We start from the raw sequence: 230,686 nt of genomic DNA on the forward strand, positions 1-230,686 counted from the left end.
AAGCCCGGGAAAACTTTCTGGCCGCGCTGAAGCTGTATCACGAGCAAGGCGATCCGCAGGGAGAAGCCGAAACGCTGTATGAAGTGGGACTGACGTATGAAAAAGTCGGCCTGTTCGACCAGGCGGCGGAACGCTACCACCAGGCTCTGTCCATTGCGAAAGAACTGGATGACCCCAAGCTCCTCACGACGGGCGACCTCTACCTCGCCAATGTGGCCTGGTTCCAGGGGAACTATCAAACGGCCTTTCAACTCTTAACCCAGGCCGACAAAAAAGCCGAACAGGCCAAGGACCCGCAATTACGCATTATGGTGAAAAATACTCGCGGGCTGATCTACTGGACACTCAATGACACCGACAAAGGACTCGTCCATTTACACGATGCGGTCACGCTGAGCCGGTCATCCAATATCCAAACCGAGTTAGCTTCTTCGCTCAACAATCTTGGATTGATCTACCGGCAACGGAGCGACCATGCCGCCGCCCTGGACTATTTTCAACAGGCCAAAACGCTGGACGAGTCCCTCAAGAGCCAATGGGGTTTAGGCTACGACCATCGGAATATCGGCATCTCCTTATTAGCCCTGGGACAGTTGGAAGAAGCCGAAGGGCATTTTCTGAAAGCGGAGCAGATCAGCGCCGAGATCAACAATGTCATCAATTGGGTCAAGGCCTTACTCGAACTGGGCAACGTGAATAAGGCTCTGGGGCGATCCGAACCAGCTCTCGGCTATTACGAGCGGGCGCATGAGATCTCTCAGCGATACGGCATCAAGGAAGTGGAATGGCGCGCGGCAGCAGGCAAGGCCACGTTGTTACGGGAGGAGGGAAAGCTCCCGGATGCCTTGAACTGGTTTACCAAAGGGGTCGAGGTGGTAGAAGGCATGCGGGCCGCGCTAAAAATCGATGAACTCCGCAATAGTTTTCAAACGAACAAACTGGATCTGTACCGGGACATCATCACCCTGCTCATCACGATGGACCGGACCGATGACGCCTTTAACTTTTTAGAACGCTCCCGATCCAGAAGTTTTATCGACCTGCTGGGTAACCAAAAGCTCTCGTTCAAAAATGAAGGTGATCAGGAAACCTGGACGAAAATCAACACGATGGCTTCCACCGTGGATTCGCTCAAATCTGAACTGGGATCGTATGAGGAACCCCCTGCCGACCTTCAGAAACGGTATCGCAATACGAAGGCCCTATATGAAGAAGCCATCCTGGAGGTCAAACAGGAGAATCCAGCGCTCAGCAGTTTTGTCTCTGTGGATCCGCTCAACCTGGAAGGGGTCCAACAGCTCCTGGCGCCTCGAGTGGGACTGCTCACCTATTTTCTGACGAAAGACCAGCTCTACCTGTGGCTCATCACGAACGAGCGAACCATCTTTAAAACAGTGTCAGCGAAGGAGGAAGACCTCACCCGCTTAGTGACCCGTTATCGGCAACTCGTTCAGCACCTCGAACCGGTTGATGATGAATTACAGAAACTCTATGTGTCTCTGATTCAACCGGTTGAAGCGGACATCAAAAACCTGGAGTACTTGGGAATTATTCCCGATGGCCCCTTACACTTTCTCTCCTTCGCGGCACTCAAACATGGCCCGGCCTATCTGGTGGATGAGATCCCGCTCTTTTACGCACCTTCGGCTTCCGTCTTCCAATTCACCTTTGCCAAACGTCAAGCCGTCAAGAATGACAAAGTCCTCGCGATCGGAAATCCCGATTTGGGAAATTTCAATTACGATCTTCCGCTGGCCGAATTAGAGGCCCAAAGCATCAAATGGAATTATCCCAACATGGATATTCTGACCGGAACAAAGGCCACCAAGGAATGGGTGGTGAAGAATATTTCCCGATATGGCATCATTCACTTAGCGGCCCATGGGGAATTCGATGAGGGCAATCCGCTGTTGTCCTCACTCTGGCTGGCTTCAGAAAACCCCGAAAACCGCCGACTGACCGTCAAGGAGATTTTCGGGTTGGAATTAAACGCGGATCTGGTGACCTTGAGCGCCTGCCAAACAGGCCTTGGCAAACTGGAAGCCGGAGAACTCATCGGACTGAACCGCGCATTTGTCTATGCCGGCACGCATGCCCTGGTGTCGGCCCTCTGGCGGGTGGATGACCTCTCCACCTCTGTGCTTATGAAACATTTTTACCGGAATTACGTGACGGCGAATAAAGCCAGAAGCTTGCGTCAAGCGCAACTCCTCGTGAAAAAGGATTTTCCCCACCCGTCCTATTGGGCCGGGTTTAGTTTAATCGGAGACTATCAATAATGGGAGTGTTGAAAAAAGCCGCCACCGGCGTTCTCGCCCATTTGTCATGCTCACGTACCCCCCCATGTACGTTCCGCGTGCCAAACGGGCTGCGGCCTTGGTGGACGGCCTTTTTGAACCCTCCCCATGCGCTTCGCTGCCACGCTAATAATATAGCGATAATTGAAACTAGTGAAAATTTTCAATATTCAACAGTCCAATAATTACGCCCTAGTCCCACGCTGAAAGGGGGCCTCATGCCAGACCGTATCGCTCGAGTAATCGTCGGAGTCGTCTTCCTCACATTGGCTGCCTGGATGATTCCAACAACCAATTGGGCAGCGACACTTTACGCCAAACAAGATGACGTCAAAGTCAATGCGGAGAAATCTCCCACCTCCGCCGTCGTCGCCACCCTGGCGCTGGGAGATGCCGTGACCGTCTTGTCCGAAGAAGGTCGACTCGCCCAAGTCAAAACCGCCACAGGAAAAACAGGCTGGGTATTTAAATTCCGGCTGGCAGAAGAAAAACCTTCCACGGGTGGCGGCGGGCTTGGTCTCTCCGGCCTCACGGGACGGAATACCATTGCGGCCCGAGAGTCCCGGGCAGGAGGCAGCATTCGAGGCCTCAAGGAATCCACCGAACAATATGCCAAAGCCAAAAATATTAAAAAGGAAGACCGTGATGCCGTGGATCACATGGAGGCCTTTTCCATTGCCCCGGAGGAATTGATGCAGTTTAAAAAAGCTGGGAATTTAGGAGAATTTTCAGGAGGTGCCCAATGAAAATCGGCAAAATTCTTGCGAATGTCACCATTCTGAGTCTCCTCTTGTCCAACATGGGATGCGGGGGATCACAATCCGGGCAATCCTCACAACAAACAGATCTCATAGGAGGTCTCGGTGCGGCCCTTGGCATGAAACAACAAAAAATCGATCTTCTGAAAAAAGGCGTCGGGGTTGTTCAAGCGATGGAGCCTATTGGAGAAGAAGAGGAAATCACGTTGGGGGAAGCGGTCGCGGTGGAAGCTTTTAGCCGTTTCGGCGGTGAATATTCCAATCCAGCCTGGACACGCTATATCAATCTGGTGGGAAAAACGGTAGCGGAAGTCTCGGACCGGCCAACCCTAAACTACCATTTCGCCATTCTGAACAGTCAGGAACAGAATGCCTTTGCCGCTCCCGGTGGCTATATCTTCATCACCGTCGGACTGTTGAAGACCCTGAAGAATGAAGCCGAATTAGCCGGCGTGTTGGCCCATGAAATTGCGCATGTCACCCAGAAACACATGCTGGACGCCATCCGGCGGGGAGCCCTGATGGGCAGTGTCTCGGAACTGTCCCTCACCGCCATGAAACAGGATCCGGCGATGTTCTCCAGCGTCATCGACGAAATGACCGACCTGTTGTTTACCAAAGGACTGGATAAAGACAAAGAATTTGAAGCTGATGTGGTGGGCGTAGAATATGCCTATCGGGCAGGCTATAACCCGCGAGGACTGGAAGATTATCTGCAGACGTTGGCCAAAGAAGAAGGGCATGTGGAGTCCAAGTTTTTCACCACACATCCTTCCACCACCCTCCGTATCTCCAAAATCGATTCGCTCTTAAAAGATTATTCCGATATCAAAAGTCTGCCATTCCTCACGGAGCGTTTTCATCAATATGTGAAGGCGGGGTAAGTGTTCAGGGTGAAAGGATACGCTGAAATGAGTATTGAGCCCCTTATGAACATGAAACTACGAATCCCTTTATCAGGCAATCTAACCTTGAAGATTTTAAAGGAGAGATGTCTTGCCTGAGATCAGCCGATTCCTGGGAATCATCATAGCAATGTATTACAATGATCACGCACCTCCCCACTTCCATGCGAAATATGGCGATTTTGAAGCGGTCATCGCGATCGATACGGGGGAGCTTGTAGAAGGCCGTGTGCCTCCACGGGTATTGGGTCTAGTTCAAGAGTGGCGCGAATATCACAGAGCCGAGCTAACCGAGGATTGGAACCTGGCCCGCGAAAGAAAGACTCTAAAACGAATCGAGCCATTGGAGTAAGCCCATGTTGCCAAAATTGCGAGAAGCCAAATACACACAGGATTACTCCATCTGGTTAAAGTTTGCGGATGGGGTAGAAGGTGAAGTTGATTTTGAGGACGAGCTATGGGGAGAAGTTTTCGAACCTCTGAAGGAAAAGGCTCTGTTCGCAAAGTTCTCGCTTAACAATGAACTTGAAACCATCGTCTGGCCAAACGGAGCCGATTTCGCACCTGAGTTCCTTTACCAAAAGTTGTGCCCTACCTATTCCCTCAAGCCAACATCCAAAAGCGGCGTGGCTTAACGCTGCATACACACATCAAGCCCCACAAAAACAGGGGGGCAAATCTGTTGCTGAGGGTTTCGTGTGCAGGTATGGGGAAGCAGTCCCCAGGCAAAGGCTTCAAGAAACGGTTAGAAGCAGAGATTCGTCAACAACAGATTTGACCCTATACTCTACTTAACTCTCGTGCCCACGCGATGTTCTGTATTGCCGGGTTTCGCCCCAGCAGGAGATGTTTTGTTTGATGCGTTTCGAATAGCGCGACCATTGTTGTGGAGGCAAAACGCTCCCAAACCGGTGATGCCCCCGTCTGGCCTCATGGGAGCGGCTGGACACACGTAAGTTAGGCGATGAAATCCTCACCTCTTTCTGTTCTTATTTCTACTTTTCTTTTGCATTAGTTTACGATTATTTTCTTTGTCTTTCTTCTTTGTTACGTTGCCAATAGGTTGTTTCTTGGTTATTTTCTGCGGCTCAGGATTAATATATGTTTGGTTGATACTTATATTATTGATTACTTGCTGAGGCAGATGATCTGCTTTTTCAGTTTGACTTTGTATATAAATAATAAGAGCCAGAATAAAACTAAGCATTACATAGAATTCATTTGCAGTTTTTGGTTTAAGTAGCTCGATTAATGAACTTGCAGAGGGAACTTTCTTCTCGAGCTCACCAATAACATATTTTGGTTCTTCTCTTTTTTGCTGTGCTTGTTTTATAACATTGGATATTACAAATAGATCCTCTGTAGAAACCTGCAGAGCAGTTAATGCTTTATAGGCGGCGCGAAGAAAATAAACATTTCCTTGATTATCTGTTCCACCATCTAAAACTTTGGCAGGAGCCATACATTTTGGACATACAGAAGTAGTATTAATTATCTTTAGGTTTTTAATCCCAGGATCTACAGATATCCCTGAACTAAATGACGCACCGCAATTACTACAAAATGCTGGCCAATCTGTCATTCCCGACTCCAAATATTGTTCATGTTGCGCCTAACAATTTCTAGGCGATCCACATAAAAGCTGCATCTGCCCGTTCCTGTCCGTATAACATGGCATCGGTTCTTCGGAAAATAACGACATGATCGTTGCCATTTCATTGAATTCAGGCCCCTCACTCAGACTAGACGAACCGACCTTACATGCAGGCTGACTGTGGCATCAGTTACCCGTGGTTCGAATCCCTCTTGCCTGGCTCTACTTCAGCTCCACAAGTTAATCTGGTATTGAGCGACGCAATTCGGCTGATTGATCGGCAAGGAAGAGCTCTATACCCGCGTCAAGCCGCTCTACTGGCGGAGGCCAAACTTTGCGGGTCCGAGCGATATGCTGCATACGCCACGCACGTGCCCACTCGGGCATACTTCGTATTTCATCTAGTATCTCATTGCGGCGCACTTGTAAATTGATGAGTTGCTTGCCGTCCCTTTGATCGATGTCCTGGGAACTCTGCAGGTTTGCGACGGCCTGGTTCAGTTGCTGATTTGCCGCTGCATATTCCAAGGCTTCCGAACGTACACTGAATGAACGCTGCGCAAGCAGATAGCCAATTGCGTCTGGACTTCCACGTGCCGCCAGTACAGCAGCGGCCTTTCGCTTTGTCGCGTCATCGCTGGCGAGGAGTTCCCGGATGTAATGGGACGCCTTTGGCGTGAGCACCAGGCCTCTTAGGTACTTGATGAGGTCACTCAGACCAATGGCTCCGATCGACCCTACAAGGAACTCGGCCGCGTCATCGGGCGTGCGTAGATTGAGCGCACGTTGCGCCGCCACTTGCAAGTCGATGCTATTGCTCATCAGCATCTCCGAACTTACGGGTATCTGAACTGACCAATCTGTCAGGAGGTCCAGCGAGCTCGCGCGCACGACGGGATAAGGATGTAGCTCTAACATCTTGCGAATGAATGGCACACTATCTCGGAGGCTAAGGTCACGAAGCAATTGGAGTAAGAGCAGGCTGTCGGATGTCGAGATTGAGTCTGGCTGTAGGACCAACACGCGCTCGGGCCACCTACTAAGCCGCAGGGATGCGCGTCCGCCGGACTGATCCACGATGACCTGCACAGCAGAGTGACCACCACAACCCTGCGCAATTGCCCTAATGATTCCAATTCGAAGCCATTGAAACGCTGCTCCATTGTTCCAGTTCTTAACCAAGGTTGAGGGGCACCTTGGCGGTCGCAGATTGCTCAGTACGATAGACCATCGAAGCGCCTCGGATGGTTGCTCTTCGCTTTTCAGCTGCTGTTCTGCAAGGGAATATCTGAACGGCAGGTCGAGCAACGTGGCAATCCGCGCCAAGTCCGTTAGGTCACCGTTGCCAAAGATGGCCGCATTGCGAACCAGGAACCACCATCCTTCCTCGTCAAGCGTGCATCCTGTTCGAAGTACGGTATCAGGCAAGTTAACTCGAGCACTGGGCACGAGCGCCACAGCAGAGATATAGCGTTGAAGTTGTTGAGTACAGGGCGGGCCATATCTAGATAGTATTCGCGAATGGTCGATTGCCGAGCCTTCTTTCAGGTCCTGGCGAAGAAGATCAATTGCCATATCTTTGTCGAATCGTTGGAGCCCGAGTATTGCGGCTTCCCTGACCTCCTTTCTGAAGCTTTTCAGATCTTCTTCAAGCCGCGCTCTATCTGCGGGGGTCGCAACCTCGGCAAACAGGAGCCTCATGTTGATATCGGCTACGTTGCTGACACTAGGATGACTGTCGAAGTATTTGATCGCGATAGTTCGGGTACCAGTCAAATCGTCGGCTTGAAACCGTGCCTCGGCCCTTCCGAGTGCGTTGAGTTGGCGTTTAAGAAAGGCCTCTACCGGCTCATCGAAGACCGAGATTGCCGACCCCGATCGCAGGATGGCCCCCTCAGGCTCGTACTGTGCTGGATCAAAGGCGTATTCCCGAATTGGGTGCGGGTAACCTGGTGCTGTCCATCGTGGGTGACCTTTATACAAAAGGAGGCGCTTTTCAACGACGCTCAGGTACATGTGTCCGTCCAGCCAGCGGTAGTAGCTGAGAAGGCCGAACGTCACTGAGAGAATGATGCCGATTACAACATTGCGAACGACTCGATGAAATCGCGCTTGACTGACGCGAGCAGTTGCAGTTGTAAGACCCTTGAGCCTCGCCTTACGGTGCACGAAGAGGACCGGGTCTTTACTGTAGACCGCAGCCGCAACCGGCTGCTGAGGCGGCAATCCGGGATGTAAATGCAACAGGTCTTCGTTCACTCTGAACTCAATTGCAGCAAGAAGACCACCGAACGTGATCTCACCCGGCTCTTGTCCCGCTGGTTCGCGACCCTCCAAAATCGCCAGCATATGCCCAGAAAACAGTGTGCCGCCCCCATCAGCGCGTTCCCATGAGGGCTGATCCTCCAGGGATGCGCAAAGCAGCGCTCGAAACTCTGTACCAACGAGCCTTTGAAAATAACTCGGTGCTCTCTCGGCAAACCCAGCACTGATGCAGCAGTCCAAAATGACCAATACCCTTGCAGCTCTGCACTTGCTGATAATCGCGCCGAAGGCGAGAGCGGAAAGAGACGTGGCGGCGAGATCCTCTAGGTACGAGTTGGTGGCCGTCAAATACTGGTTCTGCTCGCGACGAAATGCATGACCGGCGTAGTACAAAATTGCAGTGTCGTCCGGGCCGCGTTCGTCGACAAACGCTGAGAGACTCTCGCGTAGCTCGTCAATCGTCGGATTTTCGACGATAAGTACCTGGCCTGACGGAATGGCGACCCCGTCCTTGGCACACAACGCCTTTGCGAGGCTGCGAACCTCCTCGCAAGGCGAGCTAAGGTTCTCAATCGCCGAGTCGGTATATCGCTCGACTCCCACTAACAGGACATGCGTGCCAAGCGCGATGTCCGCGATTCGTACTTCACTGGGCAACATTGTCTCTCAAAACCACGGTGCAAAGAAACCTCTACCTCGCCGCGAGCTCGTAGAGACGCCTTTGCGAATATCCTCGGCTGTGACGGTACCGTCGCCACGCGACTTTGCATCCCCTCCGCTGTTGATGGCCACGACACCAGCAGCACTCGAAAAGATTAAACAGCCGTTGACGAGCCCGACGAAGTAATCCAACCCGTGCCCGCCCGATAGCGCAACACCGGCCATGGAAATCACTTCAGACAGCAGAAGCGCAAGCCACTTCGGATTGAAGTTAAATGCCGCCTGAATAGCATTGCACACCACGAAAACCGCACCGGTCGCTCCTGTCAAGGTGAGCATGCTCTGAAGCGTAAAAAACTCCCTGGGCACTTCCATGGCATAACCCTCTCTTTCTGTGGAAAGTAGTATGCTGATTGTCTTGGGCGATTTGTACGACGCGGGCTTAGCCCAGTGAGTTGGTTCGCACCTGCCTGCGTCTTGAGGCAAGCGTTCCACATGCACGACCATCCCATTTCTATCCGAATTACACACCAACTAAATTTCTGAAAATAACGACATGATCGTTGCCTTTTCAATGAGGACAGCCGAATGGCATCCGGTGGTATCTTTTTGCCTCAAGTGTTCATGCAGTTCGCTAGCAGTTCCGGTCACACCTGTGTGCTATCAAAGCACCTAAGCCACACAACACGGATAGCCTCAATGCAACGAATTCTTGTACAACGTTGAAAAAATGTCAAGGATTCTGATTTTCATTCATGCCGCTTCCGAAGTTCTTTCTTCGCCTCCTGCCAGTCATTTTTTCTCCACGGTTCCGACGCCTGCCGCCCGTCCCATGATCGGACGCTCTTTTCCTAGCGGGCCTTGTGTGAGCCTGGCGAGTTGGCCCGCCCTCCTATGCTTGGCGTCCGATCAATCAGATGAGACGGGCGGGGCGTCATTGGTTTTGGGTCCTTTTCCCGAAAGAAAAGGACCTCGCCTGCCGGGGCGAAACCCGGCAACACAGAACATCACTCTGAAACAAGGAACAGGAGACAAGGCTGTTGTTGAAAGTTTCGTGTGGAGGAATGAGGAAGCAGTCCACAGACAAAGGCTTCAAAAAGCAGATGGGACAGGTGGAGGCAGAAATTCGTCAACAACAGCTTTGTTCCCATATCCTGCCTCTAAAAGTTCCCTCTCCCCTGCTCCGACGCCTGCCGCCCATCCCATAATCGGACGCTCTTTTTTCTGGCGGACCTTGTGTGAGCCTGGCGAGTTGGTCCGCTCTCCCGTGTTTAGCGTCCGATCTAATCAGATGAGACGGGCGGGGCGTCACTGGTATTGGGTCCTTTTGCCGAAACAAAAGGACCTCGCCTGCCGGGGCGAAACCCGGCAACACAGAGCATCACGTGGACACGAGAGTGGGGAACAAAGGTGCGATGCCTTCACCTGCCCACACGATTTACTCGGAGCCCATGTATTCTGAGCCATTCGGCAAGTTCAGGATTCGTTCCATGATGGATCTCGTTGAACCCTGGCCTCTCCGCTTGGGCACAGATCCTTCGCCGCCGGCTCAGGATGACAGCCTCTTGATGGACTCATTCTTTCTTATTTTTTAAGCCGCCCTTCGATGGGTGTTGTATTCCGGCCATAATCATGGAAACTTTCCAGCCAATAAACTTCCGCTGAACTTCTCCCCCTCAAATTACTTTTTAGTTGGGCTGGACATTGGGATTCGTGTAGAATTGAGGCAACCGATGGAAGGAGGGTAACTCATGAATGAACTGGAACAGCTTGAACAACAGGTACTGAATCTACCACCCCAAGACCTGGCTCAGTTTCGGGAATGGTTCCTTGAGTTCGATGCGCGTGTCTGGGATCAGCAGATTGAAGCTGATCTCAAGGGAGGAAAGCTCGACGGGCTTATCTCTGAAGCCCGCGCTGAGTTTAAAACGGGAGGAAACGCGACGAGTCTAGAAGGGCATTCAGCTGCGGCAGACGGCTGGAACGAACGAGGCTGAAGGCAATTGGGTATTCCCACCTTGCCAGCTCGCTGTTAGCGTTTTACAAATTCTCAAGTTTCCGGAAGGTTTACATTTTCTCCATATCGTTGATGGCCGGTCCGTGCAGTACTTTGCCGTCAGCGGCGAAACGCGAGCCGTGACAGGGACAATCCCAACTCTTTTCCGCCGGGTTCCACTGTACGAAGCAACCCATATGAGTACAAACCGGCGACAGGGTACTCACCGTACCGTCTTCCGCTTTATACATCGCCACTTTTCCCCGTTCCGTTTTCACAATCTTACCCTCACCAAGCGCGATACTATCAGGTGTTTCGTTCGTCATGCGGTCGCCGACGAAATGTTTAACAATATCGGCTCCCTGCCCGACCAAATCCGGAACTCCCGCCAGATTTGCGCGGTTCGGGTCAAAAACTTCCGACCACGAATTCTCGCGTTCTAAAATCAAATCGCGCAAGAGCATTCCGGCCACGGTGCTATTGGTCATGCCCCAGCCGGCAAAGCCGGTGGCGACATAGAGATGCCGTGAAGATGGTCCATACCGTCCGATGTACGGCACTCCGTCAATGGTGCGATTGTCCTGTGTTGACCAGCGGTATTCCACCGACTCGATAGCGAACCGCTCGCGCGCCCATTGCTCGAGCCTTTGATAACGGGCCACCGTATCATCGCCCTGTCCGGTTTTATGTCCTTCGCCGCCGACCAAAAGCCAGTCACCTCCGGGCACCGGATAGCTCCGCACAGAGTAAGACGGTTCCGTGCTGATAAACATGCCAAGGGGGCCCGGCTCCACCACGCGGGCGGCCAACACATAGGACCGATGCGAATGCAGACGAAAGGAGTACAGAGCTTTGTCGTTAAAAGGAAAGTGGCTGGCAACGATGACCGAGCGCGCGGCAATCACGCCCTGCTCGGTGGTGATGACGCACGGCTCGCCTTCTTCCACATTCACGACGCGAGTTCTTTCAAAGATGAAACTGCCCTCGCCGGGTATGTCTTGCGCCAAAGCCAGCAAGTATTTACGAGGATGGAATTGTGCCTGATGGTCGAAGCGCACAGCGGCTTTTATCGAAAAAGGCAACGGCGTTTCCTGGGTGAAAGTGGCCGGAAGCCCAAGCTTCAATGCCGCGTCCGCTTCAGCCTTGATCTGATTTACCTCGTCCTCGGACTCCGTATAGGTGTAGGCCTCGGTGCGGAAGAAATCGCAGTCGATGTGTTTAACTCGAACCAGGTCGGCGATCTGTTCGATAGCGGCCTGGTTCGCCTCGGCGTAAGCACGCGCCTTCTCTTCCCCGAAATGGCGAATGAGGTCATCATAAATCAATTTGTGCTGTGAAGTTATTTTGGCGGTCGTGTGGCCGGTCACACCCTGAATAATGCGCTCGGCTTCCAGCACCGCGACAGTTTTTCCCTGAGCCTTGAGCAGCGTGGCCGCCGTTAAGCCGACCAGCCCACCGCCTATAATGGCTACATCCACAGTTAATCCGCTTTGTAAGGATGGAAAACGTGTTTCCGGGGTCGTGTCGAGCCAGAGTGAATTCGATTTGCCGGGCAGAGATTTATCATGATTGGGCATAGTTTTTTTGCCGGAGTAATCCGGATCTCCTGGTTATTTTAAAGTTGGAAAATTAAACGTTCCCCCAAATGGCATCCGGCACCATCGTCTTCCCTCAATTATTCATGGAGTTGACTGCCAATCCTCTCACGTTTTTGTGCTCTCGAAGCACAATTAAAACACAAATACCGCTACTCTTGATGCGACAAATTCTTAGGCAACGAAGGAATTACGTCCAGAATTTTGATCTGCAATTAAACCGCTTCTTGTGATTTTTCTTCGCCTCCTGCCAGTCAAAACCTGCTCAGGTCCAGATGAAATCCTCAACATTGTTACGCGCAATAACGTTCCGTACCAGAGAGGGATTGAGGCGATGGGCCTTATTGAGAAAAACCAGTGGTCAAATATTTTATTGAGAGTTTCGTATGAAGGAATGAGGAAGCTGTCCGCAGGCAAATGCTCCAGGAAGCAGGTGGGACAGGTGGAGGCAGAAATTCGGCAACAATAGATTTGACCCTATACTGACATACTCAACTCTGGTGCCCACGCTCTGTTCTGTATTGCCGGGTTTCGCCCCGGCAGTCGAGGTCCTTTTCTTTCGGGAAAAGGACCCAAAACCATTGCCGCCCCGTCTGGCTCATGAAAGCGGACGGACGCTAGCTTGAGGAGGGCGGACCAACTCGCTCTGCTCAAACAAGGCCCGCCAAGTCATCAGAGCGTCCCTCCTTTGGATCAGACGGCAGGCGTCGGAGCAGAAAAAACGAACACTTCCGTAACACACATAAGAGAGCATGGTGGAACATGATATCCAACATCAAAGTTGGCCAAAAGATGATCTCTAACAGTTAAAACTCTTTTAGCCTTTGATACCTCGCCAGCTTGCTGCGAAATTTTCCATTCTTTATCGCTGGTCCAAATTCGAGATTAGACCTGAGCCTCATAGCAAACGATTTCTGCTTAACTCACCACCTTGGACATGTCGCAAACAGGGGTAGCTGAGTTCAAGCAGCAGACGCAGAACCCAACTGAAAAAATAGAGACAATTTTTTTGTCACTCTACAGAAAACAGGCACGGCATTTTTAATTGGTGATTGGCATCCCCTCCGCCGCCTGCTGGCGGCTGAACACCCAAGCTCACAGGTAGCCTTCAGCCTGACGGAAAAGCCGTCCGGTTCAGCGCCTAGACCTACTTCTGCATATACGGCCATTGCGCACCCTCCCATTTTGACTATGTTGCAGAATTCCGGAGTGCTAACGCCGCGCCGTTTTTCTTCTTCACAAGATGACGTATGGCATGCCGGACAAGCCACTTGGAATCGTTGGACGAGTTCCCACTTAGCCATCGACGGCAAGTCTCGATAACCAATTCTGGATGGTCTTTGGCAATGTCTCCAAGATGGTTTGCCACGCTGCGCCGTACATACAAGGACGAATCATCCTTGAGGAGCTCAAGGATCGGGAATGTTGGTGATGGATCCTTGATGAATGCGGGGATCCGCTTTCCCCAAGGCAGCCGTGGCCGCAGACCCTCCGAACACAGGCGCCGGACGTGTGGATTTTGGTCATGCGTCCACTTCATGACCTGTGACAACGTTCGATTCTGCTGTTGAATAAGAAACGGACGAATTGCAAATTCCGATGTGAATCGTGTGGTCAGGGCGTGCAGGGCATTCATAGAAATGTCGAAGGGGTCTTCTCCTCCGTTGTATTCCGGATCGATGCCGTAGCTGGCAATAAAGAAGCTATGTGGGAGATAGAAGAACTCAGCTAACCCGAACTCATCAGCTTCTGTTTGCGGCGGTGTAAGAGAATCCAGAAGGATTTGAAGAGCATTTCTGTAAGCATCGGGCAGGAATTGCCTTAGTGCAACTGCGATATGCTGACCACGCGGCAAAAACTCCAAATCCTCCAGCCCGGAGAGGGCTTTCTTCCGAAATGACGTTGCATCAAACCCCGGATGCACGAAACGGACGTTTCGCGCCAAGCAGTCAACTGCTTCCGAGCCAAGCAAAGTCTTGAGGGGGACGCCCTTCCGAATCGAACGTGGCGCATCGGGAATGCAGGGAAGGCTATGCGACCTCGTCATGGCAGCTCCGGATAAAATCTAACCTTCGTCATATTTCCAGGAGACATCGAGCAAAGCTACGCTCTTTCCTCTTGTCGTCGATGGCTTTGTTTGCCCTTCAGAAGCTTGTTCTAGTGGATGAGATTCGGGGACGCTTTTTTTTCTCACCTCAATTGTTCATACAATACCCTGGCATTTTCATTCAGGTGTGCTCTCAAACCATAAGGGCCAGATCACTTAACGGGCAGCCCGGAACATTGGCTTTATCGGTGGTGAACTGCCGGCCTGAATTTCTCCCACAATCTCGAACCCGAAACGCTGGTAGAGCGGAATGTTAGCCGAATTAGTCGCCTCTAGATAAGCGGCGACGTGGCCATTATCACAGACGTCAAGCCCGTGTGCGAGCAGGGCAGAGCCGTATCCCTCACCTTGAAGCATTGGCTCAACCCCAATGGCAGGCAGGTACCAATGTGGAACCGACGGATGCGACGCGCCCGCCCGTTCCAGTAAGGCGAACGCATCCCCTTGCAGTTCAGAGGCCACGCCATCTTGCATGACAGCAGCAACCGCCTCCTCGTCAGGACCGACGCCGGGAGGCAGCCAGAGCGCTGCGGCTTTATAATCTTCCGAACGATAGGCCGATCCGTGATCGAAGGCGCGTCCAGCAAAATACTTCAGGACTTGTGGGAAGTAATGGAGATACTGCTTGGCATCGGGCAACATCCAGCGAATGAACGGATCGGAGATAAACGCGGTCACGAGAGTGGCGATTGCCCTATCGTAGTCGGATAGTAATGCGCCTGTTACAGACGGTGCTGACATTGTCTCTCTTGGAATGATGGTGAAGTGGTCAGGTATTTGACAACGGCCACGGGAACTGCGAGCAAACGTGGCTGCGGCCTGATGCGGAGTGCAGCGCATTTGAAGCTCTCTTGGGTTCGCTTAACCTTTTCCCCTATTCATACCGTTCCCTGTCATTTTCGATCACTCATGTGTGCCCTCGAAACAAGAGGCTCACAATACAGCCAGTCTCAATGCGACAGCATTCTTGTTCGAGGTTGCAAAAAAGTCAAGAATGAATTTTCTTTTTTCACACTTCCTGAGATGTCTGCTGAATGGTGGACAATCAATAACCCGCACGTGACATGGAAACCGATTGCCTCCTGACCGAAAAAAAGATCTCCCTGAACCTGGACTCTCAAACCGGGCACAGAGCCTTCGCCGCCGGCTCAGCTGACAACCGGTTGATGGCTCTATCTTCGCAAGTTTTCCCACCTGTGTTAGGGTGTCCTTGCCCTCATTCCGGCAATAGCCCTTCATCAGGTTATTGAAAAACCCTAAATGTTGAGCCGAGCCGTTTCCTCCCTCCATGTTCACGGACTCTCATTTACTATGATATCCTCTTTAAAGTGTTAAGCTTCTTTAGTTATCCCGCTACAAATTCTCAAAGATTCAACTATGGCTGATTGTTGCAATGACAAAGCATGTGAGATTGAGGCGCTTCAGGATCGCCAAAGCTCAATACTCAAAATCGTGTTGGCCATTAATGCGGTGATGTTCCTGATAGAACTCACAGCAGGACTGCTCGCTGGTTCTGTTTCTTTGATCGCGGATTCACTGGATATGTTGGGGGATGCATTGGTGTATGGCTTCAGCATTTACGTGGTGGCGCGAGGCGCAAGGATGAAAGCCAAGGCCGCCCTCCTCAAGGGCGGCGTCATGGCGGCCTTCGGGCTCTTTGTTCTCGGACAGGCGGTTTACAAGATGATTTTTCCGCAGGTTCCCGTATTCGAGGCCATTGGCGCCATTGGCCTACTGGCACTTGCGGCCAATAGCCTTTGCCTTCTATTGCTCTGGCGCCATCGGGCCGATGACATCAATATGAGTTCCGTGTGGCTATGTTCCCGCAATGACATTATTGCGAATGTCTCGGTGCTGTGTGCCGCCGCAGGGGTATGGCTTACCAGTTCAGGTTGGCCTGACATTCTCGTGGGTTTTGGACTCGCGGCTCTTTTTCTCCGGTCTTCCCTATATGTCTTGCGCGGGGCTCATACGGAGCTTCGCGCCGTCTCTCCTTCAAATTAACCTTTGGGAAAATAGTGCTCAGTTAGCGCCATCAAAAATAGAGCTGTGGGCGAGGCCTCAATGGGATTCACCGGCTAGAAGGCCTCGTGATGGGCACACGTGGAAATCCCGACCTGACCATTATCGGATAGGTCGCCGGGCATAATCGGCTTTCCCTTGAAAAGATCGACCCTCAGTTGAATTCCCGATCCGGCCTGTTGAACTTGTCCAGCCTGACCTCCGACTTGCCCCACCTTCTCCAAGCCCTCCGCGAGCAACCGGATCCTCGCGCCACTCCGGCCATTGAGGTGTTCTGTCAGCGCGCGCGAAAATACCTGGGAATCTATCTGGCCATCTTGGGTGGCACCGATGCCATTAGATTTGGGGCGGCATTGGTAAGCGGGCTCCCGTCATCCGTACTCGAATGGGCGAAGGAATCGGTTGGTGCGGTCCCTCGTGGGATAGCCCTCGAAATTTCGAGGGCTCCGATGTGCAGGCAGGGGAAGCCATTCCCATTCATCGCAAGGAATCCGCTATTCAATTTCCGGTGATCGGAACCGACAAAGAATCGTGGGTAGCGAGTGAAACGTGTCAATATCTGAAAAATCCATGATGAACACAGGCCAAAATTTATTGTCCAGGCGAAAAGACCCTACAGGCGCCGACAAAACCATTCTCATTTTGTTCACCTATCAACAAGGGAAAAACCTTTCTGTGGATAAACCATTTTCAGGAGATCATTATGAGGTTTTGATGAAACTCAAAAGGATCAACTGAATCAAAAAAGTCAAGAGAAAATCATCATTCTACCTTTACGACTACGCCAAAAAATTCACACCACTATATTTGGTATTGAAAAATATTATCAACACAATGCCTAAAATTTACGCAATTTGCTCATTTCTCTATCAATCCTTCAAAAATACCGCTTTTGTTGCCGGTAGCCACCAGGTTATCCACAAAATTTGTGGACGGCATTTTTCTATTCTGGTCTGCATTTTGCCAATCACGATAATGGGCAATTTTTATAATGCCTCACATCTTTTCCCGTCATGATATGGTCTATAGAGCAATGGTAGCTCAGTGATTTAAAAGGACTTTCTATTCACTCATGGCCAGAGCACTTCCACAGGTTCCCCAACCACCGACTTCCCTCGATATTCGAATCGTGACCTATAACATTCACCGGTGTTGCGGGATGGATCGTCGGATCATGCCCAGACGGATCGCGGAGGTCCTATCGGCCCTGCATCCGGATGTTATAGCTCTACAAGAAGTCCTGGGACTTGGACCCAAAGGCCGGGGACAGGACGAACTTCTTGGTGCTTTGATGGGCATGGGATGGGTAATGGCATCTGCCCGGCAACGTCACGGGTATCCCTTCGGAAATATGATTCTGAGCCGATTTCCAATTGTGAATGATGCGCGACATGACTTGTCCTGGAGAACCCGGCGCGGCCGCTGTTGTCAACGCGCTGACCTCCGGCTGGGTAATCAGACCTTACATGTCTACAACGTGCATATGGGCACCGGAATGCGGGAACGCAAGTATCAGGCGGAACGCCTGGCTTTGATTCTGGACCAGCATCAAGCAGCCGGTCCGAAAATCATTCTCGGCGATTTCAACGAATGGGGGCGCGGCGTCACCACCGATATCCTCACCCCACGATTTCAGAGCCTGGACATTCGCCCCTTTGTGAAACGACGCCGGACCTATCCGGGATTTTTGCCCCTGTTGCATCTCGACCATATTTTTTATGAAGGCCAGATTGACGTGACTCATGTGCATCTTCCCAAATCTCGTACTGCGCTGATCGCATCGGATCACCTTCCGCTTGTCGCCGACCTTCGCATACACTTTTAACTTCAATCTTCCTTGAGAGCACCGCGCAATTCGTTTAGATTGTCGTCCGGAGGTTCTCATTCCGGTTTCTCTGGGACCTCGCCCCCTTTCTTTTTCCCAGATAGACCCTTCACACAATTTGCCATCGGTTTCCGTATCAAGAAACACCGGCCTTATTCCTTTTTGAAATCTTCAGGAATGGAACACATGGCTATCGATGTTGCTGAACCAACACAGTCAATTTAAAGATAAGAAAAATTGTCGTAGGATGGATAATTTGTCTTTTTCTCCAGAATCAAGGCCTTCATCTGCCAGGAATCGAAAGAAGCAGGCAATTTCTCAGACTAAAAGATGTCCAGAGATTTTAGGAACATTCCCATTTGAATCAATCCATCCTATGGCATGACGCACGAGTGCATAAAGTCGCATGCAATTGGCACGCTTTATGCTTTTCATATCTCAATAGTCAGAAAAGAGAAGAATAGGATGCTCACATAAACAACCATTGATGTGGAAATGACCATGACCAAATCCATACACATGCTTTGCATGCAACACGCAATCAACGCCGCCACAAAAATACTCGACGAACTCTCCAATTCGACTCATTTTTTTCTGAAAAGCCGGAAGAACGATTCATCCTTTCGGATGACTCCCATCGATCATGCCATTCAAGGCACCGACGTCTCTGTCGAGGTCAAATCCGAGGAGACGATTCACACCACAAATCATCCCGTATCTGTCACGCCCCCTACCGATAATACGCAATAGGGAAGGCCGAACCGGAACACCTGGGAACTCTACAACTACTCGACTCACCTCACCATTTATTTCACTGAACAACCCTTATTGCCTGCCCATATATTCTCCCTATAATTCTTCCTTCAATCATTTTCTGGGGCTCATATTCTCTAAATGAAATGAGTTGTCCTGCGCTATCTGGATCTTCCCTTTCATGACTTACAGAAGAATGAACCATTTTTTCATCCATGAAATCTGGAACACACTCCAAAACCATCCCGACTTACTTCATCATTCATAATCACCTGATTAATTTTCGAATGTATGAATTTCCATACATAGTTTGGCTTTACCACTCATCTTTATGTCCAAATCACCACTGTAAAGTCATATCGGGATCGGGGCTTTTCGGTAACGGCTTACAAATGAATGCCAAGATATAAATATTCTCGTCAGGGACAGTTGTTTGAGGCCTTGGCGGCGTTGCCGGACGTGGCGCCGGTTTCCGTATAGGCGTAGATGGCAGCCGGGTATAGGACGACGCCTGCAGGTTCACCATGGATCGGGAGTAAGCCGGGCGAGCGACCACCGGGGTCCTCACCGCCGGTCTTACCAAGACGTTCCCTCTAGTTGGCTGTGTCGGCACCCTAATGGCCGTTGACTTAAACGAGGCCATCGCTTTCGGCTGCATTTTCATCATTAAAGGTTGGACAGGTTGAGCCTTTATGGGTTGTGGGTGGACAGATGGCCTTTTCATCAATTGCGGTTGCACGGCTTGCAGGACAGCAGGGTTGATTTTTTGTATCGAATTTTGATCTTTCACTGCATAGTTAAAACGCAAATCCATAGACACTTTTGGATTGGAAGTATTCGGTTGGACTTGTTTATCCTCGACGACGACCTTCCGGGCAAACACGATAGCCGTGACATAGGCCGGACAATCTCCGGAAGGCGGGCTGCCACCGTCAGAAAAAACCTTCGTGGAATCTGACAACCGCCAGAACCGCGACCGGAATATTTCCGAATCAAACCAGGACCGTTTGATAGCCGCAGAACTGAATTCCAAGGTCACGGATTTCTTCGAAGACACTGCTCCCTCAGCTGAGAACCGCGTACGGAGATCTGCCGGCGCTTCATTCACTAACATGTTGATTTCCGCCTGGCTCAGAGAAAAAGGATTCCATGAACCCTCTTCTAAGGCATTCGAGGGAGTAAAGCTGCTTGGGAAAACCGTAAAATTATCCTGAGCATTGGTCTCACTGTCGAGATCCTGATTGAAACTTCCTTTCCACTCATCCCAGGTCATTGAGGGTGATTTGGCTCCAAGATTCTGGTACTGACTCCTGGCAATATTGACTTCATTCTTGTATCCCTCCAGGATCCACTGATTATCCAGATCCTTGAGTTTTGCCCGAAACGCAGGCTCATCGACCTCCCGCCAGCGTTTTTTCTCCGATTCGTCCTCTGCGGCCTCACCCGTACTTCTGGCCTCCATGAATTCCTGCTCAGCCATAATGTAGGCATCCTTATACTGGTTATAGACCTTGACCTTAGGGCTGTCCTGTAGAAGGCCTCCCTCACCCGGGACTTTCAAAAAGGTCAAGGCCTCCCGATAGGCTACTTCTTCTTCCTGTGTACGAGTCGACAATGCAAGATGTCCTTCTCTCAGAACATACTCCAACTCATTCCACAAAAAGCGTGTATCAGTGGGCAACCAGGCCTCATCACGGGGAATCAGATTCACGAGCGTGGAAAAAGCCGCCAGGTTGGCCTTGCTCTGGAGAAGATCACTACCGGTTTCCTGTGAAAAGAAATCCAGATCCTCTTTGGTATAGGCCAGCGGTGTCACAGGAAAACTCAAAAACGTTCCTTCCTTTTCAAAGACTTTTTTGGCTTTGGACATCAAGGCCAATTGCACGATGGAGTCGATAGCCATGTATTACCTCATCAAATCGTTATGGTGGTGGAATATCGCCCTTCCCCATGGTAGCCCCACCCCATTTTCGATTTTGGGGCGGGACTACCTGGAAAGTTAAATCCAATCCGTGATTTCGCTTAACGGATCAGGGCTCTTTGGTAAGACATGGCATTTAAATCCAATGATTTGATGACCCGGCACTCGCATTTCTTGCTTTTCTGAATCATAGTGGAATTTTGAGGACCGCTCTCCACTGGCGGAACTACGGCCATGCGATCCACCGAAATGAAATGGACCAAAATGCACGGCCCCACCACCACTCGCCGACGACCGTTGCCAACTTTGTGCCGCCTCTGAAAAGCCACTGCTATTCCGGCAGCCAATGACAAGATCTTTGATGAAAATGATTGCGGTGGGATAAGCCGGGCAGAGTCCTGTGGCAGGTTTGCCGCCATCGCTGACTATTTGTTTTGATGATTCGGGATTATTTTGATCAAAACGCCATAACTTACTATTAATAAAACTTGTCTTGAACCACGGCCTCACAATTTGGCATTGGGTAATCGAAAAATTCATATAAAAATGGTTGCTATCAAATGTGACTTTGGATTCCGATTGTCCACTGGCGCTGCTGGCAGACCCGCCACCGCCGAAAATGCCTAACCATCCGCCTCCGGCACTGGTTTTAGACCGTTTCATTTGGTAGCTGGAATTGGAAGAATTATTATAATCCGTGGATTGAAAACTAAAGTTTGTCCATCCTGCGGCCTGCATGGGGTTACTGGGCACCAGCGATGTATAGAAAAAATCGCTGCCGGAGGATATCCCGGTGATTCTGGCTTTTTCCAAATCATCCTGATATTGGGCTTTGAGCAGCGCCATATCCCGCCTCATAACCTGATCAATAAAAGCGTTAATGCCTTCATAATCATTTTTATACCCATTACTGACCCAATCACCCATAGCCGCCTTGACCCTATTGCGCAGAATGTTGGCGTTCATCCCCCAATAATGAACCGCTTTGACATTGTCGGCTGTCAGGGCATCGATGCGGGCACCATTATAGGCCAATGCCGCCGCCTCATATTCCGTCAGCTTCTGGTTATACAGATTCACTAAGGCACTGGGTTCTGAAACCTCAACCTCTTCGTCGGTCACAAGATTCTTTTTGACCCTTGTCGTCGAAAGCAGCCCTCTGAACTTTTCAATTTTTTCTTTTGTTTTGTCATCCAATTTGGTTTCCATGATTTGACTCATGCGTAAAATGTATTCGAACCGCTCTGAAAGCGATCCCTCATTGTTCATGATGCTCATGGCCGCAAATTGATTATTCGTTGTGGCCGCCAGGTCGGGGACAAAATCGACAAGCCGCGCGAAGCTCTCTGCATTCATATACTGTTTGCTGGCATCTTGCGCACGCAATCCTTCTAAGACTGCCGGTGTCAGCTCCGGTGAATTCGATTCCCCTCCCTCACCTTCGATCACCATGTCCTTCAGAGCTTTCTTTTTCACCACACCCGTTAACCCTTGTGTTAAAAAATCAAAATCATCAGGTTCAACAGCCAATCCGGGTGTGCACCAACTAAAAAAATTGTCTTCCGATTTGGGGACGGTATCATCCCCATTGGTCAGCACATTGTAGATTTTCCCCATAATCGAATTAAGCATAACGCTCGGTTCAACCTGTGGCATGACGACTCCTCCTTACAGTAAGACGTACCCTTTACAGGATACGTGGAAATTAAATAATTGGGCCCATATATTTATTGACGTGAGCAAGACTTATTCCCGACTTGAATGTGGCGGGACGACGACTGTCGTGCGGATGTATCTCCTTTGTCTTTCAAGCATTTCCAAACTCGCCTCCTGAGCTCACCTGACAATGGTGTTCTATTTAAAACGTTAAGGATGTATCTGATCGTGGAATATTTTTATCTATTTAGATAACTGAGCCTCCGTCCTGATTTGTTGAACATTCTTATGGGAGACAAGATTGACTTTCAGATCCACAGGTATCCTCCCCTACCGCACGAGGTTAACCAAAGAATGGAAAAGCCATGTCTCAAAGGAATGAGATAGAGACTTCGGAGATTACAACTAGGGGGGAAGGCGTAAAATGAACCGGTGAATTTCGATACCGGCACCCACCGACAAGCGGAAATCAAGTGGAGATTTTTCGATTTCTGTTACAGGGATTGCTCTGTCTTAAGCAGAGGAACACGCAATCATTTGAAGATTGGTGTAGAAATGCCAAAGGCCTTTCCTTCGCCAACCCCTCTTGCTGAGCGGAGTAGAAGCAAAATCCTACCCTGCATGGGTTCCGGATGGCGGTAGGAAGACATCAAACCAAAACACCTCAACGATCAATGCTGGATTCACCATGTCGGACATGAGTCCTCTGAAGATTGAGTCCCAAAGGCAGAACGTGAACAGCAACCGCGCAGGTGAGTTTCCGTAAAAAAATCCAGGAGAGCCAAAGGAGGCGATTGCCCACTTTCATTCAGTCCACAGCGGAAATGCATAAACGTGGGTGAGGGGATGATTAAAAAATTTCCATCCATTGGTTGACCTCATCATTCTATTTTGTTAAATGATCAGTGTTTCATTCCGTTTTATTCTCCCGCTCCATTTCCCCATTCACTGTTCGGAGGGTGTCACCATGTCTCAGGAGACAGAAGAAATCTGGTCAAGGCGCTTCTTTCTGAAATCCTCTCTTGCGGGAATGCTGATTCTTGGCAGCCGCTTGATGTTTCCAGAATCCGCCGCGGCCCATTCACTCCCTGAAGGCAGACTTCGCCTCTACAACGCCCACACTGACGAACGACTCCAGGTAACGTATCGCAATCAATCAGGCCGCTATGACCAGGAAGCCCTGAAGGACATTAATTATCTTTTGCGGTGCCATCATTCCAAAAAGGTCTGCCAGATGGACATTCAATTGCTGGAATATGTGAATCAGGTGGAAAAGTTAGTCGGACAGGGGAAGGAAATTCAAATCTACTCCGGCTACCGGTCGCCCTCATACAACAAATTGCTGATTCGCCTTGGTCGAGGGGCCGCGCCAAACAGTCTTCATACCGTCGGGCAGGCAATGGACTTCTCGATTCCCGGCGTTCGACTTTCCAAAATACGACGGGCCGCTGTGAAGCTTCGGTTGGGTGGAGTCGGCTATTACGGCCGACAGGGATTCGTCCATATCGATTCCGGACCGGTCCGGTACTGGTAATTCCTTTTTTTATTTTCGGGATAGGGAGAAGATTGGGAAAGAAGTATACCTCCCTCGGCTCTCTTGCTGCCGGCCACCTTTACCTCCAGATTAAACAGTGTTTAACCTGACAGACCAGGTGCCTCACAAGAATGCCAAGCACTGTATTCGGGGTTCGGAAAGAGGAGCCATTTTCCCCTGACGAAAAGATCCGCACCCACATTCACCACCTCTTCGCCTATTTCCTTACATTGATGCTTCGACGGTGTCAGTCAGCCCGTTGAAAAATACAGGTCTTCCCACACTCGACCCTGTCGATGAAATTTTTTGATTTTGACTATCCATGCTTCTGTGCTAGCCTTTTACGGGAGCGTTTTTCAAATGGTCTTTAATCTGAATATGGCATCGTTCCGGTTCTCATCCCCAACGATGATATCTTTCTGTGAACAGCATGAAGCATACGCTCCTCAAGTGAATCCGGGATCTTATTGTCTGCTTATCCAAAAGGAACCCTAAAATGGAAGATGGCTTATCCACCCCGGTGGGAACCCGCCGGTCCTTCTTTGTAAAAACCACCGTGTTCATTTCCTCCCTTATCGGAATCTCCCTTGCAGTCCCGTTAATCGGATTCATCATCACCCCCGCCTTTCAACGACGAAAGAAAGAATGGATGTCACTGGGTAAAGCCGATGCATTACCAGTTGGTGAACCCAGGGCGATGGATTACACCATGACCGAAAAGGATGGATGGCAGGAAACCCAAACCACGAAAGGCGTGTGGGCGGTGAAACAGCCCAATGGAGAGGTGACGGTCTTTTCACCCATCTGTCCGCATTTAGGCTGTGGGTATCGATGGGATCAACAGGACCGTCTCTTTAAATGCCCCTGCCATGGAAGTATTTATGACCTTGAGGGAACCGTGAAGGCAGGGCCCGCTCCACGCCCTCTGGACACGCTGCCATCCAAAATAGAAAATGGCGAATTGCTCGTTCAATACGAAGAATTTAAATCCGGTCTGGCGAAGAAAGTTGAACTCTAAGCATGGCCTCACGTCTGTATCAGTGGATCGACCAGCGCCTGAAATTAAAGCCCCTGGAGCAAACCCTCCTGAATGAGCCCATTCCCGGCGGTGCCAGCTGGAACTATATCTTTGGCTCCGCCACCCTTTTCCTCTTTGGATTACAAGCACTCACTGGCATGTTTCTCATGGTGTATTACGTGCCCGCGACTGACCATGCCTACGATACCGTTCAGTTTATTCAACATGAAGTGTGGGGGGGATGGTTTGTCCGTGGCCTGCATCATTGGGGCGCCTCGGCCGTCATGATGGCCATCGGGCTCCATATGTTGCAGGTCTTTTTTGACGGCGCGTATAAACGCCCTCGTGAACTCATGTGGGTTGTCGGGATCATCTTGTTAGCCATCATGTTGGGGTTCGGATTCACCGGGTATTTGCTACCCTGGGATCAAAACGCCTATTGGGCTACCCAGGTCGGGATTAACATGGTTGGCAGCGTTCCGCTTATTGGTGATTTCCTCGTGAAAATCCTTCGAGGAGGCGAAACTCTTGGCGCCTTGACTATTTCACGGTTTTTTGCAATTCACGTCGCTTTTCTTCCGGCCGCGATTATGTTCGGGATCATGCTCCATCTCTTTATTCTCCGGAGGGTTGGACCTGCCGGTCCTCATGATGAAGCAAAAGCCAAAGCCGGAAGTGAAACATTCTATCCACGGCAAGTCTTCATGGATGCCGTGGTGATGCTTGTCGTGTTTGGAATCGTATCGCTGCTGGCATTCAGCGTGGAATTCCCATTGGCTGATCGGGCGGATCCTTCGGACCATTCATTTATTCCCGTCCCGGAATGGTATTTTCTGTTTTTTTACCAGCTTCTCAAATATGCTCCCGGGGCATGGGGACCTCTGGCCACCTGGCTCCTTCCCACACTCTTTTTTACCGGATTGCTGCTCCTGCCCTTTCTAGATCGTAACCCTGAGCGACAACCGTCCTCACGCCGGGTCGTATTGGGGGCGGGATTGGGTTTTTTGATTATCGTATTCGGCCTGTTGAGTATTTCCCTCCGTGACCTGTATGCCGTTCCCAAACGTGATCCTTCGGTGGTTCGAGGTATTGCCTTAGTGGAACAATTCCATTGCAAAACCTGTCATCGCATTCACGGGGAAGGTGTGAATGTTGCCCCAGACCTTTCTTTTGTCGCCGATCGACGACCGGACCGGGATTGGCATCTTCAACATTTTAAGGATCCGCAATCCGTTTCCCCAGGATCCTTCATGCCAAAATTTCCTCTAAACGACAAACAGCTAAACGACCTCACCAATTACATTCTGACTCTCAAAAGTGAATAACGCTTCTTCCTCCCCTATGGAAATCGGTGAGCCTCGTTGAGAGCAGACATCAGTTTGATGGTACCTGCTCACAATGTAGAGCTCACCATTGTGGATGGCCAGATACGATACCGGCGTGGGATAACGGCTGTGGATAGGAGAACTTCCCCACAGCCAACCACAGAGAAGCGGGATATACACCACTAACCCAATCAGATGTATTTTCTGCAGGCGGACGGTTGGACAAAAAAAATTATGGCCGATTTTTGGAGAGAATACGGGTAGCTAAAGAGCCAGGATAGAGTTCAACCATAACAAGAGGAAAACGTAAGTTGCCCTGAAAGCCCAAATCCGCAGATTCTGGAAAAATTCGTTCAACCTGATAGGGAAGGTTTTACTTTTGGAATATGAATTTTTGGCATAGCGAAGACGGCATTCCGCTTACTGAGAATGCCGTCTTTCTGGCTCGCCCTGTATGAGGAACTGCTATTTACTACAAATAAGCGGCCGATACATAAATGTATTTCCGGACAACCCGTTCAACACACAGGATCCGCATATCTGTAGGCTATACTTGATGACAGGGCATTTCCTCATGAACCATTAGGCAGTTTTGGCCAACTCCGAGGTGCAATGACCACACCGTAGAGCCTTTATCGGAATCGTCATCTGACAAAATTTGCATTCTTTCGTTGTGGGATCCGCCGGCGGGTCCTTTTTTTCTTCACGTTTCATCTGATTAATGGCTTTAATCACCATAAAAACGGCAAAGGCCACAATAAGAAAGCTAATAACCGAATTGAGAAACACTCCATAATTCATTGTGACCGCTCCCGCTGCCTGAGCATCGGACAATGCTAGATAGGGCCCTGGAGGCACTCCGTCCTTAAGGGTGAGAAACAGGTTAGAAAAATCAACGCCACCCAACAAGAGTCCAATAGGGGGCATCAACACATCGGCCACCAACGATTTGGCAATGGTGCCGAAGGCCCCTCCAATAATGACACCAACGGCCATGTCGACAACATTGCCTCGCATGGCAAACTCTTTGAACTCTTTAAGCATTACATCCTCCTTATCATGAGAGTGAAAGATAGAACCGTTTGTTCTCCAGAATTACACACGTGAGGGGGTCACAAAAGGCACATCATCCTCTCGTAACACATGAACAAATGCAAGATCCTTCCTGGCTTTCTGTTCTTCAACTAACCGGACTTTCACCCATCCTCTTCTGCGGCCCATGGAACAAACGGATCAACTTCCGTAAAAAAATCCTGGGGCGACCAGCCTGTCCTCGCTAATTTCCAGTTGAAGACCCCCTCTAAAAGCCCCAACTGTCAAGATCAACTCGGATAAGTGGTCGCCCTCGGCAATCTGCACCATGACCAGAATTTCAAACAGCTCCGCTCCGACGCTTACTCGTCTGGAGATACGCGTCTTTGCGTTTTCAGTGAAAGACATTCATCCATGACTCTTCCTATCTGACGATAATCCAACGGTTTTTTCAGCACATGGAAAAATCCCGCATCCTCCGATGGAGGAAGCTCTCCCAAAATCACGACCAAAGGGGCACCCGGGACGTAGGAAAGTCCATGGCCCAAGCCACGCTTACATTGGTCCAGAAAGTGGTCGTCAATGAATAGGGCATCAAAGCTCTGCCCATTTTTTTCCACCAAGACCTTTGGCCATTCCTCAAAATATTCGCAATCATACCCGTGCAGCTTTATTATCTGCCCAAGGAAATCACGAATTAAGTCATTCCGACTGACGATCACGACGCGACCTAAAGAGACGTTCGAATTAAAGTTCTTATTTTTCGTCGTTCGCATAAGGTCACATTTTCCCCAAAGACTTGGCAAAAGCGTCCGGTCGGAACAACCCCCGCTCGGAGTTGATTCCTCAATTTTCAGCATGTGTGAATCCCCATTTGGAAAAAGTCCAATTCTCTCCTCACGTTCAGACAGATTCCCCTCCATCGCCTGACTCACTGATTTCTGATTTGTCTTGTCCATTTCTAAAGCCAGCACAAGGCAACTTTTTGCCAGGGACCATATGAATCCGATGTGAATTTTGCTTGATAGAACACATCCCTTGATAACTCAGAAATATAGCTCCGCACCGTGATGACCGTTCCCTTAGCTTTTTTGACCACTTTGAGAACCGGGATCCTTTCTCGGTCCTTCCCCTCACATCCGGAATAAATGGCTACCCTTGGGGCAATGTCTTTGCCATTCCACACAATCTGTGGTTCCAGCCACTCCGGTTTTATTCCCAAGGTGAAAATCAACATGGCGAACATTCCAAGTGCACTGCAAAGACCCATGGAAAAAACTATATGATTGTTTTGAATCTTCATTGGTTGGCATCCATCTACCCATTGATTACCCATATTCATTAACTTTTACTAACAATAATGGTGCCAGACAAAATACCCTTACATTTCAATTGCTTGGATTTTTAATTTAAAAAGTTTCCCATTTTGAAACATCCGATTGTCTCAAAGTGTTTCAGGGAAATTTTTGAATCCCGAGGGAAAGAGAGAAAGGAGGATGAACCACAGGAAGGGAAAAACAGCAAGGAACCGAACACCTGCGATGCTCGGGCCCTCAATTACAACTTCACCTTACGACTCAAATACCTATCCGAGCGACAGGATGTATTGCGTATCCGCTTTTTTGGTTCCAGGAGCCGGGGAGTTATCGTACCGCCAATTAATCTGAATAGTCGAAATGAGGTCTTCCCAGATATTCGTACGAATTCCCTGTTGGTACGTCACCTACCAATCACTGGTTTTTTAATGGGAGAGAAAACCTTTATGCTGATGAAATAGCGTCAGATTGGGGAGAATCGGCCAATGAAAATTCACCGCCCATCGACCGGTAAAATAATTGACATCTTCTGAACGTTTAACGTTCTCGTCAAAATACCCCGGTTCGGAAAAGAACGATGAACGAAGATTTTGATCTTGAAACGTACCCAGTCCAATCAACACACCGGTAAAATATAGAACCGCTTCGTCACAAAAAAATTCCTTTTAACCGTCCCCTAGGCAGATGGACTGTCGATTGTAATTGATGTCGACGAAAACCCAACACATTTATCCCGGATTTAATCACCGCCGCAGGTTCAGAGGTTTTCCGGAAATACCGGAATCAGATGGACGATTCCTCATGAGCAATATTCAACTCTGTTAAACGTCGATAAAAGGTAGAACGGCTCATACCGACCAGTTTTGCGGCTTGCGCACGTTTTCCTTTTGTTTGTGCCAGGGCATCAAGGATTCGCTGGCGTTCATTCGGTTTTAACAACGGCGATGACTGAACAGCCGGAAAAACGTCGCACAACTCAGGAGGTAGATCGGTCGGAAGGATGTTTTCACTCCGGCAATGTATCAATGCATATTCCAAGGCCGCTTGTAATTCACGGACATTCCCCGGCCAGGAATAACGTAAGAACCGCTGCATCGTTTCCGGAGCTATACCGAGAACCTGCATCTTGCCAAATGCGACACGGCTTTTTTCGAAAAAAGCCGTACTTAACAAGGGAATATCCTCTCGGCGCTCTCGCAGTGGAGGAAGCCGTAATCGTGCGACACGAATCCGATAGAGTAAATCTGCACGAAAGGCACCCCTGTCAACCAATTCCTGAAGAGGCTGATTAGTGGCCGCCAATACCCGGACATTCACTTTCCGTGGGCGAGACTCCCCGAGACGAATAATTTCTCCCTCTTGAAGAGCACGGAGCAGGGTGGTCTGAATGGGTAACGGCATATCTCCGATTTCATCTAACAATAACGTGCCGCCTTCAGCCGATTCGAAAAATCCTTCATGGTCACTCGTCGCTCCGGTAAAGGCGCCGCGCTTGTGCCCAAACAATTGACTCCCCAACAGCGAATCTGTCAATCCGGCGCAATTAACTGGTAAAAATGGATATTCGTGACGCGGGCTTAATTGATGCAAAGCACGGGCAACCAATTCTTTGCCAGTCCCGGTTTCCCCATCAATGAGCACCGGCACATCCACCACGGCGATGTCTCCAATCCGCTCATACACCGCGCGCATGGCGGGACATTTTCCAACCAGATTGTGAAATTGTGTTGGCCCCACCAATTGACGGCGCAACGCTTCCATCTCGCTGACATCTTTTAATAATAGAATGGTTTTTCTCGGATCTCGCGGATCATCTTGAACCTCAACTTCCAACGCGGTTGCAGAATGGTTTTTCCCGTCCATCACCACCGGCACAACCTGACGTTGCGACCTCGGCAACCGTCCCATTTCCTCGACCCGAACACTATCCGCTGGTTTCCACGGAAAACCCTCAACAAGAGTGCGTCCGATCATTCTGGCCGGATCCGTTTGCAATAACTCGCTGGCCTTTCCACTGATAAAGGTCACGTCACGATTCGCATTGAGCATGATGGTCCCCAATCCCAAACCGTCAAGCACAGCCATCACATCATCCCGTTCTTGTTCGCTTTTCGCTAAACGACTGCCCAGCCGGGCTTCGGTGCGTTCATGTTGGTTGACAGCCTGACGATGTGAAAGCTGTTCTTCACGTGCCTTTTGCAGCAAGGGTTGGATAGGAAGGATATCGGGTCCAAAGCGTTGCAGAATGACATACCGGAGAGACCGATGACGGACGGCAGTGGCTTCCAGGACGACGTCTTCTCCAAATAATGCGGGTTCGCTCCACAAACCGGACTTACATTGTCCCGTCCTGCCGGATTCCCACCATTCCCGGGCTTCATGGAGAAAATGTTGAAGAAAAAATGAACGGTCCACTAGCTGCTCGGGAGGCAAGTCAGCCTCCTGTCTCAAGCCAGGCGGAGGAAACCAACTGGGAAGGTCACCCAGATGGTCGAGCCGTTCTGCAGTTTTTTGAAAAATTAACGCATCAAAGACACTGAGGAAAGCAGGATCGGGTAAGGAACCGGACATGAGTCTCACCAATCTCTGGTAATGACGAGAGGATACGGGAATCTGATTGAGTTTACCGACACATACTCACCAGGCGATGCGTATTCGATCCACGTCCGGCCTCAGGATTTCAGCATCGCCTCGGATAACGCGGAAAACGCTGCTTCGACACCTTCACCCGTTTTTGCGCTTACCATGGATACCAGGCAGGCTTGGTCACTGAGATTAGAAACCATGGGAGACTCAACCACCCACTCGTTTACCAAATCATGTTTATTGAGCAGAAGGACAAAAGGAACAGGACCGATCGTCTTCAGGGCTAATTCATGTAACTTGCCTGCCACATCAACCGTTTCTTTCCTAGTTCCGTCTATCACCAGGATATATCCCGATGACCCCTGCAAATACGACGCCCGAACTTTTTGGAAGTCATCATCGCCGTAGAGATCCCAAAGAACCAGCAGGAGGTCCTGCCCGCAAACCGACAAAGATTTTTGATCAATCTTGACCCCAACCGTGGTGAGATATTTTTCGGAAAAAATGCCGGAGATCAATCGTTTCACCAGGCTCGTTTTCCCTACGGCAAACCCACCCAACATACAAATTTTTTTCTGAATCACGGTCTGCTCCTCACACCCACTTCCCTGCGCAGAGGAATCCCTGGTTCCACCACCTTAAAGGACACTCGCCGACTCGCCGAATACCCCTGTTCCCCACCGGAACCGGATTGTACATCGGGATCAACCCCTTTACCCACGGCAGACAATTTTAACACTTGAAAGGTATTTTCATTGAGCATTTCCAGAACGTTGTTCGCTCGCCTCTCACTCAGTGAAACATTGATCGGTTGAGTGCCCACGGGACTGCTATATCCCATGACATCAATAGAGGGTTTCCGACCGAGCTGCATGGCTTTCTCATCCAATTCCTGAAGAATGAATTTCACCTGTTGAATTTTCACCAATTCCCGATCCGGCAATCTCCCCTGACCCGGGAAAAAGAAAATAGCTTGCCCTTCCAATTCGACTTGAAGTGCCTCAAATTGTTTCACGTCCGTGTTAATGAGACGTTCCAAGGAAATCTCCGAAACCCCGGGAATTGCCGAGGCGGATCGAGTCGCTCTCGCAATCCAGGCATGGGAACTTTCCCCTATCAAAATAATCCGGCTACCCTCAATGCTCACCTCCACCGATCCGGGTGGCTGCAAAACTATGATTGCCCGCTTACGAACCATCTCCGGAGTGAGGGCAATAAACGGTTCAAAATGAAACCCGGCCGCATGGGGAGGATATCCCACCTCTTCCAGCAACTGTTCGGGGTCAACCGCCAGCGGGTCCCTCAACCCGTGGAACACCGTTCGCCCATCTTCTTCCTGAATAGTCGTCACCACAATACCCGGTTCAGCCGCAATCCGCTTCAACAACTCAGTCCATTGTTGATGACTGAGAGTAGCCTGATAGGCCCACCATCCCAAAAGAGCCAGAAGAAGACCACTACACACCCAAAATACGACCGGAAGGCCTTTTCGTTTTTTTACGAATTGTGCTTGGAGGCAATCCTCCAAATGGGGTCTGGTTTCTAAAAACACAGCGGTATCGCCATGAAAATCTTTCAGGAAATCCGAATATTGGACATGAAGGGATTCGAGCGTGCTTTGAAGGAAATCCCGCAATTTCACAGGAGGGGTGCCCCGAATCACGGTGGCCAAAATCGCGCTGGACCCCTGTTCTATCCAGACAGTCAAATCGCCAATCCTGAGCGACTCCAATCCTTCCTCCTGACCTTGCTGAAACGAATCCCTTACAAAATCCTGTATGGCTGTCAACATGCCGGAAATGGCCGCTTCCCCCTGGCTGGATATCCCTTCGGCCATCACATGATTGAGTAATAATCCCGTTTTTTTATGAATCAAAAATACCTGTTCGACTCTAAACCGAAGGGTATGCAACACCACCACTTCCACAAAAGGCCTGCCTGTTTTCCAAGCCTCCCAACGCCACTGAAGTCCTTGCCAGGACATACTATATTCTAAGGTCTGGTTGAGAGATTGGAACATTTCCCGCATGGCACGAGAAATCGCCTTTCGGATGGCGGATCCCAAGATAGGCGCGATTGAATCACTTATAAGCTGGGGAGATTGTTTGATGGAAAGAGCCAACGCTTCTTGTGTAATCGGGAGCAGAGAAGCCAATAACCGATTATCCTGTTGAGCCCGAAGGCGAATGGCATCGGGCAGGACACGACTCACTTCCTGCGGCCCTATCACCAACGTATCCATGCGTTGTCGTAAACGATCTAATTGAATTTGCTCGGGAGACAGCAACAAGCGGCGAAGGGCCGAAAAATCTTCAGACTCTCCCTTGTCATATCCCGTCGATGGGCGTAGAGGAGACGAACGAGGCGTACGTTCCATAATTGGCCTTCAGGAGGAAGCTGCCATTTTTCTGTTAGAGAGAGGGGGAAAAAACACGTGAAATTGATCGTCAGCCTTTGCCATGGGAGGTATACCCCAATAGAATTCAAGGCTTCATGATTGGGTCTCAATACCCTGGGCCCCCACTTTTAGGCGCAAGGCGACTTCCATCAACATTTCGGCCAATACCGCCCGATCGGTTTTCTCAACCTTCAACTCATTGACTGCTTGTTCGAATTGAGACTCCATTCGGCTCATGGCCTCCTGGTCCTGCTCAATCAGCTCATGTTTTTGTCGCTGCATTTCTGCGCTCATCGCCTGGAACTGATTCGAAGCATGCTCGGTTAATTCCACAATCCGTTTACTTATTTGAGATTCAACCGTCTTGACTGTTTGTCCCATATCCTGAATGGTGGCAACACGTCGATCCTGTTCCTGCTGTAATTTCCCGACTAACCCTTGGATTTCCTGATTCATGTGCGTTTTCAGATCATCAACAGATTTGGTCAGGTCCTCTCGTAGGCGACTGCTTTCCTGAAACAACCGATCCTCCAACGCAGCGAACCGTTTTTCAATGTCCCGACTTTGGGCACCGAAAAGAATATCCCTAACCTTATCCAGGCTCCCTGCATCCGACTGTGCCGACCATTCTCCGTCCTGGGAAGACGAAGTTCCCTGAGAGGTCGAGACTTCATACGCCACGGTCTTGAATGGTTTTTTTGAGGGTTCGGGTACACTCATAGTTGTCACTCCACGAGGTAGGTCAATAACTTCTACGTCCTAGGGAACACCCCTTAAGCGAAGATATCCTAACATTGATAAAAAAAGGGAACAAGACGGAAAGTTACACAGTGGAAGCCTCTATAAGGCTAACCCAAACAGCGTAACTCTCTATTGAGAAACCGTAAGGAATAAAATCACGATAGAGGGGAATGGGAAAAGAAGTTCAGGAAAGGGAGAAACGTACGATTGTTCTTTTTTTTGCTAATCTTTTTCCGGCTCAGCATTCCCATGTTTATGTGTGACTCGATCTTCGTCAAACATATCCGCCATTTCTTGAGCCATCACATCATTATCATGAGGGAGAGAGACAACAGACAATTCTTTTTTGATTTTTTTGGGAGAGTCGGGCTTGGGTTCTTTGGCCTCGGCTTTTTCAGAATCGTTGGGTTCTTCAGATGTATTTTTGTGATCCATGATGACAATCTCCTCTACAATGATTACTCAAACGATTCCAGATGTGACCGCTCAGGGAACTTGTGTTGGCAACCGGGACAAGTCACAAAATAGACCGATTCACGAACCGAGAGCACCGCCCTCAAATCCAGGGACACCCCGCGATGTCGACAGGATGGACAGGGAATTTCTTTAAGATGATAGGGAATATCCGGTTGTGTCTGTACATAAAACTCCATATCGGTATGGACGGGAAACATATAATGACACCCGATACAAATCGCTTTCCATTCCCCGTCTTCCGTTGCCGTCCTGGAATCGATTCCAAAGCGATTGGCCTTGCAAATTGGGCACTTCACTTCCCCTAACCGTTCTTCAACCTGCTTGATGCTTAATTGTGTCATTCTTCTTCCTTATCCACTCTGGTGAACATGCCCTGGTCAAAGTATAGGCTTCCTGCCAGAGATCCCGCAACCAAACCCTCTAAATTCTCTACACGGGCCAGGCCTCCCGTTCAGAGATTAGCTCAATCCCATCCGATCACACGTGAGCCGGAGTCTATTGCCTTGCCCGAATTAGACACCTCACCAATAAATGAACATGGCAATACCCAGTGCTACGTCGAATCTGATACAACCTTCCAGACCAAATTAAGGAAAAACTGACCCACGTGCACTCAAACTATTGAGTTTCCCCGCGTAATCTTCTATGCCCGAGCTCCCTGAAGTCGAAGTCATCCTCAACCATCTGAACCGGCGTGTCCTGGGTGGGACCATTGAAAGGCTCACCATTCACCGTTCGGATATTGTCCGCACCGGACATGACTTCATTCCCTGGTTTCAGCACTCCACGATCACCAATATTGCCAGGAGGGGTAAATGTCTCATCTTCACCTGCCATCGAGACAACGAAACCCGGTATCTTCTTTCGGAGCAGGGCATGACCGGACTATGGTTTTTCCATCCAGCCTTGGCCTCAACTCCACAACATATCCATTGCCGCATCAAGATTTCCGGAGTTCCGACCAGTGAGTTGCATTACTGGAATCCTCGACGATTTGGCCGGCTCTGGCTGTTCGCCGCACCGGAATTGGAAGCTTTCATGCAACGCCGATTCGGCTCTGACGCCATGAATATCGGTGCCCAACCCTTCATTAAGCTCATTCAAAGCTGCCGAGGTAGACTGAAACCCTTTCTCCTCGATCAACATCGCCTCGCTGGAATTGGAAACATTTACGCCAATGAAATTCTATTTCGCGCCGGAGTGCACCCCCAGGCTCACGGCTATCGGCTGAGCGTCTCAACCTGTCAACGGCTCTATGACACCATGCAGACCGTATTACAGGAGGCCATTCTTGCCGGAGGCTCTTCCATCAGAGACTTTCGTGCTCCCGATGGATCACAAGGTCACTTCCAGGAAGCGCATCAGGTCTATCAGAAAGCAGGATTGCCATGTTCGCATGGGTGTTCAACCCTCATCACGCGCATGCAAAGTGAGCGCAGCTCATTTTTTTGTTCGAGCTGCCAAAAGAGACGGTAATCCTTCCATTTCGTTCCTTGAGCCAACCTTAAACCTTTGCTAGAATCTGTCTATGAGTGTTCTTGTGGCTAACCGGAGGTGAATCGAATCCTACGTGCGAAAATTTAAACTACGAGAAGGGGTCGATTTAGCGAATCTTTTCGGCCCGCATGATCTGCACCTCAAAATGATCGAAGGGGAACTCCAGGTCCGAATGGCGGCCCGGGGGGATGAAATCACCCTTCATGGTCAACCGGAGTCAGTTCTGCGGGCCGAACATATTTTGCGGGAATTAGCCGATTGGACTCGAACCTATTACGAACTGAAACCTGACGATATTTCACGAGCCATACTGGCGACAGAAGAAAAACCGGACACTCCACTCAAACCCTATACTGTTTCGGCAAGCGCGCTTCCGACAAAAAAAGGAACCGTTAACCCGAAAACCCCCAATCAGCAAGCCTATCTCGAAGCCATTAATCAATCAGATCTCGTCATTGCCATTGGCCCGGCCGGCACGGGGAAAACCTATCTGGCCATGGCCATGGCGTTGGCAGCGCTCACGCATAAACAGGTCAGTCGGATCATCCTCGCACGGCCAGCCGTGGAAGCAGGGGAACATCTCGGCTTTCTCCCAGGAGACCTCTTTGCCAAAGTGCACCCCTATTTACGTCCCCTATACGATGCGTTGTACAACATGATGGACATTGATCGGGCCAATCGGCTCCTCGAACGTGGTGAAATTGAAATCGCTCCCCTGGCGTTCATGCGGGGACGAACGCTCGACGATGCCTTTGTCATCCTGGACGAAGCTCAAAACGCCACCACGGAACAAATGAAAATGTTTTTAACCAGACTCGGACTCAATTCCAAGGCCATTGTGACCGGTGATATCACCCAAATCGATCTTCCCGATTCACAGAAATCCGGGTTGGCGCAGATTGCCGATATTCTCCTCAATATTGACGGCATACAGTTTGTCTATTTTTCCGAACAGGATGTGGTCCGACATCGGTTGGTCAAAGAAATTATCAAAGCGTACGATCGGTTTGAACACCAACTGCCCAACAATAGCCCGCACAACATCTCTTCCGACCATTCGACCGCATCGCCTGGAAATCATTCAAAATCCGACACCAATGGCCAGAGGCCCACGCGGTAAAACACGATGGCTGTGTGGCTTCGTTCTCACCTCCGGCGAGTAGCCGTTCGCCCCACGATAGTTCGCCGACTGACGCAAGCTGTGTTACAACAGGCAGGGTATCCTTCGGCCAATCTGAGCCTCACCTTCGTCGGCAAGACTCGCATGCAGAAACTTAACCGGACCTACCGGGAGCGGGACTATGCGACAGATGTGCTAGCCTTCCCCATGCAGGATGTCTTACAGTCGTCACAGGCATTCGTGGGAGATGTCGTGATTTGTATCCCCGTGGCCCTGGCTCAAGCCTCAAGGTTTAACAACACGGCCGATGAAGAAATCCTGCGTTTGCTCATCCATGGCACCCTTCACCTCCTGGGGTATGACCATGAAACAACCGAACGGGAAGCCAAACGGATGAAACGAAAAGAGCAGACAATTTTCCGTCGTCTTTCGCCTGTTCCCCGTCTTCTCGCATAACATAGGACAGGGATCATTCACTTGCCATGATATTCGGGTACATACACTATGAAATGGGTTGAACGTCTTCAGAATGGATTAGCAAAAACACGCCAGTCCGTGCAAAAGTCATTGCGTCGCCTGGGGCGGGGCCACTTGGACCCCGTCGCACTGGAAGAGGTCGAAGCCAGTCTCCTGGAAGCCGATGTCGGCATACACACCATCGAGCAATTCCTTGAGATGCTGAAAGATAAAACTCGGGTGTTCAGCGGGACCGATCCGACAGCGGTCCTCCATACTCTTCTCATGGACATTCTTCGTAAGGGCGAAACCGAACCGCTGGAACAACTCATTCGACGCGGCCCACGTCCCTTTATTATCTTGACCATAGGCATCAACGGTGTCGGCAAAACCACGACCATTGCCAAACTCGGGAACCAGTTGAAGCAACAAGGGTTACACACCCTCTTTGTCGCCGGCGACACTTTCCGGGCTGCGGCAATTGAACAATTGGATATTTGGGGAAAGCGCACAGGCATCGAGGTGATCAAGCAGAAGCAGGGCTCCGATCCTGCCGCCGTGGTGTTTGATGGCATGGTCGCCGCGAAAGCTCGAAATGTGGACGTCGTCCTCATCGATACCGCCGGACGGCTGCACACCAAAATCAATTTGATGGATGAATTGAAAAAGATCAAACGAATCATTGCGCGGGAAATGCCCGGCGCCCCCCACGAAACCCTCCTGGTCCTGGATGGCACATTGGGGCAGAATGCCATTGCACAAGCCCGACAATTTCATGAGTCACTCGGCGTCACCGGATTAGCCTTGACCAAACTGGATGGAACCTCCAAAGGCGGAGTGGTCGTAGCGATCGTCGACGAACTCAATCTTCCCATTCGTTTGATCGGCGTAGGAGAAGGAGAAGCGGACCTCCAGGATTTTAACGCTTCAGCGTTTGTCGAGGCCTTACTCCCAAGGGACCCCCCCTAGCCTAAAACAGCACGGCCTTCTTCCTCCCAAAATATTCTGCCGGAAAGCGAAACTGTATTCATCAATTCAACAAGGAAATTATCTTGTGAGTTTCAGTCACCCAATCCTTCCTCCAGCAATTCAAGTCCCATCATTTATCCTGGCGTTGGCATGGCTGTGGCTGGCGAGCGCGAGTCCGCTCCAAGCCAACCCATTGACGCCCATTCACCATAAATTAGAGATTGAACTGAATCCTGACACCCATGCCATGACCGGATTGGACACCATCAATCTTCCACCATCCCATCGCGCCAACTCATCCGTCTCCTTCATCCTGAATCCTCAACTCACAATCGATCGGGTCGAATTCAACGGCAAATTGGTTCCGGTCCCTCCCCCCTCTGAAGGCCAGACCGTGCAGCCGGGATCAACGCGTCGGGTTATTGAAATTCCCCTGCCTCCCCTTGACGGTCCGGACCAACCGGCGGTCCTCACACTGACGTACCATGGGCAGATTGATGATTCTCCAACAGCCTCGGGCGGACTTCGCTTTGTCAGGCCGGATGACACCAACGGACATATTGGACCCAACGGCGTGTATCTGACGTATGAAACATTCTGGTTTCCCACCTTGGAGCAGACCCTCTCAACGTATGATCTCACCCTCCGCCTCCCTTCAGACTGGGAAGCGATCACCCAGGGCCGGGAAATTGCCAATGCCGTTACCGACGGGCACCGAACCACCCAATGGAGAGTGAACCTTCCGAGTGAAGCCCTGACGTTGGCTGCCAATCATTTTGTGGTGCAGAAACAGGAATGGAAAGGCATTCAACTCGCCACCTACCTCTACCCGGAAGACGCCCACCTGGCCACGCAATATATAGAAGCGACCATCGACTACCTTCAAATGTATACCGAGCTCCTGGGTCCTTACCCGTTTACCAAATTTGCTGTCGTGGAAAATTTTTTCCCAAGCGGACTTGGACTCCCCTCATTCACCCTCCTAGGAGAAGGAGTGATTCGGCGCGGATATACCCAACCCTATTCTCTTGGCCATGAAATCGTCCATTCCTGGTTCGGAAATTCTGTCTTTAATAACTTTGCTCAAGGCAACTGGGTGGAAGGGCTCACCACCTATCTCTCCAATTACTATTATGACGAGGCCAGGGGCAATCAGCAGGAGGCCTTCAACACCCGACGACGGATGGTCTATGAATATAATCTGTATGCGGAGCCGGACAAGGAATATCCGGTACGGGCATTCCACCACAAAGAAACCAGGCTGGATAATGCCATTGGGTACCAAAAAACTGCCATGGCATTTCACATGCTTCGCCAGGAAATGGGAGACGTGGCATTTTTCAAGGGGGTTCGCGGGATTATTCAGGAAGGGACCGGAACCTATCTGGAGTGGAACGATCTTCTCCGGATATTTTCAAAAGCCGCTGAAAGAGACCTCGGGTGGTTTTTTCATCAATGGATCGATCAACCCGGTGCTCCAACCCTGGATATCCAGGACATCCTCATCCAGGAAGATCCCACGCAAGAGGGACGATTCACCTTGACGGGAACAATCCTGCAGGACGAACCCGTATTCACCATCCGTCTTCCCCTTCACCTCGATCTCCAAGGAGAACGCATTCATGACGCCGTTCTCAATGTGGACCGGGCCGCACAACCTTTTACCCTGGATCTCCCCGCAAATCCAACGACACTCGCCATTGATCCGGAGCACCATCTTCTGCTCGGCCTTCACCGTGCACAAATTCCGCCCATGTTGAATAGGTGGGAAACCGACACCCGTCGCATTCTCATCAGACCTCAGACCATGACCACGGATGAGGCGCAAAGCCTGGAAACGCTGCTTCAACGTCTTGAGACACAACCCGGCATTGAGACCATCCTATCCGATGATCCGGTCATTTCTGAATCGGCCTCATATCTGGTCATCGGATCCTCTGCCCAACGCTTATTGGAATCCAGTTCCTTCAATAGTTGTGAAAAAAGCATAGACATGCATCCGGGACACATCTCCATTCAGGAACAGACATTCGAAGGCCCGGAGATGGCCTTCCTGATTTCCTGCGCTCATCCCCGGGATGCGAACCATACCGTCACATTTTTTTTCGGGTGGTCTCCTGATGCCGTTACGCCCGTTTCACGGCTGTTGTTTTTTTACGGGTGGGATAGCTATCTGGTTTTCAAACAAGGAAAAGTGATTGCCCGGGGGATGTTTCAACCCGTACACTCTGCACGCGAGATTATTCGCCATTCACCGTGAGGTTCATGAATGCATCCGACCTTCTCTGTTCATCCATCAAAAATTTCGATACAAAACATGCTCCTGTTTAGCCTGCTGTCCTTCCTGCTGTTGTGGAATACGGCTCTGGCCGGGGAACCCCCCGCCAAGCAGGATCAACCGGAACCGCATCTGGCCAATATCCGGCAGCTCACGTTTTCGGGGAAAAATGCTGAAGCCTATTTTTCAGCCGAGGGTAACCGGTTGGTGTACCAATCAACCCTGGAACCGGATGGCAAGACGCTCAGATCCTGCTATCAAATCTATATCATGGACCTGGACGGTACAAATGTCCGGCGAGTCAGCCTCGGGCTGGGCGGCTCCACATGCGGATACTTTTTTCCCGGTGGCCGGCGTGTGCTCTTTTCCTCCACCCATATCATGAGTCAATTTTGTCCACCCGCCCCCGAGAGGACGGAACGCTACCGGTGGGCCCTGGATGATTATGACATCTTCTCCATGAATATCGGCGGACGGGACTTACAACGGTTGACCTCCGCCCAAGGCTACGATGCAGAAGCCACCATCTCCCCGGATGGAAAACGCATTGTCTTCACTTCCATACGTGATGGAGATTTAGATGTGTACACGATGGATATCGATGGAAAGAATCTGAAACGCCTGACGCAGGAAGTCGGGTATGATGGCGGAGCCTTTTTTTCTCCCGACAACAAAAGGATTGTCTATCGGGCCCACCATCCGAAAACTGACGAAGACCTGAAGGCCTATCGTGACCTGCTCAGTCAAAACCTTGTGGAGCCGTCAAACCTGGAAATCTTCATCATGAATGCTGATGGTTCCGACAAAATACAGGTCACTCACAACGGGCGATCGAATTTTGCTCCCTTCTTTGCTCAGGATGGAAAACGCATCATCTATTCCTCCAACTTGTCGACCCCGCCCGATCATCAGGGGCGGCCATCCTTTCACCTGCATATCATCAACGAGGATGGCACGCACCCCGAACAAATTACCTTCAATGGGCACTTCAATAGTTTTCCGATGTTCTCGCCAGACGGAAAACAGGTGGTATGGTCATCCGATCGGAATGCCGCCAACCCAAAAGAATTCAATATCTTTCTCGCTGACTGGGTACCGTAAATCATCTTGAATTTTTTCCTCCTTTGTAAGGAGGGGTGATGGGGAAGTAGAAACATGCAAAAATCAACTAGTCTCATTTTGCGGTATGCTCTCTTCTTTTCGTATCGCTACCCCACCTCTTTCATTCCTCTTCGGAATGAAATCCCTTACAAAGGGGAGGATTCAGAAACCAAAATCCTCTCTGTGCGGGCCTTCCTGCCAGGGTAGAAATCCATCCATATGGTTCTCGCTAGTATCCTGTGACTGACCAATCACCCGCATCTCCTTCACCTCGACGTTCGCAATTTCTCCTCCCCCAGTCCCCTCTTGTGGTATTCGGACTATCCGGGCTCCTCTTTTTTGGCTTGTTCGCTTCTCTGGCTCTGGTCGATGGCCCGACCATCCAGATCGTTCACAGTTTCACGCATCCGGCCATCGACCACATTGGCAATGTAGGAAATCATTTAGGAGACGGACTGACTCTGGTGCTCATTTCATTGGGAATTGGGGCAGTGGGATTCCGGCTTGGATGGCCGGCCTGGAAGTCTGCATGTATTCATACCTTACTCGCACATGGCGTCGCCGGACTTTTCACTCAAATATTGAAACACACCATCGGCCGCCCCCGCCCAAGACTCAAGCAAGGTCAGGACTGGGAAATCGCCCCGTCATTTGAAAGTGGATGGGACTCCTTTCCATCCGGTCATACCACCGCTTCATTTTCCGTGGCCACGGTTCTTGCGCATTATTTTCCCAATGCCCGATACCTGTGGTTCGGGTTAGCCGCGTTTGGTGGAATATGCCGTGTCATCTCCGGCGCCCATTTTCCTACGGATGTGCTGGGGGGAATACTGGTGGGGATCGGAACCGCCCTGATCATCATTCATCCTCCACACAAGTGGAAGAGGCTCTCTCAGCACACACTCACACATGGACTCCCCTGGCTGGTCACGGCATTTGGAATGGTTTGGATTATTGTTCCCCATCCAGGCATTGAGTTGGAACCGTCTCTCTCACTTTTTCTCGGGCTAATGGCGTTAGGGGTAGGATTGGGTCTCAGACTCTGGTGGATTCGGGAACTTTCTTCCCCAGGAAGCTCATCTTCAGGACGATTGCCACCTCAATGGCCGCGCCTGCTTATGGGACTTGGATTAGCGACCACAACAGGAAGTGTGGTAGTGCTGGGAGCAGGTCTAATGACGGGGATGATTTGGTGGATGGGAAGTCAATACGAATTAACAACCGGAAACGAGAATAACTTCTTGGCAGGGCTCAATCCCCTTTGGATTGAAGCAATTATAGGACTCGGTATGTTTTTCCTTGCCCTCCTGACTTTCATCATTCGATCAGGTTCACTTTTGCCCGCGTAATAATAGAACCCACCATTCACTGCCTATCGGGATCGGGCACTTCCTTCAAAATAAGCCGATAATCCTTATGCCGAGGGAGCTCATTACAGCCCCCTCGGAATGACCGTTAATTGATAGCGAGAAATTACCTCAGCGGGAGTCCTGTGTAGAGTTTGGAGATTGTCCAAGATTCGGGGTTTGCCCCGTCACTACTTACCGGTTTCCATCCCGCTATGGCTCTGGCTCTTTATCTGGTCTAACCCTCTCATTTGATTTTGACCTTCCTTCGGGTGCTGGCTGGCCGCTTGCTCCTGTCCCGTCTTATGTTCCTGGCTCGTCATATGTTCCTGACCCGTCATCTGGTCCTGATCACCCATTTGAGTCCGATCACCCATCGGTTTCTGGCTCTCTGATTCGTTTGCTCCCTCAGGACCGGACCGACGGGTTTTCAGATCTTCAGTGTATTCTTTCGTTGCAGCATTCAAGGCTTTTTGGCCATACATATTTTCTTGTCCTGGATCATTGGCCGTGGGAACGCCACTCACTGGACTTTTCGATTCTTTCATCGGGTAACCGGCATGATCCGGCAATAACCCAGGGTTGGCAAAGGCGACTGTCGCCAGCAAACAGGTCCCGGCCAAACTTCCCATTAATACAATAGATTTATTTTTAATTACGTTTTTCATAATGCCTCCTGATTGGATTTATTTGTAGGACTCATCATCTCGGCATATCCAGAAATTTCCTCGATCCTCATACTCCATTTTCCTCTTCCTAAAACAGCACCATGAAACGGTATCCAGGATTTGCCAGTGTAGGACAGAAGAAAATGCTTTTTTATAAGCCTCCTTTCCGAAAGTGAAATGAGTGAGGTTCCCGGCACATGGAAATTTAATGGTATTCACTTCATCCTATACCTCGCCTGCCAAGCCGTAACTGTCAAAAACCCTTGAAGGTGAATTTTTGATATTTTAGGATAAGCCGTCAAAAATCAGTCAAAAGTCATGTGCGGGGGAAAAATCAGATGTGAAGATGGAATTCAAAAGAAAGAGCTAAATCCCTTAAAAATCAATGTACCCATGTCCCTGATGGGAGTACCTTTCGGGTGCTGAATATCTGCATGCCAATCTTAGTGATACGCAAAACCGACAATCTCCTCATCAAATTCTTGAATGATACTTGTAATTCAACGGCACAAACGTTATGTAAGTAAATCAATTTCCTTTCGAAAGTTAACCCAAAACTCACACACGAATTGAAAGGTAGGAACTATGAAGGGTCGAATCGTCTCTCAAATAAAGCCATACAACCGGCCCTTGTGGCATTGCCTCCTGCTTGTCTCTTTTTTCGCCAGTCTTACCGCAAGCTGCGCCCATAAAACATGGGATATCAACAGATACATTCACGCTCTTGAACGCCCGGAACGGGATCAGCACCAACAACCCGAAAAAGTCATTGAGGCCCTGAATCTCACGCCTGGCATGATGGTGATTGATATCGGCGCAGGCTCGGGTTATTTCACCCGTCGCTTTGCCGAATCGGTGGGAGAAAAGGGGCAGGTCATCGCCATCGATGTCGAACAGAAAATGTTGAATTACAACAAAGGAAAGTTGGAAAAAATTGGACTCGCCAACAGAGTCCGTTTTGTTCTGGCCGAGTCAGAAGGTCCCACATTTTCCGGGAACAACGCCGACATCGTATTCTTGTGCGATGTCTATCATCACCTGGAAGATCAGATCGACTATCTGGCCAACACTAAGCCTGCGCTCAAGCCCAACGGACGTGTGGTCATCATCGACTACTATGCCGATGAGCGATCAGGCACACTCGGCTTTTCAAAACGCCACCTTGTTCCGAAAGAACAAGTCATCCAGGACATGAAACAAGCCGGCTTTACATTGTCCAAAGAACACACCTTCCTCCCCCGCCAATATTTCTTAGAATTTTTCCCAAAAAAAATGGCGCCCCCCTTACAATCAGAAAATTAGCTTGATGCCTGATCGAAGGACCTGCCTTTTTTTGTCTTCTGCGTAGATATGTAGTGATCTATCGTTTTGGGTATGGTGTGGCTGGCGTTGAAGCAGGGTGACTAGTTATTAGATCCACTACTAATGGCATATGATCACTAAATGCCAGCCAATCGGCGGGAAACCCGATTTCCATCATTGAACCACGCATCATGTCCTTTGAAATGAAGGCATAATCAATGTGGTAGGGTTTCTCAGGCTTTCTATACATAAAAAATGTTGGCTGATTCTCCTTGCCTTGCTCTTCTCCAGTTTGAGCGTGGTAGAGACTGACGATTCCCAAATCTTCCAATTCTCTTACTACATCTGAATGGTTCCACCAGCGATCCCAGGCATCCCAACGTGAGTTACTATTAAAGTCTCCAATTATGATGGAATATGGGTTTGAAAAATGGATTTTATTTTGTTGAAGATACTTCCACATTTGGCCGATGTACTTAAAAGTCGGTGAATTAGCCTCCCGTGTCCACACGGCTAAAAGAAAAAAGCTCTTATTGACTAAGCAGGGCAAAAAATACTCAAGCCGGCCAGAATCTATCGTCATTAGTTCCAAGGAGATATCTGGCTTGGCAAATATTCCTATCCCCCTGCTCTTATTCTTGCCTATCCATAGATAGTTCTTGCCCCAATCTTTATACACTTGAACTGGTGATTGGTTTGGATCTTCACACTCTTGAATGACATATATGTCAGCTTCCAACGTGGAAAGCTGTTGCATCTTTTTTCTAAGTGCTCCGTTACAATTCCAACTGACTATTTTCATAGTAAAAAACCCGATTAGATTGATACGCACAAAATATGGATATTTGTCTTCCTGCCCCCCTCAATCAAGGCTCTTTAGCACAATGGCCGGCAAATTCATTTTTCTTCACATGATTGTCCGACGCCTGCTGCCCGGCTCCAGGGGCGGACACTCTTATCATTAGGCGGGCCTTGTTTGAGCGCAGCGAGTTGGTCCGCCCTCCCGTAGCCTGTGTCCGCCCCATCCTATGAAACCGGGCGGGGCGTCATTGGTTTTGGGTCCTTTTGCCGAAACAAAAGGGCCTCGCCTGCCGGGACGAAACCCGGCAACACAGAACATCACGTTGATACGAGAGGTGGGGGCCACACTTGCGGTGCCTTTACCTGCCAGCGCTTTTTTGCTGGCAAACCCCAAAATGGATTCCCGATACACATCGTAAAGCTGTAAGGCCAGCACCATGAATTCTATATGATCCTGAAAAAAGTGAGTCAGAAGTTTAGCTGAGTATTGCTTCACATTCCCTCATCACGAATTGATTCCAGGGGGTTCCCCCCACGAAAGTGAGGCAAACATTTATGAATGTCTTACTAGCCTTTTGAAGAGGAAGCAGACGAGGAAGATCTTCTCGACTTTTTTTGTGTCGTGACGCGACTAGCCAATTGTGCATTCTTCCGGGACTGGTTAGTTTTGGACTTGCCCCCATCATCCACAGCCTCCTGCAGCCGACGCACTTCGTCAAGAATTTTCAAGAACCGACGACCGAACGGGGTGAGTTGATATTCCACTTCAACCGGAGGCTTAATCCCAATCACCGTGCGCCGCATGATGCCGAAACGGATCATCTTTCGCCATCGCTCATTCATGACCTTTGCCGACAAACCTGGACATGCCCGGAGCACCATACCAGGGCGATTGTTCCCCTCGGCACAAAGCTGGAGTAAGCGGACAGACCACTTACAGCCCACAATACTCTCCACCATCGAAGCCACAGGAATTTTCCTGCCATCCTGCAACTCCGACTCCACTCCCATCAATGGATCATCCTGAACCATTCAGCCACCCCCTTACCAAAAAGTGCCTTCTTGAGAGACTCCTGCAAGTTAAGTATCTTGCATGAAAGACCAATACTCAACCACCAAACAAGGAGACCTTTGATGAAAACCCAGTTAGCTCCAGAATGGCAGACCACAGACTGGTTCAATACTCCCGAGTCCCTCAGCCTGTCAGGGCTTCGGGGTCAAGTCGTGCTTCTTCATGCATTTCAGATGCTCTGCCCCGGCTGCGTGTCGCATGGCCTGCCTCAGGCTCAGCGCGTGGCCAAGCTCTTTCCGGATGTCAGAGTCATCGGATTGCATACGGTATTCGAACACCATGAGGCCATGGGCGTGGCCTCGCTTCGCGCGTTTCTGCATGAGTACCGCATTCGTTTTCCGGTTGCCGTCGACCTGCCAGGACCGGATGGCGATCCGCTTCCCCGAACCATGCGGGCGTATGCGATGCAGGGAACACCGACTACGGTGTTGATTAACGCACAAGGCGGATTGCACCGACAGATGTTCGGGGTGCATGACGATCTCCTTCTCGGAGCGGAACTGGGATTATTACGGGAGCATGCAACATCCTCTGCCAAACACCCGACAACACCCCAGCTTGGGTCGATGCATTCGTGCGCGGACGATTCCTGTGCCATCAAATAAAAAGGCGCATGTGCGATGATTCGCTGGAATTCTTGAGCCCGAGCACTCATTGACCCGGGGAGCTCAGCTCTTACGCCAGGAGAAAATCCAGAACCCTGGCCGTCCATTTTTATTTAAAGCAAAGGTTCGCTGGTGAGGAGAGAAAAACCGCCGTGGTCCAGAACGACAGTCCACTGGGCCATGGCTTCGGGAAGTTGTCCGCGAAGCTGAGTTTGGATAATGGCCATTTTTCGGCCTGGAGCATTAAGGTGTTGGGGGAGTTCTTCGTCATTCACTCCAAGAAAGTGTACTTTGCGTTTGGCATAAAAACTGAGGGAGGGGCGTTTCCGGCCGAATTGTATCAATCGGTCATCCGGGCCCAAGTTATATCCGGCAATGACAGCTAATTCCTGCGGGGGGCCGATGAAATACTGTTGGTAAATCGAGAGTCCTCCTCGTGCGACTAATACCGTAAAGATCAGCATCATCCCGCATCCCACCCATAAAGCCAGATGGCGTTTGGCGTCAGATTGCATGCACTGACGCATGAGCATGGTTCCCACCACCATGACGAGGCCTACCAGTGAGGGAAGCCACGCCAGGTCTACGTTGACCGCAGCGGGAAATTCTTTGGCAATTTGCTTCATGAACAACTGAAAAATCGCCGGCACAAACATCATCGCGATACCCAGGAGGTATCCCACCGCAATGAGGACTCGAGTGGAAGCGATCAGTCCAACCGGCGCGTCCTCTCTCAAGAAACGCTTCCACCACAGAGCGACCAGCAAGGCTGCCGCCGGAAACAGAGGATAGATGTAATGGGGCAGGCGCGTGGCCGAGAGGGTAAAGAACAGCAACAATCCCACCACCCAGAGGCTCAGGAAACACTCCAAATGTTGCTCTTGGGTGGCAAGGCCTTGTCCTTGCCAGAATGCCTTCCAGCGTTTTAAGGTGTCATACAGTACGGAAAAGAGAAAGGCACTCCATGGGAAAAACCCAACCAACAACACCGGCACATAAAATAAAAGCGTCCCCCCATGACCTTCCATAGGATTCATGAACCGTCCGGTGGTATTGGCCTGTGCCGCGGCCCAATAGGCATCCCCATGTATTTGAAACATCATCACATACCAGGGAGCCGCGACAGCGGCAACTAACACGATCCCGACAAGGGGAAAGCCCCGTTGCCAGAAAATTCCCCATTGGCGCGTCAACGTCAGATAGGGAATCACCCCCACCAGCGGTATGATAATGCCCACGGGCCCCTTGACCAACATGCCGCATCCCATAGCCAGATAAAAGATGGCGAACAGCCAGCGCTTGGTCTGTTCATGATGGAGTGCGTGCCAAAAGCTATAGCCGGCCAATGTGGTGAACACGACCAGTTCCGGATCAGTCAGCACCATGCGATTGATGCCCAAAAACTCCAAATTCAGCAGCAACATGCACGACGCAAAAATGGCCACGGTGGGGCCAGCCCATTTTCGAATAAACACATATTGAAGGAACAGGAGGCAAAGACCTGATAAAGCCGAAGGCAACCGCGCGGCAAACTCATTCATGCCAAACAGGGCATAGGACCCGCTGATGAGCCAATACACAAAAGCCGGTTTGGCATAGCGAGGTTCATAGTTGAGAGTCGGGGAAATCCAATCACCGGTCTCCAGCATTTCCCTTGCGGCTTCCGCATTGCTCCCCTCATCCCGGTCCGTCAACCCGAGTGCCCCCAAATCCGGACCAAGAAGCCATCCGCCCTCTACTCCCAATAGCCAGGCAGCCAGGAGCAATACACACACCAGATGGAAATGAGGCGATTGCGTTATTGAAGATCGAAGAAAGGACGGAAAGAGAGTGTGAGAGCTATCCACTCACGACTCGCTTATTGGCTTGATGAAGCAGCATGATATTGCGGACATACACCACGGTGCCGACGCTTTGGCCGGCCATGAATACCAGGTCGGCAATATGAATGGCGTAGGTGAGTACAATCACACTCCCAACCAGGCTCATATACCAGAATGACATGGGAATCTGGCTTTCCTCGTTGCGTTCCGACACCACCCATTGCACCAACCAGCGTGAGAAAAAAATGCCCTGCCCCAAAAACCCAAAACCGATCCAGAGGAGTTCCTCAAACGACATGGCCATGAGTGTATTTGTGAATGATTCGAACATCGTCAGCAGCAGCGAATGAATTGCCAAAAGGGTTCCATCCATTCAGAACCCTCTAATCGCATGTTAGATTTGTGGTGCCTCAATTGTTTCCAGCAGATGGTCACTTCAAGAATGCTACAGTTCGGATTTCCGGGGAGGATGGATCCCCTTTTTGGTGTAGTTCAAACAGCGTTTTTGCATCCACCTGACTGCGAAGAGATCATACAGACCGGCAAACAGCCTGTTGCCAATTCCGTATTTTGATGTCCCATGGGCTCTTGGAAAATGCTGGACGGGGATTTCAGTCACCGTAAACCCGTACATTTGCGCCAACGCCGGGTAAAATCGGTGCATGTTTTTAAATGGAGGAAGTCGTTTGACCACGGCCTGCCTAAAGACTTTCAAGGAACAGCCGGTATCTGAAATACCATCATGCACCGCCCAATTGCGAACCTGGTTGGCAATTTTTGACGACCACCGGCGGACCAGACTGTCATGTCTGGCTTGTCGTCGCCCACACACTAAATCATAGCGTTCCACATAGGGGAGAAGTTTCGCAAAGTCATTCGGGTCATACTGCAGATCCCCGTCCATGGTGGCAACAAGTTCTCCCCTGGCTTCCCGAAAGCCTGCATCGAATGCCGCCGTTTGCCCATGATTCCGGTCTAAATGGATCACCAGTACCGCAGGAAACTGTCCGGCTAATTGATCCAGCAAGGGTCCACTCCCGTCCACACTCCCATCATCCACAAACACGAGTTCAAACGCCGCGGCCCCACTTTCAGGCCTGGATTCAAAAAACTTGAGCAATTGGCTCGCCAAGAGCGGGATGTTCTCCCGCTCATCTTTAATGGGAATGACAACGGAAATCCAATGGCGCGGCGGGTGGAGACTCATGAATCGGTCAGACTATGCCACAGATAGCAAAGTTATGATGGGATACACGTTGCAAACCCTCCTACCCAGCAAGCATTTTACTGAATATCAAAAAAACCGGTCAAACGGCCGTTCTTCTCAAGTTGCCCTTCCCGAGCTTCGGTGATCTTCATGCTGAACTCCCAACCTACAACTCCAGAAAGTTGACCAAGGGAACGGCCTTTTGTAAGGTGGAGAACATTATTTAGGAGGAACATTCATGCAAGAAGAAATTCTGCAAGCCTATTTGGAAATAGAGCAAGCGATGCAACGCTATTCCATGTTATTACAGGACCACGTGAGCCAACTCGGAACTCAGACCGATGAGGAATCCAAAAACCGATTCCATAGAATGAAGGCCGGCTCAAAGGCCATGAGAGACAGTAGCCAGATTTATCTTTCTTATGCAAAATATGTAGCGTATGGAATGCCCGAGGGTGAGGAGCTGGCTGAAGAGGAGGACTTACAAGCCTAGCGAGCCTTCGTACTGCCCAAACGACTCTCCGCTCTGATCATACCGAGGAGACGAAAAAACCCCTTCTGCTGGCAGGAAAACATGGTCGGGGCGAGAGGATTTGAACCTCCGACCTCTCGCACCCCAAGCGAGTGCGCTACCGGGCTGCGCTACGCCCCGACATGATTCTCACCAGTCGTATTCCCATCCTTCATTTTGTCCGATGACCTACATCGTCGCTCGTCCCAGGATCTTTAAAATACCTTGCAGTTCAACCTTTGCTTTTTCCACACGGTCTTTTGGGACTTGAGCGGTTTTTTCTGACCGTTTTTTGCGATACCAATATCGCTTCAAACCCGCAATGGTATACCCTTCATCGTAGAGCATTCGTTTAATTTCAAAGACCGTTTCAATGTCGTTTTTCGAATAGACTCGATGTTTCCCCTGACTTTTCTTCGGTTTAAGGAAAATGAATTCCGACTCCCAAAACCGCAAGACATACGCAGGAAGATTCGTCAAATCGGCGACTTCCCCTATTTTATAAAAGGCCTTATCCTCGTGTTTTGTTCCACCCCCCATACCTGCACTCACCCCACGGTGTATCTATCAAGAGAGTGAACGAGACCGATAGCGAAATTCTTGCCAGTCAAGTATTGACATATTTCTTAAAAAGTTGGCTTGGCCGGAAAGTCACCACTCGTCTTGGCGTAATGGCAATTTCCTCTCCGGTTCTTGGGTTCCTGCCTTTCCGCTCTCCCTTGTTCCGGACAACAAAGTTGCCGAATCCGGCAATTTTGACGACCTCTCCTTTTTGAAGCATGGACTTAATTAAATCCAGAACATGCTCCACCATTTCCATTGAGTCAGTTTTTTGGATAGCTGCCGTCTCTGTAATGATTTCAGCAATGTCAGCCTTGCGCATAAATCAAAACCCCCTCACAAGTAGTATCGAAGACCGTTCATACGGATTGTGAATTCACGCTTTTGACCGTTGTTGCAGGCAGCAACGTAACGGGCGACGCAGATGATGTCAAGAACCGGGCTCTTCAGAGGATTCCCCTTTGTCAGCCTATGGTCGGAGAGACGGTATTATGTTTGCGGCTTCTCCTTCATGAGTTTAAACTCAATACTATCGGCCAACGCCTGCCAACTGGCTTCAATGATGTTCTCCGACACCCCGACCGTCCCCCATTTCTCTTTGTGATCACCAGACTCAATGAGGACCCGCACACGAGAACCGGTTCCATGTCGTCCTGTCAACACGCGGACCTTATAGTCCAGCAGCTTCATTTCCTGTAACTGGGGATAAAAATGCTCCAGAGCTTTGCGAAGGGCATGATCCAGAGCATTCACTGGTCCATCACCAACCGCCGCGGTATGTTCAACCACTTCCCCGACTTTGACCATGATCGTGGCTTCCGAAATTGGGTCTTCTTTGGTTTTCCGTTTCTCGACAATGATCCGGCACCCCAATAATTCAAACGATGGCGTATAGGTCCCCATCGCTTTCCTCACTAACAATTCAAAAGACCCTTCCGCTCCTTCAAATTGGTAGCCTTCATATTCCAACGTTTTAAGAGAATCAAGTAATTCGAGTACCTTGGGATTATTCTGAGGAAGGTCCAGTCCGAAGGTTTCCATCTTTCCAAACACGGCACTTCGGCCACTGCTATCGGAAATGAGTACGCGGCGATGGTTGCCAACGACATCCGGGTTCACATGTTCATAGGTAAGCGGATTTTTTTGCACCGCGTGAATATGCACCCCCCCCTTATGCGCAAATGCGGTATCTCCCACATAAGGCTGTCGTTTATTGGGAGTCAAATTTGCCATCTCGGCCACATAATTGGAAATCGTGCGAAGCTGTGCTAATCGACCATCTCCCAGAGCGGTTCGCTCCATTTTCAATTCTAAATTAGCCATCACGGAACACAGGTTGGCATTCCCGCACCGTTCTCCAATACCATTGATGGTTCCCTGGACCTGGATCGCTCCCGCTTGCACGGCAGTCAATGAATTGGCGACGCCCATCTCCGCATCATTGTGTGCGTGAATACCTAGGGGAACAGAACAGTTCTTGCGAACCTTCGCAAAGATCTCACCAATATCCCAGGGCATCGTTCCGCCATTGGTATCACACAACACGATCCGCTCCGCCCCGGCCTCTACCGCGGCTTGAATGGTTTTCATGGCGTAGGCGGGATCCATTTTATAGCCATCAAAAAAATGTTCGGCATCGTAAAACACCTGCCGCCCTCTTGATCGGAGATAGGCAATGGAATCGGCAATCAGTTCTAAATTGATGGCCAGCGTCGTTTCCAGGGCCTCCGTCACATGCAGGGTCCAACTTTTCCCGAAGATGGTCACAATATCCGTCTCAGCGGATAAGAGGGCTTCCAGCGTCGGATCGGCCTTTGCCGTATTTTTGGCTTTTCGCGTTGAACCAAATGCCACGATTTTGGCGTGCTCCAATGGAGTCGATTTCATGACGTGGAAAAACTCAATGTCCTTCGGGTTGGCTCCCGGCCACCCTCCTTCAATGAACGGAACCCCCAGCTCATCTAATTTAAGGGCGATACGAACCTTATCCTCCACCGAAAAGCTGACATCTTCGGCCTGGGCCCCATCCCTGAGGGTCGTATCGTAGATTTCAATGATGGGAAATTGAGAATTCATATCACGCGTATGCCCCATCGGTATAGACACACATCCCCATGCTAGGCTTTTCTGCGCTCCAGAGGTACTTCCAATTCAAACTCCTGGTGCAAGGCCCGAACTGCTAACTCCATATATTTTTCTTCCACCACACAAGAGATTTTAATTTCCGAAGTACTGATCATCATGATATTAATGCCTTCACGTGAGAGCGTCTGAAACATTCTGGCTGCGACACCGGAATGCGAACGCATCCCCACTCCCACTAACGAAACTTTGGCAATGGATTCGTTCACCTCAACCGTCCGGGCTTCCACTGATTTGGCAATATCTCTAACAAGACTCATACCCCGCGTCAGATCAGCTCTGGGCACGGTAAAGGAAATATCCGTCAGGGAATCTTGACTCACATTTTGAATAATCATATCCACATTGATGGCGGCCTCGGCAATGGAGCAGAACAAGGTGGCCGCGATTCCAGGGTGATCCGGGACCCCGACCACCGTGACCTTGGCTTGATTCCGATCGCCCGTGACCCCCGAGACTAAAACTTGTTCCATATCGACATCCTCTTTTACCACGCAGGTTCCAGGCCCGTCTTGAAAACTGGATCGCACTTCCACCGGCACCTGATATTTAGCCGCTAACTCCACCGAACGAGACTGTAAGACTTTAGCCCCCAGACTCGCTAACTCTAACATTTCTTCATAGGAGATTTTATCCAACCGTCTCGCGCCGGGCACAATATTCGGATCGGCCGTGTACACCCCATCCACATCGGTATAAATAAAGCAGGTATCCGCCTTGAGCGCCGCCGCCAACACCACGGCCGTCAAATCAGATCCCCCGCGTCCTAACGTCGTCACATCGGAGGCGGCGTTGATCCCTTGAAACCCGGCCACGATGGGAATAATCCCGTCACGCAAGGCTCCCAGGACCCGGTCGGTATCAACCCGGGAAACCCGGGCTTTGGTATGCATGCTATCGGTGACAATCCCTACCTGACGTCCCGTAAAGGATTGCGCCTTCATCCCAAGACTTTTGAGGGTCATCGCCATCAGCGCTATCGTGACACGCTCTCCGGAGGACAGCAAGACATCGAGTTCCCGGTCATCCGGGTCGATGCTCAACGTCTTGGCCAGCTTCATGAGCCGATCCGTTTCCCCGCTCATCGCAGACAACACGACCACCAGTTGATGCCCCTCCCGGTAGGTCCGCTCAATAAGCCGGGCGACGTTTTGGATTCGTTCCAGACTCCCCACCGACGTCCCGCCGAATTTTTGAATATACCGTGCCATAGGATTTAGTGAGTCCCCAGAAACCGCTCAAACAATTTGGTGGCATCACGGAGGGGACGGTTGGCCACTTCCCGTTCATTCAATGGGACCGCATGAATTTCGGATTTCCCCTCCGACCCTTCAAACACCAGATATGGCGAGACAGGAGCCCCTCCATCATTGTGCCCATGCGGACTTGGGGTCACCAGGACGACGATCCGATGTGAGTCCTTGCTTCCATCAGACTGATGGATGGCTCCGATCACCTGCTCGTCCACTTGCCCAAGATATTCACCTAATTGTGACGGTGACACCGCCTGCCCATCCTTGAAAGCCCACTCATAAAAGGGAATATGCAAACAGACCAGGTCGTGATTTTCCAACGCAGTCAAAGTTCTGTTGGCCAAGGCCTGCAACCAGGCGAGGTCTCCTCCTCCCCCATGTTCAACCCTGACCGTCTCAAGACCAGCGGCCATTCCAACGCCTACGTACGGCCCATCCGGGGAAATAACCATACCGTGGACTGGCCACCGTTCTTTTAAAGGAGGCAACTCCACAGGTTTTCCTGACCCCCACAACCATAAACAATTCGCCGGCTTCAACCCGGCATTCAGACGCTCCTGATTCACAGGATGATGGCATAGAATCGCTCTGGAGGCCGCCATCAGTTCACGTAAAATTTGAGATCCGTCACCAGCAGGCAGATACGCCTCGATCGACTCTCCCAAGGCCTCGTATGGGCTGCGACAGGCCACTTTTCCGCTCGCACCAACCCAGACCATAAGATGGCGATGATGGCTACCCATGTAAAATTGAATACTTTCAGATATCAATTGTTCATTGACGGCATCAATGAGTTCACGAGCATCCTCAGTCCCGATTTCTCCGCCAAAGGGGTCCGCCATGAATAGCTGCGGACCAAGTTTTTTCCCATCCCCCCATCCCTCCTGACCACGGAGAGTCACCAAATGACACAGATAGGCCACATCATGGGCATCCAGCACAACCTCTAATCCTCCAGCCTCAAAAGCACCAGGACCCGTATACCATTTGTGTGGATCGTATCCTAAGACGGCAAGGAGTGCCATTTCCCCACAAAATGGACGGGTTTCCCGGGGAACCCCTAAACGTCCCAGTTCACCATGCCCAGCCAATTCATCCAGATGCGGTGTCCGAGCTGATTGCAAGACGGTTTGGTTTCCTAATTCCTGATACGACTGTCCCGTCAAACCATCGACGTGAATCACGATCGTTTTTCGCACGATCTTGGCCTCACTATGTTGATTGAGTTAGTAGTTGTATGAACGATCTTGGTTTTCAGGAGGTCATGAAGGATTACGTATTTGTCAATTGCGCTCTGACCGCCTCATGAGTGGCAGGAACGGTGACCGGTCGATACGAGACTGAGATGGCCGTATCCGGGTCCTTTAACCCATGTCCGGTTAAGGTACACACAATGACTCCCTCTTTTGGCAACAACCCGGCTCGATTCATTTTGTCAATTCCTGCAAGAGAAGCAGCCGAAGCGGGCTCGCAAAAGACCCCTTCTTCACTCGCCACCAATTGATAAGCCCGAATAATTTCTTCGTCCGTCACCATATCCAGATGTCCCTGTGATTCCTCTAACGCTTTCAGGGCAAAATTCCAACTGGCAGGATTTCCAATCCGAATGGCTGAGGCAATAGTTTTCGGTGACTCCACCACATGGCCTCTGACCATGGGAGCCGCTCCTTCCGCCTGAAACCCGAACATACGAGGCAACCCTTGTGTTTGTCCGGCTTCCTGGTACTCCCGATACCCTCGCCAGTACGCAGTAATATTCCCTGCATTTCCCACAGGGAGGGCATGAATGACCGGGGCATATCCCAACTGGTCACAGATTTCCATGGCCCCCGTTTTTTGGCCTTCCAAACGAAACGGGTTAATTGAATTAACTAACTCAATCGCCGTTTCCTGACACAAATCCTTCACAATCGTTAAAGCCTGATCGAAGTTCCCATCAATCTGTATGACCTGGGCACCATGCATGAGAGCCTGGGTCAGCTTACCCAATGCAATATTCCCTGCCGGAATGACGACATACACCGGCAAACCCGCTTTCGCCCCATAGGCCGCTGCCGAGGCGGAAGTATTGCCCGTCGAAGCGCACATGAGTCCCCTGGCTTTGTTTTCCACGGCTTTAGAAACCGCCATGGTCATCCCCCGATCCTTAAAGGACCCGGTTGGATTCGCCCCTTCAATCTTCAGATACAAATCCATTCCCGGACACACTTTCGCGGCTAAGCGTTTTGCTGGGATCAGTGGCGTATTCCCCTCCTGAAGAGACACAATCGGCGTCTGATCTCCTACCGGGAGAAATTTCCGGTATTCCTCTATAATGCCACGCCAGGGGATCATAATGGCTTGTCCCTTTTTACGAAACAACGTGCCCCCATCTCTTATTCCACCCCCTCCATACGCAGTAACGTCGTCGCCTCAGAAACCATGGAAAGTGCATTAATTTCCTGTAATGCCGACTGAACGGCACGCTCTATGGAACGATGCGTCAAGATGACCAACGGCACCGTTTGTCCTTCCTTTCGCCCTTTTTGGAGGACGGACGAAATGCTGATCCCACGCTGCCCGAGAATCCCTGATATGGCCGACAGGACCCCGGGTTGATCCTTGACCATGCACCGCAAATAATACCGGCTTTCAATGTCGTCCATCGGCTTAATAGGGATGGGCACACGCGATTCCCATTGGAATGAGGTTACAGGAACCCGTCCGGCAACCCCGGCTAAGCGATTGCGTGCAAGATCGATAATGTCCCCTACCACGGCGCTGGCTGTTGGAAGGGATCCGGCCCCTTTGCCGTAGAGCACAACGTCTCCCACGGCGTCACCAATCAAATGAATGGCATTATAGACGCCATTGACCTGTGCTATGGGAGATCCGGCCGGCACCAGGGCGGGATGGACTCGTGCCTCAATGGCATGCTCTTGCAGTTTGGCGATTCCCAGCAATTTAATGGTAAACCCGAGTTCACGGGCAAACTCGATATCCACCGTCGAAATACGGGAAATGCCCTCGGTGAATATGGACCGCATGGGCACGGGAGTTCCATACGCAAGGTTCACCATGATAGCCAGTTTGTGAGCGGCATCCACCCCATCAACATCCAGGGATGGATCCGCTTCGGCATACCCTTCCCGTTTCGCTTCCTGTAAAATTTCGTCGAAATCACGGCGCTCATGGGTCATCCTCGTCAAAATATAATTTGACGTACCATTCATGATCCCCGTAATCGACAAGATCCGGTTTGCAGCCAACCCTTCGGTGAGCGATCGAATGATGGGGATACCTCCGCCGACACTCGCTTCAAAACCGAGATCAACGCTTGCCTTAAATGCCGCCTCAAAGATTTCTTCACCATGGTCGGCTAACAACGCTTTATTCGCCGTCACCACAGACTTTTTCCGTTCAAGCGCCTGAAGAATAAACCGTTTGGCCGGTTCATGTCCGCCAATTAATTCCAGGACAATATCAATCGCAGGATCATCCAGAATGCCCCGAACATCCGTCGTCAATACCCCCTGAGCCACAGAGACTCCCCGATCGGTTGTCACATCCAAGTCCGCAATCCGCACCAGCGAAACCGGAATTCCGACACGTTTTGCAATCAGACCGGCATTCTCCTGAAGAATCTTCACGACCCCGGTTCCTACGGTACCAAACCCGATTAATCCAACCTGGATGGCTTTTTTCATTCTGAATCTCCGTCAAATTTTAAAGCCTGACGGATTCCTCGAACAGCCTGGAAAATCCGGTGCTCATTTTCGACTAATGCAAAGCGGACATAGTCATCGCCGCCTTCGCCGAATCCTATTCCCGGGGAAACCGCAACTTTGGCATCTCGCAACAAGAGCTTGGAAAACTCCAACGACCCCATTCCGAGGTAGGGTTGTGGAATTTTTGCCCAGGCAAACATGGTGGCGCGAGGATAGTCGATTTGCCAACCAATGCGGTTAAGTCCACGGACCAGAGCATTTCGCCGTCGCTCATATCTTCCCACAATTTCTTTCACGCAATCCTGGGGACCATTCAAGGCAATAATACTGGCAATTTGAATGGGCTGGAACATGCCATAATCCAGGTAACTTTTGATTTTGGTCAACGCACCAATCACTTCTCGATTCCCGACACAAAATCCTACCCGCCAACCCGGCATGTTATAACTCTTCGAGAGTGAGTAAAATTCCACGCCAATTTGTTTGGCCTCCGGGATTTGAAGAAGGCTGGGGGCCTTGTAGCCATCGAACACAATATCGGCATAGGCCAAATCATGAATGACCCAGATTTGGTGTTCCAGGGCAAACTCCACCACCTTTTTAAAAAACTCCAGGTCAACAACGCGAGTGGTTGGATTATGAGGGAAACTGATGATCAACGCCCGGGGAGCCGGTTGCGTCTGCTTGAAGGCTTTTTTCAGGTTTTCGAAAAAATCCGAATCCGGCCCGAGTTCAACCCCACGGATTTCCCCACCCGCAATGATCACACTGTACATATGAATCGGGTACGTGGGGGTTGGTGCCAGGACCACGTCACCCGGTCCCACCATGGCCAGGGCCAAATGCGCCAGGCCTTCTTTCACCCCCAGGGTCACAATCGCTTCCGTCTCCGGATCGAGGCTGACCTCGTAATTTCGTTGATACCAATCGCAGATGGCATGACGCAATTTTGTAATACCCCGTGAGGCCGAATAGCGATGATTCCGCCCGAGTCGCGCCGTCTCAATCAATTTGTCCACGATATGACGGGGTGTGGGCTGGTCGGGATTGCCCATTCCTAAATCAATGATGTCTTCTCCCCGCTTCCGGGCTTGGAGTTTTAACTCTTGAACCTGAGAGAAGACGTATCCTGGGAGTCGTTGAATTCGGTAAAAAGGTTCCATTGTTTGTGTAAAATGACGAATCGTCCTTGATGGTTTTGGAAGGGAATGGATAGATAATCGTACGATTTAATAGAGTTTTTATTCTAGATGAGGGGACACGACCAGTCAATTTCAGAGAATGGGAATTTTTAGTTATTTTATCCAATTCCCTCTCACGCCACAAAATTTCCATTTATTGCGGGAAGATTTTCCCTTTTGCCATAATGAGATCTCTTTGGCTCTTTATTCACCCAGACTTTAAAGGACTTTTATGGCACGACTCGGCGTGAATATCGACCATGTGGCGACCCTTCGCCAAGCTCGTGGCGGACATGAACCGGACCCCATTATTGCCGCTTCATTGGTCCACCTTGCAGGAGCCGAGGGCATTGTGGTGCATCTCCGGGAGGATCGGCGGCATATTCAGGATCGGGATCTGACTATTTTGCGTGAAACCGTGCAGACGCATCTCAACTTAGAAATGGCCGCAGACGAGACCGTGGCCAAAATTGCCCTGAACATTAAACCCGATCTGGTGACACTCGTGCCTGAAAGGCGCCAGGAGCTTACCACAGAGGGTGGGTTGGACGTGATCCAGCATCGTGACCGTATTCAAGCCATGGTGCAATTACTCCATGAAGGCGGCATTCCCGTCAGTCTATTCATTGATCCTGACATCAATCAGCTTCGTGCCGCCCACAAAATCCAGGCAGATTGCGTGGAACTCCATACCGGCCGGTACGCCAATACCCGCCGTCAGCAGGAGGAAGATGCTGAGGTTGACGCGTTGGTGCAAACCGCCAAACTCGCGTCGAAATTGGGATTGCGTGTGAGTGCGGGGCATGGACTGAATTACCGAAATATCAAACGGCTGACCAGCATTCCCGAAATTGAAGAGTTCAACATTGGTCATAGCATTATTGCTCATGCCATATTTGTTGGACTTGAACGTGCAGTCCGCGACATGAAACACCTTCTGGGTTAAGGTCTACGATTAAAAAGCAGGATCTCCCCAACTTAATTCTATGAATGACCCGGAGATACGCACCAGTCAATTCACAAACCGTGCAGACCTCAAATTTCATTCTGACCCGTCTACGCCTGACTTATTCTTACTCATGCTTTAACTATTCATTTCTCCTTGCTCCTGGGATCTGCCTATGTGGGTTGTGACCGCTGAACAGATGCAAACGCTTGATCGGCGAACGATCCAAGAAGCCAAGGTTCCCGGCATAACCTTAATGGAGCGGGCGGGAGCCGGTGCGATGACCCAGCTTACAGAAGCCTTGGGTTCCCCTAAAGGCAAAAAGGCCGTCATTCTTTGTGGCAAGGGCAATAATGGTGGGGATGGCCTTGTTGTGGCCAGGCTCCTGGCCAAAAAAGGGGCAAAGGTGAAGGTCGTCTTGATGGCTCCGCTCCGGGAACTCAGTCCCGATGCGAAGGTAATGTATCGGCGGCTAAGCAAGATCATCAGACCATCTCTGTTTACCGTTAATCCCTCGGAGGAGTCCCTGCATTCCCTCACTCAAGAAGCCGACATTCTTGTCGATGCGCTCCTTGGTACGGGCCTCTCTTCTTTGGTTCGCCCCCCCTATTCCTTTGCCATTGAAGCAATAAATGCCTCGCAAGGCTTTACCGTGGCCATCGATATTCCGTCAGGATTGGACAGCAATACCGGGTCCATACTGGGAGTCGCTGCTCAGGCCGATCTCACCGTGACCTTCGGATGCCCGAAACTCGGCCTGTATTTGAGTTCAGCCATAGACAAAGTTGGAACCATCCAGGTCATCGATATTGGTATTCCCCAGGACTTTGTGTCGGATCTGAAGCCCAAGATTCATCTTCTGTCTCAGGGGATGGTTCGTCCCCTCATTCCTCTTCGCCCTCCGTCCTCACATAAAGGGACCTTTGGACATGCAGGGATTGTTGGTGGCTCCCAGGGAAAGACGGGGGCTCCCGCTATGGCTGGCCTAGGGGCACTTCGTATGGGAACCGGACTGGTGACCGTAGCCACCCCTGAAAGCGTTTCGCCCATCTTGGAGTCAAAGCTTCTGGAAGTGATGACAGAGCCCATGCCGGAATCGTCCCAACACCTTTTGGGAAGTGAGACCTATCCAGCCCTTCTGTCTTTCGCAGCTACAAAATCAGCTCTGGCTTTCGGACCTGGTATGGGGATTTCTCCTGAAACAACAGAGGTCTTGCTTCAACTCCTTCCTCAACTGAAGGCACCCTGCGTTCTCGATGCCGATGCCCTCAATGGATTAGCGCAACATTGCCAAATATTTTCATCCATGAAACAACCGCCTATCCTGACCCCACATCCCGGAGAGATGGCCAGGCTACTTGGAGCCTCATCCCCAAAAAAAATTAATGAGGATCGCATCGGCGTAAGTAGAGAGTTTGCCATGCAACATCAGGTAATCTTGGTACTGAAAGGTGCTCGAACCATCATCGCTGAACCCCGTGGACAGGTGGCCATTTGTCCAACTGGCAATCCTGGAATGGCTTCCGCAGGAATGGGCGATGTCCTGACCGGAATCATTACCGGTTTGTTAGCTCAGGGCTTGAGCGGTTGGGATGCGGCAAGGGCTGGCGTCTACCTGCATGGATTGGCAGGTGACCTGGCTGCCGCCACCATCGGTGAACCAGGGCTGATCGCCGGGGATGTGCTGACCGCTATTCCTCATGCCTTGACTCATACTCTGTCTCATTCGTAGGAGCTTCCGATCCTGAATCCCTCTCACGCCACGCCTCAGACCTCAAGCAACGATGCCCTTCGACTACGGATGACATCCGCCCAGGAAACCATAAAATTCGGTGAACGGTTAGGAAAACTGTTAACCGGAGGAGACGTGCTGGCCCTTACCGGTGACCTGGGAGCAGGAAAAACCGTTCTCACGTGTGGAATTGCGCTGGGGCTGCGAATTCCAATGGATCAAGTCAGCAGTCCCACGTTTACCCTTATTCAGGAATATTCAGGCGCTATTCCGCTTATTCATGTGGATTTATATCGTCTTGATGGGCCATCCGATATCTCTACATTAGGATTAGAGGAATATTTTACTCCAAACACCATTGTCCTCATTGAATGGGCTGAACGGTTCCCTCAGATATTACCCGCCGACCACATAACCATTTGCTTGGAATATGGAGAGGCGGAAGACGTCCGCCTATTCACCGTATCTGGAAGTGGCCCCAGGAGTATCCGCATAGGGGCCAACCTTCAAGAAAATTTGCCAAAGCCACATTGACTCAACTTATCGATACCACCTACAACTGAACCTCCATTGTCTTGTGGGAATCCGGTCCGAATACCATAAAAAACAAGGGCCGACACTGACCCCTAACTGAAATGGCCAGCGTACTCATTTTCAACGATTCACCTTACACCCAACAATAAGAAAGACTAAAACGGCTCATCAGATGAAAGACCAAGAACTCTCCCCCCTCATGCGCCAATTTCAGGATGTGAAGGCTCAACATTCTGATGCCATTGTATTTTTCCGTGTTGGGGATTTTTATGAAATGTTTTTTGAGGATGCCGAAGAAGCCTCGAAACTCCTTGGCATCGTGTTAACCGCACGAGGCAAGGCCAAAGGGGAGGGCATCCCTCTTTGCGGAGTCCCCTATCACACTTCAACCGGATATATCGCAAAACTCTTGAAAGCCGGGAAAATAGTGGCGTTATGCGAACAAGTCGAAGACCCCAAACTTGCCAAAGGGCTCGTTCGTCGTGAAGTCGTTCGGGTCTATACCCCTGGAACCTTGTACGATCATGAACTCCTTCCTTCACGAGAGGCCAATTTTTTGTCCGCCCTGTGTTACACCCCGTTATCCAACCAGGGAAATACCACGCTAGGCAATCGCTTTGGACTGGCCTCCATGGACCTTTCAACCGGGGAATTTTGGATTTCAGAATCCTTGATGAAGCATTCCCTGCAAGAGATCGTCGATGAACTGGTCCGCCTTGAGCCCAAAGAAGTCATCTTTCCTGCCCCACTTCAAGAGGAAATGACATCCGCATTCCAATCCCTGCCTATTGCCCGCATCGTGCCTCGTGATGCCATGAGCTTTGATCTTGAGTCCTGCAGGACGATCCTCACCAGAACATTTCAGGTCAATCAGGTTGAAGATCTCCAGCTCCATGGACTCCGATCCGGCCTTCAGGCCGCCGGTGGCCTTTTACAGTACCTGGCTGAAACCCAGCCAACGCTCGCACATAGCCATATACGACGCCCCTTGATTCGAATCCTCGAACATGAAATGCAATTGGATCAGGCCACCCTGCGTAATTTAGAAGTTCTCAAGCCTGTATCCGAACAGCGCCAAAGTCCTACCTTGCTCACCACATTGGACAAGACCAAAACACCAATGGGGACAAGGCTTTTGCGGCAGTGGATCGTCCGTCCATTGACCCAGGTCCCGGCCATTCACTTGCGCCAGGAAGCGGTAAAGGAATTGGTCCTGAATCTCGGGGTTCGCATGTCGATTCGTGACCATCTGAAAACGGTGCAAGATCTGGAGCGACTGAATAGCCGAATTGTCCTGGAAGTGGCCAATCCTCGGGACCTTATCAATCTCCATCGCTCTCTGGAGGATTTGGTGGTGCTTCAGCAACTCTTACCGTCTTTCCAGTCTCCCATGCTGAAGAATGTCCATGAGGTCTGGGATCCCCTCCTGGATGTCTCCTCCTGGATTGCCGACACCATCATTCCTAATCCGCCCCTTTCCGTGAAGGAGGGAGGCATAATTCAAGCGGGGGTGAATGGGGAACTGGATGAATTACGAGTCCTGGCCAAAGAAGGAACTCGTTTACTGACCGAAATGGAAACTCGAGAACGCACCAGAACCGGCATCGACTCTCTCAAGGTGAAATACAATCAAGTCTTTGGCTATTACATTGAAGTGACAAAAGCGAATTTATCGCGAGTCCCTGTGGATTACCACCGGAAACAAACCCTGGTCAACGCCGAACGGTTTACCACGGGTGAACTGCAGGATCTCGAAGGTCGGCTTTCCAGTGCGGACCAAAAAATGAAAAGCCTGGAAAACCAATTATTTGCGCAGATCCGTCTCCGTGTCGCATCTGCCACCACCCGAATTCAGGGAATGGCGGAACAATTGGCTACCCTGGACGTTTTGACAGGGCTGGCAGAAGCGGCAACCATCAACCGGTATCACCAGCCAACAGTCCATGAAGGAGGAACGATTCAGATCACGGACGGTCGCCATCCGGTCATTGAACACATCCGGCAAAGTGAAGGATTTATTCCCAACGACACAACGCTAGACTTGGACACCAACCGACTCTTGTTAATAACCGGTCCCAATATGGCTGGAAAGAGCACATACTTGCGGCAAGTTGCCCTTATCGTACTTATGGCTCAGATGGGAAGCTTTGTGCCTGCTGAGTCTGCACGAATAGGAATTGTTGATCGTATTTTTACCAGAGTAGGAGCAGCCGACGACCTCAGTGCCGGTCAAAGCACCTTTATGGTGGAAATGAGTGAAACAGCCAGAATTTTGGACACGGCGACTTCCCGAAGCCTATTGTTGCTGGATGAAGTAGGAAGGGGAACCAGCACCTATGATGGACTGAGTATCGCTTGGGCACTGGCCGAATATATCCTGGACCGTGGACATCTCGGAGCACGGACTCTTTTTGCCACCCATTACCATGAAATGACCCAATTAGAGACCATCAGAGAAGGGATCAAAAACTACACGGTGCTTGTTCAGGAAAAAGGGCAAGATGTCCTGTTTCTCAGAAAAATCATCCAGGGAAAGGCTGATCGAAGCTACGGAATACAAGTCGCCAAACTGGCAGGGATACCAAAACCTGTTCTTGACCGCGCAAGAAATATTCTAGCCCAACTTGAACAGGATTCCTCATCTAACAACGTGTCCCTCTCCGATGAGTCAGTGGTGGATACCCCTCCTCTCGAACAGGTCTCACCAAAACCCCATGTTATCTTAGATGAAGTCAAACAGATGGATCTCTTTTCCATGACTCCGCTTGAAGCCCTCAATCGACTAGCTGATTTTAAGGCTCGATTGAATGAGCACAATCCCTAATAATTTTATAAGAACCCCACACCACAAAAAAAAAGGGCCTGCGTTATACGCAGGCCCCTTTACAAAACCTTTAATCTCAAATTATTTAAAGGTTATCCTCTTTCTTAATGCTTGCCACCCATTTCCTTGTGCACTTCTACCTTCTCAAACGAAGCTGCGGCTGGATCGTAAATCTGGCCGGTCCCTTGATCGGAGTAAGGAATGAGTCCAACAACGGCTTTGCCGTCTGGAATCAACACATCATAGAGCATTTTGCGTTGATCTGGCCAAGAATCAGCCCGTATGGCATCCAAAACCGGCGTGGTACGAAGAGTAGAAATATTTCGTGGCTTATCAGGAGTCCCAGCTACTTCCTGAAGGGACTTGGCCGAAGACACAACCCGGTGGTTTTGCTCGGTTTCTTGAACCACAATTTCCACCAAGCCATAATTTGATGGCTTCGTGTCTGTCATCACAGCCTGACTTGAAGAATCTTTCCCGGCCGCTACAAGTGTTTTCCAAATTTCGTCGCTGCCTGGGTACACTTTGAGATTTTTGCCAGGATAATACTTTTGCCAGTAATAACCGCTTTCCGCATTCCCACCAAACACGGCCACATTGATCCACACCGCTTTATCGTATGGATCGACCACAGCGACCCGCCCCTGGAGGGTTGTGGGCTTACTTAAATCACCCCACTCAAATCGCTCTTGAAAAGCTTCGATGGCCATTGCGCTTGAGGCCATTGCCCCAACTAGCGCCACGGCTCCAACAAGGGCCAACCCTTTCTTTTTAGCACCTTTCATAATGGCTTCCCTCCTCGAGTAAAGTTTTAACTCTCAATCATGATTTATCTGACAAAAGTTTATTCTGCCTCTAACAATTTAAATCCTGTAATCGTACGACCGCTTAATTGCACTTCCATGGCCACAAGCTCTTGAGCTGCCTTTGTGAGTTGGTCCATTAAGGCTTTATCCTTCACAGCCAACCGAACGGTAGTTTGGGGATTGTACCAACCGCCATAAGGATTGTTTTTTTCATTGCCTCCCGTATAACCCCATGCGCAGCAGATATACAATGGATCAGGAAGAGCCACGTTGCGATCATCAGTAGCCCGGCCTGGAGGATCGGCTGTTTCTTGTGGTCCAGATGCGTTCCAATACTGTATCCCGAATAAAATTTCTCCCTCAGGGTTGTCTGCCCATTGTGCATACATCCGGCCCTTCAAACTGGTGACTGCCTCCCCTTTAAAAGAAAGATCACCCTGGCTGGTGACATCATTTGGGTCGCCCTTCGACTTATCAGGACCTGGGCCAGCAGCATACCCAATGCTTGCTAATCCAAGACCCAACAGGCCCATGGCACAGAGAGCTACCAATTCATGACGTAGAGATGACTTCTTCATCTGCTCCCTCCTTACAGTGTTAGAATGACAAAAATTAAAAAACAACTTGACCTTTGTTTATCTGCTAATCGACTTTTCCCAGCTTCCATACCCCTAGTTCTTAAAGGGTAAATCAGAGTTTTAAAAGGGTCCCATGCTACCCATCCAGGGCATGGTTGTCAAGCGGAAAAAGATGCGACTTAGGACTCATCCCCACCTCGGAATTCCCCTTTTCGGGATAGGTCCCAATGCCGTAACCACAAATTGTTGTAGATCAAATAATTTCTGGCTTAAATGGCGAATTTGATCAGGGGTTATCCGATCAATGGCCTTGACCATTTCCTGAAGGGTGACATGACGCCCTTGATACATTTCGTCTTTTGCCAATTTATTCATCCGCCCGTAGGTTCCTTCCAATCCCAACATCAAACCGCCCTTTAATTGGGTTTTGGTTCGCTCCAATTCCTTACTGACCACGTCCCGACGGCATAACTTCTTGGTTTCCTGACAAATTCGGTCAATGACGGCTGTAACTTCATTCGGGCGAGTGGCGGCATAAACGGTAAGCGTCCCGCCATCTAAAAAGCCTGAAAGATGAGAATATATGGTATAGGCCAACCCACGTTTTTCACGGATTTCTTGAAATAATCGCGAACTGACTCCTCCGCCAAGAATTGTGCTTAGGACATGACCGGCATATCGATCCGGATGTCCTATCGGCAACCCCTTAAATCCGACACAGACATGAACCTGCTCCAGTGGTTTCACGTGAAGACTTTGCCGTTCCTGCGGCTGATCAGGCCATGGCGTTTCCTGGATGGTTGAGGGATGCTTGTCGAACTTGCTCCTCTTCCATTGGCCAAAATATTTATTAACGGTATCAATGATTTCTGGAAAGGAAAAGTTACCGGCCACGGCAACGATCGTGTGTTCCGGGCGGTAATGCTGTTGTCGATACTTCATGAGCAATCGGCGATCGAGTCGCTTCATCACCGCAGGCTCTCCCAAGATCGGACGCCCCAACGGATGGGAGCCAAAGATATCCTTGGCATGCAATTCATGAATATAGTCCTCGGGATCATCCTGAACGGTACGGATCTCCTCAAGGACGATTTGTTTTTCCTTTGCAATGTCTTTGGCAGAAAACCTTGAATGGTGAAACAAATCCGCGATGAGATCAAATGCCAGCCCCATTTGCTGATCCAACACCTTCACGTAAAAAGCCGTGGCCTCATGGGTGGTAAAGGCATTCATTTCACCACCCAAGGCATCAATCTCATTGGAAATCTGAGAGGCAGTCCGTTTCGGCGTGCCCTTGAACATCATATGTTCAATGAAATGAGAGAGGCCACCTTCCCCTTTCCCTTCGTCACGACTTCCAACCGTGGCCCACACTCCTAGGGCAACGGATTTCAATGACGACATCCGCTCCAGGACAACACGGACTCCGTTATCCAATATGACTTTTTTATACACGCTTGGTTACTCGGACCGGCTTATGAGGTGAGCTGATCCTTGTCCGTCTGTTCGGCCATGGCATCTTTTCGACTAAGACGGATCTTCCCTTGGCGATCAATCTCCAGGACTTTCACAAGAATCTGTTCGCCTTCAGAAATTTCGTCCGTGACCGATGCCACACGGTGAGGAGCCAATTGCGAAATGTGCACAAGCCCATCCATACCAGGAAGAATTTCCACAAAGGCGCCAAAATCTACAATTTTTCGCACCGTCCCAAGGTAAATTTTCCCAATCTCCGCTTCTTCAACAATCCGCTGCACCATATCCATCGCCTTTTGCGCCGACTCCCCGTCAACCGCAGCAATCGTGACCACTCCAGAGTCATCCACATTCACCTTCACTCCACAGTCTGCAATAATGCTACGAATCATTTTGCCCCCAGGCCCAATGACATCCCTGATTTTATCTTGCTTGATCTGGATCGTGGTGATACGGGGTGCATAGGCCGCCAGCTCGGTACGAGGTACCGTCAGGCATTCATCCATTTTCCCAAGGATGTGCAATCGCCCTTCACGAGCCTGCGCCAACGCCTGCCGCATCAGGTCGGGAGTAATTCCGGCAATCTTAATATCCATCTGCAGGGCTGTGACTCCATCTCGCGTTCCTGCCACTTTGAAATCCATATCGCCCAGATGATCTTCCATACCCAAAATATCTGAAAGAATCGCAACGCCACCCTGTTCCAAAATTAACCCCATCGCAATTCCTGCCACCGGCGTCTTAATGGGTACTCCCGCATCCATCATGGCTAATGCCCCACCACAAATCGTGGCCATGGAAGAGGACCCGTTTGATTCTAGAATATCCGAGACAAGCCGAATGGTATAGGGGAATTCTTCTTTGGAAGGAAGGACGGCCTCTAAGGCCCGTTGGGCCAGCTTGCCATGCCCGACTTCCCGCCGTCCCGGCCCTCGAAGCATTTTTGCCTCACCCACGCTGAAAGGCGGGAAATTATAATGCAACATAAATGAGCGGAAATACTCGCCTTCCAAGGCATCAATCCGTTGCTCATCATCTGAAGTGCCCAAGGTCACCACCGCTAAAGCCTGTGTTTCCCCCCTGGTAAATAACGCCGAACCGTGCGTGCGAGGAAGAATCCCTGCCTCAGAGGATATCGGACGAATATCGGATAGACCCCGGCCATCAGCTCTTTTCTTTGTTTCCAGGATAATTCTCCGGACTTCGGAATATTCCAAGTTAGCAAAGACTTTTTTCACCTTGGCTTTTCGATCGGCATCGTCTCCGGCAACTGCCTCAATGGCTTCTTGGAGAATTTGCGCGAATCGATCTTGTCGATCCGCTTTGGCCGCGATATACATCGCTTCACCAATGGGAGCGGCTGCGATTTTTCGCACGGCTTGTTCAATTTCAGGGTCAATGGCTTCGACCTGCAACACCCGTTTGACTTTCCCCGCCTTTGCCCGTAATTCTTCAATTTTGGCGACGATATTCTTGATTTCACGATGAGCCAGTTCGATCGCGTCAATCATCGTGTCTTCCGAAAGGCCATCCGCACCAGCCTCGACCATCATCACGGCGTCCTTGGTTCCAGCCACGACGAGGTTTAACTCACTTTCCTCCTGTGCCTTCTTATCGGGATTCACCACGAATTGGCCCTTCACTCGTCCAATTCTCACTCCTGCCAGAGGCTCGGAGGCTGGAATGTCTGAAATGGCCATTGCTGCCGACGCGGCAACAATACCAATGACGTCCGAAGACATGGTCTGATCAATAGAGAGCACGGACACAATGATCTGGGTTTCAAAAAAGTAACCTTCCGGCATCAATGGCCGAATCGGCCGGTCTATGAGTCGGCTGGTTAACACCTCTTTTTCACTGGGTGCCCCTTCCCGTTTGAAAAATCCTCCTGGTATTTTCCCGGCTGAGTAGGCTTTTTCTTGATAGTTTACCGTCAGAGGCAAGAAATCGGCGTCAGGCTTCGAGGTCTTTGAGGCTACCGCAGTAGCTAACACCACCGTATCAGCATAGGTCGCCAATACGGCACCATCCGCCTGCTTGGCCATTCGACCGGTTTCCAAACGAAGCGGGCGACCACCAACTTCCATTTCAACGACATGAATCATGTTTCAACCTTTCTGATCCTTGAGTGGATATATTGATATGGAGTGTGAGGCTTCGCTTCGCATTGAGAACCGGGCATCTATCACCCATCTCATTGATTCTGCTCACCCTAAAACCTGCATTCTGTCTTATTTCCGTATACCAAGTGCAGCGATCACGGCTTGGTATTTGCCCTCGTCTCGACGCCGCAAATAATCCAATAACTTTCTTCGCTTGCTTACCATTCGCAAAAGGCCCCTTCGGGAATGATGGTCCTTTTTGTGTGTCTTGAAATGTTCAGTCAGACTCGTAATTCTATTGGTTAACACGGAAATCTGCACTTCAGACGAACCCGTGTCCTTGTCGTGAATCCGATGCGATTCTATGGCCGCCGTTTTTGCTTCTTTCGTTAAGCCCATAACTCCTCCTCCAGTTCCTCAGGGTTACATGAGTTCAGTAAGAAAACCTTTCTACGGATGTCGTCTTATCCCCACTTAATCGAACCTAAATTTTCATAAACTAGGAAAACACCGTTTCAATCGCTAATACGGGACCTCCCTTGCCTGTCTGAAAAACCGGGCCTCTCCCTAATGCCAGCAATTGCCCATCTTTCTGTTTCACCCTCACCATATTTCCCTCCTTGGGTGAGACTCCTGATTCCACAAACGTGTGAACCACACGATCCCAGGAAATCGCATTCCCATGGAGCACCTTTCGAGCATCATCGCTATCGACCTCAACAGCGTGAAACCCCTCTAAGGCCTGATCTAAACTCAAAAATGCCCCATCCAGATGAGAAAATTCAAGTCCCCCAAGCAAGGATTCTACCTCAAGGGCCTGATCAACATGAATAGGTCCGACCCGTCGACGCTGAAGCCATTTCAAATGTCCACCCACCTGCAATACGTTTCCAATATCATCGCAGAGAGTTCGAACATAGGTTCCCTTAGAACAGACCACTCGAAACGCGACCTCAGGAATATTCAGTCTTTGAATTTCTAAATCATGAATCACCACGGTTTTAGCGGGTCGGTCAACGGTCTCACCTTTCCTGGCTTTTTTATACAAGGGTTGCCCCCCGATTTTCACAGCCGAGTACATTGGTGGCACTTGCTGGATAGACCCTTGAAACGTCGCAAAGGCTGACCGGATACGATCCTCTGTCAAAGATTCTATGGGGAATTCCTCTAAGACCGTACCCCAAGCATCTTGTGTGTCTGTCCGTTGGCCCAATTGAAGCACGGCGCCATACTCTTTTTCCCATCCCAACAAATACTGGGCAATTTTGGTTCCCTTTCCAATTAAAACCGGCAGGACTCCCGTCGCATGGGGATCCAAGGTGCCCGCATGCCCGACTTTTGGAATACCCAAACCCGACCTGAGGCGTTGCACCACATCATGCGATGTCCATCCATCAGGCTTATTCACATTCAGAACGCCATGTAAGGCCATTCCCTGGGGTGCCTTCAAGCCTTTAGACTGGTCGATGCACGAAGCCATTGGTGCCATTACCCGTCTATACTTTCGCTCTTGTCATGGAGAAAGGAGGAAGCCTCAGCTTTACCGGCTTCATCAGATTCCTCATGAAGAGAATCCAGCAACTTTTCAATTCTGTTCCCATACTCAGCACTCGTATCACGATAAAAAACCAATTCCGGTGTATAACGCAGATTTAAGCGCCGGCCCAATTCTGTGCGAACAAACCCCACAGCGCTTTTAAGACCCGGCCCTGTAACCTGGTCAAAATGGGCTTGATCCAAAGCGGTCACATATATCCGTGCGATTTTAAGATCCGCCGTCATCTTCACACCTGTCACGGTCACAAATTGGATACGTGGATCTTTAGTTTTTCTGGAAAGAATCTCTGCCACTTCCATCCGGATCTGATCGGCAACTCTCGTCGCCCGACTGCTATTTGTTTTTGCCATGACGTGAAAAATTTATATGAGAGCTTACAAGACTTCAATTTGAGATCGTAAAAGCTCGATGGAGGGATTAGATCGTATAAAGTTGAGGACCTGGTCTAAGACTTGATTGACCCTTCCCGTGTCATTCGCTACACACGCTACTCCCAAAATGGCTTTTTGCCAAATGTCTTGTTCCTCAATTTCTGCAACGGAAATATTAAACCGATTTCGCAATCGGGTAATCAAGCTTGAGAGAACCTGACGCTTACCTTTCAGGGATTGGACATCAGGGATATGGAGTTCGAGCGTGCACAACCCCACGATCATCCCCATTCAGGATCCCCTTATCCATTCTGGATTATAATTTTGTGGCCTCCTCTTCCAAGACGTAGGCCTCTAACACATCGCCGATTTTTAAATCATTGAAATTCTCAACTCCAATTCCGCATTCATAGCCTTGCTGAACTTCCCGTGCATCATCCTTGAACCGCCGTAACGATCCAATTTTTCCTTCATAGACCATCACCTGGTCACGAACAACTCTTACCTTGGTGTTTGAACGGGATATCGACCCATCATTCACGTAACAACCGGCAATGGTACCCATTTTCGGAACAGAGAATAGCTGCCGAACCTCCGCATGCCCCATCACCCGTTCCCTGATCGTTGGAGCCAGAAGACCTTCTGCAGCCGAACGAATATCATCAAGAATATTATAGATGATGGTGTACAACCGAATTTCCACACCCTCACGTTCAGCAATAGCAGCCGCCTTTGAATCCGGACGAACATGAAATCCAATGATAATCGCTTTTGAAGCAGCCGCTAACAACACATCGGTTTCGTTGATGCCTCCCACTCCACTATGAATGAGCTTAAGCTTTACCGCGTCGGTAGAAATCTTCAGAAGTGCATCGCCCAATGCCCCCACGGATCCTTGCACATCCGCCTTGATCAGTAGCGGCAACTCCTTGATCTCCCCATCTTTTGATTCTGCATAAAGCTCTTCGAGAGTTCTTCTGGACGTCGATGATAGGCCGACATCTTTTTGCTTTTGGTGCCGGGCCTGGGCAATTTCCCTCGCAGCCCGTTCATCCTTCACCACGACCAGTTGATCACCGGCCTCAGGAACCCCCAATAAGCCAATGACTTCTACCGGTATCGATGGCCCGGCTTCCTTCAGACGCTCACCTTTATCCGATGTTAACCCTCTCACCCGGCCGCTCACTGACCCGACAACAAACGATTCTCCGATTCGTAAGGTTCCGGCCTGAATCAACACCGTGGCAACCGGTCCACGCCCCTTATCCAACTTCGCTTCTAATACGACCCCTCGAGCGGAACAGGTGGAATCGCCTTTCAATTCCATAATTTCTGCCTGAAGTAACAACATGTCAAGCAATTGGTCTAACCCCTGGTTTTGCTTTGCTGATACTTCAACAAAAATTGTTTGACCTCCCCATGCTTCAGGTTGCAGGCCGTGTTCGGCTAAACTTTGCTTGACCCGATCCGGATTAGCCCCCGGCTTATCCATTTTATTCACGGCCACGATAATCGGCACATTGGCCGCTTGCGCATGATTAATGGCTTCAATTGTCTGAGGCATCGGCCCATCGTCTGCGGCCACGACCAAGACCACAATATCAGTGACCTGAGCCCCACGGGACCGCATCGCCGTAAAGGCCTCATGGCCTGGGGTATCTAAGAACGTCACGCCTCGTTCACCGGCTTTCACGAAGGACGCACCAATGTGCTGAGTAATCCCTCCCGCTTCCCGGTCGGTCACCTGGGTCTTCCGAATCGCATCCAACAAGGAGGTTTTCCCATGGTCGACATGTCCCATAACCGTCACCACAGGCGCTCGAGGCTCTAGATTTCCTTGTTCTCCACCATCAATCACCTCTTCCAGGAGGGCTTCCCCTCCCTTCGCAGCCACGGCTTCCACTGCGAGGCCATAACCTTCCGCAATGAGCACTCCAGCTTCTAAATCCATGGGTTGATTAAGTGTTTTTGCAATATTTAAATCCAACAATTTCCGAATTATTTCCGTGGGTTTTTGACCGATCACTTCGGCAAAATCTTTCACGGATATCCCAGCAGTGACCTTCATAACTTTTTTCCTGGGTTTTGTAACTTCGCCCACCGAAGGTTGTTGAACCTGACGGGTACGTTCCTCACGTCGCAAAGTTGGCAACGGTCGAAGATCTTGCCAGACCGCGGCATCTTCAAAGCGTGCGGCAAAAACATCTTCATCTTTTACACGCGCAACTTTTTTAATTTTTTTGCCTTTTTCTTCTACCGGAACCTCTCGAGATGGAACGGCACTCTTTTTGTCGGGTTTCCCTTCGCTTTTTCTCTCTTTTTCACTGGTTTTATCAGAGGGAGAAATTGGGCCGCTTTCAACCCCAGGAACAGGTGGAATCCCTACACCACCAGGAAGCTCTGCCGACTCAGCGGGCAATAAGGCGTGGGCATCTTGAGGAGGCTCCACAGCCAATTCGCCTGGAGTCTGAGTTAAAACGGGAGCCGTATCCAAGGGAGCCTCTGACTCACCATGGATGACCAGTGGCTCTTCTGCCTCAGCTTCCCCGACCGGAGACGATTCCCTCATCTCTTCCAGGATTTCTTCTTCTGTTTTTTTCTTTTTAATCAGGATGTGTTTTTTTTCGGATTTTTTGGGACTTTCGGCCACTGCTTCGGACCGAGCCCTCCCGGAAGTCGACGAATCTTTTTTCAGTAGGCGCCCCCCCTCAGAGCTTTTCACACCGGCATGCCCTGAAACAGACGATTCCCCTGGCTTCGGGGTTGTTTCAGGAGTTTTACCAAGGATAATATTCATCGCCCATTTGGCCATATTGTCATCCACTGTATTGCTATGGGAACTAACCTGAATGCCAAGTCGCACTAATTCAGGAATAAGCAAACGGCTTTCCATCCCAATTTTTTTGGCTATCTCATGAACTCTCATGCACGTCCTTTACTGTGAAGCCGTATCCTTACGATCCCGAACTCTGCCCAGACTCTGTTGGTACCACCGCGGGATTATCCATGTTCTCATCTTGTGAGGCTACTTCAGGCTCCTTGGCATTTCCCGCCGGCTCTTCTGTAATCTGTGAAGCCTCTTCAGCCAAGGCAGCCTTAATTTCCAAGTCGCGTTCAAGCTTTTGTTTTTCGTATTCGGTGGAGCTAATGATATCAATTTTCCAACCTGTCAATTTTGCTGCTAGGCGCACGTTTTGCCCGTTCTTCCCAATTGCCAAAGAGAGCTGAGAATCAGCCACCACTACCAACGCCGATTTCTTTTGTTCGTCAATCCCGACTTTTTCAATGGAAGCAGGGTTCAAGGCTTCCCCGATAAACACGCGTGGATCATTTGTCCAGGGGATAATATCTATTTTCTCACCATGCAGCTCCCGAACAATGGCCTGGACACGTGAACCTTTGACGCCCACACACGCGCCAACCGGATCAACCGCCTTATCCCGTGACGCCACTGAAATTTTCGTCCGGTCGCCCGGCTCACGCACCACGCCTTTAATTTCAACAATTTTCTCAGATATCTCAGGCACCTCCAAACCAAACAATTTTACCACGAATTGAGGATGCGCCCGGGAGAGGATCACTTGCACGTCCTTGGGGGTTCGTCGAACTTCTAGCAACAACGCCCGCACTCGATCACCCCGGCGGTGAGCTTCACGCGGGATTTGCTCCTGAATCGGGAGAAGGGCCTCTGTTTTTCCAATGTCCACCAGATAATTTCGCCGTTCCTGGCCCAAAATGACCCCATGAACTAATTCCCCTTCTTTTTTGGAATATTCCCGTTCAATCGACTCCCATTCAGCCTCTCGAACTTTTTGACAAATGACCTGTTTCGCAGCCTGTGCGGCTATTCGCCCAAATTCTTCCAACTCAATGAGTGAGCCGATTTCGTCTCCCATTTCAGCTTCATCATCAATTTTCCTGGCATCTTCCAATGAAATCTCTGTTTTGGAATCCAGCACGTTCTCCGCAATCGTCTTTTTCTTTACAATAGAAATTTCGCCGGTTTCCGTATCAATATCGACTTGAATATTTTCACCATGCCCAAATCGTTTTTTTGCGGCCGTGAGAAGCGCGGATTCTAAGGCCAAAATGACTTTTGCCTTATCAATCCCTTTCTCCCGACCGATTTGATCAATGACCAACATGAGTTCACTTTTCATTTGTATTCCTCGCAAGGCACGATGAGCGGTTCAAACGGACTTGGGCGATTGGTGCGCGCTTCCAATAAAACGTTAAAACGAAACCTCTAATCTCGCTTTGGCAATATCATCCCACGCCACGACTACTTCTTGGGGATTCTTGGTTTGGTCATCCATTAAATGAATCCCCATATCGGTGACGGTTATCAATTGCCCCAAAACAACTGATTGTTTTTTGATCGAGCTTTTCAGAGTGACTCGAAGTCGTTCGCCCACTACTCGTTCATAATCTTTTGGATCTCGGAGCGGTCGATCTAGCCCAGGCGAAGAAACTTCAAACCGATACGCGGCCTGCTCTGGGTGAAGAACCTCCCAGGTTCGACGCAGGGACTGATGGAATTGTTCACAATCTTCAATTCCAACTCCCCCCTTTTTATCAATTGTCAGGCGAACCAAAAGGTTGGCGGGTCTCCCGGTGCACTGAACCTCAAAGATATCCACTCCTAGAGCTCGAGCGATCGGTTCGCCCACTTGACGAATAACTTGCTCAAGATTGTCAGCCGTGAAGGCCACCACAAATCCTCGCTACAGCGGCCACAAGCCAAGACCAAAAAAAAGTGGGCTCACGCCCACTCTACTCGCAATCAACCTAGCATTTTCCATTTTTAAAGGCAAGAGCTCACCAGATTCATCGCGACGTCCCGGTATGTCAAAATCTCTCAAAAGGCCATCCATACGAGCATTCCTTCACCATGGGCATAAGAAGGACCCTGTGATAGGCTATTTTCTGAGTAAGGTGATACTTACTTCCTGGTGATATCAACGAGAGAGGAGTTCAACCGATGCCTTGCATAGTTTCTGTGGCTTCCGGTAAGGGCGGAGTTGGGAAAAGCATGGTCGTCAGCAATCTTGGACTCCTCCTTGCCAAAAAAGGACTTCGCGTCACGCTGGTCGACATGGACATTGGTGGGGCTAACCTCCACATCTTGTTTGGAATGTTCCATCCTCCATCCACCCTCTCAGATTTTTTGACAAACACGCTCAAAAACTTAAATGAGACCGCCCACCCTATTCCCGGCCCCTCCTCCCTGAAGCTCATTCCTGGAACGGGGGAAACCCTCATTACCGCGAATTTGCAACATGCCAAAAAAAAACGCCTCATCCGGCACTTACACAAACTTGAGGCAGACATCATTCTCGTTGACGTCGGCGCGGGGACCAGTTACCACGCACTGGATTTTTTTCTCCTCGCAGACTTTTTCCTGGCCGTAGCAACCCCTGACCCAACCTCGGTTTTAGATCTGTATCGATTCATTAAACTTGCTGCCATTCGAAAGGTTCTTACGGCCTTTTCAGCCCGCGACCCAGTGGCAGAAAGCCTTTTGGACAAAGACTTTCATAGCATCGCAGCAGTACTGGAAGCCGTTGGAAAAACGAGCGAATCAGGTGTGGCGACTGCTCAAGAGGCTCTAAAACGGTTTCAACCGGGCCTCATCTTAAATAGAATGACACCCAAATCTAGGATCAATACCCTGCATTTACAACACCTTCTTAAGCAATACGTCGGAACCGATCTGTCAATCTTAGGCAAGATTCCAGAGGATAATCAGGTTCAGCAATCCATCCTGAAATATCTTCCTGTTGTAGAACTGGCCCCCTCTTCTCCAGCAACCAACGCGCTGAAACAAATTGCCGACAATGTAGTTGAAATGGTGGAACAAACACCTGAATCAATTGATCGGATGGAAGAGCCCAGAAAGATTCGAGCATGAAAGATTAACGGACTTCATTGCCTTAGCTTTTCGTAAAAAATCCGACGGCTCTCATCTCACATAAAAAGATTCAAAAAAGGGGTTTCCATTTCACTGAGCCATGACCCGCCCTGAAAGGCAAATTACACGTCAAGCCTACTGCACGCCTTGCCTAGCTGGATGTCTCAGAGATCTCCGCCAATGAGTCTTGCAATTGTTTGACTTTTTTCTCTAACACTCTGCAATGCTGTTGTGCCACCTCGGATTCTCTTTTCAACGCTTCCAGCTCCTTTGTGAGGCTATCAATCATGCCTTGGGCTGATTGCAGGCTCCTTAAGGCATCAATCCGATCTTCCTCGCCTTCCATGCATTGTGAATTGAGGCGTTCAAACATACCCACCCATTCTCGAGCAACACCTCCCAAGGAACCAGGCACTGGGGGCAAGGTGGCCTCCTTACCCAGAAGCCCTGCGGCTTTCTGAACCCAATCAATAAACAAAATCGCTTCCCAAAAATTCAAATCACCCGCACCCTCGGATTCATCAGTATAGGGTCCTGCTGGCCGTATCCGCGGATCGGAAGGAGGAGGAGCCTGGTCCTTGGGATCTTCCTTCGGTCCCGGCTTAAGAGATGATCCGTTATGGAATTGATGCAGTAATACCGCGACACAATGACGACAAAAAGGTTGCTCGTTCGATGGACAGGAACATCTGGTCGACAAAGTCCCCGCACGTAATTTTATGATTTGCGTATACACGCCATAGACGCCATTAACCTCAGCCGTGATTTGGGTCTGGTCCGCATCAAGGATCTTGACTCGTTGGGCAGAAAAATATTGATGGCCTTCTTCGAAGACCGTTCCCCCAACCACCGATTGAAGCATATCCGCATCTAATTGGCTCAGCTCTTGAGCGGAGCAGGAAATTCTATTTCTCATGCAGATACCATCCAATTCAAAAGAAAGGAGACCGACCTCACGCCTCCGAGAGTGAAGAGGGTTTAATATTTCGGAAAATATAACCGAGAATCAACCTTTAGAGCCAACTACCCAGCTTAATTTCCTTGATCTAAAACCACCTGGCCCAGGAATCACCGCCTGGCACTCAACCCTGGCGGAGATGCTATCATGAATCTCGCTACCTCTACCGGGCACACAACACCGGCTTCCTTTCTGGAGAGTCTGCTCGCCGAAGCCCCGGAAACCCTGCCTATCCTCCGGGAAAGTTGCATCCAAGTTCTCAATCTTACGCAGGATAAACGCTCGAGTGCCAGCGACATTGGAGAAATTATCATGCGCGATCAAGCCATGATGGCCAATGTCATCAAAATCGCAAATAGCCCTGTCTATCATACCCGCACACCAGTCAAAACCCCAACCTATGCGGTGGCCCTTATTGGATTTGACGTCATTCGCGCCATGGTGGTCTCTGCCCAATTAATTGAACAGGCCGACACCTTCGGAGCCAACACCGTCAACCTGAAACACCTCCTGGCGCGGGCTCTCGTCGCCGGAACTCAGGCCCAGGAACTGGGAAAAGCCATCAATTACGGGGAGGCGGGCTCGTTATTTACCAATGCCATGCTCTACTCACTGGGAGACCTCATCCTCACCCTTTGTCGACCGGACGTAGGCGAACAACTAGAAGCCATTCGCCGGGAAGATCCAGCCAAGGTCTCCAAAGCCGAACTGACTCTTTTGGGACGACCGCTGCATGTCATCGCTGCCGCTATGGCCAAGCATTGGAATCTGCCGGAGAGTTTGGTTCAACTATTGGAGAAAAAGCCTGTCTGGCCTAAATCCCGTCCAGAAGCAGATCAACGGATCATGGAAAGTATCGTCCGAGCCGCGAATGAACTGAGTTATTGCCTCCTGAACCCATTGGCTGCCACGCAGGGAGAGGTACTCCAAAGCCTGATTGAACAGTTTTTGCCCCCATTCGGCCTCTCCATGATCCAATTGGAACACACCGTGTCCCAAGCTTTTAGTCAAGCATCAGAAATTGCTTCGGCCATCAACATCGATCGACAGCATTTTCTTCCCGCATCTGATGCCGATGGCACAATTCTTCACAACCAACACCTACATCGGCTCACCCAAACAATTCATCAGGTTCTACACTCAGAAGGGATTCTTTCCGAAGAAACCATACAACCAGCTCAGGAAGCCTCATCTTCCCTCCCTCCATCTCCGGCATCCGATAGGCCATTGCTCGATTTCACCATTCAGGCCATGAAAATATCGGAACCCTCCTCGCTGCTTACCTTTGTCACCAGAACGCTCTATGCATCATATGGATTCGAACGGGTCTGGCTCGCATTGGTAGTACCAGGAAAAGATACGCTCCAGGCCAAAATCGGCTATGGTCCACATGCAGAAACCATCCAGCACACGTTTCATTGCCCTCTTTCCCATGGAACCTTCTGGGACCGATTGCTCCATAGGTTTCACCCTATTCAATATTCTTCATTGGTCAAAGAAGGGGAATCCGGAGGAATGCCGACTGCCTTTTTGAAATACTGGGGTGACCCACCCGGATTCGCCGGAACCTTGTATGCGCCAAACAGGCCTATCGGGGTCATCCTGGTGGATCGAGGTTCTACGGGGCATCCATTGACCGACACGGATTTCGCAACCTTCGCCATGGTGTTGTCCCAAACCAACGCCAACCTGGCTCGATTAACGCAACATCACTAAGTACGAGACATCTCACCCTGAAGTTCTGCTGTTCATAGCTCCTCACCGTCAGTATTACGTGACCCGCAATGGAAAATCATAGAATTATATCTACACCATTCTCCCCTGAACTGATGGGAGCCAGAAAAGCTGTTTATGTGCGGAGAAAGTGAGAAGATCAGAACCAAAGATCGAGGTGGAATGGCTTACGACGGAGAACGAATTTGTTTTAGATGAGGCAGACGGTAGAGGGCATACAGAAGCATGGCGATGGCGATCAACATTTCTTTGTGTTCATTCAGACCCCACAAAAATTCTTCATAAAAACGATCTCGGTAGCCCAGCGGCGTTAGCCAGAAGTAGAAACCCTTGAGTTCCCGATAGAGGGTGGCAAACACAATGGCGAAAATCACCGGCCCTTCCGGGATGGCCGGTTTTAAATTTGCCGGCAACCGAAGAGGCAGTTGAAATTTCCAGACAAGCGGTAAAAGAATAAATACCACGAACAGAAATATGGCTGCCACTGTGTGAGCTGGAAACCGGCTGCTATGGAGGTCTGTTGATCCACCAAAACGTGTACTCCACCAGAGGGGGGTATCCCACCCAAAATAGATCTGTCCCCAACCAATTTCTTCTCCGGCAAAAAGAATCGTGGCGGCGGAAACTGCTCCAATCACACCGGCCGCCGGCCAGTTTCCGTTTTTCCAGAATTTCCAGCTAGACCACAGCAACAAGCTCCCGCCCATCATTGCGGACCAAAATGTCACAATCTCCACTGCGCCTTGTTCACGTTGAACTTCTTCCAGGATGTGGGTCAAATAAAATTCTGGGGCCATTAGATAGCACATAAAAAGCCCAAGAACAGTGACAATGGGCGTGGCATACCCAATACTATATAAGACTTTTGTCATGGTATTTCATCTCATGGATCCTGGCATACAACAAAATAAACATGTGAAGGGAGCGATCCCCCAAGAATAGGTAACCGGCAGGAAGACTTGAAAATGATCAGATCTTCACCACCTCCTCTAAGTGCTGGAAAATTGAGAATGTTACGCCTTATAGCTTCAGTCGTGTAAGGTAAAAAAGTGGCCTCACATACGCCATATGAAAGGCCGTGTCTTCTCCTCCGACAAATCTCTCACTTTTCCCTATGCCCAAATCGAGCACAAATGGTATTCGCTTACCAATTGTATGTATGAAACTTAGGAAGTGAGCTTATTCGTCTCAAAATATTATTCAGTCCAGGGGGGTAGAAAAGCTAACCAAGAGGAGAAAGCCAAAATTCTTTGAGATGAGCCCAACAGGAGGTCATCCAAACGCAACCCCGCGAAGGATTCCTTCCCAGATCTAACACCCTCTGGGTAAAAACTATGAAGGGAAGCGTGAAAACAAACCCTGTTTCTTTCACAGGAAGGAAATAAACAAGAGGGACAACCTCTTGATATTTATGGTGAGCCGCGTGCGGCTCGAACGCACGACCCTCGCCTTAAAAGGGCGATGCTCTACCAACTGAGCTAGCGGCTCACCGGGTCGCGATGCTAACAATGGATTCCGGTGTTGTCAAACTTACTGTAGAGAAAAATACAAAGGAGCATTTAAACTATGAGCCCTTGCGTGATCGAACCAAGGGATTTCTCACAATAATTGTATCTTCACGCTTGGAACCAGTCGAAATCATATCTATTCGACATCCGGTTAATTCCTCAATTCTAGCCAAGTACCGTTTAGCCGCAGGCGGAAGACCTCGATGGGTCTTCAATCCAGATGTTTCCGTTGTCCAGCCCTTCCATCGTTCATACACCGGTTCACAGCCAGCCAATACTTCCAAATCACCTGGCATTTCCTTGTGGAGCTTTCCCTGATATCGATATCCCGTACAAATTTTCAATTCTTTGCAGCCATCCAGCACATCCAACTTCGTGATCGCCAATGAGGTGAGTCCGTTGATTCGAACGGCATATCGCAATAACACCATATCCAACCAGCCACACCGGCGGGCCCGACCCGTGGTCGATCCGTATTCATTTCCACGCTGCATGAGTTGCTGACCCATTTCATCCGTCAATTCTGTCGGAAACGGACCGCCACCGACTCTGGTGGTATAGGCCTTCGTCACACCCAGGACTCCTTTAATCGTCGTGGGGCCGACCCCACTTCCAGTACAGGCACCACCCGAGCAGGAGCTCGAAGATGTCACATAGGGATAGGTCCCAAAATCGACATCTAAATGGGTCCCTTGCGCCCCTTCAAACAAGACCCGTTTCTCCCGCTCAAAGGCTCGATCCAGGACCAATGCCACATCCGTAATATGGGGACGAAGCCGCTCACCGTAGGCCTGATAATCTTTGAAAATTTTCTCAACAGTGAACCCATCCACATTGTAAATGCGCTCTAAGAACGCATTGATTTCCACCAGGTTTTCCTTAATCTTTTGTTGCAACACATCGGGATTTAACAAATCTCCCATGCGAATGCCGACTCGCGCCATTTTATCGACATACGCCGGCCCAATGCCTCGGCCCGTCGTCCCGATTCGCCTGGCCCCTTTCGCCTGTTCTGCCGCCTTATCGATAGCTTTATGGTACGGCATGATGACATGGGCACGATTACTAATTAGAAATCGTTTTCCAACCGGAATCCCCTTAGCGATCAAACGATCCAACTCCTCGATCAACCCGGCCGGATCAATGGCGACCCCATTCCCCAACGCGCACACCTTCCCTCGATACAGAATACCCGAAGGAATCAAATGAAATATAAAGGTGCCTTTATTGGTAATGACCGTATGGCCGGCATTGGAACCTCCCTGATAGCGGACAATGACATCCGCATCCTTGGCCAGAAGATCCACAATTTTTCCTTTTCCTTCATCTCCCCATTGGGAGCCGACAACAACCAACGCGGCCATAGTTTCCTCCACACACACAGGACAGGAGCACGGGACAAAAAAAAACTCGGCCAGCGGGTCAGCCAGAGCTTCAAGGGTGAATCGTAGGTCTCACCGCATAATTTGTCAACGAGGAAGCCAGGTCTTTCTTTCATCTGTGTTTTCTTGACCGAACCTGAGTCGCGTGATAGCATCATTTTCGGTGTGGGGCTGTAGCGCAGTTGGGAGCGCGCGTGAATGGCATTCACGAGGTCGCCGGTTCAATCCCGGCCAGCTCCACCAATTTCATCCCTCCTTTCCGTCTTTTTGACCATGACAAAGGGGTTTTGACTCAGTTTTCATCTCACATATTGGATGGTGCTTCCGCATGTTGCATATCGAACAAATTTCCAAGAGCCACCCCACAAAGCCCCTATTTATTAAGGCTTCGGCACACCTCAAACCCAACACCCGTGTGGGACTGGTGGGTCCGAATGGGTCAGGAAAAACCTCACTGATGCGCATGATCCTCACTGAGGAGGAATTCGAAAGCGGAAAAATCCGGCAACGTCCTTTTCTTCGCCTTGGTTATCTGCCACAGGAACTGGAGTCCTTGCCGGGAAACACCATTCTCGATGCCACACATCGGAACCAATTCCCCGATCACGAAGCCAAGCGGATTCTTGCCGGCTTAGGATTTCAGGAGTCGGATTGGGAACGAAAAATTGATACCCTCTCCGGTGGCTATCGCATGCGGGTGGCCCTTGCCCACTTATTGCTGTCAGCTCCCGACGTCCTCATGCTGGACGAGCCGACCAACCACCTCGATAAACCAACACAGCGTTGGCTGGAATCATTCCTACTCACTTCGAATTTCACGCTGTTGATCATCAGCCATGATACGGGTTTTTTAGACAACATGGTCACCCATATCTGGGAAGTCCGAAATCATACTCTGCAGGAATACCGCGGCAATTATACGCGCTTCCAAAAGCTCCGGGCAGAACGGGACGCCCAGGAAGAGGCGGCCGCCAATCGACAATCTAAAGAAATTTCACGCGTCCAAAACTTCGTCGACCGGTTCCGGTACCAGGCCAACAAAGCCAGCCAGGTACAATCCCGCATCAAACAACTTGAAAAAGTGAAACGCATTGAATTGCAGCGGGACACGAAACGGTTGCGATTTAAATTCCCGGATCCCCCGGCTAGTGGAAAAGACGTGTTCGAGCTACGGGGTATCGGGAAACGCTATGACGAGAAGATCATTTATGATGGCTTGGATTTTTCGGTTGAGCGAGGACAACGTGTGGCCTTAGTCGGAGAAAACGGGGCTGGAAAATCTACGCTCCTCAAAATCCTGGCTGGAGTTTTAGAATTCGACAAAGGGTCCAGAACCTTGGGGCACGGAGTCACTCTCCACTACTTTGCCCAGCACCAGGCCGAGATTCTGAAATCAGAACATTCCATATTGGATTCACTGGAAGAAGCCGCGCCCATGACTGAGCGAAACTTCTTACGGGGTTTAGCCGGCGCATTTTTATTCTCAGGAGATGATCAGAAAAAACCCATCAAAGCCTTGAGCGGCGGGGAACGCAACCGGGTCGCCTTAGCCCGTATGCTCGTCGAACCGGCCAATACCTTGCTCTTAGATGAGCCGACCAACCATTTGGACCCCACATCCGTGGATATGCTGACGGACGCCCTGCTGCAATTTCCGGGGACCATGGTGTTTATCTCGCATGACCCCACATTCCTCATGCGTGTGGCTACACGCGTCGTAGAAATAGACGATGGACAAGCCCGCGATTACATTGGCGACTATGAATATTACTGCTGGAAACGGGCAAAAGAACTTGAAGACCAGGTTCCGCCGGAAGCCACAGACGACAAGAAAAAATCAAAGAAAAAAGAAAAACCTCAAAAGGAAAAACCCACGACCGAGCATTCCACCAATGGGACAGCCAGAACAACCGTCGCACCTCCTGACGGTCCGTCTCGACGAGACCTCTCAAAAAGCATCGCCCGTTTGGAAAAACAAGTCACTACCGTGGAAAAAGACATTGCCCAGCTCGAAGAACAAATCAAAGCCCGGGATGTGGAACTCGCTGACCCGGCCACCTACCAAGACTACTCCCGATGGAATTCCCTCCACCACGAACGCGAACAATGGGGCCATGACCTCGATCGTCTCACCCACAAATGGGGCGACCTCAGCGCCCAACTCGAAAAACAACAATCCCAAATTTCGTAATTTCGCCATATCTTTTTGGCCTAGAACAAAGGCTTATGAATAAGATCGACCCTGCTCACTTTTTTGGGTAACTCTATATTCCATGCCTGGAAAACCATTGGTTATATTTTCCGATTAGTTTAATAAAGTAGTCTCTTGAATCCTTTCCGTCGATTAAGAAATACTTTTGATCTAACCGGTCCCCTGCTTTCCCAATTCCAGCACGATGTCCGATTTCTTGAGATGTATTAGATGCCCTTCCAGTAGGTGTCGTGATGAAATGCTTACCTTTGTTGCATAGCCCCTGGATAACTTTAAATTCATTAAGGTGATAAATTTCTTCAAAAAACTTTTCTCCATCGGTCAAAGACAACTTTGATTGCTTTTTATATTCGATACCTTTCCAATCCCCCTCAGCAATCCATTCCCTAAGATGCGTAAGTCCCAATGCCAGGAAAAGGAAATCTTTTTCCGTGGGAGTTTTTATATATTCCAAATACACTTCATGAATTATTTGGAATAGATCTGCAGGCTTGTTTAGATCGAACAGATTAAGATCTGTCATGGTTTCTCCTAAGACGGGTTTTATTAACAAGGTTGCAACCTCAGGGACAAATCAACAAGTTCAACTACTGGGCCGAAATCCGACTGCCTTCTACATATGAATAGTTTTTCTGCTGAATCCTTGAGCCATAAATAGACCATTTCTCTTTAAATTTCACGGCGATTTTGGGGAATGACTATCAGCTCTAGCTCTTGTCCAATATTGAAAACGGATTCCTGTTCGTACGACAAGAAGGCTACACTCGCAAAAACAGAAAAGAACACATGGCGGAGAAAATTTACGAAGATGAGAGGAAGGGATTGAGGATTTGGAGGCCACGAATTTGTTGCCCATGTTGTAAATCTTCTGAATACAAGGCTTCACACCCCGCCTGCAGTGCCCCACCAATAATCAGGGCATCATAAAACGAATACTGCGTATCCTGCTGAAGAACGAGGGCTTGCCGGTATAAATCGATACTCGGAAAAACTGAACAGAGCGGACTCAACACATCCTGCAGATATTGCTGAGCATCGGACAGCTTAAGCGGAACCGTAAATTTGGTCGTCGCGACATTCAAAAATTCTTGCACCACTTGGGTACTCACTACTCCCTCATGTGTTCGCAAGGCTTGCTCGACTAATTCTTGCGCACGTTCCTTCTTTTTGGGGGCCCTCACATCAAATGTATACACCACAATATTGGTGTCCAAGAAAAATTTAGCGCTCATTCAATTCCTGACGAGAAAAAGGCCTGCCAGGACGAGCATAGGTAAGCCGCTTCATTAGATCCTGATAATTTCCGTCTCCAGGCCCTTGTCCTGCAAACGCCCCCAACCACTGACGAAACGCATCGTTCAACGTCATGCCGGCTTTTCGAGCCTGCTCCCTAGCCTTCTGAATAAGAGTAGGATCCGCACTAAACGTAATATTTTTCATAATTTCCCTCTCCTTTTTAACACTTTAATAGTGTACACTGCTTTCGTGTGTCAGGCAAGAATGAGGGTTAGTATACAACTGGATAGGCAAGAACCAGATCCATGAATTAAGGATTCCTGTCCCGGCCACCTACCAAGACGACTCCCGATGGAATTCCCTCAACCACGAACGCGAACAATGGGGCTATGACCTCGATCGTCTCACCCACAAATGGGGCGACCTCAGAGCCCAACTCGAAAAACAACAATCCCAAATTTCGTAATTCTCAACATTCCAGGTTTCTCTATAAGAAAAGCCAAAAAGCAAACCACTCCCCGCGAACTAAAGCCCTGAGGCTTCAGGCTCTTAGCATGCTCTAGTCCATCATGGAAACTCTTATCGAAACGATACGGATGTCCCATTCCACATCAAAGGATATTTAGAAGAATTTCATAGGAGGCATGTAACACTATGGGATATTCGGTGACCTTTTGCCTTGGCCTGCCAGTGTGAAGGTCCAGAAGCATATAAACTGCCGCCAGGAGAAGCTATGGCTACATATCAAAAAAGCGTTTTTCCAAATTCAATAAGGCTGTTTTTCCAGGGCTCATCAAATGGTTGCAGGCTATCGAGCACTTCTTCAAATTTTCCGAACCGCATTGAAACGTCTTGCGCGGCGAGGAAAATCCTTTCCACGGTCCTTTCTTCCGAAATAGGCTGACCCTCAAATTGGGCTTCTTCAATGGACCGCCCATGGAATATGTGGTTTCGGAGGTCATTGATTTTCCAAATGGTTTTCTTTTCTTCCGGAAAGCGCTCATCAAAAAAAGTCTCTAAAAGCAAAAATTTCTTTGAAAAGCGCATACCAACGATCTTTTCCCAAATCGCCTCTTCGGCTTTTAATTGATCCTCACCTTCGGCAAGAGTCGGAACGTTTTGGGTCAGCCATCGATAGAGAAATCCATTGAGTTTTTGTTCAATTAGAAGGTGAGCCATGAGGCAGACAACAATAGTTTCTACTTGGTGGTCGGTTAAACCGGGGTAGAGTATTGTGCGAAGCTTCTTGGCCACACTTCCCGTTGGAACCCCCCAGTTTTCCATAAAAACCTTTCGTAAATGATATTTGAAATGACGAAATCCAGTGATAGTTTTGAGCCAAGAGCTGAACCCATATAACAGAATACGGAATTGGGTTACATTTTTCAGACTACCTAGGCTGTTTCCTAGGGCCAAATTCTTTCCTTATTAACCCCTTACAAAACCCCTATGTTTTTGGGTATGTCCAAAAATGTAAAAGTTCTCTAGGGGAAGTGTTGCATCTTTGAGGTTTTTTGTCATTTCATTTTTGAATCCCTTTCAACTTGTTCCTTCTTCGTTTCCGCCGTCTCTCCTGGCCTTGTGGTGTGGCCAAGCAGTGCAGGCGACTCCGGGAAAAAGGCGCGCACTGTTTGAGCCCTTCGAGAAGACTCAGGCCAAGCTCCGCGAGTTTGCGCGCCGCCGGGGTCGGCGAACCGCGAAGGGAACCCGAAGGGCCACACCACGGCCACCATGGTTTTGGGTCCTTTTGCCGAAACAAAAGGACCTCGGCTTTCGGGCCGAAACCCGGCACTTTAATTCTGAACCCTATTATTAATAGGGAGCGGTGATATCTCCTTCGTCATCAGCAGAAGGAGAAGAAGAATTCTTTGGATAATATTGTCGGTTCTCTAATTCTTTAGGAAGATGTGTTTGGTCTTTGGCCCCCTTAGGATCGTCATGGGCATAGCGATAGTCTTTCCCATAATCCAAATCCTTCATCAACGAAGTCACGGCATTGCGAAGATGAAGCGGGACGGGAAGATTACCTCTTTCCTTGGCATCTTTCCTCGCCGCCAAAAGCCCTGCATAGGATGCATTACTTTTGGGAGCAGTGGCTAAATAGGTCACCCCATGGGCCAAGTTGATTTGTGCTTCAGGTAAACCGATGACCTCAACCGCATGAAAAACAGCCGAGGCGATCAGCAAACCCTGCGGGTCAGCCATCCCGATATCTTCCGAGGCAAAAATCATCATACGCCGGGCAATGAACTTGGGATCTTCCCCGCCTTCCAACATCCGCGCCAGCCAATACAACGCCCCATCTGGGTCGGAGTCCCGCATGCTTTTAATAAAGGCCGAAATCAGATTGTAATGTTCTTCCCCATCCCGATCGTACCGTAGAGCCTTCTGCTTCAGGGATTGCTCCACTTGCCGTTGATCGATGGTGGTACTTTTCCCTGGCTTCGCATATTGACCAACGACAAATTCCAGCCCCGTTAACATTGAACGCGCATCGCCATTGCCATATCCAATCAACAGGTGCTGAGCGTCGGGAGTAAGGGTGACGCGTGAAGACCCGAGGCCCCGGCTTGTATCTGAAAGGGCACGATTCAAGATAAGTCTCAACGCCTCTTCGTTTAAGGATTGAAGCACCACCACCATGGACCGCGACAACAACGGGGCAATCACCTCAAAAGAGGGATTCTGCGTGGTGGCTCCAATGAGTATGATATCTCCCCGTTCAACATAGGGGAGGAAGGCATCCTGTTGCGCTTTATTGAATCGATGAATTTCATCCACAAAAAGAAGTGTTCGCTGCCCTGACACCTTTCGGCGTTGTTGGGCCGTTTTCAGCAATCCCCGCAACTCTGGGACCCCGCTGAGCACCGCTGAAAATGGCACGAATGTCGCCTGGGTTTTTTGGGCGATTAAACTCGCTAACGTCGTCTTCCCCGTCCCAGGCGGCCCCCACAGAATAAGAGAGGGCACACGATCATGTTCAATGGCTACACGCAGCGGCTGATTTTCGGCCAGCACATCTTCCTGCCCCACAAACTCCTCAAAATCCTTCGGCCGCATCCTCTCCGCTAATGGAGCATGACGGTTATCGGAAGGCTCCTGAACAGGAAAAAGATCTTTCTGGGACTGTGACTCAAATAATTCCATGAAAATTCACTGACCCCCAAGGCCTTTCTAGGAAACGTTTTCGTAATTACCTCTTTATTCTGAGTATGCTATAACCACGGGTCATGCACCCGCAAATGAAACCGGTTTATTGCACTTTTGTTGAATCTCTCGGGAAGAATCGATGTGGCTACATTGGAAGAAAAAGGAGGGAACGGTGAAGGCTGTCATTGATGGAGTCACAGTCGGTTATTCCGATCAAGGGGACGGCACGCCTCTCGTCTTCATCCATGCCTTTCCACTTTCAAAAACCATGTGGCAACCTCAGGTCGATGGGTTGAAGGACACCTATCGGGTAATCACCATCGACCTTGGAGGACATGGAGAATCCGACATCGTGTTATGGAATGATACGTTGGACCATTATGCCAAGGGTGTCATCCACCTGCTCGATCATCTCGGGATTACTCAAGCAGTCTTTGTGGGCTTGTCGATGGGCGGGTATATCCTCTTTTCAATCTATCGACATTATGGGAATCGGGTGCATGCAATGGTCTTAGCCGATACGAGAGCCCAAGCCGATAGTGAGGAAGGGAAAGCCGGACGTCGTTCAATGGCTGAAGTGGCTTTTAGCGAAGGAGCATCGGCCATTGCCAACCTCATGCTTCCTAAACTTCTGGCCCCTTCCACCATTGAGCATCACTCTGAAATTGTGGAGCGGGTTCGACAGATGATGCTTCAAACATCAATAGCAGGAATCGTCGTCGATTTGGTGGCTATGGCCGCCAGACCTGATTCAACGGATCTTTTATCTACTATCACCTGCCCCACTTTGGTCATTGTGGGCGAACGTGATGTCGCCACCCCGGTCGCAGAGTCTCACTACATGGCGGAGCGGATAACCGGTTCAACCCTGGTCACCATCCCTGAAGCCGGCCACCTCTCCAACTTCGAACAACCTGCCGCGTTCAATGAAGCCCTTCGGGGCTTTCTCACGACACACCGGTTATAAGTATTGCCGAAACGCCAAACAGGAGAAAAAATATCCGATCCAGGTTAGTTGGGTGAGGACTAAAGAAAGAGAGAAAAGACAGGGCTCACAGGAAGGAAAACTAGGGACTCTCAAAGAGAGGTCACATGAAAATGCTCTCTATGTGGAAAACTCACATGTAAGATTCATTCATATCCTATCTCATCTTAAGATGGGACTCTTGCACCTGTCATTCCCCCGGACCATCAAACACAGCACCAGAAAGAAAAAACAAGGATGAGACCGGCGCCTCCTGCGCGACATGCCCTTCCGTGGGGATACATATGAAAATTCAAGAATGTCGGATTTAACCTCATTCCGAGAAAAAAATCAAATCTCTAGAAAAGAGCAGACACCCGCCGCGTCTGAACGACAAACATGAAATAGAGGAACCGTTAATCGCCCTCGCATCCGCGCTGGCGGATGAGCTTAAGGAATTCGTTGCGGGTTTGTTCCTGTTTCCGAAACACGCCAAGCATTTCGCTGGTGACCGCCACGGTATTCTGTCTTTCTACCCCACGCATACTCATGCAGAGATGACGGGCTTCCATGACAACAGCCACCCCACGCGGCTTGAGCTTCGTGTGAAGGGTGTGGGCAATCTGAACCGTCAAGCGTTCCTGAACCTGCAACCGACGACTAAAGGCATCGACGATCCTGGGAATTTTGCTGAGCCCCACCACATGTTTATTGGGAATATACCCGATATGACATTTCCCAAAAAACGGCAAAAGATGATGCTCACAGAGGCTAAAAAAATCGATATCGCGCACAATGACCATTTCATCATACTCAATAGGAAATAGTGCCCCATTCAGCAATTCATCGATATCTTGTTGGTAGCCTTTGGTGAGAAAGGCCAGGGAATTGGCCACACGTTTGGGCGTATTGATTAACCCATTTCGATGGGGATCTTCACCAAGATTTTCCAAAAGTTGCTTCACGATGGTTTCCAGGTTCGCGAGATTGGGCATACCCACCGCCTCGTTGTTATCCCGGACGAGAGCCCGTGGCTTAATGGATGAGGACCGCTTCGGCTTGGTCGGCATCAGTTCTCCTTTATCCCGTTTCTGATGGAAGAATCGCTGGATACTCCGGGAGTGCCCATATATTCAAAGAAGTTATCTCTGGTTTCAATTACCCCAATTTTCGCCAATTGGCCGGAAGGAATCTGATCAACCAGCAAATCCCAAACCAAACGCGCTAAATTCTCACCAGTTGTCGTGACTTGCGCAAAGGCGGGATCAAAATTGAGATGTTGATGATCAAAACGATCGACAATCTTGTCTTTCACGAGTTGATCCAAAGCGTCCACGTTTGTGATCAATCCCGTGCGTGAATCTAATTCACCGGTCACCGTCACGAGAACCGTATAATTATGCCCATGTCCGTTCAAGTTATTGCATTTCCCAAAAATCTTTTGGTTGATATCGTCCGGCAATTGATCGGTATGCAAGCGATGTGCAGCACAAAACCTATAGGTTCTGGTGATTGAGGATATGGTCGGCATGGCAGTCGGTCTCAGCATTATTTCTTTTTGCGAGGAGTTTCCTCAAAAATACGGCTATGAGGTGGATACCCTCTCACCTCTTACCTTCTCATGAGTAAAGGGCATATCTACGCAGATCGTTCAACCTCGGCCTCACCGAATTTTTCTTCGGGGACTTGAACAATCACATCTCCTGACACTCGAGCCTGACACCCTAACCGATGGTAAGGCTCAGTCAGCGCTTCCCGATCGAGCAAATCCTGTTCATCAAAATCGATATCGGAGAGATTTTCCTCGCCAGCAATCACATCCACCCGGCAAGTCGTGCAGGAGGCGTTGCCGCCGCAATCATGATTTAAGGGGAATCCGAGTTTCTCCGCGACTTCTAAAAGGGAAAGGCCTGCAGGAACTTCGCCAGACTTACCTTCGGGATGAAGAAATGTGACGCGAGGCATACCGTCTCCTCCTTACTCAGCACCAACTGGAACAGCCCTGAACGGACATCGCCCCAGGCGAATATGGTCTTCAAATTCTTGACGAAACAGGCGTAGGCTATTTTGTACCAATACCGCAGCTCCCGTGACCAGTGTACAAAACCCGGTGCCTTTGACAAAGCCACAAATCTGCAAAAGTTTGGCCAGATCGCGCTCTTCTCCTGAGCCATCTTCTATTTTTCTCATCAGGATAGCCAATTCTTGGGTACCAATCCGGCATGGTGGACATTGCCCGCAACTTTCCCGTTCAAAAAATCCTGAAAACTTAAGCGTTTGCTCCACCATACACGTCGCATCATCAACCACGATGACGCCGGCAGACCCTAATCCCGTGCCGGCTTTCTTCAGCGAATCGAAATCCATGGATAATTCCAATTGATCCGCCCCCACCATGGAAAAGGATGGCCCACCGGGGAATACGGCTTTGACACCATGTCCGTTCGGCACGCCCTGCCCACACACCTCAATCAAATGTCTGATGGACGTTCCCAACGGCAGTTCATACACACCGGGTCGATTCACGGCTCCACTGAGCGAAAACAACATCGTTCCCGGAGTGGTGCTGGTGCCTACCTGACGAAACCATTCTGGTCCATTTCGTAAGAGTTGGGGAATATTCGAGAGCGTTTCAACATTATTGACTAAGGTCGGCTTGCCATGTAGTCCAAACTCCGTGGGATAAAACGGTGGTTTTTGTTTGGGCTGCGCCGGACGACCCTGCATCGATTCCAACATCGCGGTTTCTTCACCCGCCACGTAACTGCCATACCCATCAAAAATTTCAATATCCAGGTTGAGACCTGTGCCAAGAAAATTCTTTCCCAATAACCCCTGAGCTGTGGCCTGTTCCTTGGCTCGCTCAAAGATAGCTCGTTCTTCAGAGAATTCATGATTTAAATAGATATAAGCCGCCTTCGCTCCAACGGTAAACGCCGCAATCAGGCATCCTTCAAGAAGTTGGTGAGGATGATGACGAATCAGATATCGATCTTTGAATGTTCCCGGTTCATGTTCCCCGGCATTACAGACAAAGTATCGCTCTTTAACCCGATGATTGACCACCTTGTCCCATTTCAGTCCGGTAGGAAATCCAGCGCCCCCCCGTCCCCGAAGATGGGCCTCTTTTAATTGTGCGATAATGGTCTGCGGATCGTTCTTCGTGACACACTGAACCCAGGCATCATATCCCCCCTCCTGGCGGTACGATGCAATTTCACCTGGTTCACCCTTTAACTCCCGCAATACCCGTGGTGCAAATACGTTATCCACCGAAGCCCCCTTGATCAATGGTTTGGGCCCATATGCATATATCCATGATTTTCATTATTTGGATTACGGTATTTTTTACAAATCCCTTCCTCGAAAAACCAAATTTCCTTCCATATTCCCAAGGGAAATTAGGCGTCAAGGTGGGTCAAGAGCACGAGCACGACTCACTATACGAACGGGTCGCTAAAGTCGTCAAGGTAACAAGACGATCAGAAAGCACGCCTATTTAGTGAAGGAAAAAATGGGCAGGTTCGAGACATGCCATAGGCACATCAGGTAGTCTTTTTCATCATGAGATCCACCTGTCCACACAATTCCCCAACAGCCTTGGCTGAGACCGCCAGAGCCGCCTGTTCCTGTGGGGTGAGCGCATATTCAATAATTTCTTCCGCTCCGCCGGACCCTAATTTCACCGGCACTCCCAAAAAGAGATCGTGAAAACCATATTCCCCGGCGCATAAGGCCGCACAGGGAAGGATTTTCTTTTGATCCTTAGAGATCGCCTCAACCATTTCCACGACCGAGGCAGCCGGGGCATAATAGGCACTACCGGTTTTAAGCAGATTAACGATTTCGATTCCTCCCTCGCGAGTCCGCTTAATCAGGGCCTCTAGTGCCTCCGGCGACAACCATTCGGTCACCGGCCGCCCTGCCACTGTGGTATATCGATTCAAGGGCACCATCGAATCGCCATGTCCCCCCAGAACCATTGCGTGAATATTTTCAACCGAGACCTGCAAGGCCTCCGAAATAAAGGACCGGAACCGTGCGGAATCCAACACGCCCGCCATCCCGATGACCCGTTTTCTGGGAAACCCACTCACACGATGCGCAACGTGTGTCATTACATCAAGAGGGTTGGAGACAATAATGAGAATGGCATTGGGAGAACGTTTGGCCGTCTCACGGACCACCCCCGACACTATGTTAGTATTCGTTTCCAATAATTCGTCCCGGCTCATCCCCGGCCGGCGGGGCACGCCTGACGTGATCACCACAATGTCAGAATCTTTGCTCGCCTCATAGTGATTCGCTCCCGTCAGGGCGGAATCGTAGGCACAGATTGGGCCGGCTTCGAGCAAATCCAAGGCTTTGCCCTGCGGCAGTCCTTCGACGATATCGACCAACACAATGTCGTACCAATTTTTTTCTGCCAATCGTTGTGCGATGGATCCTCCAACATTTCCTGCACCCACCACAGTTACTTTAATACGGCTCATGAAACCACCCATCCCTTTGAAGGGGTCGCCAGCCATGCGGGATTAATCATCTTCATGGCTCGTCCACCCTGCGACTTTAAAGTTGATCGTACACACAAAATTATCCCCGTCATAAAAATTCACTTTGATTTTTTTCTTCCCGTATTCACGGCTCAAGAACTCGTCCGGATTGTCAATGAACTCCTGATAGGTTCCCGCCTCATACCCTCCTAATTCTTTGAAGGCGACAATCATGCCGACCTTGACCTCTTGAAGCATTTTTGTCGTACAACGAGGGAAAATTTCCCAGAATTTTTCACGGATGTCATCCTGAGTCGGCTCAAACCGTTCTCCGTCCTCCTGCCGGTCTTTCCGGTCAAACTTCGCCTGCCGGCGAACATAAGGATATTGATGCCCGGTAAACAACTTATACAGCCACGGTGGCACATCAGGGTGTGAAGGTAAACTGGTCATGTATCTCCCATATCAGCTCATTTGGCCGTAAGCCGTTGATAAATTTTCGGCAACTTCATTGGAAGTGATTCAACTTCATCGACGACCACATAACCAATTTCCCCATACATCCGTTTTACATATTCGGTTGGAGCTTGATCAATAGTAATGCAGAAGGGATGGACGCCTTGAAGACGAGCTTCCCGAAGAGCCATTTTGGTGTCTTCCAACGAGTATTCATCCGCATAGTCATCATCTAATGGTTTCCCATCACTGATCAGAATGAGAAGCCGCACTTTCGCGGGTTGCTGTTTCAAGCGATGCGTCGCATGTCGGATCGCCGCGCCATCACGGTTTTGTTGTTTGGGTGTCACTCCGCTGATCTTCAAACCGACACGCCCCCCGGACGGTTGGTCAAAATCTTTCAAGACCTGAATGTCCACCGCTTCCCGGGTTTGCCCCGAAAAGCCATACATCGCATATTGATCGCCAATCGCGGACAAGGCTTCCGAGAGCAGGAGCAAGCCTTCTTTTTCAATATCGATAACGGGACGCGCTCGAGCTCCGATCTGGCGTCCGGTTGATCCGCTCATATCCACCAGAAACGCCACCGCAACCTGTCGATCACGTTTTTGTCTGGTGGCATACACCTGATCGGACGAATCGTTTCCTTGCCGTCGATCCACCATCCAATTCACTAAGGCATCCAGATCAATGTCTTCCCCATGAGATTGGCGTCCCATTCGACGAAAGGCTTCCGGGCGAATCGTTTCAAAATACCGGCGAATGAGTCGCACAATTGGCCCATACGTTTGAAACGTTTCGTCCACAAAGTCGGGTGACCCTTCACGGCCAGTCTGTTCGATCACACGGCACCATTGGGGTCGATAGTCTCGTACCGTCCCATCCCACTCTTGATAGAGATACTCTCCCTCACGAAGGCGAGATCCCTGTTGTCCATCGCCCGGACGAAGCGTCGGTTGAAACCATTGCTGCATAGGCGATTCACCAAAAACTGGTTTCTTGGGATCTTGCGACGAATCGGGTTGGTGAGGATGTCGACGCTCAAATTGGCTGGGTGAATTTTCCCCACCATTTCCCCCAATCTGGGTAGTTTGGTCCTGTTGCCCTTCTGTCTGTCTTTTCGACGCCTGCTCCTCTTCCTCCCCGCCTTTGACATGGTCCGGATTGAGAATGCCACGATACCCCCAGTTACTCAAAGGCCGATACGCCTCTTCTAAGTGTTCAGCCGCTTCAGGCTGTCCCCCTGAATCAGAGACCTCGTTTGTATTGGAAAAGGGTTCAGGTTGTTGATTGTCCTTCTCCAGAGTTCCTATCCGGCGTTCTAATTCCTGATAGAGCCGGTCGGCAAGTTCCACCGATTCATCGACCGTCGCAGTAGGGTGTAAAATCGTTCGGGCAATCTGCCAGATTTCATCAACTACCTCTTGAAGTCCAGGACGAGTGAAGTCCTCCTTGGTAAACCCTGCATAGAGCAACAACAATGCGTCCAGCACAATCTCACGGGCCGTCATTCCATGGGAAAGCGTGCGAAGCTCCATCGCCTCCTTGGTCAATGACGTCAAATCCTCTTGTAACCCCGGATATTCATGACGGAGCAAATAGTCAATTCGAGCATCTTCCACAATTTCCCACAAATCCCGGATAATCTCCGGTTGCGGGTAGAGTTGAAAAAGGTTTCCCAATGTGTGAACGCCTCTCTTCTGGCTGGGACGTTCCTTTTCGTATCGGGTCTGCACCCCGGTAGCCACACGTTGCAACACTTGGGTCGAGAGCGCATAGGTTCCAAATTCCACATGTCCAACCTCATGAGCGACCATGACAGTGTACCATCGCCGGTTTCCTTCCCGGCTCTCCGATCGCCTCATGACCAGGGGAAGATATACGGTTTTTCCATCGGTACTCACCTGAGCTTTCTCGGAGACAGGACTCGCTGACATGTGATTGGTCCCGACCGAAACTCCTCCTGTCTCGGGAAGTCCCTCAATGGCCACATCCTCCCCACACAACGCCCTTGCAAACATTTTCAAGGATCGGGCGACTTGACGAAGCGACACACCGCTCATCGCCTGCTCTACTGCTGAACAAGCCTGTTGCGTTTCCAAACCAAAAAAGGCCCTTCCAGCCTCGACACTATATTCCAAGGCTTCCATCCCCTGAGCAAACCACGCGTCAAACACACCGGTATCGTCCTCTTTGCCAGCCAAGCCGACCACCTCGGAAACGCGAGAAAAATATGCGAGAGTCGCCTCGGGATCTCGATCCGCCACAAGAAGGCCGAATTTTAATATTCGAATCTTCCACTCGACCGTCGAAACCCCAGGCAGAACTTCTGTAGCCTTGGCCAAAAAAGCTATGGCCTGCTCAGGAGAATGATCCGCAAGCCTCGTCCCTAGATCAATGACACGTTGTTTGACGTTCGCGTCATTGAACTCCAGAAACAGACTTGGACTCGTTCGAAAAAACTCCAAGGTTCCAATATAATCAGGCTTCCCAAGGCTGTTTTGAACCATGAGCTTCATGCCAAACCCAATCCAGGACCTGGCCGATTCCAACGGAACAGCTCTAGCTATGGAGGGACATTCACGGAAAAACTCGTTTCCTAACACATAATTCCATTCGGACAGGTCTATCCCCAGTCGGGCCCATTCCTGAAGCTCAGGAATGGCCATCTCCCCACATAATTGGGGAAGCACCTTGAACCATTCGTATGCACATTGTGGAGCGGCTTCATTTGACCCATCGGCTAGTTCCAGCACATGGGCTAACAATGCATCTCGATTCGACTCCCCTTCCAGAATTCCGAGAATCATGGGACTTTCTTTGAAATAACGCAGACCGAGAGCCCCGGAGGCTTGTGCAAAGGTAATCCCTAAATCCAGCCATGGAATGACACTGGCTACGCATCCTTTTCGATTCAACTCTCCCAGGGCCCATACGGCTTCACCCTGTATTTTTGACGAAATCTCTTTTAATTCAATGAGTAATTCCAGAATAGGCACCCGAAGACGAGGGTCCACCAGTTGTTTATCGAGACCCTGAGCCGTAGTCGCATCAAGTCGGTCAACTAATAGCTCATGAAGTTCATCTTTTGGGGTCAAGGAAGACATGTAATTGATTAATAACTGAGGGAATTAAATGGTTACAAGAAGAAGATGAAGGATTCCTGCCCGGCACGTTTCAACCGAGTTTTGTAACCAGAGCAACGGCTGGGCATTATAAAAGTGACTTCAAGGGATGTAAACTCATCCAATATTCTAATAGATTCTTAACTTTATACTCCCAACACCCATTTCTATCCACCTCTATGTTCAGGATTTTTCGTGGAAGGGCTTTTCGTCAGAGCTGCTCTTATAGCAGCCAGGGTCTTCCCTGCAATAAAAACTCGTTTCTGCCTGGAACTAACTCCCGATTTCAGCTGGACATCTTTCTGGGGAACACCAAGCTGTCGTGCCAAAAACCGGCATAATTCTGTATTGGCCTGACCATCCACCGGAGGAGCTGCAAGGCGAATTTTCAAGGCTTCCCCATGGAGTCCAATTATTTCTGTTTTTGAGGCTCGTGGCTGGACATAGATTCGAATTTCTATCCCTTCTGATCCTTCTACTACACAGCCGCCGAGTTCCATATTAAATTTCCTATAGCCAAGACAAATCATTCACCTTTTTTGGCAGAAAAATAAAATGCACGATAGATATTAACATCAAGCAATTTCACAGAACGAGAAATAATATATTAATTATCAACAGCTTATATCATACATCAAGATCTTGACATGGACCCAGATGGTGGGTAAAATATTTTTATATTGATAACGGTTATCATTTTCGAAAGGGCAATCATCCAGTAACGGTTTTTCTATGTTCATCTGCATCTGCAAAGGTATCAGAGAATCCGATGTTCGTGAACTTGGACAAGCGGGTATCACTTGTCCCTTAAAGCTTGCGGACGCCCTCGAACTCAATGACAAACGGCAGTGCTGTGGCCGTTGCATCAAAAAGATTTCAAAATTTGTCGCACTCGCGACAGAAGAGACCTCCTGCCGACAGACCCCAATGATAAGTTAGGATTTCCCTACCTACCACCTCACACCAGCTTCACAATCTCTCCTTCTCAGATACCTCATCGGAACTCGCAACCAGAGCCATTGGCCTTAAGCTTCTAGCTGAGCCAATCTTTCCATTGTCCACATCATCCAACCGACGCTTTCGGCATCCCACAATGGAAAAGAGGATTTTTGGGATTGTCTTTAGATTTGAGCGAAAATATGCAGGCATCAAATTCTCAAAATTGCATATCGAGAGTACCGAAGCCCTGCCATCGCAACCAAAGGCTTACTCCTAAAAGAATCAGCATCACACTCATGACCGTGTAATCCCGGGCCCTCAATTTCCCGGTAGCGTAAAAATGTCGTGTCGCTGAGGGATGAAACCCTTTAGACTCCAGGGACATCGCCAGAAGATTCGTTTGACGAAGGGCATGCCCAATCAAGGGAATCACCAGGGGAACATATTTACGAATGCGTTGTAGAATTCCGCCGGTCGACACATCTAATCCGCGTGATCGCTGCGCTTGAACCACACCCACGCCTGCTCCTATGAACATTCCCACCCACCGGAACGCGAGTGAGAAGACAAACCCTGCCCGTGAAGGAAGTCCCAATTGCTGAGAGGCGTGCGCGAGCTCTTCCACCGTCGTTGTCGAGAGTAACCAAATACCACCCCAGAGCATAATCAACAGCCGCAGACCCATTCCTAAACCAACCCTGACACCTTCCCAGGTCACTCCAAGCCCATGCAAGACGGGAACAGGGGTCACACCATCGACAAAGAATGGCCAGAGAGCCACGCTATAGCCAAACAGGAGAACCGTCAGCATCCACATTTTCCTGACATTCGCCCCTGCCTGAGACATAGTTAACCCACCCATCACGCCTCCAAATACTCCAAGCAAGTAAACCGGGTCCGAAAAACACAGAGCTAAACCAAACACCCCAAGCACCGTCAGAACTTTGGTGCGACCATCTAACTGGTGCATCCACGATTTCCTGGATAAATACAAGGAAACGTTCATCGGGATTTACCAGACTCTATGAATCTCACACATACCACACATGCCACACACGTTTTCCATTACCGGATTCGTATCGGCAACAATGCTCATGGAAAACCTCGCCTCCAGGAGGCGTTCACTTCTTCCACCGTTAGTAAGGTCTGTCCCCATCGTTGGCTAAAGCGGGAAATAACCGGGATCTCTAATGATGCTGACTGGATCAACCCGGGATCAGCAAAAACTTCTCGAGGCGTTCCATCAGCAATAATCCTCCCGCTATGCATGAATAGACAGCGCCGGGCATAAGCCGCAACAAGCCCCATCGAATGTGTGATCATCACAATCGTATGCCCCTCTTGGTTCAGTCGCCGAATCATCGCCATCATCCGGTCAGTTTCATGGGGATCAAGCCCTGTCGTGGGTTCATCAACAATCAACACAGCCGGTCTTGTAGCCAACACGGACGCCACCGCAATCCGCTGTCGCTCCCCTTTTCTTAAGGAAAACGGATCTAAGTCCCGACTTCCCTCAATAGGCAATCCCACAGCAGTCAAAGATTCTTTCACCCGATCGGCAATCTCATCCTCTGAGCAACCCATATTCTTCGCGCTGAAGGCAACTTCTTCCCAGACGGTATCCGCAAAAATTTGATGATCAGGATTTTGAAAAACTAATCCGACGCGTTGGGCCAATTCATTCATCGAGGTGCTGCGGGTATTCATACCGTCCACAACAATGGTGCCGCATGTCGGCATCAAGAGGCCATTGAGCAATCGTGCAAGCGTACTTTTCCCTGATCCATTCTGACCCAGCAATGCCAGAAAGTCTCCTGGCTGGATGGTAAATGACACGTCAGCCAAGACCGTCTGCTCTTCATACTGGAAAGAAACGTGGTCAACCTGAATCAAGGGCAAAGCCATCGTTGATTCTCTCTCCGGCAGCTTCCCCAACCGAAGTGTATCATCAAGAACCTCCGCCGGAGGTGCCAGACGAAGATTCAATTCCTCAGCCCGGGTCCATGCTTCCTCGACGGAAACGGGCACGTGTTCCAGGTCCCATTCTTCAAAACATTCTGTCAGGACGAAAGGTCGAAGACCACAATCCCGCATCAACTGAGGCTGTCGCAACAAGATCTCAGGCTTTCCTTCCCAGACGATGTGCTCCTCATCCAAGACCAGAACTCGATCCGCTTGCGCAAGATAGTCATCATTATGCTCGGTCATGAGCACAGTAATTCCGTCTTGTTGAAGATTCCGTAAAACATTACGTAATTGTGACCGGCCTGCCGGATCAAGGTCTGAACCGGGTTCATCCAGGACCAATAGCGCCGGTTCTTGTACCAGCACAGAAGCCATTACCAGACGTTGCCTCTGGCCACCGGACATCGTCATAGGATCACGGTGGGCACAATCGGCCAACCCGATTTGACTGAGGGCACGAACGACCCGCCGTCGGACCTCGTCCACAGAAAGTCGAGGGTCACGATATTCCAATGGGTGGAGCAATTCCCCCTCAACAGTCGTCGCCACAAGTTGCGTATCAAAATCCTGAAAGACCAAGCCGACCCGCCCAGCCTGTTTCCACACGGGATCATCCACGGTGTCGCGGCCCTTCACTCGCATCGTTCCGGAAAGTGTCCCAGGGATCATATGAGGAATGAGACCATTACAGGCATAGCATATCGTGGACTTCCCACTTCCACTCCTGCCTAACAGAACAACGAGTTCACCGGAAGCCAGAGAAAATGACACATTCCTGAGCACAGGTGCTGAACCGGACGCATACTGGAAAGTAAAGCCACGACAGTCCACAATTACGTCGCGAAAATTTGCATTCGTCCCCTCGCTCCCCGAATCAGGTGCCTCCAGCTTTTTGGTAGGGTTAATATGGGAAGCAGCTGATTCTCGAATATCTTCATACCGCAAGCGCAACCGTTGCACTCTCGGATAGAGAAACCCCAATAATGGAGGACCGAGAAACATGCCCATCACCACATTATTAAAAAAGATCGCTGGAGCGAGGATAACAAAGGGTAACAACCCCAACCACTCCACTCCCCACGCAATCATTCCGGCACAGGCGGCTGAAGCGATCATACATACCACGCCATATTCCATCATCTGACGCCAAGATTTCCCCAAAGGCGGCTGGCCGGATGAGAACCACCCCAAATGCCCCCATAATACATACGGAAGATATCCGAAAATAAAATTGCCTAAAAACCCAAAGAAACTTGCCGGCCCCAATGTGCCGAAACAATCTCCGATGACATTGCCAATACCTGCGCCCCAAGCCGCAGCGGGACCAAACAACAGCGATGCCACAAGAGGAATGGCATTAGCCGGTCGTAATTCCACAAAACCAGGAACAATCGGAATGCCGGCTTTAAAGGGAATAAGAATTGCGGCATAAATTGCCGCAATCTGAGCCGTTAGAACAATCTGCCGGGTATCCCGCCAGACAGCTACCAAATCAGCCCACCATCGTCGTGAATCACGAGCAGCTTGGGGAAGAGACATACAGTGATGAGAGGTTAATGAGACGGGAAGCTATTCACGAATACGATACGATCATCTGCTTCCGCATAGAGCGGACCATCAGCTAAGGCTTTCAACAACAGATCTCTCAAGGGGATTTGATGGTCCCTTCGATCCGAGAGGTGAGTCAACATGTCATAGCCATCCCCGCCCTCAGCCACAAAGGCGTCCGTCGCGACAGTATAGGTTTTTGACATATCTAAGGGCATACCCCCAACCATGATGCTCTTCACACGAGATCCAACCGGGGCCTTTCCTTGATACGTGACCTGGAGACCGGATACCTGGAGGAACCGACCGGAATGATTCGGCCATTGACTCACACTATGCTCTAAAACCTGACGAAGCATCGCTCCCGTCACATGTACGGTCACAAGGGCGGAGTCAAAGGGCAGGACCGAAAGCATATCGCCTAATGTTACCGGACCGGGTTCCAGGCTTCGACGAATTTGTCCGGAATTTATTAAGGCGATATCCGTCTCAAATTTCCTTCGCATACGATCTGCCAACAAATTTCCCAAATTGGTTTCTTGGGTCCGGACAACAGGCCGATCGCCCTGGAGCCGCACAGACGCCTCCCCCAATATCTGAGTGGCTTGACGGGCAAACCGCTGTCGATACTCGCTCAGAAGTTGTTGGACATTCGGCTCGACTGGAACTTCCACGGTCACTGGAATATTGTGTGAACGCGCCTGGATCACCGATCCTTCCTCAATCGTCAGATCTAATCGCCCGACTGTTCGGCCTTGCCGATGTGTCTTCACATACACCGATCGAGGACGAGTCACGGATTCAACCGGCTCCATCAAACCAGGAACATACAATCCGTCAAACCCTTCGGTATGTCCACCGATGAGTACATCCACCCCCTCAACGGTCTCCAGAATTTTTAAATCTTCATTGCTATCTTGATGCGTGAGGGCAATGACCAGGTCGATATGGGCTTCTGTCCGTAATCGCAGGGCTTCAGTTTGAAGAGAGGCAATCGGATCCATCAATAATAACGTATTTGCGACATCCCGGTTGAAGGTATCAGGAAAATTACTGTTCCCCACAATTCCGACGATTCCAACACTCACATTCCCCAAGCGGGTGACAACTGAGCGCCGGCAAGGGAGGACAGATCGCTTGGACTGAAGGTTCGTGCATAAAATTGGGAAATCGGCTAACTCAACCAATGTGCGAAGGTGGTCAATTCCATAATCAAAATCATGATTTCCAGCCACCATCGCATCGTAGCGGATCAGATTCATGGCCCGAATATCCGGTTCACCGCGAAACCAGGAAGACATAGCGGTTCCAATAAGGATATCCCCCGAATCCACCATCAAGACCGGCACGCCTTCCCGCCGAACCTCCTCCGCAATTGTGGCCCGCCTGGCCAGGCCTCCAACTCTCGTCTCTCCGGCTTGGTCAAGCGGAAGCGCAACCCCGTGATGCTCGCTCGAATGCAGAATCACCAACCGGTCGGTCGCAAAGGCTGGGTTCCCCCAGAGAATCAAGAAAAAAAGGAGGAGCCCCCAATGCCCCCGTCTTTTAAGTATCAATCGCATAAAAAGGTGTCATCCGATATGCAACACGGAAAAGAAGCAGCGTCACCCATGAGCATTATGACTGCACACAGCGGAAACCGATATGCGCATAGGGGTAACTTTGTCGAAACCAATTTCGAAACGACCGGCGCAAGAGTCGGCTGGAGGTAAAAGGCCCGGCACCTTTCACCACATAATGATCCTGATCAAAAAATCTGGCTGAATAACCAGGATACGTGGGAAAGGGTGAAAATCCATGAAAAGGATGGAAAACGGTCGATGTCCATTCCCAGCCATTTCCCACCATCTGAGCCAAACCAAACGCACTGTCCCCAAGAGGATGGGCATTCACAGGAGCCAGATCCCAAGCATGAAAATCAACATTCCCATGTTGAAACATTGACGCGGCATTACCCCAGGGGAAGGATTGCTCAATACCGGACGGAGTGCCAAAGGCGGCGCGATGAAACTGGGGTTCGGTCGGGAGGGTCATCCCGGCCCAATTAGCGTAAGCCTCCGCCTGTCGATGTGTCACATACACCGGCCAGAATGGGGGTAATGGGACTTCCTGGAACATCGTGCGCACATACCAGGCATCCCCTCGTTTGACCCAAAATGCGGACGGTTCGCCACCCTCCTGAACAAATTGCAGATATTGTTGGTTCGTCACTTTATGCCGGCTGATCAAGAACGCAGGAACAGGGACGACATGTTGCAAGAATTCGTTGTCCCAGCCAAACCCCTCTTCTGGCTCCCGTCCTAGGGTGGCCATGCCTTCTGGAACTTCCATCATCTCATTTTTAGGTATGTCTTCTGAAAATGAAGAAGATAAGCCCTTGGAGGAATTCGCTGGCGCATGCTTGTACTTTGAATCCAAATGATGGAGTAAGTAGGCATTCGTCTCCGCATGCATCAGACGATGTTCCACTGCCATATGGATGATACATTCCGGAACAGTTGGCAAGAGGCGATCCACTTCTTCACGAGCACGTGCATTATAACGGTGCACTTCATGTATTGTCGGCCAATCCGATGGTCGATCGGCGGGCAGATTTCCCAAGGAAGGATCAATTCCCGCTTCAAATAACTGGTCAAATGATTCATGAAACGACGGCATGCCCAATGTCCAACGACCAATCTGATTCCAGTCAAATGCCTCAAGATGGCCCAGGTAAAAAATTAAACGATGTCGCTCGGGGATAGGACGCTCATACATGGCTTCATCACTCACAAGGGAGAAGAGACGATCCGTGCAGAACCGAGCATCGTCTAATTCACTTTTCAATTTGGCCAATTGCATCATTAGGACCTCTCCTTATCTAGCCAGACATGACAAAAAGAATCAATACAACATAGCTTGTAATTTTCACCCAATTTTATCAAAAAATTAACTATACCGGACTGGTCTAAGGGTCGAAAAGTTCAAAAGCCAAGGCCATTATGGGATTCAAAGAAGAGTGTCCTCTCCAAACTACCCATAGAATCGTTTGGTTGATGAGCGGGAAAAAATGGTTTCAAACACTCTTCCAATGAAACTCTATAATTCCACCAATAGGAGAGGTGCTCTGAACAGAGACAATTTATGAGCTATAGTTACAATAAAATCCAATAAAATCATCATTTATTTTTCATCAAATTTCATCCTTTGCACATGTTTCAACGCCGTACAATGCGGATACAGTGGAATCCCGTGCGTTCTCCGAACTCACCTCCTTTCCCTATCATGAGATACAGTATTGTCCCTATATGTAGATTTTTTCCTGAATAAGGAACCCCTGTTTTTTCTTAATCCTATGCATGCCTCATTTGTCGAGCAAAAAGGTAAAGACCGGACGGTATCAAAAACATTTTCAGCTAATACGGATTTACAGTTCTAAAGTGCATTGTAAAAATGCTTGAAGAATTTTGAATAAAAAAAAAGCAGGGGGCGACATCTGTCGCCCCCTGCTCTTCGGTCTCCCCTCTGGGCTTCCGCTTACAGCCAGTTCACCCGCTCCGCCGGGCGGATGTAAATCGGCTCTTCCACTTGCTGCCGCACCGCTTCCTTGCCCGATTTGTTGAACCCCAACACCGTGTCGTTGTACATCTCAAACTTCCGCCCATGGATTTGGGTTTCGAACACTTTCGGTCCCGGAATCACGTCATACCGGAAGATGATCTGTTGGCTCGCCCGCCACAACTGCAACACCGCCAACAATTCCCGGCTCGGCACCAGATACTTCTCAATCGCATTGTCCACTCCCGGCCCGAACATCTGCCGGATGTAGCCTCGCGGCGCCTGCCGCGGGGGGATATAAAACCCATTGGGCTCCGTGCCCCATTGCGGATACAACGGCAACGCCACTTGTTCCACCCGGATGGCATAGTACAACGGATTCCAGCGATCTTCCGCCCATAACCCGTCATCGCCGACTTTGACCAGCCCTTGCAGGCGGATTTTGCCCACGCACGCTGCCATACATCGGGTTTCCATCGGCTCGCCCCCCGTTAAGGGGTCTTTGCCCTCGACCCGTGGATAGCACGCAATACACTTCTCACTCACCCGCGTCGTGCCCCGGTACATCGGCTTCTTAAACGGGCATTGTTCCACACACTTCTTGTACCCCCGGCACCGGTTCTGGTCGATCAACACAATCCCGTCTTCCGGCCGCTTGTAGATGGCCTTCCGCGGACACGCCGCCAGACAGCCCGGATACGTACAGTGGTTACAGATGCGTTGCAGATAGAAGAAGTACGTTTCATGCTCCGGCAAGCTGCTGCCTTGCATTTTCCACGGCTCTTCCTTCGTAAACCCCGTCTTATCCACCCCTTCCACGATCGCCCGCATCGAGGTCGCCGTGTCTTCATAAATATTCACAAACCGCCATTCCTGGTCGGTCGGGATGTAGCCAATGGCCGCCTGCCCGATCTTGGCCCCCGCATCAAAGATCGTCATCCCTTCAAACACTCCGTACGGTGCATGGTGCTTGCGGCCCACCCGCACGTTCCACACCTGGCCGCCCGGATTGACCTGCTCGATGAGCTGCGTGATCTTGACGTCGTAGAATTGTGGATAGCCCCCATACGGCTTCGTTTCCACGTTGTTCCACCACATGTATTCCTGCCCTTTGCTGAACAGCCACGTCGACTTGTCCGCCATCGAGCAGGTTTGACATGCCAAACACCGGTTGATGTTAAAGACAAACGCAAACTGCCATTTCGGATGCCGCTCCTCATACGGATACAGCATCTTTCGTCCTAACTGCCAGTTATACACTTCAGGCATTGTCGTCCTCCGTTTCAGTGAAAATTTCGGGGATGAATAGTCTGAATTTGCCAACAGTCACGTTGCCAAAAACCAGGCTTCAACCCAATTTACTGTCGCATTTTTCTTTCGGCCATTGCTTCATTCACGATACAACCTAGCACGCTCAGATCTATCGTTTTGAGCAGGACTTTACAGTGCCCTAATTGCTTTACAGCTTGTAAGTCCACCAGGCCTTCATACGCCGTAAATATCACGGCGGGAGTGGATAACATCTTTCTCACTGCTTGTAATGTTTCCACTCCATCCATACCGCCCATTTTATAATCAACCAAGATTACATCCGGTTCATCCCTATGATTTTTCAAAAATTCCATCAAGGCCTCTCCCGATTCAAAAGCGCGTGCCGTGCAATCTAATCGGGAAAGTTTTTTCGCAATATTTACGCGAACCACCTCATCATCATCCACCACAAATACATAGGGTTTTGTCACCACATGTTCCTGGTCTATGCCGTAAATATTTGCACCGGATTATCTTCATCAGTGCTCCTCACAATACCGTTTTTCGCAATACGTTCCTTTTTCCTTGAAAAAGGCGGAGGCTGGGGGGAGGTATTCGCAATGTTTCTTTCTAGACGGCAATCAAGAAGAAACCCCCCAGCCTCCAATTCACTTACACTTTGATCTTAATATGATCACCCTTCAGCCATTTGATCATGAACTCATTCTCCTGGCCTGGGGTAAACCCGGTCCGGACCGGCTCCCACGGTCCACGGCCGCCGATACCACCGTCTTCCGCCTTGGTAATGCGGATCAGACATTCCTTCGGCGTCGTATTGACCGAATGGTGATCGATCGAAAAGCCCCATTTAAACTTCCAGCCAATTGGATGCTTACCCGGCAACGAGTCGGTTTGATGCATGGGCATCAGCCAACTGCGGGTAAACGACTGCTGCGCTCCATACCGGAAGTTCGATTGATAGCCCGTATCCAGCGCAATCGCCCGCCCATCCGGCCGGGTTTCATGCCCTTTCACCGACTTCGCGGTCGACACAAACGGCGCATGCTTGGCCATCGTGACATGGTACGGGAACGCCGGGTTGTACTTCGCCCGGATCATCAACCGCGCCACCTTGTAATATGGGTCACTGGGTTTCCAGCCCCGATACGGCCGGTCCACCGGGTTACCGTCGATGTAGACATAGTCCCCATCGTTGATCCCCCGATCTTTGGCCGCAGCCGGATTGATATGGATTTGATGCTCACCAACTCCTGGCGTCCGCTTATCCATCCGATAGGCATCCCCAAAGTTGGATTCATACATCTGCACCCAGTCATTCACCGACCATTGGCTATGCACCCGATGCCGGGTCTTCGGGGTGACGCAATAGAACTGATACCCCTTCTCCCAAAGCGGATTGGCGTACCGTTTAATTTCCGACCAGGGCAACTTGATGTTGCGGATGGTTTTGTCGTCATGATGTTGCGCCGTGATCGGCACCCCATAGTCATCCGGCCGGATATACGGATTGGAGGACATGATCGCATTCGGCAAATACGGGGTTGCCTCCGGGCCTTCCCGATGGACGATGAAGTTTTCCCCATATTCAATGGCTTCCGGCTCCACCCGGTAGCTCTCCAGGCGGCCACTGCGGGTCCACTGCGGTTTTGATTCGTTGACTTCTTCCCACAAGGGATGTCGGGGATAGGTCCGGGTCATCACCATCCAGCCCTTTTCCGACTTCAACATCGTATCCGCGTTATACCCATAGGAGCAGTTGCCCGCATCCAACAACCGTTGCAGATACACGTCCACGCGATTGTCATAGACAAACTTAAAGTAATCGCGGAACCGCCCATCCCCCGTCATTTCGGTGAGTTTGGCCGCGACGCCCGCCACCGTATCCAAATCGTTCCGTGTGTCATACAACGGCCGGATGCCGCCTTTCCACACCTGGAACCAGGGATTCGACACCGTCGCCGTATGCTCCGGATAGGTAAACTCCATCCACGTATTCACCGCAAATGACACGTCGAAATGGTTGACATCCGACGTCATCTCGACTTCTTGATTCACCAGACATTCATTATGCGGATCCACATTCTTGACCATGTCATAATGGTGCTTGGCATTATTAAGAATATTGACATTCGCCACCCACCGGAATTTACTCGGGGTCGGCATGTGTGTTTTGCCTGTAAACACCCGACGACCATACTTCGGCGTATTGACAATCAACGCCGTATCGCCGTGGTTCCAATAGCCAGGCTCCTCCCCATAATAGTAACTTCTTACGTGAATTTCCTTTCCATGGGCATTGGGGTCCGTCGTAATCTTGAACGGATCCTCTCCGGTATGCACTCCAAGACCGGATCCTGCCCACGGGGTCGCCGCCCAGGTTCCCGCCTTATAATTCCCGGACCAGGTATGACACCCGCTGCCGAATTTCCCAATATTCCCCGTATAAATGAGGTTCAAGGCCGCCGCCCGCCCATTTTGGGTCATGTGGAAGTAATGACAGACGCCTTCTCCGTTGTGAATCGCAGCCGGCTTGACCGTCCCGATATCACGCGCCCACCGCACGATCAAATCTTTGGGAGACCGACAGATTTGATGCACCGTATCCAAATCATAGTCTTGGAGATGGACTTGATACATTTGGAAAATCGGCATCACGTCCACTTCCCGCCCACTGAGCAACCGCACCCGATGCGTCCCCGTCAAGGCTGGCTCAATGCCACTCTTTCTGAAGTGCCACCCCACCAATTCACGATGAATGGGGACCGCTTGATTCTTGTTCAGATCCCAGACCATGAGGCCACCTAACCGCGCGATTTCCGCCGGTGTCAGCGTCTGCACTTTGCCCGAATAGGATTTGGAAAAATCGGGGAATTGATAATCTTTAATCACATCACGCGGATCTAAATATTGCAGGGTATCGGTCCGGACCAAGAGAGGCATATCGGTGTAGGACCGACAAAAATCCGCATCGAACATGCCCTCATCCACAATAATTTTACATGCCCCTAAAAAGAAGGAGCCATCAGACTCTGGACGCACAGGAATCCAGTAGTCCGCTCGATAGGCCGTCGGATTGTATTCCGGGGTAATGACCGCAATGCGTCCTCCCCGCTCAATGGATTCAAGTTTCCAGTGGGCTTCCGGCATCTTGTTTTCGACGAAGTTCTTGCCCCAACTGGTATTAAACTTCGTGAAGCGCATGTCGCTCAAATCCACATCACAATTCTGGGTCCCATTCCACCAGGGCTGGGAAGGATCCTGGTCGCCGTGCCAGGTATAGTTATTCCAGTAGCGTCCGCCTTGCGCATGCTCAGGCGTAACTTTTCGTACGTAGGTATCCAATAAGGCGCCGCAGCCGCCATTCATCCGGGTGATGCCCATTTTCCCAATGATTCCCAAAACAGGCATGCCAGCCCGGAATTTCATGCTTCGAACTCCTGAGCCTTTCATCATCTCCAGCATCTCGGGCGGATAGCCTTGCTCCCGCAACCGTCTGGCCCCGGCCTCACCGCTATACCGGTTGGCGATGATGATCATGGCCTTCGCCAAATAGGTAAACGCCGTATCCCAGGACACCCGCAACATGTCGTCCAAGTACCGCGCATTAAATTTGTATTTCGCCTGAATGGTCGGCGTGAACTCCGGGCTCCCGTCATCCATCCATTGTTTCCACCCTCGACGCATCAAGGGCCCCTTGAGCCGGTACGGTCCATACACCCGCCGATGCATCGTAAACCCCTTCAGGCACATGCGGGGGTTATGCGCAAAGGTCCCACGATTGCCATAGAGATCTTCATAGGTCTGGTGATCGTAATTTTGCTCCACGCGCATGACGACCCCGTTTCGGACAAACGCCCGGATTCGACAGGCATGCGTGTCATTGGGAGAACAACACCAGGTAAACGAACTGTCATAGCGATATTGATCGTGGTAGACCCGCTCCCATGAACGGTCAGGATATTCGCCGAGAGGATTCCCGACTTCGATGACTGGCTGTAACGCCGTTAAGGCCAGAGCCTTATCGGCCAGTGCGACTGCAGCCACAGTCCCTGCAGAAACTTTCAAGAATTGACGTCTAGAAAGAAACATTAAAAGACCTCCTTTTTTTAAAAACTCATTACGGATAAACATATTGAAAAATAGTTCCGTAATAGGACTTCGGACCGGTACCTGCCTTGCACCTCCTTTCTAATCAACCCAATTCCACCACCAATAAAAAACACTGATCGCAAGTGTCACCACTTTTATCCATGTCATTGATTAGCAAACTTTAGTCCAAACATCTTGGCTTGCCCTATTCCCCTTAACCAATTGAAATTTATAAGTTAATTTACGTTCATGCTTGTTATGGAAAACTACTAAAACCACGAAGAACATCGCGAATACCTCACGAAACATTGAAATCTCAAGGTTGCATGTTTTTAGGTTTGCTATTCAGTCAGTCGCTTTTGGGAGAAAATTACGGAAGACCCACATTCAGCGGAATTGGAATACCGACCACCCAACGGTTCAAACCATGACTCATACGAGGATCCAAATACGACTTCCGGTTGGCTTATAAAAAAATAGGAAATAAAATTCGACGAAAGGGGCAGATACGGGGTAGCAGGAAGACGGCACTTGAAAGAAATATAGGGATAATTTGGGTGGTGGGTAATCGTTATCTCTGCCCAAAGAAGCTAGGCTTCCACATTTGTGATGTGCGTGAGAGTTCTTAGGAAGTCTGTCCGCAATGCGTCAGATGCTGGTCGATATCCCTCATTCCCGGCTCCTCATAGCTGGTCAAGAATGAGCGGTAAAACACAGACAAGGCTGCTCGAAGAAAAGGCCTCAAACGTTTGGGCGAGTGGTGGGTGCGGAAGAGTATGTCAGCACGCCCAGGCGGCAAGAACGCCGCTGGCGGACTTGTTTAATACTCCCTTTCCAGGAAAGTTGGCATTCTAGCATATCTGTTCTTCTCCAGAATGTTAACCATGAAAATACGCCATAAGGACGTTGCACACGGGCAAGAATTCGGCTGTTCAAAAATAGAGGGAAAGAAAAGAGTCAGCTCAAAAATTTCCGGTTCTCAGAAACAAAACCAATTCGCTAACCTCTGTGATGATCTTTTCATAGTATTTGTCATGAAGGATGTTGAAGACGAAGTGAGGGAATGATGACTTCTTCTCCTAAGAGTCCCAATCCAAAGTGGGGGTTGTCTTGAATTTCATGAACACTGCGGCGCCCTACGGGTGATTGATATTCAAAATTCACAGAAATTGACCCATTCGGTTCAATCGTCACTTCACGGGTTAAATATTTCTTCATTCCGGCATGCCAGACCGATAACGTATAGGTTCCAGGTGGAATGTCGGATATCTCAAATCGGCCGTCCTCGGTTGTAATCGCATAATAGGGATTGTCAACCACCACTCCCCAAGAAAACATATATGGATGAAATCCGCATTGCATCACAAAGATATTCCGATCCTTTTGCAAATGAATTTTTTCGATCATTGGCTTGCCGGGTAAATGATCATGGCTATTCAACAAGCCCAACACTTTATGAAATGGATTCATGGGAAGAGGGCGATTAAACAAGACCCTCGCACCACGATCACGAGCAGTCTCGTATCCTTGAATATCATGTTCCACTGGATCCATATTAATGACCGTCAGCTCATCCTGGTCCCGTAAGACATTGACAAATGGGAGAAAATCACAATCCTTCGCTTCGATGGTCACTTTTGGCAACTCAAACGCTTTCCCTTTTTCAATACCCTTGAGCATCACAATCGCGTCCTTCAGCGAGCCCTGAGATCCAAGTATAAAATCTTCAACAATACGCCATCCTGTTCCGGTTGAAATTCGCCCGCAAAAAACCGGATCTGGAATCGTCACCAAATTAAAGGCCATGGCTTTAGGCATCCCTCCCGCTAAAGTCACTTGCCCACGAATCATTCCTCCTTGTTTGACCTCACTTTCTTCATAGGCCCACACCGGGATGGCCCACATTCCCAGGACACCCAAAGTCACCCCAATCATTTGTATCACCGTGCTTTTCATGTATTCCTCCGCGAGCATAAAATTCAAAAAGTGCCTCACCATCTTGTCTTATGGGGTGGTGCCCAGCACGGGGAAGCCGTGAATCGGCTTCCCCGTTCCCAAACCCGTCAACTAAAAATAATGCCGGTTCATTTCAGTTCGACGGGTTTAATATGGACCACTTGCTCGTGTGGCAACGTGGCTTCTTTCACGCCAGGAGCCCCACCATCCAATGACAGGATTCGTTGATCACTCCCTGGGAGGACTCGTAAATATCCCCATTGCCCTGATTGGGAATAGGGCAACCGCTGGTTGCTCCAGACGTAATCCCCCGTGCGTTGGTAAGGTCCGCCTGCGGCAGGAATGAAGGCATCCAACGCTTCTGACCCCGAAAACTCCACGACATTGATTTGATCGGCTCCTCGCATGAATGGTTCGATGGGCCATTCATGACTTTCAACCCCGAACATCCCATTTTGTTCATTGCTGGCACCGAAGACATGAATGCGAACAGGGTCACCGGCATGGGCCTCGATAATCGGCGTGATGGGGTCTTCAGGGTTTTCCTCAGAACAGGGCTGGAATATCCTATCCAACGTACATCCCTGCTCCTCACGGAACAAATACGGTTCCGCTCGATAATTCACCCCCACCAGCCCGGCCACGTTTTGGACGTAAGGCATAAAGCTTGTCCCAATGATGTTGTCCTCGTCCTGGAAGAACAAGGCCGCATCCCGATAATTCGGTCGGTCTTCGTATCCCGTCACCGTCCTGTCCACGATCACGTCGGCAATCCAACTGTTCTTATTGGATATATCCGCGCCGGTTTTGGGATCACGATATGTCGCGCCCTTCGGCCCGATAATAATCGCGCCGTAAAGCCCGTTCCGAGGATTAAGCATGACATTGCCCCAGTCCCATACCAACGACGCAATCTCTCCTAAAAATGGGTCGGCGTAATAGGTGTACGTCCGGCTCTCTCCAGGCGCAACCGTTTGATCACCTGGATTCTTTCCAACGTTGGCTCCCAACGAATCCTTAGGATCGAAGGCGAGGGAAAGCGCGGAGAACGAGGCGCGACTTTCCTTCATCTGATTCGTCAGTTGAATCTTAAGGCAGTCGCCTACATTGGCTCGCAGAGTCAGCGGCATTGGTTGAATTCCGCTGGCCGTCTTTGCGACATCTTCTTCGAGCACATATATTTTTCCCTCCGGATTCTGGAGCAGAATGTTCCGTTCGAAATCAACCTCTACGGCTTCGGGTGCCTTCGTGTTGAAATTCATGGAAGGAAAATCCATCGCCACAACATTAAATGATTTGACCGGTGCTTCGGCAGGACAGACCGGACCGGGATCTGGAATTTCATTACGACCGGAATAACCGGCCGGCAGCTTTTGAAGATCAGGCACCTCCTTGTCCAATACCCGCAGAATACCCCAGGCTCCTTCCGAGAACTTTGAAGAACGTCCGTTAAAATGGATGTAGTCACCAGGCTGGAGCCGAGGCCCGCCTGCCTGCGGAACCACGAGATCGTATCGCTCTGCGATACCAATGTGGATGGAATTTTTACGGTTGGCATCACCGGCATACCGTTCGGTCAAAAAGGTATGCCCTGACAATGTCCACACCATTGATTCGTTTGTCATGGTCTCCAACAGCCGGAACACAACCGTATCGCCAAGATACGCCCTGACCATTGGCGTATAGGGGTCCCCATGAACGTTACTATTGAATATGTTCGAAAAATCCGGTTTTTCCTTGAGTCTAGCCGCGATCGGTTCGGCCCGGAAGTTAAAACTGCCACCGGTGGTGTGGGTTCCGCCATTGAGGAACGGCATCGGTGTCATGGGAATGTTTTCAGGCATGGGGAACGAGATCGTTTTCCCAGCCTCCAACGCGACCTCGATTGGCTGCCCCGGAGGATTGCCTGCAGTGACGATGTTGACGGAATGCGGCACACTGTCGTTCAACTGCACCATCAGTTCACGAAAGCTCCCATTCACTCCATACCCTATAGGCTCAACCGTATGGATATCCGCGACTGGTCCACTTCTGATCGGTTCACCGGTTTTGGGATCGTGATAGGTTGAGCCCCAGGGTTCAACAATCATCGTCCCGAAACCTCCATGTCCCCAAGTTACACGCCCGACCGCATGGTCATGCCAGAACACGGTTCCCACATCCGCATCCGCCCAGAACCGTTGCCTTACAAATTCCACGGTCACGATATCATCCACCGGATGATCATGCTCTAACGGCCGATACAGAATGATTTGATTCCCATCTATGGCTTTAATCCGCCCGATCTCGTTGCCTTTCACGTTATCGGCACCGATCAAAATTTCGTTTTTCGGATGGTACTGCGCGGCATTTTTCACCGTGATGGTCAAGTCACCCTTCTTGCCAGGCTTCGTAAAGACCGTATTCATCGGCAAAGGCAAACCCTTGTCAGTCGTCTTCTCCATCATCGTAAACGGTCTCACCGATTGCTCATACGAAAAACCGGTAATCACACCATCCGACGATTGATTGTCGAACTGCATGAAATGCCAATGGGTGTTGATCTTCGACGCATGCATGTTGAAATTGTCATCATCAACCCATTCGCTTGTCAGCATCCAGTCGACACAGTCGTATACGTTAGATCTCACGACCAGCGGATGTCTCTTATCATTATTTTTTCGAACCTCTTCCTCCTCCTCGTGCAGAACATAAATTGTCCCATCCGGATCGATGATTGCCGGTTCATCCCCTTGTTTATCTGCCACCATCATGGGGGTCTTAATGAAATGCACGTTAAACTTTTTGGAACCGGCATTGGCTGGGCACAGGCTCCATCGCCCGTTTTCTCCAGGCTTTGCCGGGTAAGAACTCATCTGACCATCATCATCTAAGTGGATCATTTCGAGCCAAGGAGAAGGATTGTGATTTTGGGAGAATGGCACCCGTTTTCCAAAATGCGGCCTCAAGTGTGGCCATGCGATCTTGCCGGTAGTGGGCTCGAACAGAATCGGCAATCGCTCGCCGGGAGCCGGAGATTGGTATCGTGGATTGGGAATCGTGCTTTCCCGTTCCGTCAATGCCCGGTTTCCGTTCCAAATCCAGTCCAACACCGTCGCATCATAGGAGAGGATCTGCTCCCTCTCATCATCTTTGTGACCGGGCTTGCCCTGAGGGGGCAACTGCATTTCCACCCAGTCCTTCACTGTGACGACAGCCGGATTGGCTTTCCAATCCGTTGTCCCTTTCTCGATAATTTTAAACTCTTTGCCGAACCAATCAACTTTCTTGTCGATCAGCTGATCCGAAGTGACACCGGCCTTAATCCGTCCCTTGCGGTCCGGCAATTCGCGAAGGTCCGGCATCGTATCATTATGCAGCGCTCCATCTTGAATCGTGTTATAGACGCGCCAATAGCCCCACATACCGGCGATGTAGTGATGCGCTACATGGCAGTGAAAGAGAAAATCCCCGGCCAATTGCTGGCAGAGTCCCGACCCACATTCCGTTTCCAGGTCAACGGCCTCGGACGGCCCGATCACCTCTACGTCGACACGGTCTGTCTTCGTCCGAACGACCGGGTACTTCACCGGTCCGTTTTTTGCGGTATGCCACAGAGGCATTTCGTCGATCGCACGCGGACTTCTGGGCCAGCGGATAGATCCACCATGAGGATGATGGGAATGGAAAACCTCCGATCCCCCATGCACCAGCCTGAACTTCGCCGGATCGCCCAAATAACTGCGCGGCACAGTGGTGGCCGGATCACCGAAGGTATAGGCGCTGTAGGCCATTGACTCGTCCTCGAATCCGAAATACTCATGCTGCGTTTGCATGTTGTCCACACCAAACGGTTCGCTTCGGTAGTTCAGCGCGCGCGCGACGGGCCGATACACATCGGTGACTGGATCCCGCTGCGGAATAAAGTCACCATGCTTATTGACCGGACGGAAGGCTTCATCGCCGACTTCATGATAAATGAGGACGAACTCGCGAAAATCCGGGCCGGTGCCGTTTTTGATGATCGCCTGCCAACCACTGGTCATCGGCGTCGGTTCCCCTGCACCAAGCGGATCCAGATACGTCGAACCCTTTGGTTCCACCACAAAAGTGCCCATCAGGCCCATCACCGTCAACTCACGATCATTGCTGTAACTATGAAACTGCCGTCCGCCTTCCTGCATCGTGGGTGGAATGTACCACTCCATGTCGATGCTTTGTCCTTCCATCGCGATTGCATCGGGGTTCGTGGTTGTCGCCGGTTGGCCGGTTGTGCTCACCATCATACTTGATCCGCCGATCTGCAGACTCACCGCTTCTCCCGTTACCAACTGATTGCGGAGAGTGAACCTCACGCAATCACCCTGATTGCCCCGGATCACCAATGGCTGAATCCAGTTATTCTGCAAGCCCGTCTCAACCGCGCCCGGATCATACCCTTCCTTCTCACGGGCCGCGGCATTCGCCGCTTCTTCCTCCCGTACCTTCTCCAGATTTTCGGTGAGGACGTACATGTAGCCGACATAATAGTCCAGCCATCTATTCAACGTGATTTCCACATCGATGGCCGAAATATCGTAATGCTTTTCGGGGGCACCAGCCGGGCACAGTCCAGGCTCACCCGAGACGGGTTCAATTTCATTGTCCGAAGCCAAAAGATAGTCTGCCGGGCCGGCTCCATATTGATGGAGCATCGTGGCGGTGTCATATGCCCCACTCCCGTCAACTAACTTCAAATCGGCCTGCATTTGATGGCCCATTTTTGACATTAACCGTTCATGTTGCCGATCCACCTTCGCCGCACGGTCAGGATTCCCCTCTATCGAATCCTCTACAATCGTCTGCCCTTTCAACCTCTCTACCCAATGATTGGTCTTTCCTGACGCTGCCGCCATGTTATGACCGGCATGGGAATCCGTTTCATCCTGAATTCCTTCTTCCGCATGTCCCATGGTACTCATCAGGAGCACCATCCCTGCGCATGCGACCAAGAGCTTCACTTCCTCATACACTTTCTTCCCTGACAACATACAACATCCCCTCCTCATAAATAATCGATGTCGGCCCTTTAAGTAATTACGGTCTCCGGGAATATGAACCGCTTATATAGTTAAAACATTTCTCTTCTCTGAGTTATTTCTTCTTTGAATCATGGCAATACCTTTCCATACTTTTCCGATAAGCAAATTGCGAGCCGCCATGTGCTTCGACAAGGCAAACCAACTATCTATCGAATATTGGCCTTGTTATCACGGTCTCTTTGGATATATAAAAATTAACCGGCGGGCATGCCACGAAAGATCGCTGAACCCCACCACGATTCCACCACCACTATTCGCGGGAAGGAGTTCCCTTGTCATGCTCAACGATTAAAGAGCCCGCTTCATTAAAGATTTCTTAAGAATACAGAAAGGATTTTCAGGATGAGGACAACCCCCGTCCGGTTGACCGGCAGAGACGGAACTAAGGGCCTCACTATGCAAGCAGGGTTATGGGCGGTCTCAAACCTTCAGCAGAGATAACTGAAAGATTGTGGAGGGAAGGGGGAACGCAATTGTCCTTTCCCGGAGTAGCAGACAATGTCATACGCTGATAAACGCTGGGCGTCCCGATACATGGAATTTCTGAACCGACACGCCTGCACCCCCTATGCCGGTTCAGGCCGGTCTTGTTTCAAAACAAGGTTCTCCCTGATAATTTCTTGGGCCAAGGACTCTGCATCAGTGAGTTCGTTGGCATAGATATTCGTCTCATATTCCTGAGTGGACGTCTCTGCCAGCGAAACACCCAATGGGTACCCAGGCTCGCTGACGTTGATATAAGTTTTGGTCGACAATCCCGGACGGACGGGGTGCTCCAGGATTTCTTCTTTCAAAAAAGAGACACGCACAGGCACCCGTTCCACAATATGAATGAAATTGCCGGTCGCATTTTCAGGAGGCAACAAGGCAAATACGCTGCCGGTGCCGGGCACCAGACCTTCAACCGTCCCATGGTATGTGTGGTGCTTCCCGTATACATCCACATTAATCAGTGCCGACTGACCGGGACGGACCTGCTGCATTTCGGTTTCCCGCAAATTCACTTCCACCCACAGATGATCCAAAGGCACGATCGTCATCAAGGGAACACCCGGATGAACCTGATCTCCGACCTGGGCCTTTCGCTTGGCCACATGGCCCGAAGCCGGTGCCCGAATGCGCTGCCGGATGTATTCGAGATAGGCGGTGATGAATTCATGCTTGGCGGCCTCTACGGCAGGATGATGGATGATATTCACGCCTCCCACCTCAGCGGTGATGGATTGGTATTCTTCCCGGATTTCCATAACCTCGGCTTGAAGTGCCCGCATTTTGTCCAGGGCATTCTGGAAGAGTTGCTCAGATATGGCCCCGCTCGGGAGCGCCTCACGGAAACGGACCACATCATGGCGTATTAAGTCGAGTCGAGCCATCCTGGAGGTGAATTTTTGCTGGATCTGGCGCCTCTGAGCAAACAATGACGCGATTCTGCGCACCTCTCCTCCCAGTAAACCCCGCATCCGGCCCAATTTGGCCTGTGCCTGATGCTCATCGAGACGAATAAGGAGGTCTCCTTTTTCCACATACTGGGTCTCCTCCACGAGGACCTGGGTGATAATGCCTGTTGCCTGTGCCTCCAATGTGACAAGATTGCCGGCAATAAAGGCGTTATCGGTCCATACCCAAAAACGGGCGTAATACCACCAGTATCCGCCGTAAGCCAATGTAGCTGCCACCAGTATCAGGGCAACCAACGCCAGACGGCGGTTACGTCGTCGAAGAATTTCCTTGGGGCGAATTTTGACGGTAGGGGCGTCCATTATTTCATTCCGTTGTCTGAGAAGGTTCTCGAACGATGGGATATCCCCCACCCAGGGCTTCGATCAAACCCACCATCGACACGAGTTGATCAGATTCCAGGGCCTTCAAGGCGAATTCCTGATCCAATACCGCGTGATGCTGTTTTAACACCTCACGGCGATCATCTAGACCGGTGCGAAAGCGGACTTCAACAAGGTGCCAATCGCCACTCACCGACGTCAGCAGACGACGGTGTGCCTCAAGCATCGAGCGAGTCTCATGCCAAACACTCAGACTGTCGGCAACTTCCCGCATGGCTTCCAGCAACGTGTCGTTATAGAGTTCCACTGCCGAATCATATTCTCTCCGTTGTGCTTCTAGTTCTCCACGAAGACGACCGCCTTCAAACCAGGGAAGCCGCAGACCCGGCCCGCCCCCATAAGCGAGACTGGACGATGAAAACAGAAGATCACCCAAAGAGCCGGCCCCACTCGCTAGAGTCAAGGCTCTGAAGCCCACGAAACCATTCAAGTCGATAGTGGGTAGAAATCGAGTTTTCGCCACCTTGATTAGCTTGGATGCGGCTTCGGCGCGATATTTAGCCGCAGCGAGATCCGGGCGGTGCGCCAACAGCTCTATCGGCAACTCCGGCGGCAAGGGAATTCGCCGGGGCATAATCACCCTATCCCTGAACACATGCTCTCCCCAATCAGGCCCATGACCGCTCAGCCTGACCAGCAAATATTGTTGAAAGTCCAACTGCTCCCGAGTACCGGCTGCGCGCTTATTCGCCGCCTCTAATTCCGCAGTGGCCCGCATGATCGAATTGCCGTCATCCAGGCCTGCCCGAAACCGGATCTTCGCCAGATTCAGGAGATCGCGTCGAATTTTCACCATGGCCTCAACCACCTCAAGCTGCTGGCGCAACGCGACCCTGCGGAAGTAGGCACGGGCGATCCCCGCTGTCAACCGCAACCGCACCTCTGCCCATTCCGCCTTATGAGCCAATTCCCTGCTCATTGCAGATTCCATCATGGCGCGATTCTTCCCCCAGAAATCCAGCTCCCAGCGAAAGCTCAACGGATGGATAAGGCCGTAAGTAATATCGATCCCGGCCACCTCAGGATTGAGGGCGGCAAATAAGCCGTGCTCAGAGACGCGCTCTGCGGTCAGCTCGGCGTCCGCCTCCAGAAACGGCAGCAGCCTCGCCCCTTCGACGCGGACAAGGGCATGCGCCTCGTGGAGACGGGCGTATGCGACCTTGAGGCCGGGGTTATCCTTGAGAGCCGCATCAATCAGCGAATCGAGCTCAGGACTGCCGAACTCCTGCCACCAGCAGTCTTCCGGCCATTGCGGGATTGGATCCTCCGGTTCGTGGTGGATCGCATGGGAAAGTATCTCCTCCATGGATTCCGGTTCTAAGAATCCGGCCGATTCCTCGCCGGGAGGTATCCAGGCGCAACCGGCGCAGAGGAGCAAGCCGCACAGACTGAACGCAAAATGCCCATGGCCCTTCAGAGCGGACAAAACACTCATGCCTGCTCCTCCATAAGCGCTTCAGCCTCCATCTCCAGCGACTCTTCTTCCTGGCTTTGATACCAAGGCAATTGGGTGGGATAGGCCAACCAGACGAGAGCCGCCAAACCCACAAACATGTAGCTGGCCAGGAGAAACGCATCGCTCATGGCCAGGATTCCCGCATACTGCCTCACAAGGGCCAGAAGCTTGCCATGCACCATGGCAGAATCGAGTCCGGCGCCCTCTAGCTTGCCAGAGAATCCTCCCAACACGTCGAAGGATGCAAATTGCCTTCCCCCAAAATGATTCGCCAAATGAAGCTGATGGAATGGAAGACGTCGGAAATGCACAATCTCCTGGTACGTAATACCTAACGCCCCGGCGGCGATGCGCAAAATATTCGTTGTCTCTGCGGCGCGTATCACCTGGACGCCGGATAATCGATGCAGGATGAGCACCGTCATCGGGGTAAAAAATGATCCCAGGAAAAGACCTTCGAGCAGAATAGGCCAGAAAATCTGATCAAATGAATGAGGATCGTCATACTGCCCTATCCAGTACAGAGTCAAAGCAAATCCAAGAAAATTGAGGCTCGCGAGCATGCGAACGTCCGTCCGCTTGCAGAGCTCATGCATCACGACGATCATCGGAGCCGCCAACACCACCATCGGAAGGAGCGCCATACCGGCAAGAAGGGACGAATAGCCCATCAACAATTGAAGCTGGATAATCAGAAGCGTGAGGAGTCCTTGGATCGAAAAGAAACCGACCACCAAACAGATTACCCCGATGGTAAAATTTCGGTCGGCAAATAACCGGAGATCCAACACCGGGTGACGTTCACCCAGTTCCCAGATAATAAAACAAGCTAATGCCACGATGAGGACGATCAGGACACCGCGGAGAAAGGGCCAGTCAAACCAGTCAAAATCGTTCCCCATGTTCAAAAGAGTCTGCATGCTGCCCAACACGATGGCCAACAGAAAAAATCCCACGACATCAAACCGGATAGGCTGGCGACGAAAGCCCCGACCATACAGCAAAGCCCCAAGGAGACCGACGACGACCAAGGAGACCACGACATCCGTATAAAAAAGATAACGCCACCACCCGAGATCATCTGCAAGCCACCCACCCACAGGAAGACCAATCGTAAACGGAGTAATCGTGATCAGGCCCCATAACGCTAACCCCAAAGACTTGAGCCGGTCCGGATACTCACGGAGCATCATGTCTTGCGAGAGAAAAAGAGTGAGGCCCCCGGAGAACCCCTGGATAATGCGGGCATTGAGAAACTGCCAATGGGTCTGGCTGATGGCGCCAAGATATGAAGCCACGGCATACACAAGAAAAGCGCCAATAAACACACGATAATTACCGAACCGGTGAGCCAGGGCGCGGCCAACAGGAAGACCCAACGCCAGGGCGATCATGAAATCCGTTTGAGCCCAGGTCATGAAGCTTGGCAACACGCCTTCCAGATCGCCGGCCACATGAGGCAATAGCGCGACATAGGACCCGGCATTAAACATCACGAGAATATGCCCAAGGCCAAGTGCAATATTGAAAAGAATAAAGTGCCAACCTCGCAGGCGTTTGGGGAACATAGCCGGCATGGCTTACTTTTCCCTCACAGGCAGACATTGCCTCCCGGCTTAGCTGATAGAGAAGCAGAGGCATGGTTGACGTTCTGAACCTGTTGAGGAACTATGGGGGCTGAGCCATGTGCATAGTTCATTGCCAGGCCGGTGAAGAACATTCCGCCGACCAAATTGCCCAGCGTGACCGGAATCTGGTTCCAGAGCCACCGGTGAGACACACTGAGCTTTGCTCCCAATAACATGCCGGCAGGAATGAGAAACATGTTCACCACCGTCAGTAACCCCGCATCGCCATGATGGGCATAATACGTCGTCATCGCTTCCGCAATAACAATCAGTTTGGTCCCGACTGCGGAGACTGGAGCATCACCTCCGGTGGTGAGCACGATGGCGAGCAACACGGCATAGAGGGCGCTGCCCGGGAGGTTGTGCAAAAAGACCCATCCCCAATGGGCAAGAACTCGAGAGATGCCCACGCGCTCTGTGTGGTCATTGGCTGAGATCATCGAGCAGGGAATCAGCGTCAATCTCCCGGTGACAATTTCCATCCCGAGCAGGATCGCCAACGCGAGCTCAAACGGAAAGAGTAAGGCGCCGTCAATCCAAAATCCGGTTTCGACAGCCACGCTCACAACCAAACTGGTCGCCACACCAAAGTACGCGCCGGCCAGCATACTCTCGACAACACCGTAAGGTTTGACATAGTCCATGATCCTTCTCCCTCATAGAAGAATGACGTGAGGCAATCAGGCCTTAAAGGCAACTCAGGGAGAACACAGCAATCTTTATACCCTTGTCGATTCCCTTTCTAAATATCGGGAAATCCCAAATCCCATCACTGCAGGACACGGATCTATAAATACGACGCCGAGAAAAATATCATCAAAAGGAAATGGGTGCGCAGCCTCCTTATTTAAATTTCCAAAATCCATCGTGCTGATCAAAAAGGTCCTCTGTTTTTTGGATTCAATCTGAAATCCCGATGAGCGAATCGTTCCTGTGAACACTGTCTGTTTTTAAATGACGCGTCTATCAATGAGCGAATTACAACTGAGCGCCCTGTTCGATATCGCCTATTATGAAAAATATTTCTTTATTATTGTCCAAATATTCAGGGTCATAAGTGGGACCAAGTCACTCGAAAAAAAATACGATTCATATAGGAGGATGCAGACAATTAAAAGATGCCGTGAGTCCGGCTGATGGTGAAAAAGGAGATGGCGCGATGGATACACTACAAACAGAAAGAAACCATGCTATCGACCGAACCGCCCCACAAAAAATGGAACAGGCTTTCCGCACTTATCACATTCCACATCGGAATTTTGACATGGAAAAAATATTCTTCAGAGGGGGAAAAACGAGAAAGAGCACAAGGAGGTGAAACCTATCCACCTCCTTGTGCTCTCAAAGCGCTGCCTCTCGATGTGTTTTAGAACCCTATGTTTTATGCATTTCCCTGAACCACCTGCCTTGATGGTGAAAACGTTTTGAGGCGCGCTTTCCCCGCTTTGGGTCTGGTTTCATTAACACGATTTTCCATAATCAGAGAATCGACAATTTCTCCACAGTTATAGCATTGCCAGGCCGTGGACCATAATTGCCCCGATTCATTCAGATGATCCCCGATCGTTAACCAATGCATAAGGCCAGCACAACGTTGACAATTCATAAATATATTCCCTTTTTTCCGGCTTCTTCCCCCTTTTACAGGGGGGAGGACCGGATGGCGATGTTACAGAAGCATCATCTCAGCACATGAAAAATTTCGCCAGCCGGTCCCCAGCCCTAACTACGGATTAATGGTTCTCTTTGTCTTTCATGATCCATGACAATTTTTGAACCTACAGCCAGTTCACCCGCTCGGCCGGGCGGATGTAAATCGGCTCTTCCACTTGCTGCCGCACCGCTTCCTTGCCCGATTTGTTGAACCCCAACACCGTGTCGTTGTACATCTCAAACTTCCGTCCATGGATTTGGGTTTCAAACACTTTCGGTCCCGGAATCACGTCATACCGGAAGATGATCTGTTGGCTCGCTCGCCACAACTGCAGCACCGCCAACAACTCCCGGCTCGGCACCAGATACTTCTCTATCGCATTATCCACTCCCGGCCCGAACATCTGCCGGATGTAGCCCCGTGGGGCTTGGCGCGGGGGAATGTAGAAGCCATTGGGCTCCGTGCCCCATTGCGGATACAACGGCAACGCCACTTGTTCCACCCGGATGGCATAGTACAACGGATTCCAGCGGTCTTCCGCCCACAACCCGTCATCGCCCACCTTCACCAGCCCTTGCAACCGGATCTTACCCACGCAGGCCGCCATACACCGCGTCTCCATCGGCTCGCCACCGGTCAGCGGGTCTTTGCCCTCGACCCGCGGATAGCACGCAATACACTTCTCACTCACCCGCGTCGTGCCTCGGTACATCGGCTTCTTAAACGGGCATTGCTCCACACACTTCTTGTACCCTCGGCACCGGTTCTGGTCGATCAACACAATCCCGTCTTCCGGCCGCTTGTAGATGGCCTTCCGCGGACAGGCTGCCAGACAGCCCGGATACGTACAGTGGTTACAGATGCGTTGCAGATAGAAGAAATACGTTTCATGCTCCGGCAAGCTGCTGCCTTGCATTTTCCACGGCTCTTCTTTCGTGAACCCGGTCTTATCCACCCCTTCCACGATCGCCCGCATCGAGGTCGCCGTGTCTTCATAAATATTCACAAACCGCCATTCCTGGTCGGTCGGGATGTAGCCAATGGCCGCCTGCCCAATCTTGGCCCCCGCATCAAAGATCGTCATCCCTTCAAACACTCCGTACGGCGCATGGTGCTTGCGGCCCACCCGCACGTTCCACACCTGGCCGCCCGGATTGACCTGCTCGATGAGCTGCGTGATCTTGACGTCATAGAATTGTGGATAGCCCCCATACGGTTTCGTTTCCACGTTGTTCCACCACATGTATTCCTGCCCTTTGCTGAACAGCCACGTCGACTTGTCCGCCATCGAGCAGGTTTGACATGCCAAACACCGGTTGATGTTAAAGACAAACGCAAACTGCCATTTCGGATGCCGCTCCTCATACGGATACAGCATCTTTCGTCCTAACTGCCAGTTATACACTTCAGGCATTGTCGTCCTCCGTCTTACATAAATAAATGCATAAAAATTTCTGCTAGCTGTCTCTTGATTTAAAATCCCATTCTCTAACAATCAGCACATTCACTCATTCGTAATTTTTTGATCGCCATAGCCCCATTCACGATGTGGTGCAAGGCATGAAGATCCACGGTTTTGAGCAGGACCTCACAATTGCCAAGTTCCTCCACTAGGCTCAAATCCCTTTCCCCGGCATAGGCCGTAAAGATAAACGTCGGGATCATGGGGTGAGTTTTCCGCAAACGCCGTAATGTTTCAATCCCATTTATCCCTTTCATTTTATAGTCCAACAAAATCACGTCCGGATTTTCTTTCAAATGTTCTAAGGAATTAATTAACGCTTCCCCAGATTCAAAATCTCTCACCGTACAGTTCAGACGAATCAATCTTTTGACAATACTCCGACGAACGACCTCATCATCATCCACCACGAATAAAAAGGGGTTGGTCACCACATGGTCCTGGTCTATGCCGTACATATTTGCACCGGATTATCTTCATCGGATGCTCCTTACAAAACGGTTTCTACCAATAACATTCCTTCTTTCTTGAAAAAGGCGGAGGCTGGGGGGAGGTATTCATCATGTTTCTTTCTAGACGTCAATATAGAAAAAAATATCCCCAGCCTCCAACTCATTTACACTTTGATCTTAATATGATCACCCTTCAGCCATTTGATCATGAATTCATTCTCCTGGCCTGGAGTAAACCCGGTCCGAATCGGTTCCCACGGTCCACGGCCGCCGATACCACCGTCCTCCGCTTTGCTAATACGGATGAGACATTCCTTCGGCACGGTATTGACCGCATGATGATCGATTTCAAACCCCCATTTGAATTTCCATTTATTAGCCATTTTGCCTGGCAACGAGTCCAACTGGTGCATGGGCATCAGCCAACTGCGGGTAAACGACTGCTGCGCTCCATACCGGAAGTTCGATTGATAGCCCGTATCCAGCGCAATCGCCCGTCCATCCGGCCGGGTTTCATGCCCTTTCACCGACTTCGCGGTCGACACATACGGCGCATGCTTGGCCATCGTGACATGGTACGGGAACGCCGGGTTGTACTTCGCTCGGATCATCAACCGCGCCACCTTGTAATACGGGTCACTGGGCTTCCAGCCCCGATACGGCCGGTCCACCGGGTTGCCGTCGACATAGACATAGTCCCCGTCGTTGACGCCCCGATCTTTGGCCGCGGCCGGATTGATATGGATTTGATGCTCGCCAACTCCTGGCGTCCGCTTATCCATCCGATAGGCATCCCCAAAGTTGGATTCATACATCTGCACCCAATCATTCACCGACCATTGGCTATGCACCCGATGCCGGGTCTTCGGAGTCACGCAATAGAACTGATACCCCTTCTCCCAAAGCGGATTGGCGTACCGTTTAATTTCCGACCAGGGCAATTTGATGTTGCGGATGGTTTTGTCGTCATGATGTTGCGCCGTGATCGGCACCCCATAGTCATCCGGCCGGATGTACGGATTGGAGGACATGATCGCATTCGGCAAATACGGGGTTGCCTCCGTTCCTTCCCTGTGAGAGATGAAGTTTTCCCCATATTCAATGGCTTCCGGCTCCACCCGGTAGGTCTCCAGGCGTCCACTGCGCGTCCAATGCGGCTTCGATTCGTTGACTTCTTCCCACAATGGGACGCGAGGATAGGTCCGGGTCATGACCATCCAGCCCTTTTCCGACTTCAACATCGTATCCGCGTTATACCCATAGGACGTGCTACCGGCATCCAACAACCGTTGCACATACACATCCACGCGATTGTCATAGACAAATTTAAAGTAATCTTTAAATCTCCCATCCCCCGTCATTTCGGTGAGTTTGGCTGCGACGCCCGCGACCGTATCCAAATCGTTCCGTGTGTCATACAACGGCCGGATGCCGCCTTTCCACACCTGGAACCAGGGATTCGAAACGGTGGCGGTCATTTCCGGATAGGTAAACTCCATCCACCCGTTCACCGCGAATGACACATCGGCATGATTCACATCGGATGTCATTTCAATGTCCTGAGTCACAATCACTTCAATGTGGGGATCCACATTTTTAACCATGTCATAATGGTGCTTGGCATTATTGAGAATATTGACATTGGCGACCCATCGAAGCTTGCTCGGCGTCGGCATGTGCGTTTTGCCCGTAAACACCCGACGACCATACTTCGGCGTATTCACAATCAACGCCGTATCGCCGTGGTTCCAGTAGGTCGTTTCTTCGCCGTAATAGTACGGACGGTAATTAACCTCTTTCCCATGGGCATTCGGATCCGTCGTGATCTTGAACGGATTTTCCCCGGTATGTATGCCAATGCCCTCCCCTGACCATGGAGTGGCCGCCCAAACACCAACTTTATAGTTTCCTGACCATGTATGACATCCAGTTCCGAATTTCCCCATGTTTCCGGTCAGTATCATCACCATGGCGGCCGCACGTCCCATCGACGTCATGTGAAAATAGTGACAGACGCCTTCTCCATTATGAATGGCGGCAGGCTTGATGGTTCCGTTATCTCTAGCCCATCGCACAATAAGGTCTTTCGGACATCGATTGATTTGATGGACGGTATCCAGATCGTAATCCTGCAGATGAACCTGGTACATCTGGAAAAGGGGCATGACATCTGCCTCCCTCCCACTAAGCAATTTCACCCTGAACGTTCCCGTTAACGCCGGATCAAGACCGCTATTTTTAAAATGCCAACCCACCAGTTCACGATGAAGGGGAACCGCCTTCTGCTGGTTGAGGTCCCATACCATACACCCTCCAAGGCGAGCGATCTGCGAAGCCGACAGCCCTTGGACCTTGCCGGAGTAAGATTTGGAGAAATCCGGGAACGCATAATCCTTTATAACGTCTCGCGGATCCAAATATTGCAAGGTATCCGTCCGAATCAACAAGGGGAGATCCGTACCGGATCGAATGAAATCGCTGTCCTGAAGACCTTCGTCTAAAATAATTTTGCATGCCCCAAGAAATAACGCGCCATCGGTCTCGGGGCGGACCGGCATCCAATAATCGGCTCGTTGTGCCGTCGGATTGTATTCCGGGGTAATGACCACCACTCGGGCGCCCCGTTCGATGGATTCGAGTTTCCAATGCGCTTCCGGCATCTTGTTTTCAACAAAGTTTTTACCCCAGCTCGTGTTCATCTTGGTAAACCGCATGTCAGAAAGATCACAATCGATGGCTTGCGCACCTGACCAGAAAGGCTGGGAAGGATCCTGATCTCCGTGCCAGGTTAAATTATTAAAATACCGCCCCCCCTGGGCACTGTCCGGTCCGACTTTTCTCACCCAACTATCCAACAAGGCTCCGCATCCTCCGTTCATGCGGGTAATGCCCATTTTTCCAATGACACCTAACACAGGCATACCGGCACGGAACTTCATACTCCGGACTCCCGAGCCCTTCATCATCTCGATCATTTCCGGCGGATACCCTTGCTCCCGCAATCTCCTCGCTCCAGCCTCGCCGCTATACCGGTTGGCGATCACGATCATGGCCTTGGCCAAATACGTAAACGCGGTATCCCAAGAGACCCGCAACATATCATCCAGATAGCGGGCATTAAATTTATATGTGGTCATGATAGTCGGCGTTAACTCCGGACTTCCGTCATCCATCCAGGCTTTCCAGCCTCGCCGCATCAAAGGTCCCTTCAACCGATAGGGCCCATAGACTCGACGATGGTAGGTAAACCCCTTCAGGCACATCCGGGGGTTATGCGCGAACGTACCACGGTTGCCATAGAGATCTTCATACGTTTGATGATCATAATTCTGCTCGACCCGCATAACGACCCCGTTTCGGACAAACGCCCGGATCCGACAGGCATGGGTGTCATTGGGGGAACAACACCAGGTAAACGAACTGTCATAGCGATATTGATCGTGGTAGACCCGCTCCCATGAGCGGTCGGGATATTCCCCGAGAGGATTTCCAACTTCGATGACTGGCTGTAACGCCGTCAACGCCAGCGCTTTATCCGCCAACGCCACAGCAGCTACGGTGCTTGCCGTAATTTTCAAAAATTGCCTTTTTGTTACAAACATGAAACGCTCCTCCAAATTAAGGTTTCCATTCCTCACTGCCTGATTAATTCTGATATCCCTCCCTTCGTTGAGACTGCCGTAACCGGTGTCTTTCCCAGACATTCAATTCGGCAGGTATGGCCACCGCGTTTTTCGGTGGCTCGACCATTAGATTTGCCCAACCCAATACGAGGACTCCCACGAAGCTGACTATTCCGAAGATCATTTCAATCAGAGGATTTGAAACCCAAAAATCCATCATTTCGCTCTCCTTCACGATCCAACCAATCCATCATGCGCTTCACCTTGTATGAGTAAATGCGCCTTTCATCGCTCTGTCCTCCATTGGTTTCATGAATCCATGATTTATTCACCAAGCCATCCATCAATTTGCCATGAACCACATCAGGAACGACTGGCCGCTTGAGGAGTGAACTGCGGCACAGCCTGTGACTCTGGGACCTTCGGCGTTTCCGGTACCGGCGATTTTTTCCCAGCAAAAGCCGCCAGCCAGAACACGAATAGAATAGTCGACCAGAACAGCAGAACATTGAAGGAGATCATATTCGCGGCAAACCCGATGGTATGGGTATAAGCCCAAGGCGAGTTATCCCGCATGACCTCGTTCACATGCCAGAAGAGGCGGACTGATGACCGGATGTATCCCATCAAGGCCATCATCCAGGTAAATTCCGTGGCCAGGGCGATCAGGGCATATTGCGATCTCGCCGGCATTTTGCCCCATTGAATGGGACCCGCCACCTTGGCATTTTTCAGCATGGCCAGATTCATCGGCATCATTAACAAGAGGCACGACATTGTGGTGGCGACCTGAGGAACTGACAGCCCAATCCGAACGTTTGCCGGAATGAAATACCCATAGATGGCTAACCAAATAATATTGAGACTGCCGACCACGAAAAAACAGGTCATGAAAATATTGCCGAACTTTTTCCATTTCACGGCCGGAATCAAATTGCCGCGCTGATACCAAATGAAACTCACAATCGTCACAATGATGAGCATATTGATTCCGCCATTTTTGGCCGACATCACCCCATAGTTTCCTAAAACGGGATGCTGTTGACCTCCCATGGCTTTCAACTCAGCCGGGGTCATGACAATGGTATGGGGCGTAATGAACACCAGTAATCCCACGACCGCGATGAACACCAGATATTTAATATACCGTTGAAATCGTTCCGCACCCGGCATCCGGCCAAAGCATTGCCACAAGTAATAACTCGTACTCAGAAAAAGGGCACCGATCATGGTGGCCTGAATAATAAACAACCAAGCGAGGAGGCCTCCCATCAGGGTAATTCCCATTTGCTGGCGATAGGCATATACCTCCCGCATGAGCCAATAGCCCGCAAACGGCAATGGAATGAGGAAAATGACTGCGATAAACATCGCGACGTATCCCATCCAGTCGTAATGGGCACGTTCTTCATCGGTTTTAGCGGATAAAAACCGATAGGCCGCGTAGGCGGCAACGACGCTGCCTCCGAATGCCATATTTCCTAAAATTCGATGAACATTCAGCGGATTCCACAACGCGCTATGAATCGCATGCCAAATATTCCCGAGGTATCGTCCTTGTTCATCCACCCCTGCAGGTGACATCATGAAGGCGATCCACGAATTCGCTAAAAACATCAGCACGGTTCCAATGACATTCAAGACCACGGCGATACTGAGATGCACCCACTTCAGGACTCCTTCCCTCATCCTGTCCCATCCGTAGTAGTAGATATACAAAGTCCCGCTTTCTGCCACGAAGAGCAGAGCATAGATGTGCATGACAGGACGGAAAATTCCCGAAAGGTAGCTGAAAAATGTGGGATACAGAGTGAGAAAGGTAAAGAGAAGAATTCCCCCAAGGATCGCGGTGAGCGAATATGCCGTCAGACTGATTCGGATAAAATCATAGGCCAGCTGGTCGTATTTCTTCGCCATGGCCTTATCCTTTGTCACCATGCCGATGAACTCAATCACCATGCAGAAGATAGGAACCGCCAAGACAAAACTGCCGTAATATAAATGCTGCTGGTTCGCAACCCAAATCAGCACTCGACTTTCAAAATTGCCATAGCGGGGATAATCATGCGTATTGTCCGCGGTGACCGGAGCCGTTTCACTCGACACCACGCCCTCTGTCTTGTAATAAATATCCCGACCCATTTCGACCGGCGCTTCGCCTTCCTCTCCTTCGACCACCTCTTGAGCAGACTGAGGACTTTGCCCTCCTCCCCCCGATGCGATGGCTTCACCATTTCCAAACAGAATAGGCATAGCAATACCGATCGGGAGCAACAGCATTACCGTGATCAAGCTGATCAGGATGATTGCGGCATTTTTTTTAAGTTTCCTTCCACTCATTTCTCTACGCACTCCTTTCATTCCTCTCCCCCCAAGATCATTGAGCTCACCGGGGATGTAAGCCGAAATTTTCTCCTTGAGAAATTTATTCATGAAGCTTTTCTGAAGTTGCCGTATTTTTTTCCACCAAATTACATTCCTGTCTTTTCTGTACGTTATTGAACGCATTGCATGGGCCATGCCCGTAAAGAAATTATTCGATTGCTCCAGGCAATCCCTTATAAACCATAGCGTGGCACGTGTTTATGGGAGCATTTCATTGATTAGCCGTTCATATGCCCACGAAAAGACGCGGTGGGGCGTGGTGGGTACCCACCGTTTTGCGTGGCTGGACTCAGAAAAATATGAGCAAGCACAAAGAGACAAAAATTCAGAAGGACAACCGGAACCGGTAAGACCTGCTCCTTCCGGAGCATTCCCAAAATGGCGAGCGAGCTTTAACGAATGTGATTCAGTTCTCAGGAGGTGGTCGAAAAATAGCGATTAATCCGCATGATTGAAAAGTTGACGAAACATGGAAAATGGCATTGTGCAGATATGCCCTCCCGCCAACGCCGCCTCAAGCACCTCATGAGGAGAACGGATACCCGCGAGAAGCACCTGAGTGGAAAGCCCGTAGTCTCGAAAAACTGTGACAATTTTACGAGTGATATCGTTTCCCATCGATTGATTGTCACCGGTGTGATCGGGACAAATGGACACACACCACGCACCGGCTTTCGCGGCAATCAATGCTTGCGTAAGAGAAAAACACAGAGACACATTTACCCGGAGACCTTCGGCCGTCAATCGCTTCGTCGCCTTGAGACCTGCAGGTGTCAAAGGACATTTCACCAGAACATTTCTATGAATTTTTGATAATTCTATGCCTTCCTTGACGATGGCTTCTTCTTCAATACTCAACACACCCACGCTAATTGGGCTGTCCACATAACGACAGATTTCCCGAATTCCTTGATAAAAATTCAAACCCTGCTCAGAAATCAAACTGGCGTTCACAGCTATCCCATCCAAAATTCCCAGACTGCCAATCTCCCGAATTTCTGTGAGACTCACTGTATCGAGATAAAATTTCATGAACGGTCATTACTCATGAACAGGAACAACCCTCCTCGCCTTGAATACCATTGCCGGAAACATGACGGGCCCCTTTACCCTCATAATCTGTAATGATCAGGAATCTCATGACAACCACTCTCTTCATTTGTTCTCAATGAGTTAGCTTCACGCTGATATGCATAGACTAAGCCATGGTCCGGTTCAGAACCCATACGGAATAAATTCTTAAAATTTGATTTGATTCAGATAAAAAAGTCCATGGTTGATGAAGATGGATAGACATAACCACGACAGTCCGTGGTGGCTCTAGCACTTAAACCTTGATATGACGCGGCTTTTCTGCGGAATGGGATTTTGAAAAAGTAGAAAATCAGATAAAGAAAAGGAGTAAAAAAATTCTTGAGATGAATGGCAAGCTTCACATTGGATCCAGAAGACCTGATGCGCTAACACAATTTCCGAATAGGTCTGGGTGCCAATCTAAGATGTTCCACCGGGCCGGTACATACCTGACCTGTCAATCGCTGGCGGGCAATGACGGGAGAACAGACTGCCGCATGAAATAGACTACATCAATCTGAGCATTTAATCCGTGTGGGGGTTAAAAATTTACAAAAGGCACCGGCATCAGGAGAACATTCCATCTCCTTCGCCAAAGAGACCAGGGTAATTATTCGAGCAGGATCACTCGGCCCGACAGGCTCATTGAAATGAACAAACTATATTTTGGATCACATGAACGACATCATGAGTCGGGTGGGGCATCGTAGGGTACATATACGACACATCATGCAGGAAGATCTTAAAAGTTAAGGCGGACTCTACGGGGAAGGGAATATTGCAAAGACTACTTTCTGGGGCTTGAGCCATTCGGCCGTTGAAGACCTAACTTTTTGATTCGACTCCGGAGTGTGCTCGGAGCCAACCCGAGTTGTTCCGCTGCCCCGTTCTCCCCCTCGATCTGCCAATTGCTGGAAGCCAGCGTCTGGAGAATATGTTGCCGTTCAAAATCGACTAACCCAGCCGGGGCCTTGGATTCCTGCGTCGTGTTGTGGAGAATCAAGAGCCGCTCATCAATACGCAGAACCTTTTGGTGGGAGAGAATCACCGCCCGCTCAATGACATTTTCCAGTTCTCGAATGTTGCCCGGCCAGGAATACCGGATAAGCCGTTGGAGAGAATCCGGTTCAATCAATTCGCAGGGCCGCTTGAGTTTAATGGCATAGTGCTCAAGGAAATGCTGTGCGAGTTCTGGAATATCTTCCGGCCGGGCACGAAGTGGAGGGATGGTAATCGGAAACACATGAAGTCGATAAAAAAGGTCAGCTCGAAAACGACCTTGCTCAATAGCTGAAGGCAGATCAGCATTGGTCGAGGCCATCAACCGAATATCCACCGGGATAGACTGCTTGCCTCCCACACGATCAACCATCCCGTCCTGAATCACTCGTAATAATTTCGCTTGGGTCTCCAAAGGAATTTCCCCGATCTCATCTAACAACAAGGTCCCGCCATGGGCCAACTCAAAACGCCCCTCACGCCTGGTGTCGGCTCCGGTAAATGCGCCTTTTTCGTGACCGAATAATTCGCTTTCGACCAATCCTGCCGGAAGGGCCGCACAATTAACCCTAATAAACGGCTTTTTAGCACGCAAGCTCCAATCATGAATGGCTTGGGCAAGGAGTTCTTTCCCGGTCCCCGTTTCCCCGGTGATGAGGACCGTCGCCGTCGTAGGCGCCACCTCGCGAGCGAGTTCCAATACGTGCTGAAAAACCTGACTCCGTCCGACCATGGCACCGAAATGTTTTGTCAGTTTGAGTTCCTCGACCAGATAGACATTTTCTCGTGCCAAATGCTGACGCAACAGATTAATTTCCTCATAGGCCTGAACATGATCAATCGCATAGGCAATTTGCATGGCCACTTGTGATAAGAACTCAATCGCATCGGGGTCCGGGTCACCCGCATCAACGCTTCCAAGATTCAAGACCCCCACACACTTCCCTCTAACCAACAGCGGAAGGTTAATCATGCGTCCAAGTCCTTCCTCGACATACCACCGGTCTTCGAGAAAAACCTGTTCCTGGTTGAGGTCAGGACGGACATGTAACGTTTTGTGATCGTATACCCACCCCATTCCACTCCCAACACGCGGTATCACCGTATCACCTTGGACCACGACCCTGGCCAAATGAGTCGTCACAACATAAAACTGAAACCCGTCCGATTTACGATCATATAAGGTCACACTCGCCCGTGCCCAAGGCATGACCTGTTCAATTTGCTCGATAATCGCTTGCCAGAGACTACTGGTATCCCTTTGTGAATTGAGTACAATCGCGACATTCAGTAGCGCCCGGTAATTTCTCTCAATTCGTTCCACGGTCCTTCAATCCTTTCTTGAAACCGATACAACCATAGAACCAGATTTCCCCTCAGTCCTCGAAGGAGCATAAACCCGTTTGTCTATTAAACATACCAAATTTGACTCAACCCCTTACACAAACGATAGGATGGAATCAGCACTGCCTCGCCTCTTCTCATTCGTAATGACCACGGAGCAACCTCAATGATAAAACTCACCAAGCCTTCTTTATATCACGTGGCATTGAAGAAACGTCAGGCCATCGCAACAGGAAAAATGGCATTCTATTTTGACCGGCCGCCTGGATTCACATTCACCGCAGGTCAGTTTATCGATCTGTCATTACCGAATCTTTCAAAAGCCGAACCAGAGGGCCATACACGAGCTTTGACCCTTGCCAGCTCTCCCTCCGAACAACATCTCATGGTTGCCACACGTCTTCGGGACACCGCCTTTAAACGCACATTGACAGATATGTCTATTGGGGCTTCAATTGATATTGAAGGCCCATTCGGACAATTCATTCTGCCCACCGACGATTCCCGGACGATTGTCTTTCTCGCGGGAGGGATCGGGATTACACCTTTCCGAAGCATGCTGGTGGAATCAGCACACCACAAACTTTCACATCGAATCATTCTCATATATTCGAATCGGCATCCGAAAGATGCGGCATTCCTTGATGAACTGCAAACCCTCCAAAAGGAAAATGAGCATTTTACATGTATTGGAACAATGACAAGCCCGAACAGAGGCACCGAAATCTGGGAAGGGGAAACCGGCCGCATAGACCAAGTCATGCTCAAAAAATATGTCAAAGAAACGGAAAAGGCTCTGTATTATGTTGTTGGGCCCCCTGCAATGGTTAATGGATTACGAAAGATGCTGGAGTCTGCAGGCATTCCAAAGACCGATATTCGCTCTGAAGAATTTGTGGGCTATTGAAATTCTCATGAAGATCCACTTGCTTCGTTCAGCAATTGATGAAAATGGGAAATTTTCTGGACTCTACAACTTAACGAGAGGGGACTAAGGTGGTAGGGGCAAAACTAGAGGGCGGCCGATATTGATTCGTTGACTCCAGATCGTCCGGCTTTTCATCTCAACGACACAGTCCCCGCTTGAATATATTATTCAGATTGTCTTTTGATTCCGAATTTTTTCAATCGACTTCTCAGTGTACTGGGATGCAATCCCAGGTGTTTGGCCGCCCCTAATGGACCATCTATCCGCCATTCACAAGCCGTCAAGGCTTGTAGAATCCGAGTGCGCTCCACGTCCTTCAATTGAGTGGGCGGCAGGGCATCCATGCCATGTCCCGGTGAGGGCAACAATGATTCTTCCACATGCACAAGCGTTGATTGGGAAAGAATCATCGCTCGTTCAATCACGTTTTTGAGTTCCCGGACATTACCCGGCCATGGATACTGAATGAGCAACTCCATTGACTGATCATCGATATCCTGACAATTTCGTCGAAATTGCAACCGATTTTTTTCCATAAAATGTCGCACCAGCAGGGGAATATCGTGCAGACGTTCACGGAGAGGAGGCACGACAATCGGAAAGACATGCAATCGATAATATAAGTCTGAACGAAAACGCCCCTCCGCAATCGCCTTGCTTAAATCGCTATTGGTCGCGGCGATGATTCGCACATCGACATCCTTCCCCTCGATACTGCCCACTCGTTCCACAATCCCATCTTGTAAAACCCTCAGGAGTTTGGCCTGTGCTTCAATTGGCATCTCCCCAATTTCATCTAGGAACAAAGTGCCATTATGCGCTAATTCAAATTTTCCGGGTCTTCCATTTTCTGCACCGGTAAACGCGCCTTTTTCGTGGCCGAAAAGTTCGCTCTCTACCAGCCCTGAAGGTAACGCCGCACAATTGACTCGAACAAAGGGTTTATCTTTTCTGGGGCTCAACTCATGAAGCAACCGCGCTAACAGTTCCTTTCCTGTTCCCGTTTCACCCATGATGAGCACTGAAGTCGTGGTGGGTGCAACAGCCTGGGCCAGGTCCAGGACGTTCTTGAATTTCTGGCTGTTGCCGACCATCGCTCCAAAATCATGACTAACTTTGATTTCTTCCAGGAGGTAGGCATTTTCACGAGTAAGTTGTTCTTTCAGATGGTTGATCTCTTCATAGGCACGCACAAGATCAACGGCAAAGGCAATTTGGGTGGCCACTTGGCGCAAAAACAAGACATTTTCCGGATCAGGTTCCCCCGATTCCACGCTGCCGATATTCAGAGACCCAAAACAATTATCCCCGACAATTAGGGGAATATTGATCATTCTGCCTAAACCCTCTTCCTGATAATACGCATCCTCTAAAAATACCGGGTTTCGTTGTAAATGGGGCCGTATGTGAAGACGCCGGTGACCATACACCCATCCCATGGCACTTCCTTCTCGAGGAATAATGGCATCACATTTCAACTTGACCACAGGCATACTCGTTTCCACCGCGTAAAACCGAAAGGCATCTATATCATGGTGATACAACGTAATACCCGCGCGTTCCCATGAGATCACCTTTTTGATGTGTCCCGTAATGGCTTTCCACAGATCTTCAGTATTCCGCTGGGAATTTAAGACATTCGTCACTTCCAGCAAGGTTTGATAAAAATGCCGGCCAACTTGATCGGTTTGGTGGAACATTTCAAATTTCATCACTAATCCCTTCACGCAACCTCAAGTATATGTGCGAAGGATCATGACCTTTCGGAAAATTTTCTGAACATGGTCATAATTCATGAAATACTGTCGGCTCATACCAAGAAAACCATCACAATTCATAACCCGTGTTTAAGACTAAAATATCGAATAATTTTGAAAAGAAAAATTCAGTCATGGGGAAAATTAATAGAGCTTCATTTCTTCTCAAAAAGAGACGGCAATTACCAAGCCATCAACCGTTTATTTGTTGCATGCCAAGACCTATTCACCTAGTCGTAATGGTCGCCCAACAAGAGATAAAGTTTAAGTCCGATTTATTTTATTTTTCAATAGCTTAATGACTCACAAGACCGGATCGCCCATTATATCATTCGGCTACTGTAATGACTTGTTCTTATAAAGGAAATTTTATTAAAAAAACTTCATGTTCGAACCAGGAAATTGAGCGGTAATGCACTGGGATACCGTGCTTAATCGCACATCTATCTATCGTATGGATCTATTACTCTGGCCTCTTATCCATTACTCTTTTCTTAGGTATTGCTTTGGTAGGTATCGCGGAAAGGTTCTCTCCCGATCTCATTCGCCAAATGAAGCAACTTGGTCACTTTCGAGTCATCATGGCGTGATAGAAAACGAACCCATGGCAGTCGAAAATACTTAGCAGAAAAAAAAATGCCTGACACTTAGGTCAGGCACAAGGACAACACAATGAGAGAACTTATTCGTTCTTAAGGAACGGGGATCTTAGTAACCTCCCCGTTCCAAAGAACGCCATTAGACATTTTTTGACAATTACAACTAAATCATTCAGTAGACCACTACTCCCGCAGACTCGCCTGATCCGATTGCCTATTATGCCAGGCGATCCTCTGATTCAAAATTTCAGAATCCCCCTTCAAAGTCGAGGCAATAAGTTTCATGGAATTTCTCTGCATCCCCTTCGGGTCAAAGTGGGGCTTTTTTTCATAATGGGCTATTCTCGCTTCCAGTTGCTGAACGCGGCTCTGTAGATCCTGGACTTCTCCTTCTTTAGCTTTAGCCGCAGTCATATGATCCTGAATCGACCACCCTTGGGTTTCAGCTTTCCAGGCAGAACTTTGTTCTTGACTGTTCTCAGCAGCCAAGACAAATTGCGGAAGGCCGAGGAGCATCCCCATAAGGAAAAGTGGAAAAAGTATTTTTTTATTCATATCCCTCTCCTTTATTAATGAACCAGAGTTCATCAAACCTGCCCAGTTAGCATTAACGAAATTTTCATCACACTATCTCAATATCCAATTTATATGCCAACAAGGCAACTGTATAATTTTGCTTAAAAAACAATAACTTAGTATTTATTTTACTTAATTATTTCGTAACACATGTAACACTTAAATGAAACAAAAGTGTTCCAGTAAGTTACATATAGTTACACTTTTTGGCTTCTCAGATACCTTACTTATTGGCACTTTATAGTGTTTATACTTAGTAAACTAAAGCCGGAACCGAGCATAGAAGATGAAGACCAGCATGCCTGGAAATCTTCAAGCCATGATCGGCTTTCGGGAAGGACGTTTCTGTCAAGTTTTTGAGGTCCACTCTGGCGACTCACCCAAGCTCTTCAAACAAAATCATTAGACCACACTGATTAAGAGCTTGACCGTCCCGTGCGTACGCAGCAGGGCTTCGCCAAACATACTCTTACGAGGATAGACCTTTTACTACTGGATAGAAGGCGGCTTCTTCCGCAAAAAAAATGGGTTCGTTCAAAAGAGGGGGAGACTAACATTACGCTTTAGTTCGGCAAGTCGATTTTCTAAATTGTCCTAGACGCAATGACGAACCTGTGCCGTCGCATACTCTCGTCAAAAATTCATCAACCCACACCTACCGTCATTCATGCCAGAATCCCAACAGTATCAATAAAAATTGTATGCCCTAGCGGTCGAGCAGCCTCGGGTTGGCAGAAATACCTGACATATCCGTTAGGCACAAAAACCAAATCCGAAACAGAATACCTCTCTCTATCCCTGCACAGGGATCCTCCTTCATGCCCTCCTCTATTCTTGGAAACGCTGAAAGACATTCATTCATATCCCTACTCATACAGGCATTATCTATTACTCTATAAGCATGGCATGGTCTGCTTGCCGGAAATGCCAGGCAATCTCTTTATTTAAACGATTTAATTCCTCGGTCAAAGTCGAGGCAATAAGTTTCATGGAATTTCTCTGCATCCCCTTTGGATCGAATTGTGGCTTTTTCTCAAAATGGGCTATGCGCTCCCCCAAATGGCGAACACGGCTCCGTAAAGACTGGGCTTCGGCCTCTTTATCTTTTGCCGCAGCCATGTGATCCTGAATCGACCAATCTTGCATTTCCAGTTTCCATGAAGAATTCCGTTCTTGACTGCCCTCACTAGCCAAGACAAATTGCGGAAGTCCTAGGAGCATCCCCATCAGAATAAATGGAATGAATATGTTTTTATTCATAACTTCCTCCTTCCAGACCCGTAACACTGAAAAACGTATGCCAGTTAATTGCTAGAAATGCTTTCACCCACAATTGTCTTTCAATCCAATTTAGATGCCATCAGGCCAAAATCATTAATTTTTCTTTATTTTCAAATGCTTATAATGAAATCAATAATCATTTTTTTGTTACAAAGTAACATCCTTGTGAAGCACTTCTGTAACAGCTAGTTACATTAAGTTACACCTTATTATTTCATTCATCATGCGCCTGGAATTGTTTCAGGGAACCGAAGGATACTTCTCCACCAGACGATGTGGAGCGAAAAACCATCATCCGTTCATGGAGGTGACGAACCCAAAAGAAGTGTTGAAAGATCTCGCTAACTCGGGCTTCTCCTTTTTTTGGGCTCTCATCCTGGCTGGGCTCAGGTTATTTAAGTCGAAGTGGTCCTGGGATAGAGCCAGAACATACAACGGCCCCCTCAGAAGAAAGCTTTCAATTAGGAAGTAATTTAACGGCGAGTAGAAATTCCGAGGCGTGACATTCGACGATACAAAGTGAGGCGGGCGATCCCAAGCAGCTTAGCGGCAGCTGAACGGTTTCCTCCCGTTTCCTTCAATGCAGAGAGAATCTTTTCCTTCTCATGGGTTGGAGTCCTTTCTTCAGAAGGTATTACAAGAAGACTTTCATCCTGATTAAGGACTTCAGGCGGTAAATCTTGAGGTCGAATAATCGTCTGAGGACATCGAATGACGGCGAATTCAATGGCATGTTTGAGTTCTCGAACGTTTCCAGGCCATGCATAGGCCATCAACAGCCGGAGAGCTTCATTACTCACGGCCTCAACAGGTCTTCCTGTTGTCGCCCGATATTGATTCAGAAAATGACTGATTAATGATGGGATATCCTCCCGTCGCTCCCGCAACGCCGGCAACAACACTCTTCCGACCCTGATCCGATACAACAGGTCAGCCCGGAAAGTCCCCGCAGTGACATCATTGGCAAGATTATGATGTGTGGCCGCAAGCACACGAACATCCACTTTCCGAAGCCGGGACTCCCCAAGACGGGTAATTTCCCATTCTTGTAGAACCCGAAGCAGACTGGTTTGGACGGTGAGCGGAATATCGCCAATTTCATCCAGAAACAAGGTTCCGCCTTCAGCGGCTTCGATCAAACCCTGTTGATCTGATACCGCTCCTGTAAAAGCCCCACGCTTATGCCCAAATAATTGGCTGGCGACCAGTGATTCGGTTAACCCCGCACAATTCACGGCAATAAATGGAAACGCATTCCGGTGGCTGGCTTGGTGAATGGCACGAGCGACCAGTTCCTTTCCGGTTCCGGTTTCTCCCTCAATAAGAATGGTGGAGTCCACTCGAGAAAAATCCTGAATCTGCTGGAAAACCAATTGCATGGAATGGCTGGTGCCAATAAGATCCTGATATTTTCCCGTCTCTCCCAATAGTTGCCGAAGGGTCTGCACCTCCGAAGCATCGTACAAGAAAAACATTTTCCGTTCCGGGTCTCGTGGATCATCCCTCACATCCACATTGATCCAACGAGTGCATTCTCCACCAACCGCGGGCATGCGCACTAAGATTCTCTCCCGTTCTCCAGTCGGCCGATTCACCATATCCTCTATTTGAGCATGATAGGAGGGATCGTCAAACAACGCTTGCCACGGCTCACCTGAATGAGGGAAATTCGCCTTTCCGCATAACTGTTGTGCCGCCTGACTCAGAAAGGTCACCTTTCCATCCTGGTCGGTCAAGGCCGTTCCAATATGCAATTGATTCAAAATAGCAATGAGATCATCATGATTCTTCTGAATCTCCGCAATCAATTTCTCCAATTTCGCTTCGGCTTCTTTCCGTTGCGCCACTTCCCGCGACAGTAACAGATTGGCCGTCGTGAGCTCGGACGTTCTGTCCAGCACCCGCTGCTCAAGCACATCATGCGCCTCACGAAGAGCGGCTTGCGTCCGCTTCCGATCCAACTGCAGACGAACCATCTCTCCAAGTGAGTGCAATAAATTTCGCTCCTCTTGCAGGAAGGGGCCTTCAACTTCCGTCGGCCGTTCCTCCAGATACGCGACCTCAATTTCACCCGTCGTTCCATCCCGGCAAATAAATTCCTCCCGCTGGGTCCACGGGGATAACACAAAATTAGGCGTCGTAATTTCCAGATGTCCGAAACGAATGCGGGCGGCTGTGACTTCAGGGTATTGCCAGGAAGGCGGAATGAGATCAGCAATATGCTGAAGCAATTCCTGAGTCGATAAGTCTTCGTTGTGAAACAATTGCGTGGTGGAATGAAGAGCGGTCAGTTCCTTCACCCGTTCCCGGAGATCGTGTAAGGTCCGCTTCAATTCTTGATCGGAATTCTTCAATAAGTGACTATCGGTAGATGATAAGAACTCTTTGTCTTCCATGAAAGCTTCCTATGGCACTTTAAAATAAGACACGATCCCAAACGTTCTGGCTTTGCACCCTCGCATCTTTAGGACACTGCTCCGCATGGAACCAATGAATAGGCCAAGCAATCTCTTAGTCCGATCAATTACATGCGGGACACTGCTCGCCCCATTCTCATTTTCCCATCACAAAAATGTGGGCTATGTCCGGGCCGTTCAATCTCCTCATTCACAGAAACCTTCTCACTTCACAGGGTGCTTCGTCCCCCATGCCTTGATGAGTTCTCTCCAAATACCCCACTGTGAAACCTGTCGTTAAACTTATTGATCCATTCTACCTGAATCGAGAGGGTGGAGTGACCAGGCTTTTCCATATTTTTGAGGTCCTTTTGCAATTGCTCGGTATTATTCCTAAATTGGATTTGGCTCGATAGAGCAACAGATGGAGCTTGACCAAAACATCCATTACCTTCATAAAGAATTTTGCCATGAAATTTCATTTAATCAGCCAAACAGAACATGCACATCTTGGGAAATGGAAGACCATCTTCCTTGGGGTTGTGGTGTTTCCCTCGTCAGGCATACCTCACCCCTATGCCTGTTTGGCAGGATGCATTCACACTCCGATTTCAAATAAATATTAGGGGAAGAAGGAGGATTCAAGAAGAGGACAAATTAGGAGCAGGATTCACAATTTAAAAGGCAAGATTTTATTTTCCAGGGTGAAATGGATACGCCCTTATTGATGGGCCTCTTGTTTGCGATGTACGACTTCCCAGACCATTTCCAGAAACTTCCTGAGATCAAAAGGCTTTAAGAGGACGGCCAATGCCCCGGCATGTGTCGCTCTGATTCGCACAGAATCCTCAAGGTTTCCCGTAATCATTACTGCAGGAGGACAACTGATGGCCGAACTGGATAATACTTCAAGAAATTCGCATCCATTCATATGTGGCATTTCAAAATCCGTGATGATGAAATCAATCGTTTTTTCCTGAAATACCTTGAGCGCGGCCACTCCATCTGCGGCCTCAACACAATGATAACCCTCTCGTTCAATTGCTATGCGGAGTATCATGCGACATTCAACACTATCGTCGACAACCAGAATAGAAACAGCGTTTGGAGATTCAGGATCTATCCCATCAAATTTCTCCTTCGACTGTACGCTTATAGATGGATTTTCCGGAGAAAGTTCCTGGGAGTCGGCAACCCGTAACGGTATCATGAAGGTTCCTCCCTGAAATTGCCTTACTTTATCGATCTCATCCGCTATCCAAACAACCGCACACATTTGTTTCGGAATTCCGTGTGATCTATGGGCTTAATAAAATCCATGGCCCCATTCTCAATAGCCTTTATCAGCAGCTCTTTGTTTGAGGAGCTCGCGATGACTATCACTGGGAGGACAGGTGATCCTCCGCGAAGCTGAGACACGACAGCTAAACCCTTCAGGGAACTCGATTCAAAGTCCCACAATACACCATCGACGAAAGCATCCTTCAATTGATCCAATTCTTGCAAGGAAGAGGGAAGGCGTTTAAGCGTAAAAACTAAATCCCAAAGACTGTCTGTCAACCCAATCCATGTTTTAAGGTCAACATCCAAAACTAGTATGCGTTTACCGCTTTCCGGAAGGTCAGGCGCAAGCTCCGGGTGCCGACCATTAAGATTTTTTGTCTTTAAATCGATACTCCCGACATCGTGCCCACTCAAGGTGTTCACCTTCATGGGATTATGCTTTCTGGCAGGTGGCCTTTCTCGATCCTAACCACGCACAAAGCATGAGAAGATTCAATGCCGAGCCCTTCCAGTGCTACTACTCAAAACTTGTTTCCCTGATCGATTCCTGAGAATAACCGGATCTACGACATCTCCACATTGCAGACAGCGAGAAGCCATAAATTCCATTTCATTTTCACCTGAATCAACGACAGGCTCCCTATACATGAATCCACCACATCGGCAACAGCCTCCAGGTTCATGGGTCAAGGCCTGACTTTCAACACGATAAGAGTTTCCAATTAGGTGGGCGTTCATTCGAATCTCCTAGGAAGAAATAAATTGAGAACCCGGTTATGAGGACCCGTAGTTAGGCTTCCGTCTTTCTTCTCACCATACAAATTTTGCTACGGTGCAACCACTATGCCTATCCCAAATAAGCCAAAGGCCAATAAATTTCCCCATACAATTCCACGTTTGAATTCAGAGCCAGTAGATGAAGGCACATTGATGAAAAAACCGTGCGGAGGCGAATAGGGGAGCATGAGCGAATTGGCACACTTGCATCCCGTTCTTCCTGCTTGTTCTCAAAATTATAGAGGCATTCCCTACACCAACATTGCAGCAGGTGTTGATAACATGGGTAGTCTCTCCCCTTGAACCCTGTTATCCTGGCCATGGGAAATCCCCCACACGTTCATCATGACGCTGACGCATCTGCATCACAGCACCATTCTTACTCCGTCAAACCCCACACCAGGAAACTCGTCCATATGATGCCGTGGGCACTGGAAATCCAACAGGTAAGCAAACAATTCCCGGATGGCACCTATGCGCTTCAAAATATTGAATGGCATGTGAAAGAGGGGGAAACCATGGCGCTGATTGGTGAGAGCGGGTCAGGTAAAACCACCTTTTTGCGGCTCTTGAATCGCCTGATAGAACCAACCGACGGTACCGTCGTCATTCAAGGCAAGCCGGCCTGCTTACAGGATCCCATTCATCTTCGTCGACGCCTGGGGTATATCCCACAAGATGGCGGGCTCTTCCCTCACTGGACTATCAAACAAAACGTCTGCCTCGTCCCTCACTTATTAGGTTGGACATCGGAGCAGCAACTCAATCGAGTCGACATGCTCTTATCTCTCGTGAATCTGGATCCTTCGCAAATTGCCGAACGCTACCCCATTGAACTCTCAGGAGGACAGCGACAGCGCGTGGCCGTGGCACGTGCCCTGGCAGCCGATCCGCCCATCGTCCTGCTCGATGAACCGTTTGGAGCGTTGGATCCGCTCACCCGCCATGACCTACAGGACCAATTTCTCTCTCTTCAAATCAAGTTGCGAAAAACAATGGTCCTTGTGACCCATGACATGTCAGAAGCTTTCCGATTAAGCGACCGGATCACCATTCTCAAAGAAGGACACATTCAGCAAATCGGGACTCCACACGAAATTCTCCATTATCCGGCCACACCCTATGTTCATTTGCTCGTTCAGCATTATCACGCCCATCGGGGTTAGTAGGAGAGGGATGACCACCTATCGGGTCAGACAACGCAGACGGAGGATCTCTATAGGATTCGTGGTCGGACTCCTGGGACTGCTCTATTCTTTTTCCCTTCCGGTTTGGGCCTCTGACACCATTGTGGTGGGATCAAAGAACTTTATGGAAAGCCGGCTCCTGGCGGAAATGTTCGCTCAACTCATTGAGGCCCGTACGGAATTAACCGTCACGCGTCGCCTGGGACTCGCCGGCACTCAAGTCTGTTTTGAAGCGTTAAAAACCGGAGGGATTGACCTCTATCCCGAATACACCGGAACAGGGCTCGTTACCATTCTCGGTGAACCCCCAATGAACGATCGAGTGTCTGTTTTGAACCATGTTCGCACGGAGTTCCTTCACCGTTGGGATATCTGGTGGATGGCACCGCTAGGATTTGATAATTCTTATGCGCTTGCCCTTCGCCGTGATCAAGCCCAAACGTTAGGACTGCGAACAATCTCTGATCTCACGCATGTCGCACCACAGATGAAAGCCGGATTTGGGTATGAATTTATCCAGCGAGAAGATGGATTGGTAGGGTTGAATCAATCCTACGGGTTACAATTTCAGGAAGTAATCGGCATGCAACAAACCTTGAAATATCAGGCCACAGATAAAGGAGAGGTAGACATCTTAGATGTCTACACCACGGATGGACGCTTGGCTGTATATGACTTTGTCGTTTTGAAAGATGATCGTCACTTTTTCCCGCCTTATGAGGCCGCAGCACTCGTTCGCGGAGAAACTCTCAACCGTCATCCGGAATTGGGAAAGGTCATCAACTTGCTCACCAATGCATTGGATCTACCACACATGCGTGAATTAAATCTCCGGATTCAAGAACAGGGAGAACCGGTTCCCCAAGTCGCACATAGCGCTTTACGGGCACTCAATCTTGTGGCCGGCAATCACACACAACCAGACGCCAGTGCGGACTCATCCGATTCTATTTTTTCCTACATGTGGGCCAAGCGTTCTAATCTGGCCATGCGCACGGGAGAACATCTTGGGCTCTCCGGTTTTGGTTTATTCCTTGGGATTCTGGTGGCCATCCCATTGGGATTGGCCCTCGAACAATGGCGAAAGGGAGCGGAAACGATTATCCGCATTGTCGGCATGTTGCAAACCATTCCATCCATCGCGCTTCTGGCCTTTATGATTCCGATATTTGGCGTGGGAGCGCTCCCCGCCATCATGGCCTTATGGATGTATTCATTATTCCCCATCCTTCGAAACACCTATTCCGGATTGCGGGACGCAGCGCCAAATGTTGTGGAAACCGGGCGAGCCCTTGGCATGACGGAGTGGCAAATTCTCCGCACTGTTCGCCTTCCACTTGCCGCACCAACCATCATGGCCGGTATTCGAACTTCCGCCATCTGGACCGTCGGGACAGCGACACTTGCCGCCTTTATCGGCGCCGGAGGTCTGGGTGTCCCCATCGTAGCAGGGCTCCAACTTGCGGATGTCAATTTGATCTTATCCGGCGCCTTACCGGCAACCCTATTGGCTCTGACAGTTGATGGAGTATTAGGTCGGGTAGAACAGTGGGTCCGGCCGCGAGGATTAGAACCGGTTCGATAACCCCTCGAACACCCTGTAACTCAATCATGCAGTATCAGCCGTCCCATGGCCGATGAAACCGGCGAAGGTTGTTTGCCCAGGAGCCTTAGCCAAACATGGAGCAAGCAGGCTCAACACTGAGGAGACTCATGCTATTCTCGCCGAAACCAGCGCAGATGAGACCGCGAACCAGGCAACCGCAAAGGACTTCCCGATGCTGGTAAAACTGGCGTCATAGCCAATCACTCCCAAAACTGAAATCAACCGAGTCCACTTGGATCTCTCTGCCGAGAAAATCGTGCGTGACTCGCGCACTAAGGTTAAATGTTTCGATTATCCGAAGAACTGCTCGATTTCGATCTAAAAATAGTGAAAGACTGATTTCACTCAAACCGTCACGCCTGCATCACAAGATTTCTACTTTAGATACCCATCCCTTCGAGCATCCTCCCCGAACATTCTGGATGTGACCCACAAACCTTGTAGGAGATCATCATTCACACTGCGCCGCGAATCTAGCTGAATGTGCCAGTGACCGGACATGAACGGCATCACAAGGAACGCGGCAGCCCACCCAAACATTTTTCCCCGTACGTGATACTGGTAACGTTTTTTCAATTTGGCATCGATAAACAGCTCGTACGTGATGCGATACCCAAGAGAATTGTCATAAAACGGAATGAGCCACAAGGTGAAGGGTTGTAATGCACCCCACGCTCCTACCATTGCCGGCACCTCGGTCTCTTCCAGACGAAGAGAGCAGAATACTCCCGTCTCCTGCGGAGTCCTTGTCAATTTAAAGAGGCCAGACTCATTCTGGCCGTCTATTTTCTTCTTCAATGCGTCGAGAATCAGATGAGGTGGCGGTAGGTTATCATGTTTGGCAAATGAAGGACCTTCTGACAGATATTCCGGGATATACAAACTAATCTGGGGCAATTCCGGAGGCCTTGCGACTACAGCATATCTTATCGACTCGGGTCCCGGGATTTCCCAGCTTTGACACGATGATAGGAGGAGGGTAACTGCAATAGTGACGCTGACGTGGGGAAGGAGTTGCCGTCTCATTAGCGCATCAAATGCCGGGAATCGAATCCGTTTTGAAAGAGACTAGGGTGATGGAAGGTACCCGTCTGCCTGACTATCACGAAGGAACTGATAAATCGTCCCTTTGAAAGCTGTATTATAATCACCAGTCAAGCTATTCACCCACACAATCGGAAGCAGACCGATCCATTGTGCCAGTGTTTTATTGATCTCGTACCTGTATGTCTTTTTCAGCTCATTGTCCACGAACAGATCATATTGAACGAGATATCCTGCGGCCCCGCTATAACAAGGCAGTATCGTGAGTGTTAAGATTGATAGCTCACAGAAAAATTTGCTCGCGGCGGTTGGTTCTTTCAAGGTTTCGTAGATATTAAGATGAATTCCTGTCATCACTGGTGGAGTCGAGACAAGTGCTGCTGCAAATCCTGCTTCGTTCTCTAGGATTTCCTGTAGAAGTTTAGCCTCCACAGGCAGGGGATTTTCTTTCGCGTTTGGACCTCTTGCAGCCCCCCAAAAGTAGAAAAACCGAACGATCCCTTCTTTCTGTACTGAGGCGGCAGGCGCAATTACTTCGGGACCGAAACTAGCAATAGTACATGCAGTTGGGGCAATAAGAAGGCCGAGCAGGACAATGGCTCTGACTACTTGGATCGTAAACATATGGACCGGAAAGTACTACCCCAGAGAGTTAATCAAGCGAATTACGAATCAGAGGCCAGATCGACCACCATTTTAACGTTAACTGTCGATGCCCTCCTAAGTTGGGTAGAACTGTGGGTGAAACCCCGCTGCCTGGAAACGGTTCGATAATCTCGCCGAATCGCCCTTGCATGTATGGAGTAGGACGCCAGGCAATGATTCGGTTTGGCGGACAAAAGAGTTTCATTTGTAACGGATTTGGTCAATGCCTTTGTCTTGCCCGCAAGTCACTCTGCCGGTATAGTAAAATAATCTATGCAATTCCAATTTGTTCGCTATCATCCACCAACTGCATTTCAGTTCTGATCATGAGAAGACCGATTGTGGTGTCACCGAACGGGTACTTTCCTACATCGGACTTTTCCCTGGCAAAACTTGAGCCGAAGGATGTTTTTTTTTCCGCATCCCTCCAGTTCAACAGATCGCACCCACTGCGCGGCAGCCTGAGGGCGGACCCCCAATGTCGTTCACGGTACACCACTGAGGAGGACACATGGCATCGCAAATAGATCCATCAATTACCATCGATCTTCCACTCACCAGAGAAGACCCGGACTTGGTCAAAACCCAAATCACCCGAGGGCTGTTGGCCAACCCCAAAACGCTCCCCTCCAAACTCTTCTACGATGAGCGCGGATCCACCCTCTTTGAGCAAATATGTGAGTTGCCGGAATATTATCAAACCCGCACCGAGCATCAACTGCTCACCCGATGGGCTGATGAAATCGTCGGCATCAGCGAAGCGGAAGAACTTGTGGAATTAGGATCGGGGGCGGCCACAAAAACGCGAGTCCTCCTCGATGCCATGGCCAACGTCAACCAACTGCGCTATTTCGTCCCCTTTGACGTCGATGAAGCCATTGTCCGACGGGTCTCCGAAGAGCTGGTCCGGGAGTACCCAGGACTCCACATCCATGGCGTGGTGGGAGATTTCCTGGTCCATTTGGAGCATATTCCGGAAGGCGGCAAGCGCCTCGTGGTCATCCTTGGAGGAACCATTGGCAATCTTCCTGCTACCGCCGCTCACGAGTTTCTCTCCTCTGTGAATTCAGAAATGGCACCGGGAGATTATTTCTTATTGGGTGTCCAACTTATTACGGATCGTAATCGGCTGGAAGCCGCATATAATGACCAGCAGGGCATCACCGCAAAATTCAACAAGAATATTATTCGAGTACTTCATAATCAATTCGGTAGTCAGAGCGATTCAGAATCATTTGACCATGTCGCGCGGTATAATGAAGCCGACCATCGCATCGAGATGTGGCTCCGGTCGCGAGAAGATCAAACGCTGGGCATTCAGGACTTAAACTTAAAAGTCCACCTCAAGCAAGGGGAGGAAATCCGCACAGAAATCAGCACGAAATATGACCGACCCTTGGCCGAAGAACTTCTGGCCTCTTCGGGTTTTGCCTTGGTCAAATGGTACTCGGACCCTGACAGCCTGATTGGTCTCGCGCTCGCAAAAAAACCCTAAGCCGGATTCAAGAAGGGCAGGACCTTCTCCATCATGGCTCAGATCCGAACTAACCTCATTATCGCAGGGTGCTCCGCCAACTTATTCCCATGATCTATCTCAACCCGGCTGGACTCGCTCCGTTCCATCAGGGGGTGCAGCAAGAGATTTCCAGGACACTCGATACGTTCAGCCACTTGTTGTATGCGGATGCCGGCATTCAATATTACCGGGACACCCTTCAACGATGTCGACGGACCATTGCCGATTGGTTGACGTTGAACGATGAACAACGGCTCGCCTTCATGCCGAATACCACAACCGCGTGCAGTCTTGTCCTTTCTCGAATCAATTGGAAATCTGGAAATGTCCTACTGACCACCACACATGAAAATTCCACGATTCTCGATGAAATAAAAAAACTGAGTGACCGTGGCGTCCGCGTCATTGCACTCGACCCGGATGCCCACTCAGGGTTTCTTTCCGCTCTTGAACGCACATTGGATGAACAACCCATTCAGGCCATCGTCATCAGTCACGTCTCTCATTTTGATGGGCGTATTTTTCCTATCACCACAATCCAGGATCTCGCTCAGTCACACCACACGCCGCTCATCGTAGACGGGGCACAAGCCATCGGACATATTCCGGTTTCCTTCCAAGAGATTTCTCCCTATGCATATTTTTTCCCTGGCCATAAATGGTGCACCGGTCCAATGGGGACCGGCGCGCTGATAATCGGGAAAGACAGTCACCAGGAAACGCAACCTTATTGGGCTGGATATGAATTAGGCACTCAAAACATCGGCTTGATCGCCGGATTTGCCAAAGCCTGCCATCTCAAGGTTCAAACACACTCAAACAATCAAATTCTTGAAGGGTTTAGAGAAGAGTGGAAAGCCTGTCTCCGACCAAATCCATGTATTCGGACGATAGAATGGGACGGGCCTCATGCTCCTGGCATTTTATCATTCGTCTGTCTTGACGAACGCACGGAACAGACCATGCACACACTTTCCACCACTCAATCCCTTGCCTGGAAAACTCTCACCCATCCCTCCTTTCCCTCAAACCTTTCGATACGCGTCTCCTGGACCACGGATACTCCCGATATCGACATCCGCTCAACCCTTGCGTTGTTTACCTCACTTTCAAATAAATAAGGCCCCCTGCATCTCTAGAGCGACCTTGGGTTTTTCTATGTTGAACAATTTCGAAGCGCTCCCTAACTGCACCCTGACATGAGATTAAAGGGTAATTGCCTACATACTGGGCACACAATTTATACTATTACCTCGTTAAGACCTTCGGCGCTAAAAGCATGCAGCCCATTTCCTCGGATCCGGCCCATAGGCAACCAGCAAAGCCGGCCAGCACCATGCTTACCGAAGGGAGCAACCTGGTTTGCCCGGGTTCATTTTAATGAAATGAGCACTCCTGGATAGTACTCCGGTTCCTCTTTCAATCGCAGTTATCATTCGATAATATTCCAGAATCGTGTGATCTAATTAAAAAACCATTTAAAAACAACAAAAACAAGGGTAGATGCCGGATAAGATTATGCTATAATCGAGTCCAAATTATCCTTGATTAAGAATATATTCTCATTCAGTCCTAAGACGAGAATTGCCTCAAGGAATTGTTCACACTGTCCAGGACCATATTTTTGCGTGCTACCGTCTCAAATGGTTCCCCTGTCTCCCAAATCCAATGGAAGAAAGAGATCCACCTCTCTTACCCCTGGGATTTCTCCCAATAAATTCCCCTCATCCCCTCAGTTTTTCATATACCCATGTAGTACAATGGGTGACCGGGCACAGATAAGGCAGGTGGACCATCCCCCTCTTAGCCAACTCAGAATAACCTCCCCCATCGAGCAAACCTTTGTCAGGTCTGGACTCAATGGGATATTTCATATGGGCGATTGCAGTTTCATAATCTTTATTAACGGGGGCGTCAGTGATGAGATTATTGTTTGCCGGTATGATCGCGATGTTCTTGATGTTCCCCCTGCATGTTGCAGCGGGTTTCACATTCGATCAAGTGGTGCAGAGAGCGAAAGCTTTAGCAGATAAACCCTATGAAGCACCTCAACCCATCCCCAAAATTATGCGGGAAATATCCTACGAAGCATATCAAGGGATCCGGTTTAATCCTGAACACAGTCTTTGGAAAGAGAGTAATTCAAATTTCCAAGTCATGTTACTGACTCCGGGTTTGCATTACACCCACCCCGTGACACTCAACGTCATCGACTCCGAAGGTCCACGCCCGCTGGTTTTTAAGAAAAGCGACTTTGTTTTTGCCGACCCCGAAATCGAAAAACGGGTGCCGGCCGACGTAGGATTTGCGGGATTCAAGCTGACATTTCCCTTGAAAAACAAAAATGAGCAAAATCAGTTTCTGGTTTTCGCGGGAGCGAGTTATTTTCGGGGGGTCGGAAAGGAAAACGTGTTCGGGCTAGCAGGACGAGGCCTGGCCATTGATACAGGACTCCCCAGCGGGGAGGTATTTCCTTCATTCACGGAATTCTGGTTGGTACGCCCGTCTCCGGATGCCAAAGAAATGGTGGTCTATGGGTTACTGGACAGCATCAGTCTCACTGGAGCGTATCAATTTACCATTGTTCCCGGTAGCCAGACGAAGATGAAGGTACGCACTCAACTCTTCCCCAGAAAACCTATTCAGTTATTAGGTGTTGCCCCGCTGACCAGCATGTTTTTTTATGGCGAGAATACCCCACGACCAGCTGGAGAATGGCGCCGGGAAGTCCATGATTCGGACGGATTGCAGATTCATGATGGCCTCACTCGTGAATGGTTGTGGCGCCCCTTAATGAATCCTGCCAACCTGGAAATGGATTTTTTTAGCACGGAGAATGTACAAGGATTCGGGTTATTACAACGTGAGGAAAATTTTTCCGGCTACGAAGATCTCGGTGCGCATTATGAAAAACGTCCAAGCGCCTGGGTCGAACCACAGGGTGACTGGGGACAGGGAAAAGTGGTGCTCGTCCAACTGCCTACCCCCAATGAAACGCATGACAACATCGTCGCATTTTGGACACCCGTCGCGCCCGTAACCAGGGAGACCCCTTTAGAAATGGCCTATGATGTGAGTTTTGGGAAGGCCACTCTCTCACAAAATCCGTTGGGAACCGTGGTCAATACCTTTATCGGAGACGGTAATCGTATCGGGGGAGGAAATGTTCCGCAGGCGTATCGCATCATTATCGATTTTGCGGGTGGCCCACTGAGCAAAATGCCGCCCGATGCTCCCATCAGCGGCCAGGTCACGGTGTTGGATAATAGCGACATCCTGGAACATTTTGTGGAGTATCATGAACAGATACACGGATGGCGATTGTCCATCCTGGCCAAACCTCAAGACAAAAAGCCGCTTCATTTGCGGGCATTTCTCAAAACTGATTTGGCAACCTTAACGGAAACCTGGACGTACCGCCTACCAACGAACAATAACATTCTGGCACAAGACAAAGAATAATGGCCCGATCGATTGCCGAACATACTCTTTCACGAGTCTGCGATTACCTGTCGGCCATGGGAGTGGAACTAACTCGCGAGGTCACCCTGCGGGCTCTCACTCTGGTTGAAGCCGGATTGGCATCAGAACAGGAAGATCCACTGCAATTTGTGATGACAAGAATCCATTACCACTTTGCCCTTCAAATTCCTGAACTTCCAACCACCGCTCCACCGATCACACGCGGCAGCATGAGTTTTAAACCATGAAAATTCGTGAAGCCACAATCGCCGAGACCCAGCATTCCCTGGCCGCCCCCAGACGAATAAGCTGGAGAATTGCCGCAGGACTCCGCCGTGCCCTGCTCACCGTATTAGTCCTCATTCAATCTTTCGTGGCCGCTTCGTATATGACGGCCATCCTTCCCTATCATGGGGGGAATTTCCTGGAGATGGCGATTATTGCCCTGTTTTTTGTGCTATTCCTCTGGATTTCCGTTGGATTTTGGATTGGCATATTCGGATTTGTCCTCCGGTGTTTCGGCGGGGATCGATTTTCACCACTGGGACGCCATACCGCTGCAGGGTTAGGCACTCAACCCCTAGCACGGACAGCCGTGGTCATGCCGATCTACCACGAACCCATTCAGCGGACGTTCGGCGGCATCCGCGCAATGTATCGCTCATTAGAACAGACAGGGCAGATTGACCATTTTGATTTTTTCATTCTTTCCGACAGCCGCAATCCGGATGTGTGGCTGGCTGAACAAGCCGCCTGGCATAGATTATGTAACGAATTGGGAGCGGGCGGACATCTGTTTTATCGGCGCCGGTCTTTGAACCAACATTATAAAAGTGGCAATATTGCCGACTTTCTTCGCCGATGGGGTTCCGGCTATGAGTACATGATCGTCCTGGATGCGGATAGTCTCATGGGCGGATCCACCCTGGTCACGATGGTGCAACTCATGCAGGCTGAACCTCAAACAGGCATCCTGCAAACCAGCCCCACCTTGATCAATTCCCGTTCAATGTTTGCACGGGTCCAGCAATTTGCCAATCATATCTACGGCCCACTGTTTACGACAGGCCTTGCCTCCCTACAGCTTGGGGAAGCAGTCTACTGGGGCCATAACGCCATTCTTCGTACCCAAGCGTTTATGGAACATGCCGGCCTGAAGCGGCTTCCCGGACCAGGACTTTTTCATGGCCCTATTCTCAGTCACGATTTTGTGGAAGCCTCATTTATGGGACGGGGCGGGTTTGAAGTCTGGCTGGAACCGGAACTCTCTCACAGTTATGAAGAATCCCCTCCCACCCTTGTGGATGACTTGCAACGCGATAAACGCTGGGCCAAGGGCAATTTACAGCACATGTGGCTCATGCTGTTTGAACCTGGTTTGCGGCCTGCCCATCGCATGGCATTTTTGAACGGGATAATGTCCTATCTGGCCTCCCCGTTATGGTTAATTTTTTTGGTATTAACCACGATTGAGGCCGCACGGTTAGTGCTATATCCCATTAATTACTTTCCGGAACCTCATAGCCTCTTTCCCCATTGGCCTGAATGGAATCCGGAATGGGCCATCATTCTAGCCAGCAGCACCTTGTTTCTGCTGTTTTTGCCAAAATTTCTGGCGGTGATCGATGTCATCCGATGTCGACGAGGCAAACAGCACGGTGGCATCATTCGACTCCTGATTAGTGTCTTGCTGGAAATAATGGTGTCCACTCTCCTCGCGCCCATCCGCATGTTGGCCCATAGCCGTTTTGTGGTAGAAGCCCTGCTCAACACGTCGTTGCGGTGGGCTGGCCAGAATCGAACAGATGAAACCGGCTGGTCAGCCGCAATTTTAAATCAGGCACCAGGAACACTGATTGCCGGATCCTGGGCCGCATTCGCTTTCTGGCTTGATCAGATGTTTTTTTTCTGGTCCCTTCCGGTCGCAGGTCCACTCGTATTTGCCGCGCCCACCTCCGTCTTTCTCAGTCGGGTAGGACCCGGTGAACGACTGAAACGCTGGGGATTCTTACAAGTTCCTGAGGAACGTCATGGCTCACCATTGCTGGACGATGTCTATGCCAGGACCTATCCTCAATTAGAAACATACACTGAGCGCTCTTCTCCCGCCATACAGGCTATTCTGGATCCGGTGCTGAACCAGGTACATCAAGCCATGGCTCATGCGCATCGTGGGGGGAAAAAACAGGAAATGATCCTCGCGCTCCGCAAACGATGCTTTCAACATGGCCCGCACACCCTCACGCAAAAAGAACTCTGTCACCTGGTACGCGACCGCGCCAGTTTGCAATGGCTGCACGAGCAGGCATGGCAAGCTCAACCGGATTCCTACTGGGGCAAAGCCCTTCAGCATCATTTCCAACACTGACCGGATTTGACCAGCACCTAAACATCCCTTGGACCATCCACCAGGATGACCTTTGAGAAATGAAATATGACAGGGGCAGAGGGTTTGGCCTTCAAGGTAGCCAAACGTTCTATGCCTGGGCTTCCTCATCACGCGGGAATGCGTGGATAATTTCTCTAATGTTGACTCAACTTATTTCCGAAGGCCTAGCCAGATAAGACTGGGGTGACTCTTCTTAAAAATTCTTATGCAGGTGGAATGTGTGGCTAACCAGAAAAATAACCAGACGAGTTATGAGGGGTGGGAATACCGATACAGAGTTTTGATGGACTGAAGCCCATCTCTCCAACCAATTTTTTTTCCCTCCGCTTTACTTCTGGGTAAATAAGAAATCGGTACCTCTGTCACGCGCCAATTCTTCTGAGCCACTTTCAGTGTGAGTTCTAATTCCAAATCAAACCCTGATTCTTCGAGGGAGATATCTGTTAAGACTTCCCGTTTAAACACTTTGTACCCAGTCCATACATCCGTCAAGGATAAACCCGTCGCAGCATTGGTTAACGCAGTAAAAATCTTGTTACCCAGATATGAGACGAGTAACCAATTCCCTTTCCGTGCCCCCAAAAATCTGGACCCATAGACGACATCAGCCCGACCGGTCATCACTGGCTCCAACAGCCGATGATAATCATCAGGACTATATTCCAAATCCGCGTCCTGCACGAGGACAATGCTCCCCTTGGCACACAGAAATCCCGTTTTCAAGGCCGCGCCCTTCCCTTGATTGCGTTGGTGAGTCAGCACTCGGACACCAGAACTATCAGCACCAGATTCACCCAATTCTTTCTGGCTTGCTTCTTCGTCCGAAGTCCCCTGACCGAACTCCTCGATGAGCCATTCGCGAGTTCCATCTGTGGATCCATCATCCACAATGATCAGTTCTTTTGAAATTTTCACATTTTGCACACGGCATACAATCGTCTCAATTGTTTTTCGCTCGTTGTATACGGGAATGACAATACTTACCAATTGATTTTTTTGATTTATTGTATTTTCCAGCTTTTCCATGTCAATTTCGATTAACCAATTATGATAAAGAGATTTCAAGTAGACTACCATGAACGTTCAGACAACCCTCATCAAATATCATTTTTTGGTAAAGCCACCCCACTCGTGGTCTCTGATATTGGCCTATGATATCTCCGTATCAAATGCCCCAGTGACCACCAGGAACAGACGGATATCACCCATTTGTGAATGTTTTTCTCCTGGACGTCCCAAATTTGCTTTGTCTCAAACCCATTAGCTGTCCCATCCTATTTGTCTCATGGAACACCTCACAATACCCGTTCCAACAAGAAAAATTCCATAAAAATAGCTATATTTCAAATAGTTATACAACAAAATCAACATAGCACTATCCTTGCTTTATTACATGGGTAACAACAGTAGATGAGGCAATACGACAAAGATTGGAGGGAGGCATGATGAACATAACAATATCTTCACCACAGACATTAGAACAGGTACCCGGCACCGTTTCCGTCACCATACTTCTCATTGATGATTCCCCCGATAATTTGATGATTCTCGGGGATATTTTAGAACGAATTGGCTATCAGATTGTGTGTGCAGAGGATGGCGAGAGCGGCCTCGAACAGGCGAAACGCGTTCAACCCGACTTGATATTTATGGATGTGAAAATGCCCGGCCTTGATGGATTCCAAGTCTGTGAACAACTTCGCGCACAGAAGGGTTTCCAAAGAACTCCGATTATCCTCATGAGCACACAATCCGATAGCACAAACAGCGAGCTTGCCTTGAGGGCTGGTGCCTCTGAATTTTGGCCAAAGCCCATTTCCCCGGGAAAGATTCTGAATAAACTTCCTGGTTTTTTGCGAAACGGTCTAGAGTAACGAGGCTCCTTTTCCATCCTTTACGCACTCCATTTCCTATTGAGCCCCAACTCACATTCTTTTGATGGTACTCATATCCCACATGAGGTCTAAGGATACATAAAATCCTGAATTGTCTGGCATATAAATTGCTGTTTAATTTAAAATGGTGTTTTTTCCTTAAAAACATCCTATTTTAGATACATTTTGAAGGGAAAATCACACAGACAGAGTCATTTACCAAACGACTATTTATCCTATTCACCTTTCACAACATGGAGAAAGTACGCATGGTCACCCGTCTAAGAAAAAATTCCACCATCAATCTGTCCACATGGGGCCAACGAGGAACGGCAGGATTGGTCGAGGAATGGGAACCGCGAATACCCATTCCGGAAGAAAAGTTACAATCCCGTCGAGGGTCAACGATCTCAATTCCGAAATCAACCGAGCCGCCCACAGAAGAGAAAAATCTAAAAAAATAAGTACTTTCCCAATTCCCTTCGTGACTCGTGTATCCAGCCACCACCCCCATGGACTGGTTTTCTGATAATAAATTTTAAACCTTCAACCCGAATAGCATTCGGTTCACCCCCATCGTAAGAGTCCACCACATCCCAGACAATATTTCTCTGGAGTCCTGAAACAATTTCGTTTACCCCAAACAACGCAGAACATCAATTGACCGCATTGCCCTTACTGGTCTGCTCCGGAAAAAGAACGTAATTACCTGACAGCCATATTGGGATTAAAGACCGGCTTCCAAGAATTCCCCGGTCACATCCATATTCCAAAGAAAATCCCCTTGCCTCGGTTTGCCCTACCTTTTTAAGTTCCCGAAAGTAGAGCATTGAAATTCTACTTTTATAGCTTACAGGTGCAGACATGAAGAGACTCTCCCTGGCCATACATTGTTTGGTGTGAAGTCCTATAGGATTGTTTCCTGCCCTAGAGAGAGGAATTTAGGTTGTATTTAAAGGTGATAGCTGGCTTTTGGAGTAATCCGAGATCGCGGCCTCGCCCTACGAAATCACTGAATGACCTATAGGACGACCAACGCTAATTAAACAAAAGGGATTTTATATTTTCAGACCGTTGAAAGAAGTATGGTCTAGCGCTCGCAGTTCGACTTGACCGGCGGGTCAAGACTTACCGGGAGGATTAAAGGATTTTGTTCGATCAAGTCTATTTGTTGATGGTGGGGCGTTTCTTTCCCAGACAAAATTGTTTTCCCGTCCAACAACAAACTCGATATTCTAAAATCCGTAATTCCAAATCCTGAATTTCGGAAATTCTGCAGATGGACATTTAGAAAAACCACGCTATTGCTATACAGCAAATTCTTCACATATTTTCGTTCAATGTCGGACCGGCACAATGCTCCCTTCCTCATCATTGCATTAGGACCAGTCAATATATTTTTACCTGCCACCTATGTTTACGGCATGTACCCCTTCTGGTACTTCCCCACATCACACAGGACAAAGGTTCCTAGAATATACGATTTCCTCCTCTTTGTTTTTCCCCTTTACAATTAGTTATTTAGCTTGCATTCCTGGTTGTATAGAAGCCAAAAACGACCGACGGCATCAAGGTTGCTTTTATTGTGAACCAGGAACAGATGACAGACGACTGAATAAAAAGAGAGGCAACACCATGGAAGGTATTTTACTCATCATCATCAGCTGTGTAAGTCTGTTGGGACTGGTTTCTTTGTTTTGGTTATGGCGACCCTAGGCATGAACTCTAAATTGGGGAAGACCTCCATATCATGCCTTCCTTAACAACTTTCATGCTCGCGATTGATACAGTTAATTGAAGTGAATTATTGCCCACCTATACCTATAGATTTTATGCTGCAGGATATTTGTTTTGCGTTCGATGAGAACATTTTATCCAGCTGGTGATTTTTTACGAACGAAGAAGTCCGTTGTTCGGAATGCACCAACGTGTTAACAAATTCTGTGAGCAGCAACGCCTCAATGTCCAAAAGGAGAGGCAAGAGGTGAACGCCACCATGACAATCGGTCGATCACGTGAGGAGGGAATGTTTCTACTTCGAGAAAGCGATTATGTGTGGAGAGTGCACGAAGACGGGAAGGTGGACTGTGCCCTCCACGGAGATGCCACCGCATTCGAACGTCTTAGCTTCATTCAGAAATGGAGAACCCCATCCCGTCGGATTTTTCAAGAATACCCCTTTCAGGATTTTTCTCACTGACTGACAGGACTTTTATGCCAGAACTCTAATTTTTATCATCCTGCTTTAGACTGCCTGATTCTACGGGCACATGATTAACAACGATCCCTTTGGACAAGTCGACGTGAACATTCTTGAAAAGCCGATGCCGTGCAAGATTCCTCCATGAATCCTGACGGCATCCGCTACCTTGACCTCCCATTGACCAGGCCCGGGGATCCGGCCAAGACTCATTCCATTTTTGAGCCAAAAACCACAGGCGTTCTTGTACCTGCATCCCTCACTTGCATCTTCACCTTTTTCACTGGACCCGGATGGGAATATAAGCCCGATTGTTCGAACCATTTACCTCATTGATATCGTTATCCTCATCAACGATGATTCCCAGCCAGTAATTTTGCCCCGCATTCAGAAAATTGGGGATGATCACCGGAATCGTGGTGGTGAAAACATCGGCAGGGTGAATCGACCCAAAGCTTCCACCACCGATACGAGTATCGCTATAGCTAATAAAATCATTGGTTGAGACATAGAGTCCAAAACTCACGTTGGCATGAGTCTGTTTCCCATTATTTTCGATCGTAAATTCAGGCCGTACCACACTTCCCCGGTTTACTCGGTACCCCGGCTCCCCAGCAATCGTAATACCCGTCAACGTCCCTGTGTTGGCACTATTCCGGACCCGTACCCGGTCATGACTTGAATACTCACCGCTGGCTCCGGTTCTTCGCCAGTGCGAGGCGGACACATCGTTAAAGGAGGAGCTTTGTGACCCATACAGCACTCTCGCCCCATGCGAAGCATCTTCCCCGAAGTACGTGATAGCTGATCCACCATTGGCGTGATGGTGGCGCCAGGAATCACCCATGACATTGTATTCCCAATTGACATGCATCAGGCCAAGATAGTGTCCGGCCTCGTGCACGATGACCGCATCAATGGGACGGCTTGACCCGGTGTAGGTAAAATTGGCGTTTTTGTTTTGGGAGGTAGTCCAGGACCGCCCGGTGGAATCCAGCACAATATCCACTTCGTCCAGCCCATAGTGCCATCCAAATAACCAGTAGCAGTGATAGCGCATGCGTGCCTCTCCCGGTGGGGAAATACTTGCGGCCCAGATTTCATTTTGTCCATTTCCACTCCCCACTCCACCAGTTTCGGTTGTATGGTTGATCATAAACGGCGATGGGTTTGTATTAGTAATATTCACACCTCGTTGGGCAGCCTGCAGGACACTCCCGGCCGGGAAACTGCCGGTATTGATCCGTGCTGTAGTGGAATTTCCTCCCCAACGCAATTTCTTGCCACTGTCTCCATTGCATTCCAGCCAGGATGCTGAGAATGCGGGAGAGCTACACAACACCGTAAAAACTATGGGTACGAAAATTTTTGTCATATTCATTATCGAAGTCCCTCCTTAGCATGAATGTCGTAGCGTTCTTCATCACTGATCTTAGGAAATGCTTCATCCTTGGCTTCAAGAGCAAGGACCTCATTGTCAGCCACTTCAAACCGTTCTTTCACATTCGCCATCACTATTGGAGTTTGAGGATCGCCTACCCGTTTATTCCACTCACGTATGGCGTCAAAGAATACGTCGGGAGTCAGTGGATTTCCGTAGGTTTCCATTGGAATTGCCTCTTGTTCTTCGGCGACATCTTTTTGGATTGGCAGAATCTGATTGCCTAAATTGACTGTCGTGACTTTTGGAGCTTCCCGCTCATAGCGGGCCTGCAGATCTTTCAAGCTCTGTCGGCTCTCCCGGCTCACTCGATCGATATAAGCCTTCATATCAGGGCGTTCCAGCAGGGCTTTAAACGAGGGGCGAGGTATTTCCATGACATTGAGATCGAACCGTGGTTTTCCTCCAATGCGTAAATTTTTGTGGGCTTCCACAACCGGCACTCCCCAGCCATTCAACACCTGATTTTCATGAATACGAAATCTTCCCTCGACACATTCCACAAGCTGGCAGTCGTCGATTTCTCCTCCTTTGACGAACAACACATCGGTTTGTCCAAGGGCAAACGCGGGAGCTGTCGAAACCATATAGACACCTCCCTGCCCATCGGCCCCACCGGGAATTCGGAGCGTGACTTTTTTGTCCGGGACATCACCTCTCAACACTTCCAAAACCTGATAACTCACGAACGTATGAGGAAGGCCCTGTGGTTGCTCTTTCGTCGGTTCTGAATTTCGATATTGGATATCCACCACCTGGCCATACATAATCAGACCAGACTCACGAACTTTCGATTGAAGGCCGCCTTCGGCGGCATCGTTTGGACTATGTCCCCATGCTGATGAATTGATGGCCACCATGCCAAGGATTACGACTATTTTGAACAACCCATTGAGTTTCATAGAATGCCCTTTCTCTTTCATTTGCGTGAATACACAATTGCCGGAATCGTGACGAATTAATCTTCATTTATGGATCCCCGAAGATATCGTGTGTCCATTTCATTCGCACCATCTGAATCTTGTTCATCTGCTTTCTGGCCATGCACCCTCCTTGGTGAGTTAATGTAAAAAAATCATTCTGCAGCTTGCTATAGCAACCTCAATGCCAAAAGCTTCAGCGAACGAAAATTACTTCCGCCAGCGAAAATCTCCCATATTCATAGGCAATTTGAGTACATTTCGATCCAGATGTTGTTCGATCAACTCAGCTTTATCGTGGAAAGAAAACAAGATGAGATACGAATCGTATCTGTTCAGATACGCACACCGAGTTTTTAAATAACGATCCTTCCGCCCGCCTTTTTCCCTCATCGAAAACGGTTTGCCTATCCATTTTTCATGCCTCCATCGACACAGGAAGGCCATAGAGCCATATAAGCCAATGCCCAAACGATGAGGCGAAATCGAGATGGCCCAGCTCTAGAGCACAGAGAACACGTTACTGACCGTTAAATGAGATTGGAATCAATACCAACGCAAGAGGGGAGCAGGATCGAAACTGTTGTACAGCTTTGGCCTTACATAAGGAACGACGGCGGGAGTAGTTCGCTGAAGATGAGAATGAGGAAAGCCATAGGCGAATTCAGAGTATTTCGAACCGATGGTATTCAGGATCAACTGGAGAGGTAAGACATCCAACCCTTTTATGGAGGGGATAAGGTCAAAACCGGATAGGGAAGTCAGACGTTAATAGAATGTCCCAATGGCATCCATATGGCACTCAATGTACATTCTGATTTTCAAATTCTCTCTCGCTGGGAAGACGGGAAGGAATTTATCAGGATCTTACGTCTATCGACCGGAGAGATTTGGATCGAAATCATTGAAAATCGAAACTCCAGTAGCCGCTGCAGCCGTGAAGGAAACGGGATTTGACAACAAGGTCCTGCCGGATGGTCAAACGACTCTCTCTGAGGTGGAGGGGATCCTTTCCCCTTCGAATCAACGACAGCTACCCGAATCCAATGATTTTGTTCCGGACATTTATAAGCGACACACCTTGTTAGCTTGCGCGCCTGATACCGGATTGGCGGTCATGAGAAAAGAGAGCAAATGAATAACACTATATTTCTTGGCAATTCAACCTTTCAACACTTTCGATAGGGGTAAGACATTTTCTCCAGATGTTCTTTCCAATCGTTCCTCTAGGCGCTTGAGGGCTATTTGTGTTTCTCGCAAATCTTTGAGTATCTCTTTTTGTGTGACCGGTCCCTGAAGTTCAGCCAGCCGTTCGGCTTTGGCCTCATCAAGATTGTTAATCACCACGGCAATAAATAGATTAATCACGACAAACGTCCCTAAGACCACAAAACTCACAAAATAGATCCAGGACAGATAATGAAAATCCATGGCGGTATACATTACATCCGTCCAATCTTCCAGGGTCACGACGCGAAAGAGGGTCAACAGCGAGATCCCCAATGATCGCCAATGCGTGGGATCGTGCTCATGAAACAACTGATAGCCCATGATGGCATAGACATAAAAGATCACGCCCATGAGAGTCATGACGTGAATCATGCTGGGAATAGATCTGACGAGGGTTGAAACGATAAGGCGGAGTTCAGGTATGGTCGAGATGAGACGAACCACCCGCAATAAGCGCGCTAACCGGGCAATCATGGCAAATTCACCCGTAGCCGGAATCAAAGAAAACACGATGACGGAAAAATCAAAGATGTTCCAGCCATCTCGAAAATATCTATCAATCTGAGGTGCCACGGCAATCATTTTGATGAGGGCTTCAAGAATGAAAATCCCAAGAATAACGTGATTACCCACATGCATCAGGGCACCATACTGTTCCACCAATGCTGATGAGGTTTCCAGGCCCAAAATGACCCCGTTAATGAGAATAAAGGCAATGATCCCATACTCAAACCATGGGGCGTGGACAATCTGCTTCGCTCGATCTTTCATCGTCGTTAACTCACAAACTTATGGCACATTCTCGACCTGGAATCAGGAAGAGAGCGAGCACCGATTCATTAGTATTGGAAAATGGGAGGAATGAGCACAGTGAAGGAAAGGAGTAGCTCAACTCCTCGGGGAGCTTCAACTCCCCGATGTTTGCAAATATCCCCGAAGCAAATCTCTTCGCGCCACGATCCCGATCAATTTCCCCTTCGAATCCACGACAGGCACCCGAATCAAATGATTATTTTGCAGGACATCCATAAGCGTCAGCACATTAGTATCCTGCGTGACCGACACCGGGTTGGCAGTCATGATATCACCTGCCGTCACGTCTTCCAGATTTTTCCCTTTGCGCAAGGCCTTAAGTAAATCAAACTCGGAAACAATTCCCACCAATTTCGAAGTTTCATCGATAATGGGAACCGAACCAAATCCTTCCATCATATAAGAAGCCAGCAACTTGGCTTCCGTATCCTTCATGCCCGATTGCACTTCTTTTTCCATGACACTGCCCACGGTTAACTGCCCAAACTTACTGGCCCTTAAAGCTGCGACATCATCGCTCATATGGTTTATTCCTTTTTGAGTAGAAGGTCATGCCCCACTTCGTTGCTTTTTTGAATAGTTTCAGTGCCCCCGCTCAAAAACAGCGGGACTTGGAATTCATCTTCACATTTTCCGGTTATTGTACCTGATGATTTACAAAGGGAAAAGGCCATATTTTCCACACGCCACTTCCAACACTCTTTCAGGGTTCCAATCCTTCAACTTAAGATCAGTAGACAGATCCACATCCCATGCCTCCTGCGGCACCAGGCCCACAATCTCACTTTCCTCAATGTCCACACCCCACCGCTGGGACTCCCGCTCCACGGCATGAAATGCCGCTCGCAAGGAGGTTTGTCGAAAATCAATCAGATTCATGGACACCTGCACAAGCCCTTTTGATGGCAATGGCACACCCATGGCCTTGAGGGCAGGCAAGCCTCCCCCTGAAGACCGGATCGCCCGAGCAATACGACGAGCCACCTGAATATCCTGACTCTTGAGCACCACGTTAAAGGCAATTAAGAAAAAACGGGCTCCGATTGCGACGGCTCCCGCAGTAGGATGCAAAACATTTGGGCCAAAATCAGGTTTCCAATCTGCTTCTTGATACATCCGTTCCTGTAACCCCGAGAGATCTCCCCGCCGTATCACGTCCAACCTGGCCCGCAAAGGCACGATAGCTGCTTGTTCATAGAGAAAGACGGGAATGCCCAGTTCCTGCCCGACTCGCCGGCCCAAATCTTTTGCATAGCCTGCACATTCCTCCATTGTCACACCTCGTAAGGGAATCCAGGGCACCACATCAACCGCCCCCATGCGTGGATGCTCCCCCTGATGTCTGCGGAGGTCGATGGTATGCTGGGCTTCTTGAATAAACTGAAAAAGCGCAGTGGCCATCGCCTCAGGCTCCCCTGCAAGGGTAAAAACAGACCGATGGTGATCTGAATCCACATGAAGATCGAGTAGGGACACATTGGGTACTGACCTTATACCCTCAGTCAATAAAGCAAGTAGGGCCGTGTCCCGGCCCTCACTGACATTCGGCACACATTCTACCAAGCGATCCATGTCCCTTTCCCTACATCTGCCTACACGGCTAAGAGCCTGAGTTTCATGCCTCATGGAGGCTCAATCCAGAACAGGCTTTTGTTGACACCGAAAAATTTACCATATTATAGTCGAATCAGCTTTAAGCCTCAGCCGTGGATAATGCATCCGGCAGAATCAACCCCATCAAAGGTCAAGAACTGCTATACTCCGTAACAATCCGCCTTTATCGAAGACTCTGTAAGAGGCGACCCATAATTTTGTGAGAAAGAAGGTGACATCATGAACGCCACCCACGTTGAACCAGCAACCGCCTTAGCCCAACTCAAAGAAACCAAACCCGATAAAGTGACCCTTGTTGTCCTGAGTGGAGACATGGACCGTGTCATGGCGGCCCTGATTATCGCCACGGGCGCTGCAGCCATGGGCATGCAAGTGACCATGTTTTTTACCTTTTGGGGGTTGAATGCCATCCGAAAGGAAAATATGAGTAGCTCTCCAAAGGATTGGCTCCGTCGAGCCTTTGGATGGCTGAACAAGGGGGGAGCAAGCCGTCTGCCCCTCTCACGATTTCATTTTGGAGGTCTCGGAACCACCATGATGAAAAAGGTCATGAAAGATAATCGCATGCCCGGCATCCCTGAACTCATGGAAACCGCCAAAGACCTGGATGTAAAGATGATTGCCTGCACCACAACCCTGGGACTCATGGGCATTTCAAAGGATACGCTCATTGACGGCATCGACCAACTCGCCGGAGTCAGCACCTATCTGGCGGAAGCCCGGCACGGATCCGTGAACTTATTTATCTAACGACCACCACAAAAGGATAAACCATGATACCAGCCGACGTTAAACTCGATACATTGGGGTATTTCTGCCCAATGCCGATCATTCTGACCTCAAAGAAAATCAAAGAACTCGCCTCGGGGCAAGTCCTTGAAGTTATTTCGGATGACGAAGGGATTAAAAAAGATATGCCGGCCTGGTGCGAAACAACCGGACACGCCATGGTGGGTATGGAAGAAGAAGGGGCCGCGGACAAAAAAGTCTACAAAGCCTATGTCAAAAAGGCCTGAGAGTCTGCCCTTGTAGAATATCTCTTTGCCGGGTCTCAAACTTGATCAACTACCGAGTAAGTAGACGCTGGGGGAAGATCCATCCATCGAAATTTCCACAACGAATACCCTAGTCAGAACCTCAGTTTTTTTGGAATGTCCCCCGCCTTCCCTCCTACAGTCATTCCCTGAGGTGAGAAAATATACATGCCAGGGTAACACGCATCAGTTGGAAAATGCCTTGTTCAGAATATGGAAAGTCGAGCGGTCGTGGGAGGAACTTGTCTCCTTATACACGGATTAACTTGGCTCTTTTCATGCGCACTGCTTCTTTATTATGCACATTCCCGTTTTTGCCGAAGGAAAAGCATTGGAGGAGTGACCAGTGAGTGAGCTCTTCAACTAACCTGTAATACTACTCTGAACCTTGCTTCACCACTCATCATACGCTCATAGGCTTCAGCCGCGCGTTCAAGAGGATACTCCTCTATCATTGGCTTTATACCTGTCATCACACTAAAGGCCAACGTATCCTGCGAATCCGACGACGTACCGGACGGCCAGCCCTGAACTGCATGTCGTCCCATAATAAACTGAACGATGGGTACTTCCACCGGTTCTTCAGAGGCGCCAACCATAATCAATTTTCCGTCCACGGCCAGCCCCCCGATAGTCGCACTCATGGCCTTTCCACTCGTGACGGTTGCGAGGATTACCTTCGCTCCTCCAAAACCCTTAAGCGTTTCCGATACATTTTGGGCCCTGCTGTCGATATAATGCCGCGCCCCCAATTTCTTCGCCAATGACTCTTTATCTTTTCCTCTGGCAATGGCGACCGTCTTGAAGCCCATCTTGCTCGCAAATTGTACGGCCAAATGTCCAAGACCGCCGATGCCAAGAATAGCAACCACGTCACCAGCGCGCGCACCGCTATGGCGAAGCGCATTAAATGTCGTAATGCCGGCACAAAGCAGAGGAGCCGCTTCAAGGTTGGAGAGATCTTCTGGAATGCGCGCTAAAGCTTCGACGGGAGCGACCATGTATTCGGCATAGCCTCCGTCATAACTAATACCCGGAACCAAGCCGCGTTGGCATAGAACAAAATCCCCTAAGCGGCATGGTTCACAGCGGCCGCAATGTCCTCCATGCCATCCCACGCCAACCCGTTGGCCCTGTTTCCATCCTTCCACCCCAGAACCCATCTCCTCAACAATTCCGGCAATTTCATGTCCAGGAATACGAGGATACTCAAGACCCGGCCATAGACCGTCCTTCGTAAACACATCGCTGTGACAGATCCCGCAGGCCTGGACCTTTATAAGAACCTGCCCTGTGCCAGGCTTAGGCACCTCACGCTCCACGAGTTGCAAAGGCCCCTTTGCTTGTCGGACTTCCACGGCTTTCATCTTTTCCATGGATGTTCTCCTTTTCATTCACTATCAAATTTCTCATGGCCTGGACCCGATCGAACCACAAGCCTCAGGCAGGTACCGAAAAATGTCACGCCAGCTATCATGACAGATCAGAAAACTCTAAGAAAGATGAATATAGGCGGAAACGGGGGAGCCAACATTATTCCCCCGCCCCATCTAAAACCAGGGTTCTACCGAGGTGTAGGCTTACATTCATCACTGATACCATCAAATTAGGGGTTCCCGTCTTAATCCTGATCCAGCTTTCCTGTGATATGAGATGAGGGTGTCGGAGAAGCATGAAAGAAAAAAGGTAATAAAAGGAGAAAACTATGGCACGCTTTGTCATTGCCGGAAGTAAGGGGACGGATGATCCAACAATGGCCACCCTTCCGTTTATCGCCTCACAGGCGGCTCACGAACAAGGGCATGAGGTCGTTTTTTGGCTTCAGGCCGAGGCCGTCGTCTTAGCAAAAAAAGATGGGGTAGATGGTGTACAGGGAGTCGGGCTTCCGGCATTGAAGGTGTTAGCCAATACCATTCTGTCTCAGGGTATTCCTCTGTGGGTCTGTTCGGCATGTGCGATCGCCCGACAGATTAACGAATCTGATCTCGAGGTGGGTGCGGTAATGAAGGGCATGGATGATTATGTCAAAGCTGTGGCGGAAAGAGAACGCAGTCTTTCGTTTTAAATTCCTTCCCCGAAGGATTCAGAATGCTGGAAGTGAGGTTGGGGTTACTCTGGACGAATCATCTGTTCCGGACGAATGTAGGTATTGAATTCTTCTTCAGTCACAAATCCGCTGGCGATAGCTTCTTCTCGCAGGGTGCGTCCATTCTTTAAAGCCCCTTGAGCAATTTTGGCAGCCTTGTCGTAACCAATGCGAGGAACCAATGCCGTGACCAGCATGAGGGATTCTTCCATCAGCTCGGAAATACGTCCGATATTGGGTTCAATGCCCACAATGCATTTATCGGTCAGGCTCATAACGGCATCGCCGAGGAGGCGGATGGATTGAAGCACGTTGTACGCAATGACGGGTTTGAACGCATTGAGTTCAAGATGCCCCTGTGCCCCGGAAATCGTGATAGTCGTGTGATTCCCGATAACCTGCGCACAGACCATGGTCATGGCTTCGCATTGAGTGGGATTCACCTTTCCCGGCATGATGGAAGAACCCGGTTCATTTTCAGGCAGGGAGAGTTCTCCCAGACCGGAGCGCGGACCGGAACTTAAGAGGCGAATGTCATTGGCAATTTTATTCAGGCTCACGGCGATAACATTCAACACGCCGGAGATTTCCACCATGGCATCATGCGTGGCCAACGCTTCAAACTTATTGGAAGCCGAAAGAAAGGGCAGCTGTGTATACCTTGCGACTTCCTCAGCAAACTTCTCACCAAACCCGGGCTTTGCGTTCAATCCCGTACCGACAGCCGTACCGCCTTGCGCAAGGAGATACAGTCGTTTAAGGCCATCCTGAATCCGATCAATCCCCAATTGCGCCTGAGTTGTATATCCCGAGAATTCCTGCCCCAATGTGAGAGGAGTGGCGTCCTGCAAGTGGGTTCGTCCGATTTTGATAATGTCTTCCCAAGCCTGCGACTTTTCCAACAACACTCGGTGCAGATGTGCTAGGGATGGAATCAGGACATGGTGCAATTGTTCAACTGTCGCAATATGCATTGCCGTCGGAAAGACATCATTTGAAGACTGGCTGCAATTGCAGTGATCATTCGGATGAACGGGCGTTTTTGTTCCGAGTGTCCCGCCCAGACGTTCGATGGCCAGATTGGCAATCACCTCATTGGCGTTCATGTTGGACTGCGTGCCGGAACCAGTTTGCCAGATCACAAGGGGAAAGTGATCGTCCAACTTGCCGTCGATCACATCCTGTGCCGCATCAGCAGGCCTTGCCGGTTGTTTCATCAATGGCGTTCAGGTGGATATTCGATAGAGCCGCGCAACGCTTGACGATCCCCAACGCCCGGATCAATGGGCGAGGCAAACGCTCCTGGCCTATTTGAAAATTTTCCAAGGAACGTTGGGTCTGTGCCCCCCAATATATGTCAGCCGACACGGGAACCGAACCAAAGGAGTCGGTTTCGATACGTGCGCTAGTTGTCTTCTTTGTCATGGCTCCTCTAACGGCATAGCTTATCTGTTGGTATGTGGGGGTGGAATACCCGACGGTCGGTTGACCCCTATGAGGCTGGACTCTCCGGAACCTCCACCCCTTCGAACTACGCTGAAGGAGCCGTCGGTCTCCAACACCACCGCCTTGACCTCATCCAACGTCGCCGCTCCTGCGTTCCGAACCGCGGCTCGCACCTCATCTTCGGTCACCCGTGTCCACCCCAAAGCAACAGGTAAAAATGTACCCTGATACAACAGCATTGTCGGTTCCCCTGTGGCCAGCTTACGCACCCATCGGACGTGAAGACTGGACCACGTCACAACGAACTGCATTCCTATCAGCAGAGCCAAGGCCAGGACTCCCTGGGCCAAGGTCACGTCTTTATTGAGCAAAATAGTTGCCAGCGTCGACCCAAGCGCGACCGTCACGACTAAATCAAAGGCATTCATCTTGGAGAGGGTACGTTTGCCGAACAACCTCAAAAGCGTGATAAGGCTGACATATGCCAGGATACTGATCAATCCCGTTCGGAACAGCGCCTGCCAGTTATCAAAGAAGATATGTTCCACTTGCACCTCCCTGCTTTCTGTCGCCAGCAGAATTGAAGTTTAAACACTCGCCTCCATTGAGGGAACTACTAACTATTTTCTATCGACGAAAGACACGCAGGAAATTACCAGGCTTTTCCAAGATGAAGACGGTAACACCGGACCGAGCCAGCAAAGATCCGAGCATTATCCCGGCCGGATTCTCATGCCCCTGTAATTTTGGGATCGATCCTTGGCTCCAAAGAGGCGCGATCCCATTTTGCTAAATTGGCTGCGGCTTCATACATTGTTTGCAGGAATTCAAGAAGTGTATCAGATCGATCCAGGGGGTCCGGGTCAAGCGAACCTTGCCGACGATCTGCATCCACATGTGCAAGGTTCCATATGTATCCTCCCACCCGTTCAGAATTTCAAAATTGATTTTTCACATGTGCATGAATGGAAAGATTCTTGGTTAATTCTGAAAATTAGTCAAGGTATAAAGTTTGTAAACCAAGCCTTCAGAAATACCCCAAAAAGCATGAAAAAATATTTCCTTAAACCATTTTTTACGATAGGGTTGAAATGAAATGCTTATTTACCATTCTGCCTTCCCGAAAGATGCACAAGGCAAATCCATCCACCCCCCTTTTTCCCTCAAAGGAAGCCAACATAGAGTGGGCATTCTTTGTTTAAAGAAATTACGTGTGTACTTTCCTAAAACCTTTCGTTCCATACCCAATATCGTCTGTCAGTGAGATCAAACACGTCTCCACGAACCAGATGCACTCAATATGGTTCCACACAAACATATGAGAACGACACCGACATATCTTCTCCGGGCAATGCTGATTGCTGTGAGCGCCTTCTGTGCTTCCTGCGATCTTTTGGGGGGCGCCTTCGATCATGAACCCAAGGATTTGGAAAAAGAGATGAGCGCCAGTGCACGCGCGCTCATCGAACAGGCATTCGACGGCATTCACGGTAATGCCCGTCGCGATTATCACGTGCATATGCTGGGCATGAATGAGGACATCAATAGAACCTTCGTTAATGAGGAATGGCAATCACCGTGGAGCGGATTAACTCATTTTTTCCAATTTGAAATCTATAAGAGTGCAGCAGGGATAACCGGCGAACAACAGGCCGACGCAGAGTACCTTACGCGCTTGAAAGACCTCATTCAGTTCATGCCTGAACAGGGAAAGTTCGGCATCATGGCGTTTGACTTCTTTCATGACGAGCAGGGGCAACCTCATCGGGAGTTATCAACGTTTTACGTGCCTAATGAATATGTGATGACCATCGCCAAGAAGAACCCCGAAATCTTTTTCCCTATCATCTCCATTCATCCTTATCGGGAGGATGCCACAACCGCGCTTCGTCACTATGCACAACAAGGCGTTCGATTTGTGAAATGGCTGCCCAATGCCATGGGTATTCACCCGGCGTCAGAGACGATGCAGGACAAACTCGTTCCGTATTACCGCATCATGAAAGAGCACGACATGGTTCTGATTTCCCATACGGGTGTGGAGGTTGCCACGGAAGCAGAGGAATTTCAGCGATTTGGAAATCCCTTGTTATTAAAAAGGCCTTTGGATATGGGCGTGAAAGTCGTGATGGCGCATGTCGCCAGTTTGGGGGAATGCGAAAAAAATGAGGAGCCCCTTTGTCCTCCCGGCACGCCCTATATCGATCTGGCCATTCAGATGCTCGAAGACCCCAAGTATACAGGCTTAGTCTTTGCTGATATTTCGGCCTTGACCCAATACAATCGGCATCACAACATCGATAAGATCTTATCCAAGCCCTCCATTCACCCCAGACTCATCAATGGAAGCGATTATCCCCTGCCTGCAATCAATATCGTGATTCGGACCCGCTCACTCGTGTCCTCGGGTCACATCAAACCTGAAGAACGGGACGCCCTCAATGAAATCTATGACTTCAATCCTTTGTTGTTTGACTTCGTCCTGAAACGCACCCTCCGCCACTCTAAAACCGGCAAAAAGTTTCCACCCTCTGTTTTTGTCGAACACCCTGGCCTGCCCACTGGATAGAAACAGGACCGGTGACATTGCACGATACATCAACACAACCCTGTGTAGCCGGAAATGGTACTTGTTGGTTGTGTTCATTGGACAACTTCCGTTTTCTCAAACGGGAAAAATGCGTGCCGGTGAATTCACGGACCCCGGGCATCGTGCCCGGTTTTGTTTAAAAATATCGAATCTAATCCGAACATTTCTCAGGCCAAAAGAAAGAGATTGCAGGGCAAAGCTGAACGTTCATGGATACACCGACAACCTCCCATTTCACATGTCGCGTTGTCTCCCTGGAAGGAAGACCTTTCTGGAAATTTGTGCTAGTCTTTCCCTTAATACGGTACCGCAGTGTTCCCATCTCAACTAAAAAAAAATCGTTCGGTCTTAGTTTTCGCCATACGACGCCCGATATAATAGAAAAACGGCAGTAGCTCGGCTCCCCCCGTCTCCCTCTGCCGTAATCCTTGCAACAGAGAGGAGTCCTTCCGCGATGCTTTGGTGGCATTGGTCGATAATGGGTTTGGTATTAATAGGGTTGGAAATCCTCACCCTGGGAGGGCTCGGCAATTTTTATTTTCTGTTTTTCGGGGTCGCGGCTTTGATGGTGAGTGCCCTCACCTGGTTAACCTTGACCGAAGCCGCCTGGCTGCAATGGTTGTGTTTCGTGCTCTTCGGCATCCTCTCTCTCTTTGCCATGCGGAAACCCCTTCAAGGAACAGGTTTCATAAGGGAAAGGGATGGGGTTCCCGTAGATTCTATGGTCGGAGAGGTTGCCACTGTTCTGGAAAATCTTGAGGCTCAACGAATAGGGAAGGTAGAACTCCATGGAACAAGCTGGACGGCCCGCAATGCCGGAACATCAACACTAGGAAAAGGATCGCAGGCCAAAGTTATTCGAGTGGAAGGGTTGACGCTCTGGATCCAGGCGGACCCGATCGCACAGGAGGGATCTCATGTCGGGTGAATTGTTGGTCACATTGGTTTTAGCCGGGCTCGCGTTTATCATTCTGGCAAAAACGGCTGTCGTGGTCCCACAACAGAGCGCATATGTCGTTGAACGATTAGGACGCTATGCCTCAACATTAAACGCCGGACTTCACATTCTTATCCCTTTTTTGGATGTCGTTCGATACAAACATACCTTAAAAGAAATGGCCTTGGATGTTCCCGAACAAATTTGCATAACCAGAGATAACGTGCAGGTCGGTGTTGACGGGGTCTTGTATATCAAAGTCTTGGATGCCGAACGGGCTTCCTATGGTATTACGGATTACCGGTTCGCCATTTCTCAACTGGCCCAAACCACCCTTCGTAGTGAGATCGGGAAAATTGACCTGGATAAAACCTTTGAAGAACGGACGACAATCAATATTTCCGTCGTGAACGAACTAGACAAAGCTTCCTCCCCCTGGGGCGCCAAAGTTCTTCGATACGAAATTCGTAATATCAACCCGCCCAAGGACGTCCTCAGCGCCATGGAAAAACAAATGCGGGCGGAACGGGAAAAGCGCGCGGTGGTACTGGCATCCGAAGGTCAACGGGATGCTGCCATTAATGAAGCCGAGGGGAACAAGCAGCAAGTCATCAAAGCCTCAGAAGCAAAGCGGCAACAACAAATCAATGAAGCGGAAGGAGAAGCATCGGCCATTTTGGCGATTGCGACCGCCACGGCTGAGGGTATTCGAAAGGTCGCCGAAGCGATTCAACTCCCCGGCGGATATGAGGCCGTTCAACTTCGGGTTGCGGAACAATATATCGGAGAGTTTGGGGAATTGGCGAAAGCCAGTAACACCCTCGTGCTCCCCGCTTCCGTGTCCGATGTGGGCTCGATGATTGCGTTGGCCATGAACGTGATTAATCAAAAACCAGCAACTGCCCCAAAGCTTTCATAACTGAAGACCAGCACCAGTGGTCGGCCTCACCTCATGGGGCTATTTGGTATTATGAGGCTGAATAGCTTCCCTGACAGGTTCTGGGAAATTTCATTCTGTCTCACCACTCAAGCCGCCGAATTCATGGAACCCCTCTCCGTTGACGGCCCATCATGCTTACTCCATGATTCTCTTTTTGTATACTGAACTTGCAAATGTTCTCAACCCCCAAGGATGCAAGGAGTCAAGGCATGAAAAAGTTTTTTTTGCTGGGTCTCATATCTCTGATCGTGTTACCGACGCTCGCCCATGCAGACTCCTATGCCCCCCTGGCTGACTTTTCCGCCGTGAGCAAAAACCCCCAATGCCGGCTCACCACCATGCAGGAAATATTTCTCCACAACTGGACGCCTCCAGCACAATATTTCATGATTCCCTCATATCCGAATGCGGTCCTGGCCAGTGCCATGCCAAGCGCAAATGCTCAAATTCATGGACAGGCCTATCAGACGATTCCTTCAGCCGTGCTCCTCACCCCTGATCCGCCTGAAAAAATTCTGGAATTTTACAGGAGAAGCTTAGATGCAAGCTGGTTTCAAGCGAACGATATCGGCATGATCTATCTGTATCGCCTACCACAGCCTGTGGCTTCGGGAGAGGCACTTACCCTGCAACTCATGAGCAAGCCGGGATCCATTCCCAATATTGCCATTGATACGGAACTGAGCCCCTGCGATCAAGCCATTGGAGGAGGCGCACGGACTCGCATTACCGTCGTTTCTCCCCCACGGTAACCGCATTCGATGCCAGAATCGCCAGAATCCTGTGTGCTGAGGTTGCTGTTATTCGAGGGTAAACTCTCGGAATGCGAGAGGAATTCCATATACGGGATCGGTCCGATGACGCACCACTACCACCTGAGGGCCACTTCCCTCAAGAACGATTCGTTCCCCCACCTTTGGGTTCTTCCCCTCCTCGATTAAATGGCGCGCAATCCTAAGCACGGTGTCCTTCACCTCTCGACCCGATAAGCCCATGGGTTGAAAGGTCTCGATTTCCTCCAAGCCAAATTTCGTCATGCCCCTGGTATGGAACCACATGCGCGCCCGCTGCACGTTTTCACGATGTTCCACCTGAATATGATCGGTGATTTGAAAGACCTCCAAATCCCGATCACGCCAATCCGAGGGATTGAGGTACGCACCAGTCGCCACATCATAGGTTGTTCCGTCGGTGAGCAGAGTCACTCCCCTCGCCATTCTCGCCACATGCAGGACGACATCCCGACGTTCAGTCGCCGTATTGCTCGGAGGAAACAGAAGGGCCAAGCGGGTTTGTTCCCACTGTAAGCGACCCTGCCACTGTTCCAATATTTCAGTTGAAGGTTCAATATTGACTTCGGCCATCCAATTGGTATGGGCCGCCTCAAAATGATGGTGCCCGGTCGAGGCGAGAAAACGTATGCGCAATGGCCCACCATATGCTTCATCGAACCAGGCAGCGATATAGCCTGGCGGAGGCGGCTCTCCATGAGTCCACCCCACAAGAAAAGCCGGCACGGCTTGAGAAGCCGATTTCTTTTTTTTTATTTTTTTCATGAGTTCGACCAAAGATGAGTCTGATACAAATGACAGGGTATGAGGAATATCAAGCATGGACGCTGAGGGGAAATCTCAGGCCCCGGCACACTCACAAGGATTATCGCTTCGCTTCTTCAGGCGGCCAATCCAATTCCTCCTGCCGTCCACAGAAAAAACATGAAATGCGATAGCGAGCTCGACGACGTGGATTAGGCAGCGAATGAAAATCAACCGGAGACTGATCATACGGACAAACCGGTTCTAAATGCAGAAGATGCTCCTCGGTAATTTCCATCAAGGACCCTTCATCCCACGGTGGATCCAGTTGTTCATCGCCCGTTATCGTGTCATGCCAATCACATTGCTCACAGCGCAATCCAAACGATTTCACCCGGTCAGTGGGCCGGGAACGCTCTTCCACAGCCACGGATCCCGAACAATCCCGAGTGGGACACGTCATGGGTTTTTTATGGAGGGCGTGAATAAATGCCTCTGGCGCCTTGACCATTTTCATTTTACCTCTCCTTCTTCACACACGTGACGTCATCGTTTCTCTCTTCAATAGACCCGCCGCATCCTGATTGATCAACCACACCAGGTGACCTGCCGTAGGATTCACAACTTGGGCGGGATAGCGGGCAGGATCTACCGGCCCTTCCAACACCACCTGTAGCGCCGTTGCTTTATCCACTCCACTGACCAGAAAAACCACATGCTTTGCCGCATTGAGTACCGGTGGGGTCAACGTCACCCGATGCGTTTGTAATTTTTCGACCCAGGGAGCCGCCACCAGTTTTTGAGACTCTGCCACAGCCGAGGTTCCAGGAAATAATGACGCCGTATGCCCATCAGGCCCCATACCCAATAGGATCAGATCGAACGATGGAACCTCTCCCGATGACAGGTTGAATTGTTCCCGCAAGACGGTTTCATATCGTGCACCGGCTTCATCGGCCGGAAATTCTCCTTCAATCCGAAACACCTGATTAGGGGGAATCGGTACATGAGATAATAACGCCTCTTTAGCCATGCGGAAATTACTCTCTTTGTGATCCGGGGGGACTGTGCGCTCATCTCCCCAGAAAACACGAAGGTGTTCCCAGGAAATCTGAGCCCGGTAGGGGGCACCGGTCAAGAGCTTGAACAAGCCTCGGGGTGTGGACCCACCCGCCAATGCCACACGGCATTCGCGACCGACGTTCCGACAGTCCAGCACCACCTGCACCACTTCCCTGGCGGCAGCCACAAATAACTCGTCGATTGTTCGTGTAATGATAATTGTCCGCGACAATTCAGCCTCCTACGTACCAAGAGCGGGCAGACAGCCCAAAGAAAGAAAATCCGTTTGCAATGGAATATTCAGCGCGACGCTCTCCTCAATCCTGGCAGGTGAATTGGGCACAAGAGTTCTTAGCAATCCGTATAATCATAATCTTCCAACTTGCCTTCTTTATCAAAATCTAAATTAATACGACATAGATTCGGGGCAAAATTAAAATTGGGAAATCGCGACTCACCTCCGGATATACGTGAATACACCCAGGTTTCTCCTCCGAAGAATCGAGCGGATTTCCCGCTCGGCTTTCCCCAGTTGTCCTCAAACCAGGCCTTGTCTTTTCCTTCAAATTTAGCGGGATCAAGGGAGGCGTCTAAATACGGATTCCCTCCACAACCGGCACACAATAATCCCAACAGGCCTATCAGCAAATATTTGTGGATCACACCCGTTTCCTCCCCCAACAATGACTGAAAACGCGAACACACTGTTTACTCTGTGAAAATTCTAGCCTTCGATCCTCTACCAGTCAAACAATGTTACTCATCATCCTGGAGGAGGACTCCATCTTCCTCCTCTCCGCATGGTAGTACAACAATAGGTAACTGCCCTCCTAGAGGCTGGCACTTCCACCTCCGTGACCATCTGTCAGGCAGGCTCGCAGATGAATTTTCCTTCTAAATAATGGATAGGGAAATTTGTACAAGTCAGGGGTGTGGATTACAATAGGACACGAGACAACTCAGACAACACCAGTGGACAAACCAAAAAGGGGACTCGATATGAAGCTCTATCTCGATACCGGCAGCGTCAAGGAGATTCGTGAAGCGGCAAGTTATGGCCTGGTCGATGGCATCACCACAAACCCTTCGCTTGTGTCTAAGGAGGGACGTGACTTCAAGGATCTACTCCTGGAAATTTGCGGAATTGTGGATGGGCCCATCAGTGCAGAAGTCGTCAGCACGGAAGCCGCGGCCATGGTGAAGGAAGGAAAGGAATTAGCGAAACTTCACAAGAATATTGTGGTGAAATGTCCCCTCATCCCGGAAGGGCTCAAGGCCACGAAACAATTGTCCAGCGAAGGAATCCGTGTCAACGTCACATTGTGCTTCTCACCCACTCAAGCCTTGTTGGCCGCCAAAGCCGGGGCATGGTGCGTCTCGCCATTTATTGGCCGGCTGGACGATGTCAGTTCAAATGGCATGGAGCTTATTCGACAAATCCTGACGATCTACGAAAACTACAATTTCACCACACAGGTGCTCGTCGCCAGCGTCCGACACCCCCAACATGTGGTCGAAGCGGCCCTCACCGGCGGACATATTTGCACGATGCCCTATGCCGTATTCCAGCAGCTCGTCAAACATCCGTTGACAGATAATGGTTTACAAAAATTTCTCTCGGATTGGGAAGCCAGATCCTCCAACAAGGCCTAATCGGACCATTATGGCCATGGAAAAATCCGAATCTCAGGACGGTGCGATCAGCTTGCGGACAGTTTTAAATATCCCGTGAAACATCGGGCGGGTGAGTGTGCCCGTAAAGGTATTTTGCTGACTGGGATGATAAGACCCGACCAAGGTCACTCCCCAGGGTAAGGCATATTGAACCCCATGGCTGAATTTTGGTCGAGGAGATGGTACGTGCATACCCATTGCCTGGCAGGTCCGCAAGTATTCATCAAAGGCAATCTTCCCAAGCGCCACGATAACCTTGACCCGCCCCAACAATCGTAATTCTTCCTGCAAATAGGGACGGCAGGCGGCGAATTCCGCTTTTGTGGGTTTGTTGGCAGGGGGGGCACAACGTACCACCGCCGCGACAAAACAATTGGTGAGCGTGAGCCCATCGTCTCGATGGGTCGAGTCCGGTTGGTTGGCAAACCCGAACGCATGCAGCGCTTCATACAACCAGTCTCCGCTTCGATCACCGGTAAACACGCGTCCCGTTCGATTTCCTCCATGAGCTGCGGGAGCCAAGCCCACAACGAAGACCTGAGCCTTGGGATCCCCGAACCCGGCAATGGGCCGACCCCAGTAATTCCAATCCCGAAACCGTTTGACCTTTTCCTTGGCAATAGCCTGACGGTAGGTCGTCAGCCGTTCACAGATCGTGCAGTCCGTAATGGTCTTCTGGAGAAGCGTGAACGATTTCATCCTGGGGATCGTAGCATAAATTGGCCGCAACCGGTCCAAACTCCAGAGATCCCGATCCAATCTTTCCGGTTCGAATAGCACCCCGGCGATAGCCGGCTTTCCTATGTTCCTTTCTTTATCCAGACAATCCCGGTCGTCTTGACATTGTCCTTCATGAGAGGCAGGCTATCACCTAGAGGCGGGGCTGATTCCGTTCCGACTATCGCTTCTTCGTCAGGTTGACGGTATGAACCAGTCATACCATGATATCGCTTATGTCGGGACCTCTAAAATATTGGAATAGCGTACATGCTCACGCGGCCGGAATCGAGTCACATTCGACCCTCAGATCTACCCTTCTCTTCTTCACCCCTCCACCAAATCATTGAACTTCGTCGTAAACAAATTCATCAACTATTTTCTTTAGTGCCGATGGCCATTCTGGCCTCCATCATTAACGGCGGGCTGGTTGCCTTTATTCTCATGGAGGTTATTCCCTCAACGGTCGTATCCTGGTGGATCATCGGCATTGTGGGAATTAACATTTTCTGGTCAGGTTTGGTCTTGGCCTATCGCCGGGTCTCGAAACCACTCTTACACCCAAGCAGATGGATGAGCTTGTTTGTGGCCGGCAATAGTGCATCCGGATTGATTTGGGGCATGGCCGGCATTGCACTGTACCCATCTTCTTCCCCAAGCCACCAAATGTTTTTAGCCTTGGTGCTGGGGGGAATGGCCGCAGGCTCAACTGCCATCCATGCAGCCTATTTCCCTGCGTTTTTGGCCTACAGTCTTCCCACTACGTTGCCCCTCACTTATCAATTTTTCGCGCAGGGTGACCCTCCCCACCAAGCCGTGGGTATTATGGGTTTTACCTTTCTGGCTGTGATTACGGTCACCGCCTACCGAAACTTTTCCATGATAAAAAACACACTCACCTTAGAAAAAGAGAATTTCGAATTAATTACCCAATTGAAACAGGCTCACTCGAAAGCTGAAAGGTTTAATCGTTCCTTAAGCAAGGAAATTAAGAACCGCATAGAAATCGAAAAGGAACTCCTTCATCACAAAGACCATCTTGAGTCACTTGTGGGGATTCGGACTGCCGATTTACAAAAATCTGAAGCCCGGTATCGAATGGTTGTTGAAAAAATTTCCGATGTCATTTGGGTCATGGACCTGGAAGGGTCGAAGTTTTCCTATATCAGTCCCTCTCTCGAACGTTTGTTGGGGTATTCGGGCCATACCCTTGACACAATTTCGCCGGACACCATTTTGATGCCTGCTTCCATGGTCACTCTGAAGGAAGCCATCAAACAGGAGCGTGCCCATCACGAATCGCACCCTCATGAGCCAAATCGATCGTTTTTGTTAGTCCTGGAACATCAACATCACAATGGGTCCTCAGCCTGGGCGGAGGTGCGGGGAAGCCTCCTGCTCGATAAACACAATCGCCCCATAGGCATTACGGGAGTCACAAGAGATGTGACGGAACGCAAAAAAACTGAAGAGGAAAAGCAGCGACTGGAAGCCCAATTGCTTCGTTCCCAAAAATTGGAATCGGTGGGAAATCTAGCCGGCGGCATCGCCCATGACTTCAACAACTTTCTGACGACCATACTGGGAAATATTACTCTGACCAAACAAATCTTGCCTTCTTCCAAGCAACCCCAGGCCTACTTAGAACGCGCTGAACGTGCGGCCCTTCATGCCAAACATCTGACGCACCAATTACTCACGTTCTCGAAAGGCGGCGATCCCATTAAACAAACCGTGGACTTACACGAGTTGATCAAGGAATCTTCCGATCTGGCTCTTTCCGGATCATCGCTTTTATGCCAAACATGGGCCGATCCAAACCTATGGACCATTGAAGCGGACCCTGGGCAAATCAACCAGGTTTTACAAAATCTCCTCATGAACGCCATCCATGCGATGCCTCAGGGAGGATCCATCACCATTCGTGCAGAAAATCTCCAATTGTCCGATCCGGACATCAGGAGCCCTCTGCCTCTTCCTACTGGCCCATATGTGAAAGTCACCATCACCGACGAAGGGATCGGAATCGCCGAAGATCATTTGCCAAAAATCTTTGAGCCATACTTTACAACAAAGTCAGCTGGACAGGGTCTGGGGTTGGCCTCAACCTATGCCATTATGAAAAAACACGCCGGTCATGTGGCTGTGGAATCCCATGTCGGAAGAGGCACCACCTTCACACTCTACTTCCCTGCCTCTCCCAGGGCCACCCCATCGCCCAAACCCTTGAATCTGGATATTCGTCAGGGGCAAGGAAAAATTTTAGTCATGGATGATGAAGAGTCAATTCGAATGATGGCAGGAGAAATGTTATCGCATTGTGGATACGAGGTAAAAATGGCAAAGGATGGAGAGGAAGCGCTGGCACTCTATCAACAGGCCATGGACTCTCATACGCCTTTTCTCTTGGTGATCCTGGACCTGACCGTGCCCGGAAAACTCGGCGGCATGGGAACCCTGGCCCGGTTACGCCAACTTGACCCACAGGTCAAGGCACTCGTGTCCAGCGGATATTCGAATGATCCGATCATGGCCAATTATGCCTCCCATGGATTCGTCGGCGTGATTACCAAGCCCTATTCGCTGATCGAACTGAGTAACATGGTTCACCAAAGACTCTGGCGTCAAGCTCCCCTCGCATCCGGACAAACCCCTTCTGATCCATCAGGACAGATGTCCTCTTTCTCCCCTTCCTCCCATTAGTTGTGTCCCGGTCCCCATCTTCATACACTCGGTGAAAGACCCTCCGGCCTCTATCTCTTCTTGAGAACTCCCTGTACTGACTAACGAGGGTGACAGAAACTCACCTTATATTTCTCAGACTCATTTCGATTGATAATATGGTACATTGCAGACAATTTTATTCGAAAAATCATTTACTCTCCTTACCATCATGTCTTGAGCAATCATCCAGATGCCATTACCACACCTTAAAAACACACACGTCATCGTCCAACATTCCAGTCCGGACACTAAACGCATTTTGAAATCCCTCCTCAATGCAGGACTGAATGCGTGCAACCCTGCTCAAGCCATTGCAGATACCCTCCATCTCCACAAGAACCGACTTCAGGTTCAAGATATTCAGTACGATCTGACTCACTATGATCGCATCATCTGCGTCGGAGCTGGGAAAGCCTCTGCACAGATGGCGATGGCTCTGGAGCAGGTGCTAGGAGATAAGCTGGAAGGTGGAACCATCATTGTCCCTGACGGATATGGTGTACCTTGCGACAAGGTTGGCATTTTTGAAGCCGCACATCCGATGCCGGACGAACGAGGAGTAAAAGCCACGAAACAGCTCCTGGCACTGACTCAGTCACTTTCTCAACGTGACTTGTTGATTGTTCTACTTTCCGGTGGGGCCTCAAGCCTGCTCTGTGCGCCATCAATCGGCCTCACATTAGCTGCCAAACGACGTACCACGCAGTTGCTTTTACGATGCGGATCCACGATTCATGACATCAATATCGTTCGAAAACATTTGTCTGCCATCAAGGGGGGGCAATTAGCCCAAGCCACCCCGGCGACGATCCTGACCTTAATCATATCCGATGTTTTAGGAGATCACCTCTCCACCATTGGATCCGGCCCGACGGTCACCGATTCCTCCACATTCCAGGATGCCATAGACATTCTTCAACAGTATTCGATTTGGCGCAAAGTGCCTGAATCCGTGCAACGCCACCTACAACAAGGTCTGACCACGTCCAATCAGATACCCCTAAAACCAACCAGAAAAACCTCGTTACGAAATCGACATGTCATTCTTGCCAACAATCGCCAGGCTCTCGAAGGCGTCGCCAAATCTGCCAAGCTGTTAGGACTCAAACCCTTCATTCTCCCTTACCCCCTGCAAGGAGAGGCAAAGGAGATCGGTAGCATCCTTGCAGGCTTCGCCAGAGACCTCGTCGAATTCGGGAATCCTGTTCGCCCACCCGCTTGTCTCATTGCCGGGGGCGAACCCACGGTCACCGTCAAGGGGAAAGGCCAAGGTGGGCGTGCCCAGGAATGCGTCCTAGCTGCAGCCCAGGAACTGGCTGGACTCAGTAAATTGTTTGTGGCAGGGTTCGGAACTGACGGGACCGATGGCCCAACGGATGCGGCCGGTGCCGTAGTTGATGGGAAAACGGTTCAGCGGGCCAAAAAGAAAAGCCTCTCAATTGAACAGGCGTTACAAGACCATGATAGCTATACGTTCTTCCAAAACATCCGCAGTCACATCATCACCGGCCCAACCGGCACGAACGTGAACGACATTTATCTCATAGTCGCCTATTAATCCGAAATTTTTCATTTTTTGCTCCTTAAAAAAAGAGCCAGAGGAGGTCAAGAACAGTGAACGACGCGCAACGCATGGTCCAGGAATTTCACAAGCAATTTGAGATCCACGTGTCTCCCACTCCCTCGATCCCCGATGAGCCGACCCAACTCCTTCGGACCCGTCTCATCCAGGAAGAATTCGACGAACTGCAGGAAGCCATGCAGGGAAAGGACTTACCCTCAATTGCGAAGGAGCTTGCTGATTTGCTGTATGTCGTCTATGGCACCGCCGTGTCCCTTGGTATTGACATGGAACCGGTCTTCCAGGAAGTCCATCGTTCGAACATGAGCAAAGTCGGCGGACACAAACGGGAAGACGGCAAATGGGTCAAACCGGCAACGTATTCTCCTGCGGCTCTTGATAAGATTTTAGAAGCCCAGTCTCTTCAGAACCAAGGCTAATAACCTATTCTGACCGACGCCTTCCGACCGGCCCCATGGGTGGACGCCCTAATAAACCGGCGGGCTCTTTCCGAGCATCGCGAGTTGGCCCGCCCTCTCAAAAACAGCGTCCACCCATTCGAATGAGGCCGGACGGGGTGTCAATGGTTTTGGGTTCTTTTGCCGAAACAAAAGAACCTCGGCTACCGAGCCGAAACTCGGCATCTATCATAAAAGCAAACACTTTCCAAATGACTATAGCCTGCCCCTTTCAAGATTTCGCATAATTCAATGGACAATTCGGACTGAAACTCAAAATTCAGGAGTATTATGGCAAATACCGTATTTTATTCCTGGCAAAGCGATTGCCCGAATGACACCAACCGAACATTTATAGAGGATGCTATTGAAAAAGCCATCAAGGAAGTTTCTACGGATATTTCTATCCAAATAGCAGAACGAAATAGACCCTTAGAATTGGATAAAGATACGAAAGGAGTGCCTGGAATTCCCCCAATTGCCGACGTGATTTTCCAGAAAATCTCAGGGGCAACAGTCTTCGTCCCGGATCTGACTTTTGTTGGAAAAACAGAAGAAAATCGATTAATTCCAAACCCGAATGTTCTGATCGAATATGGGTGGGCATTACGCTCATTGGGACATTCTAGAATTATTCCTATTATGAACACAGCGTATGGGAATTTGACCCAAGAAAATCTTCCCTTCAACATGCGGCATCTCAGACACCCCCTCACCTACCATTTATCGAACAAGGCAGAACTCGACGAAAAGATAAGAGTCAGAGCAGCGCTTGTTAAACAATTTGTACAAGCAATCACCCTAATCCTTAGATCTCATCCTCCTGAAGCGACATGGGATGCATTGGGGCATATAGCAATACCTTTTACCGAAGACCCATCAACTTTTTTAAGGAAAGATGAGTCCTTAGGTGTTATAGATGACGGCATTCCTGAGGAAATACAACTAGTGGTTCCAGACAATGAACATCTATTCTTAAGGGTCCTACCTCAAAACCCTACACAGAAAATTGACTCCACTCAAAAAGTCTTGCAATTACTCAAAGCGAGCCAAATCATGCCCATGCCTCTCACGAGTCAAGCACATAGCTGGGTTCGTAATAAGCACGGTGCATTTACCGTTTATCATGATAAGAAAAAAGTTTTGTCCCTGATACAGGTATTTCAAAATCGAGAGTTATGGGGAATAGATACCTCCAGGATTGACAAAAATACACACAAGAAAAGGTCTAATGTGGATTTTGGATATTTCCCTTGTGCTTCGCTAGAGATTTATTTCATTCAAACGCTATCCACTTGTTTGCCATTCTGTAAGGATATTCTGGAATTGCCTCTCCCCCTCAAATTCATCGTTGGGGCAACAAAGGTCGAGGGATACAAAATGGCTGTGCCAAACGACATGCACTTTAATGGAAAGTTTGATGGGAAGGTATTTAACGAACACATAGTTTATGAAGGAACCATTACAGGTTATGATATTGTCCCCAAGGTAATTTTAAGGCCTTTTTTTGAAAAAATATGGGAAGAATGTGGACTTCAAAGACCTGATCGCGAGCAGTTGTAGTAATAGTTTCATGAACTATTGCGGTCCCCCAAAACGCCAAAAGAAACATTTTGAATTGCTATGAGATTTTTCAAATGACCTTTCCTATTTTTCCTTTTGGCTGAGGCTTCACCTATTTTTGATTTCCTTCTGATAAGGATCAGATCTCATTAGATTTGCTCTTTTTTGCTAAGGCTGCCACAATTAACCATCATCTCCGACTTTCCCACCTACCTCCTCGATCATTTGTCTATTTCTTGTTTTCACGATATTGGTGATTATCTGATAATGACACCCTGTTGGGTTGACGACCGCCCGCTTATCTCGCAGAGGAGGAATGGATGATGCAAAGTTCTTGTAAACGTCTTATGCTCGGATTGCTCCTGCTGACTATATCTCTGAGTGGATGCGGCTATAACGACCTCCAAGGACTGGACGAAGAAACCAATGCCGCTTGGAGCGAGGTCTTGAATCAATACCAACGCCGGGCCGATTTAATTCCTAACCTCGTGGCGACCGTTAAAGGGTACGCCGCCCACGAAAAGGACACATTAGAAGGAGTGACTCAAGCCCGTTCTCAAGTCGCCGGGATGACAATAACCCCGGAAGCGTTAAAAGACCCGAGTGTGTTTCAGAAATTTCAGGAGGCCCAGCAAGGACTCTCATCCGCCCTTTCCCGCCTGATGGTCGTCGTGGAAAAATATCCTGACCTCAAAGCCAATGAAAATTTTCGTGATCTCCAAAGCCAACTGGAGGGCACGGAAAATCGCATCACGGTAGCCCGCAAGCGCTACATCGACAAGGTCGCGGAATTCAATAAGGGTGTTCGATTTTTCCCGACCAATCTGACCGCCAAATACCTCTTGGGACTTGAAGTGAAACCAAGCTTTACCGTCGCTGATGAAAAGGCCGTGTCGACGCCTCCCGAGGTCAAATTTTAACCCGACATCGGTACACCTGACGACATGAACATGATGAGGCCAAAACCAGGGCTGAGCCTTCACCGGTTAGGCTGGTTGGGACTCCTGAGTATCTTCTTCCTGGCTTCGGCCGCGTGGGGCTTGGATATTCCGCCCCTCACCGGTCGGGTGGTCGACCAGGCTCACCTGCTTTCCCCTTCTGCCATTTCCAGCCTGAATACCGCTTTGGCTGCCCATGAATCCAAAACCTCCAACCAAGTTGCGGTCCTCACGCTTGCCTCCTTGGAAGGCCATCCCCTGGAGGAGCTTTCTCATCAGGTGGCAACGGCCTGGGCACTTGGGAAAAAGGGTACGGACAACGGGGTCCTGTTCCTGATTGCCCTGCAAGAAAAAAAGGTGCGCATCGAAGTGGGCTATGGATTGGAAGGGACATTGACCGATGCCAAAAGTTCCCGAATCATTCGCCATGAGGTGGTGCCCCGTTTCCGATCGGGGGACTTCTCCGGAGGGATCATGTCCGGTACTCATGCCATTCTTGCCACTATTGAAGGGACCTATGTCAACACTCCCTCCTCCATTGAGAATTCTGGGCACATGGGGCTTTGGGAAACTTTTGGCTTGGCCATCATAGTGGGAACGTTGGCCGGTTTATTTTTAGGTTCTGGCCGACGTGTGAATGGGAGCGTGATTGGCATGGTCCTGTCGTTTCTGGTCGCATTTCCCATGGCCATCTGGTTGGGTATTCTCGCGGGGGTGGTGACCTCCCTTCTTGTCGGTTTGTTCAACAATGTCGGAGGCCCATCGACTCGAAACCCATTTATACATGGATCCAACTTGGGATGGCCCGGACAATCGGGATCAATAGGCGGATCGAGAGGGTTTGGAGGTGGGTTTGGGGGAGGCGGCGGGAGTTTCGGCGGCGGCGGCGCCTCGGGAAGCTGGTAAATGACGATGGTTTTTTCAGACCAGGATCATGAACGTATTCAACAAACCATCCGGAAGGCTGAACGCCATACTCGGGGAGAAATCGTGCCAATGATCATTCAACGCTCAGCCCGATACCGTGAGACGCAATATCGGGCAGGGGCAGGTTCTGCCTTTTTTGTGCTGAGTGCCCTGTTAACCATGGATTGGGAATGGATGTCCTGGGGATGGCATGCCACCAATGCCGGATGGCTCCTTCTGGCGGTGTTTGCTTCCTATGGACTTGGATTCTGGTTGGGAACGTTCGACCCGGTGATTCGGGTGCTCACCTCCAACGAACGAATGGCCTATAAAGTGAACCTTCGCGCCCATCAGGCTTTTGAGGAACATGGGCTACATCGGACAGAACTCGGTACAGGAGTGTTGATTCTTATTTCGTTACTCGAACACCGGATTGAGATTTTGACAGACCGCGTAATTCTTGAACGGATTCCCGCGGAGACCTGGAACAATATGCTGAGCCTGATTCAAGAAGGCGTCCACAAAGGAAATCCCGTGGAGTCGTTGTGTCAGGCCATTACCCACTGTGGTGAGGTCTTAGCCGAATATTTTCCGGTAGGTCCCTCTGGTCCCAATCCCAACGAACTTCCGAACAACCTTATTAGCAGGTAACCCTGAACTCAGGGACAGCGGACGAGCAGATTATCAATCAACCGGATGGTTCCCAGTCTGACGGCTCCTAAGATGACAACCGTTCCGCCCACTTGAGTCAGTGGTTCCAAACTCTTGGAATCACAAATTGCCAGATAATCCAGATGTACATCGGGATCGCTCCCAAAAATCTTTTCCATTCGGGATTGTATGGTCCGAACATTCCGGATTCCGGTCCTTATGACATCGCTCCCTTGCCGTAACGCCTTCGACAAAAGCCCGGCTTGCACGCGTTGATGGGCTGAAAGAAATCGATTACGGGAACTGACAGCTAGACCATCGGATTCCCGCACCGTTGGACAACGGATCATTCGCATATCCCAGTTGAGATCCTGAATGAGCTGGTTCACCACCAGGCATTGTTGATAATCCTTTTGTCCGAAGTACACGAGATGAGGACGGACCAGACCGAATAACTTCGTCACTACAGTCGTGACCCCTTGAAAGTGGGTGGGTCGTGCTTCCCCCTCCCAGCGTCGCGTCAGACGATTTACCGTGACGGTGGTTTGGAAATTTGCTGGATAGAATTCTTCTGGAGGAGGAGCAAAGAGTAAGTCGACACCAGCCTCCCGGCACAAGCGGCGGTCGGCGCGAAAACTCCGCGGATAGCGGCCCAAATCTTCAGTTTCACCAAACTGGAGCGGATTCACAAAGACACTGACGACGACGGTCCGACATTGCTTTCGCGCACGTTGCATTAACGACAGGTGTCCATCATGCAAGGCGCCCATCGTCGGGACAAACCCAATCGGACCTTCCAACAATTCCTGCTTGGTTCTCCAGCTATGGAGATTTCGAACAGAGTGGAAGACACGCATGGATCAGGCTGAAGGCCCAGACGAGCAGGCTGGTCGGGAGCCGTACTTCGCCCCGGGGATAACATCCAGCTTGTTGACCCTACTGGTATCTTCAAGCGACGCCAACAACTCTTTCACCGAACGGTGAAAGGAGGGATGATTCCAATCAGGATCTAATTCCACAAGCGGTTCCAAGACAAATCGTCGCTGATGCAGACGCGGATGAGGGATAATGAGTCCTGGTTGTTCGATCACATGTTGGCCAAAAAAGATAATGTCAAAATCCATTGTGCGGGGGCCGCAACGGTTATCTCCATCACGGCCCAACGCTCGTTCGGTTTCTTGGAGGATGCCCAGAAGTCGTTGGGGACTGAGACCAGTTTCCAACCGCACCACGCCATTATAAAACCAGGTAGGTCCCAGGATTCCCTGGGGATCGATCGGTTCAGATTCATAATACGAAGACACGCCTATGACACAAGAACGAGGGAGGAGGTTCATCAACGCCACAGCCCGATCGCATAACTCCTGACGATCTCCGACGTTGGAACCAAAACCGATATATACAATTTCTTGAGCCATTTCGATTTTTCTCAGATTCGCTGAAAGGAATAAGGCCCTACCAGCCAATCTTTTTCATGCGTTCCACCGCTTCGGCCAATTTATCTTTTGTGGTCGTGACCGTCATCCGGATATACCCTTCTCCCGGATCGCCAAATCCATTGCCGGGGGTCGTCACAATTCCGGCTTTCTCAATGAGATGCGCCGTGAAAGACGCCGAGGTGAATCCCTTCGGCACACCGATCCAAACGTAAAACGCCGCCGGAGGCGAATCCAGTTCCAATCCCATGGCTTTCAAGCCGGGGACTAGAACATCACGCCGTTCTTGATAAATCGTTCGCAATCCTTCTGTCACTGAATCATCCAGTTGCAACGCGGTAATGCCAGCCTCCTGAATCGCTTGAAACACGCCTGAATCAATGTTGGTTTTGACCTTGCCCAGACCCGCGATGACTTCTTTTCGCCCAACGGCAAATCCGATGCGCCATCCGGTCATATTGTACGTCTTCGACAGCGAGTGGAATTCCACCCCCACGTCTTTTGCGCCCGCTGCCTCCATAAAGCTCGCAGGCCGGTTGCCGTCATAATAAATTTCGGAATAAGCGGCGTCATGACAGACAATGATCTGATGCTCACGCGCAAAGTCCACGACCTTCTTGAAAAATTCCTTGCTCGCCACTACCGACGTAGGATTATTCGGGGAGTTGAGAAACATCATTTTGGCTTTTTGGGCAATATCCTTGGGAATGGCAGACAGATCCGGCAAAAACCCATTTTCTTTCGTCAAAGGCATGGTGTAGGAAATCCCCCCGGCAAAACTGGTTGCTACCGGGTACACCGGATATCCCGGGCTCGGAATCAACACAATATCTCCCGGGTCGACAAAGGCCAACGGAACATGGCCGATGCCTTCTTTTGACCCGATCAATGTCACCACTTCTGTTTTGGGGTCCAGGGTCACGCCAAACCGACGTTGATACCAATCGGCCACCGCAGTCCGAAATGACAACATGCCATCATACGACGGGTACTGATGATGTTTGGGATTTCCCGCCGCACGTCGTAACGATTCAATGATCGGTTCTGGTGTCGGCAAATCAGGATCGCCAATACCCAAATTGATGATATCCATCCCCCGCTCGATGGCCTTACGCTTCATGTCATCGATGGCGGCGAATAAATAGGGGGGTAAGGTGCGGATCCGCTCTGCATATTGAATAGGAAACTCAGCCATGAATTCGTACTCCTTATCAAAAACCGGTGAATATAAACCTACTACGGTACCAAATATGTAACCCGTTACGGTACCGCCCAGGAAAAAATGCTTTCGAAACGGGAAATGGGAAAATGAATCAAGAAGGAGGTGTCATCATGCCTGAATCAAATTTTCAATGAAGCGATCAGCCAATTGATGGAGCCTGGGTAGGTGGGGTAGCGACGGGGCTTGAATTGACTCCGGTGTCATCCCACCTCGCTGAACATCTTGAGGACATTCCCGGCACAAGGCCTCTATGCCCAATTCCTCTAATTCCAGATGAAACAGGAGGCCATATGTTCGATCCGCCATCCGGAATGCCTGAACTGGAAAGTCAGCAGAGGTCACCAGATTCACGCTTCCAGGCGGAAGCGTGATCCCTTCTCCATGCCATTGAAACACGAGAAAGTCCTGGGGCATGGCACTCAGGATAGGATCGACTTTTCCCAGGTCGGAAAGGGACACGGCACTCATGCCAAGTTCAAACTTCGGCCCCGGTGTCACCGAACCACCCAACGCTTTCGCCAGTAACTGAGCTCCAAAACAAATCCCCAGGACAGGAATACCTTTCGCGAGAGCCGTCATCACAAATTTGAGTTCGGCCTCGATCCACGCATCACCATCATTAACGGACATCGGTCCCCCCATAATGAGGAGAAAGTCCCATGGGTCTTCAGGCAAACCCTCAGCGGGCACGACAACTTTTCTGACCGCATACCCACGAGTTTCTAGAGCCCGACGAAAAACGCCAGGGCCTTCAAACAAGACATGTTGGAGGCAGAGGGCAACTTTCATGACGCCGCGTTTGGGTTTGGTTCAGGGCAAGAAGCCGATTCACGAAGGACTAGTCATACCCTTCGTGACGTGGTCTACCTGAGAATAGGGCAAAATGTCCGGAGGCAAGGGGATACAGGGCACGACAATGGGTGGAGAGGGCTATGAATGTCCATTCAACGCAAAACCATTTGTGAACAAAGCCTGTTGACCATTCTTTTTATTCACGCATTCCACCAAATGCCAGAACCGCAAGGGGTTCACTTTCTTTTTATTGACCACCATCAGACACGTGCCTTCCAGGACCGTGTGCAATGCCAGATCGGTTCTGAATCCAATATGCTTACAGAAAGGAGAAATCCATTTTTCCACCGCCGCAATAACTTTATTCCCATTGCTAAAGTGATTCAGCATGATGATCCGGCCACCGGGTTTACACACCCGGATCATTTCATCCACCACGCTTCGATAATCAGGAACTGCTGTGACCACGTAAGCAGCCATCACAATATCATAGTGATTATCGGGAAGATCCATTTTCCCCGCATCCATTCTCTTGAGGGTCACATGATCCAACCGGTGCTCCTGGACCCGACGTCGGGCATGTTCCAACATGCCATCCGAGAGGTCAATACCAAGGACTTCGCAACAGGAGGGATAAAGAGGGAGCGCCTCTCCGGTTCCTACGCCGACCTCGAGAACTCGATGGCCGGGCTCAATAGGAAGGCCGCGCACCGCCGACTCGCGAGATTGCTGAAAGACTTTACCAAACGTATGGTCATAAACAGACGCGTACGCACTGTATACACGCTCAACTTTCTCAATATTCATTGTTTCTCCAAATGATGATGTCCTTCGCAATCCACACCCCTTCAAGGGAAATTGACGTTCAACATGATATTTCGTGTAATAAGGGATTGCTTACCTGAGGCGAGAACCCCAAATAACTGGTGCCGTAGGGGGACGGTCCACCTAATTTCAACCAAACAGGCCGCTAATCTACCGGAGCGGCATGAGGGAGTCAACTACAAATCACTTTTCCAGTTACTCCCACTCCCCAACTGTGTATATGTACGGACATGATCCCTCTCAAGCCGTACATAGGGCAGGGATTGCAAAGATTTCAGGTGTCCTCTACAATTCCGACTTTCATCCTGAGTCATGCCCGAAAAGTGCCAAGGAGAATGCGCATGGTTTCATTGCTGTCTTCGTACATTCGTCTCCCGCTTACTCTTTGTGCCCTCACTATAATCGGTGTAGGGACTCACCCATCCATCTCCTCCGGGATCGACCTGTCTCTCACATTAGAGCAAGCCAATGAGGCGATGGCATCTGGTCGCAAAACCATGGAACAAGCCGATTCAGTAGAGGATGTGGCTACAGTGATGAAAGCCTCGGAACGTGCAGTTCGAGTCGGCGCTAACCCGGAAGTGGAACCCTGTGGGGCACATGCCATATTAAGAACACGACTCTATTGGTTGGAATACTTTGGCCGACGCGAAGCGGCGGAATCCAAACGCCAGAAACAAGACATTCGTATGCCGGAGGCTAAAATTCAGGAAATTCTGGAAATGCCCTACCTTGAAGTTGAAATTCGCTTATGCGGGGAAGATGAGTTCTTTGCGGAAGGGGCAGATATTGCTCTTCAGCAAGGCTCAAACACGATTCGCCCCGTGGATATTGGCCCTCCTGAGCGCGGCCGAAAAAATCCAGGAGATACCGTCAGCTTTCGGTCGAGGTTTACCGCACGCTTTGCCTATGCCGACTTCGATCCACTAGCTCCAGGAACCCTCGCCGTGTTCTTTCCCGATGGAAAACTGATTAACATACCAGCCGACTTTTCCAAAATTCATTAACCCGATTTTTATGAGACCCAGGCATAAAAATGCCAGAGGATTGAGAACTACTCTCGTCTCAATCGGATCAGGACTCAGAACCGGTTTTGTTTATTTTCCTTCCCGCTCTATGACCCTTTTTAAGGCAAGGGTTGTTCTGCGATCTCCATACGCTCCGTTATTCCCTCAACCTCTCTCAGTGTATAGAGATGATGGTAGAGTCCCCGCTTGGCAAGAAGTTCTTCGTGCTGTCCTTCCTCTACAATTGTGCCTTTATGTAAGACGAGAATTCGATCTGCCCGCTGAATGGAGGAAAAGCGATGCGCGATCATCAGCGTGGTGCGGCCCTTCATAAGTTCCGTTAAGGCTGACTGCACCAACGATTCCGACTGACTATCCAATGCTGAGGTGGCTTCATCCAGGATCAAAATTCTCGGGTCTTTGAGTAGCGCCCTTGCAATAGCGATGCGCTGTCGCTGTCCTCCAGACAGATTAATTCCTTTTTCACCTAGAATGGTATCATAGCCCTCGGGAAGCGCCTGAATAAATTCATGCGCATTGGCTCGGCGACTGGCCTCTATCATGTCGGATTCATAAGCTTCCGCTCGACCATACCGGATATTGTCTGCGATCGTCCCACCAAAAAGAAGTGTTTCCTGAGGCACAAGCGCCAACTGTTGATACAAACTATCCACTTGAATGGAGGTGAGGTCATGCCCGTCAACCAGCACCCGGCCGGCGGTTGGGTCATAAAAACGATGCAGTAAATTCACAATAGTCGTTTTCCCGGCTCCGGTTGGTCCCACCAGGGCCACACATTCCCCGGCCTGAATCGAGAAAGATACGGCATCCAAAACAGGGGGCCGGTCCTCATAGCTAAATTGCACGTGATCAAACTGCACCTGCCCGTGAATGGGGGTTAAGGCCTTGGCCATCGGACTATCCTGAATTTCCAGTGGAGTATCCAGGAGCTCAAACACCCGCGTCATGGCTCCTTGCACTTCCTTCACCTGAGAGAACATCCGGGCGGCTGATCCGAATGGGCCAATTAAAATTCCCGCAAAGAGAACAAACGCAAATAATTCCCCAGGTGATAGCTGACCTTCGATGACTTGTTTGCCCCCATACCATAAGACGCCAATCGCCATCACAAACGTACAGAAGGTGATGACGGGAACAAACACGGCCAACACCGCGGTCCGTTTCATGGTGGTCGCTAACAAGGTCTCTACAGCTGAACGAAACCGTGTTTCCTCCCGTTTACCCTGGACAAACGATTTGACCACCCTAATGCCTGACACCACTTCTTCTATTAACGTGGTGACATGGGCGGTTTGATCCTGAATTTGCATCGATAAGACTTTTAGCCGCTTCCCAAACATCCTGGCGACAAGGGCCAGCAGAGGCAAGAGAATGAGAATCAAGAGACACAGCCGCCAATTCATCACCAAAAGAAATCCCACGCCCCCAATGATGGTCACTAGATGTTTCAGGGCATCCATCGGGGTCTCCGTTAATAAATTCTGAATCACCCCGACATCGTTCATCAATCGGGAAATCAACTCTCCGGTTCGCCGTTTCGCAAAGAAATTCAGTGATAACCGATGGAGATGAGAGAAGACGTGGGTACGAAAATCCGCCATTACATGCTGGGAAGCCAGCGCGGTCAAATAACTATGAGCCATGGATAACAGGCCCTGGCCGATCACTAACCCGACAAAGACCCACACCATGCTGGTCAATTTAGGCAAGTCCCGTTGAACCGTTATAAGATCCCACAGCGAGCCGCCCAACCTGATGAGCAACAGGTTGCAGGCCGCGACACCCATCACCAAAACCCCCGCACCGACCATGGTCATCAGATAGGGACGGAGGAAGGGAATAAATCGAGACAGATAGTTCATAATGGCCTTACACGAACAGGTGCTTAAATCCGTTTAGAGGTAAGAAGCGACGTCACCAATTCACAATCGGAGGGTGCGACAAGGCGAGAGAAATGACAAAATGGGGCTAGTCGAGTTGAATAACCGATTCGATTTGATTTTTGTTTAAAGCGACAAACGCAGAATGTTCAGTGTCATTGATCAGCACATCCGTTAAGTTAATAAACAGGACAGACTCATCATTTAACACATCTGAAATTCTATTTCGCATAGGCGGGATTAAGAGATCTCCGACATATGACGACAAAGAGGAACGGACCCGAATACGAGTTTTTTTCCCCTGGGTCATATTCAAGCCCTTGACCATCCCGCCTATGGAAATTAATTACGACGTTTGGCAAACTTCATACGGCGAAGGAGTTTTTTATGTTTATGCTTGCGCATTTTCTTCCTTCGCTTTTTGACGACACTGGACATAAAGGTGCATTCCTGGGTGAATTCGATACGGCTATCTTGGTTCAGAGAGGTTTCGCCCTGAATTTGGCAAACAAGTCCCCGACTGCCGGCTGATTACCTATCATAGGGTCAGGAAAGGTGTCAAGGAAACCATCCACATCATACCTGTTCCTTCACTCATTAATCATCTACTTTCTATAAATTCTCTTGACCCCCTCCAGTATTCTTCTTCATTATAGAATTTCATGATTCTGCTTCGATTTTTAAATAACCATCTTTTGTTGCTTTTAATAACGTTTCCGATCCTTATTTCCCTCGCAGGATCAGGATGTTCGAAAAAAGCCCCCAAATACCCTGAGGACCACGCCCGATTCCAACGAGTAGTGCAAGCTATCAAAACACTGGAAAAAGCCTATGTCAATCACGATGCATCGGGCTTCCAGGACCTACTCCTTCCCCTTGAAAACCTTGACCTCTTAGAAGCCAAGGTTCGAGAAGACTTCGCAACGTTTACCACTATTCAGCTGGACCTGACCATCGATCGCATGGTGATTGATGGAGATCGTATTTCGGCCTTTGTCTCCTGGCAAGGCAACTGGGAACGCTCCCCTCAGGAAGCGCCCGCTCAAGCCAGCGGTCATGGGGTCCTGCTGTGGAGTGGCAATCAAGTCATCCTGCTCCGGGGGATTGAAGGAAACCTGCCTTTTGCCATGACACACCGTCTCAATTTTTCTTCTTAACCATCAACTTTTTCACTGCTCCAATCATTTCCATGTCTTCCGCTGCCGCATCACATCATTCCTCCCACGTGATTTCGACGGATTTCCTGATTTTAGGCGCGGGTGTGGCAGGCCTTCGAGCTGCAATTGAATTAAGTCGATATGGTCGTGTCACCATGGTCGCCAAAGGTGGGCCACAAGACAATAATTCTTTCTATGCCCAAGGAGGCGTAGCGGTCGCGCTCAGCGAGGAAGATGACGTGGTTCTCCATTTGGCAGATACTCTGAAAGCCGGCCATCAACTCTGTTCCCGGCCAGCCACCAAAATACTCGTTGAAGAAGGACCCTCCCGTATTCATGAATTGATTGAATGGGGAGCGAAATTTGACACAGTGGATGGCAAACTCGCGTTCACCAGGGAAGGCGCCCACAGCCGTCATCGAGTATTACGAGCCGGAGGGGATGCCACCGGCAGCGAAATGGTTCGTGCACTCAGCGTCAAAGCCCAAACCCTGAAAAACCTGACCTGGATGGGAAATCATGTTGCGGTTGAGCTATGCATCCAGGACGGACGATGCTGGGGAGCGTTAATCCTTGATGAATTGAGTGGGACTCTTAAGATCGTCTGTGCTCCCGCCACACTTTTAGTCACAGGGGGGGCCGGGCAGGTCTATGCTCGAACCACCAACCCGGCCAATGCGACCGGAGATGGCATTGCCATGGCTTATCGGGCGGGTGCCATTCTGGAGGATATGGAATTCGTCCAATTTCATCCAACCGCCCTGTATCTCCCATCCAGTCCTCCTTTTCTGCTGTCCGAAACTTTACGAGGCGAAGGAGGGATTTTACGCAATAATCGCTGCGAGCGCTTCATGAAAAACTATCATCGAAGCCAGGACCTCGCACCAAGGGACATCGTCTCTCGGGCTATCTGGACGGAAATGCAACGAACCAAAGCTCGTCATGTCTATTTAGATGTGACGCATTTGGGGGCCGCATTTTTGAAAGAACGGTTTCCTACCATCTACTCGACCTGCTTACGATACGATATTGACATCACAGAGGAATGGATCCCGGTTTCCCCCAGTGCTCATTATTTTATGGGCGGCGTTAAAACCGACCTGGATGGGGCTTCCACCATCCCAGGCCTGTTTGCGGCAGGGGAAGTAGCCTGTTCCGGAGTTCACGGTGCCAATCGACTCGCGAGTAATTCTTTGCTGGAAGGTCTGGTCTTTGGCTATCGGGCAGCCCAAGCCGCTTCCTCTTGTTCGACGATCAGCTCCTGCCCTGACTTTTCAAATTCTCCGCTCCTCCGAAAACCCAGCGGACGGAAGATGTCCACTCAAGATGTGGAAAAAATCAGAAACTCTTTACGGCGTCTAATGTGGTCTAAAGTCGGATTGGTGCGAACGGGGAATTCTCTAAAGAAAACCGTCGATCAGGCTCAGCTATGGTCATCCAAGCTTTCAGCAGCCCCGTGGAGCCGGCCTGGACTAGAAACCCGGAATATGGTTTTGGTTGGACAATGCATTGCGGAAGCTGCACTTTGGCGATCCAATAGCGTGGGAGCCCATTTCCGTGAAGATTTTCCGTTCCATAAAGGACTCGCCTGGAAAACTCATAGCCGGTGTCAACAGGACAATGACGCCAAACCCACTGCGGTTATTACCCCAAAGAATACAAAAAATACCACACGGCATTGAATGTTATTTCTATTGAGGGCGCGTGATAACCGGCCCCAACCATCTTTCCAAATTATCCTGGAAACCCCTCCATAATGCCATCGTGATTGGCCCACTCTTTCCTTGACCTATAGGATCTTCTCCAACTTGAGAGACCGCCATCACTTCCAGGCCTGTGTTCGTCATAAAGCATTCATCGGCTTGAAGCACGTCCATAGGGGAATATGCCCCTTCCTCCACCTCAATTTTTAAATCCCTGGCTAAGGCGATCACCACTTCTCGAGTGATCCCCTCCAGGATTCCGCAGGCAACAGAAGGAGTATGTAATCGGTGGTTTGCCACAAAAAAGATATTGCTCGTCGTACATTCCGTCACATGACCGTCCATATTCAACATCAGGGCGTCAAACGCTCTTGCCTGTAAGGCTTCCTGCTTGGCCAGAATATTGTTGAGAAAACTCAGCGACTTAATTTGAGGTGATTGGGCAGATTCCGGATTCCGTCGAACTGAAACGAGTTGCACCCTGACTCCCTGCTCCCGCATTTGGGCAGGATAGGCCACCACAGACCTCGCCATCACGACAATAGTCGGGCGGGGACAAATACCAGGGTCAATCCCGAGTTCCCCTTCACCTCGAGATATCGTTATGCGGAGGCTGGCATCCTCAAGTTCATTTCGAATCAACATTTCGGTCATGATGGCTTCCCAAGCGTCATCCTGGATCGGAAGAACCAGACCGATCAGATCACAAGATCGTCGAAGACGTGCCAAATGTCGTTCTAATAAAAAAATGCGCCCCTGATAGACACGGAGGGTTTCATAGACACCATCCCCATATAAAAACCCATGGTCAAAGACCGATATTCGAGCATCCTCTTTTTTAACAAACTGATCGTTGAGAAAGATCCACATCTCTTATACCCGTTTCGTCGTCAGTAATTCCCTTTCAGAACCTGGAAAAAAGCTTCGGCCTTTTTGAGCGTTTCCTTATACTCCCGCTCAGGGTCCGAATCAGCCACAATCCCCGCTCCCACCTGGAGATATCCCTGTCCCGCCGTGAGCCATAACGTGCGAATGGCAATATTCAAGTCAAGATCCCCGTTCCACCCGATAAACCCAATCGACCCGGTGTAAATTCCCCGACGAACGGGCTCAAGCTGTTCGATGAGTTCCATGCAATGGACTTTAGGCACTCCGGTAATCGTCCCTCCAGGAAACGTGGCTCGAATAAGGTCGAAACCATGGCAGACGTCACTCAAACGGCCGGAAACCTGGGAGACCATATGCATGACATGAGAATATCGTTCCACGGTCATCAACTCATTGACTCGAACGGATCCGTAGTCGCACACCCGCCCCAGGTCATTTCGAGCCAAATCAACCAACATGAGATGCTCCGCCCGTTCCTTGGGGCAAGACAACAGATCTTCCGCCAACCATCGATCAACTTGAGGTTCCATGTCCCGAGACCTGGTGCCCGCGATAGGACGCATATCCGCACATCCCCCTGAAAGCCGTACTAATCGTTCCGGAGAATTACACACGATGACATCAGATTCCAAAACGAGGAAGGCCGAATGGGGGGAAGGATTGACCTTCCGCAATTGCCGATATACGTCGGCTCCCGCTTCGGCTTGGCTTGCAAAACCATGAGTCACTCCCTCAACCCGGAATCGATGAGAGAGATTAGCCTGATAAATATCTCCGGCAGCAATGAAGTGCTTGCAGGCACGCACGCGATCCATATATTCCAAAGACGATTGCTCCCCATCTATGCGAAGCGAGGACATGGCGGAATCCAACTTCGTTGAATGATTCTCAGGGATCATCACTTTGGCTTGGAGATCAGACAGGCGCGCCTGCCCTTCCCGAAACAAGTGATCCCAGCTTTCGCCCGCCAATCGCTCAGGCGAAGGTGCAAATATCAGCCAGACCCCCGGAGCCTGATGATCCACGGCCACAAAGATCTCGACAAACAGAAAGTACAAATCAGGAAAATTCAGATCATCCGGCAGACACTCGGGTAGAACCTCAAACGTACGGGCAAGGTCATAGCTGAAACAGCCGATCGCCCCTCCCTGAAACGGCGGGAATTGGTTGCCTGAACCGGCAGTCTGCCCCACGAAGGTACGCTGCAACATCGCAAATGGATCACCGATGTACTTTTCCTTTTTACCCAACGAAACCGTTTCATACATGTGCCCCTTCCCCCGGACCACGCGATAGGGATCGCACCCCAAATAAGAAAAACGGCACGCCACCCCTTCTTGAACCGCGTCATGCTCCATGAAAAATGAATGTGGAGCGTAACCGGTCACCAGGCCAAAGAGATCAAAGGGATCTTCAAAAGCGGGGGAGCAGTGCTGAATAAGGGGAAAACACGAGGTCGAATGAAGCGAGGCATGAGTGCCTCGTTCGGCATGCTTGGGAATGGAGGACAAGGGTTAAGGACTATCTGATGAAGGATTTTCTAAGGCCCGCATGGCGTCCTCGGGAGACAACAACCCCTCTTGCACCAGGTTATCAAGCAGATCTTTGGCGGCTTTTTCAGAAGAGCGTCGGATCCCGCGAACCCGTACACCGGGCGGATAAAACCGAAGAAAATCAGGATTCGTCACCCGTATGGTGACCGTTTCACTTTCCCCATAGGGTGGAAGATCCTTTCGATTACTGGGAATCCTGAAAAAATGTTTTCCCTCCCCAGTCATACCATCCGATCCCTCGATTTTGATTCGATTGGAAATTTCTTTCCCGGAAATTTCCAGCACAGAATCCACTACCAGGATTAAGGAATCTGCAATCAACGGATCCCCCGTTTGGTTTTTGACCTTCACCGTATATTCTACTTCACTGACAGACGTTAATATATCGTTACCGGAGAAGGGATCGAGCTGCTTATATTGAACAACAGGCACCACCCCACCCGTTAAATCCGGCAAATCATCCACCCCTGAGGAAGTGGCTCCCAGGGGATTCTCATATGCTGCAAACGCCATGATCAGGAGGAACACCAACTGCTTCTTCATCATAATGTCGGCCTAAATATTAGTAACAGTACTGAACCAGCTAAGAGGCTTCATGATTCTCTGTCTTGATCAGGCGTACCTTACCATACCATTATTGAAAAATGGGACCTTTCTTGCTTGACATGATTCGTGATTTTTTGCTTGAATGTGTCCCCTTCCGACGACTCGCCTGGCCGATTAAAAAAATGGCACCTTCTCAGGATCCAATGTTTGCGGGGCTGGGACAGGCAATGCGAGTGGGGACGGACCTTCTTGCCGCCCTTATCGTCGGTGGATTCCTTGGTTGGTTAATTGATTCGTATGTGTTGGATACCACACCGTGGGGTGTGGCGTTAGGATTGGTACTGGGATTAATCGCTGGAGTTCGCAATGCCTACCGTGCAGCTCAGCGTTGGAAACAATGAGTCACTAGACACAAGGTTTAGTTTTGGAAGATCCGTTACATCCCTTCGAGCTTCATAACTTTCTCCCGCTTTCCTTTTTCGGCCTTGACATTTCCGTCAATAAGGCCGTCTTGATGATGTGGGTTGTGGTGGGGCTTGTTACGCTTCTATTGATGAAAGCTGGTGGCGCCAGGGCATTGGTGCCTTCTAAGCTCCAAAGTCTTGGAGAGTTGCTGGTCGACTTTATTCGCGGAATTATTCAGGACACGATGGGGGCCTCTGGGATGCGATATTTCCCCCTCATCAGTGCCCTCTTTTTGTTTATCTTATTTTCAAACCTGGTCGGTCTCATACCTGGATCTTATACGATTACCAGCCAAATTATTGTGACCGGGGTGTTTGCTGTAGGCGTCTATCTCCTCAGTCTTATCATAGGATTCCAACTCCATGGCGCTAAATTCTTTGGGATACTTGTTCCTCCTGGCACACCAGGATGGCTCCTTCCCCTAATGATTCCCATTGAATTAATCAGCCAACTGGCTAGACCGATCTCTCTGGCCGTCAGATTATTTGCCAATATGACTGCCGGACATGTCATTCTTGGGGTTTTGTTCGGCCTTACCATAGCAGGCGGGCTTATGATTGGGTGGCTGCCTTTTTCATTTACCATCGCACTCTATGGCTTGGAAGTCGGAATTGCCTTTATTCAAGCCTATATTTTTACAGTTTTAACCTGCGTCTACATTGGTGACGCCATGCATCTGCACTAAATCACGCTCGAACAAAACGATAAGGGAACACTCACAATTAGTCCCTTTTAAACTGGGAGGACAACACTACAATGGATTCTGCAGCAGCAGCACTTTTGGGAATGGGCCTAGCGGCCGCGGGCTTTGCGGGCGCCGGGATCGGCATCGGGTATATTTTTGGAAAAATGATTGAGGCAGTCGCCCGTCAACCAGAGGCAGAAGCCAGGGTCGGCAAGTATATGTGGATCGGGTTCGCCCTGGTCGAAGCCATCGCGCTCTATGGGCTGGTCATCGCCTTTATCATCATGGGCAAAGGATAAAGGGCTCCTGATCTATGCCACAATTTGACTCACATTTCTTTTCGTCACTGATATTCTGGGAACTCCTCTCATTTGGGATCCTTCTATGGGTGCTCTATAAGTACGCTTTGCCCCCGATCCTGGAAACGCTGGAAGCCCGGGAACGAAAGATCAGAGAAAGCCTCGACCAGGCCGAGCAGAACCGAGTTGCAGCAGAGGGAAAGCTCAAGGAATATGAAACCAAGCTTCAGTTGGCTGCCAAAGAAGTGGAAACGATCCTGACAGAGGCCAAGCAACAGGCTCAACGGCTACTTGAGGAAAACGAGCAACGGCTTCGCGTGGAATCACAGAGGATTAAAGAGGAAACGACCCAAGACATTGATCGTGAGCGGCGGAAGGCCATTCAAGACATTAAAACCCAATCGGCTGAGTTGGCCATTTTGGTTGCCGAGAAGGTAATTGGTCGAAGTTTATCGGACGATGACCATCGGCGCTTTGCACAGGAAGCTCTAGAGGCAGTCGCCGCCCAATCAAAAAACTAAGTATTTCCCAATTTTTTTAGAAGATCCTCCATCCCAGGAGGCATTCTTTCCGGGATCGCTCCTATCAAACCTTCGTGCATAATAAAAAAGAGGGAAGCATCGCTTCCCTTTTTTTATTGCCACCCTGAATTTTATTGCCACCCTGAACCCATCAGACAATAGTACATAAGTAAAACTCTCCCGGTTGACCCATTCGCAAAAATTTTGGCAAAGGCATTAAACCGGACCTGATGGAAGGTTCCCTCCTCCGGCCCGATACCCTTCCAAGTCAAGTGTGATCGTTTGAAATCCAAGCTTTTTAAATTTCTCCACTAACCGGGATCTTCCTGGTTCTTCCATCAGAATTCCCATTTGCGTCGGCTCTATCTCGATTCTCGCCAAATCGCCGTGAAGGCGAACCCGCACTTGCGTAACCCCTTGAGCCACCAAAAAGGCCTCGGCCTGTTCTACTCGGGAAAGATAGGCCTTCGTAATGGGGAGCCCACGGGTAATTCGTGAAGACAAACAAGCGGCGGCCGGCTTATTCCAATTGGCTAGCCCCAACCCTTTGGCCAATTCCCGAATATCCGCCTTACTGAGTCCCGCCTCAACCAAAGGACTCCGCACACCTAGCTGTCTGGCCGCATTAATGCCCGGACGATCTTCACCCAAGTCATCCACATTGGTCCCATCCACAATGGTATGAAACCCCACGGCATCCCGAAGACTGGAAAGCAATCGGTATAAATCCGTTTTGCAATGGAAACATCGGGTTGCATCATTTTTGACAAATGACTCAATTTGCAACTGATCCGTTTCGACCAATTGCAAAGGCGCGCCGATCGCTGCACTTAATTGTTTGACCTCTTCCACTTCCAGTGCCGGAAATGTTGGCGAAACCGCCGTCACGGCCTTGGCCTGAGACCCAAGTATGTCAAATCCAACCTTTAAAACGAGTGTGCTATCGACCCCGCCAGAAAATGCAACCACCACCGATTCCATATCGAAAAAGAGTTCTTGCAAGGCCTCATACTTCCCCTGCAGAGTTGGTTCAAGGCTGAGCATAGAGAGGGAGACTCCTTTTCTTGTTCGTGGTCGACTGATTTAAGACTTCAGCAGCTGATCGACCTAATTGGCCGCAAGCTCCCAACACATCGTCTCCCCGGCTTTTTCGGAGAAACACATCCAGGCCTTTATTTCTAACAATATCTTGAAAGGCATCAACCACACCTGGTGACGGACGTCGAAAGGGATTACCCGGAAACTCATTAAACGGAATCAAATTCACCTTACACCGGATCCCCTGTACAAGCCGCACCAAACGTCTGGCATCTTCAGGTGAATCGTTGACGCCCGCTAACAACACATATTCAAACGTCAGAGGGCGTTCGCTGAATTGAGTATATTGACGACAGGCATCAAGCAATTCAGATAAATCGTAGCGCCCATTCACTGCAGGCATCAGTTGTCCCCGTTGTTCATCGGTCGTGCCATTTAAGGATATGGCCAGATTCACGCCTAATCGCCTCACATCTGGAAATCGCGGGATCCAGCCCGCCGTGGACACCGTGATGCGTCGTGGGGAAAAACCCAAGCCCCACTCAATATTGGTGAGACGCTGGATCGCATCGGCGACCGGCTCAAAATTCACCAACGGCTCTCCCATTCCCATGAACACCAGTGAAGACAGATGCTCATCTTCCGGCAGATAAGCTTGGACATTCAACACCTGCCCGACAATTTCATGGGCGCGCAAGCTTCGCTTCAGGCCCATCTCGGCCGTCAAACAAAAACCACAATCCAGTGTGCACCCGACTTGGGAAGACAGACACAAGGTCCGCCGACGGCCATCCGGAATCAATATCGTCTCTACAGCCAAGCCATCCTCTAAATTCCATACAAACTTAACTGTGCCATCGCTGGCAATCGTGGGAGGTAGAGATTCCATGCGGTGAATAGTCGCTACCTCCTGCAACCTGCCCCGATCGGTCTTAGACAAGTTGGTCATCGACTCAATATCCACTACACGATGCTGGTAGAGCCATCGCAGAATTTGACCTGCCCGATATCGTGGCCAACCGAGTTCCTGTATGAAGGCACTCAGTTCATTTGCGTTGAGGGCGAGGAGATTGAGAGGGGGGGTATTTGCAGTCATCACGTTTAAGTCCAACAATCAAATAATTCATCAATCATAGCATCCTTATCTTCCCAAGCCATCTTAAAAATATTCCAGCCTGTCTCAATATGCTCGGTTTACACCTAGAGCCTGTCTGTCCGGGGTGATCAAAGCGAAATGGCGACTGAGCAAAGCCGAGGTTTGACGATTTCACTGGCCCATCGTGGATGGTTCAAGAAAACGGAGAAATTTTGACCGCGTAGAAACCTTTACAGCCGATTCCTCCCAATTCAGAAATTTTCCTAGGTAGGACTACACCACAATATGTTGTTAACTCATTCATGAAATGCTTTAAACAACGTTTTACTCCATAGCATATTTTCTGACTTAAATTCCGTCAAAAAATGAGCCGCTTACATTATCGCTCATTATTGTAGAAATTTATGTCAATTATCATCACTCTCAAACCAACCATTCCAAACGCCAATACCACGATACAATACCTAGTTAATAAGGCACATTCACATACTGCAAGAACGACTATCCTACCAAATATTGAATTCACAGAATCATAAACCACTAAGTTTAGGCTTTTCATTTTAATAGATTAATTTCATAATGATCACTTCACAAACAGACCATTGACTTATAATAAACCAATCGCAATTTGCATATTTGTTTGAAGGCAACCTTTAATAATAAAAATTTAAAGCTTGCTTGTTGACTTTGCTTTAAAACACGAATAGAATTAGACTCAACATATGGTGGAGTTCGCGAAATGGAGGATCAAAATGACCAGCTTAAAGATATCAGTGATGGGCTGGAACAGCGCATTAGTGTTTATGAGCGAAAACTCAAGGATCTTCAAAAAAAACGGGAGCAGGTAGGTGAGGAAATCGCGACGGTTGAGAAATACCTGGAGTTGGCAAAAACCCTTTATCGCGTCGAAGCTGACAAAGCGAAGCTGGCGAGTCTCTCCAGCCAGATCTTCTCGAATAAGGAAGGGCATCTGTCCTCAGCCGATACGGATGTCGCGTCTAAGTCGAGGGAAATTCTCCTAGGCCGAAGCAAATACGTGGGTATGAGTGTACCTGATGCGGTGTACATGGTTCTCCAAGAGATCGGTCGTCCACTACATGCCAAAGAACTTTTTCAACGCCTCAAAGAAGGCGGGATGCCGATCCGGGGAAAAACTCCAGTCACATCAGTTGCCACATCCTTAAAACGCGATCCTCGGTTTCGAAAAGTGGGGCCCAATACATTTGAAGTCAATCACGAGAAAACATTAACCAAAGCCGTCTGACCCGCAATGACGGGCATGATCGATGATCTGAAAGGGGGTGAGTGAATTGGCAGCAACAAAAAAGAAAGCCGCTCCAAAGAAAAAGGCCGCGGCCGCCGCGAAACCCAAAGCAAAAGCAAAGACCAAGAAGAAGTAGCTGTAGAGCCCACCTGCAGTGCCACTGGGAGTGGGGCCACCCACTCCCAGTGTGTTTTTCCTTCTAACTCCCTTAAACACTCACATCACTGATTCGCATGAACGTAACCTGACGCTTGGGATTTCCGCAGACTTCAGGTATGCTGGAAAACGTTCTTTCCCACATTATCTATGCCACTATCTGCTACCGAATATCACTCGTTAACCCGCATCGCCATTCAAGCCGCCCGGCAGGGCGGAGCGATCCTTCTCGACTACGCCAAAAAAGGATTTCAAGTCCATCAAAAGGATCAAGCCATCAACCTGGTCACCGAAGCGGACCTGCGTTCAGAGGAAGCCGTCATTCAGACCATCCGACAGGCATTTCCCGAACACCAGATCCTCAGCGAAGAACAGGGCCTGCAGGACATCCCTTCCCATCCCGTCAAATGGATTGTCGATCCTTTAGACGGCACCACCAACTTCACCCACGGCTTTCCAATGTACAATGTCTCTATCGGCGTGGAATATGAAGACACATGCGTTCTCGGAGTGGTCTATGATCCCACGCGAGACGAACTGTTTCTGGGACAACAAGGGAAGGGAGCCACACTCAACGGCACACCGATTCATGTCTCGGCGACACCTCAATTAAACGAAGCGTTGCTCGTCACCGGCTTTGCCTATGACGTGCACACCGCCAAAGATAACAACCTCAAGGAATTTTGCGCATTCACCCTACGCGCGCGCGGGATGCGGCGCACCGGCACCGCCGCGATTGACCTCTGTTACATCGCCTGCGGCCGGTTCGATGGCTTTTGGGAGCTACAACTCAATCCGTGGGACACTGCGGCAGGAAAAGTCATCCTGGAAGAAGCCGGAGGAAACCTCACCGATTACGCGGGAGAGCCCTACTCCATCTATGGAACCACCCTTATCGCCACCAACGGCCATATCCATCAGGAAATGGCTGAGGTCCTTCAGAAATGTCGTCAAGAATAAATTCTTCATCATATCGTTGATCGATACCGGATCACGATTTCATCAAAGTCTCTTTCGTCCAACCTTCTCAGTACCCCTAGTCTTTGTATAATTCTTCACAAGCTTCCTGTTATGTCGGATCGGCAAGCAGCAGCTGAATTTTTAGTTCGGTTTCCTCATAGCTGCCTTCACCGATCTTGGTGTATTGAATATTTCCCCGCTTATCGATCAGATACAGCGTCGGCCAATAACGATTGCGGTACTGCCGCCAGTTCCCGAATTCCTGGTCGATTGGCACGGCATAGGAAATGCGGTGTTCCTGAATGTAGCCTTTGACCTTTTCCACATCGTATTCATATTTGAATTCGGGCAAATGCACCGCAATCACAACCAGTCCTTGCTTGGCAAATTTGTCGTGCCATTCTTTGATATAGGGTTCAATATTCAGGCAGTTCCAGCATCCAAATGCCCAAAAATCCACCATCACAACCTTTCCACGGGGATTTTTCATCTTGAGTGGCGCTAAGTTACCACGCCGGACTGATAATTTCTGGGACAGAAACATTGGTTGCCAAACCTAGGGTGACAAAATAGAAGAGAATACAGATCGGTCCTAAGAGAACCAAGCTCCATGAAGTTTTCCCCCAATCATCAAATCTCCTTATTAAATCTCTCGACTCCATTTTCTGAGTCCAACCGCATGGGGGGGTTCGTACATCACCAAATGGTCTTTTTCTCAGCTTTTTACACAACCCATTTCAAAAAACTTATAGTTGCCAGCTTTCGGCAAAAAGACCCAAAACCATTGACGCCCCACCCGGCTTCATTGGATCGGAAGAAAGAAGGCACAGGTAGGTGGAACAACTCGCTATGCCCATGCAAGGCCCGCCGGTTAAATAGGATATTCGACTACGGTGAGGGACGGCAGGCGTCGGATAAGGAGAAGTACAGGGGTTTACAGAGCATTATCAATGGCATGACTCAATAATAGGAGCGGCCTGGAAATGATTTGGAATAACGATGAGAGAGCTATCTGTTGTTTTAAGGAAAGATGATGAGAGAGAAAGGATTCATGGTGAGTGAGGAGAACGTGGAAGATTCGAATTATTGACCAGATGGTGGGTTCTGATTTTGAAGATCACAATGCATCCCTTGAGTTCAATCTGCAATTCATAGGTCTCACAAGGATGTCCATTTACATTCAGAGAACTCCCCACATAATCACCATGCTCTCCCCAACACCCTCTCATAAGAACAGATAAATTACCGGCCCTAAACGTACCTAACTTAACTTATGCATCTACCCCATATCCCTGAAACTATGCTCGGGGTTGCGTTCGGCGGCGAAGTTTTTCGACCACGAGCTGCGAAACAGGACGACGGCGCGGTCCCGGCTGTCTTTGACGACCAGGGCATCTGATGGCGGTTTAAAGGCCTCCACATCGCCCACCAACCAGGCACTGGATTCATAGGGCAACACATCCACCACCACCTTGACGCGGTATTCGCTTTGTAGACGAAATTCCAATACATCAAACTGGAGTTTTCCGACGGCAGCTACAAAAGATTCCAGGCCATCCAGACTCCGAAGGATTTGAATGGTCCCTTCCCTGGCGAGTTGCTCGATCCCTTTGTCGAACGACTTCCGCATGGTGGTATCAGTGGGGCGGACCCGAGCAAAGACTTCCGGTTGAAATTGTGGAAGCGGTTTGTAATTAAACGCGTCCGCCACCGAAATCGTGTCGCCAATCTGAAAAATCCCTGGATTGATAATCCCAATGACATCACCGGGATATGCCACATCGACCGTATTGCGTTCCTTCGCCACCATACTATGGGGCCTTGAGAGCCGCACCTCCGTGTTGGTCCGATGATGTTTCACCACCACATCCCGCTCAAATCGCCCGGAACAGACCCGTAAAAAGGCCGTACTATCGCGATGGCGTGGATTCATATTGGCCTGGAGTTTAAACACATAGGCGCTGAATGGGGTCTCCACCGGATCAATCATCATTTCACGGCCATCCGGGGTATCCGCTAATCGACCGTGAGCGGAAGGCGCGAATTCCACAAACGCATCGAAAAATGCTTCCACGCCGAAATTGGTCATAGCTGATCCAAAGAAGACCGGCGTGACTTTTCCATTTTGAAACTCATCTTTCGAAAACGGGTTCCCGGCAATATCCAGCAATTCCAGATCATGCATCAATTCATCCCAGATATACCCGGCCATCCGGTTTTTCACTGAGGGGTCGTCCAACGAGAGTTCCATGAGGTCCGGTTTCGACGCCCCTCCCGCAGCCGTTTTGGTATAGAGCAACACCTTTCTGGTTTGCCGATTCACGACCCCGAGAAAGTCTTGTCCGGACCCGATGGGCCAGTTGATGGGACTGGCATGAATGCCCAATACGTCTTCCACTTCTGCCATGAGATCCAGCGGGGCCCGTCCCGGCAAGTCCATCTTGTTAATGAAGGTCAATACGGGAATCTGGCGAAGACGGCAGACTTCAAATAATTTTCTGGTTTGCGTTTCAACGCCCTTGGCGGCGTCAATGACCATGATCGCGCTATCGGCCGCCGTGAGTGTCCGGTAAGTATCCTCGCAAAAATCCTGATGGCCTGGCGTATCCAACACGTTGATAACCGCCCGTTTATAAGGAAATTGCATCGCCGAGGCGGTGATGGAAATTCCGCGCTCCTGCTCCATTTCCATCCAATCCGAGGTGGCCATTTTCCGGTTTTTCCGCCCCCCTACCATACCGGCGGTGCGCACCAGCCCTGAGTAGAGCAGGAGTTTTTCGGTCAAGGTGGTTTTGCCGGCGTCCGGATGGCTGATGATGGCAAAGGTCCGACGCTTATTCGCTTCTGACCGGATTTCTTGTTTGAGTTGGATGGTCGTCATATTACCTTTTTGGCGAATAGGCCCGATCGATTATAATTTCTCCAACTGACCCTGCGCCCGGGCCAGGCTCAGGCGAGAGGCATTAAAGGTGAAGAGGCCTTCAATCAAATTATCTCTGGCTTGTGCCACACGGGTTTGCGCGTCGGTGACTTCGAGATTGGTGGCAACACCGACCGCAAACCGTTCACGGGATAATTCCAATTCCGTGAGGGAAAACTTCAACCCTTCTTCCGCAACCGCCACTTGCTGTTTGGCCGAACTCAATGTGATCAGCGCATCGCGCACTTCCAAACCCACCTGATATTGTACATCCTGTGTCCTGATGGCTTCCTGCCTGACGAGACTGCGACTCTCTGAAATTCTGGCTTCCCGCATTCCCCCATCGAAAATCGGCACCCTCATTAATACCTGGACATTGTCGGTGGTCAACGCATTGGGGATTTGATTACCAATCATGCCCACATCGCCCAAGGCCTGAATGGAGGGCACCCGTTCGTTGGTCACGGAACTTAACGTCAGGGAAGCCAGTCGCTCACGATTCTGCTGTGCCTTCAGTTCAGTCCGGTTTTCTTTTGCCACCTGCAAGGCTTCTCCAACGGATTGTTCAGAGACGTTTTCTAATTTCATGACATCGGTAAGCACCAACTGCACATCAAACGACAACCCCATCGCCCGAATGAGATTAAGTTTGGCACGATCCCGGTCATTTTCAGAGACCAATAATCGCTGTCTGGCGTTTTCCAATTGAACCTTCGCCCTCGTCACATCAAGGCTGGTCGCCATGCCCGCGGATTTTCGTTCGGCCGCCAAACGCAGTAATTCCTTATTCAGCGCCACATCCGCCATGCGAGCATTCACTGCCGCTTTGGCTCGAAGCGTTTCCAAATAAATCAGACCTGTCGTCGCCATAGTATCCCGTTTAGTGACTTCTGCATCCAATCCTGCCACATCGACTCCCGCCTTGGCAGCCCGCCATTTTTGGATGAGACTCAAACTGAACACATTCTGGGTGAGAAAGGCCCGCATTTCGTAAAAATCCCTGGGACCAACGACGGTGGCATTCGAGCCAAAGGACCCTGTAAAGAATCGACGCCGGGCGGCGCCTGCCGTTCCTGAAAGATTGGGCAATAATTCGCCAAGTTGAGTATTGGCTCTATCCTGCGCCTGTGCAATACGTTCTTTAAACAACCGGACCGTGGGATTTTGATCGACGGCGGCCTCCATGGCTTCCCGCAAACTCAACCGCAACTCGGGAAGATCCCGAGCCGTGGAAGATTCCAGCGGAGTAGCCCACGTCACCGGGCTGGATCCGCCCGACACTCCGATGCTCACCACAAATAGCAACACCACCTTCCAAACCTGTCCTACCATCATATCCATTCCCTTCGCCTCTTGACTACAGAGAGCCTCCCGAGGGTTGTTGAGCCACCAATTGAGGCTTTCTTTTCACGGCCCATTTGCGTTGCGTATCAATGACCAAAGTAAACAAAGCCGGAATGACAATAAGAGTGAACACCGTGGAGACCAAGAGGCCACCCAGGACCACACTCCCGATCCCCCGGTACAGCTCGGATCCCGCGCCAGACGAGACCACAAGCGGAAAAAGGCCAAAGAGCGTCGTGAGTGTCGTCATCATAATCGGCCGGACGCGGATTTTGACGGATTCCCGAATCGCCTCCCGAAGCGGTAATCCTTGCCACAATTCTTCTTCAATCGAATCCGTCTGGTCCCGTCCCTTCATGAAATTTAAGGCCTGGTGCACCACCAGAATGGCATTATTAACTACCACCCCGATGAGAATGACAAAACCTAACATCGTCAACACATCTAATGGCTGGTAGGCAATAAAATTATTGACCAGAGAAAGCCCCAGAAAACCACCGGCTGCGGCAAACGGCACCGTAAATATAATCACCAGGGGATAGAGAAAACTTTCGAACAAGGCAGCCATCAACAAATAAGTTATCGTAAAGGCCAAGAGAAAATTCCATTTTAACGCCTCATAGGTTTCTGTGAGATCATCAGCCGTCCCCGACAACCGGACATTATACAAACGTCCTAACGTCCCACTTTCTTTCAATGGCCCAAGGATTTTCGTTCGAATGACATCCATCGCCTCCTCCAGCGCCATCTCAACGGGCGGGATCACCTGAATGACAATGGATCGTTCCCGTTCAATATGATTAATTTGTTCCGGCCCGGAGACTAATGTGACATCGGCAATATTGCCGACCGTCGTCAACTGCCCGCCTTTGGTATAAATCGGAATGGAATTGAGCGACTGCGTCTGATTGGCATACCGATCGACCCCACGAATCGTCAGATCAACTTCATCGCCCTCAAATTGGTAGTCGCTGGCCTTTGCCCCATCGACCAGGGCGTCTATTGTAAATCCGAGTTCCTGATTGGTCATCTGCACATCGGCTGCCCGATCCCGTTTCAGGGTGACACGGACTTCCGGGCTTCCCAAATCCAAACTGGGAATAGGCCTGACCTGCGCCTCGGGCAGCACCCCTTTTACCTGACCGAAGACTTGAATACCCAACCCCACCAGCGTATCCAGCTCCGGCCCGGTTATTTCAATATCAATATTTCGTCCCTCGCCCAGGCCACGTTCAAACAGGCCGCGTTGGGTGATAATACCAATCACGCCTGGAAGATCGGCCGTGGCTCGGCGAAATAGAGGGATCAATTCTTTGACTCGGTCGGGATCATTCGTCCGACCACCCATAAAGACCGATCGCCCACGCGCCACATAGAAAAAATTGGCAATGCTGGGTCCATCCAAGGCAGCTTCTTCCGGGGAACCAGGCTTCGCGTCCCAATACGGGCCTAAGGTCGATTCAATCGGCTTTCCCATTTTGACAAATTCGTTGGCGTTATAACCCGGCGGAGGCAGCAGAATACCGATGACCAGGTTCCGGTTTCCCTGAGGAAGATATTCCGCCTTCGGCAACAAAGCCCAGCTTCCCACCATGGCAAGCGAGGTGAACCCCAAAATGGTCACACTTCGCCAGAACACACTTCCACTGAGGTCATAGACGAGAGATCCCAATGCCTCTTTGATACGGTCCAACCCGGAAGGCCGTCTTTCCGACAAGCCCTTTTCCGCCAATGTTGATGGATCCCAAACAGTGGAAGCTTCTCTTGTTTTGGATTTTTTGACCGTCTTTAAGACTCTGGCAGATAACGAAGGAATCACGGTCATTGACACCACCAGGCTCAAGCCCACACCCGCACTAATCGCAATGGCAATGTCTCGGAATAACTGGCCCGATTGTTCTTCCATAAACACAATGGGCACAAATACCGCAATCGTGGTGAGGGTACTGGCCAGCACTGCCCCCCAAACCTCGACAGTGCCATCATAGGCAGATTGAAATAACGATTTTCCCAATTCCCGGTGACGGTAAATATTTTCCAGCACCACAATCGAATTATCCACCAACATACCGGCAGCGAACGTCATTCCCGCTAAACTGATGACATTGAAATTCCGGCCCAACGCCCACAGCATAATAAACGTTCCCATCATGCTGATCGGAATGGCCAGACCGACCACCAGGGTGCTACTGCCCGTGCGGAGGAATAGATACAGGATGGAGATCGCCAAGACACTCCCGACGATTAAATTTTGCTGGACAAGAGATAGTGAACGGTTAATGTAAATGGTTTCATCATAGACCTGAAATAACTGAAACCCTCGTGCATTCAACGTTTCTTCATTGAGCTCAAGAGCAGCCTCGCGCAGACCGTCCATGGCTTCCAACACATTCGCGCCGGTCTGCCGAATCGCGTTGATCGCGATGGCGGGATGGCCTTTTTGTCGCACCACAACGGTTGGATCCTTGTAATCAATATGGGCGGTCGCCACATCCCGCACATACACCGACGCGCCATCACGCCTGGCAATTATGACATTTTCCACATCCTGGGGATTAAGATATTCCCCCACCGTACGTACGACATACGACCGCTTCCCCTCATCGAAATCCCCGGCACTGTAATCCCGATTCTCCTGATCTAACGCTTGAGCCAGATCCATAATGGTTAACGCTCTGGACGCTAGTTTAGCCGGATCAACCGTCACTCGAAGCTCCCGCTCCCGCCCGCCGTAGACATTCGAAGCGGCGACACCCTTGACCCGTTCGAAACGGGCCTTGATGATATCCTCTGCAAAATCCCGCATGGTTTCAATATTGACGGGATTACCTTCCAAGGTGTCTAAAATAAACCAGGCCATGGCGGCCCCACGGGTATCCGCACTGCTAATGACGGGTTCATCCGCCTCAAGCGGATACTCCTTGACCTGATTCAACCGGTTGGAGACTTGGAGTAAGGCCGTGTCGGTATTCGTTCCTGTGGGAAATCGAAGAATGACTTTTCCCTGACCATAGGAACTTTCGCTGAACATTTTCTCCAGGCCTTCGACACCTTTGAGTTGCTCTTCCTGCTCATCAATGATTTCCCGCTCGACTTCATGCGGGCTTCCCCCAGGCCACATGGTATCCACGGTGACTTCATGTTTTTCCACATCGGGTGCCAATTGAACCGGGAGCTTCACCAACGCCACAATGCCGAACAACACCACTAAGAGCACACCCACTGCGGTGCTGACCGGATAACGGATAGCGGAATGAACCAGATTCATGTTTCTGTCGGCTCCTCTAATATCCTGACCGATTGACCGGGCAGGAGGCGCTCATTCCCTTCCACGACTATCTGCATGCCTTCTTCAATAGCTCCCTGTACTTCAACCACGTCCTCAAAATGGGCTATGGGAATCACCGTGACCTGCGTGACGGTATTATTATCAACAATAAAGGCGAATTCCTTGCCCCCTTTGAGCACCAACGCATCCTTGGGTATCACGACCGCCTGGTAAGGAGCGCCCACGGCTAACTTCACCCGTGCGACCATCCCGCTTTTAATGCGTAAATCCGGATTGGCCAGCACAACCTTGACCGGAAATGTCCGTGCCGACCGATCGGCTTGCGCGACGACGGAAAAGACTGTTCCTTCGACCTCATCCCCAGGCAAGGCATCGAACACCGCCATCACTGGATCCCCGACCCTGACATCCCGCACATATTCTTCCGGAAGCGGCACTTGCACCTCGACCTGAGACAGGTCCACCAATTCCACCACCGGTCCACCCTCTTCGACCCATTGGCCGATTTCCGTATATTCTTTCGTGATCCAACCGGAAAAAGGCGCCAGAATCCTGGATTTGGTCACTTGATCACGAACCAGTCGAATTTCCGCTTCTAATTGGATCAGCCGCTTTTCTAGAGCGCTTTCTTCAACAACCGCATCGTCCATTTCTTTTTGAGTTACCAATTCCTTGGCAAACAACATCTTGCTTCGGTCCAAATCCCTCTGGGCCTGTTCATGGCGGGTTTTGGATTCACGATGCGAAGCCACTGCCGAGTCAAGACGAATGTCCAGGGTGTCTGTTCGAAGACTGGCGAGCAGTTGTCCTGTCTTAACAAACTGACCTTCCTTACCGGGAAAGGCCTTGACCAGGCCTGCCACTTCACTGGCCACAAGGCTTCGCTTGCGTGGCTCCGCTGTTCCCACCAATGAAACCGATCGCTGAACCTGCTTACTCAAAACGGTCACGACCTTGACCGGCGAGGGCGGACGTCCCGTTGGCGGCTGGGCGGCCTCCTGTTCGCTGCACCCCTGCAATCCCTGCACAGCTAGGATCAGGCCAAACACCAACCAGATGCGGCTTTTAGGCAGATATGTCATACGTTTATATTGACCTTTTTCATGTTGAATTCCCGAGGCCGTTAAGCAACAAGGACCCTAACCACTCGCCTTTGTCCACAAGTGATTCTTTCGGGCCTGACTGGAGAATCCAAAGATAGATGGTGGAGTTTAACATGCCATGAAAGGCCAAAGAGGTATCTTTGGGATTCACTTTGCGGAATTCTCCGGTCTTGATACCCTCCTTGATGAGATTCGCGACGAGATCAATTTGCGCCAAGTACCGTTTCCACACCCGCTCGCCAAACGCGCTTTTCACCGTCCATTCAAACCCGCTCCACTCGGAAACATAAATACGGAAGAACGCACGGTTTTGATCAGCGAAGGCTAACTTTACCTGAATCACTGCACGTAACTTTTCCTGGGCAGGGAGACGGCTTTGCGTCGCTTCTTCCAAAAGGCGGAGTAAATCCTCCACCTTGGCTTCCACCAGAGAGATATAAATGTCTTCTTTGCTCTTAAAAAACCGGTACACCGTCCCCATGGCAAATTGAGCATCCTCCGCAATCTCGGCCATGCTGGTTTTGAAAAACCCGTTCTGAGAAAACTTTCGCTCAGCAGCTAAGAGTATTTCCTCCCGCCGGGCTTCATATTCCCGCTGCTTTCGTTGTGCTCGAGGATTGGAAATCACTTTCATAAATGACCTTTTACTGAAAAAATTCTAGCCGGCTTTGAATACCTATTCTAAAATATGAATACTCATTCCACAACATGACATTCTGATTCCATTCCTTTTCGGTCCTATTGGTCCTTTTCTGATAGGAAAAATTTACCGGGAACCCTATTTCCTGAGTAGGACTCTGATTTTGAGCTACCTTAGGGTCACTTTACAGCCATTTTGCCCTATCAATGGGCAGAGGAAGGGTAGCCCAAGACCTCGATCCACCCACCCTCTCATTCCTTAATCTTTCATGCATCTATTTTAATAGGAGAAAAAGAGAAGGGTAACACCCGGGCAGAGCGCTGAAACCCCGGCCGATCTCTTTCCAGGTGTGGAAGATATCTGCCAGGAGTGACAAGATAGGAAAGATGATGTGGGAAGACCGGCTCCCTCAAATTCTCGGGAGTCCTACAAAATGGGGCTCATGGGAAGATAGCCGAAAGGATATTACAGACACCCTATAAAGATCTGGGAGGGATATAGGTGGCCCTTCCTAAATTGGTTTAGTTTTTTGTACTTGCAATCCACCCATTCGGTTGGCTCTGAATTAAATATTGCCCCCACCATGCCCTACAACCGAGTCTCTTCGCGAAAGAATCCTAAAAACAGATTTCCGCAGAGAAAAGCACCGCCTATTAATAAGCCTCCCACACCCGTATACACGAATATTTCCGTGAGAAAATGCCCATGAGCCGGACCACGCCCGATTGACGGAGCCAGGAGAAACATGGTCAGCCAGGAAAGTGAATACAAACTGCTGAGGCCGAGAAAAATTGCGGAGGCTTTTTTGTATTGGGATTTCATTCCAGACATCATGGTCAGAATGATCAGTCCCAGAGAAAATGCGGCAATCCCTGTTCCATGGAAGTGAGCACGTTGGGCATATCGCCAGATCTTATCCGCACTTTTGGCATCATGTACTGCCGGATTCGCTTCAATGCCCTGTTTAATATAATCTTTATACAGATCTTCATTTAGACCGAAGAGAATCCCCATTCCCACACCAAACATCAGCCCCAACAGCACGAGGCCCAGCCCAACTCTCACAACTTGAATCTCCCGGGTCATCATGTTCACTCCTCACCTCCAATCGTCTTGTCATAAATAATGTTGGTCAATCGCGTTTCTCTCAAAATCCATCTCCTATCCTTCACAGACATGCGGTCATAAAGATGATGAGGTATGCCCAATCCCCACTTGTCAGTTCCCCGAATGTGTTGAGCTTGTTGCTTTTCTCAGACAGGTGAGCATGGAGCTTGTGGATCACAACAGCTCATCTACTGCCGGCCATTCTAGATTCGCGCGCACGCCTCCCAACGTTGATCGGTCCAAGTACAATGAGCCGCCATACAGCATGGCAATATCAAAAACGATGTCCAACCCCAGACCGCTACCCGGTATGGCTTCATCGAGCCTGCGTCCTCGTTGAATGACCACAGCTTCCTGGCCTTCGGGGATACCAGGACCATCATCTTCCACAATCACCCGCCATTTGTCCCCCGCCCGCTCTCCACGAATCTGAACTTCTTTTTTGGCCCATTTACAGGCGTTGTCTATAACATTGCCCAACATTTCTTCTAAATCCTGGACATCGCCATGAAAGTAAATCTCCTCCAGCCCGATGAGATGAATGGTGAGGGCTTTACCCTTGTAAAGATGATCCATCGAAAAACGCAAATCCTCCGCTATGGCCCCGACTGGCGTTCGGATACCCACAAATCGATTCGCCCCCGCCGCTCTGGCCCTTGAGAGGTACCGGTGGACCGAGTGGGTCATGTTCTTCAATTGCTCTCCCATCAGACTCCCCTGCTCCCCCTCCATGGCACGGGCCTCATTCGTCAGGACCGTCAATGGATTTTTCAGCGCATGAGCTAAATTTGCGGTTTGAGTTCGAGCTCGCTCGAGGAGAGCCGCATTATGATCTAAGAGCGCATTCAATTCCGAAACAACCGGTTGCACTTCCCCTGGAAAACTTTCCGGAAGCCTGCCTGTTTTTCCCAATCGTGTTTCCGCCAAGGCCTGTTGTAACCGGGAAAGCGGGCGTAACCCGATCCGAATCTGAAAGAACACGGCACCCACTAATCCTACCCCCAATGCGGTCAAGGTGATCAACAACATTTTAGAAAATTCATGGACATCCTGATCAATATTGGAAACGGGACCCGCCACCACAAACGTAAAGGAGGCGGTTGAATCAGGCAGCGTGACATTTTCAACGAGACCACGTAACGGCATTCCGGCCGGCCCCGTGAGAGCCTGATGTTGCAAACCGGTCCCAACGCCAGGATCGGTGACAGCAAGGCTATGCTGCCACAGGGAACGGGAGCGGGCTGCTAATTTTCCATTTTCGAGGATTTGCCAGTACCAACCGGATAAGGGCCGATGAAAGCGAAGATTGGAAGGAGTCCATGTCATCTCTAACACTCCGGACTTGGTCGAAATGTCGCTGGCCGCAATATTACCCTTGAGCTGATCAAACAAGAAATCATCAAATCGGCGTTCCACATGAGAGCGAAACAGAAGCATTAGCAGCACACCGACCACCACAAGAGTCGCCACCACCCACACGCTCGATAGAATCAGCAGACGCAGGGCTAGCGTATTACGTTTCATGATCGAACTCTGTGAGTTGGTACCCCTTACCCCGGTGAGTACTGATAAAAGAGGCCCCTAGCTTCTTTCTCAATCGATTAATTAAGACTTCGATCACATTAGAATCCAAATCAAAGTCCTGGTTGTAGATATGTTCCGTGAGTTCGGTTTTAGAAATGATGGCATGAGGATGATGAAGAAAATAGGATAAGGTACGAAATTCCAGCGCAGTCAACTCCAAAGGTTGATCCTGGATGGTCACCCGTTGGCTACTCGTGTCGAGAGTGACCGGCCCCCAAGTCAGGATTGCGCTGGCGTGGCCCGCCGCCCGCCGAATGAGAGCCTCTATCCGGGCCACGACTTCTTCAAGTTCAAAAGGCTTGGTAAGATAATCATCCGCTCCCGCTCGTAAACCCAACACCTTTTCCCGCCAAGTATCTCTCGCCGTTAAAATAAGAATTGGCATCGTGCGTCCCGCTTGGCGCCAACGTTGTAACACGGTTAACCCTTCACATTTCGGAAGACCCAGATCAAGAATCACCGCGTCATAGGATTCCGTCTGACCGTAAAACTCTCCTTGCTCACCATCAGGAGCTACATCCACGACATACGCTGCTCGCTGCAGCGCATCGACTATTTGCCTGGCTACTTGGGAGTTATCTTCAACAACGAGTACTCTCATGAGATCAACGGGGGACAGAGGGTGCTTATCATGGTGAGGGATCTCGCTGCCCTTTGACCATGAGAACCGCCATTGTTTTGGCGTCGTAGTCGATTTTCAAAACATTGCCCTGCGGGGTCAGAAGCTTGACCTCATAAATCCAGCGCAAATTCTCCTCTTCTAATTCCAACTCAAGAATGATTCCCTCAAACTCTTTTTGCACCTTTTGGAACAATTGTTCGACAGGAACCACTTCCGCCTTTAATTGTTGATACCCGGGAATGTCGTCATCCGGATAAGCTGGTGGGAGAAATCCGAACAGGCCGATCATAACCCCGACGATCCACGGTAATGCAATCCTATCGTTTTTGGATATTTTCTGTCGATCAAGGTTCATTTTCTCTTCCTCCTTTCCCTTTGCGGCCATATGGGAAAACCTCTCTGGAGCAAAATCTTATCATGACCAACCTTACGCCAAGCTTAAAATTCCGTTAAGCGCCAAATCAGGACATAAGACCTACCTGATCTATCATCATTCACAAAAAACACACCCAGAGGATCAACACGTCATGAACGGTAGTCGAAAGGGTGAATATTCTCGAAGGCAAGAGACAGCAAGAACGGCCATCGAGGACGACAAATAGGGCGTGAAGAAGCCCAGGACCGCGACGACCCATAGGTCAAATCGAACCCACCGATACGAAGGTTTCCCTCTGACATAACTTTCATTTTTTCCCATCCAGCCCCCCTCCTCATCATCCCTCCGGAATATACGTTGGATTCTATGAGTGCATAAACAATGGATCAAAATCCGAAAATAACCCGTGCAGCAGCAACTGAAAAATTCTGATGTTCTGTTCTTTCCATCCCGAATCCGAATTGTATTTTTGCATGTTTGGCTAAACGAACATGCAGTTGGGGCATCACTAACAATAAATCAGGGCGCTTTGGTCGAGATTCCCAATTCATCTCTAATCCCATATGAAATTTTTTCGAGAATGAATAAATAAGGTTGCCATTCACCAATCCCTCAAGATGCCCGTGAGACCCGATGTCCGTCAGGCGCAATCCCGTCATATTCAACATACTCCAATGCCGATTGAACTGATATCCAAATACGTAGAGCAGATCATTCTCAAACCCTCCACCACCTTTAAACTCTCCAGGATCACCTTCAAACTCTCCACTCGCATCTTCAAACTGTGCAAGATGCCTATGGTATTCCCCGATGTATTGCCAGCCGTGAATAAACCGACTATTTCGGAAAAAATCAAAGGTACCTTGCAATCCCAGTTTATAGGCTTTCACGACACCATTTTGCATCGGCAACTCAAATTCAATCCCATAGCCATCTGCAAAGGCGTACTCGAATTCAGGATTGAATCTCATGGCATCGTCTTTGAAATTATATTGAGACAGGGCATTGAACTCGTACTCATTTTTATAGGCTCCCAAGGGTAACACCAAATCAAACACCATGGGCTCGGGGAGACGAGGGGAGTCGCTATATGTTCCACGTTCAGAGGCGTGGATTACATTCGAAATAGTCATAAGAAAAAGAAACCAGACTGCAATTAATGAATTGTTCATTCCTAATTTTCTCTCCGTCCCTTCTCCATAAATTCATAACCCTGCTCCTATCTAGAACCGCATCCTAACGATCCAACATTTAAGCCAGGCTGAAATGCAATTTCAGCGTGGCTTCAGGATGGTGGGAGTACAATCCCAAACAAATATGGCCAGGCTTGAGACACACAGAAAGGAGGTTCAAGGAAAAATCGGGGAGGTCAACGGATCCATCATTCGTGGCATGTAGATGGTGGGATGATTGGTTGGGCTATCAGCCGAAACAAGCCTTAGGTGCCTTACACATCAACCCTTTTTCAACCAAGGAGAAACATCATGAGCAAACACATTATCTTCATGACCGTCGGATTACTTTTATTCAGTACTCTCACTCTCTGGGCGAAATTCCAGGGACCAGGAACGCCTGGCATGACGACTGTATCTGCCGCTCAAGAGGCGGTTGATGATTCCTGGGTGGTGCTTAGCGGCACCATTCTTCGCCAAGTGGGAGAGGAACGCTACCTTTTTCGAGATGCTACTGGGACAATGATCGTCGAAATCGATCACGAAGATTGGGGAAATGTCACCGCCAACCCGGAAACCATCCTGCGGGTATCGGGAAAAATCGATCGAGAATGGGGGACGACGGAAATTGAGGTGAAACAAATCGAGACGGATAATGTCAAGTCCAGACCTGAGCCGGTTGCAATCGGACCATTCCGATCAGACCAACCCAATTGACGGTATGCCGACTTCAGACCAGAGCGTAAGCCTGCATCAACTGCATTAAGGAGGAACGGTCTATCAAGGCTTCACACCCTCCATCAGTTGGTGGAGGGTGTGAGCAACAGAATCGCCGGAATGTTGATCCTGAATGCATTTTCGTAATCAGGTCCCGACATGGCATATGAACTTAGCAGATTAACCGAGCAGATCTTTTATAACGATTTAGATGATACGCATGAACATCAGAACCGTATTGCAGTTTTATCCATCAAAAGATCCTCGTAGATTCAGCCAACCAAGGAGGACCTATGAAACATCTATATATGCCCGGCGGAACCCATGCCTGGTATACCCCCGGACAAATCTTTACCTGGCTTCAAGAACAGCGTTATCAGGTTTTTAGTATTCTGTATGATGACCAATGGTATGTAGTTGAAGCTCGTGATCCGGACGGCACATGGGTTGAATTGAAGGTCACACCCAAAACCAGAACCATCTTTGCGTGGAAATTCTTCGAAGAACCCTGCTGAGATCTTTTGTAGGGTGGATAGATTGCCTAGACCTGCTGATTGAAGTCCTACAGAGAATGAGACGGCAAGAGGGCTATGCTTCCAAAATTCGTGAGAGCCCTGCTTTTTAGATTTGGCACTTTGCGTTCAGGGAATAGAGTATCATGAATATTTCAGAGGCCTAACTAGGTCAGAGAGTGACTTCGAAATTCTTGAGTAACAAGGGGTAGGGGGGAGGTAATGTTTGAATTGAACAAAATATTCCTTCAAAAAACTTGTCTGGTTATCCTAAATCCCGTCAATGAAATTACCATCGAACTCACTCACATTCTTATGAGGTAATTTTCTGGGCGCCTACCCCCTACCTATTCTCCCCCCCGGAGACTCCTCCGGACAATATAAATGCCATGACATCCGCGCTTTCAGCTTCAAGCGGACGAACCTGCATTTTTGGAAAGACCAGCACATGCCCGGCAAAATTATAAGATTGCGGAAAATAAACGGCCACATGGTCAAGCAGGCCGAGAAATTCCAAATCCGTTCGAGTCACAAAACCCACCACCTCCGCATACCCACCCGGCGAAAGAGTCACGACCACAGGCTGATCGAAGCGACGCTTTTCCCCCATAAACGCCGCTATCAGGTCCTTGAGTGAAGTGTAGAGAATTTTGACGAAGGGCGCTTTGACCAACACCCGTTCCAACACATCCAACATTTTTTGCACAAACACGGTGGACGCATACCGGCCGGTCAAGGTGATTAAACCGACCGTGACCAGAAATCCCACACCCGGGATGGGAATATTCAGCCAGCCATCAATGGTTTGAAGCACCAACCACGCCACATACAATGTCGTCACAACCGGGACCAGGATTAAGAGACCTTCAAAAAAATTCCTGGCCAGATCGTTCACATTGATATTGTCCCAAAATTTGGGTCGTTGTAATTCCATATCAGTCTACCCCCATAAGAAAGTGATTACCCGCATGCCCAGCTCACAAGATTGAGACATTATGAAAACTCCCCATTCCTGGGAAAAATGATACATGGACAGACCGTCTCCCAGTTAAGGAAAGTACCCCACCGCCAAAAGTCACACAAACGTCGGACGGTGGTCAACATGGGGAATGGTGGGTGGTTACAGGGGACAGGGCAATGCAGTACAATCGCCTCAACACATTCTTAACAGGGAGAGCAGGCATGGCACAAAGCAGTTCCGGAACGACACCAGCAGCAACCGATTCCCAGGAAACAGAAATCCTATACGTCGTGATTCAAAGGGATGGCAAGCAGGTCAGTGCCAAATGGGGACTCCATCCAAATCTTAAAGAGGAGTTGAAACCCGAAGAATGGAAGGAGCTGACCGAAGTGATGGGAAAGGTCACCACACTCGTAGGAGGCCGTTTTTCACAAGTCTTAAACAAGGCCGAAGAAGAATCAGGAGGCACCGCGTAAGCGAGACCATCTGTCCTTTTGACTCGAGATCCGGAAGGTCACATTCCCCACGACCGGCTATATCCTGATTTTCTCAAACCCCTTCTTGCTCGTTTTCTCAGGACTCTTAGGGCAAGATTCACTCTCAGTGCCTCATATTGCACTTCTGCTGGCTGGCTCTCAACTATCCAAAGAGAAGAGCTAAGAGCAGCGGTGGCGCATCGGAACATTCCACTCGCTCTCTGTTTAGAAAAAGCTTGAAATGGATATGTCGGACAATGCCAGATAAATTCTGAGCGAGCAACAAATGAATTCACCTCAGATAGATATTGTCATCCTGAGGGAACCGAAGGATCTCGCACAGTCGTGGCACTTCAACCCGGGCACAGACCCTTGGCCATTGGATCAATATGACAGGCGAATTGACGTGCCCTGCAATCACAATTGGCCCATCCAAGGTCTGACCATGAAATTAAAATTTTTACCCTAGAGGTACCCATTTTCCCGAAACCAGGTAACGGCATCTTTAATTGCCCCTTGGGTGTCACTCTGCGGATAATCCAATTCTCGCCGAGCTTTTGAGCAATCGTAATGCTGCATGTGCGCCATCACTTCGACAAAAAAGGCAGGCACAAAGGGGGGCCGGCGTAAGAGAGAACGTGAAACCCACTCCCCGACTTTTGCTCCCCAACGGGCGAGAGCCAATGGAACCGGAAAGAAAGGAGGCGGCACTCCAATTTCCTGCGCAATGAGTTCATTCAAGTCCTTTTGTGTCGTATTCCAGTGACCTACGAGATAGCGTTCCCCGACACGACCGCGTTCTGCCGCCCGGATCATGGCCACGGCCACATCGCGCACATCAATAACATTCACCCGGCCGGGGATATATACCGGCATCCGCCCTTTCGCGACCATGAGAATATGAGTGCCGCTTGTCGGGCGCTGATCGTAAGGGCCGAAAAACTCCGTCGGGATTACCACCACTGCGGGAATACCATGGTGAACCGATTGCAGAATCTTCTCTTCCATGGCGGCCTTGGCCATGAGATACGGATTGTTCGTATATCGAGTTGAAAATTGACAAGTTTCATTGGCTGGATGGCCGACCGTTTTGGGAAATCCCACAGTCGTGAGCGTACTGGCGAAAACGAGTCGGTCCACTCTGGCCGCACGAACGGCTGCTAACACGAGTGCCGTTTCTTTCAGAGCCTGCCCCTTGGCCAGCTCAACCGGAATTGTCGCCGACGGATAATACCCGGCGGTATGATAGACCACATCCCTTCCTTCA

197 protein-coding genes, 3 tRNA genes and 4 pseudogenes (2 of these 204 running past the window's edge) are annotated in these 230,686 nt (G+C 49.8%); 69 read left to right on the forward strand and 135 right to left on the reverse strand.

Annotated features, from left to right (window positions below; genetic code table 11):
- The 5 genes from ACWHYD_RS16850 to ACWHYD_RS16870 all read left to right on the forward strand — a co-directional run.
- Positions 1-2,279, forward strand: the 3' portion of a protein-coding gene (locus tag ACWHYD_RS16850) for a CHAT domain-containing protein (RefSeq protein WP_447963184.1). Its footprint begins 5,629 nt before the window's first position; only the last 2,279 of its 7,908 coding nucleotides appear in the window; its start codon lies beyond the left edge, outside the window; the stop codon is at positions 2,277-2,279.
- A 236-nt stretch (positions 2,280-2,515) separates the two neighbouring features.
- A complete protein-coding gene (locus tag ACWHYD_RS16855; RefSeq protein WP_447963185.1) occupies positions 2,516-3,043 on the forward strand; it encodes an SH3 domain-containing protein in 528 nt (175 codons plus the stop codon).
- The gene (locus ACWHYD_RS16860) at positions 3,040-3,939 is read left to right on the forward strand and encodes a M48 family metalloprotease (RefSeq protein ID WP_447963186.1); all 900 of its coding nucleotides are present in this window, start codon (positions 3,040-3,042) and stop codon (positions 3,937-3,939) included. The genes ACWHYD_RS16855 and ACWHYD_RS16860 overlap by 4 nt, the downstream gene beginning before the upstream one ends.
- A 112-nt stretch (positions 3,940-4,051) precedes the next feature.
- Positions 4,052-4,312: a DUF4160 domain-containing protein gene (locus ACWHYD_RS16865; RefSeq protein ID WP_447963187.1), complete on the forward strand. Its 261-nt coding sequence runs from the start codon at positions 4,052-4,054 to the stop codon at positions 4,310-4,312.
- A 4-nt stretch (positions 4,313-4,316) separates the two neighbouring features.
- On the forward strand, positions 4,317-4,595 hold the full coding sequence (locus tag ACWHYD_RS16870; protein WP_447963188.1) for a DUF2442 domain-containing protein: 279 nt from the start codon (positions 4,317-4,319) through the stop codon (positions 4,593-4,595).
- A gap of 338 nt (positions 4,596-4,933) precedes the next feature.
- Here ACWHYD_RS16870 and ACWHYD_RS16875 read toward each other — a convergent pair whose 3' ends face one another.
- From ACWHYD_RS16875 to ACWHYD_RS16890, 4 genes and pseudogenes are all read right to left on the reverse strand, one after another.
- Entirely contained in the window at positions 4,934-5,542 is a 609-nt protein-coding gene (locus ACWHYD_RS16875) for a hypothetical protein (RefSeq protein ID WP_447963189.1), read from the reverse strand.
- Positions 5,543-5,794: 252 nt separating this feature from the next.
- The gene (locus ACWHYD_RS16880; protein WP_447965913.1) at positions 5,795-7,723 is read right to left on the reverse strand and encodes a hypothetical protein; all 1,929 of its coding nucleotides are present in this window, start codon (positions 7,721-7,723) and stop codon (positions 5,795-5,797) included.
- 168 nt (positions 7,724-7,891) lie between these two features.
- A pseudogene (locus ACWHYD_RS16885) lies at positions 7,892-8,479 on the reverse strand (caspase family protein); the annotation flags it as partial.
- 6 nt (positions 8,480-8,485) lie between these two features.
- Positions 8,486-8,854: a hypothetical protein gene (locus ACWHYD_RS16890; RefSeq protein WP_447963190.1), complete on the reverse strand. Its 369-nt coding sequence runs from the start codon at positions 8,852-8,854 to the stop codon at positions 8,486-8,488.
- Positions 8,855-10,230: 1,376 nt separating this feature from the next.
- Between ACWHYD_RS16890 and ACWHYD_RS16895 the strand changes: the two genes are divergently transcribed.
- Positions 10,231-10,476 carry a hypothetical protein gene (locus ACWHYD_RS16895; protein ID WP_447963191.1) on the forward strand — a complete coding sequence of 82 codons (246 nt, stop codon included), beginning with the start codon at positions 10,231-10,233 and terminating at the stop codon, positions 10,474-10,476.
- Between the two features lie 70 nt (positions 10,477-10,546).
- Here ACWHYD_RS16895 and ACWHYD_RS16900 read toward each other — a convergent pair whose 3' ends face one another.
- The 3 genes from ACWHYD_RS16900 to ACWHYD_RS16910 all read right to left on the reverse strand — a co-directional run bounded on the left by ACWHYD_RS16900 (position 10,547) and on the right by ACWHYD_RS16910 (position 14,918).
- Complete coding sequence (locus ACWHYD_RS16900; RefSeq protein WP_447963192.1) at positions 10,547-12,052, reverse strand: FAD-dependent oxidoreductase; 1,506 nt, start codon at positions 12,050-12,052, stop codon at positions 10,547-10,549.
- 1,207 nt (positions 12,053-13,259) lie between these two features.
- Positions 13,260-14,117, reverse strand: coding sequence for a DNA alkylation repair protein (locus ACWHYD_RS16905; protein WP_447963193.1), 858 nt, complete (start codon positions 14,115-14,117; stop codon positions 13,260-13,262).
- Between the two features lie 216 nt (positions 14,118-14,333).
- Positions 14,334-14,918 carry a GNAT family N-acetyltransferase gene (locus ACWHYD_RS16910; RefSeq protein WP_447963194.1) on the reverse strand — a complete coding sequence of 195 codons (585 nt, stop codon included), beginning with the start codon at positions 14,916-14,918 and terminating at the stop codon, positions 14,334-14,336.
- 636 nt (positions 14,919-15,554) lie between these two features.
- Here ACWHYD_RS16910 and ACWHYD_RS16915 point away from each other — a divergent pair.
- The 4 genes and pseudogenes from ACWHYD_RS16915 (at position 15,555) to ACWHYD_RS16930 (ending at position 18,774) form a co-directional block, all read left to right on the forward strand.
- On the forward strand, positions 15,555-16,181 hold the full coding sequence (locus ACWHYD_RS16915; protein WP_447963195.1) for a cation transporter: 627 nt from the start codon (positions 15,555-15,557) through the stop codon (positions 16,179-16,181).
- A 155-nt stretch (positions 16,182-16,336) separates the two neighbouring features.
- Positions 16,337-16,711, forward strand: a pseudogene (locus ACWHYD_RS16920) (hypothetical protein); the annotation flags it as partial.
- Positions 16,712-17,271: 560 nt separating this feature from the next.
- Positions 17,272-18,024: an endonuclease/exonuclease/phosphatase family protein gene (locus tag ACWHYD_RS16925; protein WP_447963196.1), complete on the forward strand. Its 753-nt coding sequence runs from the start codon at positions 17,272-17,274 to the stop codon at positions 18,022-18,024.
- 501 nt (positions 18,025-18,525) lie between these two features.
- Positions 18,526-18,774: a hypothetical protein gene (locus tag ACWHYD_RS16930; protein WP_447963197.1), complete on the forward strand. Its 249-nt coding sequence runs from the start codon at positions 18,526-18,528 to the stop codon at positions 18,772-18,774.
- 61 nt (positions 18,775-18,835) lie between these two features.
- Here the strand turns inward: ACWHYD_RS16930 and ACWHYD_RS16935 are convergent, their stop codons facing one another.
- The 3 genes from ACWHYD_RS16935 to ACWHYD_RS16945 form a co-directional block, all read right to left on the reverse strand.
- On the reverse strand, positions 18,836-18,994 hold the full coding sequence (locus ACWHYD_RS16935; protein WP_447963198.1) for a hypothetical protein: 159 nt from the start codon (positions 18,992-18,994) through the stop codon (positions 18,836-18,838).
- 123 nt (positions 18,995-19,117) lie between these two features.
- Positions 19,118-20,680 carry a hypothetical protein gene (locus ACWHYD_RS16940; RefSeq protein ID WP_447963199.1) on the reverse strand — a complete coding sequence of 521 codons (1,563 nt, stop codon included), beginning with the start codon at positions 20,678-20,680 and terminating at the stop codon, positions 19,118-19,120.
- A gap of 96 nt (positions 20,681-20,776) precedes the next feature.
- The gene (locus tag ACWHYD_RS16945) at positions 20,777-22,354 is read right to left on the reverse strand and encodes a hypothetical protein (RefSeq protein WP_447963200.1); all 1,578 of its coding nucleotides are present in this window, start codon (positions 22,352-22,354) and stop codon (positions 20,777-20,779) included.
- A gap of 967 nt (positions 22,355-23,321) precedes the next feature.
- Here ACWHYD_RS16945 and ACWHYD_RS16950 point away from each other — a divergent pair.
- From ACWHYD_RS16950 to ACWHYD_RS16960, 3 genes are all read left to right on the forward strand, one after another.
- Complete coding sequence (locus ACWHYD_RS16950) at positions 23,322-23,888, forward strand: YcbK family protein (protein WP_447963201.1); 567 nt, start codon at positions 23,322-23,324, stop codon at positions 23,886-23,888.
- A gap of 496 nt (positions 23,889-24,384) precedes the next feature.
- Entirely contained in the window at positions 24,385-24,906 is a 522-nt protein-coding gene (locus tag ACWHYD_RS16955) for a QcrA and Rieske domain-containing protein (protein ID WP_447963202.1), read from the forward strand.
- A 2-nt stretch (positions 24,907-24,908) separates the two neighbouring features.
- Positions 24,909-26,231: a cytochrome b N-terminal domain-containing protein gene (locus ACWHYD_RS16960; protein ID WP_447963203.1), complete on the forward strand. Its 1,323-nt coding sequence runs from the start codon at positions 24,909-24,911 to the stop codon at positions 26,229-26,231.
- 582 nt (positions 26,232-26,813) lie between these two features.
- Here ACWHYD_RS16960 and mscL read toward each other — a convergent pair.
- From mscL to ACWHYD_RS17010, 10 genes and pseudogenes are all read right to left on the reverse strand, one after another.
- On the reverse strand, positions 26,814-27,275 hold the full coding sequence (gene mscL, locus ACWHYD_RS16965; RefSeq protein ID WP_447963204.1) for a large-conductance mechanosensitive channel protein MscL: 462 nt from the start codon (positions 27,273-27,275) through the stop codon (positions 26,814-26,816).
- 350 nt (positions 27,276-27,625) lie between these two features.
- A complete protein-coding gene (locus ACWHYD_RS16970; RefSeq protein ID WP_447963205.1) occupies positions 27,626-28,123 on the reverse strand; it encodes a hypothetical protein in 498 nt (165 codons plus the stop codon).
- Positions 28,124-28,224: 101 nt separating this feature from the next.
- Complete coding sequence (locus tag ACWHYD_RS16975) at positions 28,225-28,500, reverse strand: hypothetical protein (protein WP_447963206.1); 276 nt, start codon at positions 28,498-28,500, stop codon at positions 28,225-28,227.
- Positions 28,501-28,848: 348 nt separating this feature from the next.
- Positions 28,849-29,202: pseudogene (locus tag ACWHYD_RS16980) on the reverse strand (DUF481 domain-containing protein).
- Between the two features lie 160 nt (positions 29,203-29,362).
- A complete protein-coding gene (locus ACWHYD_RS16985) occupies positions 29,363-31,150 on the reverse strand; it encodes a sigma-54 interaction domain-containing protein (RefSeq protein WP_447963207.1) in 1,788 nt (595 codons plus the stop codon).
- 101 nt (positions 31,151-31,251) lie between these two features.
- Positions 31,252-31,749: a Rab family GTPase gene (locus ACWHYD_RS16990; RefSeq protein ID WP_447963208.1), complete on the reverse strand. Its 498-nt coding sequence runs from the start codon at positions 31,747-31,749 to the stop codon at positions 31,252-31,254.
- Positions 31,746-33,542: an OmpA family protein gene (locus ACWHYD_RS16995; protein WP_447963209.1), complete on the reverse strand. Its 1,797-nt coding sequence runs from the start codon at positions 33,540-33,542 to the stop codon at positions 31,746-31,748. The genes ACWHYD_RS16990 and ACWHYD_RS16995 overlap by 4 nt, the downstream gene beginning before the upstream one ends.
- A 114-nt stretch (positions 33,543-33,656) precedes the next feature.
- Positions 33,657-34,283: a hypothetical protein gene (locus tag ACWHYD_RS17000; RefSeq protein ID WP_447963210.1), complete on the reverse strand. Its 627-nt coding sequence runs from the start codon at positions 34,281-34,283 to the stop codon at positions 33,657-33,659.
- A 243-nt stretch (positions 34,284-34,526) separates the two neighbouring features.
- Entirely contained in the window at positions 34,527-34,739 is a 213-nt protein-coding gene (locus tag ACWHYD_RS17005) for a hypothetical protein (RefSeq protein ID WP_447963211.1), read from the reverse strand.
- 23 nt (positions 34,740-34,762) lie between these two features.
- A complete protein-coding gene (locus ACWHYD_RS17010; protein WP_447963212.1) occupies positions 34,763-35,122 on the reverse strand; it encodes a hypothetical protein in 360 nt (119 codons plus the stop codon).
- A 304-nt stretch (positions 35,123-35,426) separates the two neighbouring features.
- Here ACWHYD_RS17010 and mutM point away from each other — a divergent pair, with 304 nt between their 5' ends.
- The 7 genes from mutM to ACWHYD_RS17045 all read left to right on the forward strand — a co-directional run bounded on the left by mutM (position 35,427) and on the right by ACWHYD_RS17045 (position 43,551).
- A complete protein-coding gene (gene mutM / locus ACWHYD_RS17015; protein ID WP_447963213.1) occupies positions 35,427-36,257 on the forward strand; it encodes a bifunctional DNA-formamidopyrimidine glycosylase/DNA-(apurinic or apyrimidinic site) lyase in 831 nt (276 codons plus the stop codon).
- Between the two features lie 94 nt (positions 36,258-36,351).
- Positions 36,352-37,398: a PhoH family protein gene (locus tag ACWHYD_RS17020; RefSeq protein ID WP_447963214.1), complete on the forward strand. Its 1,047-nt coding sequence runs from the start codon at positions 36,352-36,354 to the stop codon at positions 37,396-37,398.
- A gap of 6 nt (positions 37,399-37,404) precedes the next feature.
- Positions 37,405-37,854, forward strand: a complete 450-nt coding sequence (ybeY, locus tag ACWHYD_RS17025) for an rRNA maturation RNase YbeY (protein WP_447963215.1) — start codon at positions 37,405-37,407, stop codon at positions 37,852-37,854.
- A 48-nt stretch (positions 37,855-37,902) separates the two neighbouring features.
- The gene (gene ftsY, locus ACWHYD_RS17030) at positions 37,903-38,823 is read left to right on the forward strand and encodes a signal recognition particle-docking protein FtsY (RefSeq protein WP_447963216.1); all 921 of its coding nucleotides are present in this window, start codon (positions 37,903-37,905) and stop codon (positions 38,821-38,823) included.
- 85 nt (positions 38,824-38,908) lie between these two features.
- Positions 38,909-41,083: a M1 family metallopeptidase gene (locus tag ACWHYD_RS17035; RefSeq protein ID WP_447963217.1), complete on the forward strand. Its 2,175-nt coding sequence runs from the start codon at positions 38,909-38,911 to the stop codon at positions 41,081-41,083.
- A 9-nt stretch (positions 41,084-41,092) separates the two neighbouring features.
- Entirely contained in the window at positions 41,093-42,202 is a 1,110-nt protein-coding gene (locus ACWHYD_RS17040; RefSeq protein ID WP_447963218.1) for a TolB family protein, read from the forward strand.
- A 239-nt stretch (positions 42,203-42,441) separates the two neighbouring features.
- Positions 42,442-43,551 carry a phosphatase PAP2 family protein gene (locus ACWHYD_RS17045; RefSeq protein ID WP_447963219.1) on the forward strand — a complete coding sequence of 370 codons (1,110 nt, stop codon included), beginning with the start codon at positions 42,442-42,444 and terminating at the stop codon, positions 43,549-43,551.
- Between the two features lie 188 nt (positions 43,552-43,739).
- Here ACWHYD_RS17045 and ACWHYD_RS17050 read toward each other — a convergent pair whose 3' ends face one another.
- Complete coding sequence (locus tag ACWHYD_RS17050; protein WP_447963220.1) at positions 43,740-44,216, reverse strand: hypothetical protein; 477 nt, start codon at positions 44,214-44,216, stop codon at positions 43,740-43,742.
- A gap of 585 nt (positions 44,217-44,801) precedes the next feature.
- Here ACWHYD_RS17050 and ACWHYD_RS17055 point away from each other — a divergent pair.
- Positions 44,802-45,518: a class I SAM-dependent methyltransferase gene (locus tag ACWHYD_RS17055; RefSeq protein WP_447963221.1), complete on the forward strand. Its 717-nt coding sequence runs from the start codon at positions 44,802-44,804 to the stop codon at positions 45,516-45,518.
- Positions 45,519-45,576: 58 nt separating this feature from the next.
- Here the strand turns inward: ACWHYD_RS17055 and ACWHYD_RS17060 are convergent, their stop codons facing one another.
- From ACWHYD_RS17060 to ACWHYD_RS17070, 3 genes are all read right to left on the reverse strand, one after another.
- A complete protein-coding gene (locus ACWHYD_RS17060; protein WP_447963222.1) occupies positions 45,577-46,320 on the reverse strand; it encodes an endonuclease/exonuclease/phosphatase family protein in 744 nt (247 codons plus the stop codon).
- 159 nt (positions 46,321-46,479) lie between these two features.
- Positions 46,480-46,815 (reverse strand): hypothetical protein, encoded by a 336-nt coding sequence (locus tag ACWHYD_RS17065; RefSeq protein WP_447963223.1) that lies wholly within the window; start codon positions 46,813-46,815, stop codon positions 46,480-46,482.
- A 71-nt stretch (positions 46,816-46,886) separates the two neighbouring features.
- The gene (locus ACWHYD_RS17070) at positions 46,887-47,351 is read right to left on the reverse strand and encodes a winged helix-turn-helix transcriptional regulator (RefSeq protein WP_447963224.1); all 465 of its coding nucleotides are present in this window, start codon (positions 47,349-47,351) and stop codon (positions 46,887-46,889) included.
- Positions 47,352-47,453: 102 nt separating this feature from the next.
- Here ACWHYD_RS17070 and ACWHYD_RS17075 point away from each other — a divergent pair, with 102 nt between their 5' ends.
- On the forward strand, positions 47,454-47,996 hold the full coding sequence (locus tag ACWHYD_RS17075) for a redoxin domain-containing protein (RefSeq protein ID WP_447963225.1): 543 nt from the start codon (positions 47,454-47,456) through the stop codon (positions 47,994-47,996).
- Between the two features lie 113 nt (positions 47,997-48,109).
- Here ACWHYD_RS17075 and ACWHYD_RS17080 read toward each other — a convergent pair whose 3' ends face one another.
- The 3 genes from ACWHYD_RS17080 to ACWHYD_RS17090 form a co-directional block, all read right to left on the reverse strand.
- Positions 48,110-49,843, reverse strand: coding sequence for an ArnT family glycosyltransferase (locus ACWHYD_RS17080; protein ID WP_447963226.1), 1,734 nt, complete (start codon positions 49,841-49,843; stop codon positions 48,110-48,112).
- Positions 49,836-50,192 carry a lipid-A-disaccharide synthase N-terminal domain-containing protein gene (locus tag ACWHYD_RS17085; protein ID WP_447963227.1) on the reverse strand — a complete coding sequence of 119 codons (357 nt, stop codon included), beginning with the start codon at positions 50,190-50,192 and terminating at the stop codon, positions 49,836-49,838. The genes ACWHYD_RS17080 and ACWHYD_RS17085 overlap by 8 nt, the downstream gene beginning before the upstream one ends.
- Before the next feature lie 72 nt (positions 50,193-50,264).
- Positions 50,265-51,026, reverse strand: coding sequence for a glycosyltransferase family 2 protein (locus ACWHYD_RS17090; RefSeq protein WP_447963228.1), 762 nt, complete (start codon positions 51,024-51,026; stop codon positions 50,265-50,267).
- A 238-nt stretch (positions 51,027-51,264) separates the two neighbouring features.
- Between ACWHYD_RS17090 and ACWHYD_RS17095 the strand changes: the two genes are divergently transcribed.
- Entirely contained in the window at positions 51,265-51,519 is a 255-nt protein-coding gene (locus tag ACWHYD_RS17095) for a hypothetical protein (protein ID WP_447963229.1), read from the forward strand.
- A gap of 82 nt (positions 51,520-51,601) precedes the next feature.
- Here the strand turns inward: ACWHYD_RS17095 and ACWHYD_RS17100 are convergent.
- From ACWHYD_RS17100 to ACWHYD_RS17140, 9 genes are all read right to left on the reverse strand, one after another.
- Positions 51,602-51,678: transfer RNA gene (locus ACWHYD_RS17100), tRNA-Pro, on the reverse strand.
- 48 nt (positions 51,679-51,726) lie between these two features.
- On the reverse strand, positions 51,727-52,077 hold the full coding sequence (locus tag ACWHYD_RS17105) for a MerR family transcriptional regulator (RefSeq protein ID WP_447963230.1): 351 nt from the start codon (positions 52,075-52,077) through the stop codon (positions 51,727-51,729).
- 67 nt (positions 52,078-52,144) lie between these two features.
- Entirely contained in the window at positions 52,145-52,420 is a 276-nt protein-coding gene (locus ACWHYD_RS17110; protein WP_447963231.1) for an integration host factor subunit alpha, read from the reverse strand.
- A 167-nt stretch (positions 52,421-52,587) separates the two neighbouring features.
- The gene (cimA, locus tag ACWHYD_RS17115; protein ID WP_447963232.1) at positions 52,588-54,174 is read right to left on the reverse strand and encodes a citramalate synthase; all 1,587 of its coding nucleotides are present in this window, start codon (positions 54,172-54,174) and stop codon (positions 52,588-52,590) included.
- 41 nt (positions 54,175-54,215) lie between these two features.
- A complete protein-coding gene (locus ACWHYD_RS17120; RefSeq protein ID WP_447963233.1) occupies positions 54,216-55,451 on the reverse strand; it encodes an aspartate kinase in 1,236 nt (411 codons plus the stop codon).
- Between the two features lie 5 nt (positions 55,452-55,456).
- Positions 55,457-56,692, reverse strand: a complete 1,236-nt coding sequence (locus tag ACWHYD_RS17125; protein ID WP_447963234.1) for a hypothetical protein — start codon at positions 56,690-56,692, stop codon at positions 55,457-55,459.
- Between the two features lie 73 nt (positions 56,693-56,765).
- Positions 56,766-57,827: a threonine synthase gene (gene thrC, locus ACWHYD_RS17130; RefSeq protein ID WP_447965892.1), complete on the reverse strand. Its 1,062-nt coding sequence runs from the start codon at positions 57,825-57,827 to the stop codon at positions 56,766-56,768.
- Positions 57,828-57,868: 41 nt separating this feature from the next.
- Positions 57,869-59,179, reverse strand: coding sequence for a homoserine dehydrogenase (locus ACWHYD_RS17135; protein WP_447963235.1), 1,311 nt, complete (start codon positions 59,177-59,179; stop codon positions 57,869-57,871).
- A complete protein-coding gene (locus tag ACWHYD_RS17140; protein ID WP_447963236.1) occupies positions 59,176-60,363 on the reverse strand; it encodes an aminotransferase class I/II-fold pyridoxal phosphate-dependent enzyme in 1,188 nt (395 codons plus the stop codon). The genes ACWHYD_RS17135 and ACWHYD_RS17140 overlap by 4 nt, the downstream gene beginning before the upstream one ends.
- 250 nt (positions 60,364-60,613) lie before the next feature.
- Between ACWHYD_RS17140 and ACWHYD_RS17145 the strand changes: the two genes are divergently transcribed.
- The 4 genes from ACWHYD_RS17145 (at position 60,614) to mutS (ending at position 66,417) form a co-directional block, all read left to right on the forward strand.
- Entirely contained in the window at positions 60,614-61,327 is a 714-nt protein-coding gene (locus tag ACWHYD_RS17145; RefSeq protein WP_447963237.1) for a pyridoxine 5'-phosphate synthase, read from the forward strand.
- Positions 61,328-61,502: 175 nt separating this feature from the next.
- Positions 61,503-63,059 carry an NAD(P)H-hydrate dehydratase gene (locus ACWHYD_RS17150; protein WP_447963238.1) on the forward strand — a complete coding sequence of 519 codons (1,557 nt, stop codon included), beginning with the start codon at positions 61,503-61,505 and terminating at the stop codon, positions 63,057-63,059.
- Positions 63,060-63,128: 69 nt separating this feature from the next.
- Complete coding sequence (tsaE, locus tag ACWHYD_RS17155) at positions 63,129-63,593, forward strand: tRNA (adenosine(37)-N6)-threonylcarbamoyltransferase complex ATPase subunit type 1 TsaE (protein WP_447963239.1); 465 nt, start codon at positions 63,129-63,131, stop codon at positions 63,591-63,593.
- Between the two features lie 172 nt (positions 63,594-63,765).
- Positions 63,766-66,417 carry a DNA mismatch repair protein MutS gene (mutS, locus tag ACWHYD_RS17160; protein ID WP_447963240.1) on the forward strand — a complete coding sequence of 884 codons (2,652 nt, stop codon included), beginning with the start codon at positions 63,766-63,768 and terminating at the stop codon, positions 66,415-66,417.
- 104 nt (positions 66,418-66,521) lie between these two features.
- Here mutS and ACWHYD_RS17165 read toward each other — a convergent pair whose 3' ends face one another.
- The 11 genes from ACWHYD_RS17165 to ACWHYD_RS17215 form a co-directional block, all read right to left on the reverse strand.
- Positions 66,522-67,202 (reverse strand): hypothetical protein, encoded by a 681-nt coding sequence (locus tag ACWHYD_RS17165; RefSeq protein ID WP_447963241.1) that lies wholly within the window; start codon positions 67,200-67,202, stop codon positions 66,522-66,524.
- 59 nt (positions 67,203-67,261) lie between these two features.
- Entirely contained in the window at positions 67,262-67,801 is a 540-nt protein-coding gene (locus tag ACWHYD_RS17170; protein WP_447963242.1) for a hypothetical protein, read from the reverse strand.
- A 186-nt stretch (positions 67,802-67,987) separates the two neighbouring features.
- Positions 67,988-69,256, reverse strand: coding sequence for a M16 family metallopeptidase (locus ACWHYD_RS17175; RefSeq protein ID WP_447963243.1), 1,269 nt, complete (start codon positions 69,254-69,256; stop codon positions 67,988-67,990).
- A gap of 20 nt (positions 69,257-69,276) precedes the next feature.
- On the reverse strand, positions 69,277-71,382 hold the full coding sequence (gene pnp, locus ACWHYD_RS17180) for a polyribonucleotide nucleotidyltransferase (protein WP_447963244.1): 2,106 nt from the start codon (positions 71,380-71,382) through the stop codon (positions 69,277-69,279).
- 126 nt (positions 71,383-71,508) lie between these two features.
- On the reverse strand, positions 71,509-71,778 hold the full coding sequence (gene rpsO / locus ACWHYD_RS17185; protein ID WP_447963245.1) for a 30S ribosomal protein S15: 270 nt from the start codon (positions 71,776-71,778) through the stop codon (positions 71,509-71,511).
- Positions 71,779-71,878: 100 nt separating this feature from the next.
- Complete coding sequence (gene truB, locus ACWHYD_RS17190; RefSeq protein WP_447963246.1) at positions 71,879-72,868, reverse strand: tRNA pseudouridine(55) synthase TruB; 990 nt, start codon at positions 72,866-72,868, stop codon at positions 71,879-71,881.
- Entirely contained in the window at positions 72,868-73,287 is a 420-nt protein-coding gene (rbfA, locus tag ACWHYD_RS17195) for a 30S ribosome-binding factor RbfA (protein WP_447963247.1), read from the reverse strand. The genes truB and rbfA overlap by 1 nt, the downstream gene beginning before the upstream one ends.
- 24 nt (positions 73,288-73,311) lie before the next feature.
- Positions 73,312-73,599: a DUF503 domain-containing protein gene (locus ACWHYD_RS17200; protein WP_447963248.1), complete on the reverse strand. Its 288-nt coding sequence runs from the start codon at positions 73,597-73,599 to the stop codon at positions 73,312-73,314.
- Between the two features lie 25 nt (positions 73,600-73,624).
- Entirely contained in the window at positions 73,625-76,234 is a 2,610-nt protein-coding gene (gene infB, locus ACWHYD_RS17205; RefSeq protein ID WP_447963249.1) for a translation initiation factor IF-2, read from the reverse strand.
- A 28-nt stretch (positions 76,235-76,262) separates the two neighbouring features.
- The gene (gene nusA, locus ACWHYD_RS17210; protein ID WP_447963250.1) at positions 76,263-77,468 is read right to left on the reverse strand and encodes a transcription termination factor NusA; all 1,206 of its coding nucleotides are present in this window, start codon (positions 77,466-77,468) and stop codon (positions 76,263-76,265) included.
- 72 nt (positions 77,469-77,540) lie between these two features.
- Entirely contained in the window at positions 77,541-78,023 is a 483-nt protein-coding gene (locus tag ACWHYD_RS17215; protein WP_447963251.1) for a hypothetical protein, read from the reverse strand.
- Positions 78,024-78,289: 266 nt separating this feature from the next.
- Here ACWHYD_RS17215 and ACWHYD_RS17220 point away from each other — a divergent pair, with 266 nt between their 5' ends.
- Entirely contained in the window at positions 78,290-79,219 is a 930-nt protein-coding gene (locus ACWHYD_RS17220; protein WP_447963252.1) for a P-loop NTPase, read from the forward strand.
- 151 nt (positions 79,220-79,370) lie between these two features.
- On the opposite strand, the gene ACWHYD_RS17225 is transcribed toward ACWHYD_RS17220, so the two are convergent.
- Positions 79,371-80,135: an SWIM zinc finger family protein gene (locus tag ACWHYD_RS17225; protein WP_447963253.1), complete on the reverse strand. Its 765-nt coding sequence runs from the start codon at positions 80,133-80,135 to the stop codon at positions 79,371-79,373.
- A 189-nt stretch (positions 80,136-80,324) separates the two neighbouring features.
- On the opposite strand from ACWHYD_RS17225, the gene ACWHYD_RS17230 reads away from it, so the two are divergent.
- Positions 80,325-81,893 (forward strand): HDOD domain-containing protein, encoded by a 1,569-nt coding sequence (locus tag ACWHYD_RS17230; protein ID WP_447963254.1) that lies wholly within the window; start codon positions 80,325-80,327, stop codon positions 81,891-81,893.
- Between the two features lie 185 nt (positions 81,894-82,078).
- Here ACWHYD_RS17230 and ACWHYD_RS17235 read toward each other — a convergent pair whose 3' ends face one another.
- The 3 genes from ACWHYD_RS17235 to ACWHYD_RS17245 all read right to left on the reverse strand — a co-directional run bounded on the left by ACWHYD_RS17235 (position 82,079) and on the right by ACWHYD_RS17245 (position 84,783).
- Positions 82,079-82,783, reverse strand: a complete 705-nt coding sequence (locus ACWHYD_RS17235; RefSeq protein ID WP_447963255.1) for a hypothetical protein — start codon at positions 82,781-82,783, stop codon at positions 82,079-82,081.
- Positions 82,784-83,323: 540 nt separating this feature from the next.
- Positions 83,324-83,399, reverse strand: a tRNA-Lys gene (locus ACWHYD_RS17240).
- A gap of 76 nt (positions 83,400-83,475) precedes the next feature.
- Positions 83,476-84,783, reverse strand: a complete 1,308-nt coding sequence (locus ACWHYD_RS17245; protein WP_447963256.1) for an adenylosuccinate synthase — start codon at positions 84,781-84,783, stop codon at positions 83,476-83,478.
- A 185-nt stretch (positions 84,784-84,968) separates the two neighbouring features.
- On the opposite strand from ACWHYD_RS17245, the gene ACWHYD_RS17250 reads away from it, so the two are divergent.
- Both ACWHYD_RS17250 and ACWHYD_RS17255 read left to right on the forward strand, forming a co-directional pair.
- Positions 84,969-85,044: transfer RNA gene (locus ACWHYD_RS17250), tRNA-Ala, on the forward strand.
- Between the two features lie 85 nt (positions 85,045-85,129).
- Positions 85,130-86,992, forward strand: coding sequence for an ABC-F family ATP-binding cassette domain-containing protein (locus ACWHYD_RS17255; RefSeq protein WP_447963257.1), 1,863 nt, complete (start codon positions 85,130-85,132; stop codon positions 86,990-86,992).
- 73 nt (positions 86,993-87,065) lie between these two features.
- On the opposite strand, the gene ACWHYD_RS17260 is transcribed toward ACWHYD_RS17255, so the two are convergent.
- The 5 genes from ACWHYD_RS17260 to ACWHYD_RS17280 form a co-directional block, all read right to left on the reverse strand.
- Positions 87,066-87,536 (reverse strand): hypothetical protein, encoded by a 471-nt coding sequence (locus ACWHYD_RS17260; RefSeq protein ID WP_447963258.1) that lies wholly within the window; start codon positions 87,534-87,536, stop codon positions 87,066-87,068.
- Positions 87,537-87,813: 277 nt separating this feature from the next.
- Entirely contained in the window at positions 87,814-88,245 is a 432-nt protein-coding gene (locus ACWHYD_RS17265) for a PIN domain-containing protein (protein ID WP_447963259.1), read from the reverse strand.
- Positions 88,235-88,453, reverse strand: coding sequence for a hypothetical protein (locus ACWHYD_RS17270; protein ID WP_447963260.1), 219 nt, complete (start codon positions 88,451-88,453; stop codon positions 88,235-88,237). Before ACWHYD_RS17270 ends, ACWHYD_RS17265 begins: the two co-directional genes overlap by 11 nt.
- A 540-nt stretch (positions 88,454-88,993) precedes the next feature.
- Positions 88,994-89,533 carry a hypothetical protein gene (locus tag ACWHYD_RS17275; RefSeq protein WP_447963261.1) on the reverse strand — a complete coding sequence of 180 codons (540 nt, stop codon included), beginning with the start codon at positions 89,531-89,533 and terminating at the stop codon, positions 88,994-88,996.
- A gap of 528 nt (positions 89,534-90,061) precedes the next feature.
- Complete coding sequence (locus tag ACWHYD_RS17280) at positions 90,062-91,396, reverse strand: replication-associated recombination protein A (protein ID WP_447963262.1); 1,335 nt, start codon at positions 91,394-91,396, stop codon at positions 90,062-90,064.
- A 175-nt stretch (positions 91,397-91,571) separates the two neighbouring features.
- On the opposite strand from ACWHYD_RS17280, the gene ACWHYD_RS17285 reads away from it, so the two are divergent.
- The gene (locus tag ACWHYD_RS17285) at positions 91,572-92,366 is read left to right on the forward strand and encodes an alpha/beta fold hydrolase (RefSeq protein WP_447963263.1); all 795 of its coding nucleotides are present in this window, start codon (positions 91,572-91,574) and stop codon (positions 92,364-92,366) included.
- Positions 92,367-92,779: 413 nt separating this feature from the next.
- Here the strand turns inward: ACWHYD_RS17285 and folE are convergent, their stop codons facing one another.
- The 29 genes from folE to ACWHYD_RS17430 all read right to left on the reverse strand — a co-directional run bounded on the left by folE (position 92,780) and on the right by ACWHYD_RS17430 (position 138,701).
- The gene (gene folE, locus ACWHYD_RS17290) at positions 92,780-93,358 is read right to left on the reverse strand and encodes a GTP cyclohydrolase I FolE (RefSeq protein ID WP_447965893.1); all 579 of its coding nucleotides are present in this window, start codon (positions 93,356-93,358) and stop codon (positions 92,780-92,782) included.
- A gap of 74 nt (positions 93,359-93,432) precedes the next feature.
- The gene (locus tag ACWHYD_RS17295; RefSeq protein WP_447963264.1) at positions 93,433-93,912 is read right to left on the reverse strand and encodes a 6-carboxytetrahydropterin synthase; all 480 of its coding nucleotides are present in this window, start codon (positions 93,910-93,912) and stop codon (positions 93,433-93,435) included.
- A gap of 89 nt (positions 93,913-94,001) precedes the next feature.
- A complete protein-coding gene (locus tag ACWHYD_RS17300) occupies positions 94,002-94,328 on the reverse strand; it encodes a 2Fe-2S iron-sulfur cluster-binding protein (protein ID WP_447963265.1) in 327 nt (108 codons plus the stop codon).
- A gap of 12 nt (positions 94,329-94,340) precedes the next feature.
- On the reverse strand, positions 94,341-95,636 hold the full coding sequence (nuoF, locus tag ACWHYD_RS17305) for an NADH-quinone oxidoreductase subunit NuoF (protein ID WP_447963266.1): 1,296 nt from the start codon (positions 95,634-95,636) through the stop codon (positions 94,341-94,343).
- 272 nt (positions 95,637-95,908) lie between these two features.
- A complete protein-coding gene (gene mdh, locus ACWHYD_RS17310; protein WP_447963267.1) occupies positions 95,909-96,856 on the reverse strand; it encodes a malate dehydrogenase in 948 nt (315 codons plus the stop codon).
- A gap of 42 nt (positions 96,857-96,898) precedes the next feature.
- Positions 96,899-97,309: a hypothetical protein gene (locus ACWHYD_RS17315; RefSeq protein ID WP_447963268.1), complete on the reverse strand. Its 411-nt coding sequence runs from the start codon at positions 97,307-97,309 to the stop codon at positions 96,899-96,901.
- A gap of 17 nt (positions 97,310-97,326) precedes the next feature.
- Positions 97,327-100,419, reverse strand: a complete 3,093-nt coding sequence (locus ACWHYD_RS17320; RefSeq protein WP_447963269.1) for a VWA domain-containing protein — start codon at positions 100,417-100,419, stop codon at positions 97,327-97,329.
- Between the two features lie 185 nt (positions 100,420-100,604).
- Complete coding sequence (locus ACWHYD_RS17325) at positions 100,605-100,937, reverse strand: DUF167 domain-containing protein (protein ID WP_447963270.1); 333 nt, start codon at positions 100,935-100,937, stop codon at positions 100,605-100,607.
- 656 nt (positions 100,938-101,593) lie between these two features.
- Positions 101,594-102,346 carry an energy-coupling factor transporter transmembrane component T family protein gene (locus tag ACWHYD_RS17330; RefSeq protein ID WP_447963271.1) on the reverse strand — a complete coding sequence of 251 codons (753 nt, stop codon included), beginning with the start codon at positions 102,344-102,346 and terminating at the stop codon, positions 101,594-101,596.
- Between the two features lie 122 nt (positions 102,347-102,468).
- Positions 102,469-104,880, reverse strand: coding sequence for an energy-coupling factor transporter ATPase (locus ACWHYD_RS17335; protein ID WP_447963272.1), 2,412 nt, complete (start codon positions 104,878-104,880; stop codon positions 102,469-102,471).
- Positions 104,881-104,894: 14 nt separating this feature from the next.
- Complete coding sequence (locus ACWHYD_RS17340) at positions 104,895-106,451, reverse strand: bifunctional metallophosphatase/5'-nucleotidase (protein WP_447963273.1); 1,557 nt, start codon at positions 106,449-106,451, stop codon at positions 104,895-104,897.
- Positions 106,452-106,506: 55 nt separating this feature from the next.
- Positions 106,507-107,733, reverse strand: a complete 1,227-nt coding sequence (locus tag ACWHYD_RS17345; protein WP_447963274.1) for an SUMF1/EgtB/PvdO family nonheme iron enzyme — start codon at positions 107,731-107,733, stop codon at positions 106,507-106,509.
- A gap of 672 nt (positions 107,734-108,405) precedes the next feature.
- The gene (locus tag ACWHYD_RS17350) at positions 108,406-109,695 is read right to left on the reverse strand and encodes a 4Fe-4S dicluster domain-containing protein (protein ID WP_312644280.1); all 1,290 of its coding nucleotides are present in this window, start codon (positions 109,693-109,695) and stop codon (positions 108,406-108,408) included.
- A gap of 89 nt (positions 109,696-109,784) precedes the next feature.
- Positions 109,785-110,168 (reverse strand): response regulator, encoded by a 384-nt coding sequence (locus ACWHYD_RS17355; protein WP_447963275.1) that lies wholly within the window; start codon positions 110,166-110,168, stop codon positions 109,785-109,787.
- Between the two features lie 181 nt (positions 110,169-110,349).
- The gene (locus ACWHYD_RS17360; protein ID WP_447963276.1) at positions 110,350-113,787 is read right to left on the reverse strand and encodes a molybdopterin-dependent oxidoreductase; all 3,438 of its coding nucleotides are present in this window, start codon (positions 113,785-113,787) and stop codon (positions 110,350-110,352) included.
- Between the two features lie 1,032 nt (positions 113,788-114,819).
- On the reverse strand, positions 114,820-115,743 hold the full coding sequence (locus tag ACWHYD_RS17365) for a carboxypeptidase-like regulatory domain-containing protein (protein ID WP_447963277.1): 924 nt from the start codon (positions 115,741-115,743) through the stop codon (positions 114,820-114,822).
- A 128-nt stretch (positions 115,744-115,871) separates the two neighbouring features.
- Positions 115,872-120,752 carry a hypothetical protein gene (locus ACWHYD_RS17370; protein WP_447963278.1) on the reverse strand — a complete coding sequence of 1,627 codons (4,881 nt, stop codon included), beginning with the start codon at positions 120,750-120,752 and terminating at the stop codon, positions 115,872-115,874.
- A gap of 617 nt (positions 120,753-121,369) precedes the next feature.
- Positions 121,370-122,563 (reverse strand): HlyD family efflux transporter periplasmic adaptor subunit, encoded by a 1,194-nt coding sequence (locus ACWHYD_RS17375; protein ID WP_447963279.1) that lies wholly within the window; start codon positions 122,561-122,563, stop codon positions 121,370-121,372.
- Positions 122,564-122,567: 4 nt separating this feature from the next.
- Complete coding sequence (locus ACWHYD_RS17380) at positions 122,568-124,079, reverse strand: efflux transporter outer membrane subunit (RefSeq protein ID WP_447963280.1); 1,512 nt, start codon at positions 124,077-124,079, stop codon at positions 122,568-122,570.
- A complete protein-coding gene (locus ACWHYD_RS17385) occupies positions 124,076-125,677 on the reverse strand; it encodes an MFS transporter (RefSeq protein WP_447963281.1) in 1,602 nt (533 codons plus the stop codon). The genes ACWHYD_RS17380 and ACWHYD_RS17385 overlap by 4 nt, the downstream gene beginning before the upstream one ends.
- 14 nt (positions 125,678-125,691) lie before the next feature.
- A complete protein-coding gene (locus tag ACWHYD_RS17390) occupies positions 125,692-126,372 on the reverse strand; it encodes a formate/nitrite transporter family protein (protein ID WP_447963282.1) in 681 nt (226 codons plus the stop codon).
- Between the two features lie 737 nt (positions 126,373-127,109).
- On the reverse strand, positions 127,110-127,334 hold the full coding sequence (locus ACWHYD_RS17395) for a hypothetical protein (RefSeq protein WP_447963283.1): 225 nt from the start codon (positions 127,332-127,334) through the stop codon (positions 127,110-127,112).
- A gap of 172 nt (positions 127,335-127,506) precedes the next feature.
- On the reverse strand, positions 127,507-128,796 hold the full coding sequence (locus tag ACWHYD_RS17400) for a 4Fe-4S dicluster domain-containing protein (protein ID WP_312644280.1): 1,290 nt from the start codon (positions 128,794-128,796) through the stop codon (positions 127,507-127,509).
- Positions 128,797-128,870: 74 nt separating this feature from the next.
- Complete coding sequence (locus ACWHYD_RS17405) at positions 128,871-129,302, reverse strand: response regulator (RefSeq protein ID WP_447963284.1); 432 nt, start codon at positions 129,300-129,302, stop codon at positions 128,871-128,873.
- Between the two features lie 158 nt (positions 129,303-129,460).
- Positions 129,461-132,898, reverse strand: coding sequence for a molybdopterin-dependent oxidoreductase (locus tag ACWHYD_RS17410; protein ID WP_447963285.1), 3,438 nt, complete (start codon positions 132,896-132,898; stop codon positions 129,461-129,463).
- Between the two features lie 43 nt (positions 132,899-132,941).
- On the reverse strand, positions 132,942-133,139 hold the full coding sequence (locus ACWHYD_RS17415; RefSeq protein WP_447963286.1) for a hypothetical protein: 198 nt from the start codon (positions 133,137-133,139) through the stop codon (positions 132,942-132,944).
- Between the two features lie 143 nt (positions 133,140-133,282).
- Entirely contained in the window at positions 133,283-135,352 is a 2,070-nt protein-coding gene (locus ACWHYD_RS17420; RefSeq protein ID WP_447963287.1) for a cytochrome ubiquinol oxidase subunit I, read from the reverse strand.
- A gap of 390 nt (positions 135,353-135,742) precedes the next feature.
- Positions 135,743-136,336 carry a transaldolase family protein gene (locus ACWHYD_RS17425; protein WP_447963288.1) on the reverse strand — a complete coding sequence of 198 codons (594 nt, stop codon included), beginning with the start codon at positions 136,334-136,336 and terminating at the stop codon, positions 135,743-135,745.
- An 829-nt stretch (positions 136,337-137,165) separates the two neighbouring features.
- Positions 137,166-138,701: a sigma 54-interacting transcriptional regulator gene (locus ACWHYD_RS17430; protein ID WP_447963289.1), complete on the reverse strand. Its 1,536-nt coding sequence runs from the start codon at positions 138,699-138,701 to the stop codon at positions 137,166-137,168.
- A gap of 186 nt (positions 138,702-138,887) precedes the next feature.
- Between ACWHYD_RS17430 and ACWHYD_RS17435 the strand changes: the two genes are divergently transcribed.
- Positions 138,888-139,628 (forward strand): ferredoxin--NADP reductase, encoded by a 741-nt coding sequence (locus tag ACWHYD_RS17435; RefSeq protein ID WP_447963290.1) that lies wholly within the window; start codon positions 138,888-138,890, stop codon positions 139,626-139,628.
- A gap of 185 nt (positions 139,629-139,813) precedes the next feature.
- On the opposite strand, the gene ACWHYD_RS17440 is transcribed toward ACWHYD_RS17435, so the two are convergent.
- The 6 genes from ACWHYD_RS17440 to ACWHYD_RS17465 form a co-directional block, all read right to left on the reverse strand.
- Positions 139,814-141,361, reverse strand: a complete 1,548-nt coding sequence (locus tag ACWHYD_RS17440) for a sigma-54-dependent Fis family transcriptional regulator (protein ID WP_447963291.1) — start codon at positions 141,359-141,361, stop codon at positions 139,814-139,816.
- A gap of 827 nt (positions 141,362-142,188) precedes the next feature.
- Positions 142,189-142,560 carry a hypothetical protein gene (locus tag ACWHYD_RS17445; RefSeq protein ID WP_447963292.1) on the reverse strand — a complete coding sequence of 124 codons (372 nt, stop codon included), beginning with the start codon at positions 142,558-142,560 and terminating at the stop codon, positions 142,189-142,191.
- Positions 142,561-143,469: 909 nt separating this feature from the next.
- Positions 143,470-143,841 carry a hypothetical protein gene (locus tag ACWHYD_RS17450; protein ID WP_447963293.1) on the reverse strand — a complete coding sequence of 124 codons (372 nt, stop codon included), beginning with the start codon at positions 143,839-143,841 and terminating at the stop codon, positions 143,470-143,472.
- A gap of 494 nt (positions 143,842-144,335) precedes the next feature.
- Positions 144,336-146,258, reverse strand: a complete 1,923-nt coding sequence (locus ACWHYD_RS17455) for a sigma-54 interaction domain-containing protein (protein WP_447963294.1) — start codon at positions 146,256-146,258, stop codon at positions 144,336-144,338.
- A 721-nt stretch (positions 146,259-146,979) separates the two neighbouring features.
- Positions 146,980-147,468: a response regulator gene (locus ACWHYD_RS17460; protein ID WP_447963295.1), complete on the reverse strand. Its 489-nt coding sequence runs from the start codon at positions 147,466-147,468 to the stop codon at positions 146,980-146,982.
- A 44-nt stretch (positions 147,469-147,512) separates the two neighbouring features.
- Positions 147,513-147,971, reverse strand: a complete 459-nt coding sequence (locus ACWHYD_RS17465) for a response regulator (protein ID WP_447963296.1) — start codon at positions 147,969-147,971, stop codon at positions 147,513-147,515.
- Positions 147,972-148,735: 764 nt separating this feature from the next.
- Here ACWHYD_RS17465 and ACWHYD_RS17470 point away from each other — a divergent pair.
- The gene (locus tag ACWHYD_RS17470; protein WP_447963297.1) at positions 148,736-149,485 is read left to right on the forward strand and encodes an ATP-binding cassette domain-containing protein; all 750 of its coding nucleotides are present in this window, start codon (positions 148,736-148,738) and stop codon (positions 149,483-149,485) included.
- Between the two features lie 10 nt (positions 149,486-149,495).
- Positions 149,496-151,091, forward strand: coding sequence for a glycine betaine ABC transporter substrate-binding protein (locus tag ACWHYD_RS17475; RefSeq protein WP_447963298.1), 1,596 nt, complete (start codon positions 149,496-149,498; stop codon positions 151,089-151,091).
- A gap of 396 nt (positions 151,092-151,487) precedes the next feature.
- Here ACWHYD_RS17475 and ACWHYD_RS17480 read toward each other — a convergent pair whose 3' ends face one another.
- Together ACWHYD_RS17480 and ACWHYD_RS17485 are read right to left on the reverse strand one after the other, a co-directional pair.
- Positions 151,488-152,138 (reverse strand): hypothetical protein, encoded by a 651-nt coding sequence (locus ACWHYD_RS17480; protein ID WP_447963299.1) that lies wholly within the window; start codon positions 152,136-152,138, stop codon positions 151,488-151,490.
- 42 nt (positions 152,139-152,180) lie between these two features.
- Positions 152,181-152,780, reverse strand: a complete 600-nt coding sequence (locus tag ACWHYD_RS17485; RefSeq protein WP_447963300.1) for a hypothetical protein — start codon at positions 152,778-152,780, stop codon at positions 152,181-152,183.
- Between the two features lie 532 nt (positions 152,781-153,312).
- Between ACWHYD_RS17485 and egtD the strand changes: the two genes are divergently transcribed.
- The 5 genes from egtD (at position 153,313) to mdoH (ending at position 160,147) form a co-directional block, all read left to right on the forward strand.
- Positions 153,313-154,296 (forward strand): L-histidine N(alpha)-methyltransferase, encoded by a 984-nt coding sequence (gene egtD, locus ACWHYD_RS17490; protein ID WP_447963301.1) that lies wholly within the window; start codon positions 153,313-153,315, stop codon positions 154,294-154,296.
- Between the two features lie 68 nt (positions 154,297-154,364).
- The gene (locus ACWHYD_RS17495) at positions 154,365-155,438 is read left to right on the forward strand and encodes an aminotransferase class V-fold PLP-dependent enzyme (RefSeq protein ID WP_447963302.1); all 1,074 of its coding nucleotides are present in this window, start codon (positions 154,365-154,367) and stop codon (positions 155,436-155,438) included.
- A 799-nt stretch (positions 155,439-156,237) separates the two neighbouring features.
- A complete protein-coding gene (locus tag ACWHYD_RS17500; RefSeq protein WP_447963303.1) occupies positions 156,238-157,779 on the forward strand; it encodes a glucan biosynthesis protein G in 1,542 nt (513 codons plus the stop codon).
- Complete coding sequence (locus ACWHYD_RS17505; protein WP_447963304.1) at positions 157,779-158,027, forward strand: hypothetical protein; 249 nt, start codon at positions 157,779-157,781, stop codon at positions 158,025-158,027. Before ACWHYD_RS17500 ends, ACWHYD_RS17505 begins: the two co-directional genes overlap by 1 nt.
- A complete protein-coding gene (gene mdoH, locus ACWHYD_RS17510; RefSeq protein ID WP_447963305.1) occupies positions 158,024-160,147 on the forward strand; it encodes a glucans biosynthesis glucosyltransferase MdoH in 2,124 nt (707 codons plus the stop codon). Before ACWHYD_RS17505 ends, mdoH begins: the two co-directional genes overlap by 4 nt.
- A 270-nt stretch (positions 160,148-160,417) precedes the next feature.
- On the opposite strand, the gene ACWHYD_RS17515 is transcribed toward mdoH, so the two are convergent.
- Positions 160,418-161,194, reverse strand: a complete 777-nt coding sequence (locus ACWHYD_RS17515) for a glycosyltransferase family 2 protein (RefSeq protein ID WP_447963306.1) — start codon at positions 161,192-161,194, stop codon at positions 160,418-160,420.
- Positions 161,195-161,610: 416 nt separating this feature from the next.
- Here ACWHYD_RS17515 and ACWHYD_RS17520 point away from each other — a divergent pair, with 416 nt between their 5' ends.
- Complete coding sequence (locus tag ACWHYD_RS17520) at positions 161,611-162,042, forward strand: response regulator (RefSeq protein ID WP_447963307.1); 432 nt, start codon at positions 161,611-161,613, stop codon at positions 162,040-162,042.
- Positions 162,043-164,522: 2,480 nt separating this feature from the next.
- On the opposite strand, the gene ACWHYD_RS17525 is transcribed toward ACWHYD_RS17520, so the two are convergent.
- Positions 164,523-165,623: a CARDB domain-containing protein gene (locus ACWHYD_RS17525; RefSeq protein WP_447963308.1), complete on the reverse strand. Its 1,101-nt coding sequence runs from the start codon at positions 165,621-165,623 to the stop codon at positions 164,523-164,525.
- Positions 165,623-166,585: a hypothetical protein gene (locus ACWHYD_RS17530; protein ID WP_447963309.1), complete on the reverse strand. Its 963-nt coding sequence runs from the start codon at positions 166,583-166,585 to the stop codon at positions 165,623-165,625. The genes ACWHYD_RS17525 and ACWHYD_RS17530 overlap by 1 nt, the downstream gene beginning before the upstream one ends.
- A gap of 922 nt (positions 166,586-167,507) precedes the next feature.
- On the opposite strand from ACWHYD_RS17530, the gene ACWHYD_RS17535 reads away from it, so the two are divergent.
- The gene (locus ACWHYD_RS17535) at positions 167,508-167,741 is read left to right on the forward strand and encodes a hypothetical protein (RefSeq protein WP_447963310.1); all 234 of its coding nucleotides are present in this window, start codon (positions 167,508-167,510) and stop codon (positions 167,739-167,741) included.
- A 23-nt stretch (positions 167,742-167,764) separates the two neighbouring features.
- On the opposite strand, the gene ACWHYD_RS17540 is transcribed toward ACWHYD_RS17535, so the two are convergent.
- The 3 genes from ACWHYD_RS17540 to ftcD all read right to left on the reverse strand — a co-directional run bounded on the left by ACWHYD_RS17540 (position 167,765) and on the right by ftcD (position 170,218).
- Positions 167,765-168,604, reverse strand: a complete 840-nt coding sequence (locus ACWHYD_RS17540; protein WP_447963311.1) for an ion transporter — start codon at positions 168,602-168,604, stop codon at positions 167,765-167,767.
- A 135-nt stretch (positions 168,605-168,739) separates the two neighbouring features.
- The gene (locus ACWHYD_RS17545) at positions 168,740-169,168 is read right to left on the reverse strand and encodes a CBS domain-containing protein (RefSeq protein ID WP_447963312.1); all 429 of its coding nucleotides are present in this window, start codon (positions 169,166-169,168) and stop codon (positions 168,740-168,742) included.
- A gap of 132 nt (positions 169,169-169,300) precedes the next feature.
- Positions 169,301-170,218, reverse strand: a complete 918-nt coding sequence (gene ftcD / locus ACWHYD_RS17550; RefSeq protein ID WP_447963313.1) for a glutamate formimidoyltransferase — start codon at positions 170,216-170,218, stop codon at positions 169,301-169,303.
- Positions 170,219-170,479: 261 nt separating this feature from the next.
- Between ftcD and ACWHYD_RS17555 the strand changes: the two genes are divergently transcribed.
- Positions 170,480-171,010 carry a DsrE/DsrF/DrsH-like family protein gene (locus tag ACWHYD_RS17555; RefSeq protein ID WP_447963314.1) on the forward strand — a complete coding sequence of 177 codons (531 nt, stop codon included), beginning with the start codon at positions 170,480-170,482 and terminating at the stop codon, positions 171,008-171,010.
- A gap of 23 nt (positions 171,011-171,033) precedes the next feature.
- Positions 171,034-171,276, forward strand: coding sequence for a sulfurtransferase TusA family protein (locus tag ACWHYD_RS17560; RefSeq protein ID WP_312644386.1), 243 nt, complete (start codon positions 171,034-171,036; stop codon positions 171,274-171,276).
- Positions 171,277-171,653: 377 nt separating this feature from the next.
- Here ACWHYD_RS17560 and ACWHYD_RS17565 read toward each other — a convergent pair whose 3' ends face one another.
- Positions 171,654-172,670, reverse strand: coding sequence for an alcohol dehydrogenase (locus ACWHYD_RS17565; protein WP_447963315.1), 1,017 nt, complete (start codon positions 172,668-172,670; stop codon positions 171,654-171,656).
- A gap of 329 nt (positions 172,671-172,999) precedes the next feature.
- Here ACWHYD_RS17565 and ACWHYD_RS17570 point away from each other — a divergent pair, with 329 nt between their 5' ends.
- The gene (locus ACWHYD_RS17570; RefSeq protein ID WP_447963316.1) at positions 173,000-173,359 is read left to right on the forward strand and encodes a DsrE family protein; all 360 of its coding nucleotides are present in this window, start codon (positions 173,000-173,002) and stop codon (positions 173,357-173,359) included.
- Between the two features lie 44 nt (positions 173,360-173,403).
- Here the strand turns inward: ACWHYD_RS17570 and fumC are convergent.
- The 4 genes and pseudogenes from fumC to ACWHYD_RS17590 form a co-directional block, all read right to left on the reverse strand.
- Positions 173,404-174,805: pseudogene (fumC, locus tag ACWHYD_RS17575) on the reverse strand (class II fumarate hydratase).
- A gap of 20 nt (positions 174,806-174,825) precedes the next feature.
- Positions 174,826-175,374 (reverse strand): DUF421 domain-containing protein, encoded by a 549-nt coding sequence (locus ACWHYD_RS17580; protein ID WP_447963317.1) that lies wholly within the window; start codon positions 175,372-175,374, stop codon positions 174,826-174,828.
- A gap of 182 nt (positions 175,375-175,556) precedes the next feature.
- Complete coding sequence (locus ACWHYD_RS17585; protein ID WP_447965894.1) at positions 175,557-175,640, reverse strand: hypothetical protein; 84 nt, start codon at positions 175,638-175,640, stop codon at positions 175,557-175,559.
- A complete protein-coding gene (locus tag ACWHYD_RS17590; protein WP_447963318.1) occupies positions 175,616-175,723 on the reverse strand; it encodes a hypothetical protein in 108 nt (35 codons plus the stop codon). The genes ACWHYD_RS17585 and ACWHYD_RS17590 overlap by 25 nt, the downstream gene beginning before the upstream one ends.
- A 541-nt stretch (positions 175,724-176,264) precedes the next feature.
- On the opposite strand from ACWHYD_RS17590, the gene ACWHYD_RS17595 reads away from it, so the two are divergent.
- From ACWHYD_RS17595 to ACWHYD_RS17610, 4 genes are all read left to right on the forward strand, one after another.
- Positions 176,265-177,395 (forward strand): amidohydrolase family protein, encoded by a 1,131-nt coding sequence (locus ACWHYD_RS17595; protein ID WP_447963319.1) that lies wholly within the window; start codon positions 176,265-176,267, stop codon positions 177,393-177,395.
- A gap of 475 nt (positions 177,396-177,870) precedes the next feature.
- Complete coding sequence (locus tag ACWHYD_RS17600; RefSeq protein ID WP_447963320.1) at positions 177,871-178,344, forward strand: NfeD family protein; 474 nt, start codon at positions 177,871-177,873, stop codon at positions 178,342-178,344.
- Positions 178,334-179,272 carry an SPFH domain-containing protein gene (locus ACWHYD_RS17605; RefSeq protein ID WP_447963321.1) on the forward strand — a complete coding sequence of 313 codons (939 nt, stop codon included), beginning with the start codon at positions 178,334-178,336 and terminating at the stop codon, positions 179,270-179,272. The genes ACWHYD_RS17600 and ACWHYD_RS17605 overlap by 11 nt, the downstream gene beginning before the upstream one ends.
- Before the next feature lie 230 nt (positions 179,273-179,502).
- Positions 179,503-180,045, forward strand: a complete 543-nt coding sequence (locus ACWHYD_RS17610) for a hypothetical protein (protein WP_447963322.1) — start codon at positions 179,503-179,505, stop codon at positions 180,043-180,045.
- 48 nt (positions 180,046-180,093) lie between these two features.
- Here the strand turns inward: ACWHYD_RS17610 and ACWHYD_RS17615 are convergent, their stop codons facing one another.
- The 4 genes from ACWHYD_RS17615 to ACWHYD_RS17630 all read right to left on the reverse strand — a co-directional run bounded on the left by ACWHYD_RS17615 (position 180,094) and on the right by ACWHYD_RS17630 (position 182,553).
- Positions 180,094-180,849, reverse strand: a complete 756-nt coding sequence (locus ACWHYD_RS17615) for a DUF4026 domain-containing protein (protein ID WP_447963323.1) — start codon at positions 180,847-180,849, stop codon at positions 180,094-180,096.
- A 100-nt stretch (positions 180,850-180,949) separates the two neighbouring features.
- On the reverse strand, positions 180,950-181,345 hold the full coding sequence (locus ACWHYD_RS17620) for a hypothetical protein (RefSeq protein ID WP_447963324.1): 396 nt from the start codon (positions 181,343-181,345) through the stop codon (positions 180,950-180,952).
- Positions 181,346-181,360: 15 nt separating this feature from the next.
- Positions 181,361-182,122 (reverse strand): 6-phosphogluconolactonase, encoded by a 762-nt coding sequence (gene pgl / locus ACWHYD_RS17625; protein ID WP_447963325.1) that lies wholly within the window; start codon positions 182,120-182,122, stop codon positions 181,361-181,363.
- Between the two features lie 119 nt (positions 182,123-182,241).
- Positions 182,242-182,553 (reverse strand): hypothetical protein, encoded by a 312-nt coding sequence (locus tag ACWHYD_RS17630; RefSeq protein WP_447963326.1) that lies wholly within the window; start codon positions 182,551-182,553, stop codon positions 182,242-182,244.
- A gap of 336 nt (positions 182,554-182,889) precedes the next feature.
- Between ACWHYD_RS17630 and fsa the strand changes: the two genes are divergently transcribed.
- A complete protein-coding gene (gene fsa / locus ACWHYD_RS17635) occupies positions 182,890-183,543 on the forward strand; it encodes a fructose-6-phosphate aldolase (RefSeq protein ID WP_447963327.1) in 654 nt (217 codons plus the stop codon).
- Positions 183,544-183,576: 33 nt separating this feature from the next.
- Here the strand turns inward: fsa and ACWHYD_RS17640 are convergent, their stop codons facing one another.
- The gene (locus ACWHYD_RS17640; RefSeq protein ID WP_447963328.1) at positions 183,577-184,263 is read right to left on the reverse strand and encodes a uracil-DNA glycosylase; all 687 of its coding nucleotides are present in this window, start codon (positions 184,261-184,263) and stop codon (positions 183,577-183,579) included.
- Positions 184,264-184,551: 288 nt separating this feature from the next.
- Here ACWHYD_RS17640 and ACWHYD_RS17645 point away from each other — a divergent pair, with 288 nt between their 5' ends.
- From ACWHYD_RS17645 to ACWHYD_RS17675, 7 genes are all read left to right on the forward strand, one after another.
- The gene (locus ACWHYD_RS17645; protein ID WP_447963329.1) at positions 184,552-186,984 is read left to right on the forward strand and encodes a hybrid sensor histidine kinase/response regulator; all 2,433 of its coding nucleotides are present in this window, start codon (positions 184,552-184,554) and stop codon (positions 186,982-186,984) included.
- Positions 186,985-187,195: 211 nt separating this feature from the next.
- Positions 187,196-188,563 carry a glycerate kinase type-2 family protein gene (locus ACWHYD_RS17650; RefSeq protein WP_447963330.1) on the forward strand — a complete coding sequence of 456 codons (1,368 nt, stop codon included), beginning with the start codon at positions 187,196-187,198 and terminating at the stop codon, positions 188,561-188,563.
- A gap of 56 nt (positions 188,564-188,619) precedes the next feature.
- Positions 188,620-189,006 (forward strand): pyrophosphohydrolase domain-containing protein, encoded by a 387-nt coding sequence (locus ACWHYD_RS17655; protein WP_447963331.1) that lies wholly within the window; start codon positions 188,620-188,622, stop codon positions 189,004-189,006.
- Positions 189,007-189,315: 309 nt separating this feature from the next.
- Entirely contained in the window at positions 189,316-190,587 is a 1,272-nt protein-coding gene (locus ACWHYD_RS17660; RefSeq protein ID WP_447963332.1) for a hypothetical protein, read from the forward strand.
- 320 nt (positions 190,588-190,907) lie between these two features.
- Positions 190,908-191,507: a LemA family protein gene (locus ACWHYD_RS17665; RefSeq protein ID WP_447963333.1), complete on the forward strand. Its 600-nt coding sequence runs from the start codon at positions 190,908-190,910 to the stop codon at positions 191,505-191,507.
- A gap of 30 nt (positions 191,508-191,537) precedes the next feature.
- Positions 191,538-192,431, forward strand: a complete 894-nt coding sequence (locus tag ACWHYD_RS17670; protein WP_447963334.1) for a TPM domain-containing protein — start codon at positions 191,538-191,540, stop codon at positions 192,429-192,431.
- A complete protein-coding gene (locus ACWHYD_RS17675) occupies positions 192,432-193,082 on the forward strand; it encodes a TPM domain-containing protein (protein WP_447963335.1) in 651 nt (216 codons plus the stop codon).
- Between the two features lie 8 nt (positions 193,083-193,090).
- On the opposite strand, the gene panC is transcribed toward ACWHYD_RS17675, so the two are convergent.
- The 5 genes from panC to ACWHYD_RS17700 form a co-directional block, all read right to left on the reverse strand.
- Positions 193,091-193,939, reverse strand: coding sequence for a pantoate--beta-alanine ligase (gene panC, locus ACWHYD_RS17680; RefSeq protein WP_447963336.1), 849 nt, complete (start codon positions 193,937-193,939; stop codon positions 193,091-193,093).
- Between the two features lie 3 nt (positions 193,940-193,942).
- Positions 193,943-194,500 (reverse strand): 2-amino-4-hydroxy-6-hydroxymethyldihydropteridine diphosphokinase, encoded by a 558-nt coding sequence (gene folK / locus ACWHYD_RS17685; protein WP_447963337.1) that lies wholly within the window; start codon positions 194,498-194,500, stop codon positions 193,943-193,945.
- A gap of 37 nt (positions 194,501-194,537) precedes the next feature.
- On the reverse strand, positions 194,538-195,713 hold the full coding sequence (locus ACWHYD_RS17690) for an LL-diaminopimelate aminotransferase (protein WP_447963338.1): 1,176 nt from the start codon (positions 195,711-195,713) through the stop codon (positions 194,538-194,540).
- Between the two features lie 135 nt (positions 195,714-195,848).
- Entirely contained in the window at positions 195,849-196,529 is a 681-nt protein-coding gene (locus ACWHYD_RS17695) for a type 1 glutamine amidotransferase (RefSeq protein ID WP_447963339.1), read from the reverse strand.
- A 141-nt stretch (positions 196,530-196,670) separates the two neighbouring features.
- Positions 196,671-197,339, reverse strand: coding sequence for a class I SAM-dependent methyltransferase (locus ACWHYD_RS17700; protein ID WP_447963340.1), 669 nt, complete (start codon positions 197,337-197,339; stop codon positions 196,671-196,673).
- Between the two features lie 359 nt (positions 197,340-197,698).
- Here ACWHYD_RS17700 and ACWHYD_RS17705 point away from each other — a divergent pair, with 359 nt between their 5' ends.
- Positions 197,699-198,364, forward strand: a complete 666-nt coding sequence (locus ACWHYD_RS17705; protein ID WP_447963341.1) for a hypothetical protein — start codon at positions 197,699-197,701, stop codon at positions 198,362-198,364.
- A gap of 119 nt (positions 198,365-198,483) precedes the next feature.
- On the opposite strand, the gene ACWHYD_RS17710 is transcribed toward ACWHYD_RS17705, so the two are convergent.
- From ACWHYD_RS17710 to ACWHYD_RS17720, 3 genes are all read right to left on the reverse strand, one after another.
- Positions 198,484-200,247 carry an ABC transporter ATP-binding protein gene (locus ACWHYD_RS17710; protein WP_447963342.1) on the reverse strand — a complete coding sequence of 588 codons (1,764 nt, stop codon included), beginning with the start codon at positions 200,245-200,247 and terminating at the stop codon, positions 198,484-198,486.
- Positions 200,248-200,353: 106 nt separating this feature from the next.
- Complete coding sequence (locus tag ACWHYD_RS17715) at positions 200,354-200,575, reverse strand: DUF6812 domain-containing protein (RefSeq protein ID WP_342348580.1); 222 nt, start codon at positions 200,573-200,575, stop codon at positions 200,354-200,356.
- Positions 200,576-200,607: 32 nt separating this feature from the next.
- Positions 200,608-200,703, reverse strand: coding sequence for a 30S ribosomal protein bS22 (locus ACWHYD_RS17720; protein ID WP_312644457.1), 96 nt, complete (start codon positions 200,701-200,703; stop codon positions 200,608-200,610).
- Positions 200,704-200,927: 224 nt separating this feature from the next.
- On the opposite strand from ACWHYD_RS17720, the gene ACWHYD_RS17725 reads away from it, so the two are divergent.
- Positions 200,928-201,422, forward strand: a complete 495-nt coding sequence (locus ACWHYD_RS17725) for a hypothetical protein (RefSeq protein ID WP_447963343.1) — start codon at positions 200,928-200,930, stop codon at positions 201,420-201,422.
- A 32-nt stretch (positions 201,423-201,454) separates the two neighbouring features.
- A complete protein-coding gene (gene nadB, locus ACWHYD_RS17730) occupies positions 201,455-203,104 on the forward strand; it encodes an L-aspartate oxidase (protein ID WP_447963344.1) in 1,650 nt (549 codons plus the stop codon).
- Positions 203,105-203,113: 9 nt separating this feature from the next.
- Here the strand turns inward: nadB and ACWHYD_RS17735 are convergent, their stop codons facing one another.
- From ACWHYD_RS17735 to ACWHYD_RS17745, 3 genes are read right to left on the reverse strand one after another with little or no spacing between them, the layout of a single operon-like run.
- Complete coding sequence (locus tag ACWHYD_RS17735; RefSeq protein ID WP_447963345.1) at positions 203,114-203,995, reverse strand: aminotransferase class IV; 882 nt, start codon at positions 203,993-203,995, stop codon at positions 203,114-203,116.
- A gap of 20 nt (positions 203,996-204,015) precedes the next feature.
- Positions 204,016-205,524 carry an anthranilate synthase component I family protein gene (locus ACWHYD_RS17740; RefSeq protein ID WP_447963346.1) on the reverse strand — a complete coding sequence of 503 codons (1,509 nt, stop codon included), beginning with the start codon at positions 205,522-205,524 and terminating at the stop codon, positions 204,016-204,018.
- A 3-nt stretch (positions 205,525-205,527) separates the two neighbouring features.
- Complete coding sequence (locus tag ACWHYD_RS17745) at positions 205,528-206,112, reverse strand: hypothetical protein (RefSeq protein WP_447963347.1); 585 nt, start codon at positions 206,110-206,112, stop codon at positions 205,528-205,530.
- A gap of 119 nt (positions 206,113-206,231) precedes the next feature.
- Between ACWHYD_RS17745 and ACWHYD_RS17750 the strand changes: the two genes are divergently transcribed.
- The 4 genes from ACWHYD_RS17750 to atpF all read left to right on the forward strand — a co-directional run bounded on the left by ACWHYD_RS17750 (position 206,232) and on the right by atpF (position 208,082).
- Positions 206,232-206,513: an AtpZ/AtpI family protein gene (locus ACWHYD_RS17750; protein ID WP_447965895.1), complete on the forward strand. Its 282-nt coding sequence runs from the start codon at positions 206,232-206,234 to the stop codon at positions 206,511-206,513.
- A 23-nt stretch (positions 206,514-206,536) separates the two neighbouring features.
- Positions 206,537-207,262, forward strand: a complete 726-nt coding sequence (locus ACWHYD_RS17755; RefSeq protein WP_447963348.1) for a F0F1 ATP synthase subunit A — start codon at positions 206,537-206,539, stop codon at positions 207,260-207,262.
- A gap of 71 nt (positions 207,263-207,333) precedes the next feature.
- Positions 207,334-207,561 carry an ATP synthase F0 subunit C gene (gene atpE, locus ACWHYD_RS17760; protein WP_312644477.1) on the forward strand — a complete coding sequence of 76 codons (228 nt, stop codon included), beginning with the start codon at positions 207,334-207,336 and terminating at the stop codon, positions 207,559-207,561.
- 14 nt (positions 207,562-207,575) lie between these two features.
- Positions 207,576-208,082, forward strand: coding sequence for a F0F1 ATP synthase subunit B (atpF, locus tag ACWHYD_RS17765; RefSeq protein WP_447963349.1), 507 nt, complete (start codon positions 207,576-207,578; stop codon positions 208,080-208,082).
- A 216-nt stretch (positions 208,083-208,298) separates the two neighbouring features.
- Here the strand turns inward: atpF and larE are convergent, their stop codons facing one another.
- Entirely contained in the window at positions 208,299-209,126 is an 828-nt protein-coding gene (gene larE / locus ACWHYD_RS17770) for an ATP-dependent sacrificial sulfur transferase LarE (protein WP_447963350.1), read from the reverse strand.
- On the reverse strand, positions 209,113-210,216 hold the full coding sequence (rlmN, locus tag ACWHYD_RS17775) for a 23S rRNA (adenine(2503)-C(2))-methyltransferase RlmN (RefSeq protein WP_447963351.1): 1,104 nt from the start codon (positions 210,214-210,216) through the stop codon (positions 209,113-209,115). Before rlmN ends, larE begins: the two co-directional genes overlap by 14 nt.
- Positions 210,217-210,955: 739 nt before the next feature.
- Between rlmN and ACWHYD_RS17780 the strand changes: the two genes are divergently transcribed.
- Entirely contained in the window at positions 210,956-211,480 is a 525-nt protein-coding gene (locus ACWHYD_RS17780; RefSeq protein ID WP_447963352.1) for a winged helix-turn-helix domain-containing protein, read from the forward strand.
- Positions 211,481-211,786: 306 nt separating this feature from the next.
- Positions 211,787-212,596 carry an inositol monophosphatase family protein gene (locus ACWHYD_RS17785; RefSeq protein ID WP_447963353.1) on the forward strand — a complete coding sequence of 270 codons (810 nt, stop codon included), beginning with the start codon at positions 211,787-211,789 and terminating at the stop codon, positions 212,594-212,596.
- A 109-nt stretch (positions 212,597-212,705) separates the two neighbouring features.
- Here the strand turns inward: ACWHYD_RS17785 and ACWHYD_RS17790 are convergent, their stop codons facing one another.
- The 11 genes from ACWHYD_RS17790 to ACWHYD_RS17840 form a co-directional block, all read right to left on the reverse strand.
- The gene (locus tag ACWHYD_RS17790) at positions 212,706-213,140 is read right to left on the reverse strand and encodes a redoxin domain-containing protein (protein ID WP_447963354.1); all 435 of its coding nucleotides are present in this window, start codon (positions 213,138-213,140) and stop codon (positions 212,706-212,708) included.
- A gap of 735 nt (positions 213,141-213,875) precedes the next feature.
- Positions 213,876-215,477: a peptide chain release factor 3 gene (locus ACWHYD_RS17795; RefSeq protein ID WP_447963355.1), complete on the reverse strand. Its 1,602-nt coding sequence runs from the start codon at positions 215,475-215,477 to the stop codon at positions 213,876-213,878.
- 30 nt (positions 215,478-215,507) lie between these two features.
- Positions 215,508-216,857 carry a TolC family protein gene (locus ACWHYD_RS17800; RefSeq protein ID WP_447963356.1) on the reverse strand — a complete coding sequence of 450 codons (1,350 nt, stop codon included), beginning with the start codon at positions 216,855-216,857 and terminating at the stop codon, positions 215,508-215,510.
- Between the two features lie 16 nt (positions 216,858-216,873).
- Positions 216,874-220,128 carry an efflux RND transporter permease subunit gene (locus ACWHYD_RS17805; RefSeq protein ID WP_447963357.1) on the reverse strand — a complete coding sequence of 1,085 codons (3,255 nt, stop codon included), beginning with the start codon at positions 220,126-220,128 and terminating at the stop codon, positions 216,874-216,876.
- Positions 220,125-221,231 carry an efflux RND transporter periplasmic adaptor subunit gene (locus ACWHYD_RS17810; protein WP_447963358.1) on the reverse strand — a complete coding sequence of 369 codons (1,107 nt, stop codon included), beginning with the start codon at positions 221,229-221,231 and terminating at the stop codon, positions 220,125-220,127. Before ACWHYD_RS17810 ends, ACWHYD_RS17805 begins: the two co-directional genes overlap by 4 nt.
- 19 nt (positions 221,232-221,250) lie before the next feature.
- Entirely contained in the window at positions 221,251-221,886 is a 636-nt protein-coding gene (locus ACWHYD_RS17815; protein WP_447963359.1) for a TetR/AcrR family transcriptional regulator, read from the reverse strand.
- 594 nt (positions 221,887-222,480) lie between these two features.
- Positions 222,481-222,987 carry a hypothetical protein gene (locus ACWHYD_RS17820; protein WP_447963360.1) on the reverse strand — a complete coding sequence of 169 codons (507 nt, stop codon included), beginning with the start codon at positions 222,985-222,987 and terminating at the stop codon, positions 222,481-222,483.
- 186 nt (positions 222,988-223,173) lie between these two features.
- On the reverse strand, positions 223,174-224,523 hold the full coding sequence (locus tag ACWHYD_RS17825) for an ATP-binding protein (protein ID WP_447963361.1): 1,350 nt from the start codon (positions 224,521-224,523) through the stop codon (positions 223,174-223,176).
- Positions 224,513-225,184: a response regulator transcription factor gene (locus ACWHYD_RS17830; protein ID WP_447963362.1), complete on the reverse strand. Its 672-nt coding sequence runs from the start codon at positions 225,182-225,184 to the stop codon at positions 224,513-224,515. The genes ACWHYD_RS17825 and ACWHYD_RS17830 overlap by 11 nt, the downstream gene beginning before the upstream one ends.
- Before the next feature lie 28 nt (positions 225,185-225,212).
- Positions 225,213-225,560, reverse strand: a complete 348-nt coding sequence (locus ACWHYD_RS17835; protein WP_447963363.1) for a PepSY domain-containing protein — start codon at positions 225,558-225,560, stop codon at positions 225,213-225,215.
- 407 nt (positions 225,561-225,967) lie between these two features.
- Entirely contained in the window at positions 225,968-226,753 is a 786-nt protein-coding gene (locus ACWHYD_RS17840; RefSeq protein ID WP_447963364.1) for a hypothetical protein, read from the reverse strand.
- Between the two features lie 312 nt (positions 226,754-227,065).
- On the opposite strand from ACWHYD_RS17840, the gene ACWHYD_RS17845 reads away from it, so the two are divergent.
- Positions 227,066-227,470, forward strand: a complete 405-nt coding sequence (locus ACWHYD_RS17845) for a NirD/YgiW/YdeI family stress tolerance protein (protein WP_447963365.1) — start codon at positions 227,066-227,068, stop codon at positions 227,468-227,470.
- Positions 227,471-227,763: 293 nt separating this feature from the next.
- Positions 227,764-227,985, forward strand: coding sequence for a hypothetical protein (locus ACWHYD_RS17850; protein ID WP_447963366.1), 222 nt, complete (start codon positions 227,764-227,766; stop codon positions 227,983-227,985).
- 340 nt (positions 227,986-228,325) lie between these two features.
- Here ACWHYD_RS17850 and ACWHYD_RS17855 read toward each other — a convergent pair whose 3' ends face one another.
- On the reverse strand, positions 228,326-228,916 hold the full coding sequence (locus ACWHYD_RS17855) for a DUF502 domain-containing protein (RefSeq protein WP_447963367.1): 591 nt from the start codon (positions 228,914-228,916) through the stop codon (positions 228,326-228,328).
- A gap of 248 nt (positions 228,917-229,164) precedes the next feature.
- Here ACWHYD_RS17855 and ACWHYD_RS17860 point away from each other — a divergent pair, with 248 nt between their 5' ends.
- Complete coding sequence (locus tag ACWHYD_RS17860) at positions 229,165-229,419, forward strand: hypothetical protein (protein WP_447963368.1); 255 nt, start codon at positions 229,165-229,167, stop codon at positions 229,417-229,419.
- Positions 229,420-229,884: 465 nt separating this feature from the next.
- On the opposite strand, the gene ACWHYD_RS17865 is transcribed toward ACWHYD_RS17860, so the two are convergent.
- Positions 229,885-230,686, reverse strand: partial view of an NAD-dependent epimerase/dehydratase family protein gene (locus ACWHYD_RS17865; RefSeq protein WP_447963369.1) — the 3' portion only. The gene runs 185 nt beyond the window's last position; the window shows 802 of its 987 coding nt (coding positions 186-987); its start codon lies beyond the right edge, outside the window — the gene reads right to left on this strand; it ends in the stop codon at positions 229,885-229,887.

The sequence above is a fragment of the Nitrospira sp. Ecomares 2.1 genome, from assembly GCF_965152585.1.

Coding starts and splice junctions, on each gene's coding strand:
- ACWHYD_RS17275 (WP_447963261.1), bottom strand. CDS start 89,533: ATGGAAAACTGGGGGGTTCCAACGGGAAGTGTGGCCAAGAAGCTTCGC.
- ACWHYD_RS17075 (WP_447963225.1), top strand. CDS start 47,454: ATGAAAACCCAGTTAGCTCCAGAATGGCAGACCACAGACTGGTTCAAT.
- ACWHYD_RS16985 (WP_447963207.1), bottom strand. CDS start 31,150: ATGTCCGGTTCCTTACCCGATCCTGCTTTCCTCAGTGTCTTTGATGCG.
- ACWHYD_RS17585 (WP_447965894.1), bottom strand. CDS start 175,640: ATGTATGAAGCCGCAGCCAATTTAGCAAAATGGGATCGCGCCTCTTTG.
- ACWHYD_RS17120 (WP_447963233.1), bottom strand. CDS start 55,451: ATGGCACGGTATATTCAAAAATTCGGCGGGACGTCGGTGGGGAGTCTG.
- ACWHYD_RS17825 (WP_447963361.1), bottom strand. CDS start 224,523: ATGAAACGTAATACGCTAGCCCTGCGTCTGCTGATTCTATCGAGCGTG.
- ACWHYD_RS17840 (WP_447963364.1), bottom strand. CDS start 226,753: ATGAACAATTCATTAATTGCAGTCTGGTTTCTTTTTCTTATGACTATT.
- ACWHYD_RS17830 (WP_447963362.1), bottom strand. CDS start 225,184: ATGAGAGTACTCGTTGTTGAAGATAACTCCCAAGTAGCCAGGCAAATA.
- ACWHYD_RS17610 (WP_447963322.1), top strand. CDS start 179,503: ATGAAAAAGTTTTTTTTGCTGGGTCTCATATCTCTGATCGTGTTACCG.
- ACWHYD_RS17235 (WP_447963255.1), bottom strand. CDS start 82,783: ATGACAAAAGTCTTATATAGTATTGGGTATGCCACGCCCATTGTCACT.
- ACWHYD_RS17845 (WP_447963365.1), top strand. CDS start 227,066: ATGAGCAAACACATTATCTTCATGACCGTCGGATTACTTTTATTCAGT.
- ACWHYD_RS17070 (WP_447963224.1), bottom strand. CDS start 47,351: ATGGTTCAGGATGATCCATTGATGGGAGTGGAGTCGGAGTTGCAGGAT.
- atpE (WP_312644477.1), top strand. CDS start 207,334: ATGGATTCTGCAGCAGCAGCACTTTTGGGAATGGGCCTAGCGGCCGCG.
- ACWHYD_RS17050 (WP_447963220.1), bottom strand. CDS start 44,216: ATGAAAAACGTAATTAAAAATAAATCTATTGTATTAATGGGAAGTTTG.
- ACWHYD_RS17425 (WP_447963288.1), bottom strand. CDS start 136,336: ATGAAATTTTATCTCGATACAGTGAGTCTCACAGAAATTCGGGAGATT.
- ACWHYD_RS17320 (WP_447963269.1), bottom strand. CDS start 100,419: ATGTCTTCCTTGACCCCAAAAGATGAACTTCATGAGCTATTAGTTGAC.
- ACWHYD_RS17715 (WP_342348580.1), bottom strand. CDS start 200,575: ATGACCCAGGGGAAAAAAACTCGTATTCGGGTCCGTTCCTCTTTGTCG.
- ACWHYD_RS17705 (WP_447963341.1), top strand. CDS start 197,699: ATGGTTTCATTGCTGTCTTCGTACATTCGTCTCCCGCTTACTCTTTGT.
- ACWHYD_RS17365 (WP_447963277.1), bottom strand. CDS start 115,743: ATGAAAAGCACGGTGATACAAATGATTGGGGTGACTTTGGGTGTCCTG.
- ACWHYD_RS17225 (WP_447963253.1), bottom strand. CDS start 80,135: ATGAGAAATAGAATTTCCTGCTCCGCTCAAGAGCTGAGCCAATTAGAT.
- ACWHYD_RS17300 (WP_447963265.1), bottom strand. CDS start 94,328: ATGCCTCGCGTCACATTTCTTCATCCCGAAGGTAAGTCTGGCGAAGTT.
- thrC (WP_447965892.1), bottom strand. CDS start 57,827: ATGATCCCCTGGCGTGGCATTATAGAGGAATACCGGAAATTTCTCCCG.
- ACWHYD_RS17390 (WP_447963282.1), bottom strand. CDS start 126,372: ATGGACTATGTCAAACCTTACGGTGTTGTCGAGAGTATGCTGGCCGGC.
- ACWHYD_RS17325 (WP_447963270.1), bottom strand. CDS start 100,937: ATGGAACTCGGCGGCTGTGTAGTAGAAGGATCAGAAGGGATAGAAATT.
- ACWHYD_RS17465 (WP_447963296.1), bottom strand. CDS start 147,971: ATGAAGGTGAACACCTTGAGTGGGCACGATGTCGGGAGTATCGATTTA.
- ACWHYD_RS16975 (WP_447963206.1), bottom strand. CDS start 28,500: ATGTTGATTTTCACCTTGGGAATAAAACCGGAGTGGCTGGAACCACAG.
- ACWHYD_RS17280 (WP_447963262.1), bottom strand. CDS start 91,396: ATGGAATTATTTGAGTCACAGTCCCAGAAAGATCTTTTTCCTGTTCAG.
- ACWHYD_RS17105 (WP_447963230.1), bottom strand. CDS start 52,077: ATGGGGGGTGGAACAAAACACGAGGATAAGGCCTTTTATAAAATAGGG.
- ACWHYD_RS17860 (WP_447963368.1), top strand. CDS start 229,165: ATGGCACAAAGCAGTTCCGGAACGACACCAGCAGCAACCGATTCCCAG.
- cimA (WP_447963232.1), bottom strand. CDS start 54,174: ATGAATTCTCAATTTCCCATCATTGAAATCTACGATACGACCCTCAGG.
- ACWHYD_RS17800 (WP_447963356.1), bottom strand. CDS start 216,857: ATGGATATGATGGTAGGACAGGTTTGGAAGGTGGTGTTGCTATTTGTG.
- ftsY (WP_447963216.1), top strand. CDS start 37,903: ATGAAATGGGTTGAACGTCTTCAGAATGGATTAGCAAAAACACGCCAG.
- ACWHYD_RS17340 (WP_447963273.1), bottom strand. CDS start 106,451: ATGCGATTGATACTTAAAAGACGGGGGCATTGGGGGCTCCTCCTTTTT.
- ACWHYD_RS16950 (WP_447963201.1), top strand. CDS start 23,322: ATGTCTCAGGAGACAGAAGAAATCTGGTCAAGGCGCTTCTTTCTGAAA.
- ACWHYD_RS17370 (WP_447963278.1), bottom strand. CDS start 120,752: ATGTTGTCAGGGAAGAAAGTGTATGAGGAAGTGAAGCTCTTGGTCGCA.
- rbfA (WP_447963247.1), bottom strand. CDS start 73,287: ATGGCAAAAACAAATAGCAGTCGGGCGACGAGAGTTGCCGATCAGATC.
- ACWHYD_RS17540 (WP_447963311.1), bottom strand. CDS start 168,604: ATGAAAGATCGAGCGAAGCAGATTGTCCACGCCCCATGGTTTGAGTAT.
- ACWHYD_RS17785 (WP_447963353.1), top strand. CDS start 211,787: ATGCCACTATCTGCTACCGAATATCACTCGTTAACCCGCATCGCCATT.
- ACWHYD_RS16905 (WP_447963193.1), bottom strand. CDS start 14,117: ATGACGAGGTCGCATAGCCTTCCCTGCATTCCCGATGCGCCACGTTCG.
- ACWHYD_RS17795 (WP_447963355.1), bottom strand. CDS start 215,477: ATGACGACCATCCAACTCAAACAAGAAATCCGGTCAGAAGCGAATAAG.
- ACWHYD_RS17095 (WP_447963229.1), top strand. CDS start 51,265: ATGCAAGAAGAAATTCTGCAAGCCTATTTGGAAATAGAGCAAGCGATG.
- mdh (WP_447963267.1), bottom strand. CDS start 96,856: ATGAGCCGTATTAAAGTAACTGTGGTGGGTGCAGGAAATGTTGGAGGA.
- ACWHYD_RS16945 (WP_447963200.1), bottom strand. CDS start 22,354: ATGCCACAGGTTGAACCGAGCGTTATGCTTAATTCGATTATGGGGAAA.
- ACWHYD_RS17595 (WP_447963319.1), top strand. CDS start 176,265: ATGAGCGCCAGTGCACGCGCGCTCATCGAACAGGCATTCGACGGCATT.
- ACWHYD_RS16875 (WP_447963189.1), bottom strand. CDS start 5,542: ATGACAGATTGGCCAGCATTTTGTAGTAATTGCGGTGCGTCATTTAGT.
- atpF (WP_447963349.1), top strand. CDS start 207,576: ATGCCACAATTTGACTCACATTTCTTTTCGTCACTGATATTCTGGGAA.
- ACWHYD_RS17145 (WP_447963237.1), top strand. CDS start 60,614: ATGGCACGACTCGGCGTGAATATCGACCATGTGGCGACCCTTCGCCAA.
- fsa (WP_447963327.1), top strand. CDS start 182,890: ATGAAGCTCTATCTCGATACCGGCAGCGTCAAGGAGATTCGTGAAGCG.
- ACWHYD_RS17270 (WP_447963260.1), bottom strand. CDS start 88,453: ATGAAAAATATTACGTTTAGTGCGGATCCTACTCTTATTCAGAAGGCT.
- ACWHYD_RS17460 (WP_447963295.1), bottom strand. CDS start 147,468: ATGATACCGTTACGGGTTGCCGACTCCCAGGAACTTTCTCCGGAAAAT.
- ybeY (WP_447963215.1), top strand. CDS start 37,405: ATGGCTGTGTGGCTTCGTTCTCACCTCCGGCGAGTAGCCGTTCGCCCC.
- ACWHYD_RS17605 (WP_447963321.1), top strand. CDS start 178,334: ATGTCGGGTGAATTGTTGGTCACATTGGTTTTAGCCGGGCTCGCGTTT.
- ACWHYD_RS17600 (WP_447963320.1), top strand. CDS start 177,871: ATGCTTTGGTGGCATTGGTCGATAATGGGTTTGGTATTAATAGGGTTG.
- ACWHYD_RS17385 (WP_447963281.1), bottom strand. CDS start 125,677: ATGCCGGCTATGTTCCCCAAACGCCTGCGAGGTTGGCACTTTATTCTT.
- ACWHYD_RS17660 (WP_447963332.1), top strand. CDS start 189,316: ATGGCAAATACCGTATTTTATTCCTGGCAAAGCGATTGCCCGAATGAC.
- ACWHYD_RS16855 (WP_447963185.1), top strand. CDS start 2,516: ATGCCAGACCGTATCGCTCGAGTAATCGTCGGAGTCGTCTTCCTCACA.
- ACWHYD_RS17745 (WP_447963347.1), bottom strand. CDS start 206,112: ATGATGAAGAAGCAGTTGGTGTTCCTCCTGATCATGGCGTTTGCAGCA.
- ACWHYD_RS17700 (WP_447963340.1), bottom strand. CDS start 197,339: ATGAATATTGAGAAAGTTGAGCGTGTATACAGTGCGTACGCGTCTGTT.
- ACWHYD_RS17375 (WP_447963279.1), bottom strand. CDS start 122,563: ATGGACGCCCCTACCGTCAAAATTCGCCCCAAGGAAATTCTTCGACGA.
- egtD (WP_447963301.1), top strand. CDS start 153,313: ATGGCATCGCAAATAGATCCATCAATTACCATCGATCTTCCACTCACC.
- folK (WP_447963337.1), bottom strand. CDS start 194,500: ATGGCTCAAGAAATTGTATATATCGGTTTTGGTTCCAACGTCGGAGAT.
- mscL (WP_447963204.1), bottom strand. CDS start 27,275: ATGCTTAAAGAGTTCAAAGAGTTTGCCATGCGAGGCAATGTTGTCGAC.
- ACWHYD_RS17720 (WP_312644457.1), bottom strand. CDS start 200,703: ATGTCCAGTGTCGTCAAAAAGCGAAGGAAGAAAATGCGCAAGCATAAA.
- ACWHYD_RS17855 (WP_447963367.1), bottom strand. CDS start 228,916: ATGGAATTACAACGACCCAAATTTTGGGACAATATCAATGTGAACGAT.
- folE (WP_447965893.1), bottom strand. CDS start 93,358: ATGCCCAATCTCGCGAACCTGGAAACCATCGTGAAGCAACTTTTGGAA.
- ACWHYD_RS16970 (WP_447963205.1), bottom strand. CDS start 28,123: ATGCTGAAAATTGAGGAATCAACTCCGAGCGGGGGTTGTTCCGACCGG.
- ACWHYD_RS17420 (WP_447963287.1), bottom strand. CDS start 135,352: ATGAATAAATTTCTCAAGGAGAAAATTTCGGCTTACATCCCCGGTGAG.
- ACWHYD_RS17295 (WP_447963264.1), bottom strand. CDS start 93,912: ATGCTGAGACCGACTGCCATGCCGACCATATCCTCAATCACCAGAACC.
- ACWHYD_RS17835 (WP_447963363.1), bottom strand. CDS start 225,560: ATGAACCTTGATCGACAGAAAATATCCAAAAACGATAGGATTGCATTA.
- ACWHYD_RS17345 (WP_447963274.1), bottom strand. CDS start 107,733: ATGATGCAATTGGCCAAATTGAAAAGTGAATTAGACGATGCTCGGTTC.
- ACWHYD_RS17525 (WP_447963308.1), bottom strand. CDS start 165,623: ATGAATATGACAAAAATTTTCGTACCCATAGTTTTTACGGTGTTGTGT.
- ACWHYD_RS16995 (WP_447963209.1), bottom strand. CDS start 33,542: ATGGAACGTACGCCTCGTTCGTCTCCTCTACGCCCATCGACGGGATAT.
- ACWHYD_RS17265 (WP_447963259.1), bottom strand. CDS start 88,245: ATGAGCGCTAAATTTTTCTTGGACACCAATATTGTGGTGTATACATTT.
- ACWHYD_RS17415 (WP_447963286.1), bottom strand. CDS start 133,139: ATGATGGATTTTTGGGTTTCAAATCCTCTGATTGAAATGATCTTCGGA.
- ACWHYD_RS17565 (WP_447963315.1), bottom strand. CDS start 172,670: ATGGAAAAGATGAAAGCCGTGGAAGTCCGACAAGCAAAGGGGCCTTTG.
- panC (WP_447963336.1), bottom strand. CDS start 193,939: ATGCGTGTCTTCCACTCTGTTCGAAATCTCCATAGCTGGAGAACCAAG.
- ACWHYD_RS17790 (WP_447963354.1), bottom strand. CDS start 213,140: ATGTTTCTGTCCCAGAAATTATCAGTCCGGCGTGGTAACTTAGCGCCA.
- ACWHYD_RS17110 (WP_447963231.1), bottom strand. CDS start 52,420: ATGCGCAAGGCTGACATTGCTGAAATCATTACAGAGACGGCAGCTATC.
- ACWHYD_RS17590 (WP_447963318.1), bottom strand. CDS start 175,723: ATGTGGATGCAGATCGTCGGCAAGGTTCGCTTGACCCGGACCCCCTGG.
- ACWHYD_RS17505 (WP_447963304.1), top strand. CDS start 157,779: ATGGCCCGATCGATTGCCGAACATACTCTTTCACGAGTCTGCGATTAC.
- mdoH (WP_447963305.1), top strand. CDS start 158,024: ATGAAAATTCGTGAAGCCACAATCGCCGAGACCCAGCATTCCCTGGCC.
- mutM (WP_447963213.1), top strand. CDS start 35,427: ATGCCCGAGCTCCCTGAAGTCGAAGTCATCCTCAACCATCTGAACCGG.
- mutS (WP_447963240.1), top strand. CDS start 63,766: ATGAAAGACCAAGAACTCTCCCCCCTCATGCGCCAATTTCAGGATGTG.
- ACWHYD_RS17410 (WP_447963285.1), bottom strand. CDS start 132,898: ATGTTTGTAACAAAAAGGCAATTTTTGAAAATTACGGCAAGCACCGTA.
- nadB (WP_447963344.1), top strand. CDS start 201,455: ATGTCTTCCGCTGCCGCATCACATCATTCCTCCCACGTGATTTCGACG.
- ACWHYD_RS17405 (WP_447963284.1), bottom strand. CDS start 129,302: ATGTACGGCATAGACCAGGACCATGTGGTGACCAACCCCTTTTTATTC.
- ACWHYD_RS17780 (WP_447963352.1), top strand. CDS start 210,956: ATGGAGGATCAAAATGACCAGCTTAAAGATATCAGTGATGGGCTGGAA.
- ACWHYD_RS17455 (WP_447963294.1), bottom strand. CDS start 146,258: ATGGAAGACAAAGAGTTCTTATCATCTACCGATAGTCACTTATTGAAG.
- rpsO (WP_447963245.1), bottom strand. CDS start 71,778: ATGGGCTTAACGAAAGAAGCAAAAACGGCGGCCATAGAATCGCATCGG.
- ACWHYD_RS16925 (WP_447963196.1), top strand. CDS start 17,272: ATGGCCAGAGCACTTCCACAGGTTCCCCAACCACCGACTTCCCTCGAT.
- ACWHYD_RS17675 (WP_447963335.1), top strand. CDS start 192,432: ATGACGATGGTTTTTTCAGACCAGGATCATGAACGTATTCAACAAACC.
- ACWHYD_RS17350 (WP_312644280.1), bottom strand. CDS start 109,695: ATGCCTGAAGTGTATAACTGGCAGTTAGGACGAAAGATGCTGTATCCG.
- ACWHYD_RS17515 (WP_447963306.1), bottom strand. CDS start 161,194: ATGGAAAAGCTGGAAAATACAATAAATCAAAAAAATCAATTGGTAAGT.
- ACWHYD_RS17245 (WP_447963256.1), bottom strand. CDS start 84,783: ATGGCCGCGTTGGTTGTTGTCGGCTCCCAATGGGGAGATGAAGGAAAA.
- ACWHYD_RS17570 (WP_447963316.1), top strand. CDS start 173,000: ATGGCACGCTTTGTCATTGCCGGAAGTAAGGGGACGGATGATCCAACA.
- ACWHYD_RS17615 (WP_447963323.1), bottom strand. CDS start 180,849: ATGAAAAAAATAAAAAAAAAGAAATCGGCTTCTCAAGCCGTGCCGGCT.
- nusA (WP_447963250.1), bottom strand. CDS start 77,468: ATGAAAAGTGAACTCATGTTGGTCATTGATCAAATCGGTCGGGAGAAA.
- ACWHYD_RS17670 (WP_447963334.1), top strand. CDS start 191,538: ATGATGAGGCCAAAACCAGGGCTGAGCCTTCACCGGTTAGGCTGGTTG.
- ACWHYD_RS17085 (WP_447963227.1), bottom strand. CDS start 50,192: ATGGATGGAACCCTTTTGGCAATTCATTCGCTGCTGCTGACGATGTTC.
- ACWHYD_RS17640 (WP_447963328.1), bottom strand. CDS start 184,263: ATGAAATCGTTCACGCTTCTCCAGAAGACCATTACGGACTGCACGATC.
- ACWHYD_RS17010 (WP_447963212.1), bottom strand. CDS start 35,122: ATGACACAATTAAGCATCAAGCAGGTTGAAGAACGGTTAGGGGAAGTG.
- ACWHYD_RS17230 (WP_447963254.1), top strand. CDS start 80,325: ATGAATCTCGCTACCTCTACCGGGCACACAACACCGGCTTCCTTTCTG.
- ACWHYD_RS17380 (WP_447963280.1), bottom strand. CDS start 124,079: ATGAGTGTTTTGTCCGCTCTGAAGGGCCATGGGCATTTTGCGTTCAGT.
- ACWHYD_RS17435 (WP_447963290.1), top strand. CDS start 138,888: ATGATAAAACTCACCAAGCCTTCTTTATATCACGTGGCATTGAAGAAA.
- ACWHYD_RS17335 (WP_447963272.1), bottom strand. CDS start 104,880: ATGTCTCTTCCCCAAGCTGCTCGTGATTCACGACGATGGTGGGCTGAT.
- ACWHYD_RS17735 (WP_447963345.1), bottom strand. CDS start 203,995: ATGTGGATCTTTCTCAACGATCAGTTTGTTAAAAAAGAGGATGCTCGA.
- ACWHYD_RS16955 (WP_447963202.1), top strand. CDS start 24,385: ATGGAAGATGGCTTATCCACCCCGGTGGGAACCCGCCGGTCCTTCTTT.
- ACWHYD_RS17695 (WP_447963339.1), bottom strand. CDS start 196,529: ATGAAAGTTGCCCTCTGCCTCCAACATGTCTTGTTTGAAGGCCCTGGC.
- ACWHYD_RS17330 (WP_447963271.1), bottom strand. CDS start 102,346: ATGCACCAGTTAGATGGTCGCACCAAAGTTCTGACGGTGCTTGGGGTG.
- ACWHYD_RS17690 (WP_447963338.1), bottom strand. CDS start 195,713: ATGGCTGAGTTTCCTATTCAATATGCAGAGCGGATCCGCACCTTACCC.
- ACWHYD_RS17470 (WP_447963297.1), top strand. CDS start 148,736: ATGATGCCGTGGGCACTGGAAATCCAACAGGTAAGCAAACAATTCCCG.
- tsaE (WP_447963239.1), top strand. CDS start 63,129: ATGACATCCGCCCAGGAAACCATAAAATTCGGTGAACGGTTAGGAAAA.
- ACWHYD_RS17040 (WP_447963218.1), top strand. CDS start 41,093: ATGCATCCGACCTTCTCTGTTCATCCATCAAAAATTTCGATACAAAAC.
- ACWHYD_RS17005 (WP_447963211.1), bottom strand. CDS start 34,739: ATGGATCACAAAAATACATCTGAAGAACCCAACGATTCTGAAAAAGCC.
- ACWHYD_RS17255 (WP_447963257.1), top strand. CDS start 85,130: ATGTTGCATATCGAACAAATTTCCAAGAGCCACCCCACAAAGCCCCTA.
- ACWHYD_RS17150 (WP_447963238.1), top strand. CDS start 61,503: ATGTGGGTTGTGACCGCTGAACAGATGCAAACGCTTGATCGGCGAACG.
- ACWHYD_RS17810 (WP_447963358.1), bottom strand. CDS start 221,231: ATGACATATCTGCCTAAAAGCCGCATCTGGTTGGTGTTTGGCCTGATC.
- ACWHYD_RS17530 (WP_447963309.1), bottom strand. CDS start 166,585: ATGAAACTCAATGGGTTGTTCAAAATAGTCGTAATCCTTGGCATGGTG.
- ACWHYD_RS17140 (WP_447963236.1), bottom strand. CDS start 60,363: ATGGAACCTTTTTACCGAATTCAACGACTCCCAGGATACGTCTTCTCT.
- ACWHYD_RS17170 (WP_447963242.1), bottom strand. CDS start 67,801: ATGAAGAAGTCATCTCTACGTCATGAATTGGTAGCTCTCTGTGCCATG.
- ACWHYD_RS17560 (WP_312644386.1), top strand. CDS start 171,034: ATGATACCAGCCGACGTTAAACTCGATACATTGGGGTATTTCTGCCCA.
- ACWHYD_RS17060 (WP_447963222.1), bottom strand. CDS start 46,320: ATGAAAATAGTCAGTTGGAATTGTAACGGAGCACTTAGAAAAAAGATG.
- truB (WP_447963246.1), bottom strand. CDS start 72,868: ATGGCACCAATGGCTTCGTGCATCGACCAGTCTAAAGGCTTGAAGGCA.
- ACWHYD_RS16935 (WP_447963198.1), bottom strand. CDS start 18,994: ATGGATGAAAAAATGGTTCATTCTTCTGTAAGTCATGAAAGGGAAGAT.
- larE (WP_447963350.1), bottom strand. CDS start 209,126: ATGCTCAGCCTTGAACCAACTCTGCAGGGGAAGTATGAGGCCTTGCAA.
- ACWHYD_RS17440 (WP_447963291.1), bottom strand. CDS start 141,361: ATGAAATTTGAAATGTTCCACCAAACCGATCAAGTTGGCCGGCATTTT.
- ACWHYD_RS17620 (WP_447963324.1), bottom strand. CDS start 181,345: ATGAAAATGGTCAAGGCGCCAGAGGCATTTATTCACGCCCTCCATAAA.
- ACWHYD_RS17650 (WP_447963330.1), top strand. CDS start 187,196: ATGCCATTACCACACCTTAAAAACACACACGTCATCGTCCAACATTCC.
- ACWHYD_RS17805 (WP_447963357.1), bottom strand. CDS start 220,128: ATGAATCTGGTTCATTCCGCTATCCGTTATCCGGTCAGCACCGCAGTG.
- ACWHYD_RS17400 (WP_312644280.1), bottom strand. CDS start 128,796: ATGCCTGAAGTGTATAACTGGCAGTTAGGACGAAAGATGCTGTATCCG.
- ACWHYD_RS17710 (WP_447963342.1), bottom strand. CDS start 200,247: ATGAACTATCTGTCTCGATTTATTCCCTTCCTCCGTCCCTATCTGATG.
- rlmN (WP_447963351.1), bottom strand. CDS start 210,216: ATGACTGCAAATACCCCCCCTCTCAATCTCCTCGCCCTCAACGCAAAT.
- ACWHYD_RS17090 (WP_447963228.1), bottom strand. CDS start 51,026: ATGAGTCTCCACCCGCCGCGCCATTGGATTTCCGTTGTCATTCCCATT.
- ACWHYD_RS17645 (WP_447963329.1), top strand. CDS start 184,552: ATGCTCACGCGGCCGGAATCGAGTCACATTCGACCCTCAGATCTACCC.
- ACWHYD_RS16890 (WP_447963190.1), bottom strand. CDS start 8,854: ATGGAAGTGCCCAGGGAGTTTTTTACGCTTCAGAGCATGCTCACCTTG.
- ACWHYD_RS17545 (WP_447963312.1), bottom strand. CDS start 169,168: ATGAGCGATGATGTCGCAGCTTTAAGGGCCAGTAAGTTTGGGCAGTTA.
- ACWHYD_RS16910 (WP_447963194.1), bottom strand. CDS start 14,918: ATGTCAGCACCGTCTGTAACAGGCGCATTACTATCCGACTACGATAGG.
- ACWHYD_RS17315 (WP_447963268.1), bottom strand. CDS start 97,309: ATGACCAGTTTACCTTCACACCCTGATGTGCCACCGTGGCTGTATAAG.
- ACWHYD_RS17665 (WP_447963333.1), top strand. CDS start 190,908: ATGATGCAAAGTTCTTGTAAACGTCTTATGCTCGGATTGCTCCTGCTG.
- ACWHYD_RS17520 (WP_447963307.1), top strand. CDS start 161,611: ATGATGAACATAACAATATCTTCACCACAGACATTAGAACAGGTACCC.
- ACWHYD_RS17260 (WP_447963258.1), bottom strand. CDS start 87,536: ATGACAGATCTTAATCTGTTCGATCTAAACAAGCCTGCAGATCTATTC.
- ACWHYD_RS17725 (WP_447963343.1), top strand. CDS start 200,928: ATGATTCTGCTTCGATTTTTAAATAACCATCTTTTGTTGCTTTTAATA.
- ACWHYD_RS17135 (WP_447963235.1), bottom strand. CDS start 59,179: ATGAAAAAAGCCATCCAGGTTGGATTAATCGGGTTTGGTACCGTAGGA.
- ACWHYD_RS17850 (WP_447963366.1), top strand. CDS start 227,764: ATGAAACATCTATATATGCCCGGCGGAACCCATGCCTGGTATACCCCC.
- ACWHYD_RS17555 (WP_447963314.1), top strand. CDS start 170,480: ATGAACGCCACCCACGTTGAACCAGCAACCGCCTTAGCCCAACTCAAA.
- ACWHYD_RS16960 (WP_447963203.1), top strand. CDS start 24,909: ATGGCCTCACGTCTGTATCAGTGGATCGACCAGCGCCTGAAATTAAAG.
- ACWHYD_RS17000 (WP_447963210.1), bottom strand. CDS start 34,283: ATGAGTGTACCCGAACCCTCAAAAAAACCATTCAAGACCGTGGCGTAT.
- ACWHYD_RS16860 (WP_447963186.1), top strand. CDS start 3,040: ATGAAAATCGGCAAAATTCTTGCGAATGTCACCATTCTGAGTCTCCTC.
- ACWHYD_RS17220 (WP_447963252.1), top strand. CDS start 78,290: ATGCCTTGCATAGTTTCTGTGGCTTCCGGTAAGGGCGGAGTTGGGAAA.
- ACWHYD_RS16940 (WP_447963199.1), bottom strand. CDS start 20,680: ATGGCTATCGACTCCATCGTGCAATTGGCCTTGATGTCCAAAGCCAAA.
- ACWHYD_RS16895 (WP_447963191.1), top strand. CDS start 10,231: ATGAATGAACTGGAACAGCTTGAACAACAGGTACTGAATCTACCACCC.
- ACWHYD_RS16930 (WP_447963197.1), top strand. CDS start 18,526: ATGACCAAATCCATACACATGCTTTGCATGCAACACGCAATCAACGCC.
- infB (WP_447963249.1), bottom strand. CDS start 76,234: ATGAGAGTTCATGAGATAGCCAAAAAAATTGGGATGGAAAGCCGTTTG.
- ACWHYD_RS17485 (WP_447963300.1), bottom strand. CDS start 152,780: ATGTTTACGATCCAAGTAGTCAGAGCCATTGTCCTGCTCGGCCTTCTT.
- ACWHYD_RS17500 (WP_447963303.1), top strand. CDS start 156,238: ATGAGATTATTGTTTGCCGGTATGATCGCGATGTTCTTGATGTTCCCC.
- ACWHYD_RS17750 (WP_447965895.1), top strand. CDS start 206,232: ATGATTCGTGATTTTTTGCTTGAATGTGTCCCCTTCCGACGACTCGCC.
- ACWHYD_RS16900 (WP_447963192.1), bottom strand. CDS start 12,052: ATGCCCAATCATGATAAATCTCTGCCCGGCAAATCGAATTCACTCTGG.
- ftcD (WP_447963313.1), bottom strand. CDS start 170,218: ATGGATCGCTTGGTAGAATGTGTGCCGAATGTCAGTGAGGGCCGGGAC.
- ACWHYD_RS17480 (WP_447963299.1), bottom strand. CDS start 152,138: ATGAGACGGCAACTCCTTCCCCACGTCAGCGTCACTATTGCAGTTACC.
- ACWHYD_RS16915 (WP_447963195.1), top strand. CDS start 15,555: ATGGCTGATTGTTGCAATGACAAAGCATGTGAGATTGAGGCGCTTCAG.
- ACWHYD_RS17815 (WP_447963359.1), bottom strand. CDS start 221,886: ATGAAAGTGATTTCCAATCCTCGAGCACAACGAAAGCAGCGGGAATAT.
- ACWHYD_RS17445 (WP_447963292.1), bottom strand. CDS start 142,560: ATGAATAAAAAAATACTTTTTCCACTTTTCCTTATGGGGATGCTCCTC.
- ACWHYD_RS17055 (WP_447963221.1), top strand. CDS start 44,802: ATGAAGGGTCGAATCGTCTCTCAAATAAAGCCATACAACCGGCCCTTG.
- ACWHYD_RS17360 (WP_447963276.1), bottom strand. CDS start 113,787: ATGTTTCTTTCTAGACGTCAATTCTTGAAAGTTTCTGCAGGGACTGTG.
- ACWHYD_RS17475 (WP_447963298.1), top strand. CDS start 149,496: ATGACCACCTATCGGGTCAGACAACGCAGACGGAGGATCTCTATAGGA.
- ACWHYD_RS17395 (WP_447963283.1), bottom strand. CDS start 127,334: ATGAATTGTCAACGTTGTGCTGGCCTTATGCATTGGTTAACGATCGGG.
- ACWHYD_RS16870 (WP_447963188.1), top strand. CDS start 4,317: ATGTTGCCAAAATTGCGAGAAGCCAAATACACACAGGATTACTCCATC.
- ACWHYD_RS17200 (WP_447963248.1), bottom strand. CDS start 73,599: ATGGGGATGATCGTGGGGTTGTGCACGCTCGAACTCCATATCCCTGAT.
- ACWHYD_RS17450 (WP_447963293.1), bottom strand. CDS start 143,841: ATGAATAAAAACATATTCATTCCATTTATTCTGATGGGGATGCTCCTA.
- pnp (WP_447963244.1), bottom strand. CDS start 71,382: ATGATTCATGTCGTTGAAATGGAAGTTGGTGGTCGCCCGCTTCGTTTG.
- ACWHYD_RS17165 (WP_447963241.1), bottom strand. CDS start 67,202: ATGAAAGGTGCTAAAAAGAAAGGGTTGGCCCTTGTTGGAGCCGTGGCG.